This is a genomic window from Streptomyces sp. NPDC053048, assembly GCF_044547045.1.
Lineage (GTDB): Bacteria > Actinomycetota > Actinomycetes > Streptomycetales > Streptomycetaceae > Streptomyces.
In genome coordinates, this window is the sequence record NZ_JBITZS010000006.1 from 110,631 (window position 1) to 341,316 (window position 230,686).

At 72.3% G+C, this 230,686-nt stretch carries 188 protein-coding genes, 3 tRNA genes, 2 pseudogenes and 1 riboswitch (1 of these 194 running past the window's edge); of the genes and pseudogenes, 77 read left to right on the forward strand and 116 right to left on the reverse strand.

Annotated features, from left to right (window positions below; all coding sequences use genetic code 11):
• Nucleotides 1–199 precede the first annotated feature (199 nt).
• Together ACIG36_RS17205 and ACIG36_RS17210 are read left to right on the forward strand one after the other, a co-directional pair.
• Nucleotides 200–982, forward strand: a complete 783-nt coding sequence (locus tag ACIG36_RS17205) for an ABC transporter ATP-binding protein (RefSeq protein ID WP_399927941.1) — start codon at nt 200–202, stop codon at nt 980–982.
• Between the two features lie 36 nt (nt 983–1,018).
• Nucleotides 1,019–3,538, forward strand: coding sequence for an ABC transporter permease (locus ACIG36_RS17210; RefSeq protein WP_399927943.1), 2,520 nt, complete (start codon nt 1,019–1,021; stop codon nt 3,536–3,538).
• 55 nt (nt 3,539–3,593) lie between these two features.
• On the opposite strand, the gene ACIG36_RS17215 is transcribed toward ACIG36_RS17210, so the two are convergent.
• The 15 genes from ACIG36_RS17215 to ACIG36_RS17285 all read right to left on the reverse strand — a co-directional run bounded on the left by ACIG36_RS17215 (nt 3,594) and on the right by ACIG36_RS17285 (nt 21,125).
• Nucleotides 3,594–4,913, reverse strand: coding sequence for a class I SAM-dependent methyltransferase (locus ACIG36_RS17215; RefSeq protein WP_399927944.1), 1,320 nt, complete (start codon nt 4,911–4,913; stop codon nt 3,594–3,596).
• Between the two features lie 227 nt (nt 4,914–5,140).
• Nucleotides 5,141–6,529: an NAD(P)/FAD-dependent oxidoreductase gene (locus tag ACIG36_RS17220; protein ID WP_399927946.1), complete on the reverse strand. Its 1,389-nt coding sequence runs from the start codon at nt 6,527–6,529 to the stop codon at nt 5,141–5,143.
• A 356-nt stretch (nt 6,530–6,885) separates the two neighbouring features.
• Nucleotides 6,886–7,827: an exopolyphosphatase gene (locus ACIG36_RS17225; RefSeq protein WP_399927948.1), complete on the reverse strand. Its 942-nt coding sequence runs from the start codon at nt 7,825–7,827 to the stop codon at nt 6,886–6,888.
• Complete coding sequence (locus ACIG36_RS17230) at nt 7,824–8,360, reverse strand: DUF501 domain-containing protein (RefSeq protein ID WP_399927951.1); 537 nt, start codon at nt 8,358–8,360, stop codon at nt 7,824–7,826. The genes ACIG36_RS17225 and ACIG36_RS17230 overlap by 4 nt, the downstream gene beginning before the upstream one ends.
• A gap of 61 nt (nt 8,361–8,421) precedes the next feature.
• A complete protein-coding gene (locus tag ACIG36_RS17235) occupies nt 8,422–8,892 on the reverse strand; it encodes a septum formation initiator family protein (RefSeq protein WP_399927954.1) in 471 nt (156 codons plus the stop codon).
• A 92-nt stretch (nt 8,893–8,984) separates the two neighbouring features.
• Nucleotides 8,985–10,265 carry a phosphopyruvate hydratase gene (eno, locus tag ACIG36_RS17240; RefSeq protein WP_399927955.1) on the reverse strand — a complete coding sequence of 427 codons (1,281 nt, stop codon included), beginning with the start codon at nt 10,263–10,265 and terminating at the stop codon, nt 8,985–8,987.
• Nucleotides 10,266–10,625: 360 nt separating this feature from the next.
• Nucleotides 10,626–11,342: a transglycosylase family protein gene (locus tag ACIG36_RS17245; protein WP_399927957.1), complete on the reverse strand. Its 717-nt coding sequence runs from the start codon at nt 11,340–11,342 to the stop codon at nt 10,626–10,628.
• Between the two features lie 4 nt (nt 11,343–11,346).
• Nucleotides 11,347–11,529: riboswitch (cyclic di-AMP (ydaO/yuaA leader) on the reverse strand.
• Nucleotides 11,530–11,789: 260 nt separating this feature from the next.
• A complete protein-coding gene (locus ACIG36_RS17250; protein ID WP_399927959.1) occupies nt 11,790–12,785 on the reverse strand; it encodes a transglycosylase family protein in 996 nt (331 codons plus the stop codon).
• A 201-nt stretch (nt 12,786–12,986) separates the two neighbouring features.
• Entirely contained in the window at nt 12,987–14,318 is a 1,332-nt protein-coding gene (locus ACIG36_RS17255) for a cytochrome P450 (RefSeq protein WP_399927961.1), read from the reverse strand.
• 24 nt (nt 14,319–14,342) lie between these two features.
• Nucleotides 14,343–14,774 (reverse strand): DUF6479 family protein, encoded by a 432-nt coding sequence (locus ACIG36_RS17260; RefSeq protein WP_399927964.1) that lies wholly within the window; start codon nt 14,772–14,774, stop codon nt 14,343–14,345.
• An 80-nt stretch (nt 14,775–14,854) separates the two neighbouring features.
• Nucleotides 14,855–15,835 carry a nucleoside triphosphate pyrophosphohydrolase gene (locus ACIG36_RS17265; protein ID WP_399927967.1) on the reverse strand — a complete coding sequence of 327 codons (981 nt, stop codon included), beginning with the start codon at nt 15,833–15,835 and terminating at the stop codon, nt 14,855–14,857.
• Nucleotides 15,836–15,869: 34 nt separating this feature from the next.
• On the reverse strand, nt 15,870–16,484 hold the full coding sequence (locus ACIG36_RS17270; RefSeq protein WP_399927969.1) for a SurA N-terminal domain-containing protein: 615 nt from the start codon (nt 16,482–16,484) through the stop codon (nt 15,870–15,872).
• Between the two features lie 146 nt (nt 16,485–16,630).
• A complete protein-coding gene (locus tag ACIG36_RS17275; RefSeq protein ID WP_399927972.1) occupies nt 16,631–18,175 on the reverse strand; it encodes a protein kinase in 1,545 nt (514 codons plus the stop codon).
• Entirely contained in the window at nt 18,172–18,942 is a 771-nt protein-coding gene (locus ACIG36_RS17280; RefSeq protein WP_399927975.1) for a hypothetical protein, read from the reverse strand. Before ACIG36_RS17280 ends, ACIG36_RS17275 begins: the two co-directional genes overlap by 4 nt.
• A 113-nt stretch (nt 18,943–19,055) precedes the next feature.
• Nucleotides 19,056–21,125 (reverse strand): N-6 DNA methylase, encoded by a 2,070-nt coding sequence (locus ACIG36_RS17285; protein ID WP_399927976.1) that lies wholly within the window; start codon nt 21,123–21,125, stop codon nt 19,056–19,058.
• 179 nt (nt 21,126–21,304) lie between these two features.
• Between ACIG36_RS17285 and ACIG36_RS17290 the strand changes: the two genes are divergently transcribed.
• Nucleotides 21,305–22,021, forward strand: coding sequence for a hypothetical protein (locus ACIG36_RS17290; protein ID WP_399927979.1), 717 nt, complete (start codon nt 21,305–21,307; stop codon nt 22,019–22,021).
• Nucleotides 22,022–22,145: 124 nt separating this feature from the next.
• Nucleotides 22,146–23,597: a DUF2079 domain-containing protein gene (locus ACIG36_RS17295; protein ID WP_399927981.1), complete on the forward strand. Its 1,452-nt coding sequence runs from the start codon at nt 22,146–22,148 to the stop codon at nt 23,595–23,597.
• Nucleotides 23,598–23,681: 84 nt separating this feature from the next.
• Here ACIG36_RS17295 and mfd read toward each other — a convergent pair whose 3' ends face one another.
• The 3 genes from mfd to ACIG36_RS17310 all read right to left on the reverse strand — a co-directional run bounded on the left by mfd (nt 23,682) and on the right by ACIG36_RS17310 (nt 30,997).
• Entirely contained in the window at nt 23,682–27,212 is a 3,531-nt protein-coding gene (gene mfd / locus ACIG36_RS17300; protein ID WP_399927983.1) for a transcription-repair coupling factor, read from the reverse strand.
• Between the two features lie 435 nt (nt 27,213–27,647).
• A complete protein-coding gene (locus tag ACIG36_RS17305; protein WP_399927985.1) occupies nt 27,648–30,212 on the reverse strand; it encodes an ABC transporter permease in 2,565 nt (854 codons plus the stop codon).
• Nucleotides 30,209–30,997: an ABC transporter ATP-binding protein gene (locus tag ACIG36_RS17310; RefSeq protein ID WP_399927988.1), complete on the reverse strand. Its 789-nt coding sequence runs from the start codon at nt 30,995–30,997 to the stop codon at nt 30,209–30,211. The genes ACIG36_RS17305 and ACIG36_RS17310 overlap by 4 nt, the downstream gene beginning before the upstream one ends.
• Before the next feature lie 441 nt (nt 30,998–31,438).
• On the opposite strand from ACIG36_RS17310, the gene ACIG36_RS17315 reads away from it, so the two are divergent.
• A complete protein-coding gene (locus tag ACIG36_RS17315) occupies nt 31,439–33,256 on the forward strand; it encodes a lytic transglycosylase domain-containing protein (protein ID WP_399927991.1) in 1,818 nt (605 codons plus the stop codon).
• Nucleotides 33,257–33,311: 55 nt separating this feature from the next.
• Here the strand turns inward: ACIG36_RS17315 and ACIG36_RS17320 are convergent, their stop codons facing one another.
• The 3 genes from ACIG36_RS17320 to ACIG36_RS17330 form a co-directional block, all read right to left on the reverse strand.
• Nucleotides 33,312–34,202 carry a cellulose-binding protein gene (locus ACIG36_RS17320; protein WP_399927993.1) on the reverse strand — a complete coding sequence of 297 codons (891 nt, stop codon included), beginning with the start codon at nt 34,200–34,202 and terminating at the stop codon, nt 33,312–33,314.
• Between the two features lie 175 nt (nt 34,203–34,377).
• Entirely contained in the window at nt 34,378–37,311 is a 2,934-nt protein-coding gene (locus ACIG36_RS17325; RefSeq protein ID WP_399927996.1) for an SUKH-4 family immunity protein, read from the reverse strand.
• An 8-nt stretch (nt 37,312–37,319) separates the two neighbouring features.
• Nucleotides 37,320–38,297 carry an HNH endonuclease gene (locus tag ACIG36_RS17330; RefSeq protein ID WP_399927999.1) on the reverse strand — a complete coding sequence of 326 codons (978 nt, stop codon included), beginning with the start codon at nt 38,295–38,297 and terminating at the stop codon, nt 37,320–37,322.
• Nucleotides 38,298–38,642: 345 nt separating this feature from the next.
• On the opposite strand from ACIG36_RS17330, the gene ACIG36_RS17335 reads away from it, so the two are divergent.
• Both ACIG36_RS17335 and ACIG36_RS17340 read left to right on the forward strand, forming a co-directional pair.
• Entirely contained in the window at nt 38,643–39,173 is a 531-nt protein-coding gene (locus tag ACIG36_RS17335; protein WP_399928002.1) for a YwqJ-related putative deaminase, read from the forward strand.
• 9 nt (nt 39,174–39,182) lie between these two features.
• Nucleotides 39,183–39,689 (forward strand): SUKH-3 domain-containing protein, encoded by a 507-nt coding sequence (locus ACIG36_RS17340; RefSeq protein ID WP_399928004.1) that lies wholly within the window; start codon nt 39,183–39,185, stop codon nt 39,687–39,689.
• Between the two features lie 48 nt (nt 39,690–39,737).
• On the opposite strand, the gene ACIG36_RS17345 is transcribed toward ACIG36_RS17340, so the two are convergent.
• The gene (locus ACIG36_RS17345) at nt 39,738–41,099 is read right to left on the reverse strand and encodes a sensor histidine kinase (protein WP_399928007.1); all 1,362 of its coding nucleotides are present in this window, start codon (nt 41,097–41,099) and stop codon (nt 39,738–39,740) included.
• Nucleotides 41,100–41,300: 201 nt separating this feature from the next.
• Here ACIG36_RS17345 and ACIG36_RS17350 point away from each other — a divergent pair.
• The 5 genes from ACIG36_RS17350 to pth all read left to right on the forward strand — a co-directional run bounded on the left by ACIG36_RS17350 (nt 41,301) and on the right by pth (nt 45,444).
• Nucleotides 41,301–41,371: transfer RNA gene (locus ACIG36_RS17350), tRNA-Gln, on the forward strand.
• Nucleotides 41,372–41,480: 109 nt separating this feature from the next.
• Nucleotides 41,481–42,938: a bifunctional UDP-N-acetylglucosamine diphosphorylase/glucosamine-1-phosphate N-acetyltransferase GlmU gene (gene glmU / locus ACIG36_RS17355; protein ID WP_399928010.1), complete on the forward strand. Its 1,458-nt coding sequence runs from the start codon at nt 41,481–41,483 to the stop codon at nt 42,936–42,938.
• 73 nt (nt 42,939–43,011) lie between these two features.
• Complete coding sequence (locus ACIG36_RS17360; RefSeq protein ID WP_086572754.1) at nt 43,012–43,989, forward strand: ribose-phosphate diphosphokinase; 978 nt, start codon at nt 43,012–43,014, stop codon at nt 43,987–43,989.
• A 207-nt stretch (nt 43,990–44,196) separates the two neighbouring features.
• Nucleotides 44,197–44,766, forward strand: coding sequence for a 50S ribosomal protein L25/general stress protein Ctc (locus tag ACIG36_RS17365; RefSeq protein ID WP_399928013.1), 570 nt, complete (start codon nt 44,197–44,199; stop codon nt 44,764–44,766).
• Nucleotides 44,767–44,853: 87 nt separating this feature from the next.
• The gene (gene pth, locus ACIG36_RS17370; protein ID WP_399928015.1) at nt 44,854–45,444 is read left to right on the forward strand and encodes an aminoacyl-tRNA hydrolase; all 591 of its coding nucleotides are present in this window, start codon (nt 44,854–44,856) and stop codon (nt 45,442–45,444) included.
• Between the two features lie 60 nt (nt 45,445–45,504).
• Here the strand turns inward: pth and ppc are convergent, their stop codons facing one another.
• Nucleotides 45,505–48,282, reverse strand: coding sequence for a phosphoenolpyruvate carboxylase (ppc, locus tag ACIG36_RS17375; protein ID WP_399928018.1), 2,778 nt, complete (start codon nt 48,280–48,282; stop codon nt 45,505–45,507).
• A gap of 208 nt (nt 48,283–48,490) precedes the next feature.
• Between ppc and ACIG36_RS17380 the strand changes: the two genes are divergently transcribed.
• The 3 genes from ACIG36_RS17380 (at nt 48,491) to ACIG36_RS17390 (ending at nt 50,769) form a co-directional block, all read left to right on the forward strand.
• Nucleotides 48,491–49,483 carry an acyl-CoA desaturase gene (locus tag ACIG36_RS17380; protein ID WP_399928021.1) on the forward strand — a complete coding sequence of 331 codons (993 nt, stop codon included), beginning with the start codon at nt 48,491–48,493 and terminating at the stop codon, nt 49,481–49,483.
• Entirely contained in the window at nt 49,480–50,172 is a 693-nt protein-coding gene (locus tag ACIG36_RS17385) for a TetR family transcriptional regulator (protein WP_399928023.1), read from the forward strand. Before ACIG36_RS17380 ends, ACIG36_RS17385 begins: the two co-directional genes overlap by 4 nt.
• 99 nt (nt 50,173–50,271) lie before the next feature.
• On the forward strand, nt 50,272–50,769 hold the full coding sequence (locus ACIG36_RS17390) for a MarR family winged helix-turn-helix transcriptional regulator (protein WP_399928026.1): 498 nt from the start codon (nt 50,272–50,274) through the stop codon (nt 50,767–50,769).
• Here the strand turns inward: ACIG36_RS17390 and ACIG36_RS17395 are convergent.
• From ACIG36_RS17395 to ACIG36_RS17475, 17 genes are all read right to left on the reverse strand, one after another.
• Entirely contained in the window at nt 50,728–51,519 is a 792-nt protein-coding gene (locus ACIG36_RS17395; RefSeq protein ID WP_399928029.1) for a LuxR C-terminal-related transcriptional regulator, read from the reverse strand. The genes ACIG36_RS17390 and ACIG36_RS17395 overlap by 42 nt on opposite strands.
• Before the next feature lie 294 nt (nt 51,520–51,813).
• Nucleotides 51,814–53,034, reverse strand: coding sequence for a galactokinase (gene galK, locus ACIG36_RS17400; RefSeq protein WP_399928031.1), 1,221 nt, complete (start codon nt 53,032–53,034; stop codon nt 51,814–51,816).
• Nucleotides 53,031–54,011 (reverse strand): UDP-glucose 4-epimerase GalE, encoded by a 981-nt coding sequence (gene galE, locus ACIG36_RS17405; RefSeq protein WP_399928034.1) that lies wholly within the window; start codon nt 54,009–54,011, stop codon nt 53,031–53,033. Before galE ends, galK begins: the two co-directional genes overlap by 4 nt.
• Nucleotides 54,008–55,105, reverse strand: a complete 1,098-nt coding sequence (locus ACIG36_RS17410; protein ID WP_399928037.1) for a galactose-1-phosphate uridylyltransferase — start codon at nt 55,103–55,105, stop codon at nt 54,008–54,010. The genes galE and ACIG36_RS17410 overlap by 4 nt, the downstream gene beginning before the upstream one ends.
• 125 nt (nt 55,106–55,230) lie before the next feature.
• Nucleotides 55,231–55,953: a response regulator transcription factor gene (locus tag ACIG36_RS17415; RefSeq protein WP_399928040.1), complete on the reverse strand. Its 723-nt coding sequence runs from the start codon at nt 55,951–55,953 to the stop codon at nt 55,231–55,233.
• A gap of 241 nt (nt 55,954–56,194) precedes the next feature.
• On the reverse strand, nt 56,195–58,093 hold the full coding sequence (locus ACIG36_RS17420; RefSeq protein WP_399928043.1) for a hypothetical protein: 1,899 nt from the start codon (nt 58,091–58,093) through the stop codon (nt 56,195–56,197).
• A gap of 196 nt (nt 58,094–58,289) precedes the next feature.
• Nucleotides 58,290–60,092, reverse strand: a complete 1,803-nt coding sequence (locus tag ACIG36_RS17425) for an ABC-F family ATP-binding cassette domain-containing protein (RefSeq protein WP_399928046.1) — start codon at nt 60,090–60,092, stop codon at nt 58,290–58,292.
• 96 nt (nt 60,093–60,188) lie between these two features.
• On the reverse strand, nt 60,189–61,088 hold the full coding sequence (locus ACIG36_RS17430) for a 4-(cytidine 5'-diphospho)-2-C-methyl-D-erythritol kinase (RefSeq protein ID WP_399928049.1): 900 nt from the start codon (nt 61,086–61,088) through the stop codon (nt 60,189–60,191).
• Nucleotides 61,085–61,966 carry a 16S rRNA (adenine(1518)-N(6)/adenine(1519)-N(6))-dimethyltransferase RsmA gene (gene rsmA / locus ACIG36_RS17435; RefSeq protein ID WP_399928052.1) on the reverse strand — a complete coding sequence of 294 codons (882 nt, stop codon included), beginning with the start codon at nt 61,964–61,966 and terminating at the stop codon, nt 61,085–61,087. The genes ACIG36_RS17430 and rsmA overlap by 4 nt, the downstream gene beginning before the upstream one ends.
• Nucleotides 61,963–63,495: a ubiquitin-like domain-containing protein gene (locus ACIG36_RS17440; protein ID WP_399928055.1), complete on the reverse strand. Its 1,533-nt coding sequence runs from the start codon at nt 63,493–63,495 to the stop codon at nt 61,963–61,965. The genes rsmA and ACIG36_RS17440 overlap by 4 nt, the downstream gene beginning before the upstream one ends.
• Nucleotides 63,496–63,588: 93 nt before the next feature.
• Entirely contained in the window at nt 63,589–64,452 is an 864-nt protein-coding gene (locus ACIG36_RS17445; protein WP_399928058.1) for a TatD family hydrolase, read from the reverse strand.
• 33 nt (nt 64,453–64,485) lie between these two features.
• Nucleotides 64,486–64,932 (reverse strand): hypothetical protein, encoded by a 447-nt coding sequence (locus tag ACIG36_RS17450; RefSeq protein WP_399928060.1) that lies wholly within the window; start codon nt 64,930–64,932, stop codon nt 64,486–64,488.
• A 181-nt stretch (nt 64,933–65,113) separates the two neighbouring features.
• Nucleotides 65,114–65,974: a 16S rRNA (cytidine(1402)-2'-O)-methyltransferase gene (rsmI, locus tag ACIG36_RS17455; protein ID WP_399928063.1), complete on the reverse strand. Its 861-nt coding sequence runs from the start codon at nt 65,972–65,974 to the stop codon at nt 65,114–65,116.
• 39 nt (nt 65,975–66,013) lie between these two features.
• A complete protein-coding gene (locus ACIG36_RS17460; protein ID WP_399928066.1) occupies nt 66,014–66,496 on the reverse strand; it encodes a DUF6299 family protein in 483 nt (160 codons plus the stop codon).
• A gap of 113 nt (nt 66,497–66,609) precedes the next feature.
• Nucleotides 66,610–67,461, reverse strand: a complete 852-nt coding sequence (locus ACIG36_RS17465) for an EamA family transporter (RefSeq protein WP_399928068.1) — start codon at nt 67,459–67,461, stop codon at nt 66,610–66,612.
• A gap of 4 nt (nt 67,462–67,465) precedes the next feature.
• Nucleotides 67,466–69,088: a penicillin-binding transpeptidase domain-containing protein gene (locus ACIG36_RS17470; protein ID WP_399928071.1), complete on the reverse strand. Its 1,623-nt coding sequence runs from the start codon at nt 69,086–69,088 to the stop codon at nt 67,466–67,468.
• A gap of 111 nt (nt 69,089–69,199) precedes the next feature.
• A complete protein-coding gene (locus tag ACIG36_RS17475; RefSeq protein WP_399928074.1) occupies nt 69,200–70,972 on the reverse strand; it encodes a dolichyl-phosphate-mannose--protein mannosyltransferase in 1,773 nt (590 codons plus the stop codon).
• A 220-nt stretch (nt 70,973–71,192) separates the two neighbouring features.
• On the opposite strand from ACIG36_RS17475, the gene ACIG36_RS17480 reads away from it, so the two are divergent.
• A complete protein-coding gene (locus ACIG36_RS17480) occupies nt 71,193–72,389 on the forward strand; it encodes a MarP family serine protease (protein ID WP_399928077.1) in 1,197 nt (398 codons plus the stop codon).
• Here the strand turns inward: ACIG36_RS17480 and ACIG36_RS17485 are convergent.
• Both ACIG36_RS17485 and ACIG36_RS17490 read right to left on the reverse strand, forming a co-directional pair.
• Nucleotides 72,386–73,561, reverse strand: coding sequence for a DUF1524 domain-containing protein (locus ACIG36_RS17485; protein ID WP_399928079.1), 1,176 nt, complete (start codon nt 73,559–73,561; stop codon nt 72,386–72,388). The genes ACIG36_RS17480 and ACIG36_RS17485 overlap by 4 nt on opposite strands.
• Nucleotides 73,562–73,703: 142 nt before the next feature.
• A complete protein-coding gene (locus tag ACIG36_RS17490) occupies nt 73,704–75,737 on the reverse strand; it encodes a DHA2 family efflux MFS transporter permease subunit (protein ID WP_399928082.1) in 2,034 nt (677 codons plus the stop codon).
• Nucleotides 75,738–75,936: 199 nt separating this feature from the next.
• Here ACIG36_RS17490 and ACIG36_RS17495 point away from each other — a divergent pair, with 199 nt between their 5' ends.
• The 6 genes from ACIG36_RS17495 to ACIG36_RS17520 all read left to right on the forward strand — a co-directional run bounded on the left by ACIG36_RS17495 (nt 75,937) and on the right by ACIG36_RS17520 (nt 81,292).
• The gene (locus tag ACIG36_RS17495; RefSeq protein ID WP_399928084.1) at nt 75,937–77,028 is read left to right on the forward strand and encodes an energy-coupling factor ABC transporter permease; all 1,092 of its coding nucleotides are present in this window, start codon (nt 75,937–75,939) and stop codon (nt 77,026–77,028) included.
• A 1-nt stretch (nt 77,029) separates the two neighbouring features.
• Nucleotides 77,030–77,794 carry a cobalt ECF transporter T component CbiQ gene (gene cbiQ / locus ACIG36_RS17500; protein ID WP_399928087.1) on the forward strand — a complete coding sequence of 255 codons (765 nt, stop codon included), beginning with the start codon at nt 77,030–77,032 and terminating at the stop codon, nt 77,792–77,794.
• Entirely contained in the window at nt 77,791–78,540 is a 750-nt protein-coding gene (locus ACIG36_RS17505; protein ID WP_399928089.1) for an energy-coupling factor ABC transporter ATP-binding protein, read from the forward strand. The genes cbiQ and ACIG36_RS17505 overlap by 4 nt, the downstream gene beginning before the upstream one ends.
• 83 nt (nt 78,541–78,623) lie before the next feature.
• Nucleotides 78,624–79,799 carry a serine hydrolase domain-containing protein gene (locus ACIG36_RS17510; protein ID WP_399928092.1) on the forward strand — a complete coding sequence of 392 codons (1,176 nt, stop codon included), beginning with the start codon at nt 78,624–78,626 and terminating at the stop codon, nt 79,797–79,799.
• 10 nt (nt 79,800–79,809) lie between these two features.
• Nucleotides 79,810–80,616, forward strand: a complete 807-nt coding sequence (locus ACIG36_RS17515; RefSeq protein WP_399928094.1) for an SDR family NAD(P)-dependent oxidoreductase — start codon at nt 79,810–79,812, stop codon at nt 80,614–80,616.
• Between the two features lie 127 nt (nt 80,617–80,743).
• On the forward strand, nt 80,744–81,292 hold the full coding sequence (locus ACIG36_RS17520; RefSeq protein ID WP_399928097.1) for a hypothetical protein: 549 nt from the start codon (nt 80,744–80,746) through the stop codon (nt 81,290–81,292).
• 112 nt (nt 81,293–81,404) lie between these two features.
• On the opposite strand, the gene ACIG36_RS17525 is transcribed toward ACIG36_RS17520, so the two are convergent.
• Nucleotides 81,405–83,630 (reverse strand): MMPL family transporter, encoded by a 2,226-nt coding sequence (locus tag ACIG36_RS17525; RefSeq protein ID WP_399928100.1) that lies wholly within the window; start codon nt 83,628–83,630, stop codon nt 81,405–81,407.
• A 114-nt stretch (nt 83,631–83,744) separates the two neighbouring features.
• On the reverse strand, nt 83,745–84,344 hold the full coding sequence (locus ACIG36_RS17530) for a TetR/AcrR family transcriptional regulator (protein ID WP_399928103.1): 600 nt from the start codon (nt 84,342–84,344) through the stop codon (nt 83,745–83,747).
• A gap of 150 nt (nt 84,345–84,494) precedes the next feature.
• Here ACIG36_RS17530 and ACIG36_RS17535 point away from each other — a divergent pair, with 150 nt between their 5' ends.
• Nucleotides 84,495–87,770: a S41 family peptidase gene (locus ACIG36_RS17535; RefSeq protein ID WP_399928106.1), complete on the forward strand. Its 3,276-nt coding sequence runs from the start codon at nt 84,495–84,497 to the stop codon at nt 87,768–87,770.
• Nucleotides 87,771–87,851: 81 nt separating this feature from the next.
• Here the strand turns inward: ACIG36_RS17535 and ACIG36_RS17540 are convergent, their stop codons facing one another.
• The 4 genes from ACIG36_RS17540 to ACIG36_RS17555 form a co-directional block, all read right to left on the reverse strand.
• Nucleotides 87,852–88,073, reverse strand: a complete 222-nt coding sequence (locus tag ACIG36_RS17540) for a hypothetical protein (protein ID WP_399928109.1) — start codon at nt 88,071–88,073, stop codon at nt 87,852–87,854.
• A 77-nt stretch (nt 88,074–88,150) separates the two neighbouring features.
• Entirely contained in the window at nt 88,151–89,080 is a 930-nt protein-coding gene (locus tag ACIG36_RS17545) for an SDR family oxidoreductase (RefSeq protein ID WP_399928113.1), read from the reverse strand.
• The gene (locus ACIG36_RS17550) at nt 89,077–90,597 is read right to left on the reverse strand and encodes a flavin-containing monooxygenase (RefSeq protein WP_399928116.1); all 1,521 of its coding nucleotides are present in this window, start codon (nt 90,595–90,597) and stop codon (nt 89,077–89,079) included. Before ACIG36_RS17550 ends, ACIG36_RS17545 begins: the two co-directional genes overlap by 4 nt.
• A gap of 807 nt (nt 90,598–91,404) precedes the next feature.
• The gene (locus ACIG36_RS17555; protein WP_399928119.1) at nt 91,405–92,202 is read right to left on the reverse strand and encodes an exodeoxyribonuclease III; all 798 of its coding nucleotides are present in this window, start codon (nt 92,200–92,202) and stop codon (nt 91,405–91,407) included.
• 67 nt (nt 92,203–92,269) lie between these two features.
• Between ACIG36_RS17555 and ACIG36_RS17560 the strand changes: the two genes are divergently transcribed.
• Nucleotides 92,270–92,755: a GNAT family N-acetyltransferase gene (locus ACIG36_RS17560; protein ID WP_399928122.1), complete on the forward strand. Its 486-nt coding sequence runs from the start codon at nt 92,270–92,272 to the stop codon at nt 92,753–92,755.
• A gap of 10 nt (nt 92,756–92,765) precedes the next feature.
• Here the strand turns inward: ACIG36_RS17560 and ACIG36_RS17565 are convergent, their stop codons facing one another.
• Genes ACIG36_RS17565 through ACIG36_RS17575 form a run of 3 tightly spaced genes read right to left on the reverse strand, consistent with a single transcriptional unit; the run spans nt 92,766 to nt 95,061 of the window.
• On the reverse strand, nt 92,766–93,287 hold the full coding sequence (locus ACIG36_RS17565; protein WP_399928125.1) for a DUF1269 domain-containing protein: 522 nt from the start codon (nt 93,285–93,287) through the stop codon (nt 92,766–92,768).
• A gap of 37 nt (nt 93,288–93,324) precedes the next feature.
• The gene (locus ACIG36_RS17570; RefSeq protein WP_399928128.1) at nt 93,325–94,575 is read right to left on the reverse strand and encodes an ATP-binding protein; all 1,251 of its coding nucleotides are present in this window, start codon (nt 94,573–94,575) and stop codon (nt 93,325–93,327) included.
• Nucleotides 94,576–94,605: 30 nt separating this feature from the next.
• A complete protein-coding gene (locus tag ACIG36_RS17575; RefSeq protein ID WP_399928130.1) occupies nt 94,606–95,061 on the reverse strand; it encodes a hypothetical protein in 456 nt (151 codons plus the stop codon).
• Between the two features lie 222 nt (nt 95,062–95,283).
• Between ACIG36_RS17575 and ACIG36_RS17580 the strand changes: the two genes are divergently transcribed.
• Complete coding sequence (locus ACIG36_RS17580; RefSeq protein ID WP_399928133.1) at nt 95,284–97,467, forward strand: alpha-N-acetylglucosaminidase; 2,184 nt, start codon at nt 95,284–95,286, stop codon at nt 97,465–97,467.
• A gap of 67 nt (nt 97,468–97,534) precedes the next feature.
• Here the strand turns inward: ACIG36_RS17580 and ACIG36_RS17585 are convergent, their stop codons facing one another.
• Both ACIG36_RS17585 and ACIG36_RS17590 read right to left on the reverse strand, forming a co-directional pair.
• The gene (locus tag ACIG36_RS17585; RefSeq protein WP_399928135.1) at nt 97,535–99,010 is read right to left on the reverse strand and encodes a hypothetical protein; all 1,476 of its coding nucleotides are present in this window, start codon (nt 99,008–99,010) and stop codon (nt 97,535–97,537) included.
• 186 nt (nt 99,011–99,196) lie between these two features.
• Nucleotides 99,197–102,511, reverse strand: a complete 3,315-nt coding sequence (locus ACIG36_RS17590; RefSeq protein ID WP_399928138.1) for a BTAD domain-containing putative transcriptional regulator — start codon at nt 102,509–102,511, stop codon at nt 99,197–99,199.
• A gap of 183 nt (nt 102,512–102,694) precedes the next feature.
• Here ACIG36_RS17590 and ACIG36_RS17595 point away from each other — a divergent pair, with 183 nt between their 5' ends.
• From ACIG36_RS17595 to ACIG36_RS17605, 3 genes are all read left to right on the forward strand, one after another.
• Nucleotides 102,695–104,302 carry an MFS transporter gene (locus ACIG36_RS17595; protein WP_399928141.1) on the forward strand — a complete coding sequence of 536 codons (1,608 nt, stop codon included), beginning with the start codon at nt 102,695–102,697 and terminating at the stop codon, nt 104,300–104,302.
• Between the two features lie 55 nt (nt 104,303–104,357).
• The gene (locus ACIG36_RS17600) at nt 104,358–106,568 is read left to right on the forward strand and encodes an alpha/beta fold hydrolase (RefSeq protein WP_399928144.1); all 2,211 of its coding nucleotides are present in this window, start codon (nt 104,358–104,360) and stop codon (nt 106,566–106,568) included.
• 61 nt (nt 106,569–106,629) lie between these two features.
• The gene (locus tag ACIG36_RS17605) at nt 106,630–107,397 is read left to right on the forward strand and encodes an SDR family oxidoreductase (RefSeq protein WP_399928147.1); all 768 of its coding nucleotides are present in this window, start codon (nt 106,630–106,632) and stop codon (nt 107,395–107,397) included.
• 94 nt (nt 107,398–107,491) lie between these two features.
• Here ACIG36_RS17605 and ACIG36_RS17610 read toward each other — a convergent pair whose 3' ends face one another.
• From ACIG36_RS17610 to galU, 8 genes are all read right to left on the reverse strand, one after another.
• On the reverse strand, nt 107,492–109,111 hold the full coding sequence (locus ACIG36_RS17610) for an FAD-binding oxidoreductase (protein ID WP_399928150.1): 1,620 nt from the start codon (nt 109,109–109,111) through the stop codon (nt 107,492–107,494).
• 235 nt (nt 109,112–109,346) lie between these two features.
• Nucleotides 109,347–109,420, reverse strand: a tRNA-Ala gene (locus tag ACIG36_RS17615).
• A 97-nt stretch (nt 109,421–109,517) separates the two neighbouring features.
• Nucleotides 109,518–110,576 (reverse strand): gephyrin-like molybdotransferase receptor GlpR, encoded by a 1,059-nt coding sequence (gene glpR, locus ACIG36_RS17620; protein ID WP_399928153.1) that lies wholly within the window; start codon nt 110,574–110,576, stop codon nt 109,518–109,520.
• Between the two features lie 146 nt (nt 110,577–110,722).
• On the reverse strand, nt 110,723–111,337 hold the full coding sequence (locus tag ACIG36_RS17625) for a GNAT family N-acetyltransferase (RefSeq protein WP_399928155.1): 615 nt from the start codon (nt 111,335–111,337) through the stop codon (nt 110,723–110,725).
• 19 nt (nt 111,338–111,356) lie between these two features.
• Nucleotides 111,357–111,851, reverse strand: coding sequence for a molybdenum cofactor biosynthesis protein B (locus ACIG36_RS17630; protein WP_399928157.1), 495 nt, complete (start codon nt 111,849–111,851; stop codon nt 111,357–111,359).
• Entirely contained in the window at nt 111,836–112,318 is a 483-nt protein-coding gene (gene moaC / locus ACIG36_RS17635) for a cyclic pyranopterin monophosphate synthase MoaC (protein ID WP_399928160.1), read from the reverse strand. The genes ACIG36_RS17630 and moaC overlap by 16 nt, the downstream gene beginning before the upstream one ends.
• A gap of 68 nt (nt 112,319–112,386) precedes the next feature.
• The gene (glp, locus tag ACIG36_RS17640) at nt 112,387–113,730 is read right to left on the reverse strand and encodes a gephyrin-like molybdotransferase Glp (RefSeq protein WP_399928163.1); all 1,344 of its coding nucleotides are present in this window, start codon (nt 113,728–113,730) and stop codon (nt 112,387–112,389) included.
• A 4-nt stretch (nt 113,731–113,734) separates the two neighbouring features.
• Nucleotides 113,735–114,637 carry a UTP--glucose-1-phosphate uridylyltransferase GalU gene (gene galU, locus ACIG36_RS17645; protein ID WP_399928165.1) on the reverse strand — a complete coding sequence of 301 codons (903 nt, stop codon included), beginning with the start codon at nt 114,635–114,637 and terminating at the stop codon, nt 113,735–113,737.
• A gap of 93 nt (nt 114,638–114,730) precedes the next feature.
• Between galU and ACIG36_RS17650 the strand changes: the two genes are divergently transcribed.
• Nucleotides 114,731–115,330: a 5-formyltetrahydrofolate cyclo-ligase gene (locus ACIG36_RS17650; RefSeq protein WP_399928926.1), complete on the forward strand. Its 600-nt coding sequence runs from the start codon at nt 114,731–114,733 to the stop codon at nt 115,328–115,330.
• Between the two features lie 30 nt (nt 115,331–115,360).
• On the opposite strand, the gene ACIG36_RS17655 is transcribed toward ACIG36_RS17650, so the two are convergent.
• Entirely contained in the window at nt 115,361–118,291 is a 2,931-nt protein-coding gene (locus tag ACIG36_RS17655; protein ID WP_399928167.1) for a penicillin acylase family protein, read from the reverse strand.
• Between the two features lie 291 nt (nt 118,292–118,582).
• On the opposite strand from ACIG36_RS17655, the gene ACIG36_RS17660 reads away from it, so the two are divergent.
• The 6 genes from ACIG36_RS17660 (at nt 118,583) to mscL (ending at nt 124,021) form a co-directional block, all read left to right on the forward strand.
• Nucleotides 118,583–120,133, forward strand: a complete 1,551-nt coding sequence (locus tag ACIG36_RS17660; protein ID WP_399928928.1) for a potassium/proton antiporter — start codon at nt 118,583–118,585, stop codon at nt 120,131–120,133.
• Nucleotides 120,134–120,384: 251 nt separating this feature from the next.
• Nucleotides 120,385–121,668 carry an MFS transporter gene (locus tag ACIG36_RS17665; RefSeq protein WP_399928169.1) on the forward strand — a complete coding sequence of 428 codons (1,284 nt, stop codon included), beginning with the start codon at nt 120,385–120,387 and terminating at the stop codon, nt 121,666–121,668.
• A gap of 66 nt (nt 121,669–121,734) precedes the next feature.
• Entirely contained in the window at nt 121,735–122,040 is a 306-nt protein-coding gene (locus ACIG36_RS17670) for an FmdB family zinc ribbon protein (protein WP_399928172.1), read from the forward strand.
• A 202-nt stretch (nt 122,041–122,242) separates the two neighbouring features.
• Nucleotides 122,243–123,073, forward strand: a complete 831-nt coding sequence (locus ACIG36_RS17675; protein WP_399928175.1) for an S-methyl-5'-thioadenosine phosphorylase — start codon at nt 122,243–122,245, stop codon at nt 123,071–123,073.
• Between the two features lie 240 nt (nt 123,074–123,313).
• Nucleotides 123,314–123,445, forward strand: coding sequence for a hypothetical protein (locus ACIG36_RS17680; protein WP_399928177.1), 132 nt, complete (start codon nt 123,314–123,316; stop codon nt 123,443–123,445).
• Between the two features lie 93 nt (nt 123,446–123,538).
• Complete coding sequence (mscL, locus tag ACIG36_RS17685) at nt 123,539–124,021, forward strand: large conductance mechanosensitive channel protein MscL (RefSeq protein ID WP_399928180.1); 483 nt, start codon at nt 123,539–123,541, stop codon at nt 124,019–124,021.
• Between the two features lie 15 nt (nt 124,022–124,036).
• Here mscL and ACIG36_RS17690 read toward each other — a convergent pair whose 3' ends face one another.
• Nucleotides 124,037–124,237: a hypothetical protein gene (locus tag ACIG36_RS17690; protein WP_399928183.1), complete on the reverse strand. Its 201-nt coding sequence runs from the start codon at nt 124,235–124,237 to the stop codon at nt 124,037–124,039.
• A 108-nt stretch (nt 124,238–124,345) separates the two neighbouring features.
• Here ACIG36_RS17690 and ACIG36_RS17695 point away from each other — a divergent pair, with 108 nt between their 5' ends.
• Nucleotides 124,346–125,563 (forward strand): low temperature requirement protein A, encoded by a 1,218-nt coding sequence (locus ACIG36_RS17695; RefSeq protein ID WP_399928185.1) that lies wholly within the window; start codon nt 124,346–124,348, stop codon nt 125,561–125,563.
• A gap of 196 nt (nt 125,564–125,759) precedes the next feature.
• Nucleotides 125,760–126,869: a P1 family peptidase gene (locus ACIG36_RS17700; RefSeq protein WP_399928188.1), complete on the forward strand. Its 1,110-nt coding sequence runs from the start codon at nt 125,760–125,762 to the stop codon at nt 126,867–126,869.
• A gap of 7 nt (nt 126,870–126,876) precedes the next feature.
• Here ACIG36_RS17700 and ACIG36_RS17705 read toward each other — a convergent pair whose 3' ends face one another.
• From ACIG36_RS17705 to ACIG36_RS17725, 5 genes are all read right to left on the reverse strand, one after another.
• On the reverse strand, nt 126,877–127,833 hold the full coding sequence (locus tag ACIG36_RS17705; RefSeq protein ID WP_399928191.1) for a transporter: 957 nt from the start codon (nt 127,831–127,833) through the stop codon (nt 126,877–126,879).
• A complete protein-coding gene (locus ACIG36_RS17710; protein ID WP_399928193.1) occupies nt 127,830–128,783 on the reverse strand; it encodes an ATP-binding cassette domain-containing protein in 954 nt (317 codons plus the stop codon). The genes ACIG36_RS17705 and ACIG36_RS17710 overlap by 4 nt, the downstream gene beginning before the upstream one ends.
• Nucleotides 128,780–129,202, reverse strand: coding sequence for a GntR family transcriptional regulator (locus tag ACIG36_RS17715; protein ID WP_399928195.1), 423 nt, complete (start codon nt 129,200–129,202; stop codon nt 128,780–128,782). The genes ACIG36_RS17710 and ACIG36_RS17715 overlap by 4 nt, the downstream gene beginning before the upstream one ends.
• Nucleotides 129,203–129,728: 526 nt before the next feature.
• On the reverse strand, nt 129,729–130,724 hold the full coding sequence (locus ACIG36_RS17720; RefSeq protein WP_399928198.1) for a LysR family transcriptional regulator: 996 nt from the start codon (nt 130,722–130,724) through the stop codon (nt 129,729–129,731).
• Nucleotides 130,725–130,891: 167 nt separating this feature from the next.
• Nucleotides 130,892–132,433: an MFS transporter gene (locus ACIG36_RS17725; RefSeq protein ID WP_399928201.1), complete on the reverse strand. Its 1,542-nt coding sequence runs from the start codon at nt 132,431–132,433 to the stop codon at nt 130,892–130,894.
• A 134-nt stretch (nt 132,434–132,567) separates the two neighbouring features.
• Between ACIG36_RS17725 and ACIG36_RS17730 the strand changes: the two genes are divergently transcribed.
• A complete protein-coding gene (locus tag ACIG36_RS17730) occupies nt 132,568–133,545 on the forward strand; it encodes a helix-turn-helix transcriptional regulator (RefSeq protein ID WP_399928204.1) in 978 nt (325 codons plus the stop codon).
• Nucleotides 133,546–133,655: 110 nt separating this feature from the next.
• On the opposite strand, the gene ACIG36_RS17735 is transcribed toward ACIG36_RS17730, so the two are convergent.
• Entirely contained in the window at nt 133,656–134,669 is a 1,014-nt protein-coding gene (locus ACIG36_RS17735) for an RNA polymerase sigma factor RpoD/SigA (protein ID WP_399928207.1), read from the reverse strand.
• 457 nt (nt 134,670–135,126) lie between these two features.
• Between ACIG36_RS17735 and ACIG36_RS17740 the strand changes: the two genes are divergently transcribed.
• Nucleotides 135,127–135,564, forward strand: coding sequence for a hypothetical protein (locus ACIG36_RS17740; protein ID WP_399928210.1), 438 nt, complete (start codon nt 135,127–135,129; stop codon nt 135,562–135,564).
• A 152-nt stretch (nt 135,565–135,716) separates the two neighbouring features.
• On the opposite strand, the gene ACIG36_RS17745 is transcribed toward ACIG36_RS17740, so the two are convergent.
• A complete protein-coding gene (locus ACIG36_RS17745) occupies nt 135,717–136,484 on the reverse strand; it encodes a dioxygenase (protein WP_399928213.1) in 768 nt (255 codons plus the stop codon).
• Between the two features lie 131 nt (nt 136,485–136,615).
• Here ACIG36_RS17745 and ACIG36_RS17750 point away from each other — a divergent pair, with 131 nt between their 5' ends.
• Entirely contained in the window at nt 136,616–137,137 is a 522-nt protein-coding gene (locus ACIG36_RS17750) for a MarR family winged helix-turn-helix transcriptional regulator (RefSeq protein WP_399928215.1), read from the forward strand.
• 111 nt (nt 137,138–137,248) lie between these two features.
• On the opposite strand, the gene ACIG36_RS17755 is transcribed toward ACIG36_RS17750, so the two are convergent.
• Nucleotides 137,249–138,754 (reverse strand): MFS transporter, encoded by a 1,506-nt coding sequence (locus ACIG36_RS17755; protein ID WP_399928217.1) that lies wholly within the window; start codon nt 138,752–138,754, stop codon nt 137,249–137,251.
• A gap of 139 nt (nt 138,755–138,893) precedes the next feature.
• A complete protein-coding gene (locus ACIG36_RS17760) occupies nt 138,894–139,553 on the reverse strand; it encodes a TetR/AcrR family transcriptional regulator (protein ID WP_399928220.1) in 660 nt (219 codons plus the stop codon).
• 254 nt (nt 139,554–139,807) lie between these two features.
• On the opposite strand from ACIG36_RS17760, the gene ACIG36_RS17765 reads away from it, so the two are divergent.
• Together ACIG36_RS17765 and ACIG36_RS17770 are read left to right on the forward strand one after the other, a co-directional pair.
• Complete coding sequence (locus tag ACIG36_RS17765) at nt 139,808–141,082, forward strand: M6 family metalloprotease domain-containing protein (protein ID WP_399928223.1); 1,275 nt, start codon at nt 139,808–139,810, stop codon at nt 141,080–141,082.
• A gap of 58 nt (nt 141,083–141,140) precedes the next feature.
• Nucleotides 141,141–141,213, forward strand: a tRNA-Arg gene (locus tag ACIG36_RS17770).
• 73 nt (nt 141,214–141,286) lie between these two features.
• Here ACIG36_RS17770 and nshR read toward each other — a convergent pair.
• Both nshR and ACIG36_RS17780 read right to left on the reverse strand, forming a co-directional pair.
• The gene (nshR, locus tag ACIG36_RS17775) at nt 141,287–142,087 is read right to left on the reverse strand and encodes an NshR/TsnR family 23S rRNA methyltransferase (protein WP_399928225.1); all 801 of its coding nucleotides are present in this window, start codon (nt 142,085–142,087) and stop codon (nt 141,287–141,289) included.
• 43 nt (nt 142,088–142,130) lie between these two features.
• Nucleotides 142,131–142,499 (reverse strand): hypothetical protein, encoded by a 369-nt coding sequence (locus ACIG36_RS17780; RefSeq protein WP_399928227.1) that lies wholly within the window; start codon nt 142,497–142,499, stop codon nt 142,131–142,133.
• Between the two features lie 203 nt (nt 142,500–142,702).
• Between ACIG36_RS17780 and ACIG36_RS17785 the strand changes: the two genes are divergently transcribed.
• A complete protein-coding gene (locus tag ACIG36_RS17785) occupies nt 142,703–143,905 on the forward strand; it encodes a cytochrome P450 (protein ID WP_399928230.1) in 1,203 nt (400 codons plus the stop codon).
• A 46-nt stretch (nt 143,906–143,951) separates the two neighbouring features.
• Here the strand turns inward: ACIG36_RS17785 and ACIG36_RS17790 are convergent, their stop codons facing one another.
• The 3 genes from ACIG36_RS17790 to ACIG36_RS17800 all read right to left on the reverse strand — a co-directional run bounded on the left by ACIG36_RS17790 (nt 143,952) and on the right by ACIG36_RS17800 (nt 147,906).
• Nucleotides 143,952–144,860, reverse strand: a complete 909-nt coding sequence (locus ACIG36_RS17790; protein WP_399928233.1) for a lantibiotic dehydratase C-terminal domain-containing protein — start codon at nt 144,858–144,860, stop codon at nt 143,952–143,954.
• Between the two features lie 31 nt (nt 144,861–144,891).
• The gene (locus ACIG36_RS17795; RefSeq protein ID WP_399928236.1) at nt 144,892–147,546 is read right to left on the reverse strand and encodes a lantibiotic dehydratase; all 2,655 of its coding nucleotides are present in this window, start codon (nt 147,544–147,546) and stop codon (nt 144,892–144,894) included.
• A gap of 216 nt (nt 147,547–147,762) precedes the next feature.
• Complete coding sequence (locus ACIG36_RS17800; protein ID WP_399928239.1) at nt 147,763–147,906, reverse strand: thiocillin/thiostrepton family thiazolyl peptide; 144 nt, start codon at nt 147,904–147,906, stop codon at nt 147,763–147,765.
• 189 nt (nt 147,907–148,095) lie between these two features.
• On the opposite strand from ACIG36_RS17800, the gene ACIG36_RS17805 reads away from it, so the two are divergent.
• The 7 genes from ACIG36_RS17805 to recQ all read left to right on the forward strand — a co-directional run bounded on the left by ACIG36_RS17805 (nt 148,096) and on the right by recQ (nt 157,955).
• Complete coding sequence (locus ACIG36_RS17805) at nt 148,096–149,172, forward strand: hypothetical protein (RefSeq protein WP_399928242.1); 1,077 nt, start codon at nt 148,096–148,098, stop codon at nt 149,170–149,172.
• Nucleotides 149,173–149,218: 46 nt separating this feature from the next.
• Complete coding sequence (locus ACIG36_RS17810; RefSeq protein WP_399928245.1) at nt 149,219–150,565, forward strand: YcaO-like family protein; 1,347 nt, start codon at nt 149,219–149,221, stop codon at nt 150,563–150,565.
• 23 nt (nt 150,566–150,588) lie between these two features.
• Nucleotides 150,589–151,206 carry a TOMM precursor leader peptide-binding protein gene (locus tag ACIG36_RS17815; RefSeq protein WP_399928247.1) on the forward strand — a complete coding sequence of 206 codons (618 nt, stop codon included), beginning with the start codon at nt 150,589–150,591 and terminating at the stop codon, nt 151,204–151,206.
• Between the two features lie 14 nt (nt 151,207–151,220).
• Nucleotides 151,221–152,849, forward strand: coding sequence for a nitroreductase family protein (locus ACIG36_RS17820; protein ID WP_399928250.1), 1,629 nt, complete (start codon nt 151,221–151,223; stop codon nt 152,847–152,849).
• Nucleotides 152,846–153,547: a tpaF gene (locus ACIG36_RS17825; protein ID WP_399928252.1), complete on the forward strand. Its 702-nt coding sequence runs from the start codon at nt 152,846–152,848 to the stop codon at nt 153,545–153,547. The genes ACIG36_RS17820 and ACIG36_RS17825 overlap by 4 nt, the downstream gene beginning before the upstream one ends.
• Before the next feature lie 143 nt (nt 153,548–153,690).
• On the forward strand, nt 153,691–155,733 hold the full coding sequence (locus ACIG36_RS17830; protein WP_399928255.1) for a restriction endonuclease: 2,043 nt from the start codon (nt 153,691–153,693) through the stop codon (nt 155,731–155,733).
• 107 nt (nt 155,734–155,840) lie between these two features.
• Nucleotides 155,841–157,955, forward strand: a complete 2,115-nt coding sequence (recQ, locus tag ACIG36_RS17835; RefSeq protein WP_399928258.1) for a DNA helicase RecQ — start codon at nt 155,841–155,843, stop codon at nt 157,953–157,955.
• A gap of 9 nt (nt 157,956–157,964) precedes the next feature.
• Here recQ and ACIG36_RS17840 read toward each other — a convergent pair whose 3' ends face one another.
• From ACIG36_RS17840 to ACIG36_RS17855, 4 genes are all read right to left on the reverse strand, one after another.
• Nucleotides 157,965–158,585, reverse strand: coding sequence for a class F sortase (locus tag ACIG36_RS17840; RefSeq protein ID WP_399928930.1), 621 nt, complete (start codon nt 158,583–158,585; stop codon nt 157,965–157,967).
• Between the two features lie 225 nt (nt 158,586–158,810).
• Entirely contained in the window at nt 158,811–159,419 is a 609-nt protein-coding gene (locus tag ACIG36_RS17845; RefSeq protein ID WP_399928260.1) for a hypothetical protein, read from the reverse strand.
• Between the two features lie 268 nt (nt 159,420–159,687).
• Nucleotides 159,688–161,625 (reverse strand): MFS transporter, encoded by a 1,938-nt coding sequence (locus ACIG36_RS17850; protein ID WP_399928263.1) that lies wholly within the window; start codon nt 161,623–161,625, stop codon nt 159,688–159,690.
• Between the two features lie 145 nt (nt 161,626–161,770).
• Nucleotides 161,771–164,242: a D-alanyl-D-alanine carboxypeptidase gene (locus tag ACIG36_RS17855; protein WP_399928266.1), complete on the reverse strand. Its 2,472-nt coding sequence runs from the start codon at nt 164,240–164,242 to the stop codon at nt 161,771–161,773.
• 400 nt (nt 164,243–164,642) lie between these two features.
• Here ACIG36_RS17855 and ACIG36_RS17860 point away from each other — a divergent pair, with 400 nt between their 5' ends.
• The 3 genes from ACIG36_RS17860 to ACIG36_RS17870 all read left to right on the forward strand — a co-directional run bounded on the left by ACIG36_RS17860 (nt 164,643) and on the right by ACIG36_RS17870 (nt 167,050).
• Complete coding sequence (locus ACIG36_RS17860; protein WP_399928268.1) at nt 164,643–165,422, forward strand: GPP34 family phosphoprotein; 780 nt, start codon at nt 164,643–164,645, stop codon at nt 165,420–165,422.
• Between the two features lie 336 nt (nt 165,423–165,758).
• Entirely contained in the window at nt 165,759–166,640 is an 882-nt protein-coding gene (locus ACIG36_RS17865) for a helix-turn-helix domain-containing protein (protein ID WP_399928933.1), read from the forward strand.
• Between the two features lie 206 nt (nt 166,641–166,846).
• Nucleotides 166,847–167,050 carry a DUF397 domain-containing protein gene (locus ACIG36_RS17870; protein ID WP_399928271.1) on the forward strand — a complete coding sequence of 68 codons (204 nt, stop codon included), beginning with the start codon at nt 166,847–166,849 and terminating at the stop codon, nt 167,048–167,050.
• Between the two features lie 191 nt (nt 167,051–167,241).
• On the opposite strand, the gene ACIG36_RS17875 is transcribed toward ACIG36_RS17870, so the two are convergent.
• The 3 genes from ACIG36_RS17875 to ACIG36_RS17885 form a co-directional block, all read right to left on the reverse strand.
• On the reverse strand, nt 167,242–168,498 hold the full coding sequence (locus ACIG36_RS17875; RefSeq protein ID WP_399928274.1) for a hypothetical protein: 1,257 nt from the start codon (nt 168,496–168,498) through the stop codon (nt 167,242–167,244).
• Between the two features lie 123 nt (nt 168,499–168,621).
• Nucleotides 168,622–171,228, reverse strand: a complete 2,607-nt coding sequence (locus ACIG36_RS17880) for a bifunctional FO biosynthesis protein CofGH (RefSeq protein WP_399928277.1) — start codon at nt 171,226–171,228, stop codon at nt 168,622–168,624.
• 113 nt (nt 171,229–171,341) lie between these two features.
• A complete protein-coding gene (locus ACIG36_RS17885; protein WP_399928280.1) occupies nt 171,342–172,199 on the reverse strand; it encodes a TIGR03619 family F420-dependent LLM class oxidoreductase in 858 nt (285 codons plus the stop codon).
• 168 nt (nt 172,200–172,367) lie between these two features.
• On the opposite strand from ACIG36_RS17885, the gene ACIG36_RS17890 reads away from it, so the two are divergent.
• Complete coding sequence (locus tag ACIG36_RS17890) at nt 172,368–173,846, forward strand: CehA/McbA family metallohydrolase (protein ID WP_399928282.1); 1,479 nt, start codon at nt 172,368–172,370, stop codon at nt 173,844–173,846.
• Nucleotides 173,847–174,080: 234 nt separating this feature from the next.
• On the opposite strand, the gene ACIG36_RS17895 is transcribed toward ACIG36_RS17890, so the two are convergent.
• Nucleotides 174,081–174,467, reverse strand: a complete 387-nt coding sequence (locus tag ACIG36_RS17895; protein ID WP_399928284.1) for a DUF6415 family natural product biosynthesis protein — start codon at nt 174,465–174,467, stop codon at nt 174,081–174,083.
• A 121-nt stretch (nt 174,468–174,588) separates the two neighbouring features.
• On the opposite strand from ACIG36_RS17895, the pseudogene ACIG36_RS17900 reads away from it, so the two are divergent.
• The 3 genes and pseudogenes from ACIG36_RS17900 to ACIG36_RS17910 form a co-directional block, all read left to right on the forward strand.
• Nucleotides 174,589–175,320 (forward strand): annotated as a pseudogene (locus ACIG36_RS17900) (helix-turn-helix domain-containing protein); the annotation flags it as partial.
• Nucleotides 175,321–175,447: 127 nt separating this feature from the next.
• Nucleotides 175,448–175,603 (forward strand): hypothetical protein, encoded by a 156-nt coding sequence (locus tag ACIG36_RS17905; protein WP_399928287.1) that lies wholly within the window; start codon nt 175,448–175,450, stop codon nt 175,601–175,603.
• On the forward strand, nt 175,593–175,820 hold the full coding sequence (locus tag ACIG36_RS17910; protein WP_399928290.1) for a DUF397 domain-containing protein: 228 nt from the start codon (nt 175,593–175,595) through the stop codon (nt 175,818–175,820). The genes ACIG36_RS17905 and ACIG36_RS17910 overlap by 11 nt, the downstream gene beginning before the upstream one ends.
• Before the next feature lie 91 nt (nt 175,821–175,911).
• Here the strand turns inward: ACIG36_RS17910 and ACIG36_RS17915 are convergent, their stop codons facing one another.
• Nucleotides 175,912–176,610 carry a hypothetical protein gene (locus ACIG36_RS17915; RefSeq protein ID WP_399928292.1) on the reverse strand — a complete coding sequence of 233 codons (699 nt, stop codon included), beginning with the start codon at nt 176,608–176,610 and terminating at the stop codon, nt 175,912–175,914.
• Nucleotides 176,611–177,100: 490 nt separating this feature from the next.
• Between ACIG36_RS17915 and ACIG36_RS17920 the strand changes: the two genes are divergently transcribed.
• From ACIG36_RS17920 to ACIG36_RS17935, 4 genes and pseudogenes are all read left to right on the forward strand, one after another.
• Nucleotides 177,101–177,235, forward strand: coding sequence for a DUF397 domain-containing protein (locus tag ACIG36_RS17920; protein ID WP_399928936.1), 135 nt, complete (start codon nt 177,101–177,103; stop codon nt 177,233–177,235).
• 162 nt (nt 177,236–177,397) lie between these two features.
• Entirely contained in the window at nt 177,398–178,573 is a 1,176-nt protein-coding gene (locus ACIG36_RS17925; protein ID WP_399928295.1) for a serine hydrolase domain-containing protein, read from the forward strand.
• 151 nt (nt 178,574–178,724) lie between these two features.
• Nucleotides 178,725–178,937, forward strand: a pseudogene (locus tag ACIG36_RS17930) (IS5/IS1182 family transposase); the annotation flags it as partial.
• A 61-nt stretch (nt 178,938–178,998) separates the two neighbouring features.
• Nucleotides 178,999–179,484, forward strand: coding sequence for a hypothetical protein (locus tag ACIG36_RS17935; protein WP_399928297.1), 486 nt, complete (start codon nt 178,999–179,001; stop codon nt 179,482–179,484).
• Nucleotides 179,485–179,790: 306 nt separating this feature from the next.
• Here ACIG36_RS17935 and ACIG36_RS17940 read toward each other — a convergent pair whose 3' ends face one another.
• The 3 genes from ACIG36_RS17940 to ACIG36_RS17950 form a co-directional block, all read right to left on the reverse strand.
• Nucleotides 179,791–180,957 (reverse strand): RNA polymerase sigma factor, encoded by a 1,167-nt coding sequence (locus tag ACIG36_RS17940; RefSeq protein ID WP_399928300.1) that lies wholly within the window; start codon nt 180,955–180,957, stop codon nt 179,791–179,793.
• Complete coding sequence (locus ACIG36_RS17945; protein WP_399928302.1) at nt 180,954–181,361, reverse strand: YciI family protein; 408 nt, start codon at nt 181,359–181,361, stop codon at nt 180,954–180,956. The genes ACIG36_RS17940 and ACIG36_RS17945 overlap by 4 nt, the downstream gene beginning before the upstream one ends.
• A gap of 110 nt (nt 181,362–181,471) precedes the next feature.
• Entirely contained in the window at nt 181,472–181,939 is a 468-nt protein-coding gene (locus ACIG36_RS17950; RefSeq protein ID WP_399928304.1) for a MarR family winged helix-turn-helix transcriptional regulator, read from the reverse strand.
• A 120-nt stretch (nt 181,940–182,059) separates the two neighbouring features.
• Here ACIG36_RS17950 and ACIG36_RS17955 point away from each other — a divergent pair, with 120 nt between their 5' ends.
• Nucleotides 182,060–182,407: an HGxxPAAW family protein gene (locus ACIG36_RS17955; protein WP_399928306.1), complete on the forward strand. Its 348-nt coding sequence runs from the start codon at nt 182,060–182,062 to the stop codon at nt 182,405–182,407.
• Between the two features lie 139 nt (nt 182,408–182,546).
• Here the strand turns inward: ACIG36_RS17955 and ACIG36_RS17960 are convergent, their stop codons facing one another.
• The 6 genes from ACIG36_RS17960 to ACIG36_RS17985 form a co-directional block, all read right to left on the reverse strand.
• Entirely contained in the window at nt 182,547–182,960 is a 414-nt protein-coding gene (locus tag ACIG36_RS17960; protein WP_399928309.1) for a lasso peptide biosynthesis B2 protein, read from the reverse strand.
• On the reverse strand, nt 182,957–183,208 hold the full coding sequence (locus tag ACIG36_RS17965; RefSeq protein WP_399928312.1) for a lasso peptide biosynthesis PqqD family chaperone: 252 nt from the start codon (nt 183,206–183,208) through the stop codon (nt 182,957–182,959). Before ACIG36_RS17965 ends, ACIG36_RS17960 begins: the two co-directional genes overlap by 4 nt.
• Entirely contained in the window at nt 183,192–185,117 is a 1,926-nt protein-coding gene (locus ACIG36_RS17970; protein WP_399928315.1) for an asparagine synthase-related protein, read from the reverse strand. The genes ACIG36_RS17965 and ACIG36_RS17970 overlap by 17 nt, the downstream gene beginning before the upstream one ends.
• Entirely contained in the window at nt 185,110–185,250 is a 141-nt protein-coding gene (locus tag ACIG36_RS17975; RefSeq protein ID WP_399928939.1) for a lasso RiPP family leader peptide-containing protein, read from the reverse strand. The genes ACIG36_RS17970 and ACIG36_RS17975 overlap by 8 nt, the downstream gene beginning before the upstream one ends.
• A gap of 138 nt (nt 185,251–185,388) precedes the next feature.
• The gene (locus tag ACIG36_RS17980) at nt 185,389–186,153 is read right to left on the reverse strand and encodes a hypothetical protein (protein WP_399928317.1); all 765 of its coding nucleotides are present in this window, start codon (nt 186,151–186,153) and stop codon (nt 185,389–185,391) included.
• A complete protein-coding gene (locus ACIG36_RS17985; protein ID WP_399928319.1) occupies nt 186,150–186,605 on the reverse strand; it encodes a hypothetical protein in 456 nt (151 codons plus the stop codon). The genes ACIG36_RS17980 and ACIG36_RS17985 overlap by 4 nt, the downstream gene beginning before the upstream one ends.
• A gap of 229 nt (nt 186,606–186,834) precedes the next feature.
• Here ACIG36_RS17985 and ACIG36_RS17990 point away from each other — a divergent pair, with 229 nt between their 5' ends.
• Nucleotides 186,835–187,710: a GyrI-like domain-containing protein gene (locus ACIG36_RS17990; RefSeq protein WP_399928321.1), complete on the forward strand. Its 876-nt coding sequence runs from the start codon at nt 186,835–186,837 to the stop codon at nt 187,708–187,710.
• 99 nt (nt 187,711–187,809) lie between these two features.
• Here the strand turns inward: ACIG36_RS17990 and ACIG36_RS17995 are convergent, their stop codons facing one another.
• Nucleotides 187,810–188,208: a hypothetical protein gene (locus ACIG36_RS17995; protein ID WP_399928323.1), complete on the reverse strand. Its 399-nt coding sequence runs from the start codon at nt 188,206–188,208 to the stop codon at nt 187,810–187,812.
• Nucleotides 188,209–188,341: 133 nt separating this feature from the next.
• On the opposite strand from ACIG36_RS17995, the gene ACIG36_RS18000 reads away from it, so the two are divergent.
• Nucleotides 188,342–188,839 carry a nuclear transport factor 2 family protein gene (locus tag ACIG36_RS18000; RefSeq protein ID WP_399928326.1) on the forward strand — a complete coding sequence of 166 codons (498 nt, stop codon included), beginning with the start codon at nt 188,342–188,344 and terminating at the stop codon, nt 188,837–188,839.
• Nucleotides 188,840–188,879: 40 nt separating this feature from the next.
• On the opposite strand, the gene ACIG36_RS18005 is transcribed toward ACIG36_RS18000, so the two are convergent.
• The 4 genes from ACIG36_RS18005 to ACIG36_RS18020 all read right to left on the reverse strand — a co-directional run bounded on the left by ACIG36_RS18005 (nt 188,880) and on the right by ACIG36_RS18020 (nt 195,218).
• Nucleotides 188,880–190,463 carry an APC family permease gene (locus ACIG36_RS18005; RefSeq protein WP_399928328.1) on the reverse strand — a complete coding sequence of 528 codons (1,584 nt, stop codon included), beginning with the start codon at nt 190,461–190,463 and terminating at the stop codon, nt 188,880–188,882.
• A 291-nt stretch (nt 190,464–190,754) separates the two neighbouring features.
• Complete coding sequence (locus ACIG36_RS18010; protein ID WP_399928331.1) at nt 190,755–192,530, reverse strand: amidohydrolase family protein; 1,776 nt, start codon at nt 192,528–192,530, stop codon at nt 190,755–190,757.
• 150 nt (nt 192,531–192,680) lie between these two features.
• Nucleotides 192,681–193,811, reverse strand: a complete 1,131-nt coding sequence (locus tag ACIG36_RS18015; RefSeq protein ID WP_399928334.1) for an LLM class flavin-dependent oxidoreductase — start codon at nt 193,809–193,811, stop codon at nt 192,681–192,683.
• A 186-nt stretch (nt 193,812–193,997) separates the two neighbouring features.
• Nucleotides 193,998–195,218 (reverse strand): amidohydrolase family protein, encoded by a 1,221-nt coding sequence (locus ACIG36_RS18020; RefSeq protein ID WP_399928336.1) that lies wholly within the window; start codon nt 195,216–195,218, stop codon nt 193,998–194,000.
• A 155-nt stretch (nt 195,219–195,373) separates the two neighbouring features.
• Between ACIG36_RS18020 and ACIG36_RS18025 the strand changes: the two genes are divergently transcribed.
• From ACIG36_RS18025 to ACIG36_RS18035, 3 genes are all read left to right on the forward strand, one after another.
• Nucleotides 195,374–198,307 (forward strand): BTAD domain-containing putative transcriptional regulator, encoded by a 2,934-nt coding sequence (locus ACIG36_RS18025; protein WP_399928339.1) that lies wholly within the window; start codon nt 195,374–195,376, stop codon nt 198,305–198,307.
• Nucleotides 198,308–198,626: 319 nt separating this feature from the next.
• Nucleotides 198,627–198,890, forward strand: a complete 264-nt coding sequence (locus ACIG36_RS18030; RefSeq protein ID WP_399928341.1) for a hypothetical protein — start codon at nt 198,627–198,629, stop codon at nt 198,888–198,890.
• Between the two features lie 630 nt (nt 198,891–199,520).
• Nucleotides 199,521–199,778: a hypothetical protein gene (locus tag ACIG36_RS18035; RefSeq protein ID WP_399928343.1), complete on the forward strand. Its 258-nt coding sequence runs from the start codon at nt 199,521–199,523 to the stop codon at nt 199,776–199,778.
• Between the two features lie 124 nt (nt 199,779–199,902).
• Here ACIG36_RS18035 and ACIG36_RS18040 read toward each other — a convergent pair whose 3' ends face one another.
• Complete coding sequence (locus ACIG36_RS18040; protein WP_399928346.1) at nt 199,903–201,555, reverse strand: AMP-binding protein; 1,653 nt, start codon at nt 201,553–201,555, stop codon at nt 199,903–199,905.
• 180 nt (nt 201,556–201,735) lie between these two features.
• Between ACIG36_RS18040 and ACIG36_RS18045 the strand changes: the two genes are divergently transcribed.
• From ACIG36_RS18045 to ACIG36_RS18055, 3 genes are read left to right on the forward strand one after another with little or no spacing between them, the layout of a single operon-like run.
• Nucleotides 201,736–202,887: a lipid-transfer protein gene (locus ACIG36_RS18045; protein ID WP_399928347.1), complete on the forward strand. Its 1,152-nt coding sequence runs from the start codon at nt 201,736–201,738 to the stop codon at nt 202,885–202,887.
• Between the two features lie 15 nt (nt 202,888–202,902).
• Nucleotides 202,903–203,358 carry a Zn-ribbon domain-containing OB-fold protein gene (locus ACIG36_RS18050; RefSeq protein ID WP_399928942.1) on the forward strand — a complete coding sequence of 152 codons (456 nt, stop codon included), beginning with the start codon at nt 202,903–202,905 and terminating at the stop codon, nt 203,356–203,358.
• Nucleotides 203,355–204,122, forward strand: a complete 768-nt coding sequence (locus tag ACIG36_RS18055) for an enoyl-CoA hydratase/isomerase family protein (protein WP_399928350.1) — start codon at nt 203,355–203,357, stop codon at nt 204,120–204,122. The genes ACIG36_RS18050 and ACIG36_RS18055 overlap by 4 nt, the downstream gene beginning before the upstream one ends.
• Nucleotides 204,123–204,164: 42 nt before the next feature.
• Here the strand turns inward: ACIG36_RS18055 and ACIG36_RS18060 are convergent, their stop codons facing one another.
• Both ACIG36_RS18060 and ACIG36_RS18065 read right to left on the reverse strand, forming a co-directional pair.
• Nucleotides 204,165–206,717: a serine/threonine-protein kinase gene (locus ACIG36_RS18060; protein ID WP_399928352.1), complete on the reverse strand. Its 2,553-nt coding sequence runs from the start codon at nt 206,715–206,717 to the stop codon at nt 204,165–204,167.
• 284 nt (nt 206,718–207,001) lie between these two features.
• The gene (locus ACIG36_RS18065; protein ID WP_399928353.1) at nt 207,002–207,832 is read right to left on the reverse strand and encodes a VOC family protein; all 831 of its coding nucleotides are present in this window, start codon (nt 207,830–207,832) and stop codon (nt 207,002–207,004) included.
• Nucleotides 207,833–208,145: 313 nt separating this feature from the next.
• On the opposite strand from ACIG36_RS18065, the gene ACIG36_RS18070 reads away from it, so the two are divergent.
• Nucleotides 208,146–208,793 (forward strand): TetR family transcriptional regulator, encoded by a 648-nt coding sequence (locus ACIG36_RS18070; protein ID WP_399928356.1) that lies wholly within the window; start codon nt 208,146–208,148, stop codon nt 208,791–208,793.
• 188 nt (nt 208,794–208,981) lie between these two features.
• On the opposite strand, the gene ACIG36_RS18075 is transcribed toward ACIG36_RS18070, so the two are convergent.
• On the reverse strand, nt 208,982–209,461 hold the full coding sequence (locus ACIG36_RS18075) for a nitroreductase family deazaflavin-dependent oxidoreductase (protein WP_399928359.1): 480 nt from the start codon (nt 209,459–209,461) through the stop codon (nt 208,982–208,984).
• Nucleotides 209,461–210,720, reverse strand: coding sequence for an acyl-CoA dehydrogenase family protein (locus tag ACIG36_RS18080; protein WP_399928361.1), 1,260 nt, complete (start codon nt 210,718–210,720; stop codon nt 209,461–209,463). Before ACIG36_RS18080 ends, ACIG36_RS18075 begins: the two co-directional genes overlap by 1 nt.
• An 89-nt stretch (nt 210,721–210,809) precedes the next feature.
• Here ACIG36_RS18080 and ACIG36_RS18085 point away from each other — a divergent pair, with 89 nt between their 5' ends.
• Complete coding sequence (locus tag ACIG36_RS18085; RefSeq protein ID WP_399928363.1) at nt 210,810–211,982, forward strand: thiolase C-terminal domain-containing protein; 1,173 nt, start codon at nt 210,810–210,812, stop codon at nt 211,980–211,982.
• 34 nt (nt 211,983–212,016) lie between these two features.
• Here the strand turns inward: ACIG36_RS18085 and ACIG36_RS18090 are convergent, their stop codons facing one another.
• A complete protein-coding gene (locus ACIG36_RS18090) occupies nt 212,017–212,457 on the reverse strand; it encodes a Zn-ribbon domain-containing OB-fold protein (protein WP_399928365.1) in 441 nt (146 codons plus the stop codon).
• A 201-nt stretch (nt 212,458–212,658) separates the two neighbouring features.
• On the opposite strand from ACIG36_RS18090, the gene ACIG36_RS18095 reads away from it, so the two are divergent.
• The 3 genes from ACIG36_RS18095 to ACIG36_RS18105 all read left to right on the forward strand — a co-directional run bounded on the left by ACIG36_RS18095 (nt 212,659) and on the right by ACIG36_RS18105 (nt 216,594).
• Complete coding sequence (locus ACIG36_RS18095; protein ID WP_399928366.1) at nt 212,659–214,878, forward strand: acetate--CoA ligase family protein; 2,220 nt, start codon at nt 212,659–212,661, stop codon at nt 214,876–214,878.
• A gap of 91 nt (nt 214,879–214,969) precedes the next feature.
• On the forward strand, nt 214,970–215,845 hold the full coding sequence (locus ACIG36_RS18100; RefSeq protein WP_399928368.1) for an enoyl-CoA hydratase/isomerase family protein: 876 nt from the start codon (nt 214,970–214,972) through the stop codon (nt 215,843–215,845).
• Nucleotides 215,846–215,940: 95 nt separating this feature from the next.
• Nucleotides 215,941–216,594, forward strand: coding sequence for a flavin reductase family protein (locus tag ACIG36_RS18105; protein ID WP_399928371.1), 654 nt, complete (start codon nt 215,941–215,943; stop codon nt 216,592–216,594).
• An 87-nt stretch (nt 216,595–216,681) separates the two neighbouring features.
• Here the strand turns inward: ACIG36_RS18105 and ACIG36_RS18110 are convergent, their stop codons facing one another.
• The 5 genes from ACIG36_RS18110 to ACIG36_RS18130 all read right to left on the reverse strand — a co-directional run bounded on the left by ACIG36_RS18110 (nt 216,682) and on the right by ACIG36_RS18130 (nt 222,486).
• Nucleotides 216,682–217,686 carry a hypothetical protein gene (locus ACIG36_RS18110; protein ID WP_399928373.1) on the reverse strand — a complete coding sequence of 335 codons (1,005 nt, stop codon included), beginning with the start codon at nt 217,684–217,686 and terminating at the stop codon, nt 216,682–216,684.
• An 83-nt stretch (nt 217,687–217,769) separates the two neighbouring features.
• Nucleotides 217,770–218,843, reverse strand: a complete 1,074-nt coding sequence (locus ACIG36_RS18115; protein WP_399928376.1) for a Zn-dependent alcohol dehydrogenase — start codon at nt 218,841–218,843, stop codon at nt 217,770–217,772.
• A 74-nt stretch (nt 218,844–218,917) separates the two neighbouring features.
• Nucleotides 218,918–220,381 carry an aldehyde dehydrogenase family protein gene (locus ACIG36_RS18120; RefSeq protein WP_399928378.1) on the reverse strand — a complete coding sequence of 488 codons (1,464 nt, stop codon included), beginning with the start codon at nt 220,379–220,381 and terminating at the stop codon, nt 218,918–218,920.
• Nucleotides 220,378–221,541: an acyl-CoA dehydrogenase family protein gene (locus tag ACIG36_RS18125; RefSeq protein WP_399928380.1), complete on the reverse strand. Its 1,164-nt coding sequence runs from the start codon at nt 221,539–221,541 to the stop codon at nt 220,378–220,380. Before ACIG36_RS18125 ends, ACIG36_RS18120 begins: the two co-directional genes overlap by 4 nt.
• A gap of 33 nt (nt 221,542–221,574) precedes the next feature.
• The gene (locus tag ACIG36_RS18130; RefSeq protein WP_399928383.1) at nt 221,575–222,486 is read right to left on the reverse strand and encodes an SDR family oxidoreductase; all 912 of its coding nucleotides are present in this window, start codon (nt 222,484–222,486) and stop codon (nt 221,575–221,577) included.
• Nucleotides 222,487–222,610: 124 nt separating this feature from the next.
• Between ACIG36_RS18130 and ACIG36_RS18135 the strand changes: the two genes are divergently transcribed.
• Nucleotides 222,611–223,537, forward strand: a complete 927-nt coding sequence (locus ACIG36_RS18135) for a cyclase family protein (RefSeq protein ID WP_399928385.1) — start codon at nt 222,611–222,613, stop codon at nt 223,535–223,537.
• A 265-nt stretch (nt 223,538–223,802) separates the two neighbouring features.
• Here ACIG36_RS18135 and ACIG36_RS18140 read toward each other — a convergent pair whose 3' ends face one another.
• From ACIG36_RS18140 to ACIG36_RS18155, 4 genes are all read right to left on the reverse strand, one after another.
• Nucleotides 223,803–224,282 (reverse strand): ATP-binding protein, encoded by a 480-nt coding sequence (locus tag ACIG36_RS18140; RefSeq protein ID WP_399928388.1) that lies wholly within the window; start codon nt 224,280–224,282, stop codon nt 223,803–223,805.
• 416 nt (nt 224,283–224,698) lie between these two features.
• Nucleotides 224,699–225,730: an acyl-CoA dehydrogenase family protein gene (locus tag ACIG36_RS18145; RefSeq protein WP_399928391.1), complete on the reverse strand. Its 1,032-nt coding sequence runs from the start codon at nt 225,728–225,730 to the stop codon at nt 224,699–224,701.
• An 8-nt stretch (nt 225,731–225,738) separates the two neighbouring features.
• Nucleotides 225,739–226,908, reverse strand: coding sequence for an acyl-CoA dehydrogenase family protein (locus tag ACIG36_RS18150; protein WP_399928945.1), 1,170 nt, complete (start codon nt 226,906–226,908; stop codon nt 225,739–225,741).
• A 5-nt stretch (nt 226,909–226,913) separates the two neighbouring features.
• The gene (locus ACIG36_RS18155) at nt 226,914–228,113 is read right to left on the reverse strand and encodes an amidohydrolase family protein (RefSeq protein ID WP_399928394.1); all 1,200 of its coding nucleotides are present in this window, start codon (nt 228,111–228,113) and stop codon (nt 226,914–226,916) included.
• A 138-nt stretch (nt 228,114–228,251) separates the two neighbouring features.
• Here ACIG36_RS18155 and ACIG36_RS18160 point away from each other — a divergent pair, with 138 nt between their 5' ends.
• Entirely contained in the window at nt 228,252–229,871 is a 1,620-nt protein-coding gene (locus tag ACIG36_RS18160; RefSeq protein WP_399928947.1) for a class I adenylate-forming enzyme family protein, read from the forward strand.
• A gap of 49 nt (nt 229,872–229,920) precedes the next feature.
• Here ACIG36_RS18160 and ACIG36_RS18165 read toward each other — a convergent pair whose 3' ends face one another.
• On the reverse strand, nt 229,921–230,686 hold the 3' portion of the coding sequence (locus ACIG36_RS18165; protein WP_399928396.1) for a protein kinase. The gene runs 1,748 nt beyond the window's last position; 766 of the gene's 2,514 nt are visible here — the last part of the coding sequence; its start codon lies beyond the right edge, outside the window; its stop codon occupies nt 229,921–229,923.

The following is a 230,686-nucleotide window of genomic DNA, read 5'->3' on the forward strand; positions in this document are numbered from 1 at the left end:
ACCCCAGGGGTGAAGCGGAATTGTCGCAATCTCGTCGCTCTCGGTAAGGGGCGCTCTCCTACCCAGGGATGACGGCGGCCCCCTCGCGTACCCCCCGAGTCTGTGCCGGGAACCGGAGCTCCGGCTGATCCGCAGCACGAAACGGCGGCGGACCATGGAGTGGTCCCCTGAACCGCCGTCCCGACAGGAGCGCTCCACCGTGACCACCACCCCCTTCGGCGCACAGACCGCCGTCCGCAGCACCGCGGTCGCAGCCCGCGCCACGGATCTCACCAAGGTCTACGGACAGGGCGAGACCCAGGTGGTCGCGCTGGACGCCGTCTCCGTGGAGTTCCGGCAGGCCGAGTTCACCGCGATCATGGGCCCCTCCGGCTCCGGCAAGTCCACGCTGATGCACTGCATGGCCGGCCTGGACTCCGTCTCCGGCGGCTCCGCCCGGATCGGCGACACCGAGCTGACCGCGCTGAACGACAAGAAGCTCACCCGGCTGCGCCGCGACAAGATCGGCTTCATCTTCCAGGCCTTCAACCTGCTGCCGACCCTGAACGCCCTGGAGAACATCACGCTCCCCATGGACATCGCCGGCCGCAAGCCCGACCAGCAGTGGCTGCAGATGGTCGTCGACACCGTCGGTCTCTCCGGGCGCCTCAAGCACCGCCCCAACCAGCTCTCCGGCGGCCAGCAGCAGCGCGTGGCCGTGGCCCGCGCCCTGGCCGGCCGTCCCGAGATCATGTTCGCCGACGAGCCGACCGGAAACCTCGACTCCCGCTCCGGCGCCGAGGTCCTGGGCTTCCTGCGCAACTCCGTGCGCGAGCTCGGCCAGACCGTCGTCATGGTCACCCACGACCCCGTCGCCGCCTCCTACGCCGACCGCGTGGTCTTCCTCGCCGACGGCCGCATCGTCGACGAGATGCGCGAGCCCACCGCCGACGCCGTCCTGGACCGCATGAAGCGGTTCGACGCCAAGGGCCGTACGAGCTGATCCCCGCCGGTTTCGATCTTCAGGACTGACCCCGAAATGTTCCGCACCGCCCTGCGCAACGTGCTCGCGCACAAGGCCAGGCTGCTGATGACCGTCCTCGCCGTGATGCTCGGCGTGGCCTTCGTCTCCGGCACCCTGGTCTTCACCTCGACCATCTCCGACGCCTACCAGAAGAGCTCCCAGAAGGGCTTCACCGGCGTCGACGTCGCCATCCAGCCCCACAAGGAGGACAGCGACAAGGGCAACCCCGGCGCCGCCCCCCGCCTGACCCAGCAGCTGCTGGACCGGGCCGCCACGGTGCCCGGCGCCGCCTCCGCCAGCGGCTCGGTCAGCGGCTTCGCCGCCATCGCCGACAAGCACGGCAAGCTCATCGGCGAGGGCTTCGCCTCCTCCGGCGCCAACTACTACCCCGGCACCGGCGGCAAGGACGCCCGCTACCCGCTGAAGGACGGCCGCGCGCCCCGCGGCGCCGGCGAGATCGCCCTGGACGCGAAGACCGCCGAGCGCGGCGGCTACAAGGTCGGCGACACCGTCCGCGTCTCCGTCGACGGCCCCGTCCTCGAGCAGAAGCTCACCGGCGTCTTCACCACCGACGACGGCAACGTCTCCGCCGGCGGCAGCCTCGCCCTGTTCGACACCCCCACCGCGCAGAAGCTCTACGGCAAGCCCGGCGAGTTCGGCGAGATCGACGTGAAGGCCGCCCCCGGCACGTCCCAGGCCGCCCTCAAGGCCTCGCTCGAGAAGATCCTGCCCAAGGACACCGAGGCCACCACCGGCAAGCAGCTCGCCGACGAGCAGAGCCGGATCATCTCCCAGAGCATGGACGGCATGCGGACCAGCCTGCTGGTCTTCGCGGGCATCTCCCTCTTCGTCGGCATCTTCATCATCGCCAACACCTTCACCATGCTGGTCGCCCAGCGCACCAAGGAGCTGGCGCTGCTGCGCGCGGTCGGCGCGAGCCGCCGCCAGGTCACCCGCTCGGTGCTCATCGAGGCCTTCGTCGTGGGCACCGTCGCCGGCGTCACCGGCCTGCTGGCGGGCATCGGCATCGGCTCCGGCCTGCGCGCCCTGATCGGCTCCACCGGCGCCACCGTGCCGGACGGCCCGCTGGTCATCGCCCCAAACACGATCCTCACCTCGCTGGGCGTCGGCATCGTCGTCACCATGCTCGCCGCCTGGCTGCCCGGCCGCCGGGCCGCCAAGATCCCGCCGGTCGCCGCGATGAACAGCGTGCACGCCGTGGCCACCACCAAGTCGCTGGTCGTGCGCAACTCCATCGGCGGCGTCCTGACCGCCCTCGGCGCCGCGGTCGTCCTGACCGCCGGCAGCTCGACCATGATGGGCCTGGGCGCGGGCCTCGTCCTCATCGGCGTGTTCGTGCTGACGCCGCTGCTGTCCCGCCCGGTGATCGCCGCCTCGGCGCCCGTCCTGCGCCTGTTCGGCATGCCCGGCAAGCTGGCCCGGCAGAACGCGGTCCGCAACCCGCGCCGCACCGCCGCGACCGCCTCCGCGCTGATGATCGGCCTCACCCTGATCACCGGCCTGACCGTGATCGCCGGCAGCGTCCAGCAGGCCATCGACAAGATGGCCACCGGCTCGCTGAAGGCCGACTACGTCGTCTCCATGGCCAGCATGACCCCGCTGTCCCCCGAAGTGGAGAAGAAGCTCTCCGCCCACCCGGACGTCACCGCCGCCAGCCCGCTGCGCACGTCCCCGGCCCGTATTGACGGCGACAGCCAGAGCCTGACGGGCGTCAACGGCAGGACCATCGGCAAGCTGACGAACCTCGAGTTCACGGCGGGCTCGTTCAAGGACCTCTCCGGCGACAAGGTCGTCATCGACGACGCCACCTCCCGCATCAAGCACTGGAAGGTGGGCTCGGCCCTCGACGTCACCTTCGAGGACGGCAAGAAGGGCCGGCTCACGGTCGCGGGCATCTACAAGGGCAACGACCTGGTGCGCGGCGTGTGGGTCGACAAGGAGACCCTCGCCCCGCACCAGAGCGAGGTCAGCGACCAGCAGGTGATGGTCAGGACGAAGTCCGGCACCAGCGAGGCCACCGAGGACTCGCTGCGCAAGGCGCTCGGTGACAACCCCGCCATCCAGATCCAGACCAAGCAGGACATCTCCGACAGCATCTCCAAGGCCATCGGCCTGCTGCTGAACATGCTCTACGGCCTGCTGGCCATGGCCGTGGTCGTCGCCGTCCTCGGTGTCGTCAACACCCTGGCCATGTCCGTCTTCGAGCGCCAGCAGGAGATCGGCATGCTGCGCGCCATCGGCCTGGACCGCAAGGGCATCAAGCGGATGGTGCGCCTGGAGTCGCTGGTCATCTCGCTCTTCGGCGGCGTGCTGGGCGTGGGCCTGGGTGTGTTCTTCGGCTGGGCGGCCGGTGACCTCATCAGCAAGGGCCTCAACACCTACGAACTGGTGCTGCCCTGGGGCCGGATGGGCCTGTTCCTGCTGCTGGCCGCGGTGGTCGGCGTGCTGGCCGCACTGTGGCCCGCCCGCCGGGCGGCCAAGCTGAACATGCTCTCCGCCATCAAGGCCGAGTAGCGGCACCGCCCGAAGCGAAGGGCCCGGTCCCCATGGACCGGGCCCTTCGCCGTGCTCAGCGCCAGTCGCGGGTGCGCAGCGGCAGCCCCGGCTCGCCGGACGGCGGCGTGCGCACCGCGAGCACCTGGTTGACGCCGATGCGGTTGCGCTCGAAGGACAGCGCGCAGGCGGCCATGTACAACCGCCAGACCCTGGCCCGGCCCGGCGAGGTCAGCCGCACCGCCTCGTCCCAGTGGGCCTCGAGGTTGGCCACCCACCGGCGCAGGGTCAGCGCGTAGTGCTCGCGCAGCGCCTCCACGTCCCGGACCTCGAAGCCGGCCTCCTCCAGCTGGGCCACCGTCCGTCCGACGGGCGCCAGTTCGCCGTCGGGGAAGACGTAGCGGTCGATGAACTCGTCGACCTCGTAACTGCCCTCGTCCTTCAGCGGGCGGCGGGCGATCTGGTGGTTGAGCAGCCTGCCGCCGGGCCGCAGCAGGGCGTAGAGGTCGGCGGCGTACTCGGCGTAGCGGGCGGAGCCGACGTGCTCGGCCATGCCGATGGAGGAGATCGCGTCGAAGGGCCCGTCGGGGACCTCGCGGTAGTCCTGGACCCGGATGTCGACGCGGTCCGCCAGGCCGACCTCGGCGGCGCGCTTGCGGGCGTAGGCGGCCTGTTCCTCGGAGAGGGTGATGCCGACGGCGGTGACCCCGTACTCGCGGACGGCGTGCAGGACCATCGAGCCCCAGCCGCAGCCGACGTCCAGCAGGCGCTGGCCGGGCTGGAGGGCGAGCTTGCGGCAGATCAGGTCGAGCTTGGCGCGCTGGGCGTCCTCGAGCGTGGAGGCTGCGTCCTTGTCCGTCCCCCAGTACGCACAGGAGTAGACCATGGAGGGGCCCAGGACCCGCTCGTAGAAGGCGTTGCCGACGTCGTAGTGGTGGCTGATGGCCTGCTTGTCGCGGCGCAGCGTGTGCAGCGGGCCCTTGCCGGCGCGCATCTCCTCGCGGGGCACGGCGGGCGGCACCCAGGGGCCGGCGAGCTTGAGGAGCTCGCGGCCGGCGGCGCGCAGCTCCGGATCGCGCAGGGCGTTCAGCAGGGCGGCGGGGCCGGTGGGGCGGGAGGCGTCCTCGCCGCGCTCCCACACGGAGCCCGCGAGCAGGTCGAGGGCCTGGTAGAGGTCGCCTTCGACGTCGATGTCCCCGGCGACCCAGGCGCGGGCGAGGCCGAGCTCGCCGGGCTTCCACAGCAGGCGGCGCAGGGCGCGTCGACGCCTGACGATCAGGACGGGGGTGCCGGGAGGCCCTGCCTCGCTGCGGTCCCAGGCGCGGATCCGGACCGGGAGCGGGGCCCCCAGCATCCGTTCAGCGAGCGCGGTGAGCCGTCGGGCGGCCTCGGCCATGTCGCACACCTCCATGATGAAGTGTCAGGAGATAGTTTCACCTGACACCTGAACACCAACGGGCCGTGCTGTAGTCCCTCTTCCGCCAGACTAGGTCAACTTCGCCGTCCGGGTACGCCGAAGGGCGCCCACCCCACGGATTTGGTGGACGCCCTTCCGGTAAGCGCCGGGTACGGCCGGGCGCGAAGTGCTCGCCCCGGCCGTACCGCCGTACCGTGCTGCCGTACTTAGGAGGCCTTGGCCTTCTGGGCCGGGCTGTCGGACTTGGCGGCTGCCTGCGGGGCCGGCTTGGCGGCCTCGTAGAACTCCTCGCGCGGGTTCTCCATGGCACGCAGGGAGACGACCTCGCGCTTGAGGAACATGCCCAGGGTCCAGTCCGCGAAGATGCGGATCTTGCGGTTCCAGGTGGGCATGGCCAGACCGTGGTAGCCACGGTGCATGTACCAGGCCAGGCGGCCCTTGAGCTTGATCTTCGTCTTGCCCATGACGATCATCGCGACGCCCTTGTGGAGGCCGAGGCCGGCCACGGCGCCCTTGTTGGCGTGCGAGTACGTCTTCTGCGGGAAGCCGCGCATGCCGGACAGGACGTTGTCGCCGAGGACCTTGGCCTGGCGCAGCGCGTGCTGGGCGTTGGGCGGGCACCAGGCGTTCTCGTTGCCGGCCTTGCGGCCGACGACGTCCGGGACCTGGGCGTTGTCGCCCGCGGCCCAGATGTAGTCGGTGCCCTGAACCTGGAGGGTCTCGGAGGTGTCGACGTGGCCGCGCGGGCCCAGCGGCAGGCCGAAGCGGGCCAGGGCCGGGTTGGGCTTGACGCCCGCGGTCCACACGATGGTGTTGGAGTCGACCTCGAGGCCGTTCTTCAGCACGACGTGGCCGTCGACGCAGGAGTCCATGGAGGTCGAGAGGTAGATCTCGACGCCGCGGCTCTCCAGGTGCTTCTTGCCGTACTCGCCGAGCTTGGGGCCGACCTCCGGGAGGATCTTGTCGGCGGCGTCGACGAGGATGAAGCGCATGTCCTCGCGCTTCACGTTGGGGTAGTACTTGGCGGCGTCGCGGGCCATGTCCTCGACCTCGCCGATGGTCTCCGCGCCCGCGAAGCCACCGCCGATGAAGACGAAGGTCAGCGCCTTGCGGCGGATCTCCTCGTCCTTGGTCGAGTCGGCCTTGTCGAGCTGCTCGAGAACGTGGTTGCGCAGGCCGATGGACTCCTCGATGCCCTTCATGCCGATGCCGTTCTCGGCGAGGCCGGGGATCGGGAAGGTGCGCGAGACGGCGCCCATCGCGATGACCAGGTAGTCGAAGGGCAGCTCATAGGCCTCGCCGACGAGCGGCGCGATCGTGGCGACCTTGCGGTCCTGGTCGATGGTGGTGACGCGGCCCGTGAGGACCTCCGCCTTGGGGAGCACACGTCGCAGCGGCACCACGACGTGGCGGGGGGAAATGCTGCCGGCGGCTGCTTCGGGGAGGAAGGGCTGGTACGTCATGTACGAGCGCGGGTCGACGACCGTGACGGTCGCCTCGCCGTAGCGCATCTTCTTGAGGATGCGGCGTGCCGCGTACAGGCCGACGTACCCACCGCCTACTACGAGGATCCGTGGACGCTCCGTGGTGCTCATGATTCGAGTATCCAGCACTCCCCGAGGGGGTGCTCGTGCGCCCCTTCACAAGGCGCCGGGGAGGGTCTGCTACACTCCGCCGCCCCTGTGACCGACGCCATGGCCCCGCAATGGAACCAAGTGGTGCCGCCGGGCGTTGATCACCCCCGCTGAACTGGCCTTGCGGCCCGAGCGGCGACTGGACCACGGTCCGCCGAGGTTCCGCATAAGCGTTTCTTTAACACGACCGAAAGCGGACCGTTCCCGGCCGGCTGGGCCCGATGGGCCCCGGAAGGGGGTCAGAAGGCCCTCTTCCGGGGCTCCGGGACCGCTATTTCATGTGAAGGATTTCACGAACATTTTCCGGAGGACCGCCTTCAGGCGATGCTCCAGCCGATCCCGTCGAGGATGTCGTGCTCGCTCACGACCACTTCCCGGGCCCCCGCGCGCTCCATCACGCACTGCAGGACGAGCGCTCCGGCGGCGATGACGTCGACCCGGCCGGGGTGCATCACCGAGAAGGCGGCGCGCTGATCGTGAGTGGAGGCCAGGAGCATGGCGGTGATCTCGCGGACCCGCTCCAGGGAGATCCGGGAGTGGTGGATGGCCGCGGAGTCGTACTCCTCCAGGCCCAGCGCGATCGCCGCGACCGTGGTCACCGAGCCGGCCAGGCCCACGAGCGTACGGGCCCCGGTGAGCGGGACGGTCTCCTCGGCCAGGTCCAGGGCGGCCTCGACGTCGGCCCGTATCGCGGCGACCTGCGCGGCCGTCGGGGGGTCGGTCACCTCGCCGTCCACGACCAGGTGACGTTCCGTCATCCGGACGCAGCCCACGTCGACGCTGCGCGCGGCGCGCACATGGTCGTCACCGACCACGAACTCCGTCGAGCCGCCGCCGATGTCCACCACCAGGTACGGCCTGTCCAGGTCGTCGCGGCCCGCGAGCTCCCTGGTGGCACCGTCGAAGGAGAACTCCGCCTCCTGGTCACCGGTGATCACCTCGGGCTCGACGCCGAGGATGTCCTTGACGCCCTGGACGAACTCCTCGCGGTTGGAGACGTCACGGGAGGCGGACGTCGCCACGAAGCGCACCCGCTCGGCCTTGAGCTCCTCGATGACCCCGGCGTACTCCCGGCACGCGGCGAACGTCCGCTCCAGCGCCTCCGGAGCGAACCGGCCCGTCCGGTCCACCCCCTGGCCCAGCCGGACGATGGTCATCCGGCGGTCGAGCTCCTCGAGTTCACCGGTGGCCGGGTCGGCGTCGGCGATGAGCAGCCGGATCGAGTTCGTACCGCAGTCGACGGCGGCGACGCGGGTCACGAGCACCCCTCCTCGCCGGCGCACGGGCTCACGCACGGGCCCTTGCTCCACCACTCCGGCAGCAGCGCGATGGCCTCGTCACCGAAGGGGTTGACCCCCGGGCCCGCCGCCAGCGAGTGCCCGACGAGCACGTGCAGGCACTTGACCCGGTCCGGCATGCCGCCGGCGCTCGGGAAGCCCTCGAGGACCTCGATCGCGTCGCGGCGGGCGATGTAGTCCTCGTGCGCGGCCCGGTAGGCGGCCGCCAGCTCCGGGTCGGTCGCCAGCCGGTCCTGCATCTCCTTCATCAGGCCCGAGCCCTCGAGCGTGCCGATCGCGGAGGCGGCGCGCGGGCACGTCAGGTAGTACAGCGTCGGGAACGGCGTGCCGTCCTCCAGCCGCGGCGCGGTCTCGACGACGTCGGGGTTGCCGCAGGGGCAGCGGTGCGCGATGGAGCGCAGGCCGCGCGGCGGGCGTCCGAGCTGCTCCTTGAACGCGGCGATGTCCGCCTCGGTCGGCTCGGTGGGCTCGGTCTTCGGAGGAGGGGTGTCCATGTGCTCGCTCGTGCTCGTTGATGCTCGGTCGGGTTCGAAGTCGGGTTCGAACGGGGCGCGGTCAGCGCTGCCCGTCGGAGGAGTCCACGTCCTCCCAGAGGTTGCTGTACCACGGGCGGTCGGCCGTGCCCCGGTCCCTGGGCGGCTTGGCGGCACCGCCGCCGCCCACCACGTTGTAGCCGGTCTCGCCCGGCCGCAGGTAGTGCAGGTGCTCGCGCGCCTGCTGCTCGACGTACGCGGGGTCCTCCAGCCGGGCCTTCTCCTCGCGCAGCAGCTTCACCTGCTCGCGGGCCTGCTCGGTCTGGCGGCGCTGGTCGGCGATGTCCGAGCGCTGGGTGACCCACTGGCGCATCGGATAGGCGAGGGCGACGACGATGGAGCAGACGACCAGCGCGAGCAGCGCCGCCCGGCCCGTGAGCCGGCTGCGCCGCGGCGGCCGCGCCCGGTAGACCCGCGCCACGGCGGGCCCCTGCACCAGCGCCGTGCCGAGCGCCTTGAGCCTGGTCGCGGTGGAGAACCGGTCCGCGCCCACGTCGCCTCCCCTGGGAAGAGTCCGCCACGAACGTACGTCCCCGGACACGGTACGGGACCGCGGCCGGGGACGTACGGAGACTGGCGAGAAGGTCAGCCCTTGAAGCGCGGGAACGCGCTGCGGCCCGCGTAGACCGCGGCGTCGTCGAGGATCTCCTCGATGCGCAGCAGCTGGTTGTACTTGGCGACGCGCTCGGAGCGGGCCGGGGCGCCGGTCTTGATCTGGCCGCAGTTGGTGGCGACGGCCAGGTCGGCGATGGTGACGTCCTCGGTCTCGCCGGAGCGGTGGGACATCATGCACTTGAAGCCGTTGCGCTGGGCCAGCTCGACGGCGTCCAGGGTCTCGGTCAGCGAACCGATCTGGTTGACCTTGACCAGCAGGGCGTTCGCGGCGCCCTCCTCGATGCCGCGGCCCAGGCGCTCGGGGTTGGTGACGAACAGGTCGTCACCGACGAGCTGGACCTTGGTGCCGAGCTTGTCGGTGATGGTCTTCCAGCCGGCCCAGTCGTCCTCGAACAGCGGGTCCTCGATGGAGACCAGCGGGTAGGCCTCGACGAGCTCGGCGTAGTACTCCGTCATCTCGGCGGCGGAGCGGTCCTTGCCCTCGAACTTGTAGACGCCGTCCTTGTAGAACTCGGAGGCGGCCACGTCCAGGGCGAGGGCGATGTCCTGGCCGGGGGTGTAGCCGGCCTCCTTGATGGCCTCGAGGATGAGGTCGAGGGCCTCGCGGTTGGAGCCCAGGTTCGGGGCGAAGCCGCCCTCGTCGCCGAGGCCGGTGGACAGGCCGCGGCCCTTCAGCACCTTCTTGAGGGTGTGGTAGACCTCGGTGCCCCAGCGCAGGGCCTCGGAGAAGGACTCCGCGCCGATCGGGGCGATCATGAACTCCTGGATGTCCACGTTGGAGTCGGCGTGCGAGCCGCCGTTCAGGATGTTCATCATCGGAACGGGCAGCAGGTGCGCGTTCGGGCCGCCCAGGTAGCGGAAGAGCGGCAGGTCGGACGCCTCGGAGGCGGCGTGCGCGACGGCGAGGGAGACGCCCAGGATGGCGTTGGCGCCGAGCGAGCCCTTGTTGTCGGTGGCGTCCAGGTCGAACATGGCCTGGTCGATCAGGCGCTGCTCGGTGGCGTCGTAGCCGACGAGCTCCGGGCCGATCTGCTCGATGACGGCCAGGACGGCCTTCTCGACACCCTTGCCGAGGTAACGGTCCTGGTCACCGTCACGGAGCTCGATGGCCTCGAAGGCGCCGGTGGAGGCGCCGGACGGCACGGCGGCACGGCCCGTGGAGCCGTCGTCGAGGCCGACCTCGACCTCGACCGTGGGGTTGCCTCGCGAGTCGAGGATCTCGCGAGCTACGACGACGTCGATGGACGGCACGAGGGTCTCCTTCGTGTGTGCTGGAGTTCTGCAGCACGAGCCTAACGGGCGCCGGAGGCTGCGCCCGCCCTTGGATCGTTCCCCGGACCGAAAATTGGCACAAAAGCCGAGATCGCTGGATGAATCGCCGGTGTGTTCGCTCAAGGGGGACACCGCGGGCCGGGCGGCCGGCCGTGCGAACGCCGGAGCCCCGCTCCGGTGCGGCTCGGGGGGAAGCGCATCGGAGCGGGGCGGTCCGTCGGATGAGCGCGCTCGCTCGTCCGACGATCGGACGGGGCCGGCCGTGATCGGATCGGCGGCCGGCCCCGGGGATCGGCTCGGAGACCGGCCGGGGGATCGACTCGGGGACCGGCCCGCGGATCAGCTCAGGTGGAGCATCTGACCCGGGTAGATCACATCGGCGTCGTCGATGATCTTCTTGTTGAGGTCGTAGAGCTTCATCCAGCCGCCCTTGACCTTCTTGGCGGAGGCGATCGAGCCCAGGGTGTCGCCGGCCTTGACCTCGTACTCGCCGTCGCCCTTCTTGAACGGCGGGGTCTTGGCGTGCTTGCCCGGGGTCTGCTTGCCCGCGGCCGGGGTCTCCTTGCCCTGCGACGGCTTGGCGTGCTTGCCGGTCGACGGGCGCTGGCCGCGGTCGGCGTGGCTCTGGGTGGAGGTGCGGTCGCCGGTGGACTTCGAGGAGCCGGCGGAGACGTCGACGTCCGCCTTCGGGCCGCCGCGGCTCAGGCCGCCGCCGCAGTTGGGCCAGGCGCCCGGACCCTGCATGGCGAGCAGCTTCTCGGCCACGGCGATCTGCTGGGCCTTGGTGGCCTGGTGCGGGAGCGCGGCGTACTTGGCGCCACCCGCGGCCCGCCACGAGGATGCGGAGAACTGCAGGCCACCGAAGTAGCCGTTACCGGTGTTGATGGCCCAGTTGCCGCCGGCCTCGCACTGGGCGACCTTGTCCCAGGTCTGGACGGAGGCGGCGTTGGCGGAGGTCGCGACCATCAGAGGGGCTGCGACGGCCGCGCCGGCGACCCCGGCGAGGGTCACGATGCGGACGGCCTTGGACGGACGACGGTGCTTGCCCTTGGACATAAGTCGGTTTCCTCACCGACGCCTACGAGGTGAGCTGTCGGGTTCGGGCTAGTGAGTTCGCCCGGCCCGGTCCGCTCGCGCGCACCGGGCTTCACCCCAAGCCGTCCCGCTCCCACGACCGCTGGCCGTCGGACCGCTCCGGCGCCTTACCTGGTTCCCCCGCTCCTGCCTACGGCGCTTGCGCGACGACTCCCCCGGCCGCCGGCAGGATTCGGCGTGGCGACCGAGGTGCTCGCGGTGGCGAGCGGTGACGACGTTAAACACAGGCGGCCGACAGGTTCAAACCCTACTTTTCAGCCACAGTTGCCTGTTGTTACCTCTTGGCGGCCATCATTTCCGCAGGTGAGAGCGGGTTCGAGGTCAACGGACGGACACATTCCGGGCATTGCTCAACGAGACCCATGTCTCACTTTCGACTGGAACGGACATTCGGCCCGAACTTCCCGGCTACTTCCGGACATCGATGCGCTGACCAGGCTGGATGAGGTCCGGATCGGTTCCGACCGTTTTCTGGTTCTTCTGATAGAGCGTCTGCCAGCCGCCGGAGACGGAGTGCTCCTCCGCGATGGCTGACAGATTGTCACCGGGCCGCACCGTGTAGGCGTCCGCGCCGGGCGCCCCGGTGCGGGCGTCACCACGCGAGGCGCGCTCGGAGTCGTCCCCGGAGCGCGGCGGCTCGGCGCGGTGCCTGCCCGTTCCGGCACCTGCGTCCGCGTCACTTCCCGTGCCCGCGGAGCCCTCGGGCGTGGCCGGCGTCGTGGGCGTGCCGGGCGTCCGGGAGCCCGTGGGCGCCGGGTCGGTGGCGGGAGTGCCCGACGGCGTGCCGGACGGGGTTCCGGAGGGCGTGCCGGACGGGGTCGTCGCGCCGTCGGACGGCTCGGCGGACGGGTCCTTGCGGTGCTTGCCCCCGTCGCCCTTGTCGGGTGTGCCGCTCGCGGGAGCGGACGGGGTGGCGGTGCCCGGGGTCTGCGACGCGCCGGGGGTCGGCTCGGTGGAACCGGAGGCGGGGGCGGAGGGCTCGTCCTTGCCGTGCGCAGGCGTGGACGGCGACGGGCGCTCCTTGACGGGCTTTCCGGTCCCCTCCGGCTCGGGCGCCGGAGTCGTGCCGCCGGGGTTCACCTCGGCCGCCGGCGCGTCCTTCGTCAGGCCGGAGCTCACGGCGCAGCTGGGCCACGCGTCCGGGCCCTTGTCCTTCAGGATCTGCTCGGCGACGGCTATCTGCTGGGAGCGGCTGGCCAGGTCGGGGCGCGGCGCGTAGGTGGTGCCGCCGTTCTGCTCCCACATCTCCTGGGTGAGCTGCAGCCCGCCGGAGTAGCCGTTGCCGGCGTTGGCGCTCCAGGTGCCACCGCTCTCGCACTGGGCGACCTTGTCCCAGGTGTCGGCGTCGGCCGCGGAGGCGCCGGTGGCGGCGAGCAGCGGCATGGCGATGCTCGCTCCCGTCACCCCCGCTGCGACCACGATGGCGGGTACCTGGCGGGGGCGGCGGTGTCTACCGGTCCCTGAGCGCATGTGCTGGCCTCTCGTGTGGCGGCTGATGATGGTCGTCGAACATAGCGACGTGCCCGGAGAGTCACAAGCCGGTGTAGCGCAGGTCACGCCGAGGTCACACGTGTTGATGCCGCGTCACGGGGTAGGGACCCGGGTTTACCCGCTTGCGGTCCGGCCGGGGGTGAACTCGACGGGCAGAGTGCGCAATCCGCGCATGATCAGCCCTCCGCGCCACCGCAGTTCGGCGGGGTCGGCGGCCAGTCGCAGGTCCGGCAGGCGGCGCAGCAGCGTCGCGAGCGCGGTCTGGCCCTCCAGGCGCGCCAGGGGTGCGCCCAGGCAGTAGTGGATGCCGTGCCCGTACCCGAGGTGCTGGTTGTCGCGCCGCGCCAGGTCGAGGGTGTCGGGGTCGGCGAACCGCTCCGGGTCGCGGTCGGCGGCGGCGAGAACGACGAGCACGGGGTCGCCCTCGGCGATGCGCTGCCCGCCGATGGTCAGGTCCCGGGTGGCGAACCGCCAGGTGGCGAGCTCCACCGGGCCGTCGTAGCGCAGCAGTTCCTCCACGCCGGTGGCGAGCAGGCTCTCGTCCCCGGCGGCCAGGGCGTCCTGGAGGCGCTCGCGCTGCTCCGGGTTGCGCAGCAGCGCGTAGGTTCCGTTACCGATCAGGTTCACAGTTGTTTCAAAACCGGCGAACAACAGGATGAAGGCCATGGCCGCGGCCTCGTCCTCGGTGAGGTGTTCGCCGTGGTCGCTCGCCCGGATCAGTCCGGAAATGAGGTCATCGCCGAGATCCTCCCGCTTCCGGTGGATCAGTTCCGTGAGGTACCCGCGCATCTTCTTCACGGACCGGGCCACTCCGCCGCGCGGCCCGCCGCCGTGGCGGATCATCATTCCCGCCCAGTCCCGGAAGTCGTCCTGGTCCTCGCGCGGGACGCCGAGCATGTCGCAGATGGTGTAGATGGGGAGGGGGAAGGCGAACTCGTGGATGAGGTCCGCCTCGCCCTTTTCGACGAAGCCGTCGATGAGCTGATCGGTCAGCTCCCGCACGCGGGGCGCGAACTCCGCGACCCGGCGCGGGGTGAACGCCTTCGAGACGAGCCGGCGCAGCCGGGTGTGGTCCGGCGGGTCGATGTTGAGCAGGTGCGTCATCAGATTGGCGCTGCGCTCGCCGGGGATGCCGACCTTGCCCTTGCCGTGGGCGCTCTCGGAGTGGTGCACGGGGTTCTTCGACAGCCGCTGGTCTGCGAGCGCCTGGCGGGCGTCGGCGTACCGGGTGACCAGCCAGGCCTCCACGCCGCTGGGCAGGGCCGTGCGGTGCACGGGGGCGTGCTCGCGCAGCCAGGCGTACGCGGGGTAGGGGTCGGTGGCGAATTCCCAGGTGAACAGGGCGGGGGCGGGTGGGGAAGACGCGTCGGGGGCGGGTGAGGAAGACGCGTCGGGGGCGGGCGGGACAGGCGCGTCTGCGGCGGGGGGCGTTCCGTTCTCGTGCACTCCCCGACGCTACCTGTGCGCCCGCTAGTGGGCGCCGCTGCCGCCGCTGCCGAAGGAGCCGCTGCTGCCCGGGTTCCATTTCTTGCGTTCCTCGGACGGCTCCTCGGGGTGGCTGCCGGGGTTGTTGATCTCGTGCGGCAGCACCCGTTCCCCGTTCGCCTCGGTCTGCAGGCGGTCCGATTCGCGGTGCTCGGTGACGTACCCGATCGTGCCCTCCTCGTCGTTGTGCCCCGGCCCGTGGTCGGGGGAGGAGGGGCCCCGGTCGTACTCCTCGCGCGTCTGCCAGGCGCCCTGGCGGCGCTGCGGCTGGCTCGGCGGGGGCGGCTCGTTGTCGCGCCACCGCTGTCCGTAGAAGAAGGCGAGGATCAGCAGGGCGCAGACGATCAGCCCCACGATGAACGGGGCGGTACCGCCCACCCAGTGCGGCAGGGCGAGGTCCGTGTGCTCATAGCGCATGGATGTCGGGTACCCGCCGTCCGCCGTGTCAAGACCGCCACTGGGCCGAACGGGTGAGCGAACCCCTGGTGTGCGCCGGGCTACTCGCCGGCGGCCGCCTCCGCCGCGCGGATCGCGTCCCGGTAGGTGCGGGCCGCCGCGCGGAGGGCCGTCTCCGGCTCGGTGCCCGCCGCCTCGGCCCGTACGGCCAGGGCGAGCAGCTCGTAGCCGACGCCCTCGCCCGCCGGGAGCGGGACGTCGAGGCCGCCGGAGCGGACCCGGGAGGCGAGCTTCGCGGCGAGCGCGAGGGCCGGCTGGCCGAGCGGGACGCCCTCGGTGACCGACTCCCGGCCCTTCTCGGCGGCCTTCTCCCGCATCCAGTGCTCCCTGACGTCCTCCGGCGTCTCGGCGGCCTCCTCCCCGAAGACGTGCGGGTGGCGGCGGATGAGCTTGTCGACGATGACGCCCGCGACGTCGTCGACGGAGAACGGCTCGTCGGCGTCGTCCTCGGCGATCCGCGCGTGGAAGACGACCTGCAGCAGCACGTCGCCGAGCTCCTCGCGCAGCGCCTCGCGGTCGCCCGTCTCGATGGCCTCCAGGAGCTCGTACATCTCCTCCAGGCCGTACTTCGCCAGGTCCTCGTGGGTGCGGATGCCGCTCCACGGGCAGGCGACGCGGATCCGGTCCATGACCTGCACCAGGTCCAGGAGCCGGGCGCCGGGCAGGTCGTAGGAGCCGGGCAGCAGCTCCAGCGCCGGCATCCGCTCACGGCCCGAGCCGGCGAGCCGGGCCAGCCCGTCGGTCAGCGCCGACTCGCCCTCGCCCGAGGTGATCACCACGACGGTGCGCGCCCTGTCGACGCAGTAGTCGACGAGCTCGCGGGCGGTGGACGCCACGTGCTCGGCCTCGACGCCGGCCTCCCGCAGATACGGCAGCTGCGGGTGGCCGGCGTCGGCGCACAGGACCCGGTCGGCCTCGCGCAGCGTCTGCCAGGCGGGCCAGGACAGCATTCCGGGGGCGACCCGGTGGCTTGTGGTGAGCAGGACGATGCGGCCAGTGGAGTCGTTCACGCGGTCGTTCACACGGCCGAGCCTAGGCGACGGCCGGGACGGCGGCTCACGCCGGTTGCCCGGGGGCGGGCGCGGGCCGCAGCCACGGCTCGGGGACGGGCTGGGCGGTGCCGCGCTCGGCGTCCCAGGTGCCGTAGCGGGGGTTGACGTCCACGTGCAGGGCGTCGGAGGTCTTCCTCAGCACCTCGTTGGTGCGGGCCTGGCCCAGCTTCCGCTCCAGTTTGGAGCGGACGAGGCCGACCGACAGCTCCCGGTCGACCTGGCCGGGCGCGATGCCGGCCGCGAGGAACCGGCCGTCGACCGCCTCGGCACCGCCCAGCATCCGCTCGACCTGCTGGCGGCGTTCCTGCAGCTCCCGGCGGGTGACGTCCACGCCGTTGTCCCGGCCGGCCCGCTCGACGATGCGGTACTGGACGAGCCGGATCAGCGTGTCCTGGCTGAGCCGGGCGCTGCCGGCCAGTAGCTGCGGGCCCTGCGGCGAGGAGCGCTGCGCCTCGCGGACGTCCTCGACCTGCCGCTGCAGCTGCGAGACGGTGATGCGGTCCTTGCCCACGACGGCCGCCGCGCCCGGGTGCGGTGTCGATCCGCACCCGGTGAGCAGGGGCGCCGCGGCGAGCAGCCCGGCGGCGGTGACGGAGAACGCTGTCCTGCGGCGGATCATGAAGCCTCCCGGCAGAGATCGCGAACGAACAGGGCGTGGCGGTGATCGATGTTAGGCAGTCCGCGGGGACCGGGCCACTGATTCGGCCAACGATTGCGGGGGAGTTGGGGCACGTGTTAAGGCCCGCGTTGCTCCGACCGCCGCAATCAGGCCCTCACCTGGCCCAGCCACTGCAGGGTGTGGCGGATCTCCGCCGGCAGCGGGTGGTGCGGCCCGTGCAGGCGCTCGGCGTCGTGGAGGAGTGCGACGAGGGTGTCGTGGGCGCCCTGGCGGTCGCCGAGCGAGAGCAGGAGGTGGCCCGTGCGGCGGCGGATGTCGAGGGGGGTGTGCGGGTCGTCCGGGTGGCCCTCGAAGTGCGGGAGCAGGGCACGGTACTCGGCGAGCGCGGCCACCGCCTCCCCCAGCTGCTCGAGGCACTGGGCGGCGTCGTACCGCGCGCGCAGCGCCTGCCGGACCGCGCGCGGGCCGCTGTCGGCGGCGTAGTCGTCGGCGAGGCGGCGCAGTTCGGGCAGTGCGCGCCGGTACTGGCCGTCATCCATGAGCGTGGCGGCGTACTGCTTGCGCAGCGTCCGTACGACCGTGGAGCGCTCGCCGTGCTCGGCCGCCGCGGCCGGGAGGATCGAGCCGAGGAGGTCCACGGCCTGGGTGATGCCGCCCTGGTCGAGCAGGCGCTTGACCTCCTCCACGGCCTCGGCCACGTCCGGGCCGGCGGGCGCGGGCTGCTCGGGGACGAACGCCGTGGCGGGGCCGGGTGCGGGGGCGGTGGCCGACCGGTCCGGCCAGGGGGCGTGCGGCAGGAGGAAGGGGCGCGTGGGGTTCAGCGGCCCCAGGGGGGCGCTCAGGTGCGAGCCGCGGGCGGGCAACAGGGGCGCGAGGGCCCGGTACACCTCCTGCGCGTCGGCGAAGCGGTGCTGGGGGTCCTTGGCGAGCAGGCGCAGCACGACCTCCTCGAGCGACTGGGGCACCTCGGGCCGGAGGTGCCGGACGGGGACGGGCGGCTCGTAGAGGTGGCGGTGCAGCACCCCGAGCGCCGTGGAGCCGGCGAAGGGCACCTCGCCGCTGAGCAGTTCGTGCAGCAGCACGCCGAGCGCGTACAGATCGGTGTACGGGCCGACCGCGCCGCCCATGGCCTGCTCGGGCGCCATGTAGGCGGGGCTGCCGATGGGCGAACCGGTGCGGGTGAGGCGGGTGGTGTCGGCGTCCATGACGGAGGCGACGCCCAGGTCGAGCACGAGGACCGAGCCGTCGGGGCGGACCATCACGTTCCGGGGCTTGAGGTCGCGGTGGATGATCGGTACGGCGTGCACGGCGGAGAGCACCGAGCAGAGCTGGACCGCGACGGACACCGCCCAGGGCCAGGGGTAGGGGTCGTGCTCGGCGAGGTGGTCGGCGAGGTCGGCGCCCTCGACGTACTGCATAACGAGGTAGAGGTCCTCGCCGTCGCTGCCGGCGTCGTGCACGGTGACCAGGCCGCGGTGGTCGACCTGGGCGGTGACCCGGCACTCGCGCACGAAGCGGCGCCGCAGCTCGTCGGCGGCGCTGGCGTCGCCGGTCATCCGGTCGGGGCGCAGCAGCTTGACGGCCACGCGGCGGTCCAGCCGCCGGTCGTACGCGGTCCAGACCTGGCCCATGCCGCCCTGGCCTATCACGGTGGCCAGCTCGTACCGCCCGGCGATGATGCGGCCGTTCACCCGTGCTGCTCCTTACGGTCCCGGGGCTCTCTGCGCAGGAGGTCGCTGAGCTCGTCCAGCTCGGCGCGGACTTCGTCGATGCGGGGCCGGCTGGGCGCCGGCGCCGGGGGGCGGGCGGGGGGTGAGGGTGGCGGGGTGTGCTGCGGGCGGGCGTGGCGGGGGCGGTAGGCGGGCTGGGCCGGTGCGGGGGCCGGGGCAGGGGCCGTCGGCGTTTGGTAAGGCTGCGGGGCCGGCGCGGGCTGGGGCGGCGCTTGGTGCCGGTGCGCGAACGGGGGTTGGTGCTGGTACTGCGTCACGGCGTGGTGGATGTCGGGCGGGGCGGCGGCGTAAGGGGCGGCCGGCGGCGCGTACGGGGCGTAGGCCGGGGCGCCGGGGGCGAGCGGGTTCACGGCGGGTGGGTTCACGGCGGGTGGGTTCACGGCGGCCGGGTTCGCCGCGCGCAGCGCGCCGTGGTGCTGGACGTCACCGTAGATGTAGTAGACGAGGGAAAGGACCCCGCCGATCAGCAGCATGCCGCCGCCGGCACTGGCCAGCTTGGTCTCCGCGCCGACGATCGTCAGCGTCGCACCGGTGGTGAGGACGAGGAACGACGCCACGCACAGCAGCCAGTCCCGCCGGGTGCGCCGGAGCAGCGCGAGGCGCAGCAGCGGCACCCAGCACAGGGTGAAGGCCAGGATGACACCGAGGACGATCAGGCCCAGCCGGATGGCGATGACCGTGGTTCTGCTCGCGGGGTGCGGCGGCATGGCGTGGCCGGGGCCGTTCATTGCTGCTCCTGGGGTCCTGGTTACGCCTGAGCCTATCTACCGACTTCGCCAACGCCGCCCCGGTTGTACGAATCAGACGGTGCGACAGATCACTCCGGCCGATGCGTCCCGTCTCACTCCGGCCGGACCGTCCCGTCCGTCAGCCCGTCGTAGAGGCCCTGCACCAGGGACCCGCCGAGCCGCTCGGCCTCCCGCAGGGCCTGTTCGAAGGCGGCGAGCGCGGCGAAGCGGGCGCCGTAGCGCCGCTGGTCGGCCGGCGGCAGCCGGGGCACCTGCAGGCGACGGACGTCGAGCCGGGTTGCGGTGGAGGCGTAGCTGCTGGCCTGGCGCTGGTTGGCGGTGCCGCGCAGGAAGCCGGCGAGGAACCAGGGGTCCAGGGCGGCGGGGTCGGGGCGCAGCAGGAACAGGCCGCGGCCGAGGGCGGCTCCGGCGGTGGCCTCGTCGATGACGCGGGCCACGGTGACGTCGCCCACGACGGGGACGACGACGTCTCCGGCCTCGACCAGGACGGGTGCTTCGACCGGGCCCTCGGGGAGGGTGCCGGTGGGGGCGCTGCCCGCCTTGACGTCGTAGTCGGTGAGGACGGGGACGGGGGTGCTGCTCTCGGCCGCGCCCGGTCCGCCGGCGCGGAGTATCAGCGCCCCGGCGCGGGCCAGTTCACCGACGGTGGTGGTGGGCCAGCGAGTGGGGCCGGCGGGCCCGGCGGGCGGGGTGGGGGCGAGCTCGCCGATGCGGCGCAGAGCGAGGGTGAGGCGGTCGTGGACGTCGCCGAGGCCGTCCGCGGCGGTACCGGCGGCCGACGGCGGGAGATGGCGGGCGGGGGCGAGGTCGACGTCGTCGTCGAGGAGGTCGATGACGGGCAGTGAGCGGCACTGGCCGGGCTTCTCCTCGGCCGTGCCGTGCCGTTCGAAGTCCTCCCAGGCCTCGAGGACGGCGTGGTGCACCGCTTGCCAGGGCAGTTTGTCGCGGCCGGCGGGCGCGAGTGCGGCGGTGTCGACGAGCAGGAGGTGGGGGGTGGGCGAGGCCTGGGCGCCGGGGCGGCGCAGCACCCACAGGTGCAGGGGGATGCCGTAGGGCGGGGCGGCGCCGGCGGGCAGGGCGACGACGGCCCGCAGGGCGCCGCGGCGCAGCAGGTCGGCGCGGATGCGGCGGCCGGAACGGCGGGATGCGGCGGCCGGGGGCATCAGCAGGACGGCGGTGCCGCCGTCGCGCAGCCGGGCGAGGGCGTGCTGGACCCAGGCGAGCTCGGACTCGGTGCGGGCGGGGAAGCCGTACTCCCAGCGGGGGTCGTAGGCCAGTTCCTCATGGCCCCAGTTGCGTTCGTTGAACGGGGGGTGGCACAGCACGGCGTCGACGGCCAGGGAGCCGAAGGCGTCGGCGCGCAGGCTGTCGCCCGCGTGCACGCGCACCTCCGCGTCGGTGTGCAGGGCCAGGCGCAGCGCGGTGACGGCGGCGAGGTCGGGGTCGCTCTCCTGGCCGAGGACCGCCGGGCCGGCCGCGGCGCCCGCGGGGGCGGCGGCGCGGAGCAGGCCGCCGGTGCCGCAGGCGGGGTCGAGGACGGTACGGGCCGGCTGCCGGCCGGCGGTGCCCAGGGCGAGGGCGGCCATCAGCTCGGCGGGGCCCTCGGGGGTGAGGGTGTACTGCCGGGGGTTGGCATCGAGGTGGCGGCCGAGGAGGAATTCGAAGGCCTGGGGGGCGCCACGCCCGGCGGCGAGGTCGGCGGCGCCGCGCACCAGGGCGGCGGAGACGGCGAGCTCGGCGGCGGTGGGCAGCGCGACGGGGTGGTGCTCGCCGAGCCGGGCGGTGAGCACGGCCTCGAGGGCCGCGGGCAGCCGCTCGGACATCTCGATGTCACCGAGCGCGGCCAGCTCCAGCCATGTGGTGGGCCGGTCCCGTAGGAGAAGGAGTACGGCGCCCGCGTGGCGCAGCGCGCCGGCGGCGCCCAGGGGGTGGCTCACCAGCTGCTGCCAGACCCGCTCCCGGAGCGGCACCTCGGCGAGTTTGCCCTGGTGGCGCAGCCACTGCTCGACGTCGCCGAGGTCGAAGGTGGGGCTGGTCTCGGTGCCGCCCACGGGCTGGGGGAAGTCGGGGTGGCGACGGCGCCAGTTGCTGACCGCGGCCCGGCCGACGCCGGCCAGCCGCGCGATCCCGGCCGCGGTCACCTCTGCTGCGCTGTCCGGCACCTGACTTCCCTCCCACACGCCGACGTAGGTCCGTGGGTGCCGAGCATACCCGCGAAGCCGGGACGACCCCCTTCACAAGCGTGAACTCACTCGATCCCGTGAATCTTGTTGACTCGGTTCACAGCTTCTGTTGTCATTGACCCGTCGGTTCACGGAACTCCACGCCGAAAGGTGTTGCCATGTCTCAGCACTCCCAGCACAAGCAGCGGAACTGGTTCGCCCGGCACAAGGTGCTCACCGGCGCGGGCGCTCTCGTCGCCGTCATCGCCATCGGCGGCGCCCTGTCCGGCGGCGGCGACAGCGGTGAGGACAGCGGGAAGAGCACCGCCGCCGACCGGGCCGCGGGCGGCGAGGCCACGTCCGGGAAGGGCGGCGGTAAGGAAGGGGACAAGGCCGGGAAGGGCGGCGTCTCCGGCAACGGCACCCACCAGGTCGGCTCGGACATCAAGCCCGGCACCTACCGTTCGGTGGGCAACAAGTCCGGCTGCTACTGGGAGCGCGCCAAGGACTCCAAGGGCGACATCGACTCGATCCTCGCCAACGACAACGTCGAGGGCCAGAGCTATGTGACGATCAAGGCCGAGGACAGGATCTTCAAGAGCCGCGGCTGCAAGAGCTGGGAGCCGGTGACCGACGACAGGAGCGGCACCCCCAAGAGCACCGTCGCCGGCAGCGGCATGTACCGCGTGGGCGTCGACATAGCCCCCGGCACCTACAAGTCCACGGGCAACAAGGCGGACGGCTGTTACTGGGAGCGCGACAAGGACGCCCTGCACGACGCCACGGAGTCCATCCTCGCCAACGAGAACGTCGCGGGGAGCGGCGTCGTGACCATCGCCGCCGAGGACGCATACTTCAAGACCAGCGGATGCGCCGACTGGAAGAAAACCGGCTGAACCGGGTGGCCCGGCCGCTCGTCTCTGAGTGGGAGGCCGGGCGCCGGACGGACTCCGCTTATCTTTCGGGAGTCGGCCCGCAGGGCCCGCCGCCCCACACGCCCACCGCAGGGAAGGACCGCCCATGGACTCGGCCACCGCCGCCGCTTCGGCTCCGGGCCGCAGCACGGACGAGGCCGCGCCCCGGGAGCGCGCCCGCCTCACGCGGCTGCGCGCAGCGCGCCTCGATCCCTACTGGCTGGGCGGCGTCCTCTTCCTCCTCTATACAGCGCTGTCGGTCTGCCGGCACCGGCGGATGCTGACCATGTCCTGGGACCTGGGCATCTTCGAGCAGGCCATACAGGCCTACGCCCGGCTCCAGGCCCCGATAGCCGACCTCAAGGGGCCCGGCACCAACATCCTCGGGGACCACTTCAGCCCGATCACCGCGCTGATCGCGCCTTTGTACCGGCTCTTCCCCACCCCTGTGACGCTGCTCGTCGTGCAGGCCGCGCTCTTCGCCCTGTCCGCCGTGCCCGTCACCCGGCTCGCGGCCGGCCTGCTCGGCCGGGGCCGGGGCCTGGCGATCGGCGTCGCCTACGGACTGTCGTGGGGAGTGCAGCGGGCGGTCGACTTCGACTTCCACGAGATCGCCTTCGCCATGCCGCTGATCGCGTTCTCGCTCGAGGCCGTGGTGCGCCGGCGCTGGCGGACGGCGGTGCTCTGGGCGGCGCCACTGGTGCTGGTGAAGGAGGACCTGGGCGTCACGGCCGCCGCGATCGGCGTGCTGATACTGATCCGGCTGCGCGGGACGGGGCCGGACCGGCGGAACGCGGCCCTGGCGGCCGGGCTGGTGGCCTTCGGGCTCGCCGCCACCGCGATCGCCCTCGGCCTGGTCATCCCAGGCTTCAACAGCGGTGGCTCCTACGACTACTGGAACAAGATCGGCGGCGGGGAGGGCCCGGCCCCCACCATCCCGGCCGAGACCGCCGTCCGCACCCTGCTGTGGACGCTGCTGCCCACCACCGGTCTGCTGGCCCTGCGCTCGCCGGTGCTGATCGTCGCCCTGCCCACGCTGGGCTGGCGGTTCGTCTCCCACGACGACCACTACTGGGGCACCGACTGGCACTACAGCGCCGTGCTGATGCCCGTCGTCCTCATCGCCCTCACCGACGCCCTCGCCACGGCCCGCGGCAGCGGCCGCCCGTGGCTGCGCAGGTACGCCCACCAGCTGCCGGCCGCCGTGGCCGCCGCCGCCCTGGCGCTGAGCGCGTCCCTGCCCGTCTACTCCCTCACCCAGCCCGACACCTACCGGATACCGGAGAGTGTCAAGGCCGCCGAACGGCTCCTCGAGCGCATCCCCGACGGCGCCACCGTCGAGGCCGACGTCGGCCCGATAAGCCGGCTCGTCAACCGCTGCCGGGTGTTCTGGATAGGCGACACCCGCGGCATCGACCCCGAGTACATCGCGCTGCGCGTCACCGACGGCAGGAACACCCAGGACCTGATCGGCGACGCGCACCGGATGCACCCGGGCGCGCGGTACGGACTCCTGGGCGCCGACAGCGGCTTCGTCGTGCTCCAGCGCACGCCCTGACCACCACCCACGCCCACTCCCCCGGCCGTCCCGCCCGGACCCCGGCCGAGCGGGGCCCGGCCGAGCGGGGCCCGGCCCGCCGGCTCAGCTCAGGATCGTCGTCAGGAACTCGCCCGTCCACGCCAGCAGCTCCCGGCCGACCAGCGGTTTGCCGCCGATGGGGCGGGTCGCCGGGCGCGGCACCAGGATCTGCTGGGTGGCCGGCTTCATGACCGTGCGCGGGTACAGGCGCTTGAGCCGCAGCTCCTGCGACTCGCGCAGCTCCACCGGGCCGAAGCGCACGTTGGCGCCCTGCAGGGTGATGTCGGAGACCCCGCAGGAGCGGGCCAGCATCCGCAGGCCCGCCACCAGCAGCAGGTTCTCCACCGGCTCCGGCAGCTTGCCGTAGCGGTCGGTGAGCTCCTCGCGGACGGCCTTGATGTCGTCCTCGCTGCCGGCGGAGGCAATGGCCCGGTAGGCCTGCAGGCGCAGCCGCTCGCCCGGCGCGTAGTCGTGCGGGACGTGCGCGTCGACCGGCAGTTCGATCTTGACCTCGAGCGGCGGCTCCTCCTCCGCCCCGCCCTCCAGGGACGCCCGGTAGTCGGCCACCGCCTCGCCCACCATGCGGATGTAGAGGTCGAAGCCGACGCCCGCGATGTGCCCGGACTGCTCGCCGCCGAGCAGGTTGCCCGCGCCCCGGATCTCCAGGTCCTTCATCGCCACGTACATGCCCGCGCCCATCTCCGTGTGCTGGGCGATGGTGGCCAGCCGCTCGTGGGCGGTCTCGGTCAGCGGCTTCTCCGGCGGGTAGAGGAAGTAGGCGTAGCCGCGCTCACGGCTGCGGCCGACCCGGCCGCGCAGCTGGTGCAGCTGCGACAACCCGAAGTTGTCACCCCGCTCGACGATCAGCGTGTTGGCGTTGGAGATGTCGATGCCCGACTCCACGATCGTCGTCGAGACCAGCACGTCGAACTTCTTCTCCCAGAAGTCGACCACCACCTGCTCCAGTCCCGACTCCGACATCTGCCCGTGCGCCGTGGCGATCCGCGCCTCCGGCACGATCTCGCGCAGCCGCGCCGCGGCCCGGTCGATCGACTCGACCCGGTTGTGGATGTAGAAGACCTGCCCCTCGCGCAGCAGCTCACGGCGGATCGCGGCGCCGATCTGCTTCTGGTCGTAGGGCCCCACGAAGGTCAGCACCGGGTGGCGCTCCTCCGGCGGGGTGGTGATCGTCGACATCTCGCGGATGCCGGTGACCGCCATCTCCAGGGTGCGCGGGATGGGCGTGGCGGACATCGTCAGCACGTCCACGTTGGCGCGCAGCTTCTTCAGCTGCTCCTTGTGCTCGACGCCGAAGCGCTGCTCCTCGTCGACGATGACCAGCCCCAGGTCCTTGAACTTCGTCTCGGACGAGAAGAGGCGGTGCGTGCCGATGACGATGTCGACCGAGCCCTCGCGCAGCCCCTCGAGCACGGCCTTCGCCTCGGCGTCCGTCTGGAACCGCGAGAGTGCCTTGACCACGACCGGGAACTGCGAGTACCGCTCGGAGAAGGTGCCGAAGTGCTGCTGCACCAGCAGCGTGGTGGGCACCAGCACCGCCACCTGCTTGCCGTCCTGCACCGCCTTGAAGGCCGCGCGGACCGCGATCTCCGTCTTGCCGTAGCCGACGTCGCCGCAGACCAGGCGGTCCATGGGGACGGACTTCTCCATGTCCTCCTTGACCTCGGCGATGGTGGTGAGCTGGTCGGGCGTCTCCGCGTAGGGGAAGGCGTCCTCCAGCTCCCGCTGCCAGGGGGTGTCGGGGGCGAAGGAGTGACCGGGGGCGGCCATGCGGGCCGAGTACAGCTTGATCAGGTCGGCGGCGATCTCCTTGACGGCCTTCTTCGCGCGCGCCTTGGTCTTCGTCCAGTCCGCGCCGCCGAGCCGGTGCAGGGTGGGGGCCTCGCCGCCGACGTACTTGGTGACCTGCTCCAGCTGGTCGGTGGGGATGTAGAGGCGGTCGCCGGGCTGGCCGCGCTTGGCGGGCGCGTACTCCACCAGCAGGTACTCGCGGGTGGCGCCCTGGACCGTGCGCTGGATCATCTCGAGGTAGCGGCCGACGCCGTGCTGCTCGTGCACGATGTAGTCGCCGGCCTGCAGGGTCAGCGGGTCGATGGTCTTGCGGCGGCGGACCGGCATCCGGCCCAGGTCCTTGCTGGCCGACTTCTGGCCGGTCAGGTCGGTCTCGGTCAGCACGGCGACCTTCAGCCCGGGAGCGACGAAGCCGGTGTCGACGCCCGCGCACGAGACGTGCACGACGGACGGGGTCAGCTCCGGCAGGTCCGCGTCGAGGCGGGCGGGGATGCCCTCGCCGCCGAGCACCTCGACCGTGCGGGCGGCCGGGCCGTGGCCCTCGGTGAGGAAGACGGTGCGCCAGCCGTCGGACACCCAGCCCTTGGTGTCGGCCAGGGCGCGGGCGGTGTCGCCGCGGTAGGTCTCGGGGGCGTGCATGCCGAGCTTGAGGGTGTCGCCGTCGAGCAGTTCCTCGTCCGCCGCGAACGGGCTGATCGACCACCACAGCATGCCGAGCTCCCGGGCCCGGTCGCGGACGTCGGCGATACCCCACAGGGAGGCGGCGTCCACGTCGATGGGCGCCTCGCCGCCGCCGGCCGTGGCCGCCCAGGACGCCTGCAGGAACTCCTGCGAGGTCGCCACCAGGTCGGCGGCCCGCGTACGGACCCGCTCCGGGTCGCAGACGACGGCCATCGCGCCGGCCGGCAGCACGTCCAGCAGCAGCTCCATGTCGTCCACCAGGACCGGGGCGAGGGATTCCATGCCCTCCACCGCGATGCCCTCGGCGATCTTGCCGAGCAGTTCGCCGAGCTCGGGGTGGTCCTCGGCGAGCGCCGCGGCCCGCTCCCGGACCTCGTCGGTCAGCAGCAGCTCACGGCAGGGCGGGGCCCACAGGCCGTGCTCGGCGATCTCCAGGGACCGCTGGTCGGCCACCTTGAAGTACCGGATCTCCTCGACGTCGTCGCCCCAGAACTCGATCCGCAGCGGGTGTTCCTCGGTCGGCGGGAAGACGTCGAGGATGCCACCGCGCACCGCGAACTCGCCACGCTTCTCCACCAGTTCCACGCGGGCGTAGGCGGCGGCCGCCAGCGCCTCGGTGACGTCGCCGAGGTCGGCGCTCTGCCCGGAGCGCAGGCTGACGGGCTCCAGGTCGCCGAGCCCCTTGACCTGCGGCTGCAGCACGGAGCGGATGGGCGCGACCACGACGCTGACGGGCCCGGCCGCCGGGTCGTCCGCGCTGGGGTGCGCCAGCCGGCGCAGCACGGCCAGCCGGCGGCCGACGGTGTCCGAGCGCGGCGAGAGCCGCTCGTGCGGCAGCGTCTCCCAGGACGGGTACTCCACGACGCCGTCGGCGGGCAGCAGGGAGCGCAGCGCGGCGGCCAGGTCCTCCGCCTCCCGGCCGGTGGCGGTCACGGCGAGCACGGGCCGCCCGGCGTCGCGCGCGAGCGCGGCGACGGCGAAGGGCCGTGCCGCGGGCGGACCGATCAGGTCGACGTGCGGCCGGTTGCCGTCGCCCGCGGCCTTCACCGCTTCGGCGAGCGCCGGATCGTTGACGACGGCGTCGAGCAGACCGTGCAGGCTCATGAAGGCTTTCCCGTCCCGGGGGTGGACAACGCGAACGGCCCGGCGCGTGCCGTACGGGCCGAGCCGGGGGTCTCCAGACTACGACGGTGGGCCGACACCCGCCGGGCCGCTGCGCGGGGCGGGGGCGGTACGGCGGGGGCGGTTCGGCACCGCCGGGCCCGTGGCCGGGGGCTGGGCGCCGTCGCGGCGGAGTTTCTTTCCCCAGTCCCGCCCCTTCCCGTAACCGGGGCTCCGCCCCGGACCCCGGGGGGCTGGGGGCTTGCCCCCAGGAAACGGTGAAATGGGGGCACCTCCCAGCGGTAGCTGGGGGAGGGACCGGGGCCTCTTCCCCGCCGCGACGGCGCCCAGCCCCCCGCCACGGGCCCGGCGGTGCCGAACGGCCCGGACGCGCACCCCCGTGTCGCGTCCGGGCCGGAACCGGGGAACCGCAGCCTGCTAGTCGGTCGCGATGGCCTTCAGCACGTTCATCCGTCCCGCCCGGAACGCCGGGATCAGGGCGGCGAGCAGGCCCACCACCGCCGAGCCGGCGAAGACCGCGGTGATCGTCGGCCAGGGGATGTCCAGCACGCCCAGGCCCTCCATGGCCAGCAGCTTCTGCGACGTGGTGCCCCAGGCCATGCCCAGCCCCAGGCCCAGCAGGGCGCCGAAGAGGGCGATGACCACCGACTCCAGGCGGATCATGCGGCGCATCTGGCGGCGGGAGAGGCCGATGGCGCGCAGCAGCCCGATCTCGCGGGTGCGTTCGACGACGGACAGGGCGAGGGTGTTCACGACGCCCAGCACCGCGACGATGATCGCCAGGGCCAGCAGGCCGTAGATCATGTTCAGCAGCTGGCCGACCTGCTCCTTGATGAGCTCCTTGTAGTCGGCCTGGTCGCGGACCTTGATCTGCGGGTAGTCCTCGACCGCCGCCTTGAGGGAGGCGGCCGCCTCCTTCGCCTTGCCGTCGGCGGCCTTGGCCAGCAGCATCACGTCGAGCGGCATCCTGTCCGCCGGCAGGTAGCGCCGGGCGGTGGCGATGTCGGTGTACATCGCGCCCTTGTCGATGCTGGTGTCGTCCGAGGTGATGGCGCCGACCCTGAGCTCGGTGGTGCGGCCGTCGGTCATGGCCACGGTCAGCCGGTCGCCGACCTTGACGCCGTGCTCCTTGGCGTACCCCTCGGGCACCGACATGGCGTCCTTGGCGTAGGCGTCCGCCAGCTTGCCGCCCACCGTCTCCGCCCGCACGTCCTGGGCGTAGCTGGGGCTCACGGCGGACAGGCGCTGGGTGGCGGTCCGGCCGTCGGGCGTGGTGATCCGGGCGCTGACGATCGTGTAGTCGGTGAAGTGCTCGACGTTCCCCGCCGACTTCACGGCCTTGACCTGCGCCGGGCTGAGCGGCTGCCCGTTCTCGCTCTGGACGATGAAGTCCGCACCCACCGACTTGTCGAGCTGCTCGGTGGCCGAGGCGACCATCGAGGAGCCGACCACCGACAGCGCGGCGACCAGCGCGAGGCCGATCATCAGGGCCGAGGCGGTGGCGCCCGTACGCCGCGGGTTGCGCAGCGCGTTGCGCTCGGCGAGGCGGCCCACGGGGCCGAAGACCCGCAGTACGACGGCGCTGAGGACGCGGACGACGAAGCCGGCCAGCAGCGGGCCGACGACCACGAGGCCGACGAGGGTCAGCAGCACGCCCAGGCCCAGCATCCCCGAGCCGGCCTTGGCGTCGGCGGACCTGGCGGCCGCCACCAGGGCGGCTCCTCCCGCGGCGGAGAGCAGCAGGCCGAGGGCGGCCCGTACCTTGCCGGGCTTGGCGTCGGCGGGGTTGCCCGCGTCGCGCAGGGCGGCCATCGGGGAGATCTTCCCGGCCCGGCGGGCGGGCAGGTAGGCGGCCAGGACGGTGACGACGACGCCGATGGCCAGGCCCACGGCGGGCGTGGTGGCCTTGACGGTCAGCTCGGAGGTGTCGAGCTTCATGCCCATGGAGCCCATGAGCTCCATCAGCCCCACCGCCAGCGCGATGCCGCCGCCGATGCCCAGCACCGAGCCGACGACGCCCAGCATCAGGGCCTCCACCAGCACCGACCGGTTGACCTGGCGGCGGCTGGAGCCGATGGCCCGCATCAGGCCGATCTCGCGGGTGCGCTGGGCGACCAGCATGGAGAAGGTGTTGACGATCAGGAAGATGCCGACGAGGACGGCGATGCCGGCGAAGCCGAGCAGCGCGTACTTCATCACGTCGAGGAAGGAGCCGACGTCCTTCTTGTTCTCGGCCTTGGTCTCGGCGGCGGTCCGCACGGTGTAGTCGGTGCCGATCGCGGCGGTGACGTTCTTCTTCAGCTGCTCGTCGGTGACGCCGGAGGCGGCGGTCAGCCCGTAGCCGCTGAACTCGCCGACGCTGCCGAGCAGCCGGGTCTGCGCGGTCGGGGTGTCGAAGTAGAGGACGGCCGCGCCCGGGTTGGTCGTCGTGTACGTGGCGATGCCGACGATGCGCACGGTGAAGTCGCCCGGCGCCGCCATCACCCGCAGGCTGTCGCCCGTGGCGAGGCCGTGCTTCTTGGCGGTGTCGGCGTCCAGGACGACCTCGCCGGCGCCGCGCGGCTCGTGCCCGCTGGTGATCTCGACGGACTTCTTCTGGCTCTCGTCCCAGTTGGTGCCCACGGTGGGGGCGCCGGAGCTGGGGCTGATGCTCTTCTTCTTCGCCGTCGCGGCGGTGATCTGCTGGCTGGTGGCGTGCGGCTCGACCTTGGCGACGCCCGCCACCTTCGCCAGCTTCGCCTCGAGGGACGCCGGGAGGGTCCGCGGCCTGCCGGTCTCCTGGGCATCGTCGTCCTTCTCGGGGGAGACGCCGACGTCGGAGGCGGTGGAGGCGAAGAGCTTGTCGAACGTGGCGTTCATGGTGTCGGTGAACACCAGCGTGCCGCAGACGAACGCCACGGACAGCAGGACCGCGACGGCGGACAGCGCCATGCGCCCCTTGTGCGCGAGGAAGTTGCGCAGGGAGGTCTTGAGGACGGTCACGACACCCGTCCACGGGCGTCGAAGTTCTTCATGCGCTCGAAGACCGCCTCGGCGGTCGGGCTGTACATCTCGTCGACGATCCGCCCGTCGGCGAGGTAGAGGACCCGGTCCGCGTACGAGGCGGCGACGGCGTCATGCGTCACCATGACGATGGTCTGCCCCAGTTCGTCCACCGAGCGGCGCAGGAAGCCGAGGACCTCGGCGCCGGAGCGGGAGTCGAGGTTGCCGGTGGGCTCGTCACCGAAGATGATCTCGGGCCGGGCGGCGAGGGCGCGGGCCACGGCGACGCGCTGCTGCTGGCCGCCGGAGAGCTGGTTGGGCCGGTGCTTGAGGCGCCCGGAGAGGCCGACGGTGTCCACGACCCGGTCCAGCCACGCCTTGTCGGGCTTGCGGCCGGCGATGTCCATGGGGAGCGTGATGTTCTCGATGGCGTTGAGCGTCGGCAGCAGGTTGAACGCCTGGAAGATGAAGCCGATCCGGTCCCGGCGCAGCCGGGTCAGCTTCTTGTCCTTGAGCCCGGTGATCTCGGTCTCGTCGATGAATATCTGCCCGGAGGTGACGGTGTCGAGGCCGGCCAGGCAGTGCATCAGCGTCGACTTGCCGGAGCCGGAGGGGCCCATGATGGCCGTGAACTGCCCGCGGGCGATGTCCACGTCCACGTGGTCGAGCGCCACCACCCGGGTCTCTCCGGACCCGTAGGCCTTGAGGACCTGACGTGCACTCGCCGCGACGGCCGCATGCCCTCCGCTGCCCCCGGTCCTGGGAATCGATACAGCCGTTGTCACGATGGGTTCGCTCCTGGAGATGTGCGGTGGTGCGCGGTAACGGTCCAAGCCTGCTTCAGGCCGGTGGCGGGCCGCGATGGTGCCCGTATGTGTCTCGGTGGTGGGGACATCCCCACCCCGGCACCCCGGCCGCCCATAAGAATCTAGGCAGCGTCCGGACGCCCCTCGTCCTGCTGCGGTACGAACCGCGAGTAGGAGAACGTACGGAGATCCCCCTAGGGGATACCGCCCCGGGGGCTGTTGACTTCTCGGGGTCCGGTACGTACATCGGCGGAGAAACCGACTCTTGCGGGGTAACGAACGGCGAAGAAACCGTGAAGCCGGTCCTCTGACAAGACAATTGGGGCCGGAGAGAATTAGTGTTCGGGTCTATGGCCGTGGGGGGCTGACGTGCGACCCCCCTGTGGGAACGGCCGCCGGTCTCCCAAGGAAGCAGCCTCCGTGAAGATACTGCGTACTCGAGCTGCCAGCGTCTCCCGCCAGGGACTGTGCACCGCTCTGCTCGTCGCCGGCCTGACGACGGCGGCCGTCGGCGCCACTCCGCACAGACCCGTCGACGGCGACCCCTCGCCCGGCACCGACAATCCGCAGAGCCGCCCGCACGGCAACCCCAACCTCTCCCTCCCCGACCTCCGCCCGAAGCCGAGCGCGAGCGGCAAGCCCGGCGACCGCGCCCAGGGCGGCACCGACGGCTCCACCGGCATCCCCGCGACCGCCCTGGCCGCCTACAAGAACGCCGAGCGCATCGCCGCGGAGAAGTACCCCAACTGTCACATTCCCTGGCAGCTCGTCGCGGGCATCGGCAAGGTCGAGTCGGAGCACGCGGCCCTCGGCGGACGCCTGAACGCGGACGGCCTGACCGAGCGGAAGATCCTGGGCCCCCGGCTGACGGGCGGCCAGTTCGCCCGGATCACCGACACCGACGGCGGCCGCTGGGACGACGACAAGGAATACGACCGGGCCGTCGGCCCCACCCAGTTCATCCCCTCCACGTGGGAGAGCTTCGGCACCGACGGCAACGGCGACGGCGTCCAGGACCCCAACAACATCTTCGACGCCGCGGCTGCCACCGCCCGCTACCTGTGCGCCGGCGGCAAGGACATGACCAGCGCCGCCGACCTCGACCGGGCGGTGCTCAGCTACAACAACTCCCGCGAGTACGTGAACGCCGTGCTCGCCTGGATGCGCAAGTACCAGAACGGCGGGGGCGGCGCGGTGCCGGACGGCCCCGGCCTGCCGCCCTCCCCCTCCGGCTCGGGGAACACCCCCAGGCCCGGCCCGTCGCCCAAGCCGAAGAACCCCGCGACGGAGACGCCCCGCAAGCCGGGCGGCAACGGCAGTGGCAACGGCGGTGGCAACAACACCCAGACCCCGAACAAGCCGGGCGAATCCAACAAGCCGAACAACCCGGGCGGCGGCGGGCAGAAGCCCGGTGGCGGCGACAAGCCCACTCCGCCCACGCCCACCCCCGCGCCGGTCACCCGGCTCGACCGTGCGAGCGAGCGGGCCCTGGAGGCCACGGCGGGCGAGAAGTTCACCGCGCAGCCGCGCGTACGGGCGCTCGACAGCACCGGCAAGCCCGCTCCCGAGGGCACCCGCATCCGCTTCGAGATCATCGGCCACACCGACGCCCGATTCCCCGACGAGGCCGTCCAGGTCACCGTCCGCACCGCGAAGGACGGCACCGCCACGGCGCCCGCGATCGACGCGGGCGACTGGCCCGGTACGTTCACCCTCCGCGCCACCGTCGAGGGCCGCGACGTCCACGTCGACTTCGACGCGACCGTCAAGCAGGCCCCCGCCCCGCGCGCGGACACCCTCGAGCGCGTCGGCAAGGACGCCCTCAAGGCCGCACCGAAGGCCTCGTTCACCCAGAAGATCCAGATCAGGGCGCTCGGCAAGAACAAGCCGATATCGGACACCGCGCTCACGGCCACCGTGCTCGGCCCCGACGGCAAGCCCCTGACCACGACCGGCCCCTACTTCAAGGACAAGGAGGGCAAGGACGGCAAGCCGCTGCGCACGCTCGTCCTGCCCAAGACCGACAAGGACGGCCTGGTCACCCTGCCGGAGCTGTTCACCGACGAGCGGACCGGCACGTTCACCCTGCGCCTGTCCACCGCAGACGGCACGGTCGCCCTCCCCCTGGAGCTGACCGTCACGGCCCCCGCGCCGGAGACGCCGAAGCCGTCGCAGACGCCGACGACGACACCGTCGACGCCGGCGACCTCGCCGACACCGGCGAAGCCCGTCCGGTAACCGGCCCGGCGCTCACCCACCGTCCCGCCCGCACCCCGCGGGCGGGACGGCGCCGTCAGTCCGGCGCGCCCGCGTCCTCCGCGACCGGCTTGCCCGTCAGCGCCGCCAGGCTGTGCCGCACATGCGCCATGTGCGACTTGAGCTCCTCGCGCCGCTCCTCGTGCTCGCGCAGCACCCGCTCGGTGTCCCGCGCGATCCGCTCCTCGCGCACCCGGGCCTGCGCGATCACCGCTGCCGCCTGCGCCTCGGCGTCCTCCTGGCCGTGCCGGGCGGCCTCCTCGGTGTCCGCGTACCGCCGGCGCGCGTCACCGAGCGCGGTACGCGCGTACTCCTCCAGAGCCGCCACGCGCGCGTCCATCGCGGCCTCGCGCTCGGCGATCTCACGGCCGGCCGCGTCCCACCGCTCGGCGTGCTCCTTCTCCTGCTCGGCCAGCACGTGCGCGCAGCGCTGCCGCATCTCCTTCAGCGCCGCCGCCGACTCCTCGCGGCGCTTCTTGACCTCCTGGGTGACGGTCGTGCGCACGTCGTCGGCCACGGTCTGCGCGGCCAGGAGCGCCTGCCGCGCCCACTCCTCCGCCTCCGCCCGCACCGCCACCGAGTACTCGTGCGCGGCGTCGCGGACACCGCGGGAATGCGCCTCGGTGGCCTCCTGCAGCGTCGTCGCCTCGGCCTCCGAGCGCTCCCGCAGCCCCGCGGCCTCCAGTTCGGCCGTCGTCACCAGGCCCTGGGCGCGCGGCCCGAGGGACTCGTACGTCTGCGGAGGAAGCTTGGCGACGACCTGGTCCAGGCGCCGCACCTCGTCCTCCATCTCGCGCGCGAGGACGGTCAGCCGCGCCGCCCGCTCCCAGGCGGAATCCCGCTGCCGGGCGAACTCCGCCAGCGCGCGGTCGACCTGCTCGGGCCGGTAACCGCGGCCCCGTACGACAGCGAAACCGTCAGGAGACACCGATGAACTCATCCTTGTAGCCCCTTATATCCGGAAATCCGGTATGCGACAGGTCCGGCGTACATCATTCCCGCACGAGCGAAGTGCCCGTGCCACGACACTCCGCGGCGCGGGGTGCCCGGCCCACGGTCCTGGGCCGGGCGCCCCGCGCCGCCGGTGCACACCTCGCCGGTCGCTAGAAGAGACCGTCCCACATCTGCTCCAGCAGCACCGCCCACCAGTTCTCGGGCGAGGCGAGGGCCGCCGGGTCCAGCGCGGCCAGCTGGTCCTGAAAGTCCACGGTCCAGCGCCCGGCCTGCTCCGGCGTCAGCCCGTAGCGCCAGCGCCACATCTTGCCGAGCAGCGCCAAAGAGCGAACGAACTGAGGGAGGCTCGTGTTGACGAACTGCGGCGGCACGGGGTGACCGCCCGGCCCGGCCTCCAGGGGCACGGCCACGATGTGCGCCGTGCCGTACTGCACGCACAGCTGCCGGCCGTAGTCGGTGCCCATGACGAGATACGTACCGGCGTCCGCCGCCGCGGCCACGCCGCGCTCGGCCGCGAGCTCCGCCAGCGTCGGCACCGGGCGGCCCGGCTGGGCCTGGCCCCAGAAGAACGGACCGAAATCGGCCGGCAGCCCGGCCCACACCAGCGTCTGCGCGACGATGTCCGGCACGCCCTGGCGCGAGACGGCCCGCTGGTCGAAGCGGAAGACGCCCTGCGGCCCGAAGGCCTCGGCGAGCTCCCGGCCGATCACGTCCGGCCCGACCGGCGGCGCCATCTGGATGTGGCCGGGGTGCGGCAGCGGCACCCGGTTCGGCGCGGGCCGCGCGGGCCCGTCGGCGACCTGGTGCAGCTCGCCCTGGTGCTCCACCAGGTGGCGCACGCCCTGCTGCCGGGTGGCGTGGTCGCGCCCGTACGCGGCCGTGTGACTGATCCTCACCTGGGGCCACGTCTCACGGATCATCCGCGCGCAGTAGCCGCCGGGCAGGTCGCACGACTCGAGCTCGGTGTGCAGCTCCAGCACCTGCTGCGGGGGCACGTTCATGGCCCGCAGCTCGTGCAGGATCTGCCACTCGGGGTGCGGCGTGCCGGGGGCACTCCGGCGGATGATCTGCTGCTCGGACCCGTCCTGGGCGCGGTAGCGGAGGACGGCCATGTAGCCGGGGCCCACGGTGGGCAGGCCGGTGGGGGCCTGCGGGTAGCCGTAGCCCTGCGGGGGCTGGGGGGCCTGGGGTGCCGCGGGGACGCCGGGTGCCTGCGGCGCATGCGGGGCCTGGGGTGCCGCGGGGGCGCCGGGGGCCTGCGGCGGGTGGACGCCCGGGGTGCCGGGGCCCGCCAGCATGGTCGCCGCGGCGTGCACCGCGCCGCCCGGCCCCTGGGGGGTGCCGGGTGCGCCGGGGGCTTGAGGATGTCCGGGGACGCCCGGGGCCTGCGGCGGCCGGGGGGCTCCCGGGCCGCCGGGGCTCGCGAGCATCGTGGCCGCCGCGTGCGCAGGGCCCTGTCCCGGCGGGGTACCCGGCGTGCCGGGAGCGCCGGGGAACGCGGGCGCGCCCGGAGGCTGCCCCGGAACGCCCGGTGCGCCGGGCGGCGCGGGCGGCGTGGGGGTGCCGGGGCTCGCCAGCATGGTGGCCGCGGCGTGCGGGTCCGCGGCACCCGGCGGCGTGCCGGGTGCGGCCGGGGCCGCCGGGGCGGCGGGGCCCTGCGGGGCGGCGGGCGTGCCGGGAACCCCGGCGCCCAGGCTCGCCTCGTCCAGCTCGGAGATCAGCTGGGTCCGTACGTACCCACCCGCGGGCGCGGCGGGAGCCGGGGCGGCCGGGGCCGCGTCAGGCGTGGCGGGGGCGGCCGGCGGCACGGCCGGCGCGGCCGCGTCAGTGATCGCCGGGGCGATCGCCGTGCGCGGCAGGGCGCTGCCCTGCGGCATCAGCGCGGTCTTGGCGTCCGGACGGACGCTCGGCGGCGGGGTGTCGTCGCCGTCGGAGCCCGACAGCGCGGGCGTCAGCACCGTGGCGGGCAGCCCGACGGAATGGTCGTCACCGTCGTCCTCGGCCACATCGGCACCGGCCCACGGCTCGGCCGCGGCGGGCGGCGCCGACGCGTCGTCCCCGCCGCCGGAGGGCCACTCGGGCGTCGCCGGCCGGGAGGCCGAGGCCTCCGAGGACACCGAGCCGGTTTCCGACGCGCCGGAAACCGACGAACGCACGGACTCCGGCGAACCGCCGCCCACCGCCTGGCCCGGGTCCGGGGCACCGGCACCGGCACCGGCACCGGCACCATCGGACGTGCCGACCGGCCCCCGCGAGAAACCATCGCCGCCCGCGCCAGCGGACGCACCCTCACCGGAACCGCCGGACACCCCAGCCGCCCCCTGCCGGAAGCCATTGCCGCCCGCGGCGGCGGACTCCGGCGAACCGCCGGACGTCCCGACCGGCCCCCGCGAGAAACCGTCGCCGCCCGCGCCAGCGGACGCACCGTCACCGGAACCGTCGGACGCCCCCGCCGGCCCCTGCCGGAAGCCGTCGCCGCCGACGGCGGCGGACGCACCAGCGGACTGCAGCGAACCGCCGGACGTCCCGGCCGGCCCCCGCGGGGCCTCCGGCACCGCGTCCGTCGAGGACCCGCTCGTCGCGGGCGCGGCACCCGGCGCCAGGCCGGGCCTGTCGCCCGTCCCCCCGCCGGACGGCGAACCGGCACCGTCGCCGGACAGCGAACCGTCGCCGCCCGACGCCGAACCCGACGACCGCCGGTCCGGGATTCCCATCGCGTCCGCCGCCTCCTGCAGCCACTCCGGCGGGCTCAGCAGGAACGACGTCGCGTTCAGGTCCAGCCGCTTCGGCGGCGCCGGATCGGCCTCGGGTTCCGGTTCGTCCACGGATCCGTACTCCTCCTCGTACCGCCGGATCACCTCGCCCACCGGCAGTCCGGGCCACAGCGTCGTCTCGCCGCTGTCCCGCGCGATGACCAGCCGTACCCGGCCGCCGTCGCCCGTCGGACCGTCCTCGCGGTCCTCGGCCCAGGCCACGAAGCCCAGGTCGAACTCCCGCACGCGGACCTCGCGCTGGAGGTAGGCCGGCACATCGCCGTTGATCCAGCGCTCCGCGCGCTCCTGCGCCTGCGCGAAAGTCACCATGGCGCCGCTCACCCCTCCACCGGGACGGCGTACGCGAAGCCGCCGTCCACCATCAGGTTGGCCACCGTCTCCAGCTCCGGCGGGCCGCCCGCCAGCCGGGAGAGGAAGTCGTCGAAGTCCTCACCGCAGGGCAGCAGCAACCGCTCCACCCGCTCCTGCACGTTCCAGCCGTCGCGGTCGCGGGCGTCGTCGTACGGGCAGAACCACACCGAGCCGATCGCCTCGCCCTTGACCTTCACCGCCAGCACGCCGCCCTGCACGAAGGCCACGCCCAGGTAGTCCTTGGTGAAGTGATCGCGCAGGCACTTGTTGATGTAGACGAGGTCGTTGACGGCCGCCTCGTCGCGCACGGTGAAGAACGGCTGGTCCAGCAGCAGGCCCAGCTCCGCGTCGAGCGCAGCGCCCACCGGGGCGCAGCCGCCGGCGGCCTTCAGGAACGCGCGGTAGGCGCCCGGCAGCCGGTAGCCCAGGTCCTCCTCGACGCCCTGCACCTGCTCCTCGGTGACCGGCAGACCCCGGTGCGGCAGCGCGAAGTGCACCGGGCGGGTCTCCTGCAGCGGGCGGGTGCCGCGCTTGTCCTGGTCCACGGCGGCGGACGCCAGCCCGCCGTGATGCCGCAGCAGCGCCTTGACCTCGGCGGGCACCAGCTCCAGCCGGCGCGTGCCGGCGACGTGGTGCCAGGTCCAGCCGTGCGGCGTGGCCACCGGCGACAGGTTGGCCCACAGCTCGTGGCCCGCGGCGTGCTGGGCGGCGTTGGCCGACACGTAGTCGGTCAGCCGCAGCTCGTCCACGCCGAACCCCTCCGGCGGTTCCGCGATCTCCGCGGCGGCGCGGGCGTACGGCGAGAAGTCCGGGAAGCCCCGGTCGTCGACGCGCACCCCCTTGGGATGGCGGCCGCGCCGGACCGGATCCGGAAAGTGCACGACCTGCCCCGCGTAGGCCGCGTTCGGTGGCGCGGCTTGCTGCCCGAGCCGACCTGTCGTCATGGCGGAAGCCCCCTGCTGACTGTGTCTCCTACAGGACTACTGAAGACCCGGACATGCGGCGGACGCCGGGAACACTCGTGGGCGACAGCCTATGCGGTGCCACCGGACGGGGGCCCCGCCGCCGCCCGGCCCCGGCCGCGCGCGAGACGCGCACACGCTTGCAGATGCGTACGAACCCCACCACTTACGAGCCCCGGCGGGCGCCGCCCCGCGACAACTCGTAACCCCACAGTGATCATTCGACACACCGGTATCACCCAAAACAGACCTGGCTTTCACACCGGCCACCCCATTTGGCAGTCTGATCCCCGCAACAGGGGGATTGCACGGGAGGGAAGAGGCACCATGCACACCACTCAGGACCGGCACACCGGCAGCGGCACCCCCGGCGACCCCCGGCTCACCTGGAGCGCCACCGAGGACGCCGACCGGCCGCCCGCCCTGCTCCACCGCCGCGACGGCATCCTGCCCGCCGTCGCCGCCGCGCTCTCCGTCCGCGGCGAGACCCTCACCTGCACCGCGGGCAAGTCGGACCAACCGCCCAGACTCCACCCCCTCGTCCAGGACTTCCTCGACACCCTCACCGCCGACCGCCGCGAACGCTTCACCGGACGATGTCCCGAGGCCGTGCTCCTCACCCGCTACCTCACCGGCTTCGAGACCGGCCGCAGCAAACGCGCCGCCCGCAAACCCCTCACCCACGGGGAGGCCCGCCGCGCCCTCAAGCAGTCCAAACTGACCGCCCGCCACATCCGCGAGGACGGCGACCCCCGCCACGGCGCCTACGCACCGCCCTGCCGCTCCTGCACCGCACTCCTGGCCCACTTCGGCGTACGGACCGTCGACCCCGGCGCCCCGACCAACGGCAGGAACTGACCACCACCGATGCGCGCATTCGACCGCACCGCCGCCACCCGCTTCCCCGTCGCCGTCGACGCCGCCCTGCGCGAGGCCGGCTGGCAACCCGGCCGCTGGGACATCAAAGCCGCCGAGAACTGGGCCGACGCCCTGCGCGCCCACCTCTCCCCCGCCGGCCACCGGCACACCGTCTTCCCCGCCGCCGTCGAGGCCTGGGCCGAATTCGGCGGCCTGCACATCACCCCGCCCGGACCCGGCCGTCACATCGCCCCCACGCCGTTCCACATCGACCCCCTGCACGGCCTCCACCTCGCCCGCACCGTCGCCGACCTCGGCCGCGCACTGGGCACCGAGGTCAGCCCGCTCGGCCAGGAAATGGACGGACAGGCCCTCCTCGTCATCGACGCACACGGCCGCGTCTACAGCCTCGACCACACCGGCGACTGGTACCTCGGTTCCGACATCGATCACGCCATCGGCGCACTCGTCACCGGAACCCGCCCCTCACGCCTCACCGCCTCCGGCCCCGCCTAGGACGCGCCCCGGGGACCGCCACCGGACGGCGGCCCCCACGCCACACCGCTAGACGCGCCGCACACCGGCATCCGGTATCACCGCCGACACCCGGAAACCCCCCGCATCCGTCGGACCGGAGACAAACACACCCCCCAGCGCCGCCACCCGCTCCCGCATCCCCACCAGGCCGTTCCCGCCACTGGGCAGCCCCGGACCCGCATCCGCACCGGCATCCGAGGGACCGTTCTCCACCTGCAGCGCCACCTCCGCCTCCCGATGCGCCAGACGCACCAGCGCCTTCGCACCCGGAGCGTGCTTGTGCACGTTCGTCAGCGCCTCCTGCACCACCCGGTACGCCGTCTGCTCCACCTCCGGCGGGTACGAACGCTCCTCCCCCATCACCGTCAGCTCCACCACCATCCCGGCCTCCCGGGACTGCCCGACCAGACCCTCCAGACCGTCCAGACACGGCCCGCCGTCCCCGGAATCGGCACCGCCGCCGCCCGCGGCCACCCGGACCCGCGCCGAAGCGGCCGAAGCCACCGCCGCCAGCCGCTCGGACTCCACGGCACCCTGCGGCCGCGCCGGCGCCCCGTCCGACGACGTCCGCAGCACACCGAGCATCTCGCGCAGCTCCGTCAGCGCCTGCCGGCCCATGTCGCCCACCAGCGCCGCGTTCCGCGACGCCTTCTCCGGGTCCTTCAGCGCCACCGCCTGCAACGCCGCCGCGTGCACCACCATCAGCGACACCCGGTGCGCCACCACGTCGTGCATCTCCCGCGCGATCCGCGTGCGCTCCTCGTTACGGGCCCACACCGCCCGCTCCTCGGCCCGCTCCGCCAGCAGCGACAGCTCACGCTCCAGTCCGTCCGCCCGCTCCCGCAGGCTCTCCACCAGCCGCCGCCTGGCCCCCACGTACAGCCCCAGCAGCACCGGCGGAGCCGTCAGGCCCAGCGCCATCACCACCGAGAACCCCCACATCAGCCAGAACCCCGGCCGGTAGCCGTCCTGCGCCATGTCCCGGTGGAACCGCGCGAACGTCACGATCAGCGTCCCCACCAGGGACGCGCCCGCCAGCACCGCGATGATCCGGCGCGGCACCTCCGACGCGGCCAGCGTGTACATCGACACGATGCCCAGCAGCACACCCATCTCGGCCGGCAGGATCGCTATCGACACCAGCACCACGGCCACCGGCCACCGCCGCCGCAACAGCAGCGACGCCCCCGCCGGCACCCCCACCAGCCCCCCGAGCACCCCCGGCAGCCCCGCCTCCTGCGCGAAGCTCACACCCTCCACGGCGCACTCCAGCGCCGACACCACGGCCAGCACCACGTCCAGCACCAGACTCCGCCGCCGCACCCACCACCACGCCCCCACAGGCGCGCCCCGCGCGCCCGCCTCCGCGATTGCCCCCGTTGTGGTCATACCACCCAGACTACGGGCGGGTGCCACCGGATTTCCGGTGCGCACGACAGCACGGAGCGCGCGGGAACGGGGGCGGAACCGGCACCGTTTCGCGTTCGCGGACGAGGCCCGCCGGTACCGTCGCATCGAAGGCCGGGGGTACGGCATAGTGGTCTCTGCACGTCGGTCCGATCAAGCAAATTGGACAAAGTGGGCGAACTATCCCGGGTCGTCTAATGGCAGGACAAATGATTTTGGTTCATTGAATGAGGGTTCGATTCCTTCCCCGGGAGCCCTGACAGCGGGTCCTGACCTCCCAGGTCAGGACCCGTGCGCGTTTCCCCCCTCTTACGCCCCGGTATCCTGCGGGTGTCCACCCCCTCGAAGCCGAAGGGCACACCCGTGAGCGCCAACCGCCCGGCAGCCGTCGTCGTCCTCGCAGCGGGTGAGGGCACCCGCATGAAGTCGGCGACCCCCAAGGTCCTGCACGCGATCTGCGGCCGCTCCCTCGTCGGGCACGTCGTCGCCGCCGCCCGTGAGCTGGACCCCGAGCACCTCGTCGTCATCGTCGGCCACGCCCGCGAGCAGGTCTCCGCGCACCTGGCCGAGATCGACCCGGGCGTCCGCACCGCCGTCCAGTACGAGCAGAACGGCACCGGCCACGCCGTGCGCATGGGCCTGGAGGAGCTGTCGAACAGCGGCATCGCCCTCGACGGCACCGTGGTCGTCGTCTGCGGCGACACCCCGCTGCTGACCGGCGAGACGCTGAAGCGCCTGTCCGACACCCACGCCGCCGACGGCAACGCCGTCACCGTGCTCTCCGCCGAGGTGCCGGACTCCACCGGCTACGGGCGCATCGTGCGCGACGAGGCGACGGGCGCGGTGACCGCGATCGTCGAGCACAAGGACGCCACCGACGCCCAGCGGGCGATCCGCGAGATCAACTCCGGCGTCTTCGCCTTCGACGCGCAGCTGCTCACGGACGCGCTCGGCAAGGTCCGCACGGACAACAGCCAGGGTGAGGAGTACCTCACCGACGTGCTGGGCATCCTGCGCGAGGCCGGGCACCGGGTGGGCGCGGCCGTCGCCGCGGACCACCGGGAGATTCTGGGCATCAACAACCGGGTGCAGCTCTCCGAGGCGCGCCGGCTGCTGAACGACCGGCTGCTGCACGCCGCCATGATGAGCGGCGTGACCGTCGTCGACCCGGCCACGACCTGGGTGGACGTCACCGTGACGTTCGAGCCGGACGCGCTCGTGCAGCCGGGCACCCAGCTGCTGGGCGCCACGCATGTGGCCACCGGTGCCGAGGTCGGGCCGAACACCCGACTGACGGACACCGCCGTCCTCGCGGGCGCCCGTGTGGACAACACGGTCGCCGACTCCGCCGTCATCGGCGAGGGCGCGAACGTGGGCCCGTTCGCCTATCTGCGGCCCGGTACGCGCCTGGGCGCGAAGTCGAAGGCCGGCGCCTATGTCGAGATGAAGAACGCCGAGATCGGCGAGGGCACGAAGGTGCCGCACCTGTCGTACGTGGGCGACGCGACGATCGGCGAGTACAGCAACATCGGCGCGGCGAGCGTCTTCGTGAACTACGACGGTGTGAACAAGCACCACACCACGATCGGCTCGCACTGCCGTACCGGATCGGACAACATGTTTGTGGCTCCGGTCACGATCGGGGACGGCGCGTACACCGCCGCCGGCTCGGTCATCACCAAGGATGTGCCCCCGGGTTCGCTCGCTGTCGCCCGTGGCCAGCAGCGGAATATCGAGGGTTGGGTGGCCCGTAAGCGCCCGGGAAGTGCTGCCGCGCAGGCCGCTTCCGCAGCTCGCCGGGAGACCGACGGCGACCAGTGACCGTGACACCGGCACGCCGTGCGGGGCGTACCGTGATAAGCGCACACAAAGCGACATCCAAGGAGAATGTGCTGTGACCGGGTTCAAGACGACCGGCGAGAAGAAGCTGATGCTCTTCTCCGGCCGCGCCCACCCCGAGCTTGCCGAGGAGGTCGCGCACCAGCTGGGCGTCTCTCTCGTCCCGACCAAGGCATTCGACTTCGCCAACGGCGAGATCTACGTTCGCTTCCAGGAGTCGGCCCGTGGCGCCGACTGCTTCCTGATGCAGAGCCACACCGCTCCGATCAACAAGTGGGTCATGGAGCAGCTGATCATGATCGATGCTCTGAAGCGGGCCTCGGCCCGGAGCATCACCGTGATCCTGCCGTTCTACGGCTACGCCCGTCAGGACAAGAAGCACCGCGGCCGTGAGCCCATCTCGGCCCGTCTGATCGCGGATCTGATGAAGACCGCGGGCGCCGACCGCATCCTGACGGTCGACCTGCACACGGACCAGATCCAGGGCTTCTTCGACGGCCCGGTGGACCACCTGTTCGCGCTGCCGATCCTCGCGGACTACGTGGGCGCGAAGGTCGACCGCGACAAGCTGACCGTGGTCTCCCCGGACGCCGGCCGGGTGCGCGTGGCCGACCGCTGGTGCGACCGTCTGGGCGCGCCGCTGGCGATCGTGCACAAGCGGCGTGACAAGGACGTGGCGAACCAGGTCACGGTCCACGAGGTCGTGGGTGACGTCAAGGGCCGGGTATGTGTCCTGGTCGACGACATGATCGACACCGGTGGCACGATCTGCGCGGCGGCGGACGCCCTGTTCGCGCACGGTGCGGCGGACGTCATCGTGACGGCGACGCACGGTGTGCTCTCGGGCCCGGCCGCGGACCGGCTGAAGAACTCGAAGGTGAGCGAGTTCGTGTTCACGAACACCCTGCCCACCCCGAACGAGCTCGAGCTGGACAAGATCACGGTGCTGTCGATCGCTCCGACGATCGCCCGTGCCGTGCGCGAGGTGTTCGAGGACGGTTCGGTCACGAGCCTCTTCGACGAGCTGGGCTGAGTATTCTCGCTCCTGCCGTAACGATCATTCACTGATCGATTTCTGGGCGGCCTCCCCGCCGGGTAGACTCTTCGAGTTGCTCGGCGAGGGAGGCCGCACCGCGTTTCAGGACGCAGTGTGCGGCGGTCCGTTATCGACGCGCTCTTCGTAGCAGGCCTGTCGTGGGCCGGGTGACCGTCCACTACAACTGTTCACGAGGAGTGCACCATGGCCGAGATCAAGCTCGCCGCTGCCGTCCGTACCGACTTCGGCAAGGGCGCCGCCCGCCGCATCCGCCGCGAGGCCCAGGTCCCGGGTGTCATCTACGGCCACGGTGCCGAGCCGGTTCACGTGTCCCTGCCGGGCCACGACCTGATGATGGCGCTGAAGACCCCGAACGTCCTGCTGTCCCTGGACGTCGAGGGCCGCAACGAGCTCGTCATCCCCAAGCAGGTCCAGCGTGACCCGCTGAAGGGCTTCCTCGAGCACGTCGACCTGCTGGTCGTCAAGCGTGGCGAGAAGGTCACCGTCGAGGTTCCGGTCCACACCGAGGGTGACCTGGCCCCGGGCGGCAACCTGCTCGAGCACACCCTGACCGCCCTGCCGGTCGAGGCCGAGGCCACGCACATCCCCGAGGCCGTCACCGTCTCCATCGCGGGCCTGGAGGCCGGTGCCTCCGTCCTGGCCAAGGACGTCGTCCTGCCGGCCGGTGTCGAGCTGGCCGTTGACGCCGACGCCGTCGTGCTGCACGTCGTCGCCGGTTCGGTGGAGGCTCCGGCCGAGGGCGCCGAGGCCTGATCCTGGCCCCTTTACGGGTTTTTCTTTGCGACCGCCGTCCCGCTCCACCGGAGCGGGGCGGCGGTTGGCTATGAAGGAGATATGCGGATGACGGACGACTCGAGCCCCTGGCTGATCGTCGGCCTGGGCAACCCCGGTGCCGAGTACGCGGGCAACCGCCACAACGTCGGTTTCATGGTGGCCGACCTGCTGGCGGAGCGGATGCGGGCGAAGTTCAAGGCGCACAAGGCGCGGGCGCAGGTGGTGGAGGGCCGGCTGGGTGCGCCGGGTCCGTCGAGCCGCCGGGTGGTGGTGGCCAAGCCGATGTCGTTCATGAATCTGTCGGGTGGGCCGACGGCTGCGCTGCGGGACTTCTACAAGGTGCCGGTGGAGCGGATCGTCGCGGTCCATGACGAGCTGGACATCGATTTCGGGCAGCTGCGGCTGAAGCTGGGTGGTGGCGACAACGGCCACAACGGTCTGAAGTCGATCACGAAGGCGATGGGTCCGGACTACTGCCGGGTGCGGTTCGGGATCGGTCGTCCGCCGGGCCGGATGCAGGTTGCGGACTTCGTGCTGAAGGACTTCTCGTCCACGGAGCGCAAGGAGCTGGCGTTCGAGGTGGACCGGGCCGCCGATGCGGTGGAGACGCTGATCGTGGACGGCCTGGAGCGGGCGCAGGGGACGTACAACAGCTGAGACGTGGGGGTGCCCCCGTGCCGTTGTCGGCACGGGGGCACCGTCATGTCCGGGTCCGCGTCAGCCGGTGTTGCGCAGGCCCGCCGCCACGCCGTTCACGGTCAGCAGCAGGGCGCGGGCGAGCAGCGGGTCGGGGGCTTCGCCCCGCTCGGCGGCACGGCGCTGCCGGTCGAGCAGCGTGACCTGCAGGTACGAGATCGGGTCCAGGTAGGCGTCCCGGATGTGGAACGTCTGGCGCAGCACCGGGCTCGCGGCCAGCAGCTCGTCCTCCCCCGTGATGCGCAGCACCTCCCGCACGGTCAGCTCGTGCTCCGCCTTGATCACGTCGAAGACGTGCTTGAGCTCCTCCGGCACCAGCGTGTCCACGTAGTGCTGCGCCACGCGCAGGTCCGTCTTGGCGAGGGTCATCTCGACGTTGGACAGGAAGTTCTGGAAGAAGTGCCAGTGGTCGTGCATCTCGTCCAGGACGGTGTCCAGGCCGGCTTCGCGGGCGGCCTTGAGGCCGGAGCCGACGCCGAACCAGCCGGGGACGATCTGCCGGGACTGGGTCCAGCCGAAGACCCAGGGGATGGCCCGCAGTCCGTCGAGGCCGGCGCCGGAGTCGGGGCGGCGGGAGGGCCGGGAGCCGAGGTGGAGCTCGGCGAGCTGGTCGACGGGGGTGGAGGCGAAGAAGTAGGCGGGGAGGTCGGGGTCCTCGACCAGGCGGCGGTAGGCGCTGTGGGCGGCGTCGGAGACGGTGTCCATGGCCGCGTCCCAGCGGGCGAGGGCCTCGTCGGACTGGCGGGGCGCGGTGTGCAGGGCGGAGGCCTGCAGGGTGGCGGCGACGGTCAGCTCGAGGTTCTCGCGGGCGAGGGCGGGGATGAGGTACTTGTCGGAGATGACCTCGCCCTGCTCGGTGACCTTGATCTCGCCCTCGAGGGTGCCCCAGGGCTGGGCGAGGATGGCGTCGTGGGTGGGGCCGCCGCCGCGGCCGACGGTGCCGCCGCGGCCGTGGAAGAGGCGCAGTCGTACGCCGTAGCGGTGGGCGACGTCGCGCAGGCGGCGCTGGGCGCGGTGGATCTCCCACTGGGAGGTGGTGATGCCGCCGAACTTGGAGGAGTCGGAGTAGCCGAGCATGACCTCCTGGACGTCGCCGCGCAGGGCGACCAGGCGCCGGTAGGAGGGGTCGGCGAGCATCTCGTCGAGGAGGCGGTCGGCTTCCTTGAGCTCGTCGGTGGTCTCCAGCAGGGGGACGATGCCGATCTTCGCCCAGCCGGCGTGCAGGTCGACCAGGCCGGCCTCGCGGGCGAGGACGGCGGCGGCGAAGACGTCGTCGGCGCCCTGGCACATGGAGATGATGTACGACTCGACGACCTCGGGGCCGAACTTCTCCAGGGCTTCGCGGACGGTGTGGAAGACGCCGAGGGTCTTGGCGCCGGCGGCGTCGAGCGGGGCGGGGCTGGGGGCCAGCGGGCGGCGTGAGCGCAGTTCCTTGGCGAGGAGCTTGCGGCGGTAGTCGCGCGGCATGTCGGTGTAGCGCCAGGACTCCTCGCCGAGGCGGTCGAAGAGCTGGCCGAGGGCGTGGTGGTGGGCGTCGGCGTGTTCGCGGACGTCCATGGTGGCCAGGTGCAGGCCGAAGGCGGACAGGGTGCGCAGGGCGCGCTCGAGGCGGCCGTCGGCGATGAGGCGGCCGCGGTGGGCGCGCAGGGAGTCCTGGATCAGCTGGAGGTCGGCGAGGAGTTCGCCGGTGCCGAGGTAGTCGCGGCCCTCCTGGTGGGGGGTGTTCTTCGCGAGGCGTTCGCGGGTGTTGACGAGCTTCTGGCGGATGCAGGTGGCCTTGAGCCGGTAGGGCTCCTCGGCGTTGAGCCGCTTGTAGCGGGGGCTGATCTCGGGCAGCAGTTCGAGGTCGCGCTGCAGTGAGGTGAGGAGTTCCTCGGTGGCGCCGCTGTTGCGGATGGAGTTGGACAGGGCGCCGCGCAGCACGTCGACGAGCTCGAGGGCGTCGGTGATGCCGTGCTCGTGCTGCAGTATCAGCACGTCCCAGGTGACCTGGGGGGTGACGTTGGGGTTGCCGTCGCGGTCGCCGCCGATCCAGGTGCCGAAGGTCAGCGGGCGGGTGGCGGCGGGCAGGGTGACGCCGACGCGGTCGAGCTCGGCGGCCAGGTCCTCCAGGACGTCGCCGACGGCGCCCGCGTGCAGCTCGTCGAGGTAGTAGATGGCGTTGCGGGCCTCGTCGGTGGGCTCGGGGCGGGCGACGCGCAGTTCGTCGGTCTGCCAGAGCAGGTCGATGTTCTCGGCCAGGCGCAGGTCGGTGCGGCGCTTGTCGCCGGTGCCGGTGTTGGTGGTCTCCAGGAGCTCGGCGATGCGGCGGAGCTTGTTGAGGACGCTGCGGCGGGCGGCCTCGGTGGGGTGGGCGGTGAAGACGGGCCGTACGCCGAGGTTCTCCACGGTCTGCCGCAGGTGCTCGGGGTCGGCTTCCTTGAGCTGGTCGGCGGTGCGGGCGAGGATCGAGCCCTCGGCGTCGCGCTTGGCGCGCAGCTCGCGGCCGCGGTGCACCTGTTCGGTGACGTTGGCCAGGTGGAAGTAGGTGGAGAAGGCCCGTACCAGCTTGGCGGCGGTCTCCGGGTCGGTGGTGCTCAGCAGTTCGGCGGCGGCTTCGCCGTCGGTGCGAGTCAGGGCCCGGACGCGCTCGACGAGGTCGAGGAGTTCGTCACCCTCCTGGCGGACGAGGGTCTCGCCGAGGAGGTCCCCGAGACGGCGGATGTCGGCGCGCAGGGCGGCGCTGCGCCGTGCTTCGGTCTCGCCGGCGGGCGTCTGCGGGGCTCCGGCGGCGAGGCTGGTGTGGTCGGCACTGCTCACAGGTGCAGCTCCTTGCAGAGGTTCTGAGCACGTCTGGAGGGGTGGCGGACCGCGCTGTCCGACGCCCCCAGCATAGGTCGCCGTACGACGCGCGGTTGCCTGCGGCCTCTTGCCCGGTGCCCGAGCCCTGCCATACTTACGAAGCCGTAGGTTACGGAACCGTAGCCACGAAGCCGTAGCCAAGCTCCGAACCCCATAAGGGATCCCCATGACTGCAAGCCCCGACGTGATCGAAGACGCGCCGAAGGCCCAGGAGACCCCGCTGCCCGCCGGCACGCTGGGAAGCGACAGCAAGCGTTCGATCGAGCAGATCACGCTGCTGCTCTTCATCACCGTTCCGTTCATCGCGCTCGTGGCCGCCGTCCCGCTGGCCTGGGGATGGGGTGTGAGCTGGCTGGATCTGGGCCTGATGGTGGCGATGTACTACATCGGCTGCCATGGCATCACGATCGGCTTCCACCGCTATTTCACGCACGGTGCCTTCAAGGCGAAGCGGCCGCTGCGGATCGCGCTGGCCGTGATGGGTTCGCTGGCGGTGGAGGGTCCGCTGGTGCGCTGGGTGGCGGATCACCGCAAGCACCACAAGTTCTCCGACGCCGAGGGCGACCCGCATTCGCCGTGGCGGTACGGCGAGAGCGTGCCGGCCCTGCTGAAGGGCCTGTGGTGGGCCCATGTGGGCTGGATGTTCGACGCGGAGCAGACGCCGCAGCAGAAGTACGCGCCGGATCTGATCAAGGACCCGGCGATCCGCGCGGTCTCGCGCCAGTTCGTGCTGTGGACGACGGTCTCGCTGCTGCTGCCGCCGCTGGTCGGCGGTCTGGTGACGTGGTCGTGGCAGGGGGCGGTGACGGCGTTCTTCTGGGGTTCGCTGGTGCGGGTGGCGCTGCTGCACCATGTGACGTGGTCGATCAACTCCATCTGCCACGCGGTGGGCAAGCGTCCGTTCAAGTCGCGGGACCGCTCGGGCAACGTGTGGTGGCTGGCGGTGCTCTCGTGCGGTGAGTCGTGGCACAACCTGCACCACGCGGACCCGACGTCGGCGCGGCACGGGGTGCTGAGGGGGCAGCTGGACTCCAGCGCCCGTATCATCCGGTGGTTCGAGAAGGCCGGCTGGGCGTACGACGTGCGCTGGCCGAACGCGGGCCGGATCGAGTCGAAGCGGAATTCCCAGGGGAAGGGCGATGCCGTTCACGCGGCATGATTGACAGCGTGGCGATCGACAGCAATACCACCAGTGACAAGGACCTGCCTCCTGCCCCGCGCCGGGCCCGGCCCCGCCGGGTGCGGATGACCGGCGCGGAGCGTCGTGAGCAGCTGCTGGACATCGGTCGCACGCTGTTCGCCGAGCGGGGCTTCGAGGGCACGTCGGTGGAGGAGATCGCGGCGAAGGCCGGGGTCTCCAAGCCGGTGGTCTACGAGCACTTCGGCGGCAAGGAGGGGCTGTACGCGGTGGTCGTGGACCGCGAGATGCGGCAGCTGCTGGACATGGTGACGGGCGCGCTGACGGCGGGCCACCCGCGCGAGCTGCTGGAGCAGGCGGCGTTCGCCCTGCTGGACTACATCGAGAAGTCCACGGACGGCTTCCGCATCCTGGTGCGCGACTCGCCGGTGGCCCAGTCGACGGGCACGTTCGCGTCGCTGATCAGCGACATCGCCACCCAGGTGGAGGACATCCTGGGCCTGGAGTTCAAGGCCCGGGGCTTCGACCCGAAGCTGGCCCCGCTCTATGCGCAGGCGCTGGTGGGCATGGTGGCGCTGACGGGTCAGTGGTGGCTGGACGTGCGCAAGCCGAAGAAGGCCGAGGTGGCGGCGCACCTGGTGAACCTGGCCTGGCACGGGCTGGACGGCCTGGAGGCCAAGCCGCGGCTGGTCGGGCACCGCAGGAGCTGACCGGGCGCGGTGCGTGGTGAGGGGCGCCTCCGGGCGCCCCTCCTGATCATCTCTTGACGTCAAGAGACTTCATGTCGACAGACCTACTACACTGATCGCATGGAGGACGAGGTCGATCGGCTGGTCGCGGCGTGGCGCCGAGAGCGCCCCGACCTCGACGTGGAACCACTCGAAGTGCTCAGTCGCGTCAGCAGACTCGCCCGTCACCTGGACCGGGCCCGGCGGCTCGCCTTCGCCGAGCACGAGCTCGAGCCCTGGGAGTTCGACGTCCTGACCGCGCTGCGCCGGGCCGGTGCGCCCTACCAGCTCTCCCCGGGCCAGCTGCTGACCCAGACCCTGGTCACCTCGGGCACCATGACCAACCGCATCGACCGGCTCGCCAAGAAGGGCCTCGTTCAGCGCGAGCCCGACCCCAGCGACCGGCGCGGTGTGCTCGTCCGGCTGACCGCCGAGGGGCGGGACCGCGCCGACCAGGCGCTCGCCGGGCTGCTGGCCCAGGAGCGGGCGATCCTCGCCGAGCTCTCCCCCGACCGGCGCGGCGAACTGGCGGGCCTGCTACGCCAGTTGACCGCCCCGTTCGACAACGTCCCCGGCTAGGTCCACCGGGCCCACCCCGGCCCGCCGGGCCAGCGCCACCGCGGCCAGCGTGGAGTGCACGCCCAGCTTGCCCAGCACGTTCTGCATATGGGTACGGACCGTGTGCGGGGAGAGGTAGAGCCGCTCGGCCACGGCCTTGCGGCCGAGCCCGGCCACCATGCAGCGCAGCACCTCGCGCTCGCGCGGGGTGAGCGACTCCACCAGCCGTTCGCTCTCCGTGCGGTGCTTGCGCGCGGCCGTCAGCTCGCGCAGGACGCCCGTCAGCAGGGCGGGCGGCAGATGCGTCTCGTCCCGCAGCACACCGCGTATCACCGCCAGCAGCCGCGAGAGCGAGCAGTCCTTGGCGACCCAGCCGCCGGCGCCGGCCTGCAGTGCGGCCGCCGCCCGCCGGGGGTCGTCGCGCTCGGCCAGCACCACCGTGCGCACGCCCGGGTGGCCCGAGCGCACCCTGGCCACCAGCGAGATCCCGTCCACCGTGCCCTCGGGCGGCCCGTGACCGTCCTGGCCGCCCGGCCCCCTCGGCTGGCCCGGGACCTGTGCGGCGTCCGGACCCACCGTGCCGAGATCGGCGTCGATCAGCAGCACGTCGAAGCGCCGCCCCTCACCCGCCGCGCGCTCCAGCGCGCGCAGCGCCGCCGGCCCGCTGCCGGCCGCCGAGACGTCCACGTCCTGCTCGGCCGCGAGGGCGGCGGCGAGCGACTCGGCGAAGATGCGGTGGTCGTCGACCACCAGTACCCGAATTCGTGCCACAACCACCCCCATGTCCCGGAAGGCGAGGGCAGTGCGGGTACGGCGCCCGAACCGGGGCCGCCACGCGCGCACGGCCGCCGCCGTGCCCTGACAACCACCCCGCCCCGGGCGTCGTACCTGCCTGTCTCGCCCCCTGATCAGCGTCGGCCCCCACCGACGCTGTGCATCAGGGTACGGCCGGGGTCCGGCGACGGAAGGCGATTGGCAAAACTGCCTGACCCGGGTGTTTATCGTGAGCTTTATGTTCAGTATTGGGGCGGTGAACGACTCGGAACGACGTGATGTGGTTCCGGCTCAGTTCCGCTGCTCGTTCCGCTCCCCGTCCTGCTGCACGTCCTGCTGCCCGTCCTGCTGCCCGTCCTGACCCGACCGGCGCGCGCCGTCGCCCGGGGTCGCCGCGAAGACGCGCGGGGCACGGTGGCCGGCCGCCGCGAAGGCGCCGGTGACCGCCCGCTCCACCTCCCCGGCGGCCGCCTCCTCGGCCAGCACCAGGGCCGAACCCCCGAAGCCGGCCCCGGTCATCCGGGCGCCGAGCGCGCCCGCCGCGAGCGCGGCCGCGACCACCAGATCCAGCTCGGGGCAGGAGACCGCGAAGTCGTCGCGCAGCGAGGCGTGCCCGGCGGTCAGCAGCGGGCCGGCGGCGCGGACGTCCCCCGCGTCCAGGAGCGCGGCCACGGCCGCCACGCGGTGGTTCTCGGAGACGACGTGGCGCACGAGCGCCCGAAGCGCCGCGTCATCGCCCAGCGCGCCCAGGGCGGCGTCCAGTTGGTCATGGGGCACATCGCGCAGGGCGCGCACGCCCAGCGCACGCGCGCCCGCCTCGCAGCCCGCGCGCCGCCGGGCGTACGCCCCGTCGCCCAGCGCGTGCCGCACCCGGGTGTCGACGACCAGCAGCACCAGGCCGCACCCGGCCGGGTCGAAGGGGACCTGGCGGTGCGCCAGGCTCCGGGTGTCGAGATGGAGGGCGTGCCCGGTGACGCAGCAGGCCGACGCCGTCTGGTCCATGGCCCCGCAGGGCACACCCACGAAGGCGTTCTCCGCGTGCCGTGCCAGCCGGGCCAGCTCGGGGCGGTCCGGCGCCCGTCCGTGCAGCTCGGTCAGCGCGAGCGCGGTGGCGACCTCCAGCGCCGCCGACGACGACAGCCCCGCCCCCACCGGCACGTCGCTCTCCACGTGCAGGTCGGCGCCCGCGATGTCGTACCCCGCCTCGCGCAGCGCCCACAGCACCCCGGCCGGGTACGCGGCCCACCCCCGGACGGCCCCGGGTGCCAGCCGGTCCACGCGCAGCTCGACGACGCCGCCGCGCGCGGCCGCCGAATGCAGCCGCAGCCGCCCGTCCCGGCGGGCACGGGCGGCCACCCGGGTGCGGTGCGGCAGGGCGAGGGGCAGCACGAAGCCGTCGTTGACGTCCGTGTACTCGCCGATGAGGTTGACCCGGCCGGGCGCCTCCCACACGTCCTCGCACGCGGTGCCGTACACGGTCCGGAAGGAGCGGGCGGCCTGCCGGGCGCTCACCCGGTGGCCCTGCCGTGCCGGGCGAAGTCCCAGGCGTCCGCGATGATCCCGGCCAGGTCGGGGCGCTCGGGCCGCCAGCCGAGCAGGTCGCGGGCCCGTTCGGCGGAGGCGACCAGCACGGCCGGGTCGCCGGGGCGGCGCGGGCCGGCGGTCTCCGGGATGGGGTGGCCGGTGACCTTGCGGGCGGTCTCGATGACCTCGCGGACGGAGAAGCCGTTGCCGTTGCCGAGGTTGCAGATCAGGTGGGTGCCGGGGCGGGCGGCGCCCAGGGCCAGCAGATGGGCGCCGGCGAGGTCGGCGACATGGAGATAGTCGCGCACGCAGGTGCCGTCGGGGGTCGGGTAGTCGTCCCCGTGCACGGAGACGGCCTCGCGCTCGCCGAGGGCGACCCGCAGCACGAGGGGGATCAGATGCGACTCGGGGTCGTGCCGCTCGCCGTAAGGCCCGTACGCGCCCGCGACGTTGAAGTACCGCAGCGAGACGGCGGCCAGGCCGTGGGCCGCGCACTCGCCGGTGATCATGTGGTCCACGGCGAGCTTGGTGGCGCCGTAGGGGTTGGTGGGGCGGGTGGGGGCCTCCTCGGTGATGGGGACGGAGGCCGGCTCGCCGTAGGTGGCGGCGGTGGAGGAGAAGACGAGCGTGCGCACCCCGGCCCCGCGCATGGCGGCGAGCAGTTCGAGGGTGCCGCCGACGTTGTTGCGCCAGTAGGCCTCGGGCGCCGCCACTGACTCCCCCACCTGGGAGAAGGCCGCGAAGTGCAGGACGGCGTCGTAGGAGGGGTCCAGCCACCGGGCGGCGTCCTGCACCCGGCCCTCGATGAGGCCGGCTCCCTCGGGGACGCCGTCGCGGTGGCCGGTGGAGAGGTCGTCGAGGACGGTGACGGTGTGGCCGGCGGCCAGCAGGTGGGCCGCGACGACGCTGCCGACATAGCCCGCACCGCCCGTGACCAGGTACTTCCTGCTGATTCCGCTGCTCATTGACTCGCTACCTCTCGCAGTCGCTCGGCCGCGGCCTCGGGCGGCACATCGTTGATGAACACGCTCATGCCGGATTCCGAACCGGCGAGGAACTTCAGCTTTCCGGCAGAACGGCGAATGGTGAAGAGCTCGAGGTGAAGGGCGAATTCACTCCTGTGGGGATGACGGAACGGCGCCTGGTGCCAGGCGGAGACGTACGGCGTGGGCCGCCGGTCCGCGGCGCGTTCCCCCGTGCCGCGTTCCCCCGCGCCGCGTTCCCCGCCCCGGTCGTCGAATATCCGGTCGAAGCGCCGCAGGAGCTCCAGGTAGAGCCGGGGGAACTCGGCGCGCGCCGCGTCGTCGAGGGCGAGCAGGTCGGGCACCCGGCGGCGCGGGTAGAGGTGCACCTCATAGGGCCAGCGGGCGGCGTGGGGCACGAAGGCCGCCCAGTGCTCGCCGTCGAGGACGGTCCGCCGGCCGTCGGCCAGCTCGCCGGCCACGGTGTCGTCGAAGAGGTTGCGGCCGCCGGTGCGGGCGTGGTGGCCGGCGACCGAGGCGAGGACGCGTTCGGTGCGGGGGGTGACGAAGGGGTAGGCGTAGATCTGGCCGTGGGGGTGAGCGAGCGTCACGCCGATCTCCCGGCCGCGGTTCTCGAAGCAGAACACCTGCTCCACTCCGGGCAGGGCGGCCAGTTCGGCGGTGCGGTCGGTCCAGGCGGCCAGGACGAGCGCGGCCCGGTCCTCGTCGAGGTCGGCGAAGGAGGCGTCGTGATCGGCGGTGAAGCAGACCACCTCGCAGCGCCCGGCGTCGCCGGACAGGGCGGGGAAACGGTTCTCGAGGACGACGACCTCGTAGTCGGCGGCGGGGATCTCGGTCGGCCGGCCCTCGCGGGAGGGGCACAGCGGACAGCTGTCGGCCGGCGGGTGGTGGGTGCGCGCCTGGCGGTGGGAGGCGATGACGACGCTGTCGCCGACCAGCGGATCGCGGCGGATCTCGCTCGTGCCGGCGGGCCGTCTCAGGGGCCGGAGGTCGACGGCGTCGCGCACGGCGTCGTCGCGGGAGTCGTAGTAGAGCAGTTCGCGTCCGTCCGCGAGCCGGGTCGCCGTCTTCTTCACGCCGCCTCCTCAGCCACCACCACACAGAAGCGAACACAAAGAATCACGACCCGACAGCGCGGTCAACGGTGTGCGCCGGCCGGTCGCGTCGTACCCGCCAGGACGAAACCGGCGCGCCGTACCCGTCAGGGCGTGCCCGGTGTGCCCCGGGGCGGGCCGGGCTGCGGAGGGATGCGGTCGCCGCCACCGGTGGCCCGGTCCAGCAGGCCCGTGCGGGCGGCCAGGGCCGCCGCCTCGAGGCGGGAGCCGACCCCGAGCTTCATCAGGACGCGCTGGACATGCGTACGGGCCGTGCTGGGCGCTATCCCCATGCCGGCCGCGATCAGGCGGGTGTCCTCGCCCTCGGCGACCCGCACGAGCACCTCGACCTCGCGCGGGGTGAGCAGCTGCAGCAGCCGGGCGCCCTCGTCGTCGGGCTGGGCGGCGGGGTTGAGCAGCTCGGCGAAGGAGCCCTGCAGCAGCTGCGGGTCGACGGCGGCCTCGCCCGCGCGGGCCTTCATCATGGCCCGCTCGACGCCCTCGATGCGCTCGTTGTGACGTACGTAGCCGGAGGCGCCGGCGGCGAAGGCGGCCGCGATGCCCAGCGGGCTGGGCACGGGCCCGAGCACGACGACCGCGACCTGCGGGCGCTCGCGCTTGATGCGGACGACCGGGTCGAAGGCGCCCGGCTCGGCCGGGGACGCCGTGCCCAGCAGGCAGACCTCGGGGGCGCGGCTGATCACCAGGTCGGCCGCTCCCGCGCTGGGCGCGGCCGCGGCCAGTACGCGGTGGCCGCGCAACTTCAGTGCCGAGGCGAGGGCCTCGGCCAGCAGACGGTGGTCGTCGACCACCATGAGCCGCACGCCCATTTGCGCTTCCCCCCTGTCGCCCGCTGCCGCCGCCTGCCGCCCCGCGTACATCTCCCCGGCACCCTCTTGCTCCCGGAAGCTACACGCTTGTTCGACGTTCCGCGCCCCTTACCGGTGAGAAGTCCCCCGGAATGCCGAAATCCCTGCCAATCACGTGTACTTCGCGACTGAAACGGATCGTTCAGGCATGTACGCGCGATGGACAGGGATACGGCTCGAGCCGCTCGTCAAACGATCATTATCAGCTTCCGCCGAAGATCATGGTGAGGTACTCCTTGCCCGTGCTGTACGAGCTGGGCTTGTTGGCGTAGCTGTCGCCCAGGTAGAGCCGGCCCTGGGACCACAGGCCCTGGTGGATGGAGGGCGAGATCGAGCGCTCGGTCTCGGCCGAGGAGGCCGGATTCTTCAGCAGCACATCGGTCTTGAACGTCTTGGGATCGATCCGGACCACACTGCCGCCGTCCCTGTAGGTCGGCTCCTGGTACCCGATGGCGTAGCCGTCCTTGTCCAGGCCGAGCGGAACCAGCGTGGAACCGGCGACGCCGTCGGCCTTGCCCTTGGAGTTGCCGGTGGCCAGGTCGAACCCGACGATCTCGTTGACCCGGCCGACCTGCTGGGCGTTGCCGCTCTGGTGGTCCTCGGTGGGCAGGTAGAGCGTGTCCTTGCTGATGGCCAGTCGCATGCAGCCCTCGACGTCCGTCGCGGGGCACTTCGGCGTGAACTTGCCGTTCTGCGTGGAGATCTTGCTGCGCAGCTTGCCGTCCTTGGCGCTGTCGTCGATCACCAGGAAGTCGGAGGCGGCGCTGCCGGTGGAGTCGCCCGCGTCGACGGCGATGACCAGCGGGTCGGTGGACGCCACGTGCACGTACTGCAGGCCGGAGGGCACCTTGTACTCGGACTTGACCGAGCCCGAGGCCGCGTCGAGGGTCTGCACCAGCATCTGGGGCTTGGAGTAGTCGCCGCAGCGGCGGACCGCGACGAGCTTGCCGCCGCCGCCGTAGCCGTCGTCACGGCAGTTCTCGCCCGGCTTGGGCTTCCACAGCTCCTTGCCGTCGGCCAGCGCCCAGGCCGCGCCGCCCCGGGTACCGCCCGCGGCGACGGTGCCGCCGCCGATGGTGACCTCGTCGAAGCTGACGTCCCGGTCGCCGTCCTTGACGGTCTTCTGCCAGACCTTCTTGCCGGTGTTGATGTCGAGCACGACGACCTGGGTGCAGGGGCCGCCGTACTTGTGCTCGGAGCTGGGCTTGCCGTCCTTGACCAGCAGCGCGATCCTGCCGTCGGGGCTGGTCTGCTTGGAGCCCCAGCACAGCTCGCCGTCGAGCGGGTACTCCCACTTCGGGCCGCCGGACAGGCCATAGCCGTTGATCTTGTAGACGTCGGCCTTGGCGAAGGCCTTGTCGCTGACCCACATGCCCTTGACGCTGACCAGGTCGTCGACCTTGGGCTGCTCGACGCTGAAGAGCAGCTTGCCCTCGACGGTCTTGGGCGCGGCGTTGCCACCGCCGCCGGAGCCGCCCTGCTTGCCGGTGCCCTGGCCGCTGTTGGAGCCGCCGTTCTTGGCCTCTTCCTCCTTGCCGTCGCCCTTGGTGACGAAGTAGAAGACGCCACCGCCGACGACCAGCACGAGGGCGACCACGGCCGCGATGACGACCATCATCTTCTGCCGGGCCTTGCCGCCGTCGGGCGCGCCGCCGGGCACGCCCGGGAAGGGCGTGGTGGGCGGGTACATGCCGTACTGCTGCGGCGGGCCCTGCGGGTAGCCGTAGCCGGGCTGGGCGGGGCCCTGCGGGGCGGCGCCGAAGGCCTGGGTGGGCATGTCCGCCCGGCCCGGGGCCGCGCCACCGGGCCGGCCCGGGTAGCCGTAACCGCCCGGCGCCGGCGGCGGACCGGCGGGCGCGCCCGGCGGGGGCGGCGGGGTCTGCGGGTAGCCGTAGCCGGCCTGGGCCGGCGGCTGCGGGGGCGCGGCGGGCGGCGCTGCCGGGACGGTCGGCGGGCCGGCGGGCGGGGCCGGCGGCGTGGCCGGAGCCGCGGGCGGCGGGGCGCCGAAGCCGGGGGGAGGGTCCTGTGGCGCGCCGAAGCCTCCGCCCGGCGGGACCGGCGGGCCCTGCGGTGGCTGTGGTGGCTGGGGCGGCTGTGACATCAGCTTCCTCTTTACGCGCGGGTCCAGGACACGAATCCCGCCAGTGTGCGGCAGGCGAGCGAGTGTTCTTTCTACCACCCGGCACCGACACCCCAATGGCCGATCTCAGACGTATCCACCACCTGAGACCGGCCCGTGACGAGACTGTTGCGCGCCCGCGGGAGCCCTCGTCACGCCGTGCGCCCCTCGGCAGCGCTCAGGCGTCGTCGGCCAGTTCGAGCCAGCGCAGCTCCAGCTCGTCGCGCTCACCGGCCAGTTCGCGCAGCTCGGCGTCCAGCTTGGCGACGGCCTCGAAGTCGGTGGCCTGCTCGGCGATGCGCTCGTGGAGCTTGGCCTCCTGCTCGCTGATGCGGTCCAGGCGGCGCTCGATCTTCTGCAGTTCCTTCTTGGCCGCGCGGGCGTCGGCGGCGGGCTTGGCCTTGACGGCCGCGGGGGCTGCGGCGGGAACGGCGGCCGCCGCCTCCATCACCCGCTGACGCCGCTCCAGGTACTCGTCCAGGCCGCGCGGAAGCATCCGCAGCGCCCGGTCGCCGAGCAGCGCGAACACCCGGTCGGTGGTGCGCTCGACGAAGTACCGGTCGTGGCTGATGACGACCATCGAGCCGGGCCAGCCGTCGAGGAGGTCCTCCAGCTGGGTCAGCGTCTCGATGTCGAGGTCGTTGGTCGGCTCGTCCAGGAAGAGCACGTTGGGCTCGTCCATCAGCAGCCGCAGGATCTGCAGGCGCCGCCGCTCACCGCCGGAGAGGTCGCCGACCGGCGTCCACTGCTTCTCCTTGGTGAAGCCGAACTTCTCGCACAGCTGGCCCGCCGTCATCTCCCGGCCCTTGCCGAGGTCCACGCGGTCGCGGACCTGCTGCACGGCCTCGAGGACCCGCTTGGTGGGGTCGAGTTCGGCGACCTCCTGCGAGAGGTAGGCGAGCTTGACGGTCTTGCCGACGACGACCTTGCCGCCCGCGGGCTGCTTCTCGCCCTCGGTGGCGGCGGCCTCGGCGAGGGTGCGCAGCAGCGAGGTCTTGCCCGCGCCGTTGACGCCGACGAGGCCGACGCGGTCGCCCGGACCCAGCTGCCAGGTCAGGTGCTCGATGAGGGCCTTGGGGCCGGCCTGGACGGTGACGTTCTCCAGGTCGAAGACCGTCCTCCCCAGCCGCGAGGTGGCGAACTTCATCAGCTCGGAGCTGTCGCGCGGCGGCGGCACGTCGGCGATGAGCTCGTTGGCGGCCTCGATGCGGAAGCGCGGCTTACTGGTGCGGGCGGGGGCGCCGCGGCGCAGCCAGGCGAGCTCCTTGCGCATCAGGTTCTGCCGCTTGGCCTCCTCGGTGGCGGCGATCCGCTCGCGCTCGGCGCGGGCGAAGACGTAGTCGCTGTAGCCGCCCTCGTACTCGTGGACGGTGCCGCGCTGCACGTCCCACATGCGGGTGCAGACCTGGTCGAGGAACCACCGGTCGTGGGTGACGCACACCAGCGCCGAGCGGCGGGCCTGCAGGTGGCGGGCGAGCCAGGAGATGCCCTCGACGTCGAGGTGGTTGGTGGGCTCGTCGAGGACGATCAGGTCCTGGTCGGCGATCAGCAGCTTGGCGAGGGCGATGCGGCGGCGCTCGCCGCCGGAGAGCGGGCCGATGACGGTGTCGAGCCCCTGCGGGAAGGCCGGCAGGTCCAGGCCGCCGAACAGGCCCGTCAGGACGTCGCGGATCTTGGCGTTGCCCGCCCACTCGTGGTCGGCCATGTCACCGATGACCTCGTGCCGCACGGTGGCGGCCGGGTCGAGCGAGTCGTGCTGGGTGAGCACGCCGAGGCGCACGTGGCCGGCGTGGGTGACGCGGCCCTTGTCGGCCTCCTCGAGCTTGGCGAGGATGCGGATCAGGGTGGTCTTGCCGTCGCCGTTGCGGCCGACCACACCGATCCGGTCGCCCTCGTTCACGCCGAGGGAGATGCCGTCGAGCAGTGCACGGGTGCCGTACACCTTGTCGACGGCTTCCAGATTGACGAGGTTGGCTGCCATGTCGCTGCCGCTCCTAGCTTCGTGGGACTCTCCCCAGGATCCCACGGTCCGCCGGCGCCCCGGACCCCGGTCGGGGAGGGCGGTGCCGGGGCGGGCTCAGATCACGGTGGCGCCCGCCACCGGGCCGGAGGTCTCGCGCACCGCGCGGCAGGTGCCGGAGGCGCGCAGGGCGTCGGCCACCTTGCGGGCGGCCGCCTCGTCCTCGACGAGGAAGGCCGTCGTCGGGCCCGAGCCGGAGACCATCGCGGCCAGCGCCCCGGCCTCGGTGCCGGCGGCCAGCGTCGCGGCGAGCGAGGGGCGCAGGGAGACGGCGGCCTCCTGCAGGTCGTTGCCGACCGCGGCGGCCAGGGCCGCCACGTCGCCGGCGCGCAGCGCGGCCAGCAGGGCGGAGGAGGGCTCCGGGTCGGGGACGGCCGCGGTGCCGCGCAGGCGGTCGCACTCGGCGTAGACGGCGGGCGTGGACAGGCCGCCGTCGGCGACGGCGAAGACCCAGTGGAAGGTGCCGCCGGTCTCCAGGGGCGTCAGCAGCTCGCCGCGGCCGCGCCCGAGGGCGGCGCCGCCGACGAGGCTGAACGGCACGTCGCTGCCCAGCTCCGCGCAGATCTCCAGCATCTCCTCGCGGGAGGCGCCGGTGCCCCACAGGGCGTCGCAGGCCACGAGCGCGGCGGCGCCGTCGGCGCTGCCACCCGCCATGCCGCCCGCGACGGGGATGTTCTTGTCGATGTGGATGTGGACGTTCGCCTCGCGTCCGTGGCGCTTCGCCAGGGCGAGGGCGGCACGTGCGGCGAGGTTGCCCGCGTCGAGCGGCACCTGGCCGGCGTCCGGGCCCTCGCAGGTGACGCGCAGCGCGTCGGCGGGGCGCACGGTGACCTCGTCGAAGAGCCCGACGGCCAGGAAGACGTTGGCCAGGTCGTGGAAGCCGTCGGACCGCACCGGGCCGACGGCGAGCTGGACGTTGACCTTGGCCGGTACGCGGACCGTGACGGAGGCGGTCACCGGGTGGCGCCCTTCTGCTCGGCGATGGCGGCGAATTCGTGGACGGTCAGGGCCTCGCCGCGGGCCTGCGGCGAGATGCCGGCGGCGACCAGCGCGGCCTCGGCGGCCGCGGCGGAGCCCGCCCAGCCGGCCAGTGCCGCGCGCAGCGTCTTGCGGCGCTGGGCGAAGGCGGCGTCGACGACGGCGAAGACCTCGGCCTTGGTGGCGGTCGTCTCGATCGGCTTGTCGCGGCGGACCAGGGAGACGAGGCCGGAGTCGACGTTGGGGGCGGGCCAGAAGACGTTGCGGCCGATCGCGCCGGCCCGCTTGACCTCGGCGTACCAGTTGGCCTTGACGGACGGCACGCCGTAGACCTTGTTGCCGGGGGCGGCGGCGAGCCGGTCGGCGACCTCGGCCTGCACCATGACCAGGGTGCGCTCGATGCTGGGGAATTGGTCCAGCATGTGCAGCAGGACGGGCACGGCGACGTTGTAGGGCAGGTTGGCGACGAGCGCGGTGGGTGCCGGGCCGGGCAGTTCGGTGACGTGCATGGCGTCGCTGTGCACCAGCGCGAAGCGGTCGGCGCGCGCGGGCAGGCGCTTCTCGACCGTGCCGGGCAGCGCGGCGGCGAGCACGTCGTCGATCTCGACCGCGGTGACCCGGTCGGCGGCCTCCAGCAGGGCCAGGGTCAGCGACCCCAGGCCGGGGCCGACCTCGACGACGACGTCGTCGGGCCGTACCTCGGCGGTGCGGACGATGCGCCGGACCGTGTTGGCGTCGATCACGAAGTTCTGGCCGCGCTGCTTGGTGGGGCGTACCCCGAGGGCGGTCGCCAGTTCGCGGATGTCGGCCGGGCCGAGGAGGGCGCCGGAATCGTCTGTGCTGGGGCTGGAGCTCACCCGTGAAGTTTACGGCCGCACACGGGCCACGGGCTCGCCCCCCGGCTGACGTACAGCTTCTTGGCCCGGTAGGTCTGCTCGGCGGCCGAGGCGTCCTGGGGGCGGCCGCTGCCGCCCAGGGAGTGCCAGGTGCGGACGTCGAACTGGTACAGCCCGCCGTAGGTGCCGGAGGGGTCGACGGCGTGGGACCGGCCGCCGGCCTCGCACTGGGCGAGCCCGGACCAGTTGAGCCCGTCCGCGCCCTGCACCGAGGTGGGCCGGGCCTTGGTGCCGACCTTGACGATCTGGGTGCGGGGCTGTCTGACGGTCTCCGAGGAGATCTTCTTGGGTTTCTGCCTGACGCCGTTGACGGTCCGCAGGGCGTAGGTGACGCGCTCGACGCCCTTCTCGCCGTGCTGGGCGACGACCTCGGTGCCCTTGTAGAGCGAGGGGTCCTCGCGGCGCTCGGTGGCGTAGTCGATGGGCTCCTCGCGGACCTCCTCGCCGCCGGTGATGCGCATGACGGAGATGGTCTGGCCCTCGCGGGGGAAGCTCTCGGGGTCGACGGAGGTGGTGTCCTGGCCGTGCAGGGTGATGCCGGCGGCCTCGACGGCCTCGCGGACGGTGGCGGCGTTGGTCCGCACGGTGCGCTCGCGCCCGTCGGCCATGAAGGTGACGGTGCGCTCGGTGCGCACGTCCAGGTCCAGGCCGTGGCGGCCGATGGGCGCGGAGCGGGAGGCGGAGAGGTAGGCGCCCTCGGCGCGCACGCCGAGCTGGCGCAGGGCGCCGTCGACGGTGCGGGCGGTGGTCCACACCTCGCGGCGCTCGCCGTCGAGGGTCAGGGCGACCGGGCGCCCGTAGCGGACGATGACGCGGTCGCCGGAGGCCAGGTCGTGGTGGGGGCCGGGGGCGACGATGTCGTGCTCGCCGACCGTCATGCCCTGGTCGGCGAGGAGTTCCTCGACGTCGCCGGCGAAGGTGTGCAGGGTGCGGGGCTTGCCGTCGACGCTGAGCTGGACGGCCTTGTCGCTGGCGATGAACGCGGAGGTGCCGCCGGCGAGGAAGGCGACGACGAGGGCCTGCGGCAGCAGCCGGCGCAGCGGCTCGGGCGACCGTTCGCGGGGCTTCTCGCGGGCGCGCTCGCGACTGCCGGAGCGCTTGCGGCGCTCGCCCGCGGCGGCCCTGCGGGCGGCGGCGCGGCCGCCGGTGGGCGGCTCGTCCTCCGGTTCGGGGTCGGGCAGCGCGATGTCGACCGCGTAGGGGTTGCGGGCGGGAAGGCCGTACGGGTCCGGGACGGGGTCGGCCGGGGCCGGGACGTACGGGGCGGCGCCGTGGAGGGCGTCCGGCTCCGCGTAGGCGGGCGGGGCCTGCCGGGGGAGCCGGTGCTGCCCGAAGGGCTCGTACGCGTCGTACGGCGCGTACGGCGGCGGGCAGGCCTCGTACGGCCCGTACCGCGTTCCGTACGGATCGTGCGGCGCGTACGGGTCGTACGGCGGCGCTTCCGTCGCGGCGCGGGGTGCAGCGTGGGGGCTGCCCTGTGCATGACTCACGACACTCCACTGGTCCGGCTAGGCCCGGGACTGTAGCGGAGCCGCCATCACCCTCCAAAGTCGCATAGTCACACGGTGTCGCGATTTCGGGGGTCAGTATCCGAAGGCGCGTGCGGTATTGGCCGCGACTGCCGTGGCCAGCGCGTTCTCGTCGACGCCCTTCGTTTCGGCCATCGCGCGCAACGTGACCGGAATGAGGTAGGGCGCGTTGGGCCGTCCGCGATACGGCGCGGGGGTCAGGAAGGGCGCGTCGGTCTCGACGAGGATCAGGTCGAGGGGGGCGACGGCGAGGGCGTCGCGCAGGTGCTGCGCGTTCTTGAAGGTGACGTTCCCGGCGAAGGACATGTAGTAGCCGTTGGCCGCGCAGACCTTGGCCATCTCCGCGTCGCCCGAGTAGCAGTGGAAGACGACGACCTCGGGCGCGCCCTCCTCCTCCAGGACCCGCAGGACGTCGTCATGGGCGTCGCGATCGTGAATGACCAGGGCCTTGCCGTGGCGCTTGGCGATGTCGATGTGGCGCCGGAAGGAGTACTCCTGGGCGGCCATGCCCTCGGGGCCGGTGCGGAAGTAGTCCAGGCCGGTCTCGCCGACCCCCTTGACCTGCGGCAGCCCGGCGAGGCGGTCGATCTCGGCGAGGGCGGCGTCCAGGGCCGCCTGCCCGCCCGGCTCGCGGGCGCCCTGGCGGGACCAGCCGTCGGGGTCGCCGTGGACGATGCGGGGGGCCTCGTTGGGGTGCAGGGCCACGGTCGCCCAGACGGCGTCGTGCGCGGCGGCCGTCCCGGCCGCCCAGCGGGAGCCCGCCAGGTCGCAGCCGACCTGGATCACCGTGGTCACCCCGACGGACGCGGCCTTGGCCAGGGCCTCCTCCACCGTGGCGTCCTGCATGTCCAGGTGGGTGTGGGAGTCGGCCACGGGCACGTTCAGCGGTGCCGGGAGCGGCGGGGGAGCGTCCTTCATGGACGCGATTCTAGGGAGCGCCCGGGGGGCGGCTCACTTGCGGTGGAAGTGGAAGGGCTTGAACAGATCCGACAGGTGCCAGTGGCCCTCGCGCGGCTCGTGGGAGCCGCCGTTCTGCAGGGGGCCCGTCGTCGCCTGGGGCACGACGTCGGGCCGGGGCAGGTGCAGGGCGTCGGCGATCACGGCCACCTGCCCGGGACGCATGATGCGCACCACGTGCTCGCCGCAGTTCTCGCAGGTCGGGCGGGTCAGCGGGGACGGCACCCGCTTGCCGTCGGCGTGGTAGGTCACGAAGGGCTCGCCCTTGGCGTCGACGTGGTGCCGTATCTCGTACGACTGCTCCCACGCGTGGGCGCAGCGCATGCAGGTGAAGGCATAGGACTCGTGGGCCGTGCCGGGGGCTTCCGCGGCCCGCTCGGCGACGGGGCGCGTGAGCCCGGCGGCTTGGGCTCCGCTGGAGGCTCCTGCGGTCTCGCTCATGGCAGCTCCTCTTGTCCGCTGGACAAGTCTCTCGGGGATCGGACGTCCCCCAACCAGGGAACGCCCTTCCCCTCGACGGCGCAGCAGCCTGACCCACGAATTGGGACAAACTTGGCGACTCCATGCCCTGCGGCGTTGGCTGCCATGCCCAAGCTTTTGCTTTGAGGATCAGCCCTTTACTTTACGGTCTATCCCCTTGCGCGGCATTTTTTGCGGCGACGACCGCGTCGAACACCTCGCGCTTGGGCAGGCCCGCCTCCGCCGCCACGGCCGCGATGGCCTCCTTGCGGCGCTCGCCCGCCTCCTCGCGCACCCGCACCCGGCGGACCAGCTCGGCGGGGTCCAGCTCGGCGGGGCCGCGCTCGGGGGCGCCCTCGACGACAATGGTGATCTCGCCGCGCACGCCCTCGGCCGCCCACTCTGCGAGCTCCTTGAGGGGGCCGCGCCGGACCTCCTCGTAGGTCTTGGTCAGCTCCCGGCACACCGCGGCCCGGCGGTCCGCGCCGAACGCCTCGGCCATCGCGGCGAGCGTGTCGTCGAGGCGGTGGGGCGCCTCGAAGTAGACGAGGGTGCGCCGCTCGTCCGCCACCTCGCGCAGCCGGCCGAGCCGTTCGCCGGCCTTGCGGGGCAGGAAGCCCTCGAAGCAGAACCGGTCCACCGGCAGGCCCGAGACGGCCAGCGCCGTCAGCACCGCCGAGGGCCCCGGCACGGCCGTGACCTTCACGCCCCGCTCGACGGCCGCGGCCACCAGCCGGTAGCCGGGGTCGGAGACCGAGGGCATCCCGGCGTCGGTGACCAGCAGCACGCGGGCGCCGCCCGTCAGGGCCTCGACCAGCTCGGGCGTACGGGCCGACTCGTTGCCCTCGAAGTAGGAGACCACCCGGCCGGTGGTGTGCACCCCCAGGGCCTGGGTGAGCCGGCGCAGCCGACGGGTGTCCTCGGCGGCGATCACCTCGGCCGCGGCCAGCTCTGCGGCCAGCCGCGGGGGCGCGTCGGCGACGTCACCGATGGGGGTTCCTGCGAGTACGAGCGTTCCAGTCACGCCTCCATCCTCGCAGGGTCACGCGCGCGTGGAGCCCGCCTACCGTCCGGGGACGAGCGTGACGTCGCGCTCGGAGGCGACGGCGAGGAAGTGCGGCAGCGGGATCCCGCTCTTGTCCTTCTTGAACTGCATCAGCGTGCCGTCGGCGCGCGCGGGGCCCGGCCGGTAGCGCGTGCGGTAGGGCAGGGCCGAGTTGCGCCACCGGTGTTCCTTGCCGTCGCAGGCCGCGACGGAGCCGCCGATTCCGTGGGTGATGCCGCCCTGGCGGATGTTGCTGCCAACGTAGACGGTGCCGGCGGGCTGGGCCACCACGGTGCAGCGGTAGGTGCCGGTGAGGGTGATGGTGCCGTCCGGGGCGAGGCGGGCGGTGCGGTCGATGGTGAAGGTGTTGGGCGGCCGCTCGGGCGGCGCGGCAGCGGCGGCCTCCGGGGTGCTGCCGGTGGCGGCGGAGGTGACGATCAGGGTGGCCGCGCCGGTGGCGATGCCGAGCGCCTCACGGACGCGCGCCTGACGGATGTACATGGAATCGGTATCCCTCCATATGGCACGAAATGCCAGGGATACCCGATCCGGTCGCCGCGGTGGCCGAACCTCACCCGTGCGGCGGCGCGTCAGCGGGGAGGAATGACGACCTGTCAGCCGACGTGGAGCATCAGGCCGATGCCGACGACCATCACGCCCGCCGCCACGATCCTCGGCCCGCCGAACCGCTCCTTCAGGAAAAGCGTGCCGATCGCCGCGCCCGCCAGGATCGACGACTCGCGCAGCGCCGCCACCGGGGCGAGCGCCGCCCGGGTCTGCGCCCACAGCACCAGCCCGTAGGCGAGGACCGACAGCAGCCCGCCCAGCAGACCGCGCACCGCGAACGGGCGGATCTCCGCCAGGAAGCGGCCGCGCCGCGTGGCCACGGCGTACGCGGGGATCGCCAGGCCCTCCAGGATCATCAGCCAGGCGATGTAGCCGAGCGGGGAACCGGAGGCCCGTACGCCCAGGCCGTCGACGACCGTGTACGCGGCGATGGCGAGCCCCGTGGCGAGGGCCGCCCCGATCGCCGCCCAGTGCGGCCGGGTGCCCGAGCCGCGGATGCCCCACAGCGCGAGCCCGACCAGGCCCGCCGAGGCCACGGCGACGCCCGCCAGTTGCCGCCCGTCGGCGAGCTCGCCGGCGAAGACCGCGGCCAGGGCGGTGACCGCCAGCGGCGCGGTGCCGCGCGCGATCGGGTACATCTGCCCGAAGTCGCCGAGCGTGAACGAGCGCATCAGCAGGGCCTGGTAGACCACGTGCAGCACGGCGGAGCCGGCCAGGTACGGCCAGGCGCCGCCGGCGGGCGACGGGACGAACGGCAGCATCGCCAGCCCGCAGAGCGCGCCCCCGCCGCCCACCAGGGTGAAGGCGAGGAGCTGGTCCTTGATGCCGTGCGCGATGGCGTTCCAGGCGGCGTGGGTCAGCGCGGCGAGGAGCACCGCGACGGCGACGAGCGGACTCACGCGGTCATCCCGCGCGCAGGACCGCCGCGACCAGCGGGCCGGCCGAGTCGCCGCCGTGCCCGCCGCGCGGGACGACGGCGGCCGCGGCGACGTCGCCGCGGTAGGCGGTGAACCACCCGTTGGGCGCGGCCTGGTTGTCGACCTCGGCCGAGCCGGTCTTGGCGCCGATGTCCCCGCCGAGCCCGGACATCGCCTTGGCGCCCGTCCCGGAGACGGCCGTCAGCCGCATCATCGAGCGCAGGTCCTTGGCGACGGACGGCGACAGCGAGCGGGAGGCCTTGGCGAGCTGCCGGTCGTCCAGGGACGGGTCCACCAGGTAGGGCTGGCGGAACGATCCACTGCGCACGGTGGCGGCCACCGAGGCCATGTTGAGCGGGCTCATCTGCACCCGGCCCTGGCCGATCAGCGCGGCGGCCTTGCCGGCGCCGCTGTCGGTGGGCACCTTGCCGTCGAAGGCGCCGACGCCCACCTTCCAGTCGAGCCCGAGGCCGAAGACGTCGCGCGCGTGGCCGGCGAGGGCGGCGTCGTCGATCCGCCCGGCGAGCGAGATGAAGGCGGTGTTGCAGGAGGCGGCGAAGTCCTGGGCGAAGGTGGCCTTGGGGTTCTCGCTGTCCTCCACGTTGTGGAAGGTCATGCCGTACGTGGCCGTCTTGGGGCACGGCAGCGGCTTGCCCGGTGCGGCCTTGCCCTGCTCGAGGAGCATGGCGGCGGTGACGACCTTCATCGTGGAGCCGGGGGCGGTCTGCCCGTTGAGCGCCGGGTTGAACTCGGTCTTCTGGGCGTTGGCGACCGCCAGGATCTCTCCGGTGCTGGGCTTGACGGCGACGACGGAGGCGTCGGTGTGCCGGCCGACGGCCGACTCGGCGGCGCGCTGCGCGGCGGCGCTGAGGGTGGTGCGCAGCTTGGCGGGCTTGCCCTGGGAGACGGTGTGCAGCGTCCGGGGAGCGGTGCCCGCCGGGGCTCCGGGAGCCTCCGCCCGCACCTCGACGGCCGGCTCGCCGCCGGTCTTCTCGCCGAACCGCTTGCGCAGTTCGGGCAGGAGGTGGGTCAGCGAGGGGTAGGCCTTGGGGTCGAGCTCGCCGCCGTCGCGGTCGGTGACGGTGACGGGCGGCGCCCCGGTGGCGGCGGTGCGCAGGCTCTGGCCGGGCGCGAGATCGGGGTGGACGACGGCCGGCTGCCAGCCGACGAGCGGGCGTCCGGTGCCGCGGCCCCGGACGACGGACAGCGCGCTGTCGTACGTCCAGGTGGAGCGCTGCTTGCCGAGGACCACCTCGGCGGTGACGGAGTAGGGCACCTTGGTGCCGCTGGCCGCGCCCTGCTTGAAGGTCACCTTCTCGACGTGCGCGGTCTCGCGGTAGCCGGCCAGGGCGGTGCCGGCCGCCTGGGCGTCGTCGGTCAGGTCCGCGGCCTTGGCGGTGTCACCCGCGGACCAGGCGGCGAGGAAGTCGCGGGCGGTTCTCTCGGTCTCGCCCGCCGTCGGTGGCCCGGTCGGGGCCGCCTTGGTCCGGCCACCGCCCGGACCGCCGCCCTCCGCGACGGCGTCCACCAGGTTGTAGGCCCCCAGTCCGGCCGCCCCCACCACCGCGACGGTCACGCCGCCGATGGCGATCTTCGCGCCAGTGCGCATATGCCATCCCTCCCCCAGGTTCGGATCACTTGATCAAAACCAGGACCGACTGTACGGGACGGGAGGGACAACAGCGTCCGAGATGGCCGGAATGAGACGGGAGTGATCCGGCTAGATCCAGGTGTCGAACCACATCCGGTTCCGCCACGCGTCGAGCGGGATCGCCTGGCCGGTGTAGATCGGGAAGAAGTAGACGAAGTTCCAGGCGATGAGGAGGACCAGCGTTCCTGCGCCGACCGCGCCCAGCACCCGGCGCCGCTCCGAGGACCCGGGCGGCCCCAGGATCGCGCCGATCATCATGGCCACCGCCAGGCACAGGAACGGCACGAAGACGACCGCGTAGAAGACGAAAATCGTCCGCTCCTGGTACATGAACCACGGCAGGTAGCCGGCCGCCACCGCGCACAGCACCGCGCCCGCCCGCCAGTCGCGCCGCAGGGCCCACCGGTACAGCAGGTACACCAGGGCGAAGCAGGCGGCCCACCACAGCAGCGGCGTGCCCAGGGCGAGCACCTCGCGGGCGCACTTGTCGGCCGCGTCCGCCGGGCAGCCGTCCCGGCCGGGCGAGGGGGACTCGTAGAAGTAGGACACCGGCCGGGACTGGACCAGCCAGCTCCAGGGGTTGGACTGGTAGGTGTGCGGCGAGGTGAGGTTGGTGTTGAAGTCCCACACCTGCTGCTCGTAGTGCCACAGGCTGCGCAGCGGGTTGAGGACGCCGGCCAGGAAGCCGTCCGGGCTGTAGCCGCCCTCGGTCTCCGCCCAGTGCCGGTAGTAGCCGCTCTTCTGCCAGCCGGTCGTCTCGCTGTAGGTGCCGCTGTTGGCGAACCAGCCCGTCCAGGAGGCCAGGTAGACCGCCAGCGACACCGGGACGATCGAGACGAACGCCCACGGCACGTCCCGCCGCAGCACCGAGCGCCAGGGCCGCCGGGCCCCGGCCACGCGCCGCGAGCCCACGTCCCACACCACCACCAGCAGCCCGAACGCCGCGATATAGACGGCCCCGTTCCACTTGGTGGCGAAGGCCAGCCCCAGGCACACGCCCGCGGCCAGCCGCCAGGGCCGCCACCCCAGCCGCAGACGGTCCCCGACGTCGGCGTCCGGCCGCGCCTCCGGGTCGTCCGGCAGGGCGGCCGCCAGGCGCGCCCGCGCCTTGTCGCGGTCCACCAGCAGGCAGCCGAAGGCCGCCAGCACGAAGAACATCAGCACCGAGTCCAGCAGTGCCGTGCGGCTCATCACGAAGTGCAGGCCGTCCACGGCCAGCAGCGCGCCCGCCAGGCAGCCCAGGAAGGTCGACCGGAACAGCCGCCGGCCGATGCGGCAGAGCATCAGCACGGACAGGGTGCCCAGCACCGCCACCATGAAGCGCCAGCCGTAGGGGTTCATCCCGTGCAGCCACTCGCCGATGCCGATGACCCACTTGCCGACGGGCGGGTGCACGACGTAGCCGATGACGTCGGGGACGTCGGTGTGACCGGCGATGATCCGGTCGTTGATGTCCTTGTCCTTGCCCCAGTCGGCCTCGTAGCCGTTCTTCAGCAGGGCCCAGGCGTCCTTGGCGTAGTACGTCTCGTCGAATATGACCGCCTTGGGGCTGCCCAGGTGCCAGAACCGCATCAGCCCGGCGAACAGCGCCACCAGCAGCGGCCCGGCCCAGCCCATGGACCGGGCGAGCACCCGTGCCGCCGCCGGCCCCGCGCCCATCGCCGCCCACAGCCGCGTCCCGGGTTCGGCGTACGGCGGCACCAGCCGCTCGCGCACGCCGGGCACTGCCGTCGCGTGACGGGGGCCCGCGTAGCCGAAACGGCGGAGTCTGCGCTGCCACGGGGGCGGCTGCTCGTCCGTCGTAGGGCCCTGCCGGCCGTGCGTCGCGGTGTCACTGGTCACCGCGCCATCGTAGGGAACGAGCCTGTGGGAGTCCCGGGGGCGCCGCGCGGTCCGGTGCCGGGCGGCGCACCGACGGTCACCGGATCGCGAAGCGGCCTCTCCGTGGCGTACGCCATGAATTCGCCATGAATGGGAACCGTGGACGTTCGTACACGCGTTTTTACAGGTCCACGGCTGTGGGCGCGATCGGGGGGCGCGTGCTTGAGGAAAGGGCTCCGCGTTGAACCTGATCGATCTGCTGCTGATGCTGGTCGTCGTCGGCTACGCCGTCTCCGGCTACCGGCGGGGGCTGGTGGCCAGTGCCGTGCTGCTGGCCGGCTTCCTGGGCGGGGCGGTGCTCGGCGTCTGGGCGCTGCCGTACGCCCTGCGGCCCTTCGAGGCCGGGACGGTGACCGCCGCGGTCGTCGCCGTGCTGGTGGTGCTGCTGCCGGCCGCTGCGGGCCACGCCCTGGCCGCGCGGCTCGCCTGGCGGCTGCGCTCGCGCCTGACGTGGGCGCCGGTGCGGGGCGTCGACGGGGTGGGCGGCGCGGCGGCGGGCTCGCTGGCCGTGCTGCTGGTGGGCTGGGTGGCCGCGAGCGTGCTGGTCTCGGCGAACTCCACACTCCTCACTCGGGAGATCAAGGAGTCGGCGGTGCTGGGGGCGGTCCAGAAGTCGATGCCCGAGCAGGCGCCCACCTGGTTCAGCCGCACCACCGACGCGCTGGCGGGAGCGGGCTTCCCGCAGGTCTTCAACCCCTTCGAGAGCGAGCCCGCCACGAGCGTGGCCAAGCCGTCGGGCGACGCCGTCACCCCCGCCGCGACCCAGGCGGCGCGCACGAGCGTGGTCAAGGTCGAGGGCGTGGCGGACGTCGGCGGCGGCCGGCGCGGCCAGGAGGGCAGCGGCTTCGTCTTCTCCCACGAGCACGTGATGACCAACGCGCACGTGGTGGCCGGCGTCGACGACCCGACCGTCAAGATCGGCGGCGTCGGGCGGGCCTACCGCGCGAAGGTGGTGCTCTTCGACCCCAGGACGGACGTGGCCGTCCTCGACGTGCCGGGCCTGCCCGCGCCGGTGCTGCCCTTCGACAAGAGCGCCGAGCGCGGCGACGCGGCCGTCGTCGCGGGCTTCCCCGAGAACGGCGGGCTGGACCTGCGGGCCGCCACGGTCGCCAACGAGGTGCGCGCCAAGGGCCAGGACATCTACGGCGACGGCATCACCACCCGCGAGGTCTACTCGGTGCGCTCCACCGTCCGTCCCGGCAACTCCGGCGGCCCGCTGCTGACCACCTCCGGCAAGGTCTACGGCGTGGTCTTCGCCCGCTCCACCGCGGACGCGGAGACCGGCTACGTCCTGACGGCCGACCAGGTCGCGTCCGCCGCGCGACAGGCGGCGGACGCGACCGCACCCGTGAGTACGGGGAGCCGGGCGGCTCTCTAGCCGCGCGGCTCCGAGGCTCCCGGCGGCCGGCCGGTCGGCGCCTCGGCGCACTTCTCCAGGACCTGCTCGAGCTTGAACTTCTCCGCCTTGGTGACGCTCAGCCCGTAGTAGTCCTTCACCGCGATCCACGCCTTGCTGTAGGGGCACTGGGCGCCATCGTGCGGCAGCCACTGGTCGGGGCCCTTGTCGCCCTTGCGGCGGTTGCTCCAGGTGGACACCACGATCAGCTGGGGGGTGGCGGTCAGGTCGTTGGCGAACTCCATGCGCTTCTCGGCCGACCAGTCGCTCGCCCCGGAACCCCACGCGTGCCGCAGCGGCACGATGTGGTCGACGTCGAGGTGCGTCGGATCGGCCATGGTCCTGTCGTCGTACTCGCTGTGCCACTGGCCGCCGGTGACCCGGCACTTGCCCTCGCGCGTCACCGGCACCAGGGACTGCTGCCTGAGGGCGAGGTCACGGGTGCTGCACCGGAGCTTGCCGTGCGGGACCCAGCAGGCGGAGCCGAAGTGCTTGCGGGCGTAGCCCTTGCTGTTGAGGGGCTTGACGTCCAGTTCGTCCAGCATGCGCAGGGCGTCGTCGCGGTCCGGGATGTTGTTGGGCCACTTGTGCGGCAGGCTGCCGTGCCGCGCGGACGCGGCCGCCGGGGACTTGGGGGGCATGCTCTCCGGGGCCTTGGGGTGGGTGCCTTCCGGCGCCTTGGGGTGGGCGGCCTCCGGGGCCTTGGGGTGGGTTCCTTCCGGGGCCTTGGGGTGAGCCTCCGGCGCCTTGGGTTGGGTGGCTTCCGGTCCCTTGGGGTGCGCGGCCTCCGGGGCCTTGGGGTGCGTTCCTTCCGGCGTCTTGGGGTGTCCGCCCGCCGGGGCGTGGGGGCGGGTGCCGTCCGGGGCGTGGGGGCGGGGGCCCTCCGGGGGGCCGGCGGGGTTGCTCTTCGGGGGCTCGGTCTTGGGGGGCAGCGTATAGACGTCACCCTCGTGGGACGCCGGGCCCTCGCAGTCGACTTCCTCGTAGTCCGCCGGCTGGCCGCCTGAGCGGTGCCGGGCGTGGTCCGGCCCCGGCGGGGGCGCGGCATGGGCGGCGGTGCCTGGAATCGCCGCCAGCAGCAGGGCGCCGGCGGTGACGGCGGGCGCCAGGAACGGCCGACGGTACCGGCGTGCGGATATCTCCTGCGATCGCATGGGTTCTCCTTCGGTGAATCATGCCAATGCAGCTCCTTGAGGAGTTCACCGAAGTACGGACATCACACTCTTTGCCGGACTTGTTCACTCGACCGGCCGTGTGCCGCCGTGCGAGGAGCTCGCCGAGGAGACCACGGGCTCGTCACACGCCCGTCCGTTCGCGCGCGTGCTCGTCCTCCTCCAGCAGGCGGGCCGCCAGGCTGTCGAGGGCGCGGTCCATGCGGGCGCGGTCCCGGGGGTCGGTGATGTCCCAGTCGTCGAGGCGCTCGGCCAGCCAGGCGCGCCAGGCCGCGCCCAGCCGGTCGAGCTCCGCCTCACCGGCGGGGGTCAGCCGCAGCCGGTCGCCGTCCACGCGCGCGTACCCGGACCGCTCGGCGCGGGCGAAGGCCGGCTCGAGGACCTCCGGCGGCATCCGGTGGGCCGCCGCCACCGACGACAGGCTCGCCTCGCCGCGTACCCGCAGCCGCCAGTGGATCTGGCCGAGCGTCCACGCCTCGACCGGGTCGAGCGGACTGCCGGACGCCTCGAGGACCTGCCGGCTGACCGGTCCGTCCTTCTCCCGGCGCATGACGCCCGCCACCGCCCGTTCCAGCTGCCGGTCGGCCTCGGCGGAGTCCGGCGCGGCGAACGCCTCGCCCATGTCGGAGGCCCCGGCCCGCGCACTGTCGCGCAGCGGCACCTCCTTGAGGAACCACGCCACCACGAAGCCCAGCAGCGCGACCGGCACCACCCACCGGAAGACGTAGTCGATGGTGGCCGCGTAGGCGTCGATGACGGGCGCCGCCTGCTGTTCCGTCAGCTGCCGCAGGCCCTGGGGGCTGAGCACGGCCTGGACGGGCACCACGCCGGGCGCGCGGTCGAGGGCGTCGAGCAGGTTGGGTTCGAGCCGGCCGCTGTAGAGGGTGCCGAAGACGGCCGTGCCGAAGGAGCTGCCGAGGGTGCGGAAGAAGGTGACGCCGGAGGTGGCGGTGCCCAGCTCCGCGTAGGCCACCGTGTTCTGCACGGCGATCGTCAGCACCTGCATGGCCAGGCCGATGCCGAGCCCGAGGACGAGCATGTACAGCGACTCCAGCCACACGCCCGTCGACCGGCCCATCGTCGACATCAGGTACAGGCCCAGGGCCGTGACGGCCATCCCGGCGATGGGGAAGACGCGGTAGCGGCCGGTGCGGCTGACGACCGTGCCGGAGAGCATCGAGGTGCCCAGCAGCCCGGCGATCATCGGCAGCGTCCGCACACCCGACATGGTGGCGGAGACCCCGTCGACGTACTGCAGATAGGTCGGCAGATAGGTCAGCGCGCCGAGCATCGCGAAGCCGACGATGAAGCTGAGGACGGAGCAGACGGTGAAGACGGGGTTGCGGAAGAGGTGCATGGGGAGCATGGGCTCCTGGGCGCGCAGCTCCACGAAGACGAACGCGGTCAGCAGCGCCACCGCCCCCGCGAACAGCCCGATGATCACCGCCGAGTCCCAGGCGTACTCGGTGCCGCCCCACTCCAGCCCCAGCACCAGCCCGGAGGAGCCGAGCGCCACCAGCACGATGCCCGCGTAGTCGACGACGGGCCGGACCGCCGAGCGGACGACCGGGATCGTCCGGGCCGCCATGGCGACCATCACGATCGCGACGGGGACGTTGACGTAGAAGCACCAGCGCCAGGTGGCGTGGTCGGTGAAGACGCCGCCGAGCGTCGGCCCGACGACCGTGGTCACGCCGAAGACCGCGCCGAGCGCGCCCTGGTACTTGCCGCGCTCGCGCAGCGGGATGACGTCGGCGATCAGCGCCATGGCCGTCACCATCAGCCCGCCCCCGCCGACGCCCTGCACGGCACGGGCGGCGATCAGCATGAGCATGGAGTTGGCCGCGCCCGCGAAGACCGAGCCGCCGACGAAGACCACCGCACTGATCTGGAAGATCACCTTCCGGCCGAACAGGTCGCCGAACCTGCCGACCAGGACCGTCGAGACCGTCTCCGCGAGCAGATAGGCCGTCACCACCCAGGCCATGTGCCCGCCGCCGCCGAGATCCGCGACGATCGTCGGCAGCGCGGTCGAGACGATCGTCTGGTCCAGCGCGGCCAGCAGCATGCCGAGCACGATCGTGACGAAGACGAGGTTGGTGCGGCGGCGGCTGAGAGCGGGCGGGGCCTGTGGGGCGGGCGCGGTGGCCGTGGTCATCGTGACGTACCTCCCGTGCCCAGCATTTGGGGAGTTGTCCCGCCTCGCCACCTCTGGCGGGCGTGGGGCTGAGCGAGGGGCGCGCAGTCGCATGCCACACGCTCTTGCCACTCGTTCGCAGGCCGCCCCTATCATCGAGCGGTTCGTCGGGCGGTCAACGACCGGACCACCTTGCCGAGCGAACGGACGGAGCTCCGCCATGCACGTACCCGACGGGTTCATCGACGCGCCGGTGTCCCTCGCGGCGGGGGCCGTCGCCGCCACCTCCGTCGCCGTCGCCCTGCGAGGCGCCCGCAGAGAACATGGGGGTACCTCCCATGCGTCCAGCTATGGGGGAGACAGGACGGCCCCGCTCGCCGGGCTGGTGGCGGCCTTCGTCTTCGCCGTGCAGATGCTGAACTTCCCCGTCGCGGCCGGCACGAGCGGGCATCTGCTGGGCGGGGCGCTGGCGGCGATACTCGTGGGCCCCTGGACCGGGGTCCTCTGTATATCCGTGGTGCTGCTGATGCAGGGCGTGCTCTTCGCGGACGGCGGGCTGACGGCGCTCGGCGTGAACATCAGCGTCATGGCGGTCGTCACGACGGTCGTCGCCTACGCGATCTTCCGGCCGCTGGTGAAGCTGCTGCCGCGCCGGCGCCCCTCGGTCACCGCCGCCGCGTTCGTGGCCGCGCTGGTGTCCGTCCCCGCGGCGGCCGCGGCCTTCACGCTGCTGTACGCGCTGGGCGGCACCACCGACGTGCCGGTCGGCACCGTGTTCACGGCCATGGTCGGCGTGCACACCCTCATCGGCCTCGGCGAGGCGGCGATCACCGCGCTGACGGTGGGCGCGGTGATCGCCGTACGCCCCGACCTGGTGTACGGCGCCCAGGGCCTGGCCAGGCCGCTGGAGCTGCGCACGCCCGAGGGTGCGGTGATCGAGCCGGTCGTCTCCACGGCCGCCCCGCGCTCGGCCCGCCGGATCGGGGCCGTCGGCCTCGTCGCGGCCCTCGCGCTCGCCGGCTTCGTCAGCTACTACGCCTCCACCAGCCCCGACGGCCTGGAGAAGGTCGCCCACGACAAGGGCATCGACAGCAAGGCCGAGGACCACGCGGCCAAGGACTCGCCCCTGGCGGACTACCAGGTCGAGGACGTCGGCGACGAGCGGATCTCGGGCGGGCTCGCCGGGGTGATCGGCGTCGGGGCGACGCTGGCGGTGGGCACCGGCGTGTTCGTCGTCGTCCGCCGACGCCGCGCGGCGGAGGCGTCGCGAGCCTCGTCGGCCTCGTCCGGCTCGTCCGCCGAGACCGCCTGAGATGGGAGCGGGCCACGCGCACCGGCTCTACCTGGCCGCGCGCTCCCCCGTGCACGACCTGCCGCCCCACTGCAAGATCGCCGCCGTCTTCTGCTTCGTCCTCGTCGTGGTGTCCACCCCGCGCGAGGCGCTGTGGGCCTTCGGCCTGTACGCGCTGCTGCTGGCGCTGGTGGCGGGCGCGGCCCGCGTCCCGGCCGGGCTCGTGCTGCGGCGGCTGCTGATCGAGGTGCCGTTCGTGGCGTTCGCGCTGCTGATGCCGTTCGTGGCCCGGGGCGAGCGGGTGGACGTCCTCGGGCTGTCGCTCAGCGAGCCGGGCCTGTGGGGCGCCTGGAACATCCTCGCCAAGGGGACGCTGGGCGTGGCCGCGTCCGTGCTGCTGGCCTCGACGACCGAGCTGCGCGCGCTGCTGCTGGGGCTGCAGCGCCTGCGGATGCCACAACAGCTGGTGCAGATCGCATCCTTCATGCTCCGCTACGGCGATGTGATCACCGACGAGATGCGGCGCATGCGCGTCGCCCGCGCATCCCGCGGCTTCACCGCGCGCGGGGTGCGGCACTGGAGGGTGCTGGCCACGTCCGCGGGGGCGCTGTTCATCCGCTCGTACGAGCGCGGGGAACGCGTGCACCTGGCGATGGTCAGCCGGGGCTACACGGGGGCCATGCCCGTGATCGACGAGGTGACGGCGACGCGTGCGCAGTGGGCGTACGCGGCCGCACTGCCGCTGGCCGCGCTGGCGGTCCGCCTGACCGGATGGATGCTGACATGACCCCTTCCCTCGAGGTGTCGGGGCTGGCCTTCGCCTACCCCGACGGCCACCAGGCCCTCTTCGGCGTGGACCTGACCGTCGGGCGCGGCGAGCGCGTCGCCCTGCTCGGCCCCAACGGCGCCGGCAAGACCACGCTCGTGCTGCACCTCAACGGCATCCTGGGCGGTGGCGCGGGCTCGGTGCGGGTGGCGGGGCTGCCGGTGGAGAAGCGGAACCTCGCCGAGGTCCGGCGCCGGGTCGGCATCGTCTTCCAGGACCCCGACGACCAGCTGTTCATGCCCACCGTGCGCGAGGACGTCGCCTTCGGCCCGGCGACGGCCGGGCTGCGCGGGCCCGAGCTGGCGGCGTGCGTGGAGCGGGCGCTGGCGAGGGTCGGCATGTCCGCCTTCGCGGACCGGCCCCCGCACCACCTCTCCTTCGGGCAGCGGCGGCGGGTGGCGGTGGCCACGGTCCTGGCCATGGAGCCGGAGATCCTCGTCCTCGACGAGCCGTCCTCCAACCTCGACCCCGCCTCGCGCCGCGAGCTCGCCGACGTCCTGCGCTCGCTGGACGTCACTGTGCTGATGGTCACGCACGACCTGCCCTACGCGCTGGAGCTGTGCGAACGGTCGGTGGTGCTCAGCGGCGGCGTCATCGCGGCGGACGGCCCCACGCGGGAGCTGCTGTGCGACGAGGAGCTGATGCGCGCGCACCGGCTGGAGCTGCCGTTCGGCTTCGATCCGCGCTCGGTGACCGTGCGCGGGTGACCCCCTGGTCGGGAGCACTGCCGATCGCGTTGCACCATGGTGGGTGGATTTGCAGTGATCGGCACGAGCGGGAGCGGACAACAGTGGTGGACGTCCAGGGCACGGTGGCGGACGGTTTCGAACCGGTCCGGGACGCCTTCGCGGACAACTTCGCGCGGCGCGGCGAGCGTGGCGCGGCGGTGGCCGTCTACCGGGACGGGCGCAAGGTCGCCGACCTGTGGGGCGGGCTGCGCGACGCGGACGGCGGCGAGGAGCCGTGGCAGCGCGGCACCGCCCAGGTCGTCCGCTCCGCCACCAAGGGCGTGGCGGCGGCTGTCCTGCTGCTGCTCCACCAGCGCGGGCAGGTCGACCTGGACGCGCCGGTCGGCACGTACTGGCCGGAGTTCAAGGCGAACGGCAAGGAGCGCGTGCTGGTACGGCACCTGCTGGCGCACCGGGCCGGGCTGCCCGTCCTGGACACCCCGCTCACCCCGGCCGAGGCGATCGACGGCGTCAGCGGCCCGCGTGCCGTGGCGGCGCAGGCGCCGGCGTGGGAGCCGGGCACGGACCACGGCTACCACGCGCAGACCTACAGCTGGCTGCTCGGCGAGCTGGTGCGGCGGGTGACCGGGCGGAGCATCGGCGAGTGGGTGGCCGAGGAGATATCGGGGCCGCTGGGCCTGGACCTGTGGCTGGGCCTGCCGGAGGCGGAGCGGGGCCGGGTGGGCCGCATAGCGGACATCGAGGCGCCGGTGCCGGCGGCGTCGGCGGGCCTGCGGGTGCGCCCGAAGGCGTCCGTCACGGACGCCTACCGCGACCCGGCGTCGCTCACCCGGCGCGCCTTCGCCGCGATCGAGCCGCTCGCCGACGAGAACGACCCCGCCTACCGCGCCGCCGAGCTCCCCGCCTCGGCGGGCATCGCCACGGCGGACGCGCTGGCCCGCTTCTACGCCTCGCTCATCGGCGTCGTGGACGGCGGCCGCCGTCTCTTCGCGCCCGCGACGCTGACCATGGCCCGCACGGAGGAGTCGGCGGGCCCGGACCGCGTCCTGGTGGTGGGCACCCGCTTCGGACTGGGCTACATGCTGCACGGCCCGTCCTCCCCGCTGCTGGCCCCCGGCTCGTTCGGCCACCCCGGCCGCGGCGGCTCGCTGGCCTTCGCGGACCCGGAGGCGGGGATCGCGTTCGGGTACGTCACCAACGGCATGCAGAAGAACGTGACGGCCGATCCGCGCGCGCAGGCGCTGGTCCGGGCGGTTGCCAAGTCCCTGGCGGGGTAGTGCTGGCCGCATGGCGCCGACGAAACGTTTCGAGGGCTGTGCGGTACTGATCACCGGCGCGGGCCGGGGCATCGGCGAGGCGACGGCCCGCAGGCTGGCCGCGGAGGGCGCGGCGGTGCTGCTGACGGACATCGACGGGGAGCGCGCGGCGAAGGCGGCGGCCGCGCTGCGGGCGGAAGGGCTCACCGCCGAGGCGGCGTTGTGCGACGTGGCCGACCGGGAGCAGACCGACGCGGCGGTGGCCACGGCGGTGGACCGCTTCGGCCGTCTCGACGTCCTGGTCAACAACGCCTACTCCTTCCACCAGGACCCGGAGTCGCTGGAGGACGTCCGGGACGAGGACTGGGCCCTGGACCTGGACATCACCCTGACCGGCGCCCTGCGCTGCGCCCGCGCGGCCATGCCCCACCTGGAGGCGGCGGGCGGCCGCGGCTGCGTCGTCAACATCGGCTCCGTCAACGGCGAACAGGACTTCGGCGCCCACGCCTACAGCGCCGCGAAGGCCGGTCTGGCGAGCCTGACCAGGACGCTGGCGGGCCAGTGCGCGGCCCGGGGCGTGCGGGTGAACCTGGTGGCGCCGGGCACGGTCGCCACCCCCGGCTGGGCCGGGCGCGAGGCGTCACTCCAACGAGCGGCGGAACACTACCCGTTGGGGCGCGTGGGGCGCCCGGAGGACATCGCGGCGGCCGTGGCGTTCCTGGCGTCGGAGGACGCCGCGTGGATCACGGGCGTGACGCTGCCGGTGGACGGCGGGATCCTGATCGGCAACGTGGGGCTGCGGGGGGCGCTGCGCGCGGGCCGCCCGAGGACGCCGTGAACGGGGACGCCGTAAGCGGGCGGGACGCCGCGATCACCGCATCAGGTGGTTTACGCATAGAGGGTCGGACCATGGTGCAAGGCGTTAAGCGGAAGGCCATTCATCAGATCTGAGAGGACCCGCTGTCTTGCGCCACCACCTGACCAGGATCCTGTTCGGCACGCTGGGCGTGTGCGCCATCGCCGTCGGGGGGACCGCCGTCGCGTCCGACACTCCCCCGGTCACCCTCCCGGCACCCGTGACCCCGCCCGCCGCCACGCTGCAGATCCACAAGAGCGTCGACCGCACCACCGCGCACCCCGGTGACACCGTGCGCTACACGGTGACGGTGACCAACAACGGCTCGACCCCGATCGCCGGGGCGAAGCTCAGCGACAACCTCTCGGGCGTCCTGGACGACGCCACGTACAACAACGACGCGACGGCGGACCGCGGTTCGGTCTCGTTCGCCTCCCCCGAGCTGTCGTGGACGGGCGACCTCGCGCCCGGCACCAAGGCCACGGTCGGCTACTCGGTGAAGGTCCACCACGCCGACCCGTCCGCCAAGCAGCACGGCGACCAGCAGCAGCACGGCAACAAGCAGCTCGGCAACAAGGTCACCTCCACCACGGCGGGCAGCAACTGTCCCTCCGACACCACCGATCCGGCCTGCTCGACGAGCACGTCGGTCTCGTAGCGGGGCGCCTCGACAACGCACCGGGGCCCGGGTTCCGCAAGGAACCCGGGCCCCGGCCGTTCACGGCGTCGGCACACGCATCGCCATCCGCATCGGCATCACGCCGAACGCGTCAGACGCCGACCGGCTCGCGCTTCTCGTCCGCGTCGCCGGCCGCGGCACCGGACGGCTCCGGCGTCGTCTCCAGGCGCTTGCGCAGGCCCTCGCCCTCCACGTCCACGTTCGGCAGGACCTTGGCCAGCCAGCCGGGCAGCCACCAGGCGGAGCGGCCCAGCAGCGCCAGCACCGCCGGGACGACGGCCATCCGCACCACGAACGCGTCGAAGAAGACCGCGATCGCCAGGCCGAAGCCGATCATCTTGATCATCTGCTCCGACGAGCCGATGAAGCCCGCGAAGACGCTGATCATGATGACGGCCGCCGCCGTGACGACGCGCGCGCCGTGCCGGAAGCCGGTCACGATGGCCTCGCCCGGCCGCTCGCCGTGCACGAAGGCCTCGCGCATGCGCGTCACCAGGAAGACCTCGTAGTCCATCGCGAGGCCGAAGACGACGCCCACCATGAAGATCGGCATCATGCTCATGATCGGGCCGGTCTCCTCGACCCCGAACAGGTCGCCCAGCCAGCCCCACTGGAAGACCGCGACGACCGCGCCGAGCGCGGCGACGACGGACAGCAGGAAGCCGAGCGCGGCCTTCAGCGGCACCAGCACGGACCGGAAGACGATCATCAGCAGCAGGAAGGCCAGGCCCACGACGAGCGCCAGGTAGGGCAGCAGCGCGTCGTTGAGCTTCTGCGAGACGTCGATGTTCATCGCCGTCGCGCCGGTGACCAGGACCTTCGCGCCCGTGTCGGAGGCGATCGAGCCGCTCTCGCCGCGGATCGCGTGGACCAGGTCCTCGGTCCGGGTGCTGGTGGGCTTGGACTTCGGCACGACCAGCAGAGTGGCCGCGTCACCGGCCTTGTTGAACTGCGCGGGCGTCACCGTCGCCACGTTGTCCAGCTTCGTCAGCCGGTCCTGGACCTGCTGCAGGGCGCCCTTGGCGTCCTTGTTGCCCGCCACATCGGCGACGATCATCAGCGGGCCGTTGAAGCCGGGGCCGAAGCCCTCGGACAGCAGGTCGTAGGCCTTGCGCTGGGTGGTGTTCTTGGAGGCGGCGCCGTCGTCGGGCAGGCCCAGCTCCAGGGAGGCCGCGGGCACGGCGATCGCGCCCAGGCCGATCACACCGGCCGCCAGCACCAGCACCGGGCGGCGCAGCACCAGACGGGCCCAGCGGGTGCCCGCGTTGGGCTTGTCCTCGACGACGGCGTCCGGCTTCGCCTTGCGGACCTTGCGGGCCAGCACCTGCTTGCCCGCGAAGCCCAGCAGCGCCGGGATCAGGGACAGCGCGATGAGGACGGCGATGGTGACCGTGCCGGCCGCGGCCATGCCCATCTTCGTCAGCATGGGGATGTTGACGACGGCGAGGCCGGCCAGCGCGATGACGACCGTCAGGCCCGCGAAGACCACGGCGGAACCGGCGGTGCCCACCGCCCGGCCCGCGGCCTCCTCGCGCTCGCGGCCCTCGGCGAGCTCCGCGCGGTAGCGGGAGACGATGAACAGCGCGTAGTCGATGCCGACGGCGAGGCCGATCATCATGGCGAGCGTCGAGGTGTTGGCGGACAGGTCCAGGACGGGCGCGAGCGCCGCGATCGAGGAGACGCCGATGCCCACGCCGATGATGGCGGTCAGCAGCGGCAGGCCGGCCGCGACCAGCGAGCCGAAGGTGATCAGCAGGACGACCGCCGACACCATGATGCCGATGGCCTCCGAGCCGCCCTCGGGCATCTGCTGCAGGACGCTGCCGCCGACCTCGACGGTCAGCCCGGCGTCGCGCCCGTGCTGGGCGGCGTCCTTGAGGTTCTCGCGCGCGTCCTCGGTCAGCTCGTCGGACTTGACCTTGTATGCGGCGGAGGCGTAGCCGACGGTCTCGTTCTGGTTGACGGCCTTGCCCTGGAACGGGTCGACGGCCGCGGCCACCTGCTCGCCGCGCCGCAGCTCGCCGATGACCTTTTCGACTGCCGCCTTGTTCTTGGCGTCGGTCAGCTTCTGGCCGTCGGGGGCCTTGAAGACGACGCGGGCGGACGCGTTCTGCTCGTTGTTACCGGGGAAACGCTTCTCCAGCAGGTCGAACGCCTGCTGCGCCTCGGTCCCGGGTATGGAGAAGTCGTTGTCGGTGGACTTGGACGCCGTGGCGGCGCCCGCCCCCGCGAGCACCAGCAGCAGCACCCATATGAGGGCGAAGTACCAGCGGCGGCGGTAGGAGAGTCTGCCGAGTTTGTAGAGGAACGTGGCCACGAAGGGTTGTGCTCCCGTCGAGTCGGATCGGTAAGGAACTGGGTACGGGGAACCCCAGCCCGACGACGAGAGCGGCGCGTCAGGTGGAGCCTTGGTGGGGGGCTAATCGAGGATTCATACGCCGAGGGCGGGGAGGATCACGGCGTCGATGTAACGGGCGAGGTACCCGGGGTCCGCGGGCCGGTCCTCGACCAGCGGACGGGCCATGAAGGCCCCCAGCACCATGTGCGCGACATACGGCAGCGCGGGGTTGTCCGGGGCGAGTTCGCCCCGGTCGACCGCGCGGCGCAGCATCGTCTCGAGGCCGGCGATCTCCGGCTCGATCAGCAGTTCGCGCAGCGCCCGGTTGAGGTCGGGGCTGTCGTGGATCGCACGCTGGAGCCCCCGCATGAGGGCGGCGTCCCGTTCCATCCGTTCCCCGTCGGCGTCGCACACCATCGCCTGCAGGTCACCGCGCACCGTCCCGGTGTCGATGTCCGCCAGGCTCACCGGCTTGTCGTGCCGCAGGGCGCTCGCCACCAGCTCCGGCTTGCCCTTCCACTGGCGGTAGAGGGTGGCCTTGCTGGAGTGCGTACGCGCGGCCACGGCGTCCATCGTCAGGGCGTCGTAGCCGACCTCGCGCAGGAGCGCGAGCACCGCTTCGTAGAGCTCGGCCTCGCGCTCGGGCGTCAGCCGGGTGCGGCGGACCGCCGGCTTGGGTGGTTCCGTCGTCATGCCGCACCTCCTCGGGAGCGAAGTCGTACGAAACGGTTTCGTACTGTTCGAGAGTAAGCCCGGAAGCTTCCGTACCGGATCGAAACGGGACCGTTTCGATGGTGTTCTCCGTCACGGACCGAGTTGCCGCGCTCCTCACCCGCCCGAACCATGGAATGCGTGAGCGACGACGCCTACATCCGCTTCCCCCACCTCCACGGCGACCTGCTCTGCTTCGCCGCCGAGGACGACCTGTGGCTGGCCCCGCTGGCCGGGCCCGGGGACGGCGCCGGGCGGGCCTGGCGGCTGACCGTCGACCGGACCAGGGTCGGCCACCCACGCTTCTCCCCCGACGGACGCGCCATCGCCTTCACCAGCTGGCGCAGCCTCGACCCCGAGATCCACCTGGTGTCCACCGACGGCGGCACCGCCCGCCGGCTCACCTACTGGGGCAGCACCGACACCCGGGTCTGCGGCTGGACCCCGCCGGAGGACGGCGTCTCGCAGATCCTGGCCGTCAGCTCGCACGGACAGCCGTTCTCCTACTACTCCTGGGCCTACAAGGTGCCCACCGACGGCGGCCCCGGCGGCCAGCTGCCCTGGGGCCCGCTCTCCGACATCGCCGTCGCCGACGTGGCCGGCGAGCACCGAACGCTGATCCTCACCGGCAAGCCCCCGCACGAGCCCGCCTCCTGGAAGCGCTACCGCGGCGGCGCCACGGGACGGCTGTGGCTGCAGTGCGCCCGGCTGCTGCCCGACCTCAACGGCCACCTGGACTCGGTGATGTTCGTCGGCGACCGCATCGCCTTCCTCTCCGACCACGAGGGCGTCGGCAACCTCTACTCCTGCCGGCCCGACGGCTCCGACCTGCGCCGCCACACCGACCACGCGGACTTCTACGCCCGCCACGCCTCCACCGACGGCAGGCGCGTGGTCTACCAGTGCGCGGGCGAGGTCTGGCTGGCCGACGACCTCGGGCCGGGCGGCGTCCCGCGCCGCGTCGGCGTCCGGCTCGGCGGGCCGCGCGCCGGGCGGCGCCCGTACCAGGTGCAGGCCGCCCGCCACGTCGAGGCGCTGAGCGTGGACGGCACGGGCCGGGCCAGCGCGGTCGGCGTCCGCGGCAGCCTGTACTGGCTCACCCACCGCGACGGCCCGGCGCGGGCCATCGCCGACACCCCGGGCGTACGGGTGCGCTCGCCGGAGATGCTGGGATCCACCGGGCGAGTGGCCTATGTGACGGACGCCGAGGGCGAGGACGCCGTCGAGATCGCCCAGCTGCCGCGCGCCGCCGGCGCCGCGGCACCGCGCCGCCTGGCGGGCGGCCGCATCGGCCGCGTGCACGAACTGCTGGCCTCGCCGGACGGCCAGCGGCTGGCGGTCGCCGCGCACGACGGACGGCTGCTGCTCGTGGACGCCTCCCCCGAGGGCACCGGCGAGGTCACCGAGCTGATCCGGTCCGTCAACGGCCCCGTGCGCGACCTGGCCTTCTCCCCCGACTCCGGCTGGCTGACCTGGTCGCACCCGGGCATCGGGCGCTCGCTGCGCCAGATCAGGATCGCCCGGCTCTCGGACCGGACGGTCATGGATGTCACCAACGGCCGCTTCGAGGACGAGCAGCCGGTCTTCACCCGCGACGGCCGCTACCTGGCCTTCCTCTCCTGGCGCGGCTTCGACCCCGTCTACGACGTGCACACCGGCGACCTGTCCTTCCCACTGGGCTGCCGCCCCTACCTCGTACCGCTGTCCTCCGCGACGCCCTCGCCGTTCGCGCTGTCCACCGAGGGCCGCCCGGCCGGCGGCGGCCTGGACCTGGACGACACCGGCGACACCGAGGGCGCGGTCACCGTGGAGGCGGAGGGGCTGGAGAGCCGGGTGACGCCCTTCCCGGTGGCCGCCTCGAAGTACTCCTCCCTGCACCCGGTGCACGGCGGTGGCCTGGTGTGGCTGCGCTGGCCGATCTCCGGCGCGCTCGGCGAGACCTTCGCCAACCCCGCCGAGACCTCCGGCCGCCCGACGCTGGAGCACTTCGACCTGGTCAAGGCCAAGCGCACCGAACTCACCGCCTCGGTCGACTGGTTCGCGGTCAGCGGCGACGGCACCCGGCTGGTCGTCAACGACGAGGGCGACCTGCGGGTCGTCCCCGCCACCGACCCCGGCGACTCCGACACCACCGTCTACGTCGACATGCGGCGCATCCAGCACGTGGCCGACCCGGCCGCCGAGTGGCGGCAGGCCTACGCCGAGGCGGGCCGGATCGTACGGGCGTACTTCTGGGAGGCGGGCATGTGCGGCGTCGACTGGGACGGGGTACTCGAGCAGTACCGGCCGCTGGTCGAACGCGTCGCCTCCCCCGACGAGTTCGCCGACCTGCTGCGCGAGGTCCTGGGCGAGCTGGGCACCTCGCACGCGTACGTCACGCCCGCCCGCCGCAACGAGGGCCCGCCCCACTACCAGCGCGCCATCGGCCTGCTCGGCGCCAACCTCACCCACCAGAAGGACGGTTCGTGGACGGTGCGGCGCGTGCTGCCCGGCGAGTCATCCGACTCCAAGGCGCGCTCCCCGCTGGCCGGTTCCGGCATCCGCGAGGGCTGGGCACTCACCCACGTCGACGGCCGGCCGGTGGACCCGGTCACCGGCCCGTACCCGCTGCTGGCGGCGGCGGGCGGCACGACGGTGGAGCTGACGTTCCGGCCGCCCGAGGGAGCGGAGCACGCGCGGCGGGTCGCCGTCGTGCCCCTGGTCGACGAACGGCCGCTGCGCTACCAGGACTGGGTCACCAAGCGCCGCGCGGTCGTCCGCGAACTGAGCGGCGGCAGGTGCGGCTACCTCCACATCCCCGACATGGGCGGCTCGGGCTGGGCCCAGTTCAACCGCGACCTGCGGATGGAGATGTCACGGCCGGCCCTGATCGTGGACGTACGGGGCAACGCGGGCGGCAACATCAGCGAGCTGGTGCTGGAGAAGCTGACCCGCACCATCATCGGCTGGGACCTCACGCGCGACGCCCAGCCGGTGTCGTACGCCTCCAACGCGCCGCGCGGCCCGGTCGTCGCCATCGCCGACGAGATGACCTCCTCCGACGGCGACATGATCACGGCGGCGTTCCGGCTGCAAGGCATCGGGCCGGTGGTCGGCCTGCGCACCTGGGGCGGGGTCGTCGGCATGACGGGCCGGCACCGGCTCGTCGACGGCACCTCGATCACCGTGCCGATGAACGCCGCCTGGTTCCGGGAGTACGGCTGGGGGGTGGAGAACCGCGGCGTCGAGCCGGACATCGAGGTCGACCGCACCCCGCTGGACTGGGCGGAGGGCCGGCACAAGCAGCTGGACGACGCGGTCCGGCTGGCGCTGGAGATGCTGGAGCGGCACAAGGTCAAGGCGCCGGACCCGCCGGACTACCGGGACGTGCCGGACCTGCGCCGGCCGAAGCTGCCGCCACGCGGGTGAGGGGGCACCCCCTGTCGCGTACGCGTAGGGCGCACCCGACAGGGGGTGCGCCCTACGCGTTCACGGCATCCGGCACGAGGCCTACAGCCGGTCGTCCATCTCGCCCTGGATGTCGTCGAGGGACTGCTGACGGCCCTGCTGCTGTTGCTGCCGGCTCTGCTGCTGTTGCTGCTGGCCCTGCTGCTGGCGCTCCTTGAGCTTGTCCTGGGTCTGCTGGCCCTTCTGCTGAGCCTGCTGCTTGGCCTTCTCGGCCTTCTGCTTGGCCTTCTGGGCCTTGCCCTGCATCTCGTCCTTGATGCCCATGCGGGGTTCCCTCCTAGGGAAGTCGGGGTGTTGGGCCGCGACCAGCCTCACACGCCGGGACGAACCGCGCATTTCGATCAGTTACGCTCCGTGCTCGCCGTGGTCCCGGCTTCCCTCCTCGCCCCGGCCCGGATCCTGGCCTCGGTGTCCGCGGCTCCGCCCGCACCCACCATTCCCATGGGCCCGCCGCCGCCCAGCCGCGGCTCGGCACGGCGCATCTCGCGGGCGCCGCCCGCCGCGAGCAGACCGGGCAGCACGCCCCGCAACGGCTGCATCGCCCGCAGCCAGGCCTGCCCGTACACATGCGCCGAGCGCCGCTCGATGCCCGCCACCAGCCGGTCGACGGTGGGGCCGAGCGGGTAGGTGCGGTTGGCGGGCCACGGCAGCCGCCGCCGCATCTCGCGCATCACCTCGTGCTCGTCCGCGCCCCGCACCATGTCGGTGTCGGTCCAGCTCAGATAGGCGACCCCGACCCGGACGCCCTTGTGCGCCACCTCGGCGCGCAGGCTGTGCGCGTAGGCCTCGACGCCCGCCTTGGACGCGCAGTACGCGGTCATCAGCGGCGCGGGCGCGAGCGCGGCGAGGGAGGCGACCTGCAGCAGGTAGCCACGGCTCTCGGACAGGACGGGCAGGAAGGCGCGGCCGGTGACGGCGCTGCCGACGAGGTTGACCTCGATCACGCGGCGCCAGGCGCCCAGGTCGGACACGGCCAGCGGACCGCCGGTGGCGACACCGGCGTTGGCGACGACGACGTCCACCTTGCCGAAACGGTCCTTGACCTCGCCCGCCACGCGCGTCATCGCCTCGTGGTCGGTGACGTCGGCGTGCCAGTGGGCGGCGTCGGAGCGCAGTGTGCCCGCGACCCGGCGCAGCTCCTCCGGCTCCAGGCCCACCAGCGCCACGCTCGCGCCGCGCGCGGCCAGCTTGCGGGCCAGCAACTCGCCCACCCCGCGCGCGGCCCCGGTGACGACGGCGACCTGTCCCCGCAGACCCGTCCGGGCGCTCATCGGGCGGCCGCCCGCGCGCCGACGGTGCCGCGCCGTCCTCGGGGCAACCGCGTGATCCGGTACTCGGCGAGGTCCACCCGCCGGGTGACCTTGCGGAACTCGGCGGTGGTGCCCGGCCAGAGCGTGGTGTTGCGGCCGGCCGCGTCCAGGTACCAGCTCTTGCAGCCGGTGTTCCACACGGTACGGCCCATGCGCCGCTGGATTCCGCGGTTCCAGGCGCGTACGGCCGAGGGGCGGGCGTCGAGCGCGGCCCGGCCGCCGAGGGTGTCGAGCTGATGGAGGAAGTCGGCCAGGTAGTTCAGCTGGGACTCGATGATCAGGATCATCGAGCTGTTCCCGAGGCCGGTGTTGGGGCCGATGATGGTCAGGAAGTTGGGGAACCCGGCGGCGCTGGCGCCGCGCAGGGCCGCCATGCCCTCCTTCCACTCCTCGGCGAGCGTGGTGCCGTTGACGCCGGTCACGCGGGTGGCGATCGGCATGTCGGTGATCCGGAAGCCGGTGCCGAAGACGATGGCGTCCGCCTCGGCCTCGGTGCCGTCGGCGGCGACGAGCGTGGAGCCGCGCACCTCGGCGAGGCCGGAGGCGACGAGGTCGACGTTGGGGCGGGTGAGCGCCGGGTAGTAGTCGTTGGACAGCAGGATGCGCTTGCAGCCGATGCGGTAGTCGGGCGTGAGCTTGGCGCGCAGCGCCGGGTCCTTGACGGCCCTGCGCAGGTGGGACTGCGCTGTGCGCTCGACGAGCTTGAGCCGGTCGGGCCACTTGGTGAACAGGCCGACCTGCAGCTCCCGGATGCCCCACAGCGTGCCGCGCCGCAGCGCCCCGGTGGCCGGCACGCGCGTGTGCAGCCACTGCTCGGCGGCGCTGATCCGGCGGTCGGAGCGCGGCAGGACCCATGGCGGGGTGCGCTGGAAGAGGGTGAGCCGGCCGACCTCCGGCTGGATGCTGGGCACGATCTGGACGGCGGAGGCGCCGGTGCCGACCATCGCGACGCGCTTGCCGCGCAGGTCGTAGTCGTGGTCCCAGCGGGCGGAGTGGAAGACCTTGCCGGGGAAGCCGTCGAGGCCGGGGATGCGGGGGACGCTGGGGTCGGAGAGGGCACCGGTGGCGGAGACGACGACGTCGGCGGCATAGGCCGCCCCGTCGGCGGTGTCGACCTCCCACCACAGCTCGTCCGCGTCCCACCGCAGCGCTCTGACCTCGGAGTTGAGCCGGATGTGCGGCCGCAGCCGGAAGGTGTCCGTGATGTGCTCGAGGTAGGCGCGGATGTGCTCCTGCCCGGAGAAGCTGCGCGGCCACTCGGGATTGGGGGCGAAGGAGAAGGAGTACAGGTGGGAGGGGACGTCGCAGGCACAGCCGGGATAGGTGTTGTCCCGCCAGGTGCCGCCGACGGCACCGGCGCGCTCGAGGACGACGAAGTCGGTGACGCCCTCCCGGCGCAGCCGGATCGCCGCCCCCAGCCCCCCGAAGCCGGACCCGATCACCGCCACCCGCACGTGCTGACGTTCATGCTCGGCCATGCCGCGCCTCCCGGTCGACACATCTCGCAACAACGGTGCCAGCGATTACTGGCACAGTGGCGAGCGTAGGGGAGAGGGCTACCGGTCGTACATGGTTGTGGACAACGCGAGTTACCGCGGGTTGCGGGGGTGGGGTGCCATGGGGGCCGGGGCGCTGGAAGCACGGCGCGCCTCGCGCGCCCCCCGGAGACCCACGGGCGCCTCTCGGAGCGCCCACACCCCTCCACAAACTCCCGCAAACGGCGGCGAGTTGATGGAGGGCGGACGTAGAGTTCCCGTCGTGAAGGCCATACGGCGCTCTCGCTGACCCTCGGGTCGGCCCGCCGCGTTCGGGGCTCCAGCCAGGGGTCTCGGGCGCGGCGTCGAGTGGCGTCGCGTCCGAGGTTCCTTATGGAGCCTCGCAGTCGGCGAGTCTCCGAACCGAGGAGAGGCGCCGTTCATAGGAAGCCGAAGCCGCCGGTCGACTGGCATCGGGTGAAGCGATGGGCACAAGCAGCCAAACCCTGGGTCGAGCTGCTTGCCGCCCTCATCGCATTCGTGTTGATGATGATCGGCAGGGGATGACCGGCGGGGCCTACACCCAATAGGCCCCGTACGGCACCCTGCTCGGCTCGCCCGTCACGGGGTTCAGTCCCTGTGGCGGGCGTTCCTGCTTCACACACAACACCGGCGGCCAAGGGCACCGGCGGGGCCTAGCACCAATAGGCCCCGTACGGCACCCCATTCGGCTCACCCGCCACGAGCTAAAGCTTCCAGTCCCCGCAGCAGGCCGTTCCTGTATACCAGCCCCCGCCCCCGCCCGCAGGCCTACGCCCCGAAAACCGCCGTCACCGGGGCATGGTCGCTCCAACGTTCGGCGTGGGTCGCCGCGCGTTCCACGCGGGCCTTCAGGGCGCGGGCCGCGAGGCCGGGCGTGGCGACGAGGTAGTCGATGCGCCAGCCGGAGTCGTTGTCGAAGGCGCGGCCCCGGTAGGACCACCAGGAGTAGGGGCCCTCGACGCCCGGGTGCAGGGCGCGGACCACGTCCACGTACTCCGCGAAGACCTTGGTCAGCCACTCCCGCTCCTCGGGGAGGAAGCCGGCGCTCTTGCGGTTGGCCTTCCAGTTCTTCAGGTCGGCCTCGGTGTGGGCGATGTTCCAGTCACCGCACACCAGCACCTCGCGGCCGTCGGCCGCGGCGCGGGCCTTCAGGGCCACCAGGTACGGCAGGAACTCCGCCATGAAGCGTTCCTTCTCGTCCTGGCGCTCCGTGCCGACCTCGCCCGAGGGCAGGTACAGGCTGGCGACCGTCACGCCCGGCAGGTCGATCTCCACGTACCGCCCGCTGCCGTCGAACTCCGCCGACCCGAAGCCGACGCGCACCGCGTCCGGCTCGCGCCGGGAGTAGAGCGAGACGCCCGCCCGGCCCTTGGCCGCCGCCGGGGCGTGCACGACGTGCCAGCCCTCCGGCTCGCGCACCTCGTCGGGGAGCTGGTGGGCCTCGGCGCGGACCTCCTGGAGGCAGACGACGTCCGCCTCGGTCCCGGCCAGCCACTCCACGAAGCCCTTCTTGGCGGCGGCACGCAGCCCGTTCACATTTGCGGTGGTTACGGTCAGGTTCGGCATTCCCGGCACGATACCGACTTCCCTCCGCCCCTGCCGACCACCGGCCGCACGACCGTACGATTCCGCAATGGAGATCTTGCCTGTCGACTACACCCATCCCGACGCCGCAAAACTCGATGACCAGGTGCAATCGGAGTACGTCGAGCGGTACGGCGACACCGATCTGGTCCGCATGGACCCGGCCCAGTTCGCCCCGCCGCGTGGCCTGTATCTCATCGCGTACGACATCGACGGCACTCCGCTGGCCACCGGCGGGTGGCGTTCGATGGAGAAGAACGAAGAGGAGTACGCGGACGGCGACGCCGAGGTGAAGCGGATGTTCGTGGTCCCCGAGGCGCGCGGACGCGGGCTGGCCCGGCGCATCCTGGCCGCGCTCGAGGACGACGCGCGTGCGGCCGGCCGTACGCGCATGGTGCTCTCGACCGGCGACAAGCAGCCCGAGGCGATCGCCCTGTACCTCTCCAGCGGGTACGAGCCGGTGGTGCCGAAGTTCGGGATGTACCGCTTCCACGACGGCAGCCGGTGCTTCGCGAAGCCGCTCGCCGGCGGCTGAGGCCGGCCCGCTAGGAGCCGCCCCCGTGGCCCGCCGCCATGGCCGCCTCCACCTCCTCGCGGACCTTCTCCGCCGGGTAGCGCCGCACCTGCCCGAACGGCGCGAGCGTACGGTCGACCGCCTCGGGCCCCTCCTCGCGCACCTCGGCCATCAGCACCGTGCTGCCCGGCGGCACCTCCGCCGCCAGCATCTCCAGGGCGGCGTTGGAGGCGGTGGCCCGGCGGGCGTCGTGCACGCCGCCGATCAGGCCGCCCGCGCCGAAGCCGACCATGACGCCGAGCGGTCCGCCGAGGATGCCCAGGAGCCCGCCGAGCAGGCCGCCCATGGCGAAGGCGCGGGCCGTTCCGGTGTTGTCGACGGCGTCGGGGAAGTCCAGGGCGCCCTCCGCGTCCCGCGCGATCACCGCGCCCTCGCGCAGCGTCAGGTCGCCGTCGGCGTGGGCCCGGCGCAGCGCGTCCAGGGCCCGGTGGCCCTTGTCGGGGGAGGACACGGACAGGAAGAGGACGTTGTCGTGGAGGACGTTCTCGTTCATGGCTCCCACTGTCCGTCCCGTCCCGGCGCCCCGCACGTCAGCGTCCCCCACCGGCGGAACCGCCCTCACCCTCCGGTGGTGCCTCCCGCACCGAGCCGGTCAGGTCCAGCGTCGCCTGGGCGCCGCCGTCCGCCGGGTTGGCGAAGGTCAGCCGCGCGCCCAGCACCCGGGCCTGGCCCGCGGCGATCGTCAGGCCCAGGCCGAGGCCCGCGCCCGAGCCCGTGCGGAAGCGCTGCGGGCCGCCCGTGAGCAGGTGGGCGGGGAAGCCGGGCCCCTGGTCGCGCACCCGTATGACGCCGCCGTCGACCTCGGCGACCACCGGCGCCGAGCCGTGCCGGAAGGCGTTGGTGACGAGGTTGGCCAGTATCCGCTCCACGCGCCGGGCGTCCGTCTCGACCAGGCAGTCGGCCACCACCCGTACCTCCGCCGTCTCCTGACCGGGCCCGGCCGCCGCGCGCACCGCGCGCCGGGTCAGCTCGCCCAGCGCCCGCAGGTCCGTCTCGGCGTGCTCGGTGTCGGCGTCGAGGCGGGCCACCTCCAGGACGTCCTCCATCAGTGAGCGCAGATGCTCGGCCCGCTCGCGGACCATCTCCGCCGGGCGGCCCGGCGGCAGCAGCCCGGCGGCGGCGACCAGCCCGGCGACCGGGGTGCGCAGCTCGTGGGCGATGTTGGCGGTGACCTCGCGCTCGGCCTGGATGCGGGCGGCGAGGGCGTCGGCCATGGTGTTGACGGCGTGGGTCAGGCGGGCGATCTCGTCCTTGCCGCCCCGGGGCCTGAGCCGGGCGGTGAGGTCGCCGTCCGCGATGCGCTCGGCGGTGCGCGCGGAGGCGTTGAGGCGGCGGCCGGCCACGGTCGCCAGCCCCACGCCGACGATCCCGGCGAGGGCGGTGCCCACTCCCCCGGCCAGCCACAGGTCCTCGTCCAGGCCGCGCAGGTTGCGGGCCTGGCGGAGGTAGGAGTGCTTGAGGACGACGATGTCGTCGCCGACCCGGGTGGCGCCCCACAGCACGGGCTCGGGGCCCGACCGGTCCAGGTAGGTGGCGCGCTTGCCCTGCTCGGCGGCCCGCCGCAGCGGGGCGGGCATGCGGTAGGGGTTGAGGATCACGCGCGGGCGGTCGACTCCTGCGGCGTGGTCCTCGGCGGCCGAGGCCAGGCGCTGGTCGAGGGCGTCGCGGGCGGTCTCGAGCTGGTTGACGGCGGTGCGGTGGTGGACGACGAGGCCGATGAGGACGGCGACCAGTGCGGCGGTCGCGGTGATCGCCACCCCGATCTTCGTACGCAGTCCCATGGGTCCAGGCTCTCCTCGGCTGCGGCGCGGCTAACGCGTGGGGACGAAGAGCCGCAGGTCGCTCAGCTCGTCCTGCTGCTCGGGCGGAAGCCCCTCGGCCGCGACGACGGCCCGGCCGTAGTAGGCGGAACGTTCCTGCCGGACCAGTCCGCCGAGCGTGACCCTCGCCCGGTACGGGGTCTCGCGGCAGGCCGGCGCGCACCAGTTGCCGGAGACCTCGCCGGTGGCCTCGGCGGTCGGTCCGCCCCAGGTCCGCCAGCGCAGGCCGGTGAGCCGGACGGAGTCGCCGATCTCGAACGACGCCGGGCGGCGCAGCGCGGGCCGGCCGGGGCCCTCGACGACATGGACCGGGCCGGGGGTGGCCGTCGGGCTGTGGGCGGGACCGGCGACCTCGAGCCCGCCGGGGTCGGCGCAGCCGCACAGCAGCCCGTTCAGCAGCCCGGCGGTCAGGGCGACGGCGCCGAGTGCCGCGTTCAGTGGTCGCAACGGGTTCCTCGGACGTCGGGACGGAACGGGCGGCGTGCCCGATGGGTCGTACGCCCCCTAGCAGGCTCGGAGCGGCTCGTGGGGCCATTCGTGCCAAATGTAACCGGCGTGGCTGGTTCGTCGCCCGTGGCCTTGACCGATTCCCTTCGGCGGCTCGTAGGATCTCCGCGCTCAAGTGGTCCGGTCCAGCCAGTCGCCCCAGCGCCACGGTGGAGGTCACTCATGCACATCGCCCGTCGCACGCTTCTCGGCGCCCTCGCCGGGTCCGCCGCACTCGGGGCCGTGGGCGTGCCCGCCGCGCCGGCGGCGGCCGCCCCTACCGGCGCGGCCGCCGCCGCGCTCGCCCGGCTGCTGCCCCGCCACCACGAGCAGGTCACGTTCCGCACCGTCGCCCGCCGCGGCGGGAAGGACCACTTCCGGGTGTCCGGGAGCGCGGGCCGGATCACCGTCGAGGGCACCACCCCGGCCGTCCAGCTCACCGGCTTCCACTGGTACCTGCGGCACACCGCGCACGCCCACTTCTCCTGGAGCGGCGAGCGGACCGGCGCCCTGCCCGACCGGCTGCCCGCCGTGCGCACCCCGCCGGCCCGCACGTCCAACGCCGTCCACCGCTTCGCGCTCAACGACACCAACGACGGCTACACGGGCCCGTACCACGGCTGGGACTACTGGGAACGCGAGATCGACGTGCTGGCCCTGCACGGCTTCAACGAGGTGCTCGTCTACGCCGGGGCCGACGCCGTGTACCACCGCACCTTCGTCGAACACGGTTACAGCGACGCGGAAGTGCGCCAGTGGGTTCCCGGCCCCGCCCACCAGCCCTGGTGGCTGCTGCAGAACATGGCCTCCTTCGGCGGCCCCGTCTCCCGCGAACTCCTCGACCGCCGCACCGAGCTGGCCCGGAGGATCACGCGGCGGCTGCGCGAGCTGGGCATGACGCCCGTCCTGCCCGGCTACTACGGCACCGTGCCGCCCGGCTTCGCCCAGCGCAACAAGGGCGCCCGCGTCATCGCCCAGGGCGACTGGGGCGGCTTCCGCCGCCCCGACTGGCTCGACCCCCGCGGCCCTCACTTCGCCGCCGTCGCCCGCACCTTCTACGCCACGCAGCGGGAGCTGTACGGCGCCACCTCGATGTACAAGATGGACCTGCTGCACGAGGGCGGGAACCCCGGCGACGTCCCCGTCGGCGACGCCGCGCGCGCCGTCGAGAAGGCGCTGCGCACCGCCCACCCGACGGCCACGTGGGCCATCCTCGGCTGGCAGGAGAACCCCAAGCGGGCCATCATCGACGCCGTCGACCGCTCGAGGATGCTGATCCTCGACGGCGTCTCCGACCACTACCCCAAGGTCACCGACCGCGAGGCCGACTGGGCGGGCACCCCCTACGCCTTCGGCACGATCTGGAACTTCGGCGGCCACACCGCGCTGGGCGCCAACGCCCCCGACTGGGCCCAGCTGTACGACCGCTGGAGAACCAAGCCGGGCAGCGCCCTGCGCGGCATCGCCCTCATGCCGGAGGCCGCCGACAACAACCCCGCCGCCCTCGCCCTCTTCTCCGACCTGGCCTGGACGGACGGGCCCGTCGACCTCAAGGGCTGGTTCGAGCGGTGGCCCGGCTACCGCTACGGCGGCGACGACGCCAACGCCGTGCGCGCCTGGGACGTGCTGCGCCGCACCGCCTACGGCACCACCCGCGCCGACGGCTGGAGCGAGCAGGCGGACGGCCTGTTCGGCGCCCGCCCGGACCTGGCCGTCAACCGGGCGGGGGCCTGGTCGCCGCGGAAACTGCGCTACGACGCGGCCGAGTTCGACAAGGCGCTGCCCGCCCTGCTGGCCGTCGCTCCGGCGCTGCGCGACAGCTCCGCCTACCGCTACGACCTGCTGGACGTCGCCCGCCAGTGCGTGGCCAACCGCAGCCGGCTGCTGCTGCCGCGCGTGAAGGCGGCGTACGACGCCGGGGACCGGGACCGCTTCGGACGGCTGACCGGCCAGTGGCTGGAGTGGATGGCCCTGCTGGAACAGGTCGTGGCCACCGACGAACGCCATCTGCTGGGCCGCTGGCTGGCCGACGCCCGCGCCTGGGGCTCCTCAGACACCGAGCGCGACCGGCTGCGGGACGACGCGCTCTCCCTGCTGACGGTCTGGGGCCCGCGCGCCTCGGCCGACGGCGGCAAGCTGCACGACTACGCCAACCGCGAGTGGTCGGGCCTGGTCGGCGGCCTCTACCGGATGCGCTGGACGACGTACTTCAGGGAGCTGGACGGGGCGCTGGCCGAGGGCCGCAAGCCCCGGCCGGTCGACTGGTTCGCACTGGAGGACCGCTGGACCCGCCGGCCGCCGGCCGTACGGACCCGCCCTGCGGGGGACATCGTGCGCATCGCGCGGACGGTCGCGTCCAGGCTGTAGCCGCCGTGGGTACGCGAACGCCGGACGGGCCACCCCAGCCCGTCCGGCGTCCACACTCGAGCGCGGCCTAGGAGGCGGCCGCGGCCTTCTTCTTGTCGTTCTTCTGCGGCGTGCTCACGCTGCCCTCACCGCCGGCGAGCTTCCACTCGCGGTGGTAGAGGTCCAGCGGGATGCGCCGCTCGAAGACCGGCGTACCGAAGATCTTCAGGTGCGCCGACAGCGCGCCGGTGAGGTCCACGCCGCCGTACGCCGCCCACTTGCCCGTGGCAGAGGCGGTGCCGTTGCTGGAGGCAGTGGCACTGGCCTCGCCCTCGGCCCGGACGTACGGGGAGAGGTCGGCGCTCACGCCCACCGCGCCGTACAGTCCGACGGACGCCTCGGTGCCCAGGGACGCCTTGACCTTGCCGGAGGCGGACGCCGTGGCGCGCACCGGGCTGACACTGCTGTTCGCCTTGCTGACGCCCGTCCAGCCCTTGCCCCAGGTGTAGGCGCCGCCGACCCTGAAGTCGCCCTTCATCTCCTGCTTGACGTCGACGCTGAGCTTGCCCTCCGCGTCGACCTGCAGGTAGCAGGTGAGGTCGAGGTTGACGACGACCGGCACCGGGCCGACCTGGATGACGGGGTCGGCGTGCAGCTTGGCGAACGGAACCCGCAGCGGCTTGCCCGCGGTGGTCGCCGTCGCCTGGGCCTTGAACTCCCACGCCGAGGACCAGTCGCCGTTCAGCGCCAGCGACGCGGTGCCGGGGCCGCCGCTGGAGCCGGTGCCCTTGCCGTCGTAGGAGAAGTCGACCTCGGGCGCCAGCTGGACGAAGCCGGAGGCCGAGGCCTCGGCCGAGACGGGCGAGCCCTCGGGCGTGGGGATGGAGCCGCCGACGTCCAGCCGGAGGTTGCCCAGCGGCACCTTGGCGCCCTTGGGCCCGGCGTGGATGCCGTCGGGCTTGGTCCAGGAGACCTGGACGCCCTTCATCAGCGGCACGACCTTGACGGACGAGGGGTCGACGGGCACCTTGCCCTTCGCCTCGGAGTCGCCGAGCAGCGCGTCCAGCGTGGCCGGGGCCGTGTTGACCTCGGTGCCCTTCTCGGTCTTGCCCACCACCTTGGTGACCTTGGCCAGGACGCCGTGGGGGGCGCCGGGCGCGGGCGCGCTGGCGATGACGTCGCCGACGGCGACGCCCGACCGGTCGGACTGCGAGGGCTGTGGTGCCACTCCCTTGTTGCCCGGCTTCTTCGGGGCGGCCGCGGGACCGGCGATGACGGCCCGGCCGCTGCTCTTGTCGAACGAGGCGACCTTCAGCGAGGACTTGGCCGCCTTGGTGCCGCTCCCCTTGCCGGCGTGGGCCACCGCGCTGGGTGCGCCCGCCCCTCCCGCCGGCGCGGCCGCGACCGCGAGCTGCGGCTCGGTGGGCGCGGCGGTTGCCGCGACCGGTTCGGCGTCACCCGCCGTGGCGGAGGCCGAGCCGCCGCCCGACGAGCAGCCGGTGACAGCCAGCAGGGATGCGGCGGTCAGTGCAGGTAAAACGGCATACCTGGTGGTTCTGCGCAAAGTTGGGTCCTTGTGAGCGTGAGGTGGGGGCGGTCCCGGGGAAGTTGGCACCCACGGACCGCATCAACACGGCATCGAATTACTCGCGGTAGCGATCGCCATGATCGTGTCATGACCGGACATGCACGCAGAACCGTTTCTGCGGCCGTAAAACATGATCTGGCTCACAAGGTGGCCACCAGGCGGTCACAAGGCCCTTCGCTGGTCCGGACCTTGGGCATCCCCGGCCGCATTCCCGGCCACATCCCCGGCCGCATTCCCGGCCGCTCCCTCGGCCAGCTCCGCGCAGCCCTCCGGCCACAGCGCGCCGCCCCGGCGGAACTCCGCGGCGAAGGCCCTCGCGCCCAGCGCCTCGCGCACCGCCGCCGTGATCCGGTCGACGTCACCGCGCTCGGCGGGCGGCAGGGGCGCGCCCGTCGACTCCCGGGCCGCGGCCGCCGCGCCCAGCAGCCGCGCGGCGTGCCCGTGCCGGCCGCCGAGCGCCCGCGCCCCGGCCAGGCCCTCCAGGGCGAGGGCCAGGGCACGCGGGTCGCCCAGGTCGCGGGCGACGGCGAAGCCCTCCAGCTGCAGCTCCAGGGCCTCGCGGACCTCGCCGCGCTGCTCGGCGATGAAGCCCAGCTCGGCCAGGATCAGCCCGTTGGCGCCCTCGAGGCCCACCCGGCTGTGCCACAGCAGGACGTTGCGCATATGGCCCTCGGCGATGTCGAGTTCGCCCTCCCGGCGCGCCCCGAGCCCCAGCCCGACCTCGGCGTTGAGCTCCCCGATCCGGAAGCCCTGCTCGGCGGCGAGCCGCATCGCGCGCTCGTGGAACTCCCGCGCCCGGTCGTGGTCGCCGGTCAGCAGCGCGATCCGGCCCAGGCCGGACAGCAGGTCGGAGGCCTCCGTCCACATCCCCAGCCTCTCGGCCATCCGCAGCCCGTCCCGCAGCAGCCGCGCGGCCCGGTCGTAGTCGCCGAAGACCTCCGCCCATGTGGTGAGCGCGGGCACCGCCCGCAGCTGCCCCCAGCGGTCGCCGAGCTCGCGGAAGAGCTCCGCGCTGCGCTCGCCGTCGCGCTCGACCGCGGCGAGGTCGCCGCGCAGCAGCCGCAGCACGGCCCGGTCGCTGAGCGCGGCGGCCGTGCCCCAGCGGTCGCCGAGCGCGTCGTAGCCGCGCAGCGCCCGGTTGATGAGGTCCTCGGCGTCGGCCAGGTCCCCGATGCTGCACAGCGCGTGGCCCAGGAACCACTCGGTCTCCGTCCGGCCCCGGGGGTCGTCGAGGTGGTCGTACGGGGCGAGGGCCGCGCGGATCCGGGCGGCGCGGTCCGTGCCGTCCCCGCCGAGGATGGTCAGGCCGGTGTGCAGGGCGGTGGCGCGGGCCCGCACGGCGGCCTGCTCGGGGTACGGCCCGGCCGGGCACGCCAGCGCCGACTCCAGCGCGCGCCGGGCCTCGCCCAGCCGCCCGCGCAGGATCCAGTACCAGGTCAGCGCACTGGCCAGGCGCAGGGCCAGGCAGCTGTCGCCGTCGTCGAGGGCGGTGCGCAGGTTGGCGGTCTCCAGGTCCAGCCGCTCCAGCCACTGCCGCTGGCCGCGGCCGCGCAGCAGGGGCTCGGCCCGTTCGGCCAGCTCGGTGTAGTAGAGCTGGTGCCGCCGGCGCACGGCGTCGGCCTCGCCGCCGGCCTGCAGGCGCTCCAGGCAGTAGGCGGCGACGGACTCCAGCAGCCGGTAGCGGGGGCCGTCGGGGCCCTCCACCACGACGACCAGGGAACGGTCGACGAGGCGGGCGAGCAGCCCCAGGACGTCCTCGGACTGGACGCAGTCCCCGGCGCAGACCGCCTCGGCGGCGTCGAGGGTGCAGCCCTCGGCCTGGACGGCCATCCGGCGCAGCACGGTGCGCTCGGGCTCGGTCAGCAGCTCCCAGCTCCAGTCGATCATCGCGCGCAGGGTCTGCTGGCGGGGCGGGGCGCCGCGGTGTCCGGCGGCGAGCAGGCGGAAGCGGTCGTCGAGGCGGCCGAGCAGCAGGTGGACGCCGAGGGCGCGCACGCGGGTGGCGGCCAGTTCCAGGGCGAGCGGGATGCCGTCCAGGCGGCGGCAGACGGCGGCGACGGCCGCTGCGTTGCCGGCGTGGAGGGTGAAGCCGGGCGCTGCGGCCGCGGCGCGTGCCACGAACAGCCGGACGGCGCTGGCGCGTTCCAGGACGGCTGGTTCGGTGCCGGCGGCGGGGTCGGGCAGTTGCAGTGGGGGCACGGTCCACAGGACCTCGCCGGGCAGGGCGAGCGGTTCCTGGCTGGTGGTCAGGATGTGCAGGCCGGGGGCTCCGCGCAGCAGGGCCGCGGCGAGGTGGGCGGCGTGTTCGATGACGTGCTCGCAGTTGTCGAGCACGAGCAGGAGCTGCTTGGTGCGCAGCGCGTCGGTCAGCCGGTCGAGCGGGGTGACGGGGGCTCCGCCGGGCAGGATGCCGGGGGCGGTGTCCTCCCTGATGCCGAGGACCGTCAGGACGGCCCCGGTGAGGGCGTCGACGGCGGACGGGCCGTCGTGGGGGTCGAGGGCGGCGAGCTCGACGAGCCAGGCGCCGTCGGGGTGGGCGTCGGCCAGCCGGGTGGCGGTCTCCAGCGCCAGGCGCGTCTTGCCGACGCCCCCGGAGCCGGTGAGGGTCACCAGGCGGGCCGACCCGAATAAGCCGCGTATCTCCTCGACCGCCTGGTCGCGGCCGATGAGTTCGGTGACGGGCACGGGCAGGTTGGTGCGGGGCCGGCCGGTGGCCGGCAGGGCGGGCGACGGGTCGAGGGCGGGGTCCTGGGCCAGCATCGCCCGGTGCAGGGCGGCGAGTTCCGGGGCCGGGTCCAGGCCCAGCTCCTCGGCGAGCCGGGTGCGCAGGTCCTCGTAGCCGGCCAGGGCCTCGCTCTGGCGGCCGGAGCGGTAGAGGGCGAGCAGGTGGGCGGCGCGCAGTTGCTCGCGCAGCGGATGGCGGGCCACCAGGTCGCCCAGCTCGCCCGTCAGCAGGCGGTGGTCGCCCAGGTCGAGGCGGGCCCCGGCCTGTTCCTCCAGGGCCAGCAGGCGTTCCTCCTCCAGGCGGGCGACGGCGGGCCGGGTGAAGTCGTCGTCGGCGAAGTCGGCGTAGGCCGGGCCCCGCCACAGCGCGAGCGCGTCGGTCAGCAGCGCGGCCCTGCGGCGCGGGTCGTCGACGCCGCGGGCGCGCTCCAGCAGCGCCGTGAACCGGCGGGCGTCCACGGCGTCGGTCTCCAGCGCGTAGCCGGGCCGGCGGGAGACCACCAGGGCGCGGGCGCCCGGTTCGGCGTCCTCCAGCGCCCGGCGCAGCTGCGAGACCTTCGCCTGCAGCGCGCCGGTGGGATTGCGGGGCGGCGACTGGCCCCACAGGTGGTCGATCAGCCGGTCCGCGGACACCGCCGCACCCTCGTTCACCAGCAGGGCGGCCAGCAGCGCGCGCACCTTCAACTCAGGGACTCTCACCGGCCTTCCGTCGGCGGTCCAGGCCTCCAGCGGTCCCAGCACTCCGAATCGCATTGCCTCAGCCTATCCGCAGATGACCTGCGGCTTTGGGCTCGTTCGACTGTCCATCGGGCCGATCCGGAGAGGCCCCCGAAGTGGACCCGAAGGCGACCCGAAGAGGGCCCGAAGCGGCCGGCCGCACGGTGGTGGAGTCCGAGGGCGCACGCCCGTCCAGGAACCGGAAAGAGAAGGCCCAACATGTCCTCGAGCGCCGCACCCGCATCCACGCTGCGGGCCGGGCCACGGCAGTGGTTCGGTCTGGCCATCCTCCTCCTGCCCACCGCGCTGATGACCGTGGACCTGGGCGTGCTCTGGCTGGCGACCCCCTATCTGACGGCCGATCTGCAGCCGTCCAGCAGCGAGCTGCTGTGGATCACCGACATCTACGGGTTCCTGACCGCCGGAACCATGGTGATCATGGGCACGCTGGGCGACCGCATCGGCCGCCGCAGGCTGCTGATGATCGGCGCCGTCGGGTTCATCGTCGCCTCCCTGGTCGCCGCGTACGCCACCAACCCGGAGACGCTGATCGTCGCCCGCGCGGTGCTGGGCGTGGCCGGAGCCGCGGTGCTGCCCTCCACCCTGTCGCTGATCAGCCACATGTTCGCCGACCCGCGGCAGCGGGCCACGGCCATCGCCATGTGGGTCACCGCCCTGTCCGTCGGCCTGGCCATCGGCCCGGTGATCGGCGGCGGGCTGCTGGCCGCCTGGTGGTGGGGCTCGGTCTTCCTGATCGGCGTGCCGGTGATGCTGCTGGCGCTGGTGACGGCGCCCGTCCTGCTGCCCGAGTACCGCGCCCCGGAGACCGGGCGCATGGACCTGGCCAGCGCGGTGCTGTTCCTGCTGGGCATCCTGCCGCTGGTCTACGCCGTCAAGAAGGTCGCGGAGTACGGCCTGGGGTGGCAGGTCGGGGTGGCCCTGGTCCTGGGCCTGGTCTTCGGCGTGCTCTTCGTCCGCCGCCAGCGACGGCTGGAGACCCCGCTGCTGGAACTGCGGCTGTTCTCCAACCGCGCCTTCACCGGCGCACTGCTGACCCTGCTGCTCGGCATGACCGCCCTCAACGGCGTCGAGGTGCTGGTCCCGCAGTACCTGCAGATGGTCGCGGGCAAGTCGCCGCTGGAGGCGGGCCTGTGGCTGCTGCCCGGCGCGGCCGGCCTCGTCCTCGGCTCGCAGCTGACCCCCGTCCTCGCCCGCCGGGTGCGCCCCGCCTACGTATTGATCACCGGAACGCTGATCTCCACGGTCGGCTGCCTGCTGGCCGCCCAGGTGGCCGACGACGGCTCGGGCGTCGTGCTCGTCTCCGTCTCACTGGCCGTGATCATGTTCGGCGTCGCGCCGATCAGCGTGCTGGGCACGGCCCTGGCCGTGGGCTCCGCGCCGCCGGAGAAGGCCGGTTCGGCCTCGGCGACCGGCCAGACCGCCTATGAGATCGGCCTGGCCATGGGCATCGCGGTCACCGGCAGCATCGCCGTCGCCGTCTACCGCGACGAGGTGGCCGACCTGGCCCCCTCCGGCGTTCCCGCCGCCGCGGCCGAGGCCGCCCGCGACACCATCGGCGGTGCCTCGGCCGCCGCGGAGGACCTGCCGGGTGCCGTCGGCGACGGCCTGCTGGCGGCCGCCCGCGAGGCGTTCACCACCGGCTTCCACGCCGCCTCCCTCGTCAGCGGCGGCTTCGCCCTGCTGACCGCCGTCCTCGTCTTCGCCCTGCTGCGGCACATCCCCGCCATCTCCGCCGCCGAGCCGGAGGGCGACGCGGCGGACGCCGAGGCCGGGGAACAGACCGGAGCCGCGACCCCCGCGCACTGAGCGAACGCACCAGCAAGCACCGCATTCCCACACCGAGTTCACGGAGGAGATCGCAATGAGCGAGCAGTCCGCACGGCGCGCGATCGTACTCGGCGGCAGCATGGCGGGCCTCTTCGCCGCCCGCGTCCTGTCCGAGTCGTACGCGGAGGTCACGGTGATCGACCGTGACGAGCTGACCGGAGTGACCGGTCCGCGCCGCGGCGTCCCCCAGGGCCGCCATGTGCACGGCCTGCTGTCGCGAGGACAGCAGATCATCGAGGAGCTGTTCCCGGGCCTGACGGACGAGCTGACGGCCGACGGCGCGGCCAGGGGCGACGTCGGCCACGACGTGCGCTGGTACATGAACGGCGAGCAGTTACGGCGCAGCCGCACGGGGCTGGTCGCCCTGACCTCCCGCCGGCCGTTCCTGGAGCGCCACGTCCGCGACCGCGTGCGGGCCCTGCCGGGCGTCACCTTCCTCGAGCAGTGCGACGTGCTGCGCCTGCGGGCAGCGCCCGACCGCGGCCGGATCACCGGCGTGTGGGTGCTGCGGCAGGAGCCGGGCAGCGCCGAGGAGGTGCTGGACGCCGACCTGGTCGTCGACACCACCGGCCGCGGCTCGCGCACCCCGGCCTGGCTGGAGGAGCTCGGCTACCCGCGCGTGGAGGAGGCCAAGCACCGGATCGGCCTGGGCTACACCACCGGGCACTACCGGATGCCGGAGAGCTTCTACGGCGACGACATGGCGGTCAACGCCGTCGCCTCGCCCGACGTGCCCCGCGGCGTGATCGTCAGCAAGGTGGACGGCGACCGGAGCGTGGTGACCGCGTACGGCATCCTCGGCGACCACCCGCCCACCGACACCGAGGGCTTCCTCTCCTTCGTCAAGTCCCTGCCGGTGCCCGGCGTGTACGAGGCGCTGGTGGAGGCCGAGCCGCTGGACGAGCTGGTGGCCTACCGCTTCCCGGCGAACCTGCGCCGGCACTACGAGCGGATGACCCGCTTCCCCGACGGGCTGCTGGTCATGGGCGACGCGGTGTGCAGCTTCAACCCCTCCTACGCCCAGGGCATGACCGTCTCCGCCCTGCAGGCGCTCTCCCTGCGCGGCCACCTGCGCGAGGGCTCGGAGCCGGAGCCCCTGCGCTACTTCCGCGACCTGGCGAAGGACGCCGTCGACGGCGCCTGGTCGATGTCCCTCAGCGGCGACCTCGCCTTCCCCGGGGTCGAGGGCGAGCGCACCGAGGAGATCCTGGCGGGCCACGCCTACCTGGGCCGCGTCCAGGCGGCGGCCGTCCACGACCCGGCGGTCGCGGGCGCCCTCACCCGCGTGATCGGTCTGGTGGATTCGCCGGACGCGCTCACGACCCCCGAGATCGAGCAGGCGCTGCTCCGCCACGAGGAGCGGTTCCCGGACAACGAACAGGTGAAGCACATGCGCATTCCCGTGGGCGACCTCGTCTTCGACGCCGACGTCAGCGGCCCCGAGGACGGCCGGCCCGTCCTCCTCCTGCACGGCTTCCCGCAGAGCCGTCGGTCCTGGCTGGAGGTCGTGCCCCTGCTGAACGCGGCCGGGCTGCGCACCATCGCCTTCGACCAGCGCGGCTACTCCCCCGGCGCCCGCCCCTCGGGCGTGGACGCCTACACCCTGCCGAAGATCGCCGAGGATGCCGTGGGCGTCCTGGACGCCCTGGGCCTTCAGTCGGCGCACGTGGTCGGCCACGACTGGGGCGCCATCGTCGCCTGGTACCTGGCCGCCCGGCACCCGGAGCGGGTACGCACCCTGACCGCGGTGGCCTTCCCCCACCTCGACGCCTACCAGCACGCGTTCCGCAACGACCCCGAGCAGCAGAAGAGTTCGGAGTACGTGGACTTCCTGACCGCCCCCGGGCGGGCGGAGGCGATGCTGGCGGACGGGGCGGTGGAGCTGCGCAAGTGGTACCACGTCGCCGACACGGTCCTCACCGAGGAGCAGATCGACCGGTACATGGCCGTGCACACCCGGCCCGGCGCCCTGGACTCCGCCCTCAACTGGTACCGCGTCGGCACCCTCTTCGACGACAGCACCGGCGGCATCGGCAAGGTGCCCGTCCCCACCACGTTCATCTGGAGCCGGGCCGACCCGTCGGTCAGCAACCTGGCCGCGGAGAAGACCGCCGAGTACGTCACCGGCCCGTACCGCCTGGTGACGCTCGAGGAGGCCTCGCACTGGCAGCCGGAAGAGGTGCCGGAGACGGTCGCCGAGGAGATCGCCCGGCAGGTGCGCACGCACGACGCCGACGCCGGCTGACCGGCGCCCCCTCCCCCTCCCCCTTCCCACCCCACCGACACACGACGCAGGAGATACGGACATGAGCGGGCTGAACGGCAAGACGGCGCTGGTGACCGGCGCCAGCCGGGGCATCGGCCGGAGCGTCGCCGCGCGGCTGGCCGCCGACGGCGCGCTGGTCGCCGTGCACTACGGCGCCAACGAGGCGGCGGCCAAGGAGACCGTCGACGCGATCGAGGCGGCGGGCGGCCGCGCCTTCGCCTTCCGCACCGAGCTGGGCCTGCCCGGCGACGCCGAGGCGCTGTGGGCGGCCTTCGACGAGCGGATCGGCGAGCACTCCGACCGGCCGGGCCTCGACATCCTGGTCAACAACGCCGGGATCCTGGTGGAGGGCTCCATCTCCGAGGTCGACCCCGAGGGCTACGACAAGGTCTTCGCCGTCAACGCCAAGGCCCCGTACTTCATCATCAAGCACGGCCTGGAGCGGCTGCGCGACGGCGGCCGCATCATCAACATCTCCTCCGGGGTGACCCGGGTCGCCTACCCGCCGATGACCGCCTACGCGGCGTCCAAGGGCGCGCTCAACACGCTCACCCTGACCCTGGCCCAGACGCTGGGCGCCCGCGGCATCACCGTCAACGCGGTGACGCCCGGCATCATCGAGACCGACATCGCCCCGTACCTGGCGGACCCGGAGACCCGCAAGGCCATCTCGGCGTTCTCGGTCTTCGACCGCATCGGCCAGACCGACGACGTCTCCGGGCTGGTCGCCTTCCTGGCCTCGGACGACTCCCGCTGGGTCACGGGCCAGATCATCGACGCGACGGGCGGCACGGGCCTGGGCCTGTAGCAAGCGCTCGGCGGGCCGCGAGGCGCGTGCGTGACGAAGCCCCTGACGGAAAAGGCCGTCAGGGGCTTCGCGCCGTCCCGCGTCCGCCGGACCGCTACGGCTTGCGGACGGCCATGGAGTGGGTGAAGACGTTCTTGGGGTCCCACTTGGCCTTGACCGCCTGCAGGCGGGCGTAGTTGTCCTTGAAGTACAGCTGGTGCCAGGGCACGCCCGAGGTGTTGATGGACGTGTCGCCCATGTCGGCGTCGACGTAGTTGATGAACGCGCCGTCGTTGACCGCGTCGGGGCGCGGGACGCCGCCGGTCGCCGCGTAGACGTCGCGGTAGAACTCCCGGATCCACTGCAGGTGCTTGGCGTCCTGGGTGGCGTCGTTCCACAGGCTGACGTAGAGCAGCTTGACGACCGAGTCGCGCTGCGGGACGGCGGTGTCGGCGGGGGCGACCTTGTTGATGCGGCCGCCGTAGCTGGCGAGCACCACCAGGCCGGTGGGGTTGTCGTAGTCGGTGCGGGTCAGGTGCTTCCAGAAGGCCTGGAGCTGGGCGTCGGGGAAGGTCTTGCGCAGGTAGGCCGACTTCGCCTTCCAGCGGGCCGTGGTGCCGCCGACCCAGCCCGCCCACTGGGTGACGTTGTACAGCCAGGGCACCTTCTTGCGGTCATTGACGCGGTACTTCAGGCCCGTGCCCTCGTTGACCGCGGCCAGGTAGGCGTCGAGGAGCTTGTCGGCGTCCGGGACGGAGGCGTCGAGCTGGGTGCTCATCTGGAAGGACCCGGCCGACCGGTGCTGCGGCTTGAGGTGGCTGAACAGGCCGGCGTAGGGGCTGCCGTCGGCGGAGTTGTTCTCGTGCCACTGGCTGAAGTTCTTCAGCAGCCGGGTGAACGCCGCCTCGGTCATGCCGTCCCACGACCAGGAGACGTCGCTGACGACGACCTCGGAGGGCGGCTTGGGCAGCAGGGCGGAGGGGTCGGTGCCGGTGGCGCCCGGGGAGCGGAACCAGTAGCGGGTGATGACACCGAAGTTGCCGCCGCCGGCGCCGGTGTGGCCCCACCACAGGTCGCGGTTGGGGTCGCTCGCCTCCCGGGTGGCGACCACCTTCTGGGCCCGGCCCGCGGAGTCCACCACGACGACCTCGACGGCGTAGAGGTGGTCGACGATGAGCCCGTGCATCCGTCCCAGCGGCCCGTAGCCGCCGCCGACCACGTGCCCGCCGGCGCCCACGGTGGGGCAGGTGCCGCCGGGCAGGGTCACGCCCCAGCCCTTGTACAGCTGCCGGTAGACGGTGCCCAGCAGGGCGCCGGGCTCGACGGCGAACGCGTTGCGCGTCCGGTCGAAGGTGACCGACGTCATGCGGCCCATGTCGATGACGACCCGCACCTCGGGCCGGGTGACGAAGTCCTCGTAGCAGTGCCCGCCGCTGCGGACGGCGATCCCCTGGCCCTTGTCGACCGCTTCCTGGACGACCTGCACCACCTGGTCGGCCGAGGAGACCACCCGTATCGCGTCGGGGGTGCCCACCCAGCGCAGATTGACCCCCTGGGACAGATCCGCGTACCGCACGTCCCCCTTCCGCACCAGGACGGCGACGCTCTCGGCGCCCTCCTCCCCCTCGAGCCCGGCGGCCACCGCCGGGGCCCCGACGGCGACAGGACCGGCCAACGCCGCCCCACCGGCCACGCCGGCACCCTGCACGAACCGCCTGCGCGATAAACCTGTCACGACCGCGAACCTCCACCATGAACGAATGTGATCAACATGCGTATGGATCTTGGCTATTGGAGGCGAATGTACTGGCCACACAATGACCGCCGCCCTCTGCGCAGTCACCGGAAGGTAGCCCTTCGGTCATGGCGCGGGGCCGATGCGGGGGGGCAAACGCAAAAGATCCCGCCCGATCTGACGATCGGACGGGATCTCCGCCTGGCTCCCATTCCGGTGCGGGAACCGCTTGTTGTGGACCTGAGGGGATTTGAACCCCTGACCCCCTCGATGCGAACGAGGTGCGCTACCGGACTGCGCCACAGGCCCTTGCAACGAGTGAAACTCTAGCATCCCCATCGGGGTGCCCGGAAATCCGCTCCCCCGCACCCCTCGCTGGTCAGCGAGGGAGAGCCGGGCGGAGCGGTCACTCGTTGGCGGCGCGGGGACGGTCGTCGTCGGCGTACTGGTCGAACAGGGGGGTGCGGCCGCGCTCGCGGCGCGGGCGGCGGGTACGGGCCGGGCGGCGCTCCTCGGCCGCCGGCTTGCGGTCGCCGGCCGGCTCGACGGTGCTGGAGCGCGCGGAGCTCCAGGTGTCCGGCCCGCCCACGCCGGCGCCTCCCGTGGCGCGCGGGGCGACGGGGGCGGAGACGTACGTGGGCAGCGGTACGGGCACGGGCTCCCAGCCCTCGCCGGGGCCGCGGTCGCGCTGCTGGTCGACCCACTCCGCGTGATCGGTCTGCTCGACCAGGGCGCGCCGGCCCGCGCTGTGCGCGGACAGGCCCGGCGAGGCAAGCGGCTGGTGGTGGACAACGGTGTCAGCGGCGGCGGTGTCGCTCTCCGGCGCCGCCGCGTGAGGGCGGGGTCGGCCCTCACGCAGCCGTTGGGCGGCCAGTTCGGCGCGGCGCTGGTCCATGGTGAAGGCGAACCGGCGGCGCTCCTGGATCCGCAGATAGACGATGTACGCGCTCAGCAGCACGGCCGGGACGGCCGGGGCCCACAGGAGGGCCATGCCGCCGACGCCCGCGACGACCGCGCCGACGGTGAAGGCCAGGAAGAGCAGCACGGTGGTGCGGCGACGCCGGGCGAGGACCTTCGAGCGGCGGGCGCGCTCGGCCGCCGACTGCGCCGTCTGCGCGGTGGCGGCGGGCGCGGCCGCGGCCGCCGCGGCGGGCTCCGGCCCGGACGCGGGCGCGCCGGAGGACCGGACGGCGACCGCTTCGGTCGCGGCGTCCGGCTCGGGCGCGCGGATCCCGGGCTCCCCCGGGTCCTCCGGCGCCTGGGCGTCGCCGGAGGCGCGCCCCTCGAGGTCCTTGGCGTAACGGCGCTCCATGCCCGCCCGTCCGGACAGGAGCCGGATGGCTGTGCTGAAGCGTTCCGTCGGACGGGCTTCATTGAGCTCGTCCTGCCTACGGAGCCACATCGGCACCAAGTAGGCGGCCCAGGCCCCGACGATGACTGCGTAGATCAGGCCGCTGCTGCTCACCCTTCACACGGTAGAGGGGGACGCGCGGGGGATTCCGCCAATTGGCGCGGTGTGTCGCACGATCCGGCTGATATCTCGAACTTTTTTTGTGATTGTTGAGACCGGAACCCTGCGAATACCGTCAATTGACAGTCGATTTCGAACGTTTATTTTATTTCCGGGGAGTGCCGGTGCCAGCGGGCCACCAGCCCCTCCGGGACCTCGTCGGCGGTCAGCGCGTAGACCAGGTGATCGCGCCAGGCGCCGTCGATGTGGAGATAGCGGGGGCGCAGCCCCTCCTCCCGGAATCCGAGTTTCTCCACCACCCGGCGGCTGGGCAGGTTCTCGGGCCGGATGCACACCTCCATCCGGTGCAGCCCGACCCGGTGGAAGCAGTGGTCCACCACCAGGGCGACGGCCGTCGGCATCACGCCCCGGCCCGCCACGGCCTCGTCCACCCAGTAGCCCACATGGGCCGAGCACATCGAGCCCCAGGTGATCCCCGCCACCGTCAGCTGGCCCACCAGCCTGCCCTGGTACTCGATCACGAACGGCAGCATGCGCCCGGCGTGCGCCTCGGCGCGCAGATGCCGGACCATCTGCCGGTAGGTGGGCCGCTGCGCCGGGAGCGCACCGGGGGGCGGCGGGGGGACGGTGGCCTCCCAGGGGCGCAGCCAGTCGCGGTTGCGCCGGTTGACCTCGCGCCACTCCCGCTGGTCGCGCATCTTTATGGGGCGCAGGGCGACATCGCCGTCCACCAGCGTCACCGGCCAGAAGCTCATGCGGTCACCGTCCGGAGGCTCACGCGGGGGTGCGCGGGTGGTCGCCGCCGTGGATCTGTTCCACCGCGTGCACCAGCAGGCGCTCGAGCACGGCCAGCCCGTCGCGCACCCCGCCGGTCGATCCCGGCAGGTTCACGACCAGTGTGCGCCCCGCGACCCCGGCCAGCCCCCGGGAGAGCGCCGCCGTGGGGACCTTCGCCAGCCCCTCGGCCCGCAGGGCCTCGGGGATGCCCGGGATCTCGTAGTCCAGGACGCGCCTGGTGGCCTCGGGGGTGCGGTCGGTGGGCGAGATGCCGGTGCCGCCCGTGGTCAGCACCACGTCGTAGGCGTCGGCGACCGCCTCGCGCAGGGCGGCCTCGACGGGGTCGCCGTCGGGGACCACGCGCGGGCCGTCGACGGCGAAGCCCATCGCCCGAAGGCCGGCCACCAGCAGCGGGCCGCCCTTGTCGGCGTAGACGCCCGCGGACGCCCGGTTGGAGGCCGTCACCACGAGCGCCCTCACGCGCGGCTCCACTTCCCGGACTTGCCGCCCGTCTTCTCCTCCACGCGGATGTCCGTGATCACCGCGTCCTTGTCGACGGCCTTGACCATGTCGACGACGGTCAGCCCGGCGACGGCGACGGCCGTCATGGCCTCCATCTCCACGCCCGTGCGGTCGGTCGTGCGCACCGTGACGACGATCTCGACGGCGTCGTCGGCGAGCTCGAGGTCGACCGTGACGCCGGACAGGGCCAGCGGGTGGCAGAGCGGGATCAGCTCGGGGGTGCGCTTGGCGCCCATGATCCCGGCGATGCGGGCGGTGGCGAGGGCGTCGCCCTTGGGGACGCCCTCGCCGCGCAGCAGCTCCACGACGCGCGGGGAGACCAGCACCCGGCCGCTGGCGCGGGCGGTGCGCGCGGTGACCTCCTTGGCCGAGACGTCGACCATGCGGGCCGCGCCCGTGTCGTCGAGGTGGGTGAGGTGCTCCTGGGCGCTGCTCATCGTTCTCCCGGTCCGGGCGGGCCCCTGTGGTCCTTGTGGGGAGCCACCGTACCCGGCGGGCCCGCCGGTCAGTCGAGAAGCACCACGTCCACTTCGGTGCCCGGGGCGACGGAGCCGGCGTCCTCGGGGACGACGATCAGGGCGTTGGCGTCGGCGAGGGCCTTGACCAGGTGGGAGCTCGCTCCGCCGACCGTCGTGACCTTGCCGTCGGCGTAGTGGCCGCGCAGGTACTGGCGCCGTCCCTTGGGCGAGGAGGCGACGCCCTCCGGGCACACCGCCCGTACCGTGCGGCGGTCGGCGAAGGGCTCGAGCCCCATCAGGGCGCGCAGGGCGGGCCGCACGAACAGCTCGAAGGAGACGTAGGAGCTGACAGGGTTGCCCGGCAGGGCGAACAGCGGGGTGCGCTCCGGCCCGATGCGGCCGAAGCCCTGGGGCTTGCCGGGCTGCATGGCCAGGCGGCGGAAGGAGACGGTGCCCTCCTCCGCGGCCAGCCCGGACAGGGCCTCCTTGACCACGTCGTACGCGCCCACGCTCACGCCGCCGCTGGTGACGACGGCGTCGGCGCGCACGAGCTGGTCCTCCAGGGTGGCGCGCAGCGTGACGGGGTCGTCGTCGACGGTGCCGACGCGGTAGGCGATGGCTCCGGCGTCGCGCGCGCAGGCGGTGAGCATGAAGCTGTTGGAGTCGTGGATCTGCCCGGCGGCCAGGGTCTCCCCGGGCGGGACGAGCTCGCTGCCGGTGGAGAGCACGACGACGCGCGGGCGGGGCCGGACCCTCACCGAGGCCCGGCCGACGGCGGCGAGCAGGCCGAGCTGGGAGGGGCCGAGGACGGTGCCGGCGCGCACGGCGATCTCGCCGGCGCCGACGTCGCTGCCCCGGTCGCGGATGTGGGCGCGGGCGGTGACGGGGCGGTGGACCCGGACCTCGCCGAGGCCGCCGTCCTCGTCGTCCCCTCCGGGCAGGCCGCCCTGGCCGGCCATCGTGGTGGCCGGACCGCCGCCGGTGCCGCCGTCGGTCCACTCGACCGGCACGACGGCCTCGGCACCCGGCGGCACGGGCGCACCCGTCATGATCCGCACGGCCTCGCCGGGGCCCACGGCGGGCAGCTCACCGCTGCCCGCCGCGATGTCACCGACGATCGTGAGCACCGCCGGGAACTCCTCGCCCGCCCCCTCGACGTCGGCGACCCGGACGGCGTAGCCGTCCATGGAACTGTTGTCGAAGGGCGGCAGGGCGGCGGGCACGGTGACGTCCTCCACCAGCACACAGCCCTGGGCGTCCAGCAGTTGCAGCTCGATGGGCTCCAACGGGCGGATCTTCCCGAGGATGTCGTCGAGGTGCTCCTCCACCGACCAGAGACGGTCCTCCCTGGCGGCCGTGACGCCGGTGCTCGTGCCGGTGCTGGTGCTCAAAGCGCTACATCTCCTCGGTGACGTAACTTCGAAGCCAGGCCCGGAAATCCGGCCCCAGGTCTTCACGTTCGCATGCCAGTCTGACAATGGCACGCAGATAGTCACCACGGTCCCCGGTGTCATAGCGCCGGCCCTTGAAGACGATGCCGTGCACGGGGCCGCCGAGGCCGGGCTCCGCGGCGAGGGCCTGGAGGGCGTCGGTGAGCTGGATCTCGCCGCCGCGGCCCGGCTCGGTCTCGCGCAGCACGTCGAAGACGGCCGGGTCGAGGACGTACCGGCCGATGACGGCGTAGTTGCTGGGCGCCTCGTCGGGGTCCGGCTTCTCGACGAGGCCGGTGATCTGGACCACACCCTCGGTGTCGGTGGGCTTGACGGCCGCGCAGCCGTAGAGGCCGATCTGCGCGTGGTCGACCTCCATCAGGGCGATCACGCTGCCGCCGTGCAGGCGCTGGATGTCGACCATGCGGGACAGCAGCGGGTCGCGGGCGTCGATCAGGTCGTCGCCGAGCAGCACGGCGAAGGGCTCGTCGCCGACGTGCGGGGCGGCGCACAGCACGGCGTGACCCAGGCCGCGGGGGTCGCCCTGGCGGACGTAGTGCATGGTCGCCAGGTCGCTGGACTCCTGGACCTTGGCGAGGCGGGAATCGTCGCCCTTGCGCCGCAGCGCCTCTTCGAGCTCGTAATTGCGGTCGAAGTGGTCCTCGAGCGGCCGCTTGTTCCGGCCGGTGATCATGAGCACGTCGGAGAGACCCGCGTGCACCGCTTCTTCCACCACATACTGGATCGCCGGCTTGTCGACGACCGGGAGCATCTCCTTGGGTGTGGCCTTGGTGGCCGGCAGAAAGCGGGTTCCGAGCCCGGCGGCTGGGATGACAGCCTTGCTGATCCGAGGGCGCGATTGAGTCATGGGCCGAACACTATCCGTTGAGATTGAGCGGAAGATGTGACTCCGCCGAGTATGACCTGAGGTGAGGAGTTCGTACGAACAATGATCGAAGCCATGGGAATTCCGGACGCTCCCCAGCCTAATAAAGGCGGGTTGCGGCGCTCCCTCCTGGCCGTGAGATCCGGGTTGACCACAGGTGACATCGAGGCCGCGGAGGCGGCCCTGGGGCGGCGGGCGCTGGAGCTGCCGGAGCTCGCCGGGGCGCGCACGGTGGCCGCCTACGTCTCGGTCGGCAGCGAGCCGGGCACCCGGGCGCTGCTGGACGCGCTGCGCGCGCGGGGCGTGCGCGTCCTGCTGCCGGTCCTGCTGCCCGACAACGATCTCGACTGGGGCCTGTACCGGGGCCCCGGGCACCTGGCACGGGCCGCCAAGGGCCTGCTGGAGCCCGACGGCGAGCGGCTGGGCCCCGAGGCCGTGACCGCCGCCGACGCCGTGCTGCTGCCGGGCCTGGCCGTGGACGGCCGCGGGCTGCGGCTGGGGCGCGGCGGCGGCTCGTACGACCGCGTGCTGGCCCGCCTGGAGCGGTCGGGGGCGAACCCCGCGCGCGTGGTCCTCCTCTACGACAACGAGGTGGTCGCGCGGGTCCCGGAGGAACCGCACGACCACCCCGTGCACGCGGTGGTCACCCCTGGCGGGGTGCGCCGTTTCGGCTAGCGCCGGGCCCGTGGGGCCCGGCGGCCGCCGCTACGGCTTGAGGGTGAGCGTCGCCTTCGCCGTCTTCTCGACCGCGCCCGCGCTGTAGGACCACGGCAGCAGCTCGCCCTTGGCCCACTTGTCGGTCTGGTCGTAGTAGTGGGCGTTGTAGGCGTGGCCCGAGGCGCCGGTGAGGTTGATCCAGCGGGACTTGTCGAGGTCGTCGAGGTTGACGACCATCCGCATGGACGGCACCCAGATCACGTCGTAGCCGCCGGCCGCGTTCCAGCCGGCCGCGTTGACGGTGGCCTCGCCGCCGGCCAGGTTCCACGGACCCCGGTTGAGCATCCACTTCACGATGCCGGAGCCGTCCTTGCCGAGGGTCTGGTTCTTGAGGTTCAGCTGGTGCAGCCGGCCCCAGCTCCACTGGGTGACGTCCTTGCCGAGCTTGGACGTCAGCTCCCAGCGCGCGTCCTTCATGGCGCGCTCCAGCAGCTCGTCACGGTTCTTGGCGCCCGGGTTGGTGCGGGTGCCGTTGGTCTTCCACCAGGAGTCCTCGGGCTTGTCGAGGATGGTGCGGACGACCTCGGACCAGCGGTCGCCGCCGTCCGGCTGGGCGACGTCGCCGTCGCGCTCGCCGCACTCCAGGACCAGGCGGGTGTTGCCGTCCAGGTCCTCCTGCGGACGCGAGTCGTCCGCCGGGCGCACCCGCAGGCACTGGCCCTTGACCCGCAGCTCCTTGGGCAGCTTGTTGCCGAAGGCGAGCTTGAGGGTGTTGCGCCAGACCGCGTTGAAGTACGCGGCGGCCGCCGAGTCGGCCTCCTGGTTGTAGTCCCAGTCCTTGAGCAGCTTCTGCGCCTCGCGGACGTACTTCGTCTCGCGCTCGTTGGCGCCCTTGACGTCGATCTTCAGCAGGTAGGGCGTCAGCAGCGCGGCGATCTCGCTGCGGTTGTCCAGCTGCATCTTCTGCATGTCGTCCGTCGAGATCTTCCCGCCGTCCTTGATCTTCGACTGGATGAGGTCGTTGATCCGCTGGCTGCGGGCGCCGTAGCCCCAGTCCTGGGTCAGCAGGTAGGGGTACTTCTTGTCGGCGACGGCCTGGTTGGCGGTGACGATGTAGCCGCGCTTGGGGTTGTAGTCGTACGGCAGCGCGGACTGCGGGATCCAGCCGGACCACTGGTAGGCGGGATCCCAGCCGGGGGCCGGGGTGCGGCCGTCGGGGGCCGGCGCCTGCGCGTCCGTCTTCCCGTCGGTCCTCGCCTCGTCCCTGGCGTCGACCTTGCCGTCGCCGTTGGTGTCGGTCTTGGCGGGAGTGCCGTTGGCGCCGGTCTGGCCGCCCGGCTGGCCGGCCGTCTGGCCGTTCGCCTGGTCCTCGCCCTTGGCCTCGCCGCCCTTGCCGCGGACCGGGATGCGGCCCGGGGCCTGGTAGCCGATGTTGCCCTTGGTGTCGGCGTAGATCAGGTTCTGCGAGGGGACGTCGAAGTCGGCCGCCGCCTTGCGGAAGGACGCGAAGTCGTTCGCCTGGTTCAGGGCGAACAGGCCGTCCATCGTCTTACCCGGGTCCAGCGCGGTCCAGCGCAGCGCTATCGCGTAGCCCTCCGCGCGGTCGGGTGCCGGGTCCTTGACGGGCGCCTTGGCGCCCACCTTGACCAGCTCGTCGTTGCGGTCGGAGACGATCGGGCCGTTGTTGGTCTCGCGGACGGTGATCTCGCGGCTCTTCTCGCCCGCGACCTTGATGGTCTCCTTGCGGGTGACGAACGGCTTCTGCTTGCCGTCGAAGAGGTAGGAGTCGGCGGTGACCTTCTCCAGGAAGAGGTCCGAGACGTCGGCGCCCAGGTTGGTCATGCCCCAGGCGATGTCCTTGTTGTGGCCGATGACCACGCCCGGCATGCCGGAGAAGGTGTAGCCGGCGACGTCGAACGGGCACTGCGCGCTCGTCCTGTTGCAGTGCAGGCCCATCTGGTACCAGAGCGAGGGCATCTGCGGGGCGAGGTGCGGGTCGTTGGCCAGCAGCGGCTTGCCGGTCGTCGTGTACTGGCCGGAGACCACCCACGAGTTGGAACCGATGCCGTTGCCCGCCGGGCCGAGCAGCGCCGGCACCTTCTGCAGGGAGCTCGAGAGCGAGGCCAGGCTGGAGCGCAGGCCGCCGGCCGCGGCGCCGCCGGTGGCCGGGTTCTGGCCGCCGGACGACTGCGTGCCGCCGGTGGCCGCGCCCTTCGGGTCGAACGCCTTCGTCGCGGAATCAACGGTTCCGCCCTCGACTATCGGCTTGTTCCGCTCGTACGGGTACGAGGGGTACAGCTGCTCGATCTGCTGCGGGCTCAGGCGCGAGGCGGCCAGCGACCGGTCGATCTCGTTCTGCATGTTGCCGCGCAGGTCCCAGGCCATGGCCTTGAGCCAGGCGACGGAGTCGACCGGGGTCCAGGGCTCGGGCTTGTAGTCGTTCTCGAACTCCAGGGCCGCGTACTCGACGGACAACGACTTGCCCTTGTGGTCCTCGAGGTAGGCGTTGACCCCCTCGGAGTAGGCCTGGAGGTATTTCTTGGTGGCCGGCGACAGCTTGCTGTCGTACTCCTGCTGGGCGACCTTCCGCCAGCCCATGGTGCGCAGGAAGGCGTCGGTCTCGACCTGGGAGGAACCGAACATCTCGGAGAGCCGTCCCGCCGTCAGATGACGGCGGACGTCCATCTCCCAGAACCGGTCCTGCGCCTGCACGAAGCCCTGGGCGCGGAAGAGGTCCTCGGCGTTGTCCGCGTAGACCTGGGGGATCCCGTGGTCGTCGCGGACGACCTTCACCTCGCCGGACAGTCCCTTGAGCTGCAGGGTGCCGTCGGTGGTGGGGAAGGAGGCGCGCACGGTACCGACGCTCCAGTACGCGCCGTAGGCGACGCCCGCCACGAGCAGCAGCACGATGGTGATCACGAGCAGGCGGGCGCGTCGCCCCTTCTTCTTCTTGCCGGGGCCGTTCTTGTTGGCGGGCATCGCTGTCCTTAGAGGGGCAGGTGGTCCTGGAATGCTGGAAGCAACCATAGGCGCAGGGCGCACAACGCCCGGACGCGGTGCCGTGCAGGAGCCACCGTCGCGACGACGCGACGTCAAGAACGCGTAAAATATTAGCTGAGCAAATTAACTTGTCGTCGGCCCCGGGCCGACCGGAGGCCTTTCCGGACGGACGGAAGGACCCGACGCGGGACGGACAGGAGGAACGTTTCAGCGCACATACCGACAACTGCGACGACGCCCGTGGAAGACCTCGCGTGAAGGGACCGGCCCCTGACTGTCCACCACCTCAACGAACTCCTGCTGATCTGCTCGCTCGTTCTTCTCGTCGCGGTGGCGGCGGTACGGGTCTCCTCGCGCAGCGGGCTCCCCAGCCTGCTCATCTATCTGGGCATCGGCGTAGCCATCGGCCAGGACGGCATCGGCGTCTCCTTCGACAACGCCGGACTCACCCAGCTCATCGGTTACGCGGCCCTGGTCGTGATCCTCGCCGAGGGCGGTCTCGGCACGAAGTGGCAGGAGATCAAACCCGCCCTGCCGGCCGCGGCCGTGCTCTCCACCTTCGGCGTGGCGGTCAGCGTCGGCGTCACCGCCGCGGCCGCGCACTACCTGGCCGGCGTCGAGTGGCGGCAGTCACTGATCATCGGCGCGGTCGTGTCCTCCACGGACGCCGCGGCCGTCTTCTCCGTCCTGCGCAACGTTCCGCTCCCCCGCCGGCTCACGGGCGTCCTCGAGGCCGAGTCGGGCTTCAACGACGCCCCCGTCGTCATCCTGGTCGTCGCCTTCTCCGCCGCCGGCCCGGTCGACCACTGGTACCTGCTGCTGGGCAGGATCGCCCTGGAGCTGGCCATCGGCGCGGCCGTCGGCCTGGCGATCGGCCTGCTGGGCTCCTACGGCCTGCGGCACGTCGCCCTGCCCGCCTCCGGCCTCTACCCGATCGCCGTGATGGCCATCGCCGTCGTCGCCTACGCGGGCGGCGCGCTCGCCCACGGCTCCGGCTTCCTGGCCGTCTACCTCGCCTCGCTGATACTCGGCAACGCCAAGCTGCCGCACTGGCCGGCCACCCGCGGCTTCGCCGAGGGGCTCGGCTGGATCGCCCAGATCGGCATGTTCGTCCTGCTCGGCCTGCTGGTCACCCCGCACGAGCTGGGCGACGACATCATGCCGGCGCTCGTGGTCGGCCTGGTGCTGACGATGGTCGCCCGGCCCGTGTCGGTGCTCCTGAGCACCGCGCCCTTCCGCACGCCCTGGCAGGAGAAGGTGCTGCTGTCCTGGGCCGGGCTGCGCGGCGCGGTGCCCATCGTGCTGGCCACCATCCCGATGGTGGCCGCGGTGGAGGACAGCCGCCGGATCTTCAACATCGTCTTCGTGCTGGTGATCGTCTACACCCTGGTGCAGGGCCCGACCCTGCCCTGGCTGGCGGGCCGGCTCCGGCTCGGCGAGACGGAGGCGGAGGACCTGGGCATCGAGTCCGCCCCGCTGGAGCGGCTGCGCGGGCACCTGCTGTCCGTCGCCATCCCCGAGGGCTCGCGGATGCACGGCGTCGAGGTCTCGGAGCTGCGGCTGCCCCCCGGCGCCGCCGTCACCCTGGTCGTCCGGGACGGCGCGAGCTTCGTGCCGGCGCCCACGACCGTGCTGCGCCGGGGCGACGAGCTGCTGGTCGTCGCCACCGACCCGGTCCGCGACGCCACCGAGCGACGCCTGCGGGCGGTCGGCGAGGGCGGCAAGCTGGCGGGCTGGCTGGGTGTGCACTCAGCGACTGACGATGCGGTTGCGAAGCCGAGGGCAAAGTGGGGTCTGGTGAAGAAGAAGTCTGTTAAGTAAGCTATTCGTCTATTCGCGTGCGTACCGGCGTCCGGCCTCACCGCCGAGACGCCGGTCACGTCACGCGTGAGACCTACACACCGAACCAACTCTGCCTGATGCAGGGCTGGCGCGACCGCACGGCGGCCGCGGCCGCACGAGGCGGCCGGAATGGCATCTACCACGGTCCTGCGCGAGAGGACAGCTCTCGGCGCGCACCGTGCGGCCTTCCCGTTCGGAGCGTGCTACCAGGCGGCGGAAAGGCCGAGGCCGTGGCATCCACGGTCAACGACTCCGCTGGGGCACGCCCCGGATACGGACAGCTGCTGCGCACCCGCGGCGCCTGGACGTTCCTGCTCCCCGGCTTCCTTGCCCGGCAGCCCTTCGCGATGCTGACCATCGGCATCCTGCTGCTGGTCAACGACACCACCGGCTCCTACGGCACCGCGGGCACCGTCTCGGCGACCGCGGGCGTGGCGATGGCCCTGTTCGCGCCGCAGAGCGGCAAGCTCGCGGACCGCTTCGGCCAGGCCGCGGTGCTGATCCCCGGCGTCGTCGTGCACGCCGCCGCGATCTCGCTGCTGACGGCGCTGGCGCTGTCGGACGCGCCCCTGTGGGCGCTGCTCGCGGCCGCGGTGCCCGCCGGTGCCTCCACCCCGCAGATCGGCCCGATGGTGCGGGCCCGGTGGGCGAGCAAGCTCGAGGGCTCGCCCCTGATGTCCACGGCGGCGGCCTTCGAGTCCGTCACCGACGAGTTCACGTTCGTGATCGGCCCGGTGCTGGCCACGGCGCTGTGCACCGGCGTCCACCCAGCCGCCGGCCTGATCGCCGAGGCCGTGCTGACCCTGGCGGGCGGCCTGCTCTTCGCCTCGCAGCGGCGCACGCAGCCGCAGGTGAGCCGCACGGCGGCCGGCGCGGCGGCGGGCGGCAGGCGCGCCTCCGCGCTGTCCGTGCCGGGCGTGCGGGTGCTGGCGGTCGTCATGCTCGGCATCGGCACCGTCTTCGGCGGCATGCAGGTGTCGATGACCGCCTTCACCAAGGAGATGGGCGATCCGGGCCTGAACGGTCTGATGTACGGCGCCTTCGCGGCCGGAAACATGATCGCCGGCATCGTCTGCGGCATCGTCGCGTGGAAGTCCAGCGCGCAGCGCCGACTGCTGATGGCCTTCCCCCTGCTGGTGCTGGCCACCACCCCGCTGTGGGCGGCGCACTCCATGGTGCTGCTGGGCGCCCTGGGCCTGCTGGTCGGCCTGTGCATCGCGCCCTCGCTGATCACCGGCTACACGCTGGTGGAGAAGCTGGTCCCGGCGAGCACCCGTACGGAGGCGTTCACCTGGCTGACGGGCGCCGTGGGCCTGGGCCAGGCGGCCGGCGCGACCGTGGGCGGTCGGCTGATCGACGCCCACAGCGCGAGCACCGGTTTCCTGGTGCCGCTGGGCGGTACGGCCGCGGCCCTGGTGGTCCTGCTCGTGCTGCGCAAGGCACTGACCCCGCGGTCGGAGTCGGTCGTCGCGGCACGTGGGGTCGGTCACCGTGAGCCGGTTCCGGTGGACTGACGGACCGGAATACTGCACTATTGAGCGTCGTTAGCACTCATCGAGTGAGAGTGCCAGGAGGAGCAAGTGCCGACTTACCAGTACCAGTGCACCGAGTGCGGGGAAGGCCTCGAGGCGGTGCAGAAGTTCACCGATGACGCCTTGACCGTATGCCCGCAGTGCGACGGCCGCCTGAAGAAGGTGTTCTCGGCGGTCGGCATCGTCTTCAAGGGCTCCGGCTTCTACCGGAACGACAGCCGCGGCTCGTCGTCCAGCAGCAGCCCGGCGGCGAAGTCGTCGACCTCGACCTCGTCGACGTCCTCCTCGGCGTCCTCCTCCAAGAGCAGCACGACGACCACGTCGTCGAGCACGAGCAGCAGCTCGGCCGCCTGACGCGACTCCCTGTACACCGGCAGAGCCCGCCACCTCCCCGTGAGGCGGCGGGCTCTGCCGCGTTCGGGCACTGTGACGCGTGTCTCCTGGGCGTGCGGGGGCGGCCGCTAGGGTGACGCGCATGGCGGACACGAGCAGCGCATCAGCATCAGAGGGCACGGCGGGGACAACGGCAGGGACAGCGGCCGGAACGACGGCCTCGATGACGGCGGAGATAGGCGTCATCGGCGGTTCGGGCTTCTACTCCTTTCTCGAGGACGTGACCGAGATCCCGGTGGAGACGCCGTACGGGCCGCCGAGCGACTCGCTCTTCCTCGGCGAGCTGGCCGGCCGGAAGGTCGCCTTCCTGCCCCGCCACGGCCGTACGCACAGCGTTCCGCCGCACCGCATCAACTACCGGGCCAACCTCTGGGCGCTGCGCTCGCTCGGCGTGCGCCAGGTGATGGGGCCGTGCGCCGTGGGCGGACTGCGGGAGGAGTTCGGGCCGGGGACGCTGCTGGTCCCGGACCAGCTGGTGGACCGCACGAAGGCCCGCACGCAGACCTACTTCGACGGGGTCCCGCTGCCGGACGGCACGGTTCCGGAGGTGGTGCACATGACCTTCGCGGACCCGTACTGCCCGGTGGGGCGGTCGGTGGCGCTGGGCGCGGCGCGCGGGCGCGGCTGGAGGCCGGTGGACGGCGGGACGATGGTGGTGATCGAGGGTCCGCGCTTCTCGACCCGCGCCGAGTCGCTCTGGCACGCGGCGCAGGGCTGGTCGGTGGTCGGCATGACGGGCCACCCGGAGGCGGTCCTCGCCCGGGAGCTGGGGCTCTGCTACACCTCGCTGTCGCTGGTGACGGACCTGGACGCGGGGGCGGAGACGGGCGACGGCGTCACGCACGAGGACGTGCTGCGGGTCTTCGGCGAGAACGTGGGCCGGCTGCGCGAGGTGCTGTTCGACGCGGTGGCGGCGCTGCCGAAGAACGAGGACCGGGACTGCCTGTGCACGCATGCGCACGATGGCTGGGAGCTGGGGATAGAGCTGCCGTAAGGGGTGGGAAGGGCGGTGCTCGGGCGGCCGAGGGTGGATGGAGTTGGCCCGTGTGGGTGACGGAGTTCTCCACAACCGGCCGGTGGTCCACAGGCCCGAGCGGGGTCGGGGGAAAGCCGAGATCGTGAGGGGCGTCCGTATCGCGCTCCTCACGACAGGCGGTGTTCTGCCATGTCCTTCCCCTCCCTTCCCCCCTCTCTCCCGCCCCTCCCGCCCTCGTGGGCTCCTCCGCGCGGCCGGGTGCCGATGTTCGCGCCGGTGCGCGCGGTGCGGCGGCGAGGGCGCTACCGTGCCTGGGCGGCGGCCGCGGCGGCGGCGGTCGTCCTGGGCTCGACCGTGCCGGCACAGCTGGCGCACTGGCGCCTGGGCTGATCGTGTCCCGGGATTGGACAGGGCGGCCGGGCTCTCTCGTATGTTATGGAATCGACCATTCCGTCACAGGTGCGCACAGAGAGAGGCTGTTCGGTGAGCGAGAAGAAAACAGGAGTCCTTGGAGGCTTCAAGGCATTCCTGATGCGGGGCAACGTCGTGGACCTCGCGGTCGCCGTCGTCATCGGCGCGGCGTTCACCAACATCGTGAACTCTGTGGTCAAGGGTGTCATCAACCCGGTCGTCGGCGCCTTCGGCACCAAGGACCTGGATCACTACGCGTCCTGCCTCAAGGGCCCCTGCTCCCCCGCCACGGCGAAGGAGGCGGCCAAGGGCGTCTACATCCAGTGGGGCTCGGTACTCAGCGCCTCGCTGACGTTCCTGATCACGGCGGCGGTGGTGTACTTCCTGATGCTGCTGCCCATGAAGCGCTGGCAGGACCGCCAGGCGGCCAAGTCGCCGGTGGAGAGCAAGCCCGCCGAGCCGACGGAGATCGAGCTGCTGGCCCAGATCCGCGACACCCTGATCGAGCAGCGCCGCGGTCCGGGCTCGGACTCGGTGCCGGCGCCACGCCAGTAGCGGCGCCCGAGGCCCTCAGATGTGGTGGGGCGGCTTCTCGTCCAGGAAGCGGGCGAGATCGGCGGCGCTGTCGCCGCCACCGCTCGAGGCCGGACGGTCGCCCCAACCGCGGTCGGTGTCGTCCGAGGACTGCTGCGACAGCGGATCGTCGAAGATCAGCGCGGCGGCGGCCGCCGGGTCGCGCCGGGGCGCGCGGGGTTCGGGGGCGGTACTCATGCCTCCAGAGTACGGGCGTGCCGCACGGGCACGTCCGCCCTCCCGTCCTCCCTCCCCGGGAGCACCGCCCGGCGAGCGGGGGAAGGACCTCACGGCGACAATCGCCCTATGAGCGAGGACTCGCCCCCCGCCCGGCCCTCCGGCCCGCTGCGCCGGATGACCGCGCGCGGGCGCGACGAGGAGCACCGGGCGGCGACGCCGCTCGAGCTCTTCTTCGATCTCTGTTTCGTGGTCGCGGTCGCGCAGGCCGGCCGGCAGCTGGTCCACTCGCTGGCGGAAGGGCACCCGGAGCATGGTGTTCCGGGCTACTTGATGATGTTCTTCGCCGTCTGGTGGGCCTGGGTCAACTTCACCTGGTTCGCTTCCGCGTACGACACGGACGACGTGCTGTACCGCGTGGTGACGCTGGTCCAGATCGCCGGCGTGCTGATCCTGGCGGCGGGCATTCCGCGGGCGTTCGGCAACAGCGACTTCTCGCTGGTGTGGTTCGGGTACCTGGTGATGCGGCTGGCGCTGGTCTCGCAGTGGCTGCGGGCCGCGCACGCCACGAGGGGCGCGGAGAGACGGACGGCGCTGAAGTACGCGATCGGCGTCTCCGTGTGCCAGGTCGGCTGGCTGGGGCTGCTCCTGCTGCCGGATCCCGCCAAGCCGTGGGTCTTCCTGGCGATGGCGATCGTGGAGATGGCGGTGCCCGCCTTCGCCGAGCTCACCCGGCCGACGGCCTGGCACCCGCACCACATCGCGGAGCGGTACGGCCTGTTCACCATCATCGTGCTGGGCGAGACGGTCGCGGCCGCCACGACGGCCGTCCAGTCGGCCGGGGACGAACAGGAATCGCTGGGCACGCTCCTGCCCATCGCGGCGGGCGGCCTGCTCCTGATCTTCGCCGCGTACTGGATCTACTTCGCGGTCCCCATCCACCTCCACCTGGCGTCCAACCGCCAGGCGTTCCTCTGGGGTTACGGCCACTACCTGGTCTTCGGCTCCGCCGCCGCGATCGGTGCGGGCATCGAGGTGGCGGTCGAGGAGACCATCGGCAAGGCCCACATCTCCACCCTCGCGGCCGCGTCCACGGTGACCGTCCCGGCGGCGTTCTTCATGCTCTCCGTCTGGCTCATCCACTCCCGCCACCACAAACGCGGCACGGCCCAGCAACTGGTCCTGCCGACCTCGTCCGTGGCAGTCCTGGCCTGCACGTTCGCGGGCGACTGGGCAGTACTGGCGGCGGGCCTGGTGGCGGCGACGACGGTGGCGGTGGGGGTAACGCTCGCGATGGAAGGAGAGGCCGACTCACGGGGGCAAGACCCCAGCCGACCCGACACGTGAGGGCACCCCCGGCGGACCCGGCCATGAGGGCAAAGGGCCCCAGGGCTTGCCCCCGGCCGCGCCCGCCCCCAGCCCGCCCGGCGTTTGAGGGCCAAGGGGGTCCGGGGGCTTGCCCCCGGTTACGGGAAGGGGCGGGGCTGGGGAAAAACAACCGCTCACCAACCACCCGCACCCACCCCCGTGGTACCCATGCCGCATGACCACCCCCAACCCCGCCACCCCCACCCCCGGCCCCCTGGACGCCCTCACGGACGTGCCCGGCCTCCACGTAGGCCAAGCGCAGCGAACCGGCAACGGCCACCTCACCGGCACCACCGTCGTCCTCGCACCCCCCGGCGGCGCGGTGACCGCCGTGGACGTCCGCGGCGGCGGCCCCGGCACGCGCGAGACCGACGCCCTCGACGCGCGCAACCTCGTGCAGCGCGTCGAGGCCGTCGTCCTGACGGGCGGCAGCGCGTTCGGCCTGGACGCGGCGTCCGGGGTCATGGCGTACCTCGAGGACGCCGGCCGCGGCTTCCGCGTGGGGCCGGACCCGGCGCAGGTGGTGCCGGTCGTCCCGGCCGCCGCCCTGTTCGACCTCGGTCGGGGCGGCGACTGGCGGGCCCGCCCGGACGCGGCCCTCGGCCGGGAGGCGGCCGAGGCGGCCGCCCGGACGCCGCTCGGCGCCCCCGTGGCGCAGGGCAACGTCGGCGCGGGCACCGGCGCGGTGGCCGGCGGCATCAAGGGCGGCATCGGCACGGCGAGCCTCGTGCTGCCCAACGGCGTGACGGTCGCGGCCGTCGCCGCCGTCAACGCGGCCGGCTCCGTGGCCGACCCTGCGACGGGCGTGCTCTACGGCCGTCTGTACGAGGGCGGGCGGGTGGCGTACCCGGATTCGGAGCGGCACGCGGCGGCCCAGCGGGCCCTGGCCGCCGCACGGCAGGAGTCCGCCCGCCGCTGGGCGGCCTCGACGCACCCGCCGCTGAACACGACGATCGCCGTCGTCGCCACCGACGCGGCCCTCACCCGCGCCCAGGCCCAGAAGCTGGCGGGCACGGCGCACGACGGCCTGGCGCGCGCGGTGCGGCCCGTGCACCTGCTGACCGACGGCGACACCATCTTCGCCATGGCGACGGGCGAACGCCCGCTGCCGCACGAGGAACACCTGCCCGGCAGCGCCGACTTCGCGGCCGGCGCGGTCAACGAGATCCTGGCGGCGGGTGCGGACGTCCTGACGCGGGCGGTGGTCAAGGGCGTACTCGCGGCGGAGGGCGTGGACGGTCCGGGCGGCGTCTTCCCCTCCTACCGCGAGCTCTACAAGATCTGACCTTCCGTCACACCAACCGACGCCGCAGCACCCCGTACGCCACGGCGACCAGGGCCACCGCCAGCCCCAGGAAGACGGCCGTCTCGATCCACTGGAAGGTCCAGAAGTCACTGCTCGGGTAGACCTTGTGGTAGCGGGCGACGAAGCCCTCCTCGGCCATGCACCGCTTGAGCTCGGCGCCCGAGGTCTGGCAGTACCCCTGACTGATGGGGAACTCGCGCCCGGCCGTGTCGAGGTAGCCGAACTGCCCGGTCGACCACGCGCTGCCGACGGGCACCTTCGGCGTCATGCCCGGGGTGATGCGGACGGTGGGCGAGATCCAGTCGGAGCGGAAGGTGTTGAGCAGTACGCGTACGATCGCGACCCACACCAGCGCCACCCCCATCGCGGGCAGCATCCGCCGCACCAGCACTCCCGCGGCCGTACCGGCGGCCAGCCCGAACAGGGCGCAGGCGACGGCGGCCGGGCCGGTGGCGTTGAAGACGTAGCCGTCGTGCCAGTAGAGGCCGCCCAGCATGTTGGAGACCGGCGACCACCACCAGGCGACGAGCGCGGCGAGCACGGCCGAGCTGATCAGCGCGCAGATCGCGGCCAGGCCGAAGCGCGTGACGAACCAGCGCCGCACGTCCACGCCCTGGGTGAGCGCCAGCTTCACCGTCCCGTTCTCCAGCTCCCGCCCTATGAGCGGCGCGCCCCAGAAGATCCCGATCAGCACGGGCAGCGCGGCACTGAGCGTGCCCAGCAGTTGCTGGGCGCCGGCGTTGTCGACCACCAGCTGCTCGGCCAAGGGGGTGCTGCAGCCGCCGTTCCAGCCCTTGCACAGCTCGATGTGGTTCCGGTCGATGAACGCGGTCATGTCCGCGCGCCGCCACGCGACCCAGGCGGTGCAGGCGGCCAGGAGGACGCCCCAGGTCAGGACGAGAACGCGCTGCTGGCGCCAGGCCAGCCACAGGGTGCCCCTCACGCGGCCTCCTCACGCGGGCCGGCGACGGCGGGGGCGACAGGAGCCGCTGGGGCGTTCGAGCGCAGATAGGCGAGCAACAGGTCTTCCAGGGTCGGTGTTTCGGTGATCCAGCCGTCGCCGGGAAGCCGCCCGGCGTTCCGTACGAGCGCGGTGAACTGGCGCCCGGTGACGGACGACTCCACGACGGTGCCGCGCTCCACGGCGCACGGCAGCCCGTTCTCGGCGATGTCGTCGGCCCGCCCGGTGATCAGACTGTGCTCCTCGCACAGCCGCTGGGCGTCCCCCGCGAGCCGTACGCCGCCGTGCTGGAGCAGCAGCACGTGGTCGCAGACGCTCTCGATCTCGGACAGCACGTGGGAGGACATCACGACGGAGATGCCGCGCTCGGCGACCTCGGCCATGACCAGGCCCATCACCTCGCGGCGGACGAGCGGGTCGAGGTCGGCCAGCGGTTCGTCGAGCAGCAGCAGGTCGGGCCGCTTGCCGAAGGCCAGCGCGAGCGCGATCCGGGTGCACTGTCCCGGCGAGAGGGTGCCGACCTGGGCCTCGAGGGCGATGTCGCCGGACCGCACGATGCGTTCGGCGGCGGCCTGGTCCCAGTGGGCGGGCGAGGGGTTCAGCTCGCGGCCCAGGCGCAGCGTCTCGGCGACGGTGAAGCGCGGGTAGAGCGGCTTGTCCTGGGCGAGGAGGGCGGTGCGGCGGCGGGCCTCGGGCGTGCCGGGTTCGGCGCCGAAGACGCGCAGCTCACCGGAGGTGGGCCGCAGCAGGCCGGTCGCCAGGTGGAACAGGGTGCTCTTGCCTGCCCCGTTGGGCCCCACGAGCGCGGTGACGCGCCCGGCGGGCAGGGAGAATGCGCAGTCCTCCAGCGCCCAGCCGCCGCGGAACCTCCGTCCCAGCCGGGTCGCGGTCAGGGCGGCCGCGGGCGGGGCGGCGGCGGTCGGGTCGGTCACGTGTCTTCCTCCAAGCGGTCGGCCTGCGGTGAGGGCGGCGTGGGGTAGCGCTCGTCCAGGGCGGCGGCGACGAGCGCCGCAATGTCCGCCCGCTCCAGCCCCGCCGTACGGGCCTGTTCGATCCAGGCCGCGAGCAGGCCGCGCAGCGGGGAGCCGGCGGTCGCCGCCGGCCGGGACAGCGAGGCCGTGACGAACGTGCCCCGGCCGGGCCGCGGCTCGACCAGCCCTTCGCGCTCCAGCTCGCGGTAGGCGCGCAGCACGGTGTTGGGGTTGATCGCGATCGCGAGGACCACCTCCCGGGCCGTCGGCAGCCGGTCCCCCGGCTCGAGGAAGCCCAGGCGCAGGGCCTGTTTCACCTGGTGGACGAGTTGCAGATAGGTGGCGACGCCACTGCGCCGGTCGACGCGGAACGCGATCATCGCCACCTCGTTTCACTAACGTGTTAGTGGAATGATGTGACTGCCTCTTGATCGCCGTCAAATCTCCGACCGCACGACCGGCCACGAGCGCTGCAGACGGATGCGCGGTATGGGTGCGGCACGCGCTGCGCCGGTGCTAGCTTGATGTCCAAGCGGTCGGGCGCCCGACCGCGCAAAAACCCCCGCCGCGGAGGGACTGTCCGCGACGAGGGCCCAACCGAAAGTGATTCGGCCGGTTATTGACCGTCAGTCCTCAGTATCCGTGAGGACTGCCGGTCACCGTCCGATCAGCCACCTCCCGAACTCGCGGATCACCGCGCAGATGCGTTCGAAAAGCGACTTCTTCCGGTGACGTCCCATGGGCGCCCCCTCCCTACAAGCGCACCCTGTCCCGGGGGTGCTCCGGAGGACGCCCGTGCCGGGCGCCCTGGGCGAGCGTCCGGAGAGGTGTACGTCCTCGTGGGAGGGGGCGCACGAGGTGCGCCGCGGACCACAGTAGGTCTCCGTGGCCGCCGAGTTGGGCGATTCAGCTGATGCCGTTACCCGATGGGGTGAAGAGGGGCCGATCCGGCCCCTCCCACCACCGGGTGTTCGGCCCCGATGCCATGGTCGCCGCGCACACCTCGCGCACGACGCCCCGCAGTGCGACCACCGCCGGGTTGTCCCGGCGGGCCGCCGGCCAGGCGAGGACCACGCTGCACGGCGGCAGGTCGGTCACGTCGACGTAGCTGATGCCCGGACGGGGGATGAGCTCACGGACGTCGCCCGCCATGAAGGCCATGCCCTGCCCGAGGCAGACAGCGGACAGCAGGGTGTCGATCGTGGTCGCCCGATGGTCCGTGAACAGGACGGGCGAGCCGTCGGGGCGCGGGTCCGCCGACCAGAACTCGCGGTAGACGCGCGGGACCTCGTCCGCGACGTTGATGAGCGGGATGCCGGCCAGTTCGGCCAGGGTCACCCGGTCGCGGCGGGCGAGGGGGTGGTCGTCGGCGAGGCAGACGAGCCGGGGCTGGGTCGCCACCTCCAGGGTCTGCAGTCCCGCCGGCAGGGGACCGAAGCACACCACCGCGTCCACCCGGCCGTCCAGGAGGACCCGCGCCTGCTCGGCGAAGGTGACCTCCCGGAGCTCGACGTCCAGCTCCGGGTGGCGCTCGCGCATCCGCTGGACGATCGTCCGTATGACGGGGAGGGCCACGGCGTAGGCGCCGAGGACCAGCCGCCCCGTGAGCGCCGGGCTCCGCCGCGCCGTCTCCACCGCCTGCCGCAGCTCGTCGGCGACGTCCACCATGGCGCGGGCGTGGGGCAGCAGGGCCTCTCCGGCGGGGGTGAGTTCCACGCGCCGGGTGGAGCGTTCGACGAGCGTCAGGCCGAGGCTCTCCTCGAGGGCCCGGATCTGCCGGCTCAGCGCGGGCTGGCTGATGAACAGCCGCTGGGCGGCGCGCCCGAAGTGCAGTTCCTCCGACAACACGAGCAACAGCCGTAACTGATGCACGCTCGGGTCGGTCGCCCTGCCCTTTGCCATGCAGGCAACGTTATCAATCGGGTCCGTCGTCGCATGAATGGTTGCTTCCGCCCGGTGCGGACGGAACGGGACAATGAATGCACGGCAGTCGGCCGGTCGAGTACACGCGAGGGCCCGGTCCCCACGGGGGAGGACCGGGCCCTCATGTCATGCGCGCGCGGCAGGGCTCACAGCGCCGCGGCCGGCTCCTTCGGCCCCTCCCCCGCCGAAGCGGAAGCGGAAGCGGAGTCCTCGGCGGCCTCGGGGGCCGCCGCGGCCGGCGTCCGGCGCGGCAGGAGGAACATCAGCGCCAGGACGACACCGAGCACCACCACCGCCCACCACATGCCATGGCGGAACGCTTCTGCGAACGCCTGGCCCGACTGACCGCGGGCGACCTTGCCCTCGTCCAGCGCGTCGAAGAAGACGACGGAGACGAGCCCGAGGCCGATCGCGTTGCCCAGCTGCTGCGTGGTGTTGATCAGACCGGACGCGGAACCGGAGTGCTCGCGCGGGACCTCCGCGATGACGGTCTCGGTGAGCGGGGCGACGATCAGGCCCATGCCGACGCCCATGACGATCAGCGGGAGGGCCATCTGCCACGGCGTTATGTCCAGCCCGAAGTGCCCGGACTCCCAGATGTAGAGCATCACGCCGGCCATCATGGCCAGCGCGCCGGCCTGCAGGACCTTCCGCCCGAAGCGCGGCACGAGCTTCTGCACCGAGATGCCCGCCGCCACCGAGACGCCGATCGAGAAGGGGATGCCCGTCAGACCGGCGCGCAGCGGGCTCCAGCCCAGGCCGATCTGCATGTAGAGGGTCCAGATGAGGAAGAAGATGCCGCAGACGATGCCGAAGGCGACCTCGACGCCGATGCCGGCGGCGAAGCTCTTGACCTTGAACAGCGACAGCTCGACCAGCGGCGACCCGTCCTTGCGGGTCTTGTGCCGCTCCCAGGCGACGAAGGCGGCGAAGACGATCACGCTGCCGGCCATGCACAGGTGGCCCCACAGCGGCCAGCCCAGCTCGCGGCCCTGGGTGAGCGGGTAGAGGAGCATCAGGACGCCGCCGGTGGCCAGCGCCATGCCCACCAGGTCCAGCTTGAGCGCCTGCGGCGCCTTGGACTCGGAGATGAAGGTGCGGCCCAGGATCAGGCCCGCGATGCCGACCGGCAGGTTGACGAGGAAGATCGGACGCCATTCCAGCCCGAAGAGGTTCCACTGGGTCAGCAGCGCGCCCAGGATCGGCCCGGAGACGGCACCCAGGCCGACGACGGCGCCGAAGAGACCGAAGACCTTGCCGCGCTCGTGCGCGGGGAAGGTGGCGTGGACGATGGCCAGCACCTGCGGAACCATCAGGGCCGCCGTGGCACCCTGCAGGACGCGGGCCGCGACGAGCAGCTGCGGGTCGCCGGCGATGCCGCAGAGCATCGAGGCGAGGGTGAAGCCGCCCATGCCCAGGAGGAAGACCCGGCGGCGGCCGTATATGTCGCCGAGCCGGCCACCGGTGATCAGTCCGGCCGCGAAGGCGAGCGCGTAGCCCTCGGTGATCCACTGCAGGATGCTGAAGGAGGCGCCGATGTCCTTCTGGATGCTCGGCATGGCGATGTTGACGATGGTGACGTCGACGAGGTCCATGAAGGACGCGGTCATCACCACGGCGAGCGCCAGCCAGCGGCGGCGGTCGGCGGCGCCCTCGACGGGCGGATCGGTGGTCGCGGTGGTGGTCACAGGGGTGAGGCCTTCCTTGTCGTTCGCCGGGTGCACCCGAAGCGGTCCGAATCGTCCCGCTCGTCCGGGGTCGCTCGTCAAGCTATCCCCCGTATAGGTCAGGTCATGTCCTAGATCGGTGTCACCGTGATGACATGACCGACACACCGGCACGGCTGTTGAATCTCCTGTCACTCCTCCAGACGCCTCGCGAGTGGCCCGGCAGCGAGCTCGCCGAGCGGCTCGGTGTCAGCTCCCGCACGATCCGGCGGGACATCGAGCGGCTCCGCGACCTCGGCTACCCCGTACAGGCAACGATGGGAGCGGAGGGTGGGTATCGGCTGGCCGCCGGAGCGGCCCTGCCGCCGCTCGTGCTCGACGACGAGGAGGCGGTCGCCATCGCGGTCGGACTGCGGGCGGGCGCCGGCCACGCCGTCGAGGGCATCGAGGAGGCGTCGGTACGGGCCCTGGCCAAACTGGAGCAGGTCCTTCCGTCCCGGCTGCGGCACCGCGTCTCCGCGCTGCAGGCCGCCACCGTGCCGCTCACCGGCGGCGACGGCGCGACGGTCGACCCGCACACCCTGACCGTCATCGCCTCGGCCGCCACCGGCCACGAGCGGCTGCGCTTCGCCTACCGCAAGGGCGACGGCACCGAGACGAAGCGGCTGGTGGAGCCGCACCGGCTGATCAGTACCGGGCGGCGCTGGTACCTGGTCGCCTACGACGTCGAGCGGGGCGACTGGCGCACCTTCCGGGTGGACCGGGTGAGCGAGCCGTTCGCCACCGGGGCGCGCTTCGCGCCGCGCGAGCTCCCGGCGCCGGACGCGGCGGAGTTCCTGAAGCGGTCGATGGGCCGCCTCCAGCCGACGTACCGGGTGGTGGCGACGTTCCGGGCACCGGCGGAGTTCGTGGCGGCACGACTGCCCCACTGGCTGGGGGTGCCCGCGCCGGACGGCGACGGCGACGGCGAGTGCCGACTGGACGTCACGACATCGGACTCACTCGAATGGGTGGCCTTCCGGCTGGCCCTGGTGGACTGCGAGTTCGCGGTGCACGAGCCGCCGGAGCTGGTCGAGCACCTGGAGGAGCTCGGCGCCCGCATCAGCAGGGCGGCGGCCACCACTACGCGATGACGCGGCCACAGGGGCCGCGAGCCGCAGACGGGCAGAAAGCAGCAGGGCAGGAAAGGGCCCCGGCGCAAGGGGGGGAGGCGCCGGGGCCCGGTCTATGAGGGTATGCCCTTTTATGCCGCCGCGTCGAACCCGGTGTCGTGAGCCATCTTCTTCAGCTCCAGAAGCGCGTGCTTCTCGATCTGCCGGATGCGCTCCCGCGTGAGGCCGTGCTGCTTGCCGACCTCGGTGAGGGTGCGCTCCCGCCCGTCCTCGATTCCGTAGCGCGCCTTGATGATCGACGCGGTGCGGTGGTCGAGGCGGCCGATGAGGCCCTCGAGCTCCTCGCTGCGCAGGAGTGCGATGACCGACTGCTCCGGCGACACCGCGGAGGTGTCCTCCAGCAGATCGCCGAACTGGGTCTCGCCCTCGTCGTCCACGTGCATGTTCAGGCTCACCGGGTCGCGGGCCCAGTCGAGGACGTCGCCCACGCGCTCGGGCGTGGTGTCCAGCTCGGCGGCGATCTCGGCGTGCTCGGGGTCGCGGCCGTGCTCCCGGTTGAATTCGCGCTGCACCCGCCGGATGCGGCCCAGCTCCTCGACCAGGTGGACGGGGAGGCGGATCGTGCGGGACTGGTCGGCGATCGAGCGGGTGATGGCCTGGCGGATCCACCACGTGGCATACGTGGAGAACTTGAATCCCTTGGTGTAGTCGAACTTCTCCACCGCCCGCACCAGGCCGGCGTTGCCCTCCTGGATCAGGTCGAGGAGGGGCAGGCCGCTGCGCGGGTAGCGGCGGGCCACGGCGACGACCAGGCGCAGGTTGGACTTGATGAACACGTCCTTGGCCCTGGCGCCCTCGGCGGCTATCGCCTCCAGCTCCTCGCGGGAGGCCGCGCCGGCCTTCTCGCCGCCGTCCTCGTAGCCGTCGAGTATCTGCCGGGCGTAGACGCCCGCCTCGATGGCCTGCGAGAGCTCGACCTCCTTGGCGGCGTCGAGCAGGGGCGTACGCGCGATCTCGTCGAGGTACATGCCGACCAGGTCGCGATCGGCGATCTCCCCGCCCGAGGACACGCGAACACTGCTTGCCTCGTCCGTTCCACCCTTGGCAGGGGTGGTCCGACGACGGGCGACGGCACGGGTTGCCATGCGTACTCCCTTGCGATGAGACGTTCGCGGGATGGGCCGGGCGACCGGTCGGGCGCCCCGTCCGAAGTAAAGAACGGCCGGAATCCGGACAGAATTCCCCGGAGGCTTCTTCTTTTTTGTGATCATGCAGTACCCTGTCCGGCCGCAGCCGGGCCCGGCATGCGCCGCGGCGCGCGGAAGCGCAGGTCAGACGGGTGGGGAGACCCGCCTCACGGCCCTCGGGAGCCCCTGCCGTCACCGCGTCCGATGAGACCGCCGTCACGCCGGGACCGCCGCTCGGCCCAGTGGCCGGGACCACCGCCGACCCGGTGGCCGCCACCGCCCTTCTCCTGCACAGACGCCCGGTGACGGACTCCGGTTGCCCCACACGTCCCGGAAGGTCGGATTCTCGACTTGCCCGGGTACGGGGGCGGGTGTGCGCTGGGGGGACGGGGGGTGTGAGCGAGAGGAGCCCGTCATGCCCGCGCACTCGATCCTGCCCGGCCGGCATCCCGCCCACGAGGGTCCCGGACCGGTCCCCGGGAGCGGACACGTCCGCCACGAGCGGCACGCCTCGCGCGCCACCTGGGCCGTCCCCGTCTCGCTCGGCGTGGTCCTCGGCCTGTACGCCGTCTTCCTCGCCCACGACAACGGGTACTCGGCGCTCGGCGGCTGGGCGGTGGGTCTCGTCGCGGCAGTGGTCTCGGCGGGCCTGGGCTACGCGCTGATCAGGCAGCGCGACAGGATGATCACCGAGGTCCGCGCGGTCGCGTTCGGCTCGCTCTTCGGCATCGCCATGGGGTTCCTGCGCAGCCTCAGCGGGGCGACGACGCTGGACGCGTGCATGGTCGGGCTGGCCTTCGGGCTGGCGATGGGCGTGGTCTCGTACTACGTCTTCTACTGGCACGAACACTGAGCCACGGGTACCCGCGCAGCGCGACGCCACTCCCCCGGGTGTACTCCTGCCGGGGGTCGTAGGACTCAGGACCGTTCCGCTCGACGCGCCTGACGCCTAGCGTAAGAACATGGCCCATACATACAGAGCCGTACGCGGGCACCGCCGACGCGCTACCCGAACTGCACCGAGCGCTTGGCCAGCCCCATCCAGAAGCCGTCGATGATGCTCCGCCCGCCGTCCAGCTCGTCCTCGGCGGCGCCCATGGTGACGAAGAGCGGTGCGAAGTGTTCGGTGCGCGGGTGGGCCAGCCGGGCTGCCGGGGACTTGTGTTCGAAGTCCAGCAGCGCGTCGACGTCCCGCGCCTCCAGCGCTTCGCACCCCCAGGCGTCGAACTCCGCCGACCAGGCGGGCGGCCCCGCGCCCGCGTGCTTCAGCGCGGCGAGGTTGTGCGTGAAGAAGCCGCTGCCGACGATCAGCACGCCCTCGTCGCGGAGCGGCGCGAGCCTGCGCCCGGTCTCCATCAGGCGCGCCGGGTCGAGGGTGGGCAGCGACATCTGGAGCACGGGCACGTCGGCATCCGGGTACATCTCGGCGAGCGGGACGTACGCGCCGTGATCGAGCCCCCGGTCCGGAAGGTCCTGTACGGGCGTCCCGCCGCCGCTCAGCGTCCCGCGCACCCGCTCGGCGAGCTCGGGGGCGCCGGGGGCCGGGTAGCGGACCCGGTAGTAGCGCTCGGGGAAGCCCCAGAAGTCGTACGTCAGGGGGACGGTCGCGGTCGCGCCCAGTGCGAGCGGGGCCTCCTCCCAGTGGGCGGAGATCATCAGGATCGCGCGGGGCCGGGGCAGTTCGCGGGCCCAGGCGGCCAGCTGGCCGGGCCAGACGGGATCGTCCGCCAGGGGCGGCGCGCCGTGCGAGAGGTAGAGGGCGGGCATGCGCATCAGGGGCCTCCTCGATCCGATTACTTGAAATATCAAGCTTTCGGGTCCGACCTTAGCCGTCTCTTATTTAAACTTCAAGCAACAAGCCTCGGGTGAGCTCGAGAGAATCAGCGAGTGACACAGTGGACGCCATGAAGAACCGACCCGCGGCGAGCGAGGGGGCCCAGTCCCCTTCCGAGCCCCGCTGGCTGACGGAAGCCGAACAGGACACCTGGCAGGCCTACCGCCACGCCTACACCCTGCTCGAGGACCATCTCGACCGGCAGCTCCAGCGCGACGCCGGGATGCCGCACATCTACTACGGGCTGCTCGTCCAGCTCTCCGAGGCGCCGCGCCGCCGGATGCGGATGACCGAGCTCGCGCAGTCCGCCAAGATCACCCGCTCGCGTCTGTCGCACGCCATCGCCCGCCTGGAGAAGAACGGCTGGGTGCGGCGCGAGGAGTGCCCGTCCGACAAGCGCGGCCAGCTGGCCGTCCTCACGGACGCGGGCTTCGAGATGCTGCGGGAGTCCGCGCCGGGCCATGTCGAGGCCGTCCGTGCGGCGATCTTCGACCGTCTGACGCCGGAACAGGCCACCCGGTTCGGCGAGATCTGCCGGATCATCGCGGCAGGCCTGGAACCGGCCGGCGCGGACCTGCCCTGGCTGCGCTGAGGCCGCCGGAGGCCGCCCGGAGAGCTCCGGGGGTCGCCGCGCACAGACGAACGCCCCCGCCGGTGCGCCGGCGGGGGCTTTCGTCTGTGGTGTGGGCAGGTGCCTACCGGGTCAGTGGGCCATCACCGGAACGGCGTCCTCGGCCGCCTCGCCGTCGCCGGAGCCGGCGACCGCGCCGCCCTGGTGGCCGGCGTTGATGAAGACGACCGCGACCAGCGCGGACAGCGTCAGGATGCCGGCCGCCCACCACACGGCGGTGGAGTAGCCGTGGACCATCGACTGGAAGGTGAGGGTCTTCTGGTCGGCGCCCGGGGCGATGTGGTTCTTGAAGTAGTCGGTGGTGGCGCTGGCGGCGATGGTGTTGAGCAGCGCGGTGCCGATGGCGCCGCCGACCTGCTGCGAGGTGTTGACCATCGCCGAGGCGACACCGGAGTCACGGGCCTCGACGCCGTACGTGGACAGGCTCATGGCCGGCATGAAGGCCGTACCCATGCCGAGGCCCATCATCAGCAGGCCCGGCAGCACCACGGAGGTGTACGAGGTGTCCAGGTCGATCTGGGTCAGCAGCACCATGCCGACGGCCGCGAGCAGGAAGCCCGGACCCATCAGCCAGCGCGCCGGGACGCGGGTCATCAGCCGCGCGCCGAGCTGCGTGGAACCGACGATCATCATGGCGATCATCGGAAGGAACGCGAGACCCGTCTTGACCGGCGAGTAGCCGCGGACGACCTGCAGGTAGTAGGTCAGGAAGAGGAACAGACCGAACATCGCGATGGCGGCCAGGCCCAGGGAGACGTAGACACCGCCGCGGTTGCGGTCGGTGAGCACGCGCAGCGGCAGCAGCGGTGCCTTGACCTTCTTCTCGACGAGCACGAAGGCGAGCAGCAGGACGGCGGCGACGACGAACATGCCGATGGTGACGCCGGAGTCCCAGCCGTCGGACTCGGCGCGGGTGAAGCCGTAGACCAGCGCGACCAGGCCGAGGGTGGCCAGGACGACGCCGGGGATGTCGAGCTTGGAGCGGTTGCGGCTGCCGGCGGGCTCGTTGATGGTCGCGATCGCGCCGATGGCGGCGACGACGGCGAACGGGATGTTCACGAAGAACGTCCAGCGCCAGTTGAGGTACTCGGTGAACAGGCCGCCGAGGATCAGGCCGACGCCACCACCGGCACCGGCGATGGCACCGAAGACGCCGAACGCCTTGGCGCGCTCCTTGGCCTCGGTGAACAGCACGGCGAGCAGCGACAGGGCGGCCGGCGCGAGCAGCGCGCCGAAGACGCCCTGCAGCGCGCGGGCGCCCAGCATCATGCCGGTGTTGACGGCGGCGCCGCCGAGCGCGGAGGCGGCCGCGAAGCCGATCAGGCCGATGACGAACGCGCGCTTGCGGCCCCACAGGTCGGAGATCCGGCCGCCGAAGAGCAGCAGACCGCCGAAGGCGAGGGCGTAGGCGGTGATGACCCACTGCCGGTTGCCGTCCGAGATGCCGAGGTCGGCCTGGGCGGAGGGCAGGGCGATGTTCACGATGGTCGCGTCGAGCACGACCATCAGCTGGGCCAGGGCGATGAATATGAGCGCTTTCCAGCGCTTGGGGTCGGGTTGGGTGATGGCGTCGGGCATGGGTGGGGCCTACCTAGCGTTGCGGTGAGGGAGTGAAGAGGCGGTGCGTGAGTGGGGCTGCGTGCCGTTCAGTGCTCGTGGCGCTTGCAGTCCTTGCGGTGTTCGTGGCGCTTGCCGTGCTCGTGGCGCTTGGATCAAGTCAGTGGTGGAGGGCGGCCGATCCCTGCGCCAGGCGGCGCAGGTCGTCCAAGGTCGAGGGGGAGCCGGGCAGTTCCGAGCGGGCCGGGTTCATCAGCCCGTCCAGGAAGAGCTGGAGGTGCCGCCGCGCGAACAGGGCGAAGTCGAGGCAGCCGGGGTCCGGGAGGGGCCTGGTGAGCTGAGTGATCGCCACCATCAGGTCACCGATGGCCACATCGGCGCGCAGCTGCCCGGACTCGCGGGCGTCGCGGATCAGTGCCTCGATCGCGCTTTCCAGCCGCTCGCGCGCCTCGACGTGTTCGCGGTGGTCCTTGTCGATGCCGCCCTCGGAGAACAGCGGACACAGGGCACCGATCCGCTCGTCGGCGGCGGCGTGGACGAAGCGCCTCAGCGCGCGGAAAGCATCGGGCTCCTCGGCTCGTGCCCGCTCGGCCTGGTCCGCGATGCGGCCCATGACGGAGAGGGAGACATGGTGGATCAGCTCGCGGCGGTCCGCGAAGTGCCGGTACAGCGTGGCATTCCCGACTCCGGCGCGTCGAGCGATTTCATCGAGCGAGGACTCGATCCCGTGCTCGACGAGGACCTCGCGGGCCGCGGCGACGATCCGCTCCCGGTTGCGGAGCGCGTCGGCACGAAGGCGGGGCTGCGAGGCGGTGGCCACGGCTGCACACTCCCTTACCTGGGCTTTTTGCGAATGGTTTGCAATCGGGGACTGCCTCCCCGGTTAGCGCGTACGACGGATTAAACGGGGAGGGCCTCCCCGGATATTCCGGCGGGAATGAGATCCGGCTCACACCCCGCAAGTGCGTCCGGCTGCCCGCGATCTCGCTCGACTGCACATGCCCCGACTGCACATGCGTCCATCTGCCGCAACCGGACGGGCGCCGCGCCGCCCACCGGCACAGGGTGGACGGCATGAAGATCCTGGCCATCGCCGTCACCACGGCCACGGTGCTGGCCCTCTCAGCACCGGCGCCGACCCGGGCGGAGGAGCAGATCACCGCCTCCGCCGCGACCCCGGCGGCCCTCGGGGGCCCCGGGGGCCGGCCCGCCGGCCCCTGCGCGCTGCGCACCCTCACCCGTGCCGTCTCGGAGGGCGCCCGCACGCCGCGCGGCTACGCCCGGTCCAGCGGCCGGGTGCGGGCGATCACCTTCCTCATCGACTTCCCGGACGCCCCCGCGCGGATCAGCCCGCGGCAGCGGTACGCCGAGTTCTTCCCCGCCGTCGCCGACTACTTCCGCGCCAGCTCCTACGGGCGGCTCGACTACCGCTCGACGCCCGTGCCGCGCTGGATCCGCATGTCACGCCCGTACCGCTCGTACGGCATCAGCCGCGCCGCGTCCTTCGACCCCGGCGGCGACGACGGCTACGCGGCGATCGCCCGCGAGATCGTCGACGACGTCGACGAGGAGGTGGACTTCGGACGCTACGACCTGATCAATGTGCTGGCCACACCGAACGCCGGGCCGCCCGCCACCCAGGACGTGCGCTCGGTGACGTTCGCCGGCGCGCCGACGGGACTGGAGACCGATGACGGGGTCGACGTGCGGAACGTGTCCTTCATCTGGAGCCGCCAGACCGGCGACAGCCCCTACCGCGTCCTCACTCACGAGAACGCCCACAGCTTCGGCCTGCCCGACCTCTACTACACCGGCCACACCCGCGCCCGCAGGACGCCGGTGGGCCACTGGGATCCGATGGACGAGGACTGGGGCCCCTCCAACGACTTCCTGGCCTGGCACAAATGGAAGCTGGGCTGGCTCTCCCCCCGCCAGGTCGACTGCGTGGCCCGCCCCGGCACCCGGACGGTCACCCTCACGCCCACCTCGGTCCCCGGCGGCACCAAACTGGCCGTCGTCCCGCTCTCGCGCACCCGCGCCCTGACCCTCGAGGCCCGCACCCGCGGCCGCCTGGACCACGCGGTCTGCCGCCCCGGCGTCCTGGTCGCGACCGTGGCCTCCGACCTGGCCTCCGGCGCCGCCCCGGTCCGCACCGCCGACGCCACCCCGGGCAGCCGCGGCTGCCACACCACGGACCCCAACGTCGCCCCGCACCTGACGGACGCCCCGTACCGTCCGGGCCAGCGCTTCTCGACCCAGGGCGTCACCGTCGAAATCCTGCCCCACACCCGCCCCGGCACCTACCGCGCCGCCATCACCCGCCACCGCGGACCGGGCCACCACGCGTAGCCCGCCCCCGGCACCCTGCCCCCGCCACCTGGGCACCCGCTACACTGGCCGCTGCCCCGCCTCCGTAGCTCAGGGGATAGAGCACCGCTCTCCTAAAGCGGGTGTCGGCAGTTCGAATCTGCCCGGGGGCACACGGAAACGGCCCCGGACTTCCCGTCCGGGGCCGTTCGCGTGAGCTGTGAACCGTTGGCTGTGAACCGTGGGCTAGGAGAGGTTGCGGCGGGCTCGCGCGTGCAGCGCGATCCCGGCCGACACCGAGACGTTGAGCGACTCGGCCGCGGGGTTCATGGGAATCGAGACCGTCTCGGCGGCGATGCCCGAGAACTCGCCCGAGGGGCCGGTCTTCTCACTGCCGAACATCAGGACGAGCCGGTCGTCGATGGCGCCCAGATCGCCGACGGTGTGCTCCCCCTCGGCATCGAAGACCATCGGCCGCATGCCGCTCTCCCGGACGTGGCGCAGCGCCTCGTCCCGGGAGGCGAGGACGATCGGGAGCGAGAACACGTAGCCGCGGCTCGCCCTGACCAGGCGCCGGTCCGCGATGCTGACGAGGTCGCTGTCCACGAGCACGATGCCCGCGGCCCCGAGCGCGAACGAGGTCCGCACGATGGCGCCGATGTTGCCGACGATCTTCACCCCGTCGAGCAGGACGACATCGCCGGTCGCCTCGGCCAGGTCCGCGAAGCGGGAGGGCCGCGGAACGCGGGCGATACCGAACGCCTTGGGCTTCTTCTCGGTCTTGAAAACCTGATTGGCGACCGGCGAAGCGATCAGGCGGACCGGAATTCCGCGCCGTTCGCACTCGGCGAGCAGATCGTCCGGCAGAGGGGTGGTCTCGAGTCCGTAGACCTCGGTGAACTCCACCCCGGCGCGGATGCTTTGCAGAAGAGGCTCGGGATCCTCGATCAGTGCCGTCCGGACAACGGCCCTCGAGTGCTTCGTGACATCGATGATTCGCTGTACGGCGGGATCGGAACGCTCGGTAATAACGTCAAGGGTGGCCACGATGAAGACATTAACATGACCATTGCGGGCCCTTTGTTCCGGTTCAGGGCGCGGCCGGCGGCCAGGGCTCCGGCGTTCCGCCCTCCAGGGCGATGCCCAGGCCGGCCAGCGTCTCGTGCACGCTGTTGCCCTCGGCGGTCGCCTCGAGCGTGAACCCCCCGACCGACGTGGGCGGATAGCCGATGATGTCGACCACGCGGCTGACGCCGTACAGTCCCGGCATCGCGTCGGCCCGGTCCCACAGGTAGACCGCGCCCCACAGCTGGCGCCGCTCATCGGAGATCCACGCCTTGAACCGCATGCCGTCCAGGCCGGAGTAGGCGTCGACGGCATAGTCCCGCAGGTAATCCCTGAGGCTCTCCACCGTGGCTTCCGACTTCTTCAGGTCCCACATGACGATCGAAACGAACATTCCCCCACCAGTCCGTACAGGTGACTTCGACGCCGTTAGCGTACCCCTTACGACGGCGAACAAGAAGGGGTGACGGAGTCTCAGATTCCCTTTGTTCCGCGCCGCTTGCAGTGGCCAACGCCACGAAATCCAACCGGTTAATGCACCGCCTTTCTCGATAGAGTGCGACCGCTTATTCCCTTGAGTCATCAGCGGAGCAGATCATGACGGACCACCAGAACAGCGCCTTCCCCCACCCGCGAACCTGCCCGCTCAGCCCGCCGCGGGAGTACGCCTCCCTGCGCGCCGAACAGCCGGTCGGCAAGGTCACCTTGGCGTCCGGGCGGACCGCCTGGCTGCTCACCCGGCACGAGCACATCCGGCAGTTGCTCGCCAGTCCGCAGGTGAGCTCGAACATGGCCCACCCCGGGTACCCGCTCCACTTCGACATACCGGCCGAGGTCATGGAGCAGATGCGGCCCGTGATGCTCGCCATGGACCCCCCGGTGCACACCGCCCAACGCAAGATGGTGATCCCGGAGTTCACCGTCAAGCGGGTGCTCCAGCTGCGTCCCCGCATCCAGGAGATCGTGGACGAGCGCATCTCCGCCATGCTCGCCGGCGAGGGGCCGGTCGACCTGGTGGAGGCGCTCGCCCTCCCCGTGCCGTCCCTGGTGACCTGCGAGCTGCTCGGGGTGCCCTACGCCGACCGCGCGTTCTTCCAGGACCGCACCAACAAGCTGGTCTCGGTCGACGCCGACCCCCAGGAGCGGAACACGGCGCATCAGGAGCTGCACCAGTACTTCTCCGAGCTGATCACCGCCAAGGGCACGGACCCCGGCGACGACCTGCTCAGCAGGCTCGTCGAGAAGAACCGCGAGACCGGCACGCTCGACCACCAGGGACTGGTCGGGATGGCGAACGTCCTGCTGGTCGGCGGGCACGAGACCACCGCCAACATGATCTCCCTCGGCACGCTGGGCCTGCTGGAGAACCCCGGCCAGCTGGCCAGGCTCCAGGCCGACCCCGGCCTCGCCCCGCAGGCCGTCGACGAGCTGCTGCGCTACTTCAGCATCGCCGACCAGGTGACCTCCCGCGTGGTGACGGAGGACATCGAGATCGGCGGGGTGCTGATCCGCGCGGGTGAGGGCGTCATCGGCCTCAGCGCCTCGGGCAACCACGACGAGGCGGTGTACGCCGACCCGGAGCGACTGGACATCGAGCGGGGCGGCAAGCAGCACCTGGCCTTCGGTCACGGCATCCACCAGTGCATCGGCCAGAACCTCGCCAAGCTGGAGCTGGAGATCGTCTTCACCACGCTCTTCGCCAGGATCCCCGGCCTCAAGCTGGCCGTCCCGGTGGAGGAACTGCCGTTCAAGGACAGCATGGGGGTGTACGGCCTGCACCGGCTTCCGGTGACCTGGTGAGCCACCCGCGATGCGCGGTGCCGGTCCGGCACCGCGCATCGCCCCGCTACCCGGCCGAATCCTCGAGCCCCCTGCGGACGAGGTAGGCGACGAGCCCCTCGTGGGCGGGAAGCAGCCCGAGGCGGTTGTTGGTGGTGTGCACGTAGTTCGACAGGCAGCCCAGATACGGCGTGCCGTCCAGGCGCAGGTCACCGGCATCGCCGCCCGGCTCCGCACCGCACACGGCACGGGCGCGGTCGGTGGCCTCGGCACTCATGTCGTGGAACACATCGTCCGTGGCGCCGTCACGCCAGACCGCGGTGCACAGGTTCGTGATCTGTGCCGAGACATTGCGGTAGAGCTCCGGCCAGGCACGCCGCGCCTCGTCGGGCGCGTACTGCCGCCACCACTCCTCGTACTCGAGCAGGAACCGCGTGGCCGCCTCCGGGCCGATGCCCGCCCCGTGCAGGAACATCACCATGATCCTGGCGGCCTCCCCGATCGGCGCCCTGCCGGCGCCGCCGGCCCGCGCCGACTGCGCGCGCAGCAGGTCGACGACCGTCACGGACGACTTCCGGAAGACGGTCTCGGCGATCGCCACCCCTTCCGTGCCCCCGTACTTGCGGAACTCCGGCTCGTAGGCCGCCCGGTCGAGGGTGCCGAGGGGGAGGCCCTCCTTGGGAACCTCCCGCTCCAGGCGGGCGAGCTCGGCCTGGAGCGTCAGCCCGACCTCGTACTCCTCACGCGCCACGGCCCCGAACTCCGGCATGGCGTCGGCGAGACCCACAACGACCCGCTCGGCCGCCTCCGCGTCCCCGGCTCCCGGACCGCAGAGCATCCGCAACCGCAGATGGGGCCCTCCCTGCCAGTACCGGAGGAAGAAGAAGTGGTCCTGGAGCTGCTCCTTCCGGAGCAGGGGCTCGACCACGTCGCACAGGAAGGACGTGTGCAGCGAGTGGGGAAGGTGGATGTGCACCGGCCGCCACTCACCCGTGCCGGCCTGCTGGCTACTTGTCGGTGCAAAGCTCAACGAAGAACTCCTCTGCTGCGGTCCAGCCCGTCTGCGGGCCGTAGTCGTCCACGGAAGGAAGGCACTCGCGGATCGACACGAGCACGTCGCCGCGCGACAGCGCGGACTTGGCCCAGCTCCGGACCAGGTAGGGGTTCCGGAAGTCCACGTACATCGGCTTGTGGACGCTGGCGCGGCGCAGGTGGGCGTAGTCGGCCCACTTGCGGGTCACCTTGCGGCCGCGCCCGGCCATGATGTCGCGCTCCTCGGCCGTCTGGCACAGCACGAAGGCGTGCCGGGGCAGGCCGCGGGAGAGCCGCCAGGCGTCGAAGGCCACCAGGGCGTCGTACGAGTCCCGGCTCAGGTCCTGGAGCATGGGGATGTCGGCGGCGGCCACGGTCCAGGACCTGCGGTCGGCCACGACGTCGCCCACGACCAGGCGGGGCGCCGTCCCGGTGTACTCGACGGGCCCGCCGGCGTCCCGGATGTCGTCCAGGGGCTTCCAGTTGTAGCGGTTGGACGGGGACAGCGCCTCGAGCAGGCGGTAGAGCAGCGGTACCCCGACCGGGGTCAGGAAGTTCATGGGCACGAGGTCGAGGTCTTCCCGCGCCTGCGGGTCATGGAGGCGCAGCGAGCTCGTGGCGTGGTCCGCGCGGACCTCCAGACGGGCCGGCCCGTACACCGTCCGGTCCGCGCCGAGCGACACCGCGCCGGGGTAGTTCACGACCTTCGGGGTCACCGAGGGGTGCAGATTGAAGTTGAAGCCGAGCACGGAGTTGAGGTCGACCTGGCCGGGGAACCGGCGGGCCAGGTGCTCCCGCTGCGCGGCCCGCAGGGACCAGTCGTCGGTTCCGCCGATGAACGAGCCGAACCGCGAGAAGTAGACGCCGTAGCCGGTGAGCAGGCCGTTGACGATCAGTGTCCGCTCCTGGCCCGGCAGCACGTCGCGCGCGAACTGCGCCCGGAAGGTGACGGACTCGGTGTCCCGGAGGTCGTCCACGCCCTCGCAGGCCCGCTCGATGTCCGCGGGGTCCAGGTGCACGGTGCCGTCGCCGGGCACGAGGCGCTCCCGGATCGTGCGCAGGGCGTCGGCCCGCTGCGACCTGTACGTCTCGGCGGCCTCCACACCACGGCCCATGAGCACGTCGAGCTGCTCGAGGTCGGTCAGCGACGAGAACGCCTTGAAGAACTCCAGGAAGGGCATGGTGCGGCGGTCCCCGAGCACCCGGGTCGCGAAGGCGTAGAGGCCGAGCCGCTTCACCTGGCCGTTGTCCAGCATCGAGGCCAGACGCCACAGGCCCGTCAGGGCGGGGATGCTGCGCTCCACCGTCGGCAGGCTCCATGCCTGGGGCGCCGTGGAGGCGGGGGTGTCCTCGAAGACCGGGGACTTCAGGACGTCCGCGGGGGGCGGTGAGACCTTGCACAGTTCGGCGATGCTGCTGATCGCCTGGTACGCCGAGTCGAGCAGCCGCTGACGCCCCTCGGCCGTGGCCCCGGCGAAGTCGCTCTCCAGGCGCCTGAGTTCGGCGAAGTGCCCGCGCAGGGCCGCCGTCTCCGGCGTACCGCCGGCGGCGAGCGTCTCGTCGAGCTTCGAGGAGTAGTCGGGGTCGTGGTCGTCGATCCGGGGGCGGAAGAACAGGACGCCGGCCCGGATCAGGCCGTGGACAACCTTCCGGCTCAGCTCGTCGTTCCCGGTGACGGCGGTGAGCGCGCCCAGCACGGGGGCGGCGGGGGCCGATCCTTCGGGCATCGCCGCGAGCAGCGCGTCGAAGAGCGCCTCCCGGCGCATCCGGAGCACCGTCTCGGAGGCGATCTGCCCGTCCTCACGGGATCCGGGAGCGACACCGACGAATTCGATCGCCTCGGCGCCGGCCCGCAGGGTCGAGTTCAGCACGAGATGGCCCGTCTCCAGGCCGCCCGGGATCCGCGGCAGCGCGGCGAGCACCCAGTTCACGAGCAGGCGGTTCAGTACCGTGACCGACTCGTCCGAGGCGTCCGGCCCGTGGTCCCGGCCGGGTGCGGCGGCCTCCGGATCGCCCGGAGGGAACGCGCCGATCTCCGTGAACCGCCCGAAGGGCGACGGCTTCAGGGCCGCCCGGTAGGCGAAGTTGACGAGGGACGACTCGCGCACCCTGGCCTTGCTCGGCTTGAGGGCCCCGCCGTCGCCCGTGACGAAGTCGCGCAGGCCACGGTAGAGCTGGTCGCCGGAGAGCTGGATGCTCCGGGCCATCGCGTCGTGTTCGAAGAGCGCGCGGAAGCCTTCGGTCGCCCGCGACTTCTCGCTCTCGAGGGCCTGTTCCGCCTCGCGCTCGCACTGCTCGGCGCGTTCGCCGAGCGCGCACCAGCTCTCGACCTCGGCGAGCACCTCGGGGTCCAGATGCGGACGGAGCGGTTCCAGTCGCGCGGCGACCCGGTCGTGCCGGAGGTTGTGCACATCGCGCCGGAGCCGGATGAGGTCGGCGCGGACGCCGTCGTCCAGCGTGGGCACGGCTTCGCCGAGGCGGTCGCTCAGACCGGCGGCACGCTTGCCGATCTCTTCGCGCAGGGCGTGCAGTTCGTCGATGCGCGACCAGGCGGTGGCGAAGGACATCCCTTCGAGCTCACCCAGTGGGAGTCTGCTCCGCCGGTAGACGACGTACGGACTGACACTCACACCCATAGGAATCCCCCAACTTCGTCACGCGGGCCGGTTCAGGGCATGCGGACGTCGGGGCCGGGCCATGGAGAAGGGGCCCGCCGCACGGACTCCGCTTGTCATTCCACTGAACCGGTCAGTTCGCGGTTAAACACTGAATAAGTGCGCCAGAAAGGCAGAAGGCCACCGCCGAGGTGCACCTCGACGGTGGCTCTTCTATTTCCTAGTCCTGGATCAGGAAGAGGAAGAGGAGGACGAAGACGAAACGCTGGTGGTCGTGCACGAGGCCGCCATCACCTGCGCCAGGTCGTCGTTCTCACCAGCACCCGCGATCAGCTCCGAGATCTCGAGCACGTTGAGGTCGATCTGCTGCTCCATTTTGAAGCACCCCCTTTCGTTGATGTGCCTCGAACTTAGCCATCCGGCGGAATGCAATGCAAGCGGAATTTGGAGTGGCGTAGATCACATGACACACGGGGTTTACAAAGTTGATCTTCCAGGTACGGTCGGTCTCAGTAACACACGAACGGCCGGTCCGAGCGTGCTCGGACCCGGGGGGGCTCAACCGTGCATTTGCTCGTCACCATCCCGCAGCCCAATGGTTCAAATTACAACGAAGCCTTCGCGCCTCTTATACGGGAACTGTTCTCGCGGGAGCGGGTAGGCGGCCACGGCCCCTACTACTTCGTCCGCACATGGGACGGCAGGGCCGGCGCGGAAGTCCTCCAGATCAGCGTCGACGGGGTCTCGGACCCGGACGCCACCCGCTCTGACCTGCACAGACTCGCGCAGAAGCATGGGTGTGCGGCGCAGGTCGAGGAGATGCCGCAGGCTGCGGCCCCGTCCCCGCTCTGGAACGCGGGCTTCGCCGGAACCGGATTCTCCGATTCCTCAAAGCGCCTCTTCCAAGCTGCGGCACCGACCCTCGTCGCATTCCTGGACCAGACCAATGAGGAGCGGGATCCACTACGGACGGCCCTCGGTGCCATTCGCCTCATGGTGGCCCACAGCAGAGCGACACTATTGCGTTCTCCACAGCGGGACATAGACGGTTACAACTTCCGTGAACTACTGTCCCTGCGACTGCTGAGTTATCGATCGCATTTCGAGGCCATTTTCGCGCGGAGCAAGGATCCGGAATCCTTCGAAGCCGCCTGCGCCCGATTCTATGAACAGGTCGGGCCGGCCACGCGTGAATTCATTACGGCATGCGGGGATCCGGACGCCGAAACGACGGACGACAGAGCGGTCCGGCAATGGACGGACTTGATAGTCTCCGGTTCCGCTTCCCTGGCGGACGACTTCCTGAACGGAGTCGTCGTCGACGCCGGGAGAACACTCGAGGATCTCGAACGCGAGCAGGGCGGTCCGGTCGAGCCCACGCGCTTCCATACACCACCGAGCGCCGAGCTGGAACGCCTCATGCACCGCGACGCCGATTTCCTGGCCTTCCGGCTGCAGACCAGCCTGCTGTACAGCTGCCTGTACTCCCTCGGCTTCAGCCTGGCGGAGAGATACGTCTTCTGCTACGTCGTCGCACGGGCCGGCGAAGAGGTCGCCGGCAAGTCCGTGCAGGAGCTCCAGGACGACCTCGACGCCCTGGCCAAGAGCATGGCGGCGGTCTCCTCGCCGGCCGTCGGGTGACGCGGCACGCACACGGGACCACACGACCTGCAGGAAGAAGAGCCACATGAATCTGAGCAGGCCCGATGAGCACATCTCGGCCGAGCTGCGCGGCCTCGAGGAGCTCGTGTCGCCGTACGGGCTGGTCTCCCGCACGGCCCCGCTGCCGGTGCGCGAGGGCGAACCGTCCTTCGCGGTCCAGCTGGCCTACCTCGGTGTCCCGTCCCGCGCCCTGCCCAACCTCCGTTCGTGGGCCCACGACGAGGACACGGGCAACTCCGACGGTGCGGGCACAGGGCTCACGCCCGAACGTGCCAAGCTGCTCTCCATCGCGGAGGCGCTCGAGCGGTACTCCACGTGCGCGTGGAACGACGACAAGATGGTGGTCGCCGCCGAGAACGACCTCGACGAGGAGTACATCTCCCCGTCGCGGTGGCCCAAGTGCTCGCCCACGGAGCTGGCACGGGACGACGCCAACCTGACCGAGTACGACCCGTCGGTCCCGATCCGCTGGGTGCGCGCCTGGTCGCTCACCCGGCAGGTGCCGGTCCTCGTGCCGGCCATCTCCGTGTATCTGCACATGCCCTACGAGTCGGCGTCCGAACGGTTCACCCGTGGCATCTCCACGGGCGCCGCGGTCCACTCCGACGTGCGTGCCGCCGTGCTCAACGGGTTGCTGGAGGTCGTCGAGCGCGACGCCATCGCGCTGGTGTGGCTCCAGCGGCTGCGGCTGCCCGAGCTGGTCGTGGACCCGGAGCGGCTCGGCGCCGTCACCCGGGAACTCCACCGGGTCGGCACCTCGACGGACCTGCGGGTGAGGCTGTTCGACGCGACGACGGACTTCGGCATCCCGGTGATCTACGCCGTGCAGCTCGCCGACGCCGATCCCACGCTCGCCCAGGTCGTCGCCGCAACGTGCGACATCGAGCCGGAGCGGGCGCTGGGCAAGATCTACCGCGAACTGTCCTCCCTGCGGGTGGCGTTGCGCGGATACGTGGCGGCCTACGCCGGGCGCGAACCCGACCCGGGCAAGGTGAGCGTGGTCGGGGGCGCCGTCCACAACGCGGCGCCCGCCCGGCGCGGCCTGTTCGACTTCCTTCTGGAGGGCGAGCGCCCGACGCACGGCATCGACGGCATGCCCGGCCTGCCGGACGGGGCGGACCCGCTGGACACCGCGGTCTCCCGGCTCGCGGAGCGCGGCGCCGAGGTGCTCGTCGCCGACATCACCACGGACGAGGCGCGTCAGGTCGGCATGCGGGCGGTGAAGGTGCTCGTGCCCGAGGCGCTGCCCGTGTCGTTCGTGCACGGCGAGCGGTACCTCGGCACACCGCGCCTGTACGAGGCGCCCCGTGCGATGGGGCACCCGAGCCACCCCGAGGACGCGATCAACCCCGAGCACCAGCCGTTCGCGTGAGCGCGAAGAAGGAGAAGAGCAGCATGAGCATGCCGCACGATTCGCGCCCACAGTGCCTCTACATCGTCGGTGACACCTTCGGCCACAGACTCATGGAGCACCGCGGTGTCCCTCCGGAGCGGCAGGTGTCCTTCGAGGACTTCCGCGACGGCGCGGTACCGCACGCGGACGTCGTCGTCCCCGTGCACTCCGGCGGCGACCCGGAGCTCCGCGACGAGGTCGACCGGATCTGCGCGGAGCGGGGCATACCGTCCGTCGGGCTCCATCTGCAGCCGACCAGGATCGTCTGCGGTCCCGTGGTGGTCCCGGGCAGGACGGCGTGCTACTCCTGCTACCGGAAGCGCGCCGCACAGCACGCGGGCAGTGCCCGCCAGTACGACATCGACGCGGCCCTGTCCGGCCTGCCCGAGGGGTTCGGCCCCCAGCACGTGGCCGTCGCCTCCGGGCTCCTGGAGCTCGCCCTGACCGAGATCGCCGCGGGCGTCACGGGCATCGGGGGCACCGTGCGCACCTTCAACCTCGTCGCGGGAGCCGTCCAGGCCGCGGCGACGGTGTCGGTGAACCTGTGCCCGCGGTGCGGGGACCGGTTCACGGAGGCACGTGCGGCCAGTGCGATGCCCGTTCCGGAACTGCTGCGGTAAAGGGGGAGTTGGTCATGGTTGCCGAAATGAAGGCCGAGCAGATCGGTCGGGCCGCGCGGACGGACATGCAGCTGACGGTGCCGGTCCGGCCCGTCCTGCGACGCGGGGTGAGGCTGCGCCGCGCCGGCGACTCCGTCGTCCTCGACGGCGCGGACCGGGGGCAGGCGTTCTCCGGCGCGTTCGCGCGCGAAAGCCTGGTGCCGCTGGCCGAGGCGTGCGACGGCACCCGCGATCACGCGGCGCTGGCGCTCGAACTCGGGCTCGCCGAGGCGGTCGTCTACAAGTGCCTGGCCCTGCTGTGGACGGCCGGGGCGATCGAGGAGGCGCCCTCCGGGGAGGAACCGCCGGTCGATCCCGAACTGGCCGTCTTCCTCTCCCGGCTGGGCAACTCCACCGGGGCGAACCCGTCCTGGGCGGACGCGGCGGCGCGGCTGGCACGGCGGCCGGTGCGCCTCGAGGGCGACCCCGCCCTCGTCGCCTCGGCCGGGCGGGCGCTGCGGGGCGTGTGCCAGGTGGTCACGGACCCGCCCGGTCCGTCCGGACCCGGGGACGAGCTCACCGTGTTCTTCGAAACGGCCTCGTCGGCGCCGCTGCTCGCCGCCGTCGAGGAACGGTGCCGGCAGGCCGGGCATCCGCTGCTGAGGGTGCGTGCCGACGCCGGGACGGTCGTCGTCGGCCCCTACGTCGACCCCTCGATCACGCCGTGCCTGGACTGCGGCCGCCACGGCGAGGCGGATGCGTCCGGCGAGCCGGCCGAGCACCTGCACGACCTGGTCGCCGGCCTGGCCGCGCACCACGTCACCGCGTTGCTCGCGCAGGCCACGATCACATACCTGCCGATCGACTCCAACATGATCGACCTCGCGACCCTCGCCACGACCCACCTCCCGGCGGTCACCCGTCCGGGGTGCCCGCGGTGCTCCTCCGCGCGGGGGCCGGTCGCGGCGCAGGCACCGGCCGGCGCCGTCTACGAGGCCTCGGTCGCGATGCCGCCGCGTGCATTCCTCGCCCCGAAGGGCCACCAGGCGCACTACTACACGTCCAACCTGCGCCTGCAGTCGCAGTTCAAGGACTGGCCGAGCCGCCCGCACACGCCGCTTCCCGCCCCCGATCTCTCCGTCCTCGCCGGGAGCGAGCGGCACGATCCGTCCCGCGGCGACGTCCCGCTCACCCTGGACTCCCTCGCACTGGTGCTGAAGATCGCCTTCGGGATCAAGGACGACGAGAGCACCCCGGAACGCGTCAAGCGCTGGACCGCGGCGGCGGGGAACATCGGGTGCACCACGGCTTACGTGATCGTGCGCGACGAGCGTCTGCTGCCGCCGGGCGTCTACGCGTACGCCCAGGGCAGCCACACGCTCGCGGCCCTCTCGAGCACGGTGCCCCCGGGTGACGCACCGTGCGAGATCGTCGTCACCGGCGATCTCAAGAAGGTCATGACCAAGTACGGCACGTTCGGCTTCCGGCTGGCCTTCCTGGACGCCGGCTGCAACCTGGCCGGTGCCCGGGAGGTCGCGCGGCACCTGGGCGTGGGCTTCGTGGCGGCATCGGACTGGGACGACGACGCGTTGGCCCGGATTCTCGACGTGTCACCGACCGACGAACCCGTCGTCGCCGTCGCGACCCTGGGAGGTACGGCATGAGAAGCGACCTGGACACCATGATGACCGTGCTGGAGGGCCTCTCCTCCCGCGCCGGCACGTCGGACGGCCTGGCCGCGGAGCGCCGGCCGGTGCCGTTCGCGAAGGCCGTGCCCGTCGGCCCGGCCCCGTCGGCCGAGGACCTGCGACCGGTCCACGACCTGCGGGACATGCTCCAGCGCCGGCGCTCCTCGCTGCACTACGGGCAGCAGCCGGTACGCACCGACGTGATCCTCTCGCTGCTGCGCGAGGTGCTGGGCCGGGACCGCGACGACTGGGGTCTCGACACCGAGGCGGGCGCGCTGGAGGCCTTCGTCTTCGCGTTCCGCAGCGAGGGTGCCGAGCCCGGCGTCTACCGGGTGACCGCCGAGGAGACCTCCTACCTGGCCGGGCTCGACGAGCTCGGCCCGGCCGATCACCTGGGCGTGCAGCGCGAGTTCTCCACCGCCGCGGGCATCGTCGCGATCTACGCCGACCTGGACCGGGCGGACAGCTGGGCGGGTTCCCACGGCTACCGGGTCAGTGCGACGCGAGCCGCGATGGCGACCTACGACATCCACCTCCGGTGCCAGGCACTGGGTCTCGTCGGCACGATCTTCGGCGGGCTCATCCCGTCGTCCGTGCGCCACCTGGTGCAGGGCGACGGAGCGACCCGTCATCCCCTCCTGGCCACCACCTACGCCCACCCCCCGGCGAGCTGACCGGACGCACCCCGGCGAGCCCCTCCGCGTGATCGCGGAGGGGCTCCTCCCGTTGGGGGAGATCTGTGATGCGGTGATCGTTTTGTCGTACAAACCACTAAGGTCGACGGAGGACCGCACGCGTTGGGGGAAGGGACGTATCCATGAGCCGCCGCTCCAGTGGGCTGATGGGCATCTGGGCAGAGGCCCAACGGCAGCAGCAGCGGCAGCGGGAGGCCCTGCACCGGGCCGCGGTGCGCGACCAGCGGGAGACCGAGCGGCAACAGCGGGCGTACGAACGGGACTTGGCGCGGCAGGACCGGGAGCGGCAGCGCGCTTACCGGGCCGGGCGGGAGGCCGAGGCGCGGGGGCTGACCGAGGAGCTGGAGGCGCGCGTCGCGGTGCTGGAGGGGCTGCTGGCCGCCGGCTGCCGGGCGCCGGCGTTCACGTCGGCCGCGCTGGCGCGCTCCGAGCGGCTGGAGCCGTTCGACCCCGGTCACCTCGGGCAGCCCGTGCCCATGCCCGACCCCTACGACCACCGGTACTACCGCGACCGGCCGCGGTTCGAGAGCGACTGGTACGCCGCGCAGGCCGCCGAGGCCGAGCGGCTGCGGCAGCTGGCCGCCTACCGGCAGCAGTACGACCAGTGGGCGGCGGACACCCTCGCGCGGACGCGCGAGTACAACGCCGGCCTCGGGGAGATGCTGGGCGCCCTGCGGGAGGGTGATCCGGAGGCGGTGGTGGAGTACTTCTCCGCCGCGCTGTACGCCTCCGGCGCCTGGCCCGAGGACTTCCCGCACCGGATCGCCGCGGCCTACGACCCGGCCGCCCGGCAGCTGGTGCTGAACTGGGAGCTGCCGGGCTTCGGCATCGTCCCGGAGACCAAGTCGGTGCGGTACATGATCAACGCCGACGAGCAGAAGGAGGTGCCCCGGCCGGTCACCCAGCGGCGGGCCCTCTACCGGGACGTACTGGCGCAGTGCGTGCTGCTGGCGGTGCACGAGCTGTTCGCGGCCGACGAGTTCGGGGCGCTGGAGTCCGTCGCCCTCAACGGGTTCGCCGACGGCAACGACCCGGCCACCGGCAGGCCCGCGCAGATCTTCCTCGCCTCCGTCACCGCCCCGCGCGGCGTCTTCGCGCAGCTGCGCCTGGAACAGGTCAGCGCGGTCGAGTGCCTGACGGACGGGCTCGGCGGGCAGTTGTCCGCCCGCCCCGACCAGCTCACGGCCGTGCGCCCGGGGCGGCTGCCGGACGAGGTGGGCGGGCGCGGCGTCGTCTCGCACGGGGACGGCGACGAGCCGGACCTCTTCGAGATGGACCCGGTGGAGTTCGAGGGGCTGGTCGCCGAGCTGTTCCGGGCCCGGGGCATGCGCGCGGTGACGACCCGGCGCTCCAACGACGGCGGCGTGGACGTCGAGGCCCTGGACCCGGACCCGATCAGCGGCGGCCGGATCATCGTGCAGGTCAAGCGCTACCGCCGCACCGTGCCGCCGACCGCCGTGCGCGACCTGTACGGGACGGTGCAGGGCGCCGGAGCCAACAAGGGAGTGCTGGTGACGACGTCCGGGTTCGGCCCCGGCTCGTACGCCTTCGCCAACGGCAAGCCGCTGACGCTGATCTCCGGCGAGGAGCTGGTCGAGCTGCTGGCGCAGCACGGGCTGCGCGGCCGGCTGGGCGGCGGCACCGCCCGCCCGGAGCCGTCCGGCGGCCAGGACGGGCCCGACGGCCACAACCTGCTCGGCATGTCCTGGTCCGGCGGCGTCGCCCTCGACGTGTGCGCCCTGGTCTGCGACGGCACGCGCGTCCTCAGCGACGATCACTTCGTCTTCTACAACAACCCGCGCACCCCCGACGGCTCCGTGCGCACGGCGGAGCCCACGCTCGCCGACAAGGCCGCGATACGGGTCGCCTTCGAGGCGCTGCCGGCCGCCGCCGACCGGCTGGTGCTGGTGGCGGCCATAGACCCGGCGGTCGATCCGGAAGCGGATCTCGCGCAGTTCACCGACGCCCGCATCCGCCTCGCGGACGCCTCCGGCGCCGAGCTCGGCCAACTTGAGGTCTCCGACGGGCGGCCCGGCGAGACGGCCCTGGTGCTGGGCTCCTTCCGCCGGCGGGCGAGCGGCGACTGGGACTTCGTGATCGGCGGCAAGGGGTACGCGGGCGGGCTCGAGGCGCTGGTGCGGGAGTACGGGATAGACGTCGCCTGACGGTCGCCCGACGTCCGCCCGGCATCGCCCGTGGCGAAGCCTCCCGAACCACCGCCCGATTCCTTGATCCACCGGCCTTTGTCGGCGGCGGCTCGTAGACTTCTGCAATGGCCGACCCCACAACGATCAGCGACGCCGGCGACGCCCTGGGCCAACTGCGGCGCGTCTTCGGTTACGACGCCTTCCGCGGCGACCAGGAAGAGATCATCGATCATGTCGTCGCCGGCGGTGACGCGCTCGTCCTGATGCCGACCGGCGGCGGCAAGTCGCTGTGCTACCAGATCCCGGCCCTCGTCCGGCCGGGTGTCGGCGTCGTGGTGTCGCCGCTGATCGCCCTCATGCAGGACCAGGTCGACGCGCTGCGCGCGCTCGGCGTGCGGGCCGGCTTCCTCAACTCCACGCAGGACCTCGACGAACGCCGCATGGTGGAGGCCGAGTTCCTCGCCGGCGAGTTGGATCTTCTGTACCTCGCGCCCGAGCGGCTGCGCGTGGAGGCCACGCTGCGGCTGCTCGACCGGGGCAAGATCTCCCTCTTCGCCATCGACGAGGCGCACTGCGTCGCCCAGTGGGGCCACGACTTCCGGCCCGACTACCTCGCCCTGTCCTCGCTGCACGAGCGCTGGCCGGACGTGCCGCGCATCGCCCTGACCGCGACGGCCACCGAGGCCACGCGCGCGGAGATCGCGACCCGGCTGAACCTGCGCGAGGCCCGGCACTTCGTCTCCAGCTTCGACCGGCCCAACATCCAGTACCGCATCGCACCCAAGAACGACCCGAAGAAGCAGCTGCTGGAGCTGCTGCGCACCGAGCACGCCGGCGACGCGGGCGTCGTCTACTGCCTCTCCCGCAAGGGCGTCGAGGACACGGCCGCGTTCCTGGCGCAGCACGGGATCGAGGCGCTGCCGTACCACGCGGGCCTCGACGCGCGTACGCGCGCCGCCAACCAGTCGCGCTTCCTGCGCGAGGACGGCATCGTCATGGTCGCGACGATTGCGTTCGGCATGGGCATCGACAAGCCGGACGTCCGCTTCGTGGCCCACCTCGACCTGCCCAAGTCCGTCGAGGGCTACTACCAGGAGACCGGCCGCGCCGGGCGCGACGGCCAGCCGTCGACGGCCTGGCTGGCGTACGGGCTCCAGGACGTCGTCCAGCAGCGGAAGATGATCGACGGCTCGGAGGGCGACGACGCGCACCGCCGCCGCCTGGCCACGCACCTGGACGCCATGCTCGCCCTGTGCGAGACCGTCGAGTGCCGGCGGGTGCGGCTGCTGGACTACTTCGGCCAGCCGAGCAACGCCTGCGGCAACTGCGACACGTGCCTGACCCCGCCGGAGACCTGGGACGGCACGGTCGCCGCCCAGAAGTTCCTGTCGGCCGTCTTCCGGCTGGCCCGGGAGCGGCGGCAGAAGTTCGGCGCGGGCCACATCATCGACATCCTGCTGGGCAAGAAGAGCGCGAAGGTCATCCAGTTCGACCACGACGCCCTGTCCGTCTTCGGCATCGGCACCGAGCTGTCCGTCGCCGAATGGCGTGGCGTGGTGCGGCAGTTGCTGGCCCAGGGGCTGCTGGCGGTGGAGGGCGAGTACGGCACCCTCGTACTCACCGACGCCAGCGGCGAGGTGCTGGGCTCGCGGCGCCGGGTGCCGTTGCGCCGCGAGCCGAAGAAGCCGGCCCGCGCGGCCCGGTCCGCGAAGGCGTCGGGCACGGGCTCGGGCTCGGGCAAGCGCGCCCCCGTCGATCTGCCGGAGTCGGCGGTGCCGGTCTTCGAGGAGCTGCGCGCCTGGCGTGCGGCGACGGCGCGGGAGCAGGGCGTGCCCGCGTATGTGATCTTCCACGACGCGACGCTGCGCGAGATCGCCACGGTCCTGCCGAGCTCCCTCGACGTGCTGTCCTCGGTCAACGGCGTCGGCGAGAACAAGCTGGTCAAGTACGGGCAGCAGATTCTGGACGTGCTCGCGGGGCAGGGCGGCGGCGACGCCGGTCCGACGAGCGAGCCGCAGGGGCCGGGGGCGCCGCAGGAGCCGCGGGTGGCGCAGGCGAAGCCCGCTCCCGCCGCCGCTCCCGCCCACGCCGCGTCCCCCGCGCCCGCGATCCCGGCGCCCCGGGACGGATCCCGGCAGCAGGCCCCCGTCCCGCGCGCCGCGGCGGACGAGCCGCCGTGGCCGCAGGAGGAGCCCTACTGGGGTGACGAGGAGCCGCCGCCCTGGGACGACGAGGGCTGACCCGGTCGGTCAGCCCTCCGTCACCTGAGGCGTCAGCCGTACGCCGGTGAGGTGGGCGTAGACCACCACGTTGCCCAGGTAGGCGTCGTCCTCCTCGGAGAAGCCGCCACCGCAGGTGATCACCCGGAGCTCGGCCCGCCCGGAGGAGGCGCCGTACACCTTCTCCGAGGGGAAGCGCTCCCGGTCGTAGACCTCGATGGCGTCGATCGTGAAGACGGCCGTGCGGCCGTCCTCGCGCGCCACCTCGACGGTGTCGGCCTTCTTCAGGGCGCCGAGGTTGTAGAAGACCGCCGGCCCGCTCTCGGTGTCGACGTGCCCGGCGACGACGGCGGTGCCGGCCGCGCCGGGCGTGGCGCCCGCCGCGTACCAGCCGGCGAGGTTGGCGTCGTTCTCCGGCGGGCTGGCCAGGCTGCGGTCCGGCAGCAGGGCGAGCGGCGTCAGCGGCGCGTCGACCCGGATGGCGGGGATCCACACGCGCGTGGGCATCGAGGGCGGCAGCGGGGGGACGGCCCGTTCGGCGCGGCGGGGGCCGAGCAGGGGTTCGCCCGGCTCGGGGAACGCCTCGGCCTTGGAGGGCTGCGGGGGCGGCGCCTGGTCCTTGGCGCCGTGTTCGATGAGCCAGCTGCCCATCAGCAGCGCGGCCGCGAGGACGGCGGCGAGCACGGTCTTGCGGCGGGCCTCGCGCTCGAGACGGTCGTCGGGACGTTCCCGCACCCCGGGCGCGCCGCCCCGCAGGAACGCGCTCCCCTGGAGCCCCGGCGGGTGGAGCCCCGGCGGACCGTCCCCGGCCCCCGGACGACGTGCGCGCGTCCGGGGACCGAGGTGCGGACCGGCCGGCACCGGAAGTGCCCTCGGTCAGACCCGGCTGCCGCCGCCACGGCGGCGCAGGAACCAGGTGCCGGCGACCGCCGCGGTGGCCAGTACGGCCGCGCCCGCCACGATCTCGACCGTGCCCGAGCTCGCGCTCGTGCCACCGGCGCCGGTCTTCATGCCGCCCATCGGGGGCGAGGCGGGCGACGCGGGCACGGACGCGGGCTTGGACGCCGGCTTGGAGGCCGGCATGCTCGGCACGGCGGACGGCGAGGTGGAGCCGCCCCCGGCGCCGGCGGTGACCACCAGGTCGCCGGTGGCCTCCTTGCCGTCGTCGCACTTGGCGCCGATGCCGTACGTTCCGGGCCGGGCGGAGTCGGGCACCTTGAACTGGCCCACGACGACCTCCTTGTGAGTGCCTGGCCTGAGCTCGAAGGAGGACGGGCCGCCGACGGCGCTGGCGTCGGCCGTGCCGCGGCCGCCGGCGCAGGACGTGGTGTTCACCGTGACCGTCGCTCCCGGCCGTACGCTGCCGGGGCTCATGTCCAGCTTTCCGTAGGTGTCGCCCTCGGCGTCGGCGAACGCCGGGGCACTCGAGAGCCCCAGCGCGGTTATGGCGAGGGCGGTCCCGGCGAGCACTCGTGCAGTACGCATGCTTCCTCCGTGAGCGCGGACGCGGCACGCCGATGTGCCGCAGCGGAGTCGGGATTCCGCGCTCCTCATGCCGAGCGAAACCGCGATCGCCGGCCGCCGCACCCGGCGGACGTCCCCATCCGCGGCCCCCGACGGCCCGGAGCAGTGGCGTATGGGCAGGTCATCCCGGGTGCCGCGAGCTCGTCCGGACGGACCTGCCGGAAGACGGCGAACGGGTGACGACGGGACTACTCCCGGTCACCCGTTCGCGTCGGCGGCCCGCCGTCGACTACGGCGCCAGGTCGTCCGGGCAGCCCGTGCCGCGCGGCAGCTTGTAGGGGGACGCGATCCGGTACGTGCCCGCGCGCGGAGCGCGCAGCAGCGTCCAGTCGTCCTCCGGTTCGTCCGCCTTGGCCGGCTGCACCTGCTTGGCCAGGCAGCCGTGCACGTTGACCGCCGGCTCGCCGCGCGGGCCGGCCTTCGGCGGCTGGAGGGCCCTGCCGTCCTCGTCCACCAGCGCCAGCCACGGCGAGTACGGGATGCGGACCCGGGCCACACCCGCGGACCGCATGGTGATCGTGATCTCGTTGGACTCCACCCGCTCCACCGTCGCCGGCGGGTCGGCGAGCGGGGTGGGGTCCTTGACCTCGTACAGCCGCCAGTTCTCGTCCGCCCACACCTCGCGCAGGTACGGCTGCCCCTGGGCGACCAGCTTGGCCTCGTCGACCCCGGCGTTGTCCGGCTCGTCCGTGGGCAGCACCACGTAGTGCACGGCCCAGCGGTCCAGCCAGTCGCGGTAGCTGTCGGGGGTGAGCAGGCCGTCCTCGTAGAAGAGGGGGTTGCGCTTGAGGTCCGCCTGCCGGTTCCAGCCGCGGGCCAGGTTGACGTACGGGGCCAGCGCCGACGCCTCGCGGTGGCTGCGCGCGGGGACGACCTCGACCCGGCCGCGGGAGGCGTCCACCCGCTGCAGGCGGTCCACCAGGGGGGCCAGCTCGCGGGCCCAGGAGGCGGCGGGGGTGGTGTGGATGATGTCGCTTATGGAGTTGACGCTCTGCCAGACGGTGCAGGTCAGTATGGCCAGGACGGTCGCGGTCCACACCCGGCCGCGCCTCAGCAGCTCGGCACGCGGCGGGACCTTCGTCCCGGTCAGGGCGGCGACCAGCACCACCCCGCCGAAGATCATGCCCAGCCGCGAGATGTTGGTGCCGATCTGCGAGGGGATCAGCCAGACCAGCAGCACGCCCAGCACGTACAGCGCGGAGGCGATCCGCACCGTCCGCCACGAGGAGGGCGTGAACACCAGCCCGAAGACGCCGGCCAGGAGAGGCAGGACAGACGAGGCGAACGACATCGGCTGCTGCCCGGAGAACGGGAACAGCCACGCCGACAGCGCCACCACCAGCACCGGGGTGATCCCCAGCGCGTACGCGGCGGGGCGCCGCCTGCTCAGCCACAGCGCGGCGGCCACGACGCCCACGAACAGGCCGGCCACCGGGCTCGACGCCGTCGCCAGCCCGGCCGTCAGCCCCGCCAGCGCGGCCCGTCCCCACCGGTACCGGCCGTCGGCACGCCAACTCGCCGGCCACGCGAAGATCGTCGCCACGGCGGCCAGGCCGAACATCATGCCCAGCCCGAAGGTCACCCGGCCCGAGATCGCGTTGCACAGCAGCGCGAACGCCCCGTACATCGCCGGCCACAGCGGCCGGCGCACGGCCCGGCTGCGCACCAGCAGCAGCGCGATCAGCCCGGCCGAGACCGTGCCCGCGATCATCATCGTGGTGCGCACGCCCAGCTGGGCCATCAGATAGGGCGAGATCACGCTGTACGAGACGGGGTGCATCCCGCCGTACCAGGCGAGGTTGTACGCGGACTCCGGGTGCTGCAGCGCGAACTCCGCCCACGCGTCCTGCGCGGCCAGGTCGCCGCCGCTGTTCGCGAAGACCAGCACCCACAGCAGGTGCAGCACCGCGGCCACGAGGAGGGTGAAGGGGACGGTCCGGGTCAGGACGTGGCGCCCGCCGTCGCGCCGGTGGCCCGGCACGACCGCCCAGGAGGGCCGCCGCCATCCGGAAGCCCTGCTTCCGGAGACGCCGGACGGGCCGGGTGACCCGGCCGGATCCGTTCCGGTGTCCGGTCCGGCATCCGTTCCGGTGGTGGCGCCGTCGCCGGTGTTCTCGCTGTCCGGCTCTCCCGGCCTGCCGGCACGCGCCGGCCCCACGGTGGTCACTGCGGCTTCTCCCCGTCTTTCCCCCGAGGTCCTACTCCCCCATCTTCGCCCATGTTCGGGCCGAGGCGGACAAACCCTCGCGACGCTAACACGCCCTTCCGCACACCGCCGCGGCTTCCCGCGGCGGTGTGCGGACCTGGGCGCGTCAGCCCAGGCGCGTCAGCTTCGAGCCGAAGGACGGCTCGGCCAGAGCCGTCTTGAGCACCACCGGCACCTTGACCGCGTCCGCGCCGCTGCCCACGGTCAGCTCGCCGACCTCGGTCCCGGCCTTCGCCGAGTGCGGGATCTTGCGCCCCGCGTCGCTCAGCGAGAACTTCGTGGTGAAGCCGGCCCAGCCGACGGCCGTGACGTCCTTGGTGGTCACGACCGGCGTCCGGCCGTCGAGGCCGTCGTCCACGTAGCCGACGACGTCGCCCTTCTTGACGACGGTGGTGGTGTTCAGCGCCTTCTGGATGGCCGTGATCTGCGCGTAGCTCTTGTTCTTGACCATCAGCAGGCTGTTCTCGGCGTTGGGGTCCAGGCCCTTGAAGTGCTGGTCCATGGTGGCGCCGACGATCAGGAACTCCTTGTCGCCGATCGTCCGCCGGGCCGCCCACATCAGCGCGCCGCCGGCCGGACCGCTGGAGCCGGTCTTGAGGCCGAGGACGCCGGTGCGCTTCACGAGCAGCGTGTCGTTGTTGTTGTTGATGTGCAGCGTGCCGCCGGCGCCGCCGTCGATCGGGATGTCGGCGTTGGGCTGCTGGGTGATGTCCCGGATGACCTTGTTCTTGATCGCCACCTCGGCGAGCTTGACCTGGTCGGAGGCGGTGCTCTTGGTCGACGCCTGCAGACCGCTCGGGTCGGTGTAGACGGTGTTGGTCATGCCGAGCTCCTTGGCGGCGTCGTTCATCTTCTTGACGAACGCCTCCTCGGAACCGGAGTCCCAGCGGGCCAGCTGACGGGCGATGTTGTTGCCGGACGGGATCAGCAGCATGCGGAGCATGTCGTACTCCGAGAACTTCTGCCCCGCCTTCACGTTCACGCGCGACTCGTCCTCGGCGCCCGCCTCCTTCTCGGACTGCGGGTCCATGGTGATCATCTCGCCCTGCTCGCCCACCTTGAGCGGGTGGTTCTTGAGGATCACCCAGGCGGTCATCACCTTCGCGACGCTCGCGGTCGGCACGGGCTTCTGCGCACCCGACGTGCCCACCTCGCCCGCGCCCACGACCTTCGCCGCGGACTGGCCCTCCTCGGGCCAGGCGAAGGAGGGCTTGTCGCCCTCGAAGGCGAAGCCCTTCTTCGCGCCCAGCGCGAGCTCGGCGTCCGGCAGCGGCCGGAACGCCTGGACGATCACGAAGACGATCCCGAGCAGGGCCACCAGCGGCGTCCAGATCTTCACCCGGCGCATGATCGTGCGGGTGGGCGTCTCCGGCGGCGGCGGAGTGTTGGTCAGCTGAGCCAGCAGGTCCAGCGGCGCCTGCGGCTGCTGGGGCGCCTGCGTGCCCTGCGGCGGCTGCGGCACGCCCGGGACCTGCGTCCGCCCTGCCTCGGCCGGCGGGGCGACGGACACCGGGATGGCAGGCTTGCCGGGCGCCGCCTTGGCGGGCTCCGGCTTCGCGGCCGCAGGCTTCGCGGGGGCGGACTTGGCCGCCGCGGGCTTGGCGGCCCCGCCCTTGGCGGGCGCTTCGTCGTCCTTCTTGAGCGGTACGAACTGGCTCTTGCGGTCCGTGCCGGGCGTCGGGAGGGGGGTGGGGGCCTTGAGCAGCTCGGTCGGCTGGTCGTCGGACTTCGCCTTGTCGGCGGCGGGCTTGGCGGCGGACTTGTCGTCCTGGCCGGCCTTGTCGTCCTTCTTGCCGTCCTTCGCGGGGACGGTCCGGAAGACGGCGGTGGGCTGGTCGACCGGCTCGTCGTCAGCGGGCTTGCCGTCAGCGGGCTTGTCGTCAGAAGACTTGCCCTTGGCGGCCTTGCTGTCGGCGGCCTTGCCGTCGGTCTTCGGCGGCATCGTGCGGAGGACGGCGGTCGGCCGGTCGCCCGAGGGCTTGCTCTCGGGCTTCGACTCGGCGTCGTCTTCCCCGCCCTTGGGGCGCACGGTCTTGAAGACAGCGGTGGGCTGATCGGCAGCAGGCTTCTCGGCCGGCTCGGCGTCGTCGTCGCCGCCGCTCTTCGCCGGACGGGTGCGGAACACCGCGGTCGGCTGGTCGGCGGCAGGCTTCTCGGCGGGCTTGCCGGCAGGCTTCTCGGCGGGCTCGGCGTCGTCGCCGTCGCCGCTCGCCGGACGGGTGCGGAACACCGCGGTCGGCTGGTCGGCAGCGGGCTTCTCGGCGGGCTTGCCGGCAGGCTTGTCGCCCTCGCCTGCGTCCTCGGACGCGCCCGGCTCCGTACCCTCTTCCTCCTCGTCGTCGGCGCCGGCCACCCAGGCCGCGACGGCAGCCTTCAGCCGGGCATCGCCACCGGGGGCACCGGAGGCCTTGGCCCCGCCGGAGGCATCCGGCTTTGCATCCGCATCGTTGCCGTCACCCGCGTCGGCGGCGGCCGTGGCGGCCGCGTCCGCGCGTTCCGCGGAATCGTCCGAGGACTCCGGCACGGCCGGGGCCGGCTTGCCGGAAGGAGCCGGGGACGACGCGACCGCCGTCTTCACCGAAGAGCCCGATGAAGAGCCCGCTGAAGACCCCGATTCCCGGATGACTCCGAGCCTCGGATCGCGTTCGCTGCCAGTCGTGCCAGTCGTCTCCCCCGACGACTTCCGCTGCTCCGACTTGTCGGGGGACTCGCCCGCCACCGATGCCTCCTCGAATTCCCGCGCCATACGCCGAGGCGGGGCGACTGGTCGCCCCGCTCCCCGAACCTCTCAACGTGTACCAGTGTCCTCTGCCACCGTCGCGTTGCAGCGCACCGTACGTCAGAGGACATCGTCGGGCTTCACCCACGTGCAAGACGAGACGACATACCTACCGGTTCCCACCCGAAGCCACCACGCGCTCTCGACAGACCAATGTGAGAGGGGTCACCCTGTCACTCATCCACGCGGGGAGGCATGGATGGGCAGGAGCCGCAGAACAATTCCGGAGGAGCTTCTGCTGCTCGCCCTGGACCCGGCCACGGGTACCACGGCGCAGCCGCAGTCGCTCGACCTCGGTCTCGCCGGAGCACAGCTCGTGGAGCTGGCTCTGGCCGGACGGATAGCCCCAGACGGGGATCGTATCGCCGTGGTCCACCCACGGCCGACAGGAGATCCGACCCTGGACACCGCGCTCGAGTTGCTGCGCCGCCGCGGCAGCCCGGTGCGGGCCGTCCACTGGATCGGCGGGCCCCGGCTGGGGCTGCGTCAGACGTATCTCACCCACCTGGAGCGGTGCGGCATGGTGCATGCCGTGGCGGGCCAGATGTGCGGGGTGCTGCCGACGACTCGCTACCAGGCGACGGACACGGCCATCAGCCGGGAGATCAGGACCCGGCTGGACAACGCGATCCGCACCGGCGTGCCGCCGGACCCGCGGACCGCGGCGCTCGCCGCGCTGGCCCACGCGGTCGGTCTCGGCAAGCACCTCTACCCGGGGAACGAGGGACGCTCCTCGCGTTCCCGGCTGCGGGACCTGATCCGGCACGACCCGATGGGCGGGCTGGTGGCGCACGCCGTGATGGACGTGCAGAACGGCGTCGCGGCACAGCCGCGGCGGGCTCCGGCGGCGGCCGGAGGCAACGGCGGCGGTCCGGGACGCAGGGGCACGGCAGTGCGGCCCCCGTCCGAGGCGGCCGCGGTGGCCGCCGCGCAGCAGGCGCCGCACCGTGGCGTCATGGCTCGCGCGGGCGTCTCGTGAAACGGTTCGCCAGCCGCTGAGCCGGCCGTCGGACCACGCAGTGTTCCTCCGTACCACCCGACCGCTCCACCGACCGCACCGGCCTACCGTGACCCGGTTCGGAAGCCGCGACAGCGCGCGGGGCGGCGGGCCCGCCCGTCCACATCCGGACGGTACGGTCCCGCCGCCCCGCGCGCCTGTCCGCGCGCCCTTGCGTAGGTGTACCTACGTCACGCGCACCCAAGTGCCGGTTATCACAAGCGGACTTGGTGTAAGCATTTTCCAGCGCCGCCCCGGCCAGTGGTGGCAGGCTGCGGAGCAGGAGACAGCAGCATGACGGAGCCGGAGGTGCGTCCCGTGGCGTCCAGTGTCAACCCCACCGTAAGGCGGCGCCGATTGGGGCAGGAGCTGCGCAAGCTCCGTGAGCTCAAGGGCATGACGGCCGAGGAGGTGGCCGAGCGGCTACTGGTCTCGCAGTCGAAGATCAGCCGTCTGGAGAACGGCCGCCGCAGCATCAGCCAGCGCGACGTCCGCGACCTGTGCAGCGTGTACGGGGTCGAGGACCACCGCATTGTGGATTCCCTGATGCAGATGGCCAAGGAGTCACGCCAGCAGGGCTGGTGGCACGCCTTCGGCGATATTCCCTACAGCGTCTATATCGGTCTGGAAACCGACGCCGCGTCCTTGCGCGTGTACGAGGCCTCGCTCGTTCCCGGCCTGCTGCAGACGCCGAATTACGCCAGCGCCGTGACCGAGGGATCGTGGCCGGAGGCGACGGCAGCGGATGTCGAGAGGCGTGTACAGGTGCGGATGCGTCGTCAGGAGCGCATCACTGACCCGGAGAACCCGTTGCGGCTGTGGGCGGTGATCGACGAGTCGGCGCTGCGCCGGATCGTCGGCAGCAGGGCCATCATGCGCGAACAGATGGAACACCTGGTGGAGTTCAGCCTCCAGCCGCACATCACCGTGCAGGTGCTCCCCTATTCGGTGGGCGCGCACCCGGGCATGTACGGAAAATTCTCGATCCTTGAATTCCATGACCCGCAGGACGCCAGCACGGTGTATCTGGAAGGGATCACCAGCGATCTCTACCTGGAGAAGCCGAATGACGTCCAGGCGTACAGCGTGATGTATGAGCATTTGCGAATGCAGGCGCTCAACGCGGAGGACTCCCGGCGGTTCATCCTCCAGGTGGCCACGGACTGGGAGGAGCCGCCCCGCTCCGACCAGGTCGGCTGACCGGGCGGCGAGGCGGCGCACCGTACACCGCCCGCAGCCCGGCGCGGAAGGGGTGAATGGAATATGCCATCCGGTCGAGTGAAGAGCCCGTTCATCAGGTGATGTTGGCGCGTAACGTCGATCGCACCTCGGGAAACCGGCGGTCTGATCCACCGGGATCAGGGCTCATCAGCACACAGCTGCACTCATAGGCATCGGAGTAACTCATGGCGATTCAGCAGGGAAAGACCACGTGGCGGAAGTCCTCGTACTCGCTGGCCAACGGCGACTGCGTCGAGGTCGCGTCCCCTGTGCAGCGTTCCATCGCGGTTCGTGACTCGAAGGCCCCGCAGGGTCCGGCCCTGGCCTTCACCCCCGAGAACTGGTCCGCGTTCGTGGCGATCGTCAACGACGGATCGCACGCTCTCTGACCGACCGCGGAACTTCCGGCACAGCGCTGCGATCGCCGTACCGACCCTGCCGCACAGAGCCCTCTCGCCTGGCACGCCGTCCCGGCCGAGAGGGCTCGGTCATGTCCGCCCGCCGCTTCCGTCAACGAGTGGCGGGCGCGGCGCTTAGCCCGTTCGGTCGACGCCGGCCGACCGAACGGACCCGCTCGCGCTCAGCCCTTCTTGTACGGGCGGACCGTGCCCATGATCTTGTCGATCTGCTCGGTGGACAGGGCGTCCGGGACGCCCTGGTCGGCGTAGATGACCCAGCCGTGGAAGGTGCCGTCGGGCATCTTCTGGGCGATGCTCTTGACGATCGCGGTGGGCGGCACGCAGGTGCTCGCGCGGTTGTTGACCGTGACCTTGGCGGTGGCGGTCCAGCCCTCGAGGCCGTTCTTCGTCCAGGCCTTCTCGTCGGTGATCTCGATCTTCGGCTTGTTGGTCTTGCCGCCGTAGGCCATGAAGCCCCAGTTGCCCGCCCAGTTGCGGGCGTTCGTCTTGAGGTCGCCGTCCTTGCCGCCGCCCGTGGTGCCGACGGTGGCGAGCTGGCCCTTGCCCGCCTCGCCGATCGAGTCGGGGTTGGCGTTCGAGGCGCAGCCGCCCTCACGGAAGTTGGCGGTGCCGGTCATGACGACGACGGGCTTGCCGTTCTCGGTGTAGGAGACGGCCGTGCCGGTGGGGAAGACCTTCCACTTGTCGTCCTTGCCGGGCACGTCGTACTGGTAGAAGTGCTCCTCGCGGACCTGCGTCTGCCAGCCGGCGACCATCGGCTGGGAGGCGCCGGGTGCCGCCGGGGCGGCGCTGCCGTTGTCGCCCTCGCCCGGCTTGCCGGGCTGCCGGCCGGGCTTTTCGGGCGCGCCGGAGGCCTGGGACGGGTTCTTGGCCTCGCTGGTCTTCTCGTCACCGTCGTCGCCGGTGAGGAAGAACACCGCGCCGCCGCCGATGACGGCCAGCGCCACGACGCCTCCGATGACGGCGAGCAGCGTCTTGTTGCTCTTCGGCGGCTGGGGCGCGGGCCCGCCGGGGGCCGCGCCGTACGGCGGCATCGGAGCCGGAGCCTGATGCGCACCGGGCGGCGGCACCATTCCCGGGCCGCCGTACGGGGAGGGGCCGGGCACCGGGACCGCGCCGGGGGCCGGGTGGGCCGCCTGGCCGGGCACCGGGCCCGGTGCGGGCGGCGGGGGCGGAGGCGGCGGGACCGCGCCGGACTGCGCCGGGCCCGGCGGCGGGGGCGGCGGGCCCGGGACGGCGGGCTCGGAAATCATGGTGGGCGGCGGCGGGGCGGGCACGGCAGGCTGAGCGATCATGGTCGGCTGCGCGTGACCGTCGCCGTCCGGGCCCCAGGTGGGTGGCGGGCCGAAGCCGCCCGGCGGCGGGTTCTGCGGCTGCTCGGGCTGGTGCGGCTGCTGAGGGTTCTGGGGCCAAGACATGCGGGACACCCTACGTGCGGATCTGTAGCCGCCGGGTCGGGGGGATGCGACAGATCCGCAACACTTGTGCGAACGCGGACCGGACCTTCGCCGGTCGTTCGCCGACCGCTCGCCGGCCGCCCGTCAGTCGTCCCCCAGGACCGGCAGCAGCTGCGGCAGATGGCCGTCCGAGGCCAGCGCCGCGTCCTGCCGCTCCTTCGGCACCTCCCCGTACACCGTCGTGCGCGGCCGCGCCGGGCGCCCGGCGGACTCCGCGATCGCCACCAGGTCCCGGATCGAGCGGTACGAACCGTAGGAGGAGCCCGCCATGCGGGAGATGGTCTCCTCCATCAGCGTGCCGCCGAGGTCGTTGGCACCCGAGCGGAGCATCTCCGCCGCACCCTCGGCACCCAGTTTGACCCAGCTCGTCTGGATGTTGGTGATGTGCGGGTGGAGCAGCACCCGGGCCATCGCCGTCACCGCGCGGTTGTCGCGCAGGGTCGGGCCGGGACGGGAGATACCGGCGAGGTAGACGGGGGCGTTGGTGTGGATGAAGGGCAGGGTGACGAACTCGGTGAAGCCGCCGGTCTCCTTCTGGATCTCCGTCAGCTGCCGGAAGTGGCCCAGCCAGTGGCGGGGCTGGTCCACGTGGCCGTACATCATCGTGGAGGACGAGCGGATGCCCACCTCGTGCGCCGTCCTGACGACCTCGACCCAGGTGGCCGCGGGCAGCTTGCCCTTGGTGAGGACCCAGCGGACCTCGTCGTCCAGGATCTCCGCCGCCGTGCCGGGGATGGTGTCGAGCCCGGCCTCCTTGGCCGCGGTCAGCCACTCGCGGACGGACAGCCCGGTGCGCGTCGCGCCGTTGACGATCTCCATCGGGGAGAAGGCGTGCACATGCATGCCCGGCACCCGCTCCTTGACCGCCCGCGCGATGTCGAAGTAGGCCGTGCCCGGCAGGTCCGGGTGGATGCCGCCCTGCATGCACACCTCGACCGCACCCACGTCCCAGGCCTGCGCGGCGCGGTCGGCAACCTGCGAGAGCGAGAGGGTGTAGGCGTCGGCGTCGGTGCGGCGCTGCGCGAAGGCGCAGAAGCGGCAGCCGGTGTAGCAGACGTTGGTGAAGTTGATGTTCCGCGTGACGATGTAGGTGACGTCGTCGCCGACGGTCGCCCGCCGCAGGTCGTCGGCGATGCGGCACAGGGCGTCCAGGGCCGGGCCGTCGGCGTGCAGCAGGGCCAGGGCCTGCGCGTCGGTGAGCCGGGTGGGGTCGTCGGCGGCCTGGCCCAGCGCCTGACGGACGTCGGCGTCGATGCGCTCGGGCACCATGCCGGGCGCGGCGGCCTCGCGCAGGGCCTCCCAGTCGCCGTACACGTCGTCGAAGTCGTCGCGGCGGTCGGACGTGCGGCCCTCGGTGTCGACGGTCCGGTGCAGGTCGGTGCGGCCGGAGGCGGTGAAGACCTCCTCGGGTTCCTGCCAGGGGAGGCCCTTGACCTCGGCGTTCTCATTGGCCAGGCCGGTCTCGGGGTCGGCCAGGGCACGCACGTGCGGCATGATGCGGGGGTCCAGCCAGGGCTCGCCGCGCTGGACGAACTCCGGGTAGATCGCGAGCCGTTCCTTCAGCGCGAAGCCGGCGGCGGCCGAGCGCTCGGCGAGCTCCTCGATCTGGGGCCAGGGGCGCTCGGGGTTGACGTGATCGGGCGTCAGGGGCGAGACGCCGCCCCAGTCGTCGATGCCGGCGCCGATGAGGCGCGCGTATTCGTCGTCCACCAGGTTGGGCGGGGCCTGGAGGCAGCCGGAGGGGCCCATGATGTGCCGGGCGACGGCGACGGTGGCGAGCAGGTCGTCGAGGGTCGCGTCCGGCATCCGGCGCATGGCCGTGTCCGACTTGGCGCGGAAGTTCTGGATGATGAGTTCCTGGATGCCGTGGTAGGCACGGGAGATGCGGCGCAGCGCGAACAGCGACTCGGCGCGCTCCTCGGGCGTCTCCCCGATGCCGATCAGCAGCCCGCTGGTGAGGGGCACGGAGCTGCGGCCCGCGTCCTCCAGGTGGCGCAGCCGGACGGCGGGCTCCTTGTCGGGCGAGCCGTGGTGCGGCATGCCCGGCTCGCTCCACAGCCGCTGGGCGGTGGTCTCCAGCATCAGGCCCATGGAGGGCGACACGGGCTTGAGGCGCTGGAAGTCGGTCCAGGTCATGACGCCCGGGTTGAGGTGCGGCAGCAGGCCCGTCTCCTCCAGGATGCGGATGGAGACGGCCCGGACGTAGGCGATGGTGTCGTCGTAGCCGTGGGCGTCCAGCCATTCGCGGGCCTCGGGCCAGCGGTCCTCGGGCTTGTCGCCGAGGGTGATGAGCGCTTCCTTGCAGCCGAGTTCGGCGCCGCGCCGGGCGATGGCCAGCACCTCGTCCGGGGACATGAACATGCCCTCGCCCGCGCGGCGCAGCTTGCCGGGGACGGTGGCGAAGGTGCAGTAGTGGCACTTGTCGCGGCAGAGGCGGGTGAGGGGGATGAAGACGCTCTTGGAGTAGGTGATGACGCCGGGCCGGCCGGCCGCCTCGAGGCCCGCGTCGCGCACCCGGGCGGCGGAGGCGCACAGGTCGTCCAGGTCGGCGCCGCGGGCCTGGAGCAGCACGGCGGCTTCGGCGACGTCGAGCGCGACGCCGTCGCGGGCGCGCTTGAGCGCCCGGCGCATGGCGTTGGCGGTCGGTGCGGCCTGCTCGGGCCGCTCGGGTCGCTGGGCGCTCGAAGTCATTGTCCGAGCATACGAGCGCCCGCTGACAGGCGGAGGTACTGGAAGCATGCCTTCCGTGTGCCTCTCGTCACGTCATACGGAGGCACCCTCCGGAATAGCCCGGGGGCCCTCTCCTAGAGGAACTCCGCGTGCGCGTCCAGCGCCCGCAGCACCTCCGACTCGGGCGCCGACGGCAGCCCGACCACGACCTCCTGGATGCCCAGATCGGCATAGTGCGCGAGCTTGCCCGCCGAGGGATGGACGGCGTACGGCACCACGTCCGGCTCCCCCGGTCGTCCCGCCTCCGACCACACCCGCCGCAGCTCCGGCAGCGTCTCCCGCAGCCCGCTGCCGCCCACCGGCATCCAGCCGTCCGCGTACTCCGCGACATGCGCGAACAGCTTCGGCCCGGCCGCCCCGCCGATCAGTGTGCGCGGGCCCGTCAGCGGCCCGGCGTCCTTGCGCTCGCGCGGCGCCCTGACCGGCTTGGGGTGCGCCCAGCTGGCCTCCACCGAGCCGAATTCACCCTCGTACGCCGTCGGTTCCGTCGCCCACAGCGCCCGCATCAGCGCCATCCGGTCACGCACCAGCTCGCGCCGCGTACGCCACTCCACGTCGTGGTCGCCGGCCTCCTCCACGTTCCAGCCGTAGCCGATGCCGAGCGTGAACCGGCCACCGCTGAGGAAGTCCAGCGAGGCCACCTGCTTGGCGAGAACGATCGGGTCCTGCTGGGCGACGAGCGTCACCCCGGTGCCGATCGCGATCCGGTGGGTGACGGCCGCCGCCTGCGCGAGCGCGACGAACGGGTCGAGGGCACGCCCGTACTCGCGCGGCAGCGGGTCACCGGCGGGCGCCGGGGTCACCCGGCTGACCGGGATGTGCGTGTGCTGCGGCAGGAACAGCCCGGCGAAACCGCGCTGCTCCAGCTCATGGGCCAGTCGCACCGGGCCGATCGTCTCGTCGGTGAGGAAGGTCGTGGTGGCGATGCGCATGCCGGGGGCACCTCCGTCGTCGCGTGTGACCCACGGTAAGCCCTGACAGGCCGCCACGGACCCCACGACAAACAGCCGACACACAACTGGCCGACGCGGCGGCGCCTCCGCCAGACTGCGGCAGGCACCCGGCACCCGGCACACGCCCCGGCAGGCGAAGGAGCCCGCATGCACCGGCGCGACGTACTCAAAATGACGGCTATCGCGGGAGCGGCGAGTGTGCTTACGCTCGACAGCGTGAGGTTCGCCCACGCCGACGGCCGCGACCGGACCGCCGGCGAAGAGACCCGCAAGGTCACCGGCCGGCTGCCGGCCGGCGCTCCGGACTACGTCCACCTCCCCGTGGAAGTACCGCGCGGCGTCCGTGAGATCGCCGTCTCCTACACCTACGACCGGCCGGTCGTCCCGGCCGGCACCCAGGGCAACGCCTGCGACATCGGCATCTTCGACGAACGCGGCACCGAGCCGGGCGGCCCCGGCTTCCGGGGCTGGTCCGGCGGCGCCCGCACCGAGTTCGCCATCAGCGCCGAGCGCGCCACCCCCGGCTACCTCCCCGGCCCCGTGCGCCCCGGCACCTGGCACGTCGTCCTCGGCCCGTACACCGTGGCCCCGCAGGGCCTGGCCTACGAGGTCACGGTGACCCTGCGGTACGGGCCCGCCGGCACCACTCCGGAGCCGGTCTACCCGCCGCCACGCGCGCGTGGCCGCGGCCGGGCCTGGTACCGGGGCGACAACCACCTCCACAGCGTCCACTCCGACGGCAAGCGCACCCCCGCCGAGATCGCCGCGGCGGCCCGCGCCGCCGGGCTCGACTGGATCACGACGACCGAGCACAACACGACGTCCTCGCACGGCGCCTGGCAGGGCCTGTGGGGCGACGACCTGCTGATCCTCACCGGAGAGGAGGTGACGACCCGCAACGGCCACGTCCTCGCCCTCGGCACCGACCCCGGCACCTTCGTCGACTGGCGCTACCGCGCCCGGGACCGGGCCTTCGGACGCTTCGCCCGCAGAATCCGGCAGGCGGGCGGACTCGTCGTCCCCGCCCACCCGTACGCCACCTGCGTCGGCTGCAACTGGAAGTCCGGCTACGAGCACGCCGACGCGGTGGAGGTCTGGAACGGCCCCTGGGACCGGGACGACGAGACGGCGGTCGCCGCGTGGGACGCGATGCTGGTCGCCGCCGACGGGCGGGACGGCGGCGGCTGGCTCCCGGCCATGGGCAACAGCGACGCCCACCGCGAGCCCCAGGTGGTGGGTATGCCGCAGACGGTCGTCCTGGCCGACGACCTGTCCCGCGAGGCCCTGCTGTCCGGGCTGCGGGCGGGCCGCAGCTGGATCGCCGAGTCGCGGGCGGTCGACCTGACGTTCTCGGTGACGGGCGAGAGGGGCACGCACGCGGGCATCGGCGAGCGGCTGCGCGCGCGTGCCGCGACCGCACGCCTGACGGTCAAGGGCACGCCGCCCGGCTGCACGGCGTCGGTCATCACCGACCAGGGGGTGCTGTTCACCACGGCCGTCCCGGCGGACGGCACGGTGGAATGGCGGACGACGCCGGAGCAGTCCACGTACGTACGGGCGGAGGTGCGGCACCCGTCGGGGGCGATGGCGGCACTGACGAACCCGGTGTTCCTGAAGCGCGGGTGACGGCGCAGGTGCACCCTGGCGGACGGGTGAGCAACGGGCCGTAGCCGGCGCGCCGGGCGGCGGCGGGCAGGTGGGCCGGCGGCAGGGCGGGCGGCCCGCTGCTGTGCGCGACGAGTGGGGGCGGCTGGGGCGGGCGCGGGTGGGGCGGACGCGGGTGGGTCCGGATGGCCCCTTGTGCGGTTTGTGCGGTTTGTGCGGCGCACCGTGCCCACCGCAGCCGAGGGCGCATCCGCTTCACGCCTTGTCCTCCTGCCGCAGCAGCCGCTGGTGATGCAGCAGGTCTTCGGCGGCCCGCCCCAGGCTCCGGGCGAACGTGACGGCGGAGGCGTACCCGTCCCCGGGCCCGAGCCCCAACCGATGCCGGGCCTCACGGACGGCGCCGAGGGCACCGGAACGGACGGGGTCACCGGCGGACCGCATGTAGGCGTCAATCTCGACGTCGTAGGCGAGCCCGCGGAGGTAGGCGTTGAGCCGAGCGGTGAGGGTCCGCACGCGGGCGGGGGCGGGCAGCGACCGTTCCATGGCGATGGCTTCGCTGATCACGGCCTCGATCGGCTCGAGCGGGCGGGGTGGCTTGCTGGTGAGCGGTGCGCCGCAGTTGGCGGTTCGGGGGAAGAGCATGGCGGCTCCTTCAAGCGCGTGACGACTGGCGTCGATGGCTGAATAACAGTCCCGCAGCGACTACTTCACCCGCAAGCTGGGCCAACTCCCTTGCCGTAATTGGCATATGCCAAGCCGGAGCATGGCTTGCACGGGCGCATACAGGGGATGGAAAACTGCCAACAGGGCGAGCTCGACGACCAACAGGGGTTCGCCGTCGGCCAACAGGGTCGCGCTAGCGGGGTACAGGGGCGCGACGCTGGGTAAAGCACCGGGAGGGCTCAGGGTGGCTGCACGACGCGGTCCGACGTTCCGTCGGAGGGAACTGGGCAAGGAGCTCAAGCGCCTCAGGGAGAGGAAGGGCTACGGCACCAAAGAGGCAGCCGATGCCATCGAAAGCTCGGAAACGAAGCTCAACCGAGTGGAATCCGGTCACAATCAGCTGCCACGAGTCCGGGATCTGGAAGACCTGCTCGATTTCTACGGCGTCACCGACCGCAACGATCGTGAACACCTGCTGACGCTCCACCGCGACTCACTCAGCGCCGACTGGTACAGGCCGCACCAGAACTTCATGCCGTCTGGACAGTTGCTGTACGTCGGACTGGAGACGGACGCCACGGCGATGCGTGCATGGCACTCACAGGTGGTCTTCGGCCTCCTGCAGACCGAGAACTACGCGAGGTCCCTGTTCGCCACATCGAAGCCGGTTGACGAAAGAACCACCGAGTTCGTGGAGGAAAACGTGGCCCTCCGCATGAAGCGCAAGCAGATCATCCACGGCGCGGACCCGGTCGAGCTCCGGGTCATCCTCGACGAGGCGGCGCTGCGCCGCGCGATCGGCGGCCCGGACGTCATGCGCGAGCAGTACGAAGCGATCGAGAAGGTGGCGAGTCTCGACCACGTGACCGTGCAGATCCTTCCTCTGGATCTCGTCAACGTACCGCGCATTCGACAACTTCGTCCTGATGGACTTCGAAGCAGGCCTCGACCCCGTCGTCATGTTGGATGGACCGTCGGTGATGACGGTCGCCGACAAACCGCGCGAAGTCTGGAAGTACGCCAGGCGGTTCGATGCAATGCGGGAGAGCGCTTTGGCGCCGTCCAAGACGGCCGACTTCCTACACCGACTAGCAAGAGAGATCGATGATCACTAACACGCACCTGACAGCCCTGGAAATAGCCGACGAGAAACGCTGGTTCAAGTCGTCTCACAGCATCGACACTGGTGGGGGTAGCTGCGTCTCGATCGCCCCGCTGACCGACAAGGTCGGCGTGCGCGACTCGAAGCGCAAAACCGGCCCCGCCTTCGTCGTCCCGGCAGCGGCCTGGGCGTCGTTCATTGCTGGCCTCCGCGCCGGCCGCCTCGGATAAATCCGCCGACCTCTCCACGCTGCCGCCCCCGGCAAGAAGGCACCTCTCCGCCGGGGTAGCAGCGGAGAGGCGTGGGGGCGGGGAGATGGGGCTACTGCTTCGGCACTACGAGGCCCACCGCCATGAAGCAGAATCGCACGGCCGCCCAGCTCGTATTTGTCGAGGTGTACACGATGACCGATTGGTTGCCGAGGCTACCGATCTGGGACTGCGCGTTATATCTCTCATCAAAGGGAGTGGCGAGGGCGATCGGCGGCGACATGAAGGCCTCGTCAAATTTGATATTGAACGTGTGGGCGTTTGACTTTGTTGCGGTGAAGCCGGTTCCGGACCAGGTTCCGTCAGCGTTGATGTATCCGTACACCCGCTTCTCCACGGGCGGCGGATCCCCCACGAGGATCTTCAGGTCCACGGCCGTCAAGCCGCCGGCGATGGATAAACCACCCGGCACGGTCTTCTCGCCGGGCTGGGCGTCCGCGGCAGCCTGGACCGGCACGGAGTAGTAGAAACCCCCTGTCCCGTTGCCGATCGCCCCGGTCTCGAACCGCACCCGCTTCCTCGCGTCCTCCACGCTCGTGACATGGCATTCCTGCGGGCTGGGGTCGCCGTCCTTCGTGTAGTGGACCAAGCCGTCCGTGGGGAAGGACAGCCTGTCCGGCAGTTGGACCGTGATCGCCTCCGGCCCGGGAACCCCTGCCGGCTCGGCCCACACCTCGAACGTGAGCTTCTGGGTTTCTCCCGGCTTCAGGGCGAGCGGGTTGGGGTTTCGCTGCTTGATGTAGAACGCCATGTCGTGTGCCTCTCTTCTCCGTGAGCGGTTCCGCGGCCGGTGCCGGTGGTAGCGAGTGAACCGCTGACGGGCAATGATTCGATGAACGATTCATTGACACGCAGATGGCAGAGCCGTATTTCCTTTCACCGACCCGGCGGGAGAAGAGGTTACCGGTCGGCGTATGGGTGAATACACCCCGCAATGATCCGCTTCCGGTCGGCACCGCGTTCATCAAGCCGGGTACCGGCCAGGGTTGCCGATACTGCCGACATGAACTGCGCGCGAATACCGCCTCGCCTGCTGAGCGTCAAGTACGCCTTCAACAGGAGAAACGGGGGGAAGAAACGTGGCTCGAAAGAAGCGAAACACCAACCGGTCAGGAACCGGCCGACTCGAACCCGTATCTGTCGGATGAACGGATAGTCGCCCCAGTTCGGCCGTGGGGCGTCCGCCGACCCGGTCGCGCGCCCAGAGCCGTGAGAAGAACCGGGCGCGGCCCGTCATCGAGGTGGCGGGCCTTTCACCACGCTCCGCGCGGGTCGGCGTCCGCGACTCCAAACGCAAGAACGGCCCCGCCTTCGTCGTCCCGACAGCGGCTTGGGCCGCGTTCACTCGCGAGATCCTCGCCGGTGGGCCACACTGACCCACCCGGAAGGCCGTACCCGTCTGATGCCTCTCTCAGGGTTTCCTCCGGGTCGGAATCAGGGATACGCCTGTTGAGCCGGTGATCTTCGTCGAAGAGACTCGAAGCTGGTCCGGATATGCCCATATCCGGGACGTTCGTTGCTCTTCGACGGGAGACCACATGCACCGTTCCGCACCCCTGGCTCTGGCCGCCTTGACCGCTGCCATGGCGGCATTCGCCCCGGCCCAGGCGGCGCAGGCGTCCGCCGGCCTGGACCGCGAGGCGTTGCAGGAGGCGATCACGGTCCATCCGGGCGATAGCCTCGCGGGTGCCGTGGCCCAGGTGTACGGGTCGGGGCAGACGTGGCGGGGGTCGTCCGGGGACCTCGTCACCGGCAGCCCCGTCAAGGCCGGGGCCCGCTTCCGCATCGGCAGCATTGCCAAGCCGATGGAAGCGGTGGTGCTGCTGCAGCTCTCCGCCGAAGGACGGGTGGACCTGGACGAGACCGTGCAACACTACCTGCCGGGCCTGCTGCCGGACTCCTTCGCGCCCATCACCGTACGGCAGCTCCTCAACCACACCAGTGGCCTGCCCCACGACTTCGAGGGCGCACCCGCACCGTCCCAGGACGAGGTGATCGACCACCGCTTCGACTACTTCACCTTCGACCAGGTCATCCAGCAGACGCTCCGGCCCGAGGACAGGCCCTGGCCCGGCCCGAGGTTCGCCCCCGGCACCAAGCAGGAGTACAACTCCTTCGCCTACCGCATCGCCGGGAAACTGATCGAAGACCTCACCGGCCACTCACTCCAGCGCGAGCTCACCACCCGCATCCTGGCCCCGCTGAAGATGACGGACACCACCGCGCCCGGCCGCAACGCCCGAATACCCCGCCCGTACCTGCCCGGATACCTACCGAACAGCAAGGGCAAGCTGATCGATGTCAACGAACAGGGCGGCAACCCCTCCAGCATGATTTCCACCGCCGCCGACCTCGACCGCTTCGTCACCAGCCTGTTCAACGGCCGCCTGCTGCGCCCCGCCCAGGCCGCCGAGCTGCGCACCCTGCCCCGCGGCGCCGACGGCAAACTCCTTCCCTACGCCGACGGCTCCAACTGCAACACTGGCCCCGACAAGGGGTACGCCTGCTACAGCGTCGGCCTGACGTCCTTCCCGTTGCCCAACGGCTCGGCCATCTGGGGCAAGACAGGCTCCGACCTCGGCTACAAGAGCGGCGTCTTCGCCTCGCCCGACCTGAACCACCACGGCGCCTACGCCGTGGGCTTGGCCTCCTCCGACGGCCGCACCGCCAACGCCATGGCCAACCGCCTCGTACTCGCCACCTTCAACCGCTGAACGGATGCACCAAACGAACCCGCCTAGAGCGTGTCTCCTTGATCCGTTTGTCGGTTGATCGGATATACCCGTCCGACTAGTGATCACTGATGCGATGTGGGACCGGTTCAAGCCGTTGATGCCAGCCGATCCTGTTCGCGGTCGACGGTGGGCCAGCATCCGTGTTCCGCGAAGCGGGCCAGGAAGACCGAGAACCCGACCGGGCATCGTGCTGGCGGACCGCGCGTATTCGTCACGCGCGATCCGGTGTCGTCTCCGCCAACGCGGGATCCGCGCTGTCATTCCCCAGCCGTCCGACAAGCTCGCCATCGCCTACGGGGCAGCGCTCTACCTCGCTGCCATCCTCATCTGGGCCCGAGCGTAAGGGTGTCGGGTCGCACATTTTGCAGAGGCACGTCCTCAGCCCAGCGTGACAGCATGCGGCAATGGTCTTTGGACACCCCGACGGCGACTACGCGATCACCGCGATGTACTCCGTGCCCGATGACGCCTGGTACCTGGAACTGGATCTCGTGGCCGGGCAACGGACTCTTGTGACCGCAATCGTCCCCGACGAGGATCCGGCACGGGAGCCGACGGTGTGCTTCAACCCGCACGCAGGACACACTGACGTCCCGTACGAGGTCATGCGCTGGTTCATGCACCAGGTCGATGAAGAGATCCGTACCTCCCGTGCCTGGATGCGGCTGAGGTCGGAGCTCGTCGAGATCATCTATCAACTCCGTCAGGAGCACATGGGCGTCATCGACGATGACGACTTTCCCCAGGTTCTGGCGGTCGTGCGCACCACGGTCCCCGAGGAAGACCTCCCCGCCGTTCTAGAGGCCGCCTTCGGGCGGAATCCTGACGGCACCACCATTAACCACCGGCAAACGCCCCGGCCTGTAGACGGTCAGGGAGACAGGACCTAGCCGTCGTCAGAGCTGGTCCGCCTCCGTCGCCGCAGCGGTGCTGTCACCCACATCGTCAGTCCGACAAGGGACAAGATCACCGACCCTACGATGAGAGTAGGGATGCTCACCATGACAAATATGGCAAACAGCAGCTCTGCCCACGTCGGCTCGTCGCCCATCGTGCTCCCACCTTGCGCCATAAACGCCACGACGCCGGCAAGCAGCGATCAGTTCCGGATGCACGCGCCCGGATAGCGGGCGGCGCCGGGCGTCCACCGACCCGGACGCGCGCCCAGAGCCGTGGGAAGAACCGGGCGCGGCCCGTCAGCGACGGCGGCGGGCGTTGAGGCGGGCGGCCTGCCGGGTCAGGTGGGCGCGTTCGGCGAGGTTGGGGGCCTTGAGGGCCGCCTCGGCGTACAGCCGGGCCGCCGTCGCCAGGTCGCCGGCGCGCTCGTGGAGGTATGCCGCCACCGCGGTGTGTCGGGGCAGGGAGGCGTCCAGCTCGGCGAGGGCCGCCAGGCCGGCGCGCGGTCCGTCGGCCTCGCCGACGGCGACAGCGCGGTTGAGCCGGACGACCGGGCTGTCGGTGAGGCGGGTGAGTTCGTCGTACCACTCGACGATCTGCGCCCAGTCGGTCTCCTCGGCGGTGGGCGCGTCGGCGTGGAGGGCGGCGATGGCGGCCTGGGCCTGGAACTCGCCCAGGCGGTCACGGGCGAGGGCCGCCTGGAGGATCGCGACGCCCTCGGCGATCAGCGCGGTGTCCCACCGACCCCGGTCCTGCTCGGCGAGCGGCACCAGGCTGCCGTCAGGCGCGGTCCGGGCGGCGCGCCGGGCGTGGTGGAGCAGTATGAGGGCGAGCAGTCCGGCCACCTCGGGGTGGTCGATGGCGGCGGCGAGCTGCCGGGTGAGCCGGATGGCCTCGGCGGCGAGGTCGACGTCGCCGGAGTAGCCCTCGTTGAAGACCAGGTAGAGGACGCGCAGCACGGTGGCGACGTCGCCGGGCCGGTCGAAGCGCACGTCGGAGACCGTGCGCTTGGCGCGGCTGATGCGTTGGGCCATGGTCGCCTCGGGCACCAGGTAGGCCTGGGCGATCTGGCGGGTGGTCAGCCCTCCGACGGCGCGGAGGGTGAGCGCGACGGCGGACGCCGGTGTCAGCGACGGGTGGGCGCACAGGAAGTAGAGCTGGAGCGTGTCGTCCACGGCGGGCGCGGGGCCGGGCGCCGGTTGCTCGTCGACGAGGTCCTCTCGCCGGCGGCGGGCGGCGTCGGCGCGAGTCGCGTCGAGGAACTTGCGCCAGGCCACGGTGATCAGCCAGCCCTTGGCATCGCGCGGAGGGTCGGCCGGCCAGACGCGGAGGGCCTCGACCAGCGCGTCCTGCACGGCGTCCTCGGCCGCCGCGAAGTCGGCTCCGCGGCGGACGAGGACGGTGAGCACGCTCGGCGTGAGGCTCCTGAGCAGGGCCTCGTCCGTCGGAGACGCCTGGGGGGTCACTCCGTGATGGTGGGCGGCGCGACCAGGAACGGGCGTACCTCCAGCCACTCGTGGATCGGCTTGCCGCCGGCCCCCGGCGCGGCCGACAGCTCGCCGGCCAGCTCGACGGCGCGTTCGTAGCTGTCGACGTCGATGATCATCCAGCCGGCGATGAGGTCCTTGGTCTCGGCGAACGGTCCGTCGGTGACCGGCGGGCGCCCCTCGCCGTCGTAGCGGACCCACGCGCCTTCGGGGGCGAGCGCCTGGCCGTCGACGAACTCTCCGGTCTTCTCCAGCCGGGCCGCGAAGTCGTTCATGTACTGGACGTGGGCCGAGATCTCCTCCGGCGTCCACTGGTCCATCGGCACGTCGTTGACCGCGGCCGGGGCGCCGCGGTAGTGCTTGAGCAGCAGGTACTTGGCCATGATGGTTCTCCTCGGTGCTCGTGCGACCCATTGTGGTCGCGTTCACCCCGGGGACGGAGCGGGACGCGGGTTCTCGACATCGCCGTCCGATTTTTTTCGGATTCGTGCCTCTAGCAGGACTCTTCCAAGTACGTGCGCGCCAGCGCCCCCGCCCGGGTGAACCAGTCGGCGATCACGGCAATTTCGTCCGGCGCGTACTCCTCGAGGAGCTCCGTGAGGAGTGCGTAGTACGGCCCGTAGACGGCCATCACCCGCTCGGTGGCGGCCGGGACGGCGATGACGCGTACGCGGCGGCGGTCGGCGGGGTCCGGCTGCCGGGTGACGAAGCCGCCGCGCTCGAGGCGGTTGAGGATGCCGGTGACCGCGCCCGTCGTGACGTGGGCGCGTACGGCCAGGTCGCCGGCGGTGACCGGGGAGTCGCCGGCCTCCAGGACGTACGCGAAGCAGATGAGGTCCGTCACGCTCAGGCCCAGGTTCCGGGCGAACTCCTGCTGGCCGATCGCGCTCGTCGCGATGAGGTGGTCCATTGCGGTGATCGCGTCCGCGGCGGAGGCGGCAGGGCGGTTCTTGCCCTCCATTGAAAGTCCCTTAGTGCGTGAGATAAATTCCTTACTTGCTAAGCCATCATAGGTCGGCGCCGGTGGCTCTGCCGCGGCATGCCGTGGCACGACCGGCCCGAACAGGGGGAGTCAGGGCACATGAGCGGACACGACGACGGGCACACCATCGCCGGATGGACCGGTTGCGCCATCGCGACGGTCGGCGCCGGGATCACCGGCGCGGGCATCTGCGGCTGGAGCCCGGGGATCTGGCTGGGCATCGGTGTGATGGCGGCAGCGCTGGTCGTCACCTGGGCCCTGCACCTCGCCGGCTGGGGCAAGCCGCCCGGCATCCGGCCCACCGCCCAGCGGGGCATGAGGGTCCGGGACCACGCGGCGCGTGACGGGCACGCCGGCTGCCTCGGCTGCCGGCTGGCCGGGCGACGCGGCACCCGGACGCGCGAGGACGCCGCGCCGGAGCCCGTTGTCATCGCGTCCTCCCGGTAGGAAGTCGGCGGCCGACCTGTGGCGGCCGACCTGTCGTCCTGACGGGCCAGGCCCGGCGCGTCCTGACGGGGCCCGCGCCCGGCGCGTCCCTCCGACGGACCCGCGCCCACCCCGTCCGGACAGACCCGCGCCCGGCGCGTCAGGGGCGCCGGGGCGGGACAGTGAGCAGGGCGCGGTAGGTCGCGGCGTCGGCCGGTTCGCCGACGCGTCGGCCTTCGGCTTCGACCCAGGCGTGGGCCGCGAACGGGTGGGTGCGCACCCCGGTGGTCCAGGTCGGCCAGACGCCGCGCATCCGGCACAGCAGTGCGGTGGCCAGGGAACGCTGCAGGCAGTACCTGCCGGAGCACAGCACGCTGACCGCGACGACATCGCCGCGCGCGGTCAGGGCCTGCTGGTACGTGGCCGGTGCGGCGCCGCGGCGCGCGGCGCACAGCAGGGCGCGGATGCGACGCGGGGGCAGGTGGGCCAGCAACCGTGCGGCGGCCACCGCGATGTGTGCCGCGAGGCGACGGCGCGGACCGGGCGCACGGCCGGCCGGCAGGACCTGGCTCACCGGGTCACCAGGCCGGCTCGGGTCAGCTGCTCCAGGAGCGCGTCGACGTCGGCACCGGCCTGCTGCCCGCTCACCGGGCAGGTGGCGGTCAGGCCGGCGGCGGCCTGCTCCGGGCCGGCGCCGTCGAGGAGGGCGTGGACGACGATCGCGCCGGTGCGGTTGAGCTGCCAGTAGCGGCCGGTGCGCTCGTCCAGCAGCACCATGCCGTCGCCGGTGTCGCACGCGGTGACGTCAGTGCGCAGTCGCATGCTCATCGGTGTGCTCCCTCAGGTAGGCGGGGACGGGGTGGGCCGCCACGTCGCGCAGCCATTCCTCGACGGCGAGGGTGGCCTCCAGCGCGGGTCCGGACCGGTCGAGCAGACCGGGGCTGAGCAGGGCGTGCCGTAGCCCGCGCTCGTCGGCGAGGCCGGCGGCGACCAGGTGGGAGTCGGCGGCCCAGGCCGCCAGTTCGGCCTGGTGGTGACGCAGGCCCGCGTACCACTCCACGGTGGAACCGTCCTTGCTGGTGCGGGCGAGGATCCGGTCGGGGACCAGGCCGCGCATCGCCTCGGACAGCAGGGGCTTGTACGACCACGGGGTGCGGGTGTCCTGCAGGCGCACGGCCAGACAGGCGCTGACGACCGCGTCGTCGCAGTACGGCGAATCCGCCGGAAGGCCGGCGGCCGCCGCCTCGAAGGAGAGCTGCGCGGCGGTGCGTCCGGCGGCCTGGGCCTGATCGATCCAGGCGTGCCGTCCCCGGTCGCCGGCCAGCGGTGTGGCGTCCCGGGCGGCCTCGCGCAGCAGGGCGGCGGCGATCTCGGCCGCCTGGTGGCTCGCCCAGGCCGGAAGCGCGGGGCGGGGGCCCCACCCGATCGGTGCCGCGCCCGGCCCGGCGTCCTGGTGCAGTGCCATGGCGGTGGCGGCCAGCCAGGCGGCGTAGGAGCGAGCGTCGATCAGCGCGCGGGCGGTGGTGCGCAGCGGCCAGCGCCCGCGGGCGCGGTAACCGGCGACGTGCCGCAGCCCGACGGCCGGATGGTGACGCACCAAGGGGTGCACGTACTGGACGGGAGCCTGGACGACATGGTCCCCGCCGAGCCCCGACAGGCGCCGCACGGCCCCCGCCGCGCGCATCGCGTCCGCGATGTGCCGCTGCTGGGCGCGATCGCGCAGCGCGACGGACGGCTCGTCGCCCGGCTCGCGACGTTCCCCGATGCCGGTGAGGCAGACGGGCAGGTCGCCGGGCCCGAACACCAGCCGTTCGGCGCCGGGCAACTGGGCGGCGGCCCGGTCGGCGAAGGCGGCGTCCTCGCTGCCGGGCGCCGCCCAGTGAATCGTCGCGGTCACCAGGTCGGCTCCCGCTCGCGCGGCCAGGAAGCACAGCGAGGTGGAATCCAGCCCGCCGGACAGGTCCGCGCCCAGCACGTGTCCCGGGCGCACCCGCGCCTCGACCGCCTCCAGCAGGGCCCGGCGCACCCCGGGCGCGCCGACGGCCAGGGGCAGCTCGCCGGGCGGGGCGGTCCACCAGCGCGTCGTCCGGGAACCGCCGTTCCCGTCGCGGTGCGGACCGCCGTGCCCATCGAGGTGCGAACCGCCGCCCCCGTCGAGGCGCGAACCGCCGTCCCCGTCGAGGTGCAGCGCCTCGCCTCCCGGCACCGCGCGCACGCCCCGCCACATTCCGCCGCCGGCCAGCGGGTGCGGCAGGGCGGGAAGGACCAGGCGCGACGCCAACTGCCGCACATCCGGCTCGGCACCGGTCAGCCAGGCCAGCGTGCGGGCCCGGTCGGCGGCGACCGTCACCCCGTCGATCTCGGCCCGGTACAGACGCCGGGCCCCGGACAAGGTCCCGCGCGCGTACACCCGGCCGGCCACGGAGGCGACCACGTGGAAACTCCCGGCGGCGTCGACCACAACCGATTCGACGTCCGAGGCGGCACGCACCGACCGCAGCCGCCCGGCCAGCGTGCTCTCGCCGAGTGAGCACGTCCCGGCCAGCGCCACCCGCGTGGTGCCGCGAGCCGCCACGGTGACCTGCCCCGGCTCCCAGCAGCCGACCAGCCACGGCCGGCCCGAGGCATGCGGCAACCGCCGGCAGGCGTACCGGCGGAGCTTCTCGGCGACGGCGGGCGCCGGTTCGCGGTCCGGGAGGACCACGAACCAGCAGGTGCCGGACTCAGCCATCGAAGTAGCTAAGGGGTCCTTCCCATTCCCAGCCTCCGTCGCCCTCGGTCCTGTCGGTGAAGTCACCGACCTCCACGAGCAGCGGCGGCTCATACACCGTCTGGGGCTGTTCGATCTGCCGTGTCTCATCCATCACGAGATCACCTCCCGAACGTAGGTGCGGAACTTCCGCACTCCACCAGGCGAGCAACCGACGAGGACCGGCGCAGCTGGGATGCGTCCGAATGGGTGAACGAGGACGGCGAGGCCCCGCGGGCCCCGGACGGTGACGTCAGCGTCCCCCGGACGCCGTCTCCGACCACACGACCGCGTCCGCCATGACGCCCGTCGTGAAGCTCTCGCTCGTCGCCGTGACGGTCAGGGCGGCCATGCGGCCACCGTTGGTCCTGACGCAGAGCACGGTGCCCTTCGACACCTCGGCGAACTTCATCCCCTGCGTGGAGACAAGGTCCGCGCACTCCTTGCGGCTGGGCTTGCCCCGGCCCTGCCAGACGGCGAGATTCGTCTCGTTGTCCAGGCTGTCCGAGCCGGAGAGCCGGGGCGGCTTGCTGACCAGGCCCAGGCGGACGTCCCTCGTGTACCTCTCCATGGTCGGCGGGACGGCATCGAGCTTTGGCCCCTGCTCGGCGAGGCGGACGGTTCCCGTCCACTGGACCGCGTCCTCGGTCGGGGACACAGCCCCGGAGGGGGACGAGCCGACGCCCCCGGCACCCGCCGCCCCCGCGCCCCCGCCCGCCTGAGCCGAAGGCGAAACGGGTGCTGTCACCGATGGCGAGGTACCCGGCGGGACGGCACTGTTCGGCGAGGCACCGTCCCGGTTCCCGTCATCGTCGCCGAGCTTGAGCATGAGCACGACCGCGCCAACCGTCACCACCACGGCCGCCGCGCCCGTCACCGCGAGCCACAGCTTGCTGCGCGGTTCGGCGTAGTGGTTGACCTGGGTGTTGAACTGGCCGGTCTGCGCCGCGGCTGGCCCGCGGAAGTCGTTGCCGGAGGTGCCGGCCCTGGGCCCCTCCCCCGCCCCGGGCTCGCTCACGCCCCGCGCCCGAAGTAGTTGCGCTGCTGGTTGTGGTCCCCGGTCTGTACGGCGGTGGGGCCGTGGAAGGTGTTTCCGGACACGCCTCCGCCGCCGGCCGGCGCCTGCCGCGCCCGGTCCTCGACCAGGGCCCGGATCTCGGCCACGACGTGCGCGCGACGGTCCTCGGGCAGGCTCTCCAGGAGGTCGGCGACGCGCGTCTCCCAGGCCACCTGCTGACGCTGCCGCTGCCTCTCCCCCTCGCCCGTCTGCCCCTCCGGCCCCTCGAGGCCCTCCAGGGCCGCGGCCGTCCGGTCGAGCCGTTCCAGTTCGACCCGCTCGCGCCCGCTGTCCCCCATCCCCAACAGCCGGGCCAGCCGGCCCCGGAAGCCGTTCCAGGCATCCGTACCGGCGGCCTGGACCACCGCGGTGCCGACTGCCGTGGCCAACACCGTCAGCGACTCACCGAGCATCTGCATCCCCCTCTTCAACACCCGCCCTGCAACACACGTCTACTACACGCGCGTTCGGGCATCGTACGGCGGTGTCGGCCGCGACATCCATGGATGGCCGACACCTGATCCACTCTGATCCGCCCTGATCCGCCTGACTGGCCCCACCCGACCCGGCCGGGCACGGATTGTCGGGTCCGGCAGGGTGGTGCCTTCGTAGCGTGGGTGAACGAAAGGGAAGGAGGCCGCGGTGCTGGAGCGGCTGAACCAGGCCATGGAGCACATCGAGTGCCGTCTCGATCAGCGGATCGACGTGGCCGAACTGGCACGGATCGCGGTGACGTCGGAGTACCACTTCCGTCGGCTGTTCTCCGCGCTGGCGGGGATGCCGCTGTCGGAGTACATCCGGCGCAGGCGGCTCACCGTCGCCGGTGCCGAAGTGCTGGCCGGGCAACGGACGCTCCTCGAGATCGCGGTGCGGTACGGCTACACCTCCGGGGAGGCGTTCGCGCGGGCGTTCCGTGTCATGCACGGGGTCGGTCCGGGCGAGGCCAGACGGTCCGGTGCGAGCCTGCGGTCGCAGTCACGGCTCTCCTTCCGTCTCACCGTCGAAGGGAGCAGCGACATGCGATACCGGATCGTGGAGAAGGAGGAGTTCTGTGTGGTGGGGAGGAAGGCGCGCGTCCCGCTCGTGTACGAGGGGCTGAATCCCGCCATCGCCGAGTTCATCCGGAGCCTTGGCCAGGAGACGCTGGAGCGCATCGAGCGCCTGTCCGATCAAGAGCCGCAGGGAATCGTCTCCGCGACCGACAACCTCGACCCCTGCCGTACGGAGGGAAGCGAACTCGACTACTACCACGGGGTGGTGGCCCACGCCGCCGTCCCGGTCCCCGAGGACATGGACGCGCTCTCCGTCCCGGCCGGGACGTGGGCCGTCTTCGAGTACTCCGGGCCGTTCCCGGAGGCGCTCCAGCACCTGTGGCGGGACGTCTACACGCAGTGGTTCCCGTCCAACCCCTACCGGAGCCGGCCGGGCCCCGAGATCCTGCGCACCCGGCTGTCGGAGGACGGGGCACGGGCGGACGCGGAATTGTGGATACCGGTGGAACGGACGCCGGCAGCCTGAGTAATCAGCGCAATCAGCAGTGACGTGCGGCGGGGGCCTGGTGCCGCCGCCGCACACCGCACACCGCACACCGCACACCGCACACCGGCAAAGTGCCGCCTACCGGCAGAACGCGTGCGCGGTGCCCAGGATCTGCGTCGTCTGCTGGGTGTTGGTGCCCAGTTCCCGCATCGTCTTCTTGACCGCGTCGCCGAGGGCCGCGCCCCGGGCGGCGCAGAGCGCGTTGCCGTGGGTGACGAGCACGTCGTCACCGAGGTGGTCCAAATCCGGGTAGTTCTTCCGCAAGGTCCTCAGGTAGAGCGCGGACGACATACCCGTCAGCGTGCGTGCTTCCGCGGACGGGGACGCCGGCGCGGGAGCGGAGGCCGACGGGGACGCCGACGGGGTGGACGGTGCCGACGAGGCACTCGAGGGGCTGCCGCCGGATGCGTCGCACGCCGTGGTGCCGAGAGCGGCGACCGTGAGGCAGAGGGCGAGCAAGGGCAGACGCTTGTTCATGAATCTCCTGGTACATAGGTGAGCGGGAGACATTCTCACCTATGTCCCGTGCGTCACTCCTGACGACCGGAGAAGCGCGGGCGGCCGGGCCGGCCCTTGACCTCAAGTCCACTTCAGGTGTGAGGCTTCAGCCATGACCACTCCCACGGATCACATCGCCATCAGCACGCACGTCAGCACGCACGTCAGCGCCCTCATCAGCGGCCTCTTCCTCGAGCTCGACAAGCGGGAGTTCGCGCCGGACTGGGCCCGCTCCTACTTCACCGACGACACGCGCATGGTGACGCCCATCGGCATCGTCGAGGGCATCGAAGCCGTGCGGCAGCACACCGAGGAGGCGATCGGGAGGTTCGCACGCACCCAGCACACCGCTTCCGACGTGCTGGTCCGTCATGACGCCACCACAGGACGGACCACTGTCTCGTGGAACGCCCTGATGACGCACGTGCACCTCGACTCCACCCTCCAGGCACGTGGCGCGGACGCCAACCCCCTCTTCACCGTCGGCGGCCGCTACGAGGCCGAACTGATCGACACCCCGGACGGCCGGCGCCTCCGCCACGTGACCGTCGACGCCATCTGGACCACGGGCGAACCGCCCGTCCTCCCCGTCGGAGCCCTGCGGATATAGGGGATATAGCGGATACCGCGGATACCGCGGATACAGCCGTTCACCCGGCTCGCTCCTCCTCCACCACCACCAGCGCCGGCGTCGACCGCGTCAGCACCTCGCCGCGGAAGAACTCCGGGCTGCGGCGCCGCATCAGCTCCATGAGCGCGGCGCCGACGACCAGCAGGCCCACCCCGATCACGAAGACCGAGCCGACGCCGAGCACCGCGCTGCCGCTGCCGTACTCCGGATCCCACATGTCGTACAGCGTCTTGCAGAAGACGGCCGCCAGCAGCAGTCCGCCCACCACAGGGAAGACGCCCTTCAGCAGCGCGTCCCGCGCCGACTTCCGCAGCTCGCCGCGGAAGAACCACGCGCAGGCGAACGCCGTGATCGAGTAGTAGAAGCAGATCATCAGGCCCAGCGCGTACACCGTGTCGATCAGGATGTTCTCGCTGAGGAAGCTCATCACCGCGTAGAAGACGCCGGTGGCCGCCCCGGCGGCGATCGTCGCGCGCCCGGGGGACTTGAAGCGCGGGTGTATGCGGGCGAAGGACGGCGGCAGCGCCCGGTAGCTGCTCATGGCGAGCACGGTCCGCGCGACCGGCAGGAACGTCGTCTGCAGGCTGGCGGCCGCCGACGCCAGGACGGCGACGAACAGCAGGACGCCCAGTCCCGTGCCCATCACGGGGTCGGCCAGCGCGGCGAAGACGTTGCCGGAGGTGTCGGGGTTGCCGAGGCCGGTGCCCTTGTCGCCGACGCCCGAGAACATCTGGGCGGCCACGGCCGTCAGCAGGTACGAGCCGACGAGCACGACCATGGCGAGGAGAGCGGCCCGTCCGGGGGTCTTCGCGCTGCCCTGCGTCTCCTCGTTCACCGTCAGGCAGGCGTCCCACCCCCAGTACATGAAGATCGACAGTGACAGGCCGGCCGTGAAGGCGCTGAAGGACTCCACGCCGAAGGGGTTGAGCCACGTCCAGGAGAAGTCGATGGAGCCGGCGAGCTCGCCGGAACGGGCCTTGGTGACAGCCATCGCGACGAACACCGCCAGCACCGCCAGCTGGAGGCCGACCAGCGCGTACTGCACGCCCTTGGTCGCGGTCATCCCGCGGTAGCTGACGGCGGTCGCGACGGCGATGAAGGCCAGGCAGGTCGCCACATGGACGATCCGGTCGTCGTCGAGGGCGGCGATGCCGTCGTTGCCGGTGATCTCGCCCAGCAGCAGGTAGAAGAAGGAGGTCGCGACGCCCGCGAGGTTCGACAGCACGATGATGGTCGCGATGACCAGACCCCAGCCGCACATCCAGCCGACGCGGGGGCCGAAGGCCCGTACCGTCCAGGTGAAGGACGTACCGCAGTCGGGCAGCGCGGCGTTGAGCTCGCGGTAGGCGAAGGCGACGAGCAGCATCGGGAGGAAGCCCGCGAGGAAGACGGCGGGCATCTGCACCCCCACCTCACCGACGGTCGGGCCGAGGGTGGACGTCAGGCAGTACACGGGCGCGACGGTGGAGATCCCGATGACGGCACTGCCCAGCAGGCCGACGGAATTCCCGCTGAGTCCCTTGGCGCGCACTCTTCCCGCGTCGCGGCCGGCGACGCTCATTACCGTGTCTCCGGCCCGTGGCCGCGGATGTACGTGAACCATGGCGAGGACGTTAAGTCCTGCTGTTTCCGCAACCGGAGGGCAAACATCCGGAGAGCGAACCTTTAACGGGCCGCCGACTGAGATGAGTTGACCTTGCAAACGAAGGGGGTTCGCGGGTTACGACCGGTAACATCGCGACCCCACCGCCCGCGCATCCTCCTACGGGAACCGCACCCGAGCCCCTTTTGCCCCGATTCAAAATTTTCCCGCCGCCGACGTTCACGCCATCCCCGACGTTCACGCCCTCCCCGACGTTCACGCCCTCCCCGGCATTCCCGCCATCCCCGCCCTTCACGCCGTCCCCACCGTCTCCGTGTCCCGCCCCGACCGCAGCACCCGCCCCGGCACCGCCCCCGTCACCACGTCGTGCCGCACCGTCTCCACCCCGTTGACGCGCACGCTCACCACTCCCACCGCCCGCGCGTCCAGCCGTGCGCCGCCGCCGGGCAGGTCGCGCACCAGCGTCGCCGCCCCCGCGTCGATCCGTTCCGGATCGAACAGCACCAGGTCCGCGCACCAGCCCTCGGCGATCCGGCCCCGCCCGCGCAGTCCGAACAGCCGCGCCGGCGCGTCGCTCAGCATCCGCACCGCCCGCTCCAGCGGCACCAGCCGCCGCCCCCGCAGGCAGTCACCCAGAAAGCGCGTCGTGTAGGGCGCGCCGCACATCCGGTCCAGGTGCGCCCCCGCGTCCGAGCCGCCCAGCAGCACGTCCTCGTGGTCCCAGACGCGGCGGCGCAGCTCCCAGCTGGCCGGGTCGTTGTCCGTCGGCATCGGCCACAGGACCGTGCGCAGCTCGTCGGTGACGCAGATGTCGACCAGTGTCGCGAAGGGGTCGGTGCCCCGCTCGGTGGCGATGTCCTCGACCACCCGCCCGGTCAGGCCGTCGTTCTCCTTGGCGTACGTGTCACCGATGACGTACCGGCCGAAGTCGGTCAGCCGCCGGAAGACGCCCGCCTCCGGGCTCGCCGCGCCCCGCAGCAGTGCGGCCCGCACGGCCGGGTCGCGCAGCCGGTCGATCCGCTCGGGCACCGGCAGGCCGAGCACGTCGCCCCAGCCGGGCAGGAGGTTGAGGGCGCAGAAGGTGCCCAGCGACATGTTCATGGGGGTGAGGATGGGCATCGTCAGGGCCACGATCCTCCCGCCACGCGCGCGTGCGCGCTCGCTCGGGGCGAGCTGGTGCGGCACGCGGTCGGGCGCGGCCGAGTCGATGGTGAAGACGTTCCAGTTCAGGGGGCGCCCGGCGGCGGCCGTCATCCGCACCAGCAGCTCGGACTCCTCCTCCGAGAAGCGGTCCAGGCAACCGGCGACGATCGCCTCCAGCTGGGTGCCCTCGTGTTCGCCGACCGCGCGGGCGAGGGCGAGGAGTTCGTCCGGCAGCGCGTGGCGGGAGGCCACCGGGTCGCCGGCGCCGTCGGAGTGGGAGTCGGACCGGGTGGTGGACAGGCCCCACGCCCCGGCGTCCATGGCCTCGTGCAGCAGCGCGACCATCCGCCGCAGCTGCGTCTCGTCGGGCGTGCCGCCCACGGCGTCCGGGCCCATCACGTACCGCCGCAGCGCGCAGTGGCCCACCATGAACCCGGCGTTGACGGCGATACCGGCGGCCCCCAGGGCGTCGAGGTAGTCGCCGAAGGACGACCAGTTCCACGGCGCGCCCTCCTCCAGGGCCGCCAGCGGCATGCCTTCGACCCTGCTCATCATCCGCCGCGTGTAGTCGGCGTCGGCGGGCCGGGCGGGGTTGAGCGGGGCGAGGGTGAACCCGCAGTTGCCCCCGACGACCGTGGTCACGCCGTGGCTCATGGACGGGGTGGCGTACGGATCCCAGAAGAGCTGCGCGTCGTAGTGCGTGTGCGGGTCGACGAAACCGGGGGCGAGGACGAGCCCGTCCGCGTCCTCCTCGACGCGCGCCCGCTCGCCGAGCCGTCCGCCCGCCTTCACCCTGACCGGGCCGCGTCCCCGGTGGCGCTCGATCACCGCGATGCGGCCGTCCCGTATGCCGACGTCGGCGACGTAGGCGGGCCCTCCGGTGCCGTCGACGACGGTGGCGCGGCGGTAGAGGTGGTCCAGCACGGTGATCGTGGTCCTCTCGCTCGGCGTTCCGGCGGCCGCGCGCGCCGGGCCGGCGGCACGCGCGCGTACAGCCCCCGTAAGCCCTGACAAACCCCAAGGGCCGGGGCGGCGACCCGGGAGGCGCCGCCCCGGTGCGCGGGGGCGCCTCGCTCAGGCCCTGGCCGCGGCCTGGCGGAAGCGCGTGGTGCGGTGGACCGGGTCCGTGTCGATCTTCGGGACGACGTGCTCGCCGATGAGCCGGATCGTCCGCAGGGTGTCCTCGTACGGGACGCCCACCGGCAGCCCGAAGGACAGCTGGTCGGCTCCCGCCTGCTCCCAGCGCTTGCACTGCCGGAAGACCTCGTCCGGGTCGCCGCAGATCATCAGCTCCTCGGCGATGAGCAGCTCGATGATCTCCTCGGTGTACTCGGGCAGCAGCTCGGGCCACCGCGGGATGCCCTCCGGACGCGGGAAGGTGTCGTGGTAGCGGAAGAGCAGCGACTGCAGGTAATGGAGACCGCCGCCGGCGGCGATCCGCACCGCCTCCTGGTGGGTCTCCGCGCAGATCGCGGTCGTGGTGACCATGACGTTGTCGTTGACGAAGTCGCCGACGGGCCGGGCCTCCGCGACCGCCGTGCGGTAGGAGTCGACGACCCACTCCATGTCGGAGACCTTCTGCACGCTGAACCCCAGGACGCCCAGCCCCTTGCGGGCGGCCATCGCGTAGGAGGAGGGCGAGCCGGCGGCGTACCACATGGCGGGGTGGGAGGGCCCGTACGGCTTGGGCAGGATCCGGCGCGGCGGCAGCGACCAGTGGCGGCCGGTGAAGCCCTCGTACTCCCCCTGCCGCCACATCTTGGGGAATTCGGCGATCGTCTCTTCCCAGATCTCCTTGGTGGCGTCCATGTCGGTGACGCCCGGCAGGAAGCCCAGGATCTCGTGGCTGCCCGCGCCTCGCCCGGTGCCGAACTCGAAGCGCCCGCCGGAGAGGTGGTCGAGCATGGCGGCCTTCTCGGCGACCTTGGCGGGGTGGTTGACCTGCGGCAGCGGGTTGAAGATGCCGGAACCGAGGTGGATGCGCTCGGTGGCGTGGGCCAGGTAGCCGAGGAAGACGTCGTTGGCGGACAGGTGCGAGTACTCGTCCAGGAAGTGGTGCTCGGAGGCCCAGGCGTACTTGAAGCCGGACCTGTCCGCCTGGATGACGTATTCGGCCTCCTCCATCAGCGCGTGGTGCTCGGCCTGCGGGTCGGTCCGGGACCGGCTCGCCGGTACGTAGCCCTGCACGAAGATCCCGAACTCCACGGAGGCCACCGCCTGTCTTCCGATATTTCTGACTAGTCGTCAGATCGAGTAGGTGCGACTGTGGCACCGCGTGCGGGGAGCGTCAAGAGGCCGGTCGCCGGGCACCCCGGACCGCCGCCCTCGGCCGTCACGGATGCCCCTGGCCGCCACCCTCGACTCCTGGCCGCCCGAGGCCCTGGCCGCCCCTCAGGCCCCCGCCCACAGCCCGTCCCCTGTCAGCCCCAGCAGCTCGATCGCGTTGCCGCGCACGACCTTCTCGGTCACCTCGGGCGCGAGGTGGCCCATCTGCCGCTCGGCCACCTCCCGCGACCGGGGCCAGGTGGAGTCGGAGTGCGGGTAGTCCGTCTCGTAGAGGACGTTCCCGGCGCCGATGGCGTCCAGGTTGCGCAGGCCGAAGGCGTCGTCGAAGAAACAGCCGAAGACGTGCTCGGCGAACGCCTCCGACGGGGGCCGCAGCACCTTGTCGGCGATGCCGCCCCAGCCGCGGTTCTCCTCCCACACCACGTCCGCGCGCTCCAGGACGTACGGGATCCAGCCGATCTGACCCTCCGCGTACATGACGCGCAGGTCGGGGAAGCGGTCGAATTTGCCCGACATCAGCCAGTCGGCCATCGAGAAGCAGCAGTTGGCGAAGGTGAGCGCCGAACCGACGGCGGGCGGGGCGTCCTCCGACGTCGAGGGCATGCGCGAGGACGAACCGATGTGCATCGCCACGACCGTCCCGGTCTCGGCGCAGGCGCGCAGGAACGGATCCCAGTCGTCGGAGTGGACCGACGGCAGGCCCAGATGGGGCGGGATCTCGGAGAAACACACGGCCCGCACGCCCCGGGCGGCGTTGCGCCGCACCTCCTCGGCGGCCAGGGCCGCGTCCCACAGCGGCACGATGACGAGCGGGATCAGCCGGCCGCCCGCGGCCGGGCCGCACCACTCCTCGACCATCCAGTCGTTGTAGGCCCGAACGCACAGCAGCGCCAGCTCCCGGTCGGCGGCCTCGGTGAAGGTCTGGCCGCAGAAGCGCGGGAACGTCGGGAAGCACAGGGCCGACTGGACGTGATTGAGGTCCATGTCGGCCAGTCGCTCGGGAACGCTGTACGAACCCGGCCGCATCTGTTCGTAGGTGATTCCTTCGAGCCGGATCTCGTCCCTGGAGTATCCGACGGCGGTATCCAGCCGCGTGAGAGGACGGCACAAATCCTCATAGACCCACCAGTCCGCCACCGGCCCGTCGCCCCCGGGAGGCCCCATGACGGGTGCGAAGCGTCCGCCGACGAAGGTCATCTCCTTCACGGGGGCCCTTACGATCCTTGGCCCGACGTCGCGGAATTTCGCCGGAAGCCGGTTCCGCCAGACGTCGGAGGGCTCGACCGTGTGGTCGTCCACCGAGATTATCTTGGGGAAGCTCGCCATGGCCGACACGTTAGCGCCGATCTGACGCAGCGTCAGCCAAGCGGCCGGACGGCCCCCGGCGGGCCTCGTGGAGAGGCCGGACCCCTGCTGACGCAGAGGCCCTGAACAAGGCAGACTGGCCGGTGCGACCGAGCAGGACAGGGCAGGGGGTCACGATGGCCGGTGATACAGGGCACGGGCAGCAACTGCGTTTCGCCGTGCTCGGGCCCGTCCGCGCCTGGCGCGGGGAGGAACCACTCAGCACCGGCTCGCCGCAGCAGCGGGCCCTGCTCGCCGCCCTGCTGCTGCGCGGCGGGCGCACGGCGACGGCAGCGGAGCTGGTGGACGCCCTGTGGGGCGGCGAGCCGCCGCACGCGGCACTGGCGGCGCTGCGCACGTACGCCTCGCGGCTGCGGAAGGCCTTCGGCGCGGACGCGGAAGCGCTGGTGAGCGAGGCGGGCGGCTACGCGATACGCGTTCCCGCGGACGGGCTGGATATCGACGAGGCCGAACGGCTGGCCGCCGAGGCCGACAAGGCCCGCGGGCTCGGCGACCGGGCGCGGGCGCGGGAGTTGCTCAACCAGGCCCTGGCGCTGTGGGACGGCGAGCCGCTGGCCGGCCTGTCGGGGCCGTACGCCCAGACGCAGCGGACCCGGCTGGAGGAGTGGCGGCTGACGCTGATCGAGACCCGGCTCGACCTCGACCTCGAGGTCGGCGGGCACGCCGAGGCCGTCTCGGAGCTCACCGCCCTGACGGCCGCGCACCCGCTGCGCGAGCGGCTGCGCGAGCTGCTGATGCTCGCCCTGTACCGCAGCGGGCGGCAGGCCGAGGCGCTGGCGGTCTACGCGGACACCCGGCGGCTGCTGGCCGACGAGCTCGGCGTGGACCCGTGCGCCGAGCTCTCCGAGCTGCAGCAGCGCATCCTCAACGCCGACACCGACCTCACCGTGCACTTCTCCCCCGCCGAGCGCGGCTCGGCGGGCCCCACCTTCATCCGCCCCGCCCAGCTGCCCGCCACCGTCTCGGACTTCACCGGCCGCGCCGCGTTCGTCCACGAGCTCAGCGACCAGCTGGCCACCGCCGAGGGCCGCATCATGGCGGTCTCGGCCGTCGCGGGCATCGGCGGCGTCGGCAAGACCACCCTCGCCGTGCACGTCGCGCACGCCGCCCGGCACCGCTTCCCCGACGGCCAGCTGTATGTGGACCTGCAGGGCGCCGGGCCGGTCGTCGCCGAGCCGGAGGCGGTCCTCGGATCCTTCCTCCGCGCCCTCGGAGTGCCGGATTCCGCCATCCCGGAGGGCGTCGAGGAGCGCGCCGCCCTCTTCCGCTCCACCCTCGACGGCCGCAAGGTGCTCACCCTGCTGGACAACGCCCGCGACGCCGCCCAGGTCCGCCCGCTGCTGCCGGGCAACGAGGGCTGCGCCGCGCTCGTCACCAGCCGCATCCGCATGGTCGACCTGGCCGGCGCGCACCTGGTCGACCTGGACGTGATGAGCCCGGAGGAAGCGCTCGTCCTGTTCACCCGGATCGTCGGCGAGGAGCGGGTCGGCGCGGAGCGCGACGCCGCGATGGACGTCGTCGCCGCCTGCGGCTTCCTGCCGCTGGCCATCCGCATCGCCGCCTCCCGGCTGGCCGCCCGGCGCACCTGGACCGTGTCCGTCCTGGCCCGCAAGCTCGGGGACGAGCGCAGGCGCCTGGACGAGCTGCGGGCCGGCGACCTCGCCGTCAAGGCCACCTTCGAGCTGGGCTACGGGCAGCTCGAGCCCGCCCAGGCCCGCGCCTTCCGCCTGCTGGGCCTCGCCGACGGGCCGGACATCTCGCTCGCCGCCGCGGCCGCCGTCCTCGACCTGGACCCCGACGACACCGAGGAGCTGCTGGAGTCGCTGGTCGACACCTCGCTCCTGGAATCCGCCGCACCGGGCCGGTACCGCTTCCACGACCTCGTACGCCTCTACGCGCGTGCATGCGCCGAACGGGACGAGCAGCCGCCCGCCGAGCGCGCGGCCGCGATGTCCCGGCTGCTGGACTTCTACCTCGCCACCGCCGCCGGCGTGTACGTCCTGGAACGGCCCGGCGACCAGCTCCTGGCGCACCTGACCCCGACCTCCCACCCGGGCCTGACGTTCACCGACCGCAGCGCGGCCGGCGACTGGCTGTTCGCGGAAGCCGGCTGCCTGCTCGCCTGCGTCCGCCAGCACGCGAACGCCACCGGTGACACCCTGCGGCGCGCGGTGGACCTGCTGCTCGCGGCGAAGGACCTGGCCGAGTCCGGCGCCGACTCCCGCCAGTACGAACTGGCCGCCACCGCCCTGCTCGCCGCCACCCAGGCGGCCGGCGACGCCCGCGCCGAGGGGCGCGCGCGGACGGTGCTGACGCACGTCTACAACTGGTCCGACCGCTTCGCCCTGGCCGACGAGCACGGCCGCCACGCGGTGCTCCTCGGCCGCGCCAGCGACGACCCCATCGCCTGCTGCTACGGCTCCAACAACCGTGCCATCGCCGCCATCTACCAGCAGCGCCACGAGGACGCCGAGAAGTACGTCAGCCAGGCGCTGAGTTACTTCCGGGCGGACGGCAACAGGCCCGGCGAGGCGAGCACCCTGAGCAACCTCTCCCGGGTCCACCTGGGGACGGGACGGGTGCAGTCCGCCGTGCGCCTGGCCGAACAGGCGCTGGACATCTACCGCGAGGTCAACGTCTCCTGGCGGCTCGCCAACGGCCTCTACGCGTACGCCCTGGCGCTCACCGAGGCCGGGCGGTTCGACGACGCGCTGGCCCGGCTGCACGAGGCGCTGCCCATCTTCCGCGACAACCGGCAGCGGCTGTGGGAGGGCATGACCGTCTTCCGCATGGCCGAGCTGCACTTCGCCGCCCGCCGGCCCGCCCAGGCCGCCGCCCACGCCGAGCAGTCCCTGGTACAGCTGCGCGGCATCGGCGGGGCCAGGCGGCGCGCGACCACCCTGACCGTACTGGGCCGTTCCCTGGACGCACTGGGCCAGCCGGGCCGTGCCCACGCCTGCTGGACGGAGGCGCTGGCCATCTTCGAGCAGCTGGGCTCGCCGGAGGCGGCGGAGGTACGGGGGCTGCTGACGCCGGTGGCGGCGGCTTAGGGCGTTCTGCGGGACTGTGACGTGTGACGTGTGACGGTTCGTGACGGATTTCGGCGCGCCTTCAGAATGGTGCAAAAAGGGTCCGCAACTCTCCGAAAAACGCTGTCACGTGCCCGTTCATCGATCGTTTATCGCGAGACGGCACTCTAGAAGACGTCGATCCGTCGCGTCGGGGGGCAGGCGGGTCGTAGGTGAGGCCTCACCTTCAGGGTGAACAGCCCTGATGTGCCCGTCCGGCGGTCCTCGGGGGAGTCGCCGGGCGGGTTCTGCAGTCCCCATCAAACCTTACGACTCGCATTGACCACCTGGAGCAGACACCATGAGCGACGAGCCGCAGCTCAAGCCAGTCAAGGCAGCGCCGGGGGACGATCACCCCACCGGGGGTGAGCCGTTCGTCGCGATGCAGGCCCGGCCCGGGGACGACCACCCGACCGGGGGTGAGCCGTTCGTCGCGGCGCAGGCCCGGCCAGCGGACGACCACCCCACCGGGGGTGAACCGTTCGTCCTGAAGGACGACCACCCCACGAGTCCGCCGCCGCTGCGTCTGCTGGACGACCACCCGACGACCGAGAAGCCGTTCTGACCTGACGCGTGCGTCGGGGAGCTTCCGCCAGACATCGGCCGGAAGCTCCCGGACCCACCAGGTCCCCTGGGGGCGACGGGGGAAAACAGGGGACGAGGGAAGAGCGAGTCCCGGCCGGGAAACCGGCCGGCGGTGAACCGGCAGGGCGTCGGCAGGGCAAGCACCGGGGGATCCTGCCGGCGGCCTGACGGGGGACACGAAAGCGGTACCACGGGGGAAGCAGTACGACGGGGGAACGGGAAACGGGGGAACGGGAACGGACGCGGTACTGCCACGGGGGAACGAACACGGCAGCACGGGGGACGCGTCCACGGGGGAGCCCCTCGACGGGGGAAGCCACTCGACGGGGGAACCGTCCGGCAGTCAACGGGGACGGTTCGCGAGTGGCCGACGAGGGGCGGCAAGAACAACGGGGGATCGACAGGGGCCGGCGTCGACGGCGGGGAGGGGGAGCCGTCGATGCCGGCCCCTGCGTGTTGTTCCGGGCGCAGCCGCGCCCCACCGGACGGTTCGTCGCGACGTTCACCGGAGTCTCTACCGGAGCCTTTACCGGAGCCTTCAACCGGGACGTCCACCGACGATCACCACCCAGCGACCCATGCGCCACAACCCCCGAACAGAGGAGCAGCGATGAACCGCACGACGACGAACGCCCCGACGGCCCGCCGCCGCAGGACACTGGCGATACTCGGCGTCGCCGCCGCGGCCGCGATACTCGGCGCCGTCCCGGCCGTCGCCGACGACGACCACCCGGCCACCGAGACCGCCGCCGTGCAGCTCACCCGGGTCTTCGACGACCACGCGGACGGTGCCGACGACGACCACCCGGCCATCACCCTCAACGGCGGTTCGGACGACCACCCGGCCGACACCCACCACATCGCCTGACGCCCACCGCGTCGGACGATCCCACCGCGTCGGCTGACCGCACCACGCCAACCGACGCCCACCGCGCCGGACCGGGCTGACAGAACAGACGACTCGGCCCGTCCGGTGCTCGTGGGGCGGCTTCCTACCGTTGCGGCCCCTCACGGAGCACGCCCTTGAGCACCTTTCCCGCCGCGTTCCGCGGCAGCGCCGCCACGAACTCCACCTCCCTCGGCACCTTGTAGTTCGCCATCTCCCGCCGCGCCCACGCGATCAGCGCCTCCACCGTCACCCGAGGGCGCACGCCGGGGCTCCGCACCACGAACGCCTTGCCCACCTCGCCCAGGCGCGCGTCCGGCACCCCGACGACGGCCACCTCCGCGACCCCCGGATGCCGGCCCAGCACCTGCTCGATCTCGGCGGGGTACGCGTTGAACCCACCCACGATGAACAGGTCCTTCAACCGGTCGGTCACCCGGAGGTTGCCGTCCGCGTCCAGCACGCCGATGTCCCCGCTGTGCAGCCAGCCGTCCGCGTCGACGGCCCGCTCCGTAGCCTCCTCGTCCTCGAAGTAGCCGGACATCACCTGGTAACCGCGCACCAGGATCTCCCCGGCCTCACCGGCCGGCAGCGGAGCTCCGTCCGCCCCCACCACCCGCACCTCCGTGCCGGGAACGGGCCGCCCCGACGTACCGGCCACCACCTGGGCCGGGTCACCGCGCCGGCACATGGTGACCACCCCCGTGGCCTCGCTCATGCCGTACGCGGTCAGCACCGTCGGGATGCCCAGCTCGTCCGTCAGCCGGTCGATCAGCCGCCGGGGCACCACGGCCGCCCCCGTCACGACGACCCGCAGGGACGACAGGTCGTGGGCCGCCAGCCCCGGATGATCGAGCAGCGACTGGTACAGGGTGGGCGGCCCCGGCAAGACACTGATCCGCTCGGCACCGATGGTGGCCAGCACCGCCTCCGGACTGAAGACCGGCTGCGGAACCATCGTCGCGCCGCGCATCATCGCCGCGATGATGCCCGCCTTGTACCCGAAGGCGTGGAAGAAGGGGTTGACGATCAGATAGCGATCTCCTTCCCGTAGCCCGGCCAGCGTGCCCCAGTCCGCGAACGCACGCAGCGTCTGCGCATGGGTGATGACGGCCCCCTTGGGCACCCCCGTGGTGCCCGAGGTGAAGAGGATGTCGGACGCGGCACCGGGATCGACGGCGTCGGCCCGTGCCCGTACCGCCCCGGTGGGCACGGCGCCCCCGGCCGCGAGGAACTCCCGCCGGCTGAGGAAGTCGGCGGGAGCGTCGTCGGCCAGGACGACGACGTCCCGTAAGTGCGGCAGCCCCGGCAGCGGCCCCCGCCGAGGGCCGTCAGGCCCCGGGCCGGCCCCCGGACCCGTCCCCGGTCCGGCCCCCGCCGCGCTGCGCAGTGCGGCGACGTAGGACGTGCCGAGGAACGTGCCGGTGACGAAGAGGAGCCGGGCCCGTGTGCGCGCCAGGACCTGGACGGCCTCCGCGCCCTTGAAGCGGGTGTTGACCGGGACGAGCACCGCGCCGGCCGTCACCGCCCCCAGGGCGGAGACGATCCAGTCCAGGGTATTCGGGGCCCAGAGGGCCACCCGGTCCCCCGCCTCGACCCCGGCGGCCAGGCACGCGGCGGCGGCCCGCTCCACGCGCTCACCGAGCTGCCGGTAGGAGACCCGGGTGCGGCCCTCGACGACGGCCTCGCGGTCGGCGTAGCGCTCCGCCGCGATGCGGACGAGCCGGGGTATCGAGCCGAATTCCAGGTCACCGCGCATCGCATGCCCTCCCGGGCACCGGGCCGGCGCCCCGCCAACGCCAGTAGCTGACTGTTCGTCAGATTAGCGATACCCTTCCGCGCTGTCAGCATCGAAAGCGCAGGTCGCGCGCAGAACATCAGGACACTGAACACCCGAACGCCGAACACCAGGACGCGGAACAGCAGTCCGGAGGTCGTGATGACGGCAACACTCAAGGACACCACCGCGATCGTCGGCATCGGCCAGACCCCCTTCGCCCGACAACTTCCGGAATCCGAGAAAACCCTCGCGTGCCGCGCCGTCCTCGCCGCGCTGGACGACGCCGGCATCCACCCTTCCGAGGTCGACGCCTTCGCCTCGTACACCATGGAGGAGACCGACGAGGTCGAACTCGCCAAGGCCATCGGCGCGGGCGACGTGACCTTCTTCTCCCGGGTCGGCTACGGCGGAGGCGGCTCGTGCGCCACCGTCGCCCACCTCGCCGCCGCGATCACCACCGGCCAGGCCACCGTCGGCGTCGCCTGGCGCTCACGCAAGCGCGGCTCGGGCCCCCGTCCCTGGAGCAACGTCCGGGCCCAGCTGCCCACTCCGGGGCAGTGGACCCGTCCGTATGGCCTCCTCCGCCCCGCCGACGAGATCGCGATGCTCACCCGCCGCTATCTGCACGAGTACGGCGCCACCCGCGATCACCTCTTCAACGTCGCGCTGGCCTGCCGCAACCGCGCCAACCAGAACCCCGCCGCGGTGATGTACGAACGCCCGCTGACCCGCTCGATGTACATGTCCTCCCGCTGGATCAGCGAGCCGCTCTGCCTCTACGACAACTGCCTCGAGACGGACGGGGCACTGGCCTGCGTCGTCGTCTCCGCCGAGCGCGCCCGCGACTGCCGCCGCGCCCCGGTGTACGTCCACTCCGCCGCCCAGGGGCTTCCCGCCCAGCATCACGGCATGGTCAACTACTGGACCGACGACCCGCTGTCCGGCCCCTCCTGGACGGCGGCCCGGCAGCTCTGGAAGCACGCCGACTTCGGCCCCGGCGACGTCCATGTGGCCCAGATCTACGACGCGTTCACCGCGCTCGTCCCACTCTCGCTCGAGGGCTATGGCTTCTGCGGACGCGGGGAGGGCGCGGCTTTCACCGAGGGCGGCGCCCTCGAACTCGGCGGCCGGCTCCCGGTGAACACCGGTGGCGGCGGTCTCAGCGAGGCTTACGTCCATGGCTTCAACCTCATCAACGAGGGCGTCCGGCAACTCCGCGGCACCTCCACCGCGCAGGTGTCCGGCGCCGCGACCTGCCTGGTCACGGCGGGCGAGGGCGTCCCCACATCGGCACTGCTGCTGAGGAGTTGAGTGCTCATGTCCTCCATGATGAGGGTCACCACTGACAACGGCCTGCTGCTGCCCGTCCCGGACGCGGACGGCCGGCCGTTCTGGGAGTACGCCGCACGCGGTGAGCTGCGCGTTCAGGCCTGCGGCGGCTGCGGCGCACCCCGTTTCCCGCCCAGGCCCTGCTGCCCGGCCTGCCAGTCCTTCGCCGTCGAGTGGCGGCGAATGTCCGGACGCGGGCACATCTGGTCGTACGTCCTGCCCCACCCGCCCCTCCTGCGCGCCTATGCCGAACAGGCCCCGTACAACGTCGTCGTCGTGGAGCTCGCCGACGCCCCCGGCATCCGCCTCGTGGGCAATGTGGTCGCGGCACCCGACGCGGGCCTCGACTCCGTTCCCGCGTCCCGGCTGCGCGCCGGCGCATCCGTCCGAGTGGCCTTCGCCGAGATCGCACCGGGCGTGACCATGCCCCGCTGGCTGCTGGAGCAGCCATGAGCGTCCGCGTCGAGAAGCGCCCGGACGGCGTCGCCCTCGTCACCCTCGACCGGCCCGACCGCCACAACGCCATCGACCTGGCCACGGCCGCCGAACTGGCCGCGCTGTGGGCGGATGTGCGACGCGACGACGACGTGCGGGCCGTCGTCCTCACCGGCGCCGGGGACCGCGCCTTCTGCACCGGCATCGACCGTTCCGCCGACGTCCCGCAGCCCGGTTCGCCGTACTCGCTCGACGATCCCCTGCGCGGCATCGGCCCCAAGGCCGCCGACCTGTGGAAGCCCGTCGTCGCGGCGGTCGGCGGCATGGCCTGCGGCGGGGCGTTCTACCTGCTGGGCGAGGCCGAGTTCGTCGTCGCCTCCGAGAACGCGACCTTCTTCGACCCGCACACCTCGTACGGCATGGTCAGCGCGTACGAGTCCATGCTCATGGCCCAGCGGATGCCGTTCGGGGAAGCGGCGCGGACGGCGCTGATGGGCACCGCGGAGCGCCTGTCGGCGCGCCGCGCGTACGAGATCGGGCTGGTCTCGGAGCTGACCCCACCCGGCGGGGCCGTGACCGCGGCCCTGCGGGCGGCGGCCGTCATCGCCTCGTACCCGACGGAGCCCGTGCAGGGCACAGTGCGTTCCCTGTGGGCGGCCAAGGAGGCCGCCCGCGCCCATGCCCACGCCCTGGCGCCGCACCTCATCTCCCTGGGGAGCCTGCCCCCGGCCGCCCAGGCGGCCCGCTTCGCCGCCCGCACGCGCGAGCACCGCGTGCGGTGAGGGGCGGGAGCCCCCTTACGGGGGCCCTTACGGGGGCCGCCGTCAGCGTCGGGAGAGCCCCGTGCCCTTCGCGGCGTCCAGTGCGTAGACGCAGCGGTCCTTGCTGCAGGCGTAGACGACGCCGTTCGCGGCCACCGGCGATCCCGTGATCTCGCCGCCGGTGGCGAGCTTCCAGCGCAGCTGGCCGCCCGCGGCGTCCACTGTGTAGAGGCAGTGGTCCGCCGAACCGAAGTGCACCCGGCCGTCCGCGACGACGGGGGAACCGACGATGTCGCCCCCGGCCGCGAACCGCCACCTGGGCGTACCGGTGACGGCGTCCAGCGTGTAGAGCGCGCCGCCGCTGCCCAGGTGAACGGCACCGGCCGAGAGCAGCACCGGTTCGGTGGACTGACGGGCCTCGGTGGCGATGCGCCAGCGGTCGCGGCCGGTCGCCGCGTCCAGGGCGTAGACGGTGCCCAGGTAGTCGGCGATGTAGACGCCACCGCCGGTCACCGAGGGGCCGGACGCGAACGCGGGCGGGCTCAGGAAGACGGCCGGCGCCTCGAACCGCCAGCGCACGTCGCCCCGCGCCACGTCGATCGCGAGCACGCGCGTGCCCGCGGCCACGTAGACCACGCCGTCGGGCGCGGCGAGCAGCCGCACCGGCACTCCGCCGCAGGAGGCGGTGTCGCCCACCGGGTACGACCAGCGCTCCACGCCCGTGCGCGCCTCAAGGGCGCGCAGCCGGGCGTCGGCCCACACGTACACCGTGCCGTCGTGGACGACCGGCCCGCAGTCGGGGGTCTCGAAGTCCGTCTGGGCGCCGCCCATCTCCCACAGCAGCTCGCCGTTGGCGGCCTCCCAGGCCTGGACGCCGCCGCCGCGGGTGCCCGTGACGACGGTGCCGCGGTCCGCCTTGAGGGAGTAGACCCAGCCGTCGGTCGACAGCCGCCACCGCTCCGTGCCGTCGGCGGCGTCCAGCGCGTAGAGCGTCGGCCCGTCGGAGGCGTGTATGCGACCGTCGGCGAGAGCCATGGCCCAGGCCACGTCGCGGGTCTTGAACTGCCGCCGTCCGCTGGCCACGTCGAGGGCGTGCACCTCGAAGGACGTGACGTACAGCAGCTCGGCGGAGACGACGGGCGTGCCCCACACATCGTTGGACATGCGGAACCGCCACGGCCGCCAACGTCCCGGGGCTGCCTGGGCGTTGGTGCCGCCGTCCGGGGTGGGGTCGGGGGCGGGGGCCTGGGCGGGAACGGCCGCGGCGGAAGCGCCGGCCGGGGGGCGCACCCAGCCGGTGGTGGGGCCGGTGCCCGTCCTGTCGTGGGCGTCGCGCGCGTCGGCGACGCGGGGGCCGGGGCCGATCGGCACCTGCGAGCCGGCGAGCCGGACGGTACCGTCGGACGCGGCCACGGCGGGCGCTCCCGCGTGCCGCCCTTGCGGGCCGGCGGCAGCGCCCGCCGGTACGCCGTGCGGGCCGCTCAGCCCACCGCGGGGGTCCGGGGCGCTCACGACGGAGGACCGGCCGGTACCCGCGCCGCCCGCGTGCCCGTCGGCCCAGCCGGCGGCACGGCCGCCGGGCGGCTCGTAGGCGACGACGGGCTCGGGGGCCGGAGCGGGGCTCGGGGCGCGAGGGGGCGTCGGCGGCTGAGCTGGCCGGGGCGGGACGCCCGGACGGCTGCGGCCGCCGCGCGCGTTGCCGGAGGCCGCGGGCCGGTGTCCGGCGCGGCGCTGCTCGATCAGGGAGACGGCGTTGTCGGGCAGCCACGCGGAGGCGGTGCCGCTGTCGTCTCCCCCGCCGGAAGCGAACAGGTGGGGGGCGAGCTGCGACTGCAGATCCGCCGGGCTGGGCCGGTTCTCCGCCGCCATCTGCATGCAGGAGTCGATGAGGGGCCGCAGCTCGTCCGGCAGCCCGCTCAGGTCCGGGCCCTCCCGCAGCAGCATGAAGACGGTCTCGACGGGGTTCGCGCCGTGGAACGGGGCGTGTCCGGTGGCGGCGAAGACCAGCGTGGAGCCGAGGGAGAAGATGTCGCTGGCGCCGGTGACACTGCGGGAATCGCGCGCCTGTTCGGGTGACATGTACGCGGGCGTGCCGACCGCGACGTTGGTCATGGTCAGCCGCGTGTTGGAGACACCCGAGGCGATGCCGAAGTCGATGACCCTCGGGCCGTCCTCCACCACGAGCACGTTCGACGGCTTGAGGTCGCGGTGCACGAGCCCCGCGCCGTGAATGGACTGCAGCGCCTCGGCGACCCCGGCGGCCAGCCAGCGCACGGCCTGGGCCGGCAGCGGCCCGCACTCGTTGACGATCTCCTCGAGGGACGGCGCGGGAACGTAGGCGGTGGCCAGCCACGGCACGGCCGCCCGCGGGTCGGCGTCGACGACGGCGGCGGTGTAGAAGCCACTGACCGCACGGGCCGCTTCCACCTCACGGGTGAAGCGGACACGGAAGAGCTGGTCCTCCGCGAGCTCCGTGCGCACCGTCTTGATCGCCACTCGCCGGCCGGACGCCGAGCGGGCGAGATAGACCAGCCCCATGCCGCCGGCACCGAGTCGGCCGAGCACCTCGAACGGGCCGATCCGTCTCGGGTCGTGCTGCGTAAGCTGCTCCACCACTGACCTGCCACCTCCCCGTGGGGGCTTGATGAGTTTCAGCCCCGTGCAGCGCCTCACCGCGAAATTATCCCGGGGTACGCACCCTGATTCTTCCTGGCGAAGCCCGTGGTTGCGAACCCGGGTGACGCTTCGCCGTGTCTCCGCCATATCCAGCCATATGCCACCACATGCGGATCACTCGCCCCTACCCCCCTCCCCGTCCCACCGTCCCCGGCCCCGCGCGACCCGTCGCCGCGCCCACTGCCCCGGCCCGGCCCAGGAGGCCGACGACTGCCGGCCGTCGGCTAGGAGGCCTCCGAGGCCGTCTGCGCGGACGCCTCCGTCACGTCCGAGAGGTCGATGACGGCGAAGTCGGCACCCTGGTCGTCGGCGAGCACGGCGAACCGCCCGTACGGGGTGTCCTGCGGCTCCCTGCGTATCCGCCCGCGCAGCCGCAGCGCCGTGCCCACCGTGGCGTCACAGTCGGAGACCACGAAGTAGACCAGGTAGTGGGCGGGCATCTCCTGCGGGAACCTGCCGTCCATGACAGCGCGGCCGGCGACCGCGTTCTCCGGCGTCGCGGGCTTGCCCTCCGGGGTCCAGACCGCGAACTCGATGCCCGCCTCCTCGCTGACGTCCTGGGTGCGGAAGCCGAAGACCGCCTCGTAGAAGGGATCGACCGCCTTCACGTCCCAGGTGAAGACCTCGGTCCAGCCGAAGGAGCCCGGCTCGCCCCGCTTCTCGAAGCCCTTGTGGCTGCCGGCCTCCCAGACGCCGAAGACCGCGCCCCCGGGGTCGGCGGCCATGAGCATCGTGCCGAACGGGCCGATCGCCATGGGTCCCATGACGATCTGCCCGCCGGCGGCACGTATCCGGTCGGCGGTGGCCGCGGCGTCGGCGGAGGCGAAGTAGACGGACCAGGCCGTCGGCATCCGGCCGTCGGGCTTGGGCGCCAGCGCCGCGACGTTCTTCCCGCCGTGGAAGGCCTGGGTGTAGTGGCCGTACTCGCCACCGCTGTCCTGGAAGGTCCAGTCGAGGAGCTCGCCGTAGAAGCGCTTGCCGGCCTCGACGTCGGGCAGCATCACATCCGCCCAGCAGGGCACGCCTTCCTGGATTCCGTCCGTGGCTGTGCTCATGGTCGGCTCCTTCCTGCGCGACCGGGCTGCGCGACCGGGCATGAGACCCTGCGGCGCGGAGTGTTCTCGCTGCCACGGTAAGGGGGTTTCACGGATCTCGCGCGGCCTGTGGATAACCTCCGGAATGGCCTCGCGGATATCGACGTCCACAGCTTGTTGATAGGACAATTCACCGGTACGGGCCAATCCACTTCAACTGTCTTCCCGCCCCTTCACACCCCCTTTGACCTGCACATATACCCCACCGTCGACCCCCGCCCCCATTTGCATGCGGCCGAATCGCGCTCCGATCACCCCTCGGTAAGCTGACGGCATGACAGGACAAGTACGCACCGTCGACGGCCGCGTGGCCGGTCGGCGCGGCCAGGCGACGCGGCAGAAGCTGCTCGACTGCCTCAGTGAAATGCTCAGCTCCTCGCCCTACCGGGATGTCAAGGTCATCGACGTCGCCCGGCGGGCCGGCACCTCGCCCGCGACCTTCTACCAGTACTTCCCCGACGTCGAGGGCGCCGTCCTCGAGATCGCCGAGGAAATGGCCAAGGAGGGGGCGAGCCTGACCGAATTCGTCGCCGGCCGCTCCTGGGTCGGCAGGTCCGGCTGGCAGGCCGCCGAGGAACTCGTCGACGGATTCCTCGGCTTCTGGCGCAAGCACGACGCGATCCTGCGCGTGGTCGACCTCGGGGCGGCCGAGGGCGACAAACGCTTCTACAAGATCCGCATGAAGATCCTCAACGCCGTCACCAACTCCCTCACGGACTCCGTCAAGGAGCTCCAGGCCAAGAACAAGGTGGACAAGGACGTCAACCCGGCCGCCGTTGCCGGCGCGCTGGTCGCCATGCTCGCGGCGGTGGCCTCGCACCAGAAGGGCTTCCAGAGCTGGGGCGTCAAGCAGGCGGAGCTCAAGCCCAATCTGGCGCTGCTGGTGCACCTGGGCATCACCGGCAAGAAGCCGACGAAGTGAGCCGCTAGTACGACGGCACCCGGCGCGAGAACGCCGCTCCACCACGCACGTCCTGTCATAGCCGCGGCGGGGGGGGCCGGGGGGGGCCCCCGCCCCCCCCCCCCCCCCCCCCGCGTTTCGGGGGGGGGGGGGGGGGGGGGGGCCCCCCCGGGGCCCCCCCCGCCGCGGCGCAACAACTCCTGCCGCCGCTACCGCCGCTCCAGCCGGAAGAGCCGGATCCGGCGCTCCACACGTGCCTGGTAGCGGGCGTACGGGGGCCAGAAGTCGAGCACCGCCGTCCACACGGCCTCCCGTTCCGCGCCGCGCAGCAGCCGCGCCCGCACGGGAATGTCCCGCCCCTTCCAGCTGATCTCCGCATCCGGATGCGCCAGCAGGTTCGCCGTCCAGGCGGGGTGACCGGGCCGGCCGAAGTTGCTGCCGATCAGGATCCAGCTGTCGTGGTCCGCGTCCCGCTCCCGCATGCACGCCAAGGGCGTCCGACGGGCCAAGCCGCTCTTCGCCCCCGTCGAGGTCAGCACCACACCGGGCAGCATGCGCGCGCTCAGCAGCACCTTGCCGCCGGTGAGCCGGTGCACGGTGCGGTCCAGCGCCGGTATGAAGTGCGGGGCGATCTTCGCGAACGCACGGCTCGATGACACCCTCTGGACCTGACGTTCGAAGGCATCCATCACAGCACCACCGCTTCCCGGTCCGCCCCGAGGTCAAACAGTCCGGCAATGGCCGCCGCACGCGCCCGCAGCTCGTGCACAGGTCCGAACAGCAACGCGTCCGACGCCGCCCGTTTGAAGTACAGCTGCACGTCGTGCTCCCACGTCACCCCGATGCCGCCGTGCAGCTGAATCGCCTCTCCCGCCACCGCCCCGGCCGTCTCCAGGGCCTGCGCGAGGGCCACTCCGGCCGCGGCCGCCCTCTCGGCGGACGTCCGCCCCTCTCCGGCGGCCCATGCCGCGTAGTACGCCGCCGAGCGCGCCGCTTGGACGGCCACGTGGAGATCCGCCAGCCGGTGCTTGACTGCCTGGAAGGAGCCGATCGGCCTGCCGAACTGCTCGCGCACGCACGCGTACTCCACCGTCAGCTCCAGCGCCCGTTCCGCCGCCCCCACCGCCTCGGCCGCCAGTACGGCCGCCACGCCGGGGACGAGCGCCGCCAGGGCCGCGCACGCATCGCGGTCCTCGGCCGCGCCGAGCGGCTCCGCCCGCACCTCGCGCAGTTCGACACGGGCCTGCGGCCGGGTCTCGTCGAGCGAGGTCAGCCGGGTACGGGTCACACCTCGTTCCCCCTCCGGCCGGACGACGAACAGCAGCGTGCGGCCGCGTGCGTAGCCGCCGGTGTGCGCCGCGATCAGCAGCAGATCCGCGCTGTGCCCGTCCAGCACCTGGCGGGCCTCGCCGTAGAGCCGCCATCCGTCGTCCGTCCGCCGCGCCTGCACGCCTCCGGACCGGCCACCACCGGACCAGGAGGCGGCCTCGTCGCCGCCGGACCCGTTCCCGCCTGCCGGGCGGCCCGGCGGGCCGGTGAGCCCGAGTGCGCGCGGGAGTGTGGCGCCCGGCAGCACGAGCGCTCCGGTCAGCTCGCCGGCGGCAAGGCACGGCAGCAGCGTCCGGCACTGCTGCGGGGTGCCGAGGGTGGCGACCAGCGGGGCTGTCAGTGCCGCCGTCGCGAACAGCGGTGACGGGCAGAGCACGCGCCCGGTCTCCTCGGACGCCAGGGCGAGCTCGGCCGGGCCGCGACCGGCTCCCCCGTAGCGCTCGTCCACCGCCAGCCCCGGCAGCCCCATCCGCTGTCCCAGCTGCCGCCAGAGCGTTGCGTCGTAGCCGGTGGGCGTCAGTACCGCCTCCCTGACCTGCTGGGGGCCGGAGCGCTTGAGCAGCAGTGCGCGCAGAGCGTCGCGCAACTGGCGCTGCTCCTGGCCGATCGTGGCATCCATGGGCAGACCCTCTCGCCATGCTGACGGGGCGTCAGCATAAGTTCCGCGACGCGGCATGCCCAGAGCGCATCTGATGTACCGTCAGGTACATGACTTCGGCCGAACGCAGAGCCGCCGTCGTGGGCGTCGCCCTCGCGGACTGCGGCCGCCTCGACACCGTCACCCCCTACGCCCTGCACGCCCAGGCCGCCCGCCGCGCCCTGGCCGACTCCGGTCTCGGCAAAGAGGTCGTCGACGGATTCGCCTCGGCAGGGCTCGGCACGCTCGCTCCCGTCGATGTCGCGGAGTACCTGGGGCTGCGGCCCACCTGGGTGGAGTCGACGGCCGTCGGTGGCTCGACCTGGGAGGTCATGGCCGCCCACGCGGCCGACGCCATCGCGGCGGGTCATGCGAACGCCGTCCTGCTGGTGTACGGCTCCACAGCCCGCGCCGACATCAGGGCAGGCCGCCGCACCGCCACCCTGTCCTTCGGCGCCCGGGGCCCGGCGCAGTTCGAGGTTCCCTACGGGCACACCCTCATCGCCAAGTACGCGATGGCGGCCCGTCGCCACATGCACGAGTACGGCACGACGCTCGAGCAACTGGCCGGCATCGCCGTGCAGGCCCGCGCCAACGCGGCGCACAACCCGGACGCGATGTACCGCACACCCCTCACGGTCGACGATGTCCTCGGCAGCTCCGTGATCGCCGACCCCTTCACCAGGCTCCAGTGCTGCATACGCTCCGACGGCGGCTGCGCCGTGCTGCTGGCCGCCGAGGAATACGTCGCGGACACGGCGAAACCCCCGGTCTGGATCCTGGGCACGGGCTCGGCCGTCTCGCACACCACCATGTCGGAGTGGGAGGACTTCACCGTCACCCCGGCAGCGGTCTCGGGGCGCCTGGCCTTCGAACGCGCGGGGGTCGCCCCGCACGAGATCGAGTTGGCCGAGCTGTACGACGCCTTCACGTACATGACGCTCGTGACGCTCGAGGACCTGGGCTTCTGCGCGAAGGGCGAGGGCGGCGCGTTCACCGCGAACGGCCGGCTGACGATCGGCGGCGACCTGCCCGTCAACACCGACGGCGGCGGGCTCTCCGCCTGCCATCCCGGCATGCGGGGCCTGTTCCTGCTGGTGGAGGCCGTGCGCCAGCTGCGCGGCGAGGCACAGGAGGGCCGTCAGGTCCGCACGGCGGGCGGGCGGCCGCCCCGGCTGGCGGTCGCGTCGGGCACAGGAGGATGGTTCTGCTCCTCCGGGACGGTCGTCCTCGGCCGCGACTGACGCGAGCCCGTCACATCCTCCTCACCCCTCCCCCTCACCGCTCCACAACCGGCGGCCGGAAGACCGGAATCACCACCGGGACGCCGGGATCCCGGCGGAATCCGACCCGCAGCCGCATTCCGACACGCAGGGAGCCCTCGGGGCAGTTGATCACCTCGCTCATCATGCGCGGCCCCTCCTCGAGGTCGACGACGGCCGGCACGTAGGGCAGGCGGGATCCGAAGGGTGCCAGATCGTTCACATGGACCACCGACCAGGTGTAGAGCGTGGCCCGGCCGCTCGCCTCCTCCCAGACGACGTTCTCGCTCCAGCACCGCGGGCAGAATTCGCGCGGATAGTGGTGCGCCCTGCCGCACCCGGCGGCACGGCAGCGACGTATCAGCAGCCGCCCGTCGGCCGCGGCCTCCCAGTAGGGGCGCGTGAAGTCGTCGATCTCCGGCACATCGGAGCGCGGCGATCCGTTCAAGATGCCCACCTGCCCACCTCGCCGGGCCCTACGGCGGCCTCACGGACATCCGCGAGGTCCGCTCACGACCGTCCGTGCCGCGCGATCCGCCGACGCCCGGCTGATCGCATTCCGGCTGTTCCACCGCAAGACCATTCCTGCTGGCTTGTCAGATCGGTAATCTGACTCAACGTCAGTTTATCGGCCATCGAGCAGGAGTGGGCGAGAACGATGCTCGGATCGACTCACGGCACCCTCACCACCACCTCCCGTCCGTCCCGCGTGGTGGCCTGTGGCAATCGCCCCGGCCCGGTGGTCCACGGCACCGCCACCGAGGACGTGGACGTCAGCGGACGCCCCCTGCATGCGGACGTCCCCGACCTGGACCGCTTCTTCCGGCCCGAGACAGTGGCCGTCATCGGCGCCTCCGAGACCGAGGGACGCCCCAATACGGCGATCACTCGCAGGCTCATCGCGTGGGCCGAACGGGCCGGAGCCCGCATCCACCCCGTGCATCCCACCCGTACCACCGTTTTCGGCCTCCCCTGCCATCCGTCGCTACGCGACCTGCCCGAGCAGATCGACCTGGCCGTCCTCCTCGTCGGCGACCCGGCTCCCGTGATCGAGGAACTCTCCGACTGCAAGGTCCGGTTCGCCGTCGTCTTCGCCTCCGGTTTCGCCGAGACCGGCGCCGAGGGCGCCTCGGCCCAGGCCAGGCTGGCCGCGGCCGTCGAGGGCACCGGCATCCGGCTCCTCGGGCCGAACACCAACCTCAACGCCTTCGAGCACTTCCGCGACGACCTCGACGGCCCCGCCATCGCCCTGGTCACCCAGTCGGGCCACCAGGGCCGGCCGGTCTTCGCCCTGCAGGAACTGGGCATCCGGCTCTCGCACTGGGCCCCGACCGGCAACGAAGCGGACCTGGAGTGCGCCGACTTCATCTCCTACTTCGCCACCCGGCCGGAGGTCGGCGCCATCGCCGCGTATGTGGAAGGGCTCAAGGACGGTCGCGCCTTCCTGCTCGCCGCCGACCGGGCCGCCCGCCACAAGGTGCCCGTCGTCGCCGTCAAGGTCGGCCGCACCGAGACCGGAGCCCGCACCGCCGCCACCCACACCGGCAAGCTGACCGGCGCGGACGACGTCGTGGACGCCGCCATGCGCCAGTTCGGCGTCATCCGGGTGGACGGGCTGGACGAGCTCCAGGACACCGCCGCCCTGCTCGCCCGTTCCCGCCCGCCCCGGGCCGCGGGTGTCGCCGTCTATTCGATCTCCGGTGGCACAGGCGCCCACTTCGCGGATCTGGCCACGGCCGCCGGCCTCGAACTGCCGGTCCTGTCCGCCGCCAGGCAGAGCGAGCTCCACCAGTGGATCCCGGGCTACCTGAGCGTCGCCAACCCCATCGACAACGGCGGCCATCCCGTCGGCGACTGGCGCGGCCGCAAGATCATCGATGCCGTGCTCGCCGACCCTTCCATCGGCGTCCTCGTCTGCCCGGTCACGGGCCCCTTCCCCCCGCTGAGCGACAGGCTCGTACAGGACCTCGTCGACGCGGCGGAGAACACGGACAAGCTGGTGTGCGTCGTCTGGGGCTCCCCGGTCGGCACCGAGGACGCCTACCGCACCACCCTCCTCGGCTCCTCGCGCGTGGCCACCTTCCGCACCTTCTCCAACTGCGTCACCGCAATCCGCGCCTACCTCGACCACCACCGCTTCACCGCCGGCTACCGCTCCCCCTTCGACAACGCGCCGCGCACCCTTTCCCCCTCGGCACGCAAGGCGCAGGCACTGCTGCGCCCCGGCGAGCAGCTGAGCGAGCACGCGGCGAAGCAGCTCCTGCGCGCGTACGGCATACGCGTACCCCGCGAACAGTTGGTGACCAGCGCCGCAGCGGCCGTGCGCGCGGCCGCGCAGATCGGCTATCCGGTCGTCATGAAGGCCTCGGGCCCGCAGCTGGCCCACAAGACCGAACTCGGGCTGGTCAAGATCGGATTGACCTCTGCCAGCCAGGTCCGCGACGCGTATCGCGAACTCACCGAGATCGCCCGCTACGAGGAACTGCCCCTGGACGGCATCCTGGTCTGCCAGCTGGTCGGCCGCGGTGTGGAGATGGCCGTCGGCATCGCCCACGACCGCCTCTTCGGGCCCACGGTGACAGCGGGCCTGGGCGGGGTGCTGGTGGAGGTCCTCAACGACACCGCCGTTCGCGTCCCGCCGTTCGACGAGGACCAGGTGCGCACGATGCTCGGCGAACTGCGCGGACGGGCCCTGCTGGGCGGCGTCCGGGGGGCTCCCCCGGCAGATGTGGACGCTCTCGTGGAGACGGTCCTGCGCGTTCAGCGCATGGCGCTGGAACTGGGCGACGTCCTCGTCGAATTGGACATCAACCCGCTGGTGGTTCTCGAGCGCGGCCAGGGCGCTGTGGCCCTCGACGCGCTGGCGTTCTGCCGCTGAGCGGCGGCCGGGCAGGTCCGTATCCGCTCGCGGGCCCGCGTCTCCCCGCAGCACCTGGCCCGTATTCGCCCGCAGGACAAGGAGCTTGCCCATGAGTCTCTCCCCCCGTGAGACAGCCGGCGGCGCCAGTGGACACGGCAGAGCCGACGGGTCCGCGGCGTCCACCGAATCCGTTGAGTCATTGGTACTGCACGCCACTGACAACGGGGTCTTGTCGATCACCCTCAACCGGCCTCACGTGCTCAACGCCATCACGTCCGACCAGCGCGAACAGTTGATTTCGCAGCTTTGCCAGGCCTCGGCCGACCAGGCGGTCCGGGCTGTGATCATCACCGGTGCGGGCAAAGGATTCTGCGCGGGAGCGGACCTGCGCGCCACGCCGGGGACGGCCTTCGCCGAGCGCGCACCCGGCGATGTGGCCCGGCTGATCAAGGCCGGTGCACAGCGGCTGATCAGCGCGGTGCTGGAGTGCGAGAAGCCCGTGATCGCCGCCGTGAACGGCACCGCCGCCGGCCTCGGCGTGCATCTCGCGCTCGCCTGCGATCTGGTCCTGGCCGCCGAATCCGCGCGGTTGGTCGAGGTGTTCGTGCGCCGGGGCCTGGTGCCCGACGGCGGCGGCGCCTACCTGCTGCCCCGCCTCGTCGGGCCGCAGCGCGCGAAGGAGTTGATGTTCTTCGGCGACGCGCTTCCGGCCGCCGAGGCGGAACGTCTCGGGCTGGTCAACCGGGTGGTGGCCGACGAGGAACTGGCTGAGACTGCGCGGGCGTGGGCCGAGCGGCTGGCGAACGGCCCGACCCGAGCGCTCGCACTCACAAAGCAGCTGGTCAACGCCTCGCTCGAGACGGACCGGACGACTGCTTTCGCTGCCGAGGCAGCGGCACAGGAGATCAACTCGGCGACGGCCGACGCGGCCGAGGGCGTCGTCGCTTTCGTGGAGCGACGTGCCCCCGCCTTCCGGGGGCGCTGAACCACGCGACGCACCGGTCCGTCCCGGCCGGTTCGGGTCCGGGCCTCGCCCCCACGGGGTTCACACCTGATGTCACATCAGATTCAATGGGCGCCATGATGGGACACGCCGGAATGGCGGCCATCGCCGTGCGCTGTCTGTGCCCGACGGGCTCGCCGGCCGCCGACAGCCCGCCTCGCGGACCCCTGCACGGCCCTCCGCTGCGGGCCGTACAAGAGGACGAGCGGCCTCCACCCACTCCGGAGGAGTTCCGGAGTGTTCTCGGCCACTTCGCCAGCGGGGTCACAGTGATCACCGCGCCGGGCATGGACGGGAAGCCACCCGCGGGCTTCGCCTGCCAGTCCTTCTCCTCGTTGTCGCTCGAACCGCCGCTCGTCGTGTTCATGGTCGGACGCTCCTCCACGAGCTGGCCGCGCATCGCCCGCGCCGGGGTCTTCTGCGTCAACATCCTGGGATCGGGACAGAAAGACCTCTGCCGAGGTTTCGGAGCCAGAAGCTCGCAAACGGCCGACAAGTTCGCCGGGGTGTCGTGCAAGCCGTCGCCGGTGACCGGCTCACCGTTGATCGCGGGCGTCCCGGCCTGGGTCGACTGCACGATTCACGCCGTGCACACGGGCGGGGACCACCTGATCGTCATAGGACGTGTGGAGGCTCTCGGGACGGACGAGGGCGCGGCGGGCGACGGGCCGCTGCTGTTCCACCGGGGTGCGTTCGGCACCTTCGACGCGTTCGGAACGTACGACACCTGAGGACGCCGACACCTGAGGACGCCGACGCCCGAGGACGGACGGCACCCGAGGACGGACGGCGCCGGGGCACGCGCACGGCCCCTCGTGCTACTTCTCGCGCTTGACGACCTTGGTGAGCACGTAGCGCTTGCCCGAGCCGGGCTTGCCCACGTCGTGGTAGATCCGCGGCTCCTTCTGCGTACCGATGACGCTCCAGTCGCGCCTCAGCTCGCAGGCGCTGATGCGCAGGGAGACCCCCGAGACCCTGCCGCTCTCCGTGATCGGCTTCCAGCTCCCGGATCCGTCGCAGTCCGTCGGCTTGTCCTTGCCGGTACCGTCCCAGACGAAGTTGTCGAGCCCCTGAGCCGTCGCGTTGCCGTCGGGGCCGAGCCTGACCGTGCCGCCACGGCCGTCGGTCCACGTGCCGGCGAGGTCCGACGTGGTCAGGCGGGGCGGTTCGTAGACGCTCACCAGTCCCGTCCCGTACGCCCCCGCACCCAGCGCTCCGACGACCAGCCAGGCGAGCGCACTGTCGCGCATCACCCTGCGGGCGACGCTTCCGGAGCGACCCTCGCGCACACGGCGGGCCGCGGCCCGGCCGACCAGAGTCGCTGGCAGCAGTGCCGCCGTGAGCGCTCCCCACCAGACGAGGTAGCGCAGCGGCTGCGCGAAGGAGAGGCTGCCGAGCGCCGCGATGCCGCCGAAGACGCCCACCACCGCAGCCGAGACCACCGGCACCGCTCCCACGGTCCGCAACGGGCCGCCCGTCCGCCCCTTGCCGCGTGCCGAACGGCGCGCCAGGCCCAGGGCGGGCATGACGGCGACGGCGGTGACGAAGCCGCTCACGAGCACTGTCAGGAGCAGGACCCCGAGCGTGAGGGCGACGATCAGCAGCAGGCTGTCCGGGATCCCGTCGTGCTCACGGGAGAGCAGGAAGAGCACGGCTGCCGTTCCGCCGATGACGGCCTCGGCGCTGAGCGTGGCCATCGAGGCGCAGAACGCGGCGCCGAAGCCGTCGCCGTGCGGCACGCGCTCGGGCGTGGCACAACAGGTGCCGGGCGCGGTGTCCGTCGCCTCGTCGGGTATCGCGTGCTGCTCAGCCTGCTGAGTCATCGTCGCCCCTCCCTCTCCCAGGATGAGTCCTCCAGAGGTCGAGAGGTTCCGCTGCGAGGAGTCCGGGACAGCGCTCGATGCCCCTACTGGTCGAAGGAAAGGACGCCGCGCGCCACCGTACGGTTGATCACGTCGGCGGCGGCACGTTCGAAATCCTCGACCGGGTATACCTCGCTGATCAGCTCGTCGAGCTTGAGCAGCCCTTCGCGGTACAGCTGCGCGTAGAGAGCGATGTCGTGCTGCGGCCGGGAGGAGCCGTAGCGGCAGCCGAGGACCGACTTGTCCAGGTAGAGGGACGAGACGCGGAACGACGCCTCCGCACCGGCGGGCGGCACGCCCAGCAGTACCGCCTGTCCGTGCCGGTCGAGGAGGTCGATCGCCTGCCGCACGAGGCGGGGATCGCCGACACACTCGAACGAATGATCAACTCCCGTCGGCAGGATCTCCCGCACCGCCGACAGCACGTCCGGTACGGCAGAGGCGTCGACGAAGTGCGTGGCGCCGAAGCGCAGGGCCAGCGGCCCCTTCGCCGGGTTGGCGTCGACGGCGACAACGGTGGACGCCCCGGCGATCCGCGCGCCCTGCAGAACGTTCAGCCCGATGCCACCCGCGCCGATGACGAGTACGGACTCGCCCTGACCCACCCGGGCGCGGTTGAGGACCGCGCCGACACCGGTCAGCACCCCGCAGCCGATGAGGGCCGCGGGGATCAGTGGCACGTCGGAAGGGAGCCTGACCGCCTGAACGGCCTTGACGACCGTGCGCTCCGCGAAGGCGGAACAGGAGGCGAACTGGAACAGCCTCTCTCCACGGCGCGAGAACGGCGTGCCTGGTCTGCCGATCGACGTACGGCACATGGTCGGTCGGCCGCGGTCGCAGTCGGGGCACGCACCGCAGTTGGCCAGCGTGGACAGCGCGACGTGATCGCCGGGCGTGACGTGGCCGACGCCCGGACCGACCGCCTCGACCACCCCCGCGCCCTCATGGCCGAGCACCACGGGGACGGGGTAGGAGATGCCGCCGTCGACGACCGAGAGGTCGCTGTGGCACAGGCCTGCGGCGGCGACGGCGACCAGGACCTCGCCCGGACCCGGATCCCGGACCTCCAAGTCGTCGACGACCTGCGGGCGCTTGCCGTCGAAGATGACGCCTCGCATGGATGGTTGTCCTCTCCGGCGCTGGGGCGGATGGCATGGCGGGACCGCTGATCACGACGGCCCGGCGGTGCGGGTCACGACGGCCAGACGACCGACTGGAGTTCGCTGTAGGCGTGGAGTGCGAAGGAACCGCCGTCGCGCCCGACGCCGCTCTCCTTGAAGCCCCCGAAGGGCGCCTCGGGGTGCCGCTGGACGGTGTTGATGCCGACGTTCCCGCTGCGCAGCCGGGCGGCGAGGGCCCAGGCGCGGCTGGTGTCGGTGCTGAAGACGTAGTCGTAGAGGCCGTAGGAGGTTCCGTTAGCGATACGGACCGCCTCGTCCTCGTCGTCGAAGGCGAGGGCCACCACGACGGGGCCGAAGAGTTCTTCACGGGCGACGGCCATCTCGGGGTTGGCGTCGGTGATCAGGGTGGGGGCGACGTAGAACCCGGGACGGATTCCGGGGCGGGTGCCTCCCACGGCGATCCGGGCGCCTTCGTCCCGTGCTTTGGCGACCTGGGCCTCGACGCGGTCGCGCTGCGCGGCCGAGATCACCGGGCCGACGATCACGGAGTTATCCACAGGGCTCCCGATTGTCAGTGCCCCGGCGTAGCGTGTGAGCCCGGTGACGACCCGCTCGTACAGCGATCGATGGACGAGCACGCGGGTCGGCGCTGTACAGACCTGCCCGCTGTGGAAGGACCAGACCGAACCGACCGCCCCGATCGCCGACTCGAGCACCTTGACGTCGGCATCCCCCAGGACGATGGCTGCGCCTTTACCACCCAGCTCCATCAGGGTGCGCTTCATCGACCTCCCCGCTGTCTCGGCGATCTTCCTTCCCACCGCGGTGGAACCGGTGAAGCTGACCATGTCGACGCCGGGGTGGGCCACGAGCGCTTCTCCGGCGCCCGCGCCCGATCCGGTGACCACGTTGAACACTCCGTCCGGGAGGCCGGCCTCCCGGAAGAGCGGTCCCAGTTCGAGACAGCAGAGCGGGTCCTGTGGTGCCGGCTTGGCGACCACGGTGTTTCCCATGGCCAAGGCAGGGGCCACTTTGCCCGCGAGATTGACGACCGGGAAGTTGTAGGAGGTGATGCAGCCGACGACGCCCACGGGGCGACGGACCGCGGCGGCGCCGATCAGGCCGCCGGGGGCCAGCGGGCTCGCCTTGGCGGGCCACGGCGCGAGCGGGAGGACGTGCGGTTCCATGGCGCCCCGCGCGTAGCGCCGGAAGCGGTCCGCTGCCGCGGGCAACTGCAACGCCGAGGCGACGCGGAGGGTTGCGCCCGTCTCGGCCTGGAGAAGGGGCACGAGGTCCCCTCCTCGTTCCGTCAACAGATCAGCGATCCGGTCCAGGACGGCCGCGCGCTCGCGCGGTGCGGTACGGGACCAGCCGCTCTGCGCGGCCCGCGCGGCGGTCACGGCGTCGGCGACTTCGGCGGGAGTCGCCTCCGGGGCCTCCCCGACGACCTCTTCGGTCGCCGGATTGACAACTGGATAGTGCCCTTTATCCGGCGCGTGCCAGGCGCCGGCGATCCAGTGTCCGTACGCCCTCATGGCCGGGCCTCCTTCGGCAGGCCGAGTACGCGCTCGGCGATGATGTTGCGCTGGATCTCGTCCGAGCCGCCGTAGATGGTGTCGGCTCGGCTGAAGAGAAACAGGCGTTGCAGGGCGTCCAGTCGGTACGGCCTGTCGGCGTGCCAGTCGTCCGGTCCCAGGGCGGCGGGGGCGCCACGCACCTGCATCGCCAGTTCGCCGAGCCGTCTGTGCCACCCGCCCGACAGCAGCTTGGCCACACTGGCGGCCCCGGGGTCACCGTCGGCCCCCAGGGTCCGCAGCGCGTTCCAGCGCATGGCCTGCAGGTCGGCCCACTGCCGTACGAGCCGGTCCCGTACCACCGGCTCCGCTGCGGCACCGGTCCGTACGGCCAGGCGGATCACGCGCGCCAGTTCGACGGCGAAGCCGATCTGCTGGGTGAGGGTGGACACTCCGCGCTCGCGCGCGAGGAGGCCCATCGCGACCCGCCAGCCGTTGCCCTCACCGCCGACCAGGTGCTCGGCGCCGGCCACCGCACCGTCGAAGAACACCTCGTTGAAGTCGGCCTCTCCCGACAGCTGCCGGATCGGGCGGACCTCGATGCGGCCGGGCTGGTCCATCGGCACGAGAAGGAAGGAGAGTCCGTGGTGCCGCCGTGACCCCTCGGTGGTGCGGGCCAGCACGAAGCACCAGTCGGCCTCGTGGGCGAGCGAGGTCCAGATCTTCTGTCCGGTGATCCGGTACGTGCGGCCCCGGTCCGCCCGCTTCGCGAGGGTCCGGACGGCGGCGAGGTCCGATCCCGCCCCCGGTTCGCTGTAGCCCTGGCACCACAGCTCCTCGCCCCGGGCGATGGCGGGGAGGAAGCGGGCGCACTGGGAGTCGTCGCCGTGGGCGAGGAGGGTGGGGGCCAGCAGGTTCTCACCGATGTGGCCGAGGCGGGCGGGCGCCTGGGCACGGGCGTATTCCTCGGCCCAGACGACCTGACCGGTCAGGGTCGCGGTGCGGTTTCCGAAGGTGCCGCGGGATGCGTGCCACCCGAGGCCGATCCAGCCGCCGTCGCCCAGTTCGCGCTCCCAGTCGCGGCCCACCGTGCGGGGCCGGCCGGTGGCGAGGTGCTCGGCCAGCCAGGCGCGCGCCTCGTGGCGGAACGCGTCGTCCTCCGGCCCGAATGCAAAGTCCATTGCCTCTCCCTGGCCTGCCTCGCGGTGGACGCGTCACGCGTTGGGACGTTCACCGGCGGCGGCCGCATCGGCCATCTCCCGGAGCCGCTCCAGCATGGGCATCGGGTCCGTGCCGACCGTTCCGGGGAGGAGGTCGGCGATCCGGTCGGGGGTCCACGGTCCTTCGGCGTAGGCGGCACGGAGTTCGCGGGGCTGGGCCCAGACCGCGATCTTGGGTCCGGCCACGGTGTAGACCTGCCCGGTGATCCCCTCCTGGCGGGCACGCTCGCTGAGCAAGTAGACCACCAGTGCGGCGACGTCTTCCGGCTCGCCGATCTCCTTCAGCTCCGCCGGCACGTTGGCGGACATCCGGGTGCGGGCCACGGGGGCCACGCAGTTGGCCGTCACCCCGTACTTGTGCAGCCCCAGCGCGGCACTGCGGACCAGGGAGATGACCGCGCCCTTGGCGGAGGCGTAGTTGGCCTGGGACGCACTCCCCTGGTGGCTGCCGCTGGTGAACCCGATGAGGGCTCCGCCGCGCTGCCTGCGCATGACCGCGGAGGCGGCCCGGAAGACGGTGAAGGTGCCCTTGAGATGGGTGGCGATGACCGGATCCCACTCCTGCTCGGTCATATTGAAGATCATCCGTTCGCGGAGGATGCCCGCGACGCACACGGCGCCGTCGAGCCGTCCGTACCGCGCCAGCGCCGTGTCGACGATCCGCTGACCGCCTTCCATGGTGGCCACGTCGTCCGCGACGGCGACCGCTTCGCCGCCGGCCGCCGTGATCTCCTTGGCCACGGCCGTCGCGACCTCGCTCGTCGGCGCGTCGCCGGTGATGGACACGCCGTAGTCGTTGACGACGACCCGGGCTCCCTCCGCCGCGCAGGCCAGGGCGACCGCCCGGCCGATGCCCCGCCCGGCTCCGGTGACGGCGACCACCTTGCCTGCCAGGAAGTTCCCCATGGTGCACCCCTTCCCGCCCGATCTGACGATCCGTTAGATTTTTCGGCAGGGCGAGTCCGAGCACAAGACATGCAGCGAAGCGGAAAACGGCCGCGAGGGGCCGACTACTTCGGGGAGGGCACCCATGGCGCTGCCGGCCGAGTTCCATGAGCTGGCCAAACGGCTGAACAACTGGGGTCGGTGGGGCGAGGCGGACGAGATCGGCACCCTCAACCTCATCACCGACGATGTCGTGCGCGCCGCTGTCGCGACCGTCGCGAGCGGGCGCCGCGTTCCGCTGGCCGTGCCGCTGCAGCACGACGGGATCCAGACGGGCGTGATCCCGGGCAGGGTCAACCCCCTGCACACCATGGTCGCGGTCAACATGGAGATGTTCGGCCCCGGGACCGTCGCCACGAGCGACGACGTCGTGACCATGGGCCTTCAGGCCGGTACGCACTGGGACGGACTCGCCCACGTCTCGCACAGCGGCAAGCTCTACAACGGTCGCCCCGCGGACTCGATCACCGCTCATGGGCGCGCGGCGTTCCACGGCGTCGAGAAGGCGGGGCACATCGTCTCGCGCGGCGTGCTGCTCGACGTGGCGCGGGCCAGGGGTGTGAGCCGGCTCGACGGCGACCACGCGGTGTCGCCCGAGGACCTGGAAGCGGCGGCGGAGTTGGCGGGGGTTACGGTCCGGCCCGGCGACATCGTGCTGGTGCGGACTGGCCAGATCCAGCGCTACCTCGCGGGCGACAAGCAGGCGTACGCCTATCCTTCGCCCGGCCTTTCGATTCGCACACCGGAATGGTTCCACACACGGGACGTCGCGGCCGTCGCCAACGACACTCTCACCTTCGAGATCTTCCCGCCGGAGATCGAGGACCTCTGGATGCCCGTTCACGCGCTCCACCTGGTGGAGATGGGCATGCCGCAGGGTCAGAACTGGAACCTCGAGGGTCTTTCGGAGGCCTGCGCGGAAGCGCGGCGTTACGCGTTCCTGCTGGCGGCGATGCCGGAACCGTTCGTGGGCGGCACGGGAACACCGGTGGCCCCGGTGGCCATTCTCTGAGGACGGCGCCGCACGGCACGGCCGGGCCCTCAGCCCCTCGTGAGGACGGGCGGGCGGCGGCGCACAGATGCGCACCCCGAGCACGGCACCGTACGCCGCCACCCAGCTCCGGCGCCCGAGCCCTGTTGTCGCGCCGGATCGCGACCCGCACTCGCCAAGGCAGCCCTGGAAGACGGGCCTCTCGACGTCCCCTCGCAACGAATCGCTGCATCCAAGGGTGATCACGTGACCACTTCACGTCAACACCTGGTCTGGACTTTGTCGACTAAGCCCGATTTGTCGCGGCGTGTTGTGGCTCAAAAACACCACTCCAGTACGGCTCCCCGCGATCGACCTCGCACCAGATGCGCTTGCCGGCACCCTCCCTGTGCCAGCCCCAGCGGTCGGCGAGGCCGTCGACCAACTCCAGTCCCCTGCCGCCCGTCTCGTCGCCGTCCGCCCGGCGGCGCCGGGGCTCGCGGGCGCTGACGTCGGCCACCTCGACGCGGACGGTGCCGTTGCCCGCCCTGCCCGCCGCGCCCGCGACGCCGCCCACACCGGGGAGGAGCATCCGCAGCACGGCGGGGCATCCGGTGTGCACCACGGCGTTGGTGACCAATTCCGAGATCAGCAGGATCAGCGTCTCGGCGAGAGGTTCATCGACCCCTATGCCCGATCCGGCCAGCCGCGACCGCGCCCACCGCCGAGCCCGGCCCACTTCCGCGGGGTCGGCCCGAACCTCCATCTGCATCTGAAGCACCTGCACCGCTCACACCATCCGAACCGGCGGACACAACGCCTCGCGTCTTGGGGAGATCACAGAATGTGACATCCTCTCGAGACAGCATGGTTGACGTTCAGTTACCCCAACAAGCGCTTCAGGCATATTCCGGCGCAAAGGAGTATGCGTGCTGCATACTGTGCGACGCGCGCCGCGGGGACTCGAACGCCGGGGCGTTTCGCGCCCCGGACCGATGCGAGCGCAGCGCATTGGCCGACCCGGCACATCAGCCCCTTCGGGCCCGCCGACTTTGTTGCGCCTCTGAACCACTCGCACCCCACGGAGGGTACCCGAGGGGCGCCGCGACTCCGCACTGTGACGAGTTACGCGAAGAACACAACTCGATATCGACGCAGCGTGATCATTCGGCAGCGATAAGCCGGGTAATTCACCCACATCGATTACACAGCGCCATTCGTACGGTTCGCGATTTCCGCCGAGCAATTCTCCGGGCCGCCCAGGAGGGCCGCCGCCAGCTCCTCCTCGGCCTCAGCCGTCGACTGCCACTGCATACGTCGGACCCAAGCCCGTTTCAGGTGGAGATGGACATCCGCGTCCCAGGTGAAGCCGACACCGCCGTGCAGTTGCAAACAGTCACGGGCATTACGGACAGCAGCCTCATCGGCGAGCAGTTTCGCCCCGGAAATGTCACTTGGGGTAACCGTCAGCGATGCGGCATAGACGCTACTGCGTGCGATTTCCGTACGCGCGAGCATGTTCGCGCAGAGGTGCTGCACCGCTTGGAACGCCCCGACAGGGCGGCCGAACTGCCGGCGGTCCTGCACATGGGACACCGCCATCCACAGCGTGCGGACCGCGCTGCCGAGTTGCTGCGCGGCGGTCAGCAAGGAGGCCTCGCGGCACAGCAGGGCGGCATCGGGTGCGCCGGCGACAGGGACGGCCGCGAGCGGGACACCACCGGCTTCCGGTACATGATGCAAGGGGGTTGCGGGATCCACCGATGTGAGGGGCCGAGCGGGGCCCATGGCCGGTGGCCAGCTGTCGCCCGGTTCCAGGACACGGACCGTCGGCCCGCCGAGCAGCAGCACGGCGTCCGCCGAGCCGAGATGTTCGACCGTGCCGGAGCTCTCGAGAGCCGTCACCACGGCTGTACCTTCAGCGGCACCGGGCACCAGGCCCGCCGCGAGGTGGGTGGCGACCAGCGGTCCGGGAAGCAGGACCCTCCCCGCCTCCTCGAAGAGAAGTACGGCCTCGGGCAGCCCGAGAGCGGCCCCGCCGTCCACCTCCGGCAGCCGCAGCGAGAACAGGCCCGCTTCCCCCAACTCCCGCCACAGGGTGCGGTCAAGACCGGCTGTCCCGCCCACCTCCGATTCCACCGCCTCCCGGAGCTTCTCCCGGGGAAATCGCGCCGCCAGGAGATCGCGCATTCCCGCCCGCAGCGCCCGCTGGTCGTCGCTCAGCCGGAAATCCATGATCGCTCTCACCGCCCTCTGGGAAGACCGAGCATGCGCTCGGCAATGATGTTCTGCTGGATCTGGGTCGTACCGGCGGCGATGGTGTACGAGAGAGAGGAGAGACGCTCGAGGGTCCACTCGTGTGCGGTGTCCAGCGACAGGGGCCCGAGGATGTCGGCCGCCGTGTCGTACAGATCTTGACGGGCCCTGGAATAGCGCAACTTGAAGACCGAGGCCCCCACCCCCGGCACTCCGCTGCCACCGGTGCGAAGCCCGTGCTCGGCCTCGCTCGCATTCCACTGGGCAAGCCGCCACAGCGCAGAGAATTCGGCGTTCAGACGTCCCAGTGCCCGGCGGAGCACGGCATCGTCCCAGCGCCCGTTCTCCTTTGCCGTTCGGGCGAGCAGCGCCACGGTGCGGCGGCAGGCGACGACCTCCCCGGCGAAGGCGGTGCCGCGCTCGAAGGAGAGGGTGACCATGGTGACGCGCCAGCCGTCGTTCTCGGCCCCCACGCGATGGGCGACCGGCACCCGCACCTCGTCGAGGAACACCTCGGCGAACTCCGTGGAACCGGCCAGGGTGCGCAGCGGGCGCACGGTCACACCGGGGGTGTCCATGCGCATCGCGAGCCAGGTCAGGCCGCGATGGCCCGGGGTGGAGGGGTCGGTGCGGACGAGGAGTTCGCACCAGTCGGCGACCTCGGCGTGCGAGGTCCAGATCTTGCTGCCGGTGACGACGTACGCGTCGCCGTCGCGCACCGCGCGAGTGCGCAGGGAAGCGAGGTCGGAGCCGGCCTCGGGCTCCGAGAAGCCCTGGCACCACACCTCCTCGCCGCGCAGGACGGGTGGCAGCCAGCGGGCCCGCTGGGCGGCGGTGCCATCGACGGCGATGGTGGGCCCTGCATGCAGCAGGCCCACGAAGTTGGCGCCCACGTAGGGGGCTCCGGCGCGCTCGGTCTCCTCGAGGAAGATCAGGTGCTGGGTGGGGGTGGCGCCCCGGCCGCCGGAGTCGGCGGGCCAGTGCAGGCCCGCGTAACCGGCGTCGTACAGGGCGCGTTGCCACGCGCAGTCGTAGGCGCGGCGGGCGGGCCAGTTCGCGGGGGACGGCTTGGGGGGCAGCGTGGGCAGCGTCCGGCGCAGCCAGGCGCGCAGCTGCCGGCGGAAGTCCTCGTCCTCCGCGCTGAGGGTGAGGTCCATGGCGCTCACGCGTCCGTGTCGTCGAGGTCCAGGCCGAGCATCCGGATGGCGTTGCCGCGCATGAGTTTGTGGACGGTCTCCTCGTCCAGACCCCGTACGTGGTCGAGGGCCACCTCCTTGGTGTGCGGAAAGGTGGAGTCCACATGGGGGTAGTCGGTCTCGAAGGTGGCGTTGTCGCGGCCCACGGCGTCGAGTGAGGCGATCCCGTGCTTGTCGCGGAAGAAGCAGCAGAAGATCTGCCGGTAGTAGTAGGTGGAGGGAGGTTCGGGGATCAGGTCGCGTACGCCGCCCCAGGCGCGGTGCTCCCGCCAGACGTCGTCCGCGCGCTCGAGGGCGTAGGGGATCCAGCCCATCTGGCCCTCGCTGTAGGCCAGTTTGAGGCCGGGGAAGCGGACCAGGACGCCGCTGAAGAGGAAGTCCGACATCGATGCCATGGCGTTGTTGAAGGACAGGGTCGCCTGCACGGCGACCGGTGCGTCGGGGGAGGCGGCGGGCATCTGCGAGGAGGAGCCGATGTGCATGTTGACGACGGTGCCGGTCTCCTGGCAGACGGCGAAGAGGGGATCCCAGTAGCCGCTGTGGATGCTGGGCAGGCCCAGGTGGGTGGGAAGCTCGCTGAAGGTCATGGCCCGCACGCCGCGGGCCGCGTTGCGCCGGATCTCCGCGACGGCGAGGCCGATGTCCCACAGCGGGACGATGCACAGCGGAATGAGCCGGCCGCCGCTGTCACCGCACCATTCCTCGACCATCCAGTCGTTGTAGGCGCGGACGCAGGCGAGAGCGACCTCCTTGTCACGCGCCTCGGCGAAGGTCTGGCCGCAGAAGCGGGGGAAGGTCGGGAAGCACAGGGACGCCTCGACATGGTTGAGGTCCATGTCCTTCAGGCGCTCCGCCGGATCCCAGCAGCCCGGCCGCATTTCCTCCCGGGTGATGCCCTCCAGGGTCATGTCGTCGCGGTCGAATCCCACGGCGGCGATGTTGCGCTTGTAGGGGAAGCGGAGGTCCTCGTAGACCCACCAGTCGGCCGGCGGCCCGTCCGGGTCCATGGTGACGCGATACTTGCCGCCGGTGTACACCAGCTCACCGATACCGGTGGTGACGGACCGGGGTCCGCGGTCACGGTATTTGGCGGGCAGCCAGCTGTCGAAGAGGTGGGCCGGCTCGATGACGTGGTCGTCGACGCTGACGATGCGCGGCAGCTCCATGAGGACGACTCCCCTCTACTATCTGACGCTCCGTCAGTTCTCTTGCGGAGGCTAGCCCGCACCCCCTGGACCGACAAGGTGTGACGCCCTACGCTCCCGCCCTACATGACAGCACGTCAGTTCAGTGCGGAGGCCGCCATGCAGTCCGGCACCGACCGGGACCTCGCCCGCTCGCACACCCTGTGGGAACTCCTCGAGCGGCGTGCCGCCCTCACCCCCGACGCTCCGGCGCTGATCCAGGCCGACGAACCGCCGGAGGCACCCGGGCCGCCCGATGCGCCGGCCGGCAGCACCGCAAGCGCGCCCGGCGACGACCGCCGCCTGACGTTCGGCGGCCTGCGCGAGAGGGCCGAAGGCGTCGCCGCCTGGCTGCACACCCTGGGGCTCCGGCCGGGAAGCCGCGTGGCCTGGCAGTTGCCCACGCGCATCGAGACCGTCGTCCTCAGCCTCGCACTGGCCCGCCTGGGCGCTCTCCAGACGCCGCTCATCCCCTACTGCCGCGACCGCGAGGTGGGCCACGCGCTGCGGGCCACCGAAGCCGAGTTCTTCGCGGTACCGGGTGTGTGGCGGGGCTTCGACCACACGGCGATGGCCCACCGGCTCGCCCTGACGCTTCCCGATCCGCCGCTGGTGTTCACCGCCTACGACGCACTGCCGGAGGCCGACCCGGCGCTTCTGCCGCCCCCGCCCGCCCGGGGCACGGACGTCCGCTGGGTGTACTGGACGTCCGGAACGACCAGCGAGCCCAAGGGCGCCCTGCACACCGACCGAAGCCTCATCGCCTCAGGGGCCTGTCTCGCCGACGCACTCGGCCTCACGTCCGACGACGTCGGTTCGATGGCCTTCCCGTACGCGCACGTGGCGGGCCCCGACTACACCGTCACCGTTCTCCTGCGGGGCTTCCCGGCCCTTCTGCTGGAGTACTTCTCCCTGCCGGGCTCGCTGGGCGCCTACCGCCGCCACGGCGTGACGGTGGCGGGCGGGTCGACGCCGTTCTACTCGATGTTCCTCGCCGAGCAGCGCAAGGATCCCGGCCGCAGGCTCATCCCCACCCTGCGCCTCATGGCGGGCGGCGGCGCGCCCCGGCCACCCGAAATGTACGGCGAGGTCGTCCGCGAGCTGGGGTGCGCGCTCGCGCACGGGTACGGCATGACCGAGGCCCCGATGATCACCATGGGTTCCCCGAACGACCCGGCGGACAGGCTGGCTACCACGGAGGGCAGGCCGCCCGCGGGCATGGAAATCCATGTCGTCGGACCCGACGGCGAACCGGTGCCGGCCGGTACGGACGGGGAGATACGGCTGCGGGGCGAGGCCGTCTGCCGGGGCTACCTCGATCCCGAGCGGACCGCCGAGGCGTTCGACGCCGGCGGCCGGCTCATCACCGGCGACCTCGGACACCTCACCGAGGACGGCTACCTCGTGCTCACCGGGCGAGCGAAGGACATCATCATCCGCAAGGGCGAGAACATCTCGGCCCAGGAGATCGAGCAGCTCCTCCACGGGCTGCCGGGCGTGGCCGATGTCGCCGTGATCGGCCTGCCCGACGCCGCGCGCGGCGAGCGGGTCTGCGCGGTCGTCGAACAACCCCCGGGAGCGGCGCCCCTGACCCTGGGCGAGGTGACCGCCCACCTGCGCAAGGCGGGGCTGGCCGTGCACAAGCTGCCCGAGCAGCTGGAGACCGTCGACGCGCTGCCGCGCAACGACACGCTGCGCAAGGTCCTCAAGTACAAGCTGCGGGAGCGCTTCACCAGCTGACCGACCGGGGGCGGCCGGGGGGGCGGCCGGCCTCAGCCTCAGCCGGACCTCAGCCGTGGGCCCGGTACGTGCCCACGGCCTGCTCGAAGAAGGCGTCCACCGAGCGCTGTTCGTCCATCGGGCCCCTGACCAGCAGCAGGTGATAGCGGTCGGCCCGGATCATCGCGGCGTTGCGCACATAGACCTGCCGGCCGCTGCTGTCGTTCCAGTTGAAGGCGCCCTCCGCCGCCGCGCCGCCCACGTCGCTGCGGCGCAGGCCGGAGGAGCCGGACCAGGACGAGGAACGGTACGGGGCCAGCTCGGGCTCCTTGTCCTGCTGGTAGGCCATCGGGTCGCTGCCGAACTCCGACACCTTGTCCCGCCCCGGCACCACGATCAGCTCGTAGTCGCCGCCGACGTAGACGACCTGACCCCGCTCGTTCTCGCCCCGGCGCTGCCAGCCCTCGGCGACGGCCACGGTGAAGCCCTTGGCGTCCTTGCGCAGGGTGAACCCCTTGGCGACACCGCCGGACCTCCCGGACCCGCCGGTGCGCTCGTCCTGCGCTCCGGAGGCGGCGGTCTGGCCCACCCGTCCGGCGGAGCCGGGATAGTTGGGGGCGGCGCTCAGCGCTTCCGGGGTGCCGGTGCGGTCCGTCGGCGCCTGCCCCGCGCTCTCCTCCGCGCGTGGCATGAACAGCAGCGCGTACAGCACGGCCGCGATCAGGGTGAGCAGGATCAGGCCGAGCAGCATCCGGCCCAGACGGTGGGGGGACGGTGCGGTGTCCACCCGCTCCTCGCGGAGGTGCCCCACGGTGTGGAACCGGCCGCGCTCGTGG

Coding starts and splice junctions, on each gene's coding strand:
- ACIG36_RS17815 (WP_399928247.1), top strand. CDS start 150,589: ATGAGCATGCCGCACGATTCGCGCCCACAGTGCCTCTACATCGTCGGT.
- ACIG36_RS18035 (WP_399928343.1), top strand. CDS start 199,521: ATGAACCGCACGACGACGAACGCCCCGACGGCCCGCCGCCGCAGGACA.
- ACIG36_RS18145 (WP_399928391.1), bottom strand. CDS start 225,730: ATGGATTTCCGGCTGAGCGACGACCAGCGGGCGCTGCGGGCGGGAATG.
- ACIG36_RS17330 (WP_399927999.1), bottom strand. CDS start 38,297: ATGACGACAGGTCGGCTCGGGCAGCAAGCCGCGCCACCGAACGCGGCC.
- ACIG36_RS18020 (WP_399928336.1), bottom strand. CDS start 195,218: ATGGCGAGCTTCCCCAAGATAATCTCGGTGGACGACCACACGGTCGAG.
- ACIG36_RS17295 (WP_399927981.1), top strand. CDS start 22,146: ATGGACTCGGCCACCGCCGCCGCTTCGGCTCCGGGCCGCAGCACGGAC.
- recQ (WP_399928258.1), top strand. CDS start 155,841: ATGGCCGACCCCACAACGATCAGCGACGCCGGCGACGCCCTGGGCCAA.
- ACIG36_RS17870 (WP_399928271.1), top strand. CDS start 166,847: ATGGCGATTCAGCAGGGAAAGACCACGTGGCGGAAGTCCTCGTACTCG.
- ACIG36_RS17970 (WP_399928315.1), bottom strand. CDS start 185,117: ATGGCTGAGTCCGGCACCTGCTGGTTCGTGGTCCTCCCGGACCGCGAA.
- ACIG36_RS17965 (WP_399928312.1), bottom strand. CDS start 183,208: ATGCGACTGCGCACTGACGTCACCGCGTGCGACACCGGCGACGGCATG.
- ACIG36_RS18065 (WP_399928353.1), bottom strand. CDS start 207,832: ATGAGCACAGCCACGGACGGAATCCAGGAAGGCGTGCCCTGCTGGGCG.
- ACIG36_RS17740 (WP_399928210.1), top strand. CDS start 135,127: ATGCCCGCGCACTCGATCCTGCCCGGCCGGCATCCCGCCCACGAGGGT.
- ACIG36_RS17935 (WP_399928297.1), top strand. CDS start 178,999: ATGGTCTTTGGACACCCCGACGGCGACTACGCGATCACCGCGATGTAC.
- ACIG36_RS17945 (WP_399928302.1), bottom strand. CDS start 181,361: ATGGCCAAGTACCTGCTGCTCAAGCACTACCGCGGCGCCCCGGCCGCG.
- ACIG36_RS17675 (WP_399928175.1), top strand. CDS start 122,243: ATGACGGCGGAGATAGGCGTCATCGGCGGTTCGGGCTTCTACTCCTTT.
- ACIG36_RS17340 (WP_399928004.1), top strand. CDS start 39,183: ATGCGCGCATTCGACCGCACCGCCGCCACCCGCTTCCCCGTCGCCGTC.
- ACIG36_RS17985 (WP_399928319.1), bottom strand. CDS start 186,605: ATGCTCGGTGAGTCGCTGACGGTGTTGGCCACGGCAGTCGGCACCGCG.
- ACIG36_RS18115 (WP_399928376.1), bottom strand. CDS start 218,843: ATGCGAGGCGTCATCTTCGACGGCAAGCGCCCGCAGGTCGTCGACGAC.
- ACIG36_RS17460 (WP_399928066.1), bottom strand. CDS start 66,496: ATGTACATCCGTCAGGCGCGCGTCCGTGAGGCGCTCGGCATCGCCACC.
- ACIG36_RS17565 (WP_399928125.1), bottom strand. CDS start 93,287: ATGAACGAGAACGTCCTCCACGACAACGTCCTCTTCCTGTCCGTGTCC.
- ACIG36_RS18160 (WP_399928947.1), top strand. CDS start 228,252: ATGCAGTCCGGCACCGACCGGGACCTCGCCCGCTCGCACACCCTGTGG.
- galE (WP_399928034.1), bottom strand. CDS start 54,011: ATGAGCAGCGGAATCAGCAGGAAGTACCTGGTCACGGGCGGTGCGGGC.
- ACIG36_RS17880 (WP_399928277.1), bottom strand. CDS start 171,228: ATGACTTCGAGCGCCCAGCGACCCGAGCGGCCCGAGCAGGCCGCACCG.
- ACIG36_RS18095 (WP_399928366.1), top strand. CDS start 212,659: ATGCTCGGATCGACTCACGGCACCCTCACCACCACCTCCCGTCCGTCC.
- ACIG36_RS17860 (WP_399928268.1), top strand. CDS start 164,643: ATGGGCAGGAGCCGCAGAACAATTCCGGAGGAGCTTCTGCTGCTCGCC.
- ACIG36_RS17335 (WP_399928002.1), top strand. CDS start 38,643: ATGCACACCACTCAGGACCGGCACACCGGCAGCGGCACCCCCGGCGAC.
- ACIG36_RS17735 (WP_399928207.1), bottom strand. CDS start 134,669: ATGGCAACCCGTGCCGTCGCCCGTCGTCGGACCACCCCTGCCAAGGGT.
- ACIG36_RS17650 (WP_399928926.1), top strand. CDS start 114,731: ATGGGAATTCCGGACGCTCCCCAGCCTAATAAAGGCGGGTTGCGGCGC.
- ACIG36_RS17830 (WP_399928255.1), top strand. CDS start 153,691: ATGAGCCGCCGCTCCAGTGGGCTGATGGGCATCTGGGCAGAGGCCCAA.
- ACIG36_RS17425 (WP_399928046.1), bottom strand. CDS start 60,092: ATGGCAGCCAACCTCGTCAATCTGGAAGCCGTCGACAAGGTGTACGGC.
- ACIG36_RS18050 (WP_399928942.1), top strand. CDS start 202,903: ATGATGAGGGTCACCACTGACAACGGCCTGCTGCTGCCCGTCCCGGAC.
- ACIG36_RS18080 (WP_399928361.1), bottom strand. CDS start 210,720: ATGGATGCCACGATCGGCCAGGAGCAGCGCCAGTTGCGCGACGCTCTG.
- ACIG36_RS17750 (WP_399928215.1), top strand. CDS start 136,616: ATGAAGAACCGACCCGCGGCGAGCGAGGGGGCCCAGTCCCCTTCCGAG.
- ACIG36_RS17895 (WP_399928284.1), bottom strand. CDS start 174,467: ATGCTCTTCCCCCGAACCGCCAACTGCGGCGCACCGCTCACCAGCAAG.
- ACIG36_RS17490 (WP_399928082.1), bottom strand. CDS start 75,737: ATGACCACGGCCACCGCGCCCGCCCCACAGGCCCCGCCCGCTCTCAGC.
- ACIG36_RS17560 (WP_399928122.1), top strand. CDS start 92,270: ATGGAGATCTTGCCTGTCGACTACACCCATCCCGACGCCGCAAAACTC.
- ACIG36_RS17600 (WP_399928144.1), top strand. CDS start 104,358: ATGAGCGAGCAGTCCGCACGGCGCGCGATCGTACTCGGCGGCAGCATG.
- ACIG36_RS17530 (WP_399928103.1), bottom strand. CDS start 84,344: ATGACGACGGAACCACCCAAGCCGGCGGTCCGCCGCACCCGGCTGACG.
- ACIG36_RS17745 (WP_399928213.1), bottom strand. CDS start 136,484: ATGCGCATGCCCGCCCTCTACCTCTCGCACGGCGCGCCGCCCCTGGCG.
- ACIG36_RS17390 (WP_399928026.1), top strand. CDS start 50,272: ATGGAGGACGAGGTCGATCGGCTGGTCGCGGCGTGGCGCCGAGAGCGC.
- ACIG36_RS17570 (WP_399928128.1), bottom strand. CDS start 94,575: ATGGGACTGCGTACGAAGATCGGGGTGGCGATCACCGCGACCGCCGCA.
- ACIG36_RS17215 (WP_399927944.1), bottom strand. CDS start 4,913: ATGGCCGAGGCCGCCCGACGGCTCACCGCGCTCGCTGAACGGATGCTG.
- ACIG36_RS17890 (WP_399928282.1), top strand. CDS start 172,368: ATGCACCGGCGCGACGTACTCAAAATGACGGCTATCGCGGGAGCGGCG.
- ACIG36_RS18120 (WP_399928378.1), bottom strand. CDS start 220,381: ATGAGGGCGTACGGACACTGGATCGCCGGCGCCTGGCACGCGCCGGAT.
- ACIG36_RS17595 (WP_399928141.1), top strand. CDS start 102,695: ATGTCCTCGAGCGCCGCACCCGCATCCACGCTGCGGGCCGGGCCACGG.
- ACIG36_RS18110 (WP_399928373.1), bottom strand. CDS start 217,686: ATGACTCAGCAGGCTGAGCAGCACGCGATACCCGACGAGGCGACGGAC.
- ACIG36_RS18040 (WP_399928346.1), bottom strand. CDS start 201,555: ATGCGCGGTGACCTGGAATTCGGCTCGATACCCCGGCTCGTCCGCATC.
- ACIG36_RS17785 (WP_399928230.1), top strand. CDS start 142,703: ATGACGGACCACCAGAACAGCGCCTTCCCCCACCCGCGAACCTGCCCG.
- ACIG36_RS18005 (WP_399928328.1), bottom strand. CDS start 190,463: ATGGTTCACGTACATCCGCGGCCACGGGCCGGAGACACGGTAATGAGC.
- ACIG36_RS17540 (WP_399928109.1), bottom strand. CDS start 88,073: ATGGGCATCAAGGACGAGATGCAGGGCAAGGCCCAGAAGGCCAAGCAG.
- ACIG36_RS17325 (WP_399927996.1), bottom strand. CDS start 37,311: ATGGTGACTTTCGCGCAGGCGCAGGAGCGCGCGGAGCGCTGGATCAAC.
- ACIG36_RS17925 (WP_399928295.1), top strand. CDS start 177,398: ATGCACCGTTCCGCACCCCTGGCTCTGGCCGCCTTGACCGCTGCCATG.
- ACIG36_RS17955 (WP_399928306.1), top strand. CDS start 182,060: ATGAGCGGACACGACGACGGGCACACCATCGCCGGATGGACCGGTTGC.
- ACIG36_RS17505 (WP_399928089.1), top strand. CDS start 77,791: ATGACCCCTTCCCTCGAGGTGTCGGGGCTGGCCTTCGCCTACCCCGAC.
- ACIG36_RS17495 (WP_399928084.1), top strand. CDS start 75,937: ATGCACGTACCCGACGGGTTCATCGACGCGCCGGTGTCCCTCGCGGCG.
- ACIG36_RS17975 (WP_399928939.1), bottom strand. CDS start 185,250: ATGGATGAGACACGGCAGATCGAACAGCCCCAGACGGTGTATGAGCCG.
- ACIG36_RS17755 (WP_399928217.1), bottom strand. CDS start 138,754: ATGCCCGACGCCATCACCCAACCCGACCCCAAGCGCTGGAAAGCGCTC.
- ACIG36_RS17450 (WP_399928060.1), bottom strand. CDS start 64,932: ATGAGCGAGACCGCAGGAGCCTCCAGCGGAGCCCAAGCCGCCGGGCTC.
- ACIG36_RS17995 (WP_399928323.1), bottom strand. CDS start 188,208: ATGAACAAGCGTCTGCCCTTGCTCGCCCTCTGCCTCACGGTCGCCGCT.
- ACIG36_RS17555 (WP_399928119.1), bottom strand. CDS start 92,202: ATGCCGAACCTGACCGTAACCACCGCAAATGTGAACGGGCTGCGTGCC.
- ACIG36_RS17875 (WP_399928274.1), bottom strand. CDS start 168,498: ATGTCTTGGCCCCAGAACCCTCAGCAGCCGCACCAGCCCGAGCAGCCG.
- ACIG36_RS17470 (WP_399928071.1), bottom strand. CDS start 69,088: ATGCGCACTGGCGCGAAGATCGCCATCGGCGGCGTGACCGTCGCGGTG.
- ACIG36_RS17695 (WP_399928185.1), top strand. CDS start 124,346: ATGAGCGAGGACTCGCCCCCCGCCCGGCCCTCCGGCCCGCTGCGCCGG.
- mfd (WP_399927983.1), bottom strand. CDS start 27,212: ATGAGCCTGCACGGTCTGCTCGACGCCGTCGTCAACGATCCGGCGCTC.
- ACIG36_RS18045 (WP_399928347.1), top strand. CDS start 201,736: ATGACGGCAACACTCAAGGACACCACCGCGATCGTCGGCATCGGCCAG.
- ACIG36_RS18075 (WP_399928359.1), bottom strand. CDS start 209,461: ATGGATGCCTTCGAACGTCAGGTCCAGAGGGTGTCATCGAGCCGTGCG.
- ACIG36_RS18070 (WP_399928356.1), top strand. CDS start 208,146: ATGACAGGACAAGTACGCACCGTCGACGGCCGCGTGGCCGGTCGGCGC.
- ACIG36_RS17230 (WP_399927951.1), bottom strand. CDS start 8,360: ATGGACACCCCTCCTCCGAAGACCGAGCCCACCGAGCCGACCGAGGCG.
- ACIG36_RS17780 (WP_399928227.1), bottom strand. CDS start 142,499: ATGTTCGTTTCGATCGTCATGTGGGACCTGAAGAAGTCGGAAGCCACG.
- ACIG36_RS17730 (WP_399928204.1), top strand. CDS start 132,568: ATGACCGACACACCGGCACGGCTGTTGAATCTCCTGTCACTCCTCCAG.
- ACIG36_RS18025 (WP_399928339.1), top strand. CDS start 195,374: ATGGCCGGTGATACAGGGCACGGGCAGCAACTGCGTTTCGCCGTGCTC.
- ACIG36_RS18150 (WP_399928945.1), bottom strand. CDS start 226,908: ATGGACCTCACCCTCAGCGCGGAGGACGAGGACTTCCGCCGGCAGCTG.
- ACIG36_RS17800 (WP_399928239.1), bottom strand. CDS start 147,906: ATGGAGCAGCAGATCGACCTCAACGTGCTCGAGATCTCGGAGCTGATC.
- ACIG36_RS18000 (WP_399928326.1), top strand. CDS start 188,342: ATGACCACTCCCACGGATCACATCGCCATCAGCACGCACGTCAGCACG.
- ACIG36_RS17690 (WP_399928183.1), bottom strand. CDS start 124,237: ATGAGTACCGCCCCCGAACCCCGCGCGCCCCGGCGCGACCCGGCGGCC.
- ACIG36_RS17535 (WP_399928106.1), top strand. CDS start 84,495: ATGGAATGCGTGAGCGACGACGCCTACATCCGCTTCCCCCACCTCCAC.
- ACIG36_RS17245 (WP_399927957.1), bottom strand. CDS start 11,342: ATGTCCAAGGGCAAGCACCGTCGTCCGTCCAAGGCCGTCCGCATCGTG.
- ACIG36_RS18030 (WP_399928341.1), top strand. CDS start 198,627: ATGAGCGACGAGCCGCAGCTCAAGCCAGTCAAGGCAGCGCCGGGGGAC.
- ACIG36_RS17415 (WP_399928040.1), bottom strand. CDS start 55,953: ATGGGCGTGCGGCTCATGGTGGTCGACGACCACCGTCTGCTGGCCGAG.
- ACIG36_RS17810 (WP_399928245.1), top strand. CDS start 149,219: ATGAATCTGAGCAGGCCCGATGAGCACATCTCGGCCGAGCTGCGCGGC.
- ACIG36_RS17905 (WP_399928287.1), top strand. CDS start 175,448: ATGTTGGATGGACCGTCGGTGATGACGGTCGCCGACAAACCGCGCGAA.
- ACIG36_RS17720 (WP_399928198.1), bottom strand. CDS start 130,724: ATGGCAAAGGGCAGGGCGACCGACCCGAGCGTGCATCAGTTACGGCTG.
- ACIG36_RS18055 (WP_399928350.1), top strand. CDS start 203,355: ATGAGCGTCCGCGTCGAGAAGCGCCCGGACGGCGTCGCCCTCGTCACC.
- ACIG36_RS17545 (WP_399928113.1), bottom strand. CDS start 89,080: ATGAGCGCCCGGACGGGTCTGCGGGGACAGGTCGCCGTCGTCACCGGG.
- ACIG36_RS18085 (WP_399928363.1), top strand. CDS start 210,810: ATGACTTCGGCCGAACGCAGAGCCGCCGTCGTGGGCGTCGCCCTCGCG.
- moaC (WP_399928160.1), bottom strand. CDS start 112,318: ATGAGCAGCGCCCAGGAGCACCTCACCCACCTCGACGACACGGGCGCG.
- ACIG36_RS17260 (WP_399927964.1), bottom strand. CDS start 14,774: ATGCGCTATGAGCACACGGACCTCGCCCTGCCGCACTGGGTGGGCGGT.
- ACIG36_RS17915 (WP_399928292.1), bottom strand. CDS start 176,610: ATGGCGTTCTACATCAAGCAGCGAAACCCCAACCCGCTCGCCCTGAAG.
- cbiQ (WP_399928087.1), top strand. CDS start 77,030: ATGGGAGCGGGCCACGCGCACCGGCTCTACCTGGCCGCGCGCTCCCCC.
- ACIG36_RS18135 (WP_399928385.1), top strand. CDS start 222,611: ATGGCGCTGCCGGCCGAGTTCCATGAGCTGGCCAAACGGCTGAACAAC.
- ACIG36_RS17950 (WP_399928304.1), bottom strand. CDS start 181,939: ATGGAGGGCAAGAACCGCCCTGCCGCCTCCGCCGCGGACGCGATCACC.
- ACIG36_RS17210 (WP_399927943.1), top strand. CDS start 1,019: ATGTTCCGCACCGCCCTGCGCAACGTGCTCGCGCACAAGGCCAGGCTG.
- ACIG36_RS17625 (WP_399928155.1), bottom strand. CDS start 111,337: ATGAGCTTCTGGCCGGTGACGCTGGTGGACGGCGATGTCGCCCTGCGC.
- ACIG36_RS17345 (WP_399928007.1), bottom strand. CDS start 41,099: ATGACCACAACGGGGGCAATCGCGGAGGCGGGCGCGCGGGGCGCGCCT.
- ACIG36_RS18130 (WP_399928383.1), bottom strand. CDS start 222,486: ATGGGGAACTTCCTGGCAGGCAAGGTGGTCGCCGTCACCGGAGCCGGG.
- ACIG36_RS17280 (WP_399927975.1), bottom strand. CDS start 18,942: ATGAACGGCCCCGGCCACGCCATGCCGCCGCACCCCGCGAGCAGAACC.
- ACIG36_RS17655 (WP_399928167.1), bottom strand. CDS start 118,291: ATGCCCGCCAACAAGAACGGCCCCGGCAAGAAGAAGAAGGGGCGACGC.
- ACIG36_RS17580 (WP_399928133.1), top strand. CDS start 95,284: ATGCACATCGCCCGTCGCACGCTTCTCGGCGCCCTCGCCGGGTCCGCC.
- ACIG36_RS18100 (WP_399928368.1), top strand. CDS start 214,970: ATGAGTCTCTCCCCCCGTGAGACAGCCGGCGGCGCCAGTGGACACGGC.
- ACIG36_RS17715 (WP_399928195.1), bottom strand. CDS start 129,202: ATGATCGCGTTCCGCGTCGACCGGCGCAGTGGCGTCGCCACCTATCTG.
- ACIG36_RS18125 (WP_399928380.1), bottom strand. CDS start 221,541: ATGGACTTTGCATTCGGGCCGGAGGACGACGCGTTCCGCCACGAGGCG.
- ACIG36_RS17825 (WP_399928252.1), top strand. CDS start 152,846: ATGAGAAGCGACCTGGACACCATGATGACCGTGCTGGAGGGCCTCTCC.
- ACIG36_RS17590 (WP_399928138.1), bottom strand. CDS start 102,511: ATGCGATTCGGAGTGCTGGGACCGCTGGAGGCCTGGACCGCCGACGGA.
- ACIG36_RS18155 (WP_399928394.1), bottom strand. CDS start 228,113: ATGGAGCTGCCGCGCATCGTCAGCGTCGACGACCACGTCATCGAGCCG.
- ACIG36_RS17485 (WP_399928079.1), bottom strand. CDS start 73,561: ATGCGATCGCAGGAGATATCCGCACGCCGGTACCGTCGGCCGTTCCTG.
- ACIG36_RS17845 (WP_399928260.1), bottom strand. CDS start 159,419: ATGCGTACTGCACGAGTGCTCGCCGGGACCGCCCTCGCCATAACCGCG.
- ACIG36_RS17840 (WP_399928930.1), bottom strand. CDS start 158,585: ATGGGCAGCTGGCTCATCGAACACGGCGCCAAGGACCAGGCGCCGCCC.
- ACIG36_RS17220 (WP_399927946.1), bottom strand. CDS start 6,529: ATGAGCACCACGGAGCGTCCACGGATCCTCGTAGTAGGCGGTGGGTAC.
- ACIG36_RS17385 (WP_399928023.1), top strand. CDS start 49,480: ATGATTGACAGCGTGGCGATCGACAGCAATACCACCAGTGACAAGGAC.
- ACIG36_RS17605 (WP_399928147.1), top strand. CDS start 106,630: ATGAGCGGGCTGAACGGCAAGACGGCGCTGGTGACCGGCGCCAGCCGG.
- pth (WP_399928015.1), top strand. CDS start 44,854: ATGACGGACGACTCGAGCCCCTGGCTGATCGTCGGCCTGGGCAACCCC.
- ACIG36_RS17515 (WP_399928094.1), top strand. CDS start 79,810: ATGGCGCCGACGAAACGTTTCGAGGGCTGTGCGGTACTGATCACCGGC.
- ACIG36_RS18105 (WP_399928371.1), top strand. CDS start 215,941: ATGATGGGACACGCCGGAATGGCGGCCATCGCCGTGCGCTGTCTGTGC.
- ACIG36_RS17820 (WP_399928250.1), top strand. CDS start 151,221: ATGGTTGCCGAAATGAAGGCCGAGCAGATCGGTCGGGCCGCGCGGACG.
- galU (WP_399928165.1), bottom strand. CDS start 114,637: ATGACTCAATCGCGCCCTCGGATCAGCAAGGCTGTCATCCCAGCCGCC.
- ACIG36_RS17270 (WP_399927969.1), bottom strand. CDS start 16,484: ATGATCCGCCGCAGGACAGCGTTCTCCGTCACCGCCGCCGGGCTGCTC.
- ACIG36_RS17365 (WP_399928013.1), top strand. CDS start 44,197: ATGGCCGAGATCAAGCTCGCCGCTGCCGTCCGTACCGACTTCGGCAAG.
- ACIG36_RS17445 (WP_399928058.1), bottom strand. CDS start 64,452: ATGAAGGACGCTCCCCCGCCGCTCCCGGCACCGCTGAACGTGCCCGTG.
- ACIG36_RS17380 (WP_399928021.1), top strand. CDS start 48,491: ATGACTGCAAGCCCCGACGTGATCGAAGACGCGCCGAAGGCCCAGGAG.
- ACIG36_RS17885 (WP_399928280.1), bottom strand. CDS start 172,199: ATGCGCATCGCCACCACGACCTTCCTCACCGACGAGACGATCGGCCCG.
- ACIG36_RS17700 (WP_399928188.1), top strand. CDS start 125,760: ATGACCACCCCCAACCCCGCCACCCCCACCCCCGGCCCCCTGGACGCC.
- ACIG36_RS17290 (WP_399927979.1), top strand. CDS start 21,305: ATGTCTCAGCACTCCCAGCACAAGCAGCGGAACTGGTTCGCCCGGCAC.
- ACIG36_RS17910 (WP_399928290.1), top strand. CDS start 175,593: ATGATCACTAACACGCACCTGACAGCCCTGGAAATAGCCGACGAGAAA.
- ACIG36_RS17420 (WP_399928043.1), bottom strand. CDS start 58,093: ATGTCACAGCCGCCCCAGCCACCACAGCCACCGCAGGGCCCGCCGGTC.
- ACIG36_RS17765 (WP_399928223.1), top strand. CDS start 139,808: ATGAAGATCCTGGCCATCGCCGTCACCACGGCCACGGTGCTGGCCCTC.
- ACIG36_RS17550 (WP_399928116.1), bottom strand. CDS start 90,597: ATGGCCGAGCATGAACGTCAGCACGTGCGGGTGGCGGTGATCGGGTCC.